Source organism: Lutibacter litoralis (genome assembly GCF_014646675.1).
GTDB classification, from domain to species: Bacteria; Bacteroidota; Bacteroidia; order Flavobacteriales; family Flavobacteriaceae; genus Lutibacter; species Lutibacter litoralis.
This window is the reverse complement of record NZ_BMNS01000003.1, coordinates 1-230,686: the sequence shown is the minus strand read 5'-3', so window position 1 is coordinate 230,686 and position 230,686 is coordinate 1. Positions and strand designations below refer to the sequence as shown.

201 protein-coding genes, 5 tRNA genes and 1 pseudogene (1 of these 207 cut by a window edge) are annotated in these 230,686 nt (G+C 30.4%); 95 read left to right on the top strand and 112 right to left on the bottom strand.

Going from position 1 to position 230,686, the window contains the following annotated elements; genetic code table 11:
- Positions 1–1,726: the 5' portion of an NAD-dependent DNA ligase LigA gene (ligA, locus tag IEW75_RS05920; protein WP_134247811.1), read on the bottom strand. The gene continues 278 nt to the left of window position 1, outside the view; the window shows 1,726 of its 2,004 coding nt (coding positions 1–1,726); its start codon is at positions 1,724–1,726; its stop codon lies beyond the left edge, outside the window.
- Between the two features lie 220 nt (positions 1,727–1,946).
- Here ligA and sqr point away from each other — a divergent pair, with 220 nt between their 5' ends.
- Genes sqr through IEW75_RS05905 form a run of 3 tightly spaced genes read left to right on the top strand, consistent with a single transcriptional unit; the run spans position 1,947 to position 4,071 of the window.
- The gene (gene sqr, locus IEW75_RS05915) at positions 1,947–3,197 is read left to right on the top strand and encodes a type III sulfide quinone reductase, selenoprotein subtype (protein WP_134247810.1); all 1,251 of its coding nucleotides are present in this window, start codon (positions 1,947–1,949) and stop codon (positions 3,195–3,197) included.
- A 31-nt stretch (positions 3,198–3,228) separates the two neighbouring features.
- Complete coding sequence (locus IEW75_RS05910; protein WP_134247809.1) at positions 3,229–3,540, top strand: TusE/DsrC/DsvC family sulfur relay protein; 312 nt, start codon at positions 3,229–3,231, stop codon at positions 3,538–3,540.
- A gap of 30 nt (positions 3,541–3,570) precedes the next feature.
- The gene (locus IEW75_RS05905) at positions 3,571–4,071 is read left to right on the top strand and encodes a DsrE/DsrF/DrsH-like family protein (protein ID WP_134247808.1); all 501 of its coding nucleotides are present in this window, start codon (positions 3,571–3,573) and stop codon (positions 4,069–4,071) included.
- Positions 4,072–4,141: 70 nt separating this feature from the next.
- Here the strand turns inward: IEW75_RS05905 and IEW75_RS05900 are convergent, their stop codons facing one another.
- On the bottom strand, positions 4,142–5,551 hold the full coding sequence (locus IEW75_RS05900) for a trypsin-like peptidase domain-containing protein (RefSeq protein ID WP_134247807.1): 1,410 nt from the start codon (positions 5,549–5,551) through the stop codon (positions 4,142–4,144).
- A gap of 164 nt (positions 5,552–5,715) precedes the next feature.
- On the opposite strand from IEW75_RS05900, the gene dapF reads away from it, so the two are divergent.
- The 4 genes from dapF (at position 5,716) to IEW75_RS05880 (ending at position 8,865) form a co-directional block, all read left to right on the top strand.
- Positions 5,716–6,495, top strand: a complete 780-nt coding sequence (dapF, locus tag IEW75_RS05895) for a diaminopimelate epimerase (RefSeq protein ID WP_134247806.1) — start codon at positions 5,716–5,718, stop codon at positions 6,493–6,495.
- Positions 6,495–7,016 carry a GNAT family N-acetyltransferase gene (locus IEW75_RS05890; protein ID WP_134247805.1) on the top strand — a complete coding sequence of 174 codons (522 nt, stop codon included), beginning with the start codon at positions 6,495–6,497 and terminating at the stop codon, positions 7,014–7,016. The genes dapF and IEW75_RS05890 overlap by 1 nt, the downstream gene beginning before the upstream one ends.
- A 1-nt stretch (position 7,017) precedes the next feature.
- On the top strand, positions 7,018–8,052 hold the full coding sequence (gene mltG, locus IEW75_RS05885) for an endolytic transglycosylase MltG (RefSeq protein WP_134247804.1): 1,035 nt from the start codon (positions 7,018–7,020) through the stop codon (positions 8,050–8,052).
- Positions 8,053–8,244: 192 nt separating this feature from the next.
- Positions 8,245–8,865: a lysozyme family protein gene (locus tag IEW75_RS05880; protein ID WP_134247803.1), complete on the top strand. Its 621-nt coding sequence runs from the start codon at positions 8,245–8,247 to the stop codon at positions 8,863–8,865.
- 57 nt (positions 8,866–8,922) lie between these two features.
- Here the strand turns inward: IEW75_RS05880 and IEW75_RS05875 are convergent, their stop codons facing one another.
- The 13 genes from IEW75_RS05875 to IEW75_RS05815 form a co-directional block, all read right to left on the bottom strand.
- Positions 8,923–9,876, bottom strand: a complete 954-nt coding sequence (locus tag IEW75_RS05875; RefSeq protein ID WP_134247802.1) for a glycosyltransferase family 2 protein — start codon at positions 9,874–9,876, stop codon at positions 8,923–8,925.
- A gap of 107 nt (positions 9,877–9,983) precedes the next feature.
- A complete protein-coding gene (locus IEW75_RS05870) occupies positions 9,984–11,711 on the bottom strand; it encodes an acyl-CoA dehydrogenase family protein (protein ID WP_134247801.1) in 1,728 nt (575 codons plus the stop codon).
- A 50-nt stretch (positions 11,712–11,761) separates the two neighbouring features.
- Positions 11,762–12,781: an electron transfer flavoprotein subunit alpha/FixB family protein gene (locus IEW75_RS05865; RefSeq protein WP_134247800.1), complete on the bottom strand. Its 1,020-nt coding sequence runs from the start codon at positions 12,779–12,781 to the stop codon at positions 11,762–11,764.
- 24 nt (positions 12,782–12,805) lie between these two features.
- A complete protein-coding gene (locus IEW75_RS05860; protein ID WP_134247799.1) occupies positions 12,806–13,681 on the bottom strand; it encodes an electron transfer flavoprotein subunit beta/FixA family protein in 876 nt (291 codons plus the stop codon).
- A gap of 182 nt (positions 13,682–13,863) precedes the next feature.
- Positions 13,864–14,709 carry an enoyl-ACP reductase FabI gene (locus IEW75_RS05855; protein WP_134247798.1) on the bottom strand — a complete coding sequence of 282 codons (846 nt, stop codon included), beginning with the start codon at positions 14,707–14,709 and terminating at the stop codon, positions 13,864–13,866.
- A gap of 53 nt (positions 14,710–14,762) precedes the next feature.
- A complete protein-coding gene (recN, locus tag IEW75_RS05850; RefSeq protein ID WP_134247797.1) occupies positions 14,763–16,415 on the bottom strand; it encodes a DNA repair protein RecN in 1,653 nt (550 codons plus the stop codon).
- Between the two features lie 24 nt (positions 16,416–16,439).
- Positions 16,440–17,327, bottom strand: a complete 888-nt coding sequence (gene porD / locus IEW75_RS05845) for a type IX secretion system protein PorD (protein ID WP_134247796.1) — start codon at positions 17,325–17,327, stop codon at positions 16,440–16,442.
- On the bottom strand, positions 17,320–18,534 hold the full coding sequence (gene coaBC, locus IEW75_RS05840) for a bifunctional phosphopantothenoylcysteine decarboxylase/phosphopantothenate--cysteine ligase CoaBC (protein WP_134247795.1): 1,215 nt from the start codon (positions 18,532–18,534) through the stop codon (positions 17,320–17,322). The genes porD and coaBC overlap by 8 nt, the downstream gene beginning before the upstream one ends.
- 1 nt (position 18,535) lies before the next feature.
- Complete coding sequence (locus IEW75_RS05835; protein ID WP_134247794.1) at positions 18,536–18,865, bottom strand: DNA-directed RNA polymerase subunit omega; 330 nt, start codon at positions 18,863–18,865, stop codon at positions 18,536–18,538.
- Positions 18,855–19,682: an outer membrane protein assembly factor BamD gene (locus tag IEW75_RS05830; RefSeq protein ID WP_134247793.1), complete on the bottom strand. Its 828-nt coding sequence runs from the start codon at positions 19,680–19,682 to the stop codon at positions 18,855–18,857. Before IEW75_RS05830 ends, IEW75_RS05835 begins: the two co-directional genes overlap by 11 nt.
- 119 nt (positions 19,683–19,801) lie before the next feature.
- On the bottom strand, positions 19,802–20,320 hold the full coding sequence (locus IEW75_RS05825; RefSeq protein ID WP_134247792.1) for a ferritin: 519 nt from the start codon (positions 20,318–20,320) through the stop codon (positions 19,802–19,804).
- Positions 20,321–20,373: 53 nt separating this feature from the next.
- Positions 20,374–21,249, bottom strand: a complete 876-nt coding sequence (gene dapA / locus IEW75_RS05820) for a 4-hydroxy-tetrahydrodipicolinate synthase (RefSeq protein ID WP_134247791.1) — start codon at positions 21,247–21,249, stop codon at positions 20,374–20,376.
- A complete protein-coding gene (locus IEW75_RS05815; RefSeq protein ID WP_134247790.1) occupies positions 21,250–21,771 on the bottom strand; it encodes a DUF6913 domain-containing protein in 522 nt (173 codons plus the stop codon).
- Between the two features lie 52 nt (positions 21,772–21,823).
- Here IEW75_RS05815 and IEW75_RS05810 point away from each other — a divergent pair, with 52 nt between their 5' ends.
- Genes IEW75_RS05810 through IEW75_RS05800 form a run of 3 tightly spaced genes read left to right on the top strand, consistent with a single transcriptional unit; the run spans position 21,824 to position 24,565 of the window.
- Positions 21,824–22,576 carry a 5'-nucleotidase C-terminal domain-containing protein gene (locus tag IEW75_RS05810; RefSeq protein WP_134247789.1) on the top strand — a complete coding sequence of 251 codons (753 nt, stop codon included), beginning with the start codon at positions 21,824–21,826 and terminating at the stop codon, positions 22,574–22,576.
- Between the two features lie 13 nt (positions 22,577–22,589).
- A complete protein-coding gene (locus IEW75_RS05805; protein WP_134247788.1) occupies positions 22,590–23,504 on the top strand; it encodes a bifunctional metallophosphatase/5'-nucleotidase in 915 nt (304 codons plus the stop codon).
- A gap of 20 nt (positions 23,505–23,524) precedes the next feature.
- Positions 23,525–24,565 (top strand): GMP reductase, encoded by a 1,041-nt coding sequence (locus tag IEW75_RS05800; RefSeq protein WP_134247787.1) that lies wholly within the window; start codon positions 23,525–23,527, stop codon positions 24,563–24,565.
- A gap of 110 nt (positions 24,566–24,675) precedes the next feature.
- On the opposite strand, the gene dnaK is transcribed toward IEW75_RS05800, so the two are convergent.
- Complete coding sequence (dnaK, locus tag IEW75_RS05795) at positions 24,676–26,592, bottom strand: molecular chaperone DnaK (protein ID WP_134247786.1); 1,917 nt, start codon at positions 26,590–26,592, stop codon at positions 24,676–24,678.
- 219 nt (positions 26,593–26,811) lie between these two features.
- Between dnaK and IEW75_RS05790 the strand changes: the two genes are divergently transcribed.
- Both IEW75_RS05790 and IEW75_RS05785 read left to right on the top strand, forming a co-directional pair.
- Positions 26,812–28,236: an L-serine ammonia-lyase gene (locus IEW75_RS05790; RefSeq protein WP_134247785.1), complete on the top strand. Its 1,425-nt coding sequence runs from the start codon at positions 26,812–26,814 to the stop codon at positions 28,234–28,236.
- Positions 28,237–28,315: 79 nt separating this feature from the next.
- Positions 28,316–28,651, top strand: a complete 336-nt coding sequence (locus IEW75_RS05785; protein WP_134247784.1) for a DUF2853 family protein — start codon at positions 28,316–28,318, stop codon at positions 28,649–28,651.
- A gap of 68 nt (positions 28,652–28,719) precedes the next feature.
- Here the strand turns inward: IEW75_RS05785 and IEW75_RS05780 are convergent, their stop codons facing one another.
- From IEW75_RS05780 to IEW75_RS05755, 6 genes are all read right to left on the bottom strand, one after another.
- Positions 28,720–29,019: a hypothetical protein gene (locus IEW75_RS05780; RefSeq protein ID WP_134247783.1), complete on the bottom strand. Its 300-nt coding sequence runs from the start codon at positions 29,017–29,019 to the stop codon at positions 28,720–28,722.
- Positions 29,020–29,022: 3 nt separating this feature from the next.
- Positions 29,023–30,000, bottom strand: a complete 978-nt coding sequence (locus tag IEW75_RS05775; RefSeq protein ID WP_134247782.1) for a deoxyhypusine synthase family protein — start codon at positions 29,998–30,000, stop codon at positions 29,023–29,025.
- Positions 29,990–30,928 carry an agmatinase gene (speB, locus tag IEW75_RS05770; RefSeq protein WP_134247781.1) on the bottom strand — a complete coding sequence of 313 codons (939 nt, stop codon included), beginning with the start codon at positions 30,926–30,928 and terminating at the stop codon, positions 29,990–29,992. The genes IEW75_RS05775 and speB overlap by 11 nt, the downstream gene beginning before the upstream one ends.
- Complete coding sequence (locus tag IEW75_RS05765) at positions 30,921–32,318, bottom strand: type III PLP-dependent enzyme domain-containing protein (protein WP_134247780.1); 1,398 nt, start codon at positions 32,316–32,318, stop codon at positions 30,921–30,923. The genes speB and IEW75_RS05765 overlap by 8 nt, the downstream gene beginning before the upstream one ends.
- Positions 32,319–32,635: 317 nt before the next feature.
- Entirely contained in the window at positions 32,636–33,394 is a 759-nt protein-coding gene (gene yaaA, locus IEW75_RS05760; RefSeq protein WP_134247779.1) for a peroxide stress protein YaaA, read from the bottom strand.
- A gap of 234 nt (positions 33,395–33,628) precedes the next feature.
- Positions 33,629–34,390, bottom strand: a complete 762-nt coding sequence (locus tag IEW75_RS05755) for a hypothetical protein (RefSeq protein ID WP_134247778.1) — start codon at positions 34,388–34,390, stop codon at positions 33,629–33,631.
- A 460-nt stretch (positions 34,391–34,850) separates the two neighbouring features.
- Between IEW75_RS05755 and IEW75_RS05750 the strand changes: the two genes are divergently transcribed.
- The 3 genes from IEW75_RS05750 (at position 34,851) to IEW75_RS05740 (ending at position 37,018) form a co-directional block, all read left to right on the top strand.
- Entirely contained in the window at positions 34,851–35,309 is a 459-nt protein-coding gene (locus tag IEW75_RS05750; protein ID WP_134247777.1) for a hypothetical protein, read from the top strand.
- 36 nt (positions 35,310–35,345) lie between these two features.
- On the top strand, positions 35,346–35,744 hold the full coding sequence (locus IEW75_RS05745; RefSeq protein ID WP_204744167.1) for a hotdog domain-containing protein: 399 nt from the start codon (positions 35,346–35,348) through the stop codon (positions 35,742–35,744).
- Positions 35,745–35,845: 101 nt separating this feature from the next.
- Positions 35,846–37,018, top strand: coding sequence for an alpha/beta hydrolase-fold protein (locus IEW75_RS05740; protein ID WP_134247776.1), 1,173 nt, complete (start codon positions 35,846–35,848; stop codon positions 37,016–37,018).
- Positions 37,019–37,359: 341 nt separating this feature from the next.
- Here the strand turns inward: IEW75_RS05740 and IEW75_RS05735 are convergent, their stop codons facing one another.
- The gene (locus IEW75_RS05735; RefSeq protein ID WP_134247775.1) at positions 37,360–37,836 is read right to left on the bottom strand and encodes an Hsp20/alpha crystallin family protein; all 477 of its coding nucleotides are present in this window, start codon (positions 37,834–37,836) and stop codon (positions 37,360–37,362) included.
- Between the two features lie 402 nt (positions 37,837–38,238).
- On the opposite strand from IEW75_RS05735, the gene IEW75_RS05730 reads away from it, so the two are divergent.
- Both IEW75_RS05730 and IEW75_RS05725 read left to right on the top strand, forming a co-directional pair.
- On the top strand, positions 38,239–38,823 hold the full coding sequence (locus IEW75_RS05730) for a Crp/Fnr family transcriptional regulator (protein ID WP_134247774.1): 585 nt from the start codon (positions 38,239–38,241) through the stop codon (positions 38,821–38,823).
- 102 nt (positions 38,824–38,925) lie between these two features.
- Positions 38,926–39,504 carry a YceI family protein gene (locus IEW75_RS05725; protein WP_134247773.1) on the top strand — a complete coding sequence of 193 codons (579 nt, stop codon included), beginning with the start codon at positions 38,926–38,928 and terminating at the stop codon, positions 39,502–39,504.
- 85 nt (positions 39,505–39,589) lie between these two features.
- Here the strand turns inward: IEW75_RS05725 and IEW75_RS05720 are convergent, their stop codons facing one another.
- From IEW75_RS05720 to IEW75_RS05710, 3 genes are read right to left on the bottom strand one after another with little or no spacing between them, the layout of a single operon-like run.
- Positions 39,590–39,994, bottom strand: a complete 405-nt coding sequence (locus IEW75_RS05720; protein WP_134247772.1) for a DUF2721 domain-containing protein — start codon at positions 39,992–39,994, stop codon at positions 39,590–39,592.
- Positions 39,995–40,004: 10 nt separating this feature from the next.
- Positions 40,005–41,036: an RluA family pseudouridine synthase gene (locus tag IEW75_RS05715; protein WP_134247771.1), complete on the bottom strand. Its 1,032-nt coding sequence runs from the start codon at positions 41,034–41,036 to the stop codon at positions 40,005–40,007.
- Entirely contained in the window at positions 41,036–41,614 is a 579-nt protein-coding gene (locus IEW75_RS05710) for a PASTA domain-containing protein (protein ID WP_134247770.1), read from the bottom strand. Before IEW75_RS05710 ends, IEW75_RS05715 begins: the two co-directional genes overlap by 1 nt.
- A gap of 195 nt (positions 41,615–41,809) precedes the next feature.
- On the opposite strand from IEW75_RS05710, the gene IEW75_RS05705 reads away from it, so the two are divergent.
- The 5 genes from IEW75_RS05705 to IEW75_RS05685 all read left to right on the top strand — a co-directional run bounded on the left by IEW75_RS05705 (position 41,810) and on the right by IEW75_RS05685 (position 46,762).
- A complete protein-coding gene (locus IEW75_RS05705) occupies positions 41,810–42,787 on the top strand; it encodes a D-alanine--D-alanine ligase (RefSeq protein WP_134247769.1) in 978 nt (325 codons plus the stop codon).
- A gap of 2 nt (positions 42,788–42,789) precedes the next feature.
- Positions 42,790–43,245 carry a pantetheine-phosphate adenylyltransferase gene (gene coaD / locus IEW75_RS05700; protein ID WP_134247768.1) on the top strand — a complete coding sequence of 152 codons (456 nt, stop codon included), beginning with the start codon at positions 42,790–42,792 and terminating at the stop codon, positions 43,243–43,245.
- Positions 43,246–43,252: 7 nt separating this feature from the next.
- Positions 43,253–44,986: a M14 family metallopeptidase gene (locus IEW75_RS05695; protein WP_134247767.1), complete on the top strand. Its 1,734-nt coding sequence runs from the start codon at positions 43,253–43,255 to the stop codon at positions 44,984–44,986.
- 8 nt (positions 44,987–44,994) lie between these two features.
- Positions 44,995–45,813, top strand: a complete 819-nt coding sequence (locus tag IEW75_RS05690) for a DUF1853 family protein (RefSeq protein ID WP_229714405.1) — start codon at positions 44,995–44,997, stop codon at positions 45,811–45,813.
- A 160-nt stretch (positions 45,814–45,973) separates the two neighbouring features.
- Entirely contained in the window at positions 45,974–46,762 is a 789-nt protein-coding gene (locus tag IEW75_RS05685; protein WP_134247766.1) for an alpha/beta fold hydrolase, read from the top strand.
- Positions 46,763–46,943: 181 nt separating this feature from the next.
- On the opposite strand, the gene IEW75_RS05680 is transcribed toward IEW75_RS05685, so the two are convergent.
- Both IEW75_RS05680 and lpxD read right to left on the bottom strand, forming a co-directional pair.
- Positions 46,944–47,423 (bottom strand): hypothetical protein, encoded by a 480-nt coding sequence (locus IEW75_RS05680; protein WP_134247765.1) that lies wholly within the window; start codon positions 47,421–47,423, stop codon positions 46,944–46,946.
- 56 nt (positions 47,424–47,479) lie between these two features.
- Positions 47,480–48,466, bottom strand: coding sequence for a UDP-3-O-(3-hydroxymyristoyl)glucosamine N-acyltransferase (lpxD, locus tag IEW75_RS05675; RefSeq protein ID WP_134247764.1), 987 nt, complete (start codon positions 48,464–48,466; stop codon positions 47,480–47,482).
- A 213-nt stretch (positions 48,467–48,679) separates the two neighbouring features.
- On the opposite strand from lpxD, the gene IEW75_RS05670 reads away from it, so the two are divergent.
- From IEW75_RS05670 to IEW75_RS05640, 7 genes are all read left to right on the top strand, one after another.
- Complete coding sequence (locus IEW75_RS05670) at positions 48,680–50,995, top strand: type IA DNA topoisomerase (protein WP_134247763.1); 2,316 nt, start codon at positions 48,680–48,682, stop codon at positions 50,993–50,995.
- Entirely contained in the window at positions 50,982–51,557 is a 576-nt protein-coding gene (locus tag IEW75_RS05665; protein WP_134247762.1) for a pseudouridine synthase, read from the top strand. Before IEW75_RS05670 ends, IEW75_RS05665 begins: the two co-directional genes overlap by 14 nt.
- A 109-nt stretch (positions 51,558–51,666) precedes the next feature.
- Positions 51,667–52,125 carry a (2Fe-2S)-binding protein gene (locus tag IEW75_RS05660; RefSeq protein ID WP_134247761.1) on the top strand — a complete coding sequence of 153 codons (459 nt, stop codon included), beginning with the start codon at positions 51,667–51,669 and terminating at the stop codon, positions 52,123–52,125.
- An 89-nt stretch (positions 52,126–52,214) separates the two neighbouring features.
- Positions 52,215–54,407: a xanthine dehydrogenase family protein molybdopterin-binding subunit gene (locus IEW75_RS05655; protein WP_134247760.1), complete on the top strand. Its 2,193-nt coding sequence runs from the start codon at positions 52,215–52,217 to the stop codon at positions 54,405–54,407.
- A 106-nt stretch (positions 54,408–54,513) separates the two neighbouring features.
- Positions 54,514–55,275, top strand: a complete 762-nt coding sequence (gene xdhC / locus IEW75_RS05650) for a xanthine dehydrogenase accessory protein XdhC (protein ID WP_134247759.1) — start codon at positions 54,514–54,516, stop codon at positions 55,273–55,275.
- The gene (locus tag IEW75_RS05645; RefSeq protein WP_134247758.1) at positions 55,265–55,897 is read left to right on the top strand and encodes a nucleotidyltransferase family protein; all 633 of its coding nucleotides are present in this window, start codon (positions 55,265–55,267) and stop codon (positions 55,895–55,897) included. The genes xdhC and IEW75_RS05645 overlap by 11 nt, the downstream gene beginning before the upstream one ends.
- Before the next feature lie 337 nt (positions 55,898–56,234).
- Positions 56,235–57,431, top strand: a complete 1,197-nt coding sequence (locus IEW75_RS05640; protein ID WP_134247757.1) for a thrombospondin type 3 repeat-containing protein — start codon at positions 56,235–56,237, stop codon at positions 57,429–57,431.
- Between the two features lie 857 nt (positions 57,432–58,288).
- Here the strand turns inward: IEW75_RS05640 and IEW75_RS05635 are convergent.
- A complete protein-coding gene (locus IEW75_RS05635; RefSeq protein WP_134247756.1) occupies positions 58,289–59,911 on the bottom strand; it encodes a SulP family inorganic anion transporter in 1,623 nt (540 codons plus the stop codon).
- Positions 59,912–59,992: 81 nt separating this feature from the next.
- A complete protein-coding gene (locus IEW75_RS05630; RefSeq protein ID WP_229714404.1) occupies positions 59,993–60,574 on the bottom strand; it encodes an NUDIX hydrolase in 582 nt (193 codons plus the stop codon).
- Between the two features lie 7 nt (positions 60,575–60,581).
- On the opposite strand from IEW75_RS05630, the gene pyrE reads away from it, so the two are divergent.
- Together pyrE and IEW75_RS05620 are read left to right on the top strand one after the other, a co-directional pair.
- Entirely contained in the window at positions 60,582–61,223 is a 642-nt protein-coding gene (gene pyrE / locus IEW75_RS05625) for an orotate phosphoribosyltransferase (protein ID WP_134247754.1), read from the top strand.
- A 9-nt stretch (positions 61,224–61,232) separates the two neighbouring features.
- Complete coding sequence (locus IEW75_RS05620) at positions 61,233–61,622, top strand: SRPBCC family protein (protein ID WP_134247753.1); 390 nt, start codon at positions 61,233–61,235, stop codon at positions 61,620–61,622.
- Between the two features lie 19 nt (positions 61,623–61,641).
- Here the strand turns inward: IEW75_RS05620 and IEW75_RS05615 are convergent, their stop codons facing one another.
- Positions 61,642–62,379: a biotin--[acetyl-CoA-carboxylase] ligase gene (locus IEW75_RS05615; protein WP_134247752.1), complete on the bottom strand. Its 738-nt coding sequence runs from the start codon at positions 62,377–62,379 to the stop codon at positions 61,642–61,644.
- A gap of 85 nt (positions 62,380–62,464) precedes the next feature.
- Here IEW75_RS05615 and rsfS point away from each other — a divergent pair, with 85 nt between their 5' ends.
- From rsfS to IEW75_RS05580, 7 genes are read left to right on the top strand one after another with little or no spacing between them, the layout of a single operon-like run.
- On the top strand, positions 62,465–62,836 hold the full coding sequence (rsfS, locus tag IEW75_RS05610; RefSeq protein WP_134247751.1) for a ribosome silencing factor: 372 nt from the start codon (positions 62,465–62,467) through the stop codon (positions 62,834–62,836).
- Between the two features lie 32 nt (positions 62,837–62,868).
- Positions 62,869–64,860 (top strand): ATP-dependent zinc metalloprotease FtsH, encoded by a 1,992-nt coding sequence (ftsH, locus tag IEW75_RS05605; RefSeq protein ID WP_134247750.1) that lies wholly within the window; start codon positions 62,869–62,871, stop codon positions 64,858–64,860.
- Positions 64,861–64,903: 43 nt separating this feature from the next.
- Positions 64,904–65,491, top strand: a complete 588-nt coding sequence (locus IEW75_RS05600) for an LUD domain-containing protein (protein ID WP_134247749.1) — start codon at positions 64,904–64,906, stop codon at positions 65,489–65,491.
- A gap of 3 nt (positions 65,492–65,494) precedes the next feature.
- A complete protein-coding gene (locus IEW75_RS05595) occupies positions 65,495–66,310 on the top strand; it encodes a phosphatidate cytidylyltransferase (RefSeq protein ID WP_134247748.1) in 816 nt (271 codons plus the stop codon).
- 2 nt (positions 66,311–66,312) lie between these two features.
- A complete protein-coding gene (locus IEW75_RS05590; protein ID WP_134247747.1) occupies positions 66,313–66,963 on the top strand; it encodes a phosphatidylserine decarboxylase family protein in 651 nt (216 codons plus the stop codon).
- 16 nt (positions 66,964–66,979) lie between these two features.
- Complete coding sequence (locus tag IEW75_RS05585; RefSeq protein WP_134247746.1) at positions 66,980–67,240, top strand: acyl-CoA-binding protein; 261 nt, start codon at positions 66,980–66,982, stop codon at positions 67,238–67,240.
- Positions 67,240–67,857 (top strand): YceI family protein, encoded by a 618-nt coding sequence (locus tag IEW75_RS05580; RefSeq protein WP_134247745.1) that lies wholly within the window; start codon positions 67,240–67,242, stop codon positions 67,855–67,857. The genes IEW75_RS05585 and IEW75_RS05580 overlap by 1 nt, the downstream gene beginning before the upstream one ends.
- Before the next feature lie 129 nt (positions 67,858–67,986).
- Here the strand turns inward: IEW75_RS05580 and IEW75_RS05575 are convergent, their stop codons facing one another.
- Together IEW75_RS05575 and IEW75_RS05570 are read right to left on the bottom strand one after the other, a co-directional pair.
- On the bottom strand, positions 67,987–69,258 hold the full coding sequence (locus IEW75_RS05575; RefSeq protein WP_134247744.1) for a DUF2130 domain-containing protein: 1,272 nt from the start codon (positions 69,256–69,258) through the stop codon (positions 67,987–67,989).
- Positions 69,259–69,285: 27 nt separating this feature from the next.
- On the bottom strand, positions 69,286–69,867 hold the full coding sequence (locus IEW75_RS05570) for a DUF502 domain-containing protein (RefSeq protein ID WP_134247743.1): 582 nt from the start codon (positions 69,865–69,867) through the stop codon (positions 69,286–69,288).
- A gap of 407 nt (positions 69,868–70,274) precedes the next feature.
- On the opposite strand from IEW75_RS05570, the gene IEW75_RS05565 reads away from it, so the two are divergent.
- On the top strand, positions 70,275–70,712 hold the full coding sequence (locus IEW75_RS05565; RefSeq protein ID WP_134247742.1) for an Hsp20/alpha crystallin family protein: 438 nt from the start codon (positions 70,275–70,277) through the stop codon (positions 70,710–70,712).
- 281 nt (positions 70,713–70,993) lie between these two features.
- Here the strand turns inward: IEW75_RS05565 and IEW75_RS05560 are convergent, their stop codons facing one another.
- A complete protein-coding gene (locus IEW75_RS05560) occupies positions 70,994–71,647 on the bottom strand; it encodes a BON domain-containing protein (protein ID WP_134247741.1) in 654 nt (217 codons plus the stop codon).
- A gap of 183 nt (positions 71,648–71,830) precedes the next feature.
- Between IEW75_RS05560 and IEW75_RS05555 the strand changes: the two genes are divergently transcribed.
- Entirely contained in the window at positions 71,831–72,931 is a 1,101-nt protein-coding gene (locus IEW75_RS05555) for an alkene reductase (RefSeq protein WP_134247740.1), read from the top strand.
- 104 nt (positions 72,932–73,035) lie between these two features.
- Here IEW75_RS05555 and IEW75_RS05550 read toward each other — a convergent pair whose 3' ends face one another.
- The 12 genes from IEW75_RS05550 to IEW75_RS05495 all read right to left on the bottom strand — a co-directional run bounded on the left by IEW75_RS05550 (position 73,036) and on the right by IEW75_RS05495 (position 83,460).
- Positions 73,036–73,824 carry a patatin-like phospholipase family protein gene (locus IEW75_RS05550; protein ID WP_134247739.1) on the bottom strand — a complete coding sequence of 263 codons (789 nt, stop codon included), beginning with the start codon at positions 73,822–73,824 and terminating at the stop codon, positions 73,036–73,038.
- A gap of 92 nt (positions 73,825–73,916) precedes the next feature.
- Positions 73,917–74,762, bottom strand: a complete 846-nt coding sequence (locus IEW75_RS05545) for an OmpA/MotB family protein (RefSeq protein WP_134247738.1) — start codon at positions 74,760–74,762, stop codon at positions 73,917–73,919.
- Between the two features lie 126 nt (positions 74,763–74,888).
- On the bottom strand, positions 74,889–76,181 hold the full coding sequence (locus tag IEW75_RS05540) for an MgtC/SapB family protein (protein ID WP_134247737.1): 1,293 nt from the start codon (positions 76,179–76,181) through the stop codon (positions 74,889–74,891).
- A gap of 58 nt (positions 76,182–76,239) precedes the next feature.
- Complete coding sequence (locus tag IEW75_RS05535) at positions 76,240–76,626, bottom strand: hypothetical protein (RefSeq protein ID WP_134247736.1); 387 nt, start codon at positions 76,624–76,626, stop codon at positions 76,240–76,242.
- A gap of 211 nt (positions 76,627–76,837) precedes the next feature.
- Positions 76,838–78,793 (bottom strand): ATP-dependent zinc metalloprotease FtsH, encoded by a 1,956-nt coding sequence (ftsH, locus tag IEW75_RS05530; RefSeq protein WP_134247735.1) that lies wholly within the window; start codon positions 78,791–78,793, stop codon positions 76,838–76,840.
- Complete coding sequence (locus IEW75_RS05525; RefSeq protein WP_134247734.1) at positions 78,793–79,143, bottom strand: carboxymuconolactone decarboxylase family protein; 351 nt, start codon at positions 79,141–79,143, stop codon at positions 78,793–78,795. Before IEW75_RS05525 ends, ftsH (IEW75_RS05530) begins: the two co-directional genes overlap by 1 nt.
- Before the next feature lie 11 nt (positions 79,144–79,154).
- Positions 79,155–79,520 carry an arsenate reductase family protein gene (locus tag IEW75_RS05520; protein WP_134247733.1) on the bottom strand — a complete coding sequence of 122 codons (366 nt, stop codon included), beginning with the start codon at positions 79,518–79,520 and terminating at the stop codon, positions 79,155–79,157.
- Between the two features lie 6 nt (positions 79,521–79,526).
- Positions 79,527–79,739, bottom strand: a complete 213-nt coding sequence (locus tag IEW75_RS05515; protein ID WP_134247732.1) for a hypothetical protein — start codon at positions 79,737–79,739, stop codon at positions 79,527–79,529.
- A gap of 16 nt (positions 79,740–79,755) precedes the next feature.
- Entirely contained in the window at positions 79,756–80,973 is a 1,218-nt protein-coding gene (locus tag IEW75_RS05510) for an ABC transporter permease (RefSeq protein WP_134247731.1), read from the bottom strand.
- Positions 80,974–80,982: 9 nt separating this feature from the next.
- Positions 80,983–81,726 (bottom strand): ABC transporter ATP-binding protein, encoded by a 744-nt coding sequence (locus IEW75_RS05505; RefSeq protein ID WP_134247730.1) that lies wholly within the window; start codon positions 81,724–81,726, stop codon positions 80,983–80,985.
- Between the two features lie 4 nt (positions 81,727–81,730).
- Positions 81,731–82,948, bottom strand: coding sequence for an efflux RND transporter periplasmic adaptor subunit (locus IEW75_RS05500; protein ID WP_158283779.1), 1,218 nt, complete (start codon positions 82,946–82,948; stop codon positions 81,731–81,733).
- Between the two features lie 44 nt (positions 82,949–82,992).
- Positions 82,993–83,460 carry a hypothetical protein gene (locus IEW75_RS05495; protein ID WP_134247728.1) on the bottom strand — a complete coding sequence of 156 codons (468 nt, stop codon included), beginning with the start codon at positions 83,458–83,460 and terminating at the stop codon, positions 82,993–82,995.
- A gap of 144 nt (positions 83,461–83,604) precedes the next feature.
- Here IEW75_RS05495 and IEW75_RS05490 point away from each other — a divergent pair, with 144 nt between their 5' ends.
- Entirely contained in the window at positions 83,605–84,453 is an 849-nt protein-coding gene (locus IEW75_RS05490) for a universal stress protein (protein WP_134247727.1), read from the top strand.
- A gap of 47 nt (positions 84,454–84,500) precedes the next feature.
- Here IEW75_RS05490 and IEW75_RS05485 read toward each other — a convergent pair whose 3' ends face one another.
- Complete coding sequence (locus IEW75_RS05485) at positions 84,501–85,133, bottom strand: hypothetical protein (protein ID WP_134247726.1); 633 nt, start codon at positions 85,131–85,133, stop codon at positions 84,501–84,503.
- A 143-nt stretch (positions 85,134–85,276) separates the two neighbouring features.
- Here IEW75_RS05485 and IEW75_RS05480 point away from each other — a divergent pair, with 143 nt between their 5' ends.
- The 11 genes from IEW75_RS05480 (at position 85,277) to IEW75_RS05430 (ending at position 94,313) form a co-directional block, all read left to right on the top strand.
- On the top strand, positions 85,277–85,480 hold the full coding sequence (locus tag IEW75_RS05480) for a dodecin family protein (protein WP_134247725.1): 204 nt from the start codon (positions 85,277–85,279) through the stop codon (positions 85,478–85,480).
- Between the two features lie 171 nt (positions 85,481–85,651).
- The gene (locus tag IEW75_RS05475) at positions 85,652–86,554 is read left to right on the top strand and encodes a DnaJ C-terminal domain-containing protein (RefSeq protein WP_134247724.1); all 903 of its coding nucleotides are present in this window, start codon (positions 85,652–85,654) and stop codon (positions 86,552–86,554) included.
- A complete protein-coding gene (locus IEW75_RS05470; RefSeq protein WP_134247723.1) occupies positions 86,547–86,843 on the top strand; it encodes a chaperone modulator CbpM in 297 nt (98 codons plus the stop codon). Before IEW75_RS05475 ends, IEW75_RS05470 begins: the two co-directional genes overlap by 8 nt.
- A gap of 186 nt (positions 86,844–87,029) precedes the next feature.
- A complete protein-coding gene (locus IEW75_RS05465) occupies positions 87,030–87,245 on the top strand; it encodes a PLD nuclease N-terminal domain-containing protein (RefSeq protein ID WP_134247722.1) in 216 nt (71 codons plus the stop codon).
- 27 nt (positions 87,246–87,272) lie between these two features.
- A complete protein-coding gene (locus IEW75_RS05460; protein ID WP_134247721.1) occupies positions 87,273–87,461 on the top strand; it encodes a hypothetical protein in 189 nt (62 codons plus the stop codon).
- Between the two features lie 34 nt (positions 87,462–87,495).
- Entirely contained in the window at positions 87,496–88,332 is an 837-nt protein-coding gene (rluF, locus tag IEW75_RS05455) for a 23S rRNA pseudouridine(2604) synthase RluF (RefSeq protein WP_134247720.1), read from the top strand.
- A 184-nt stretch (positions 88,333–88,516) separates the two neighbouring features.
- Positions 88,517–89,647 carry a tRNA guanosine(34) transglycosylase Tgt gene (gene tgt, locus IEW75_RS05450; protein WP_134247719.1) on the top strand — a complete coding sequence of 377 codons (1,131 nt, stop codon included), beginning with the start codon at positions 88,517–88,519 and terminating at the stop codon, positions 89,645–89,647.
- 40 nt (positions 89,648–89,687) lie between these two features.
- Positions 89,688–90,776, top strand: a complete 1,089-nt coding sequence (locus tag IEW75_RS05445) for an LptF/LptG family permease (protein ID WP_134247718.1) — start codon at positions 89,688–89,690, stop codon at positions 90,774–90,776.
- Positions 90,763–91,641 (top strand): DMT family transporter, encoded by an 879-nt coding sequence (locus IEW75_RS05440; protein ID WP_134247717.1) that lies wholly within the window; start codon positions 90,763–90,765, stop codon positions 91,639–91,641. Before IEW75_RS05445 ends, IEW75_RS05440 begins: the two co-directional genes overlap by 14 nt.
- 56 nt (positions 91,642–91,697) lie before the next feature.
- Complete coding sequence (locus IEW75_RS05435) at positions 91,698–92,651, top strand: acetyl-CoA carboxylase carboxyltransferase subunit alpha (protein WP_134247716.1); 954 nt, start codon at positions 91,698–91,700, stop codon at positions 92,649–92,651.
- Between the two features lie 120 nt (positions 92,652–92,771).
- Complete coding sequence (locus tag IEW75_RS05430) at positions 92,772–94,313, top strand: NAD(P)H-hydrate dehydratase (protein WP_134247715.1); 1,542 nt, start codon at positions 92,772–92,774, stop codon at positions 94,311–94,313.
- 87 nt (positions 94,314–94,400) lie between these two features.
- Here the strand turns inward: IEW75_RS05430 and IEW75_RS05425 are convergent, their stop codons facing one another.
- Both IEW75_RS05425 and IEW75_RS05420 read right to left on the bottom strand, forming a co-directional pair.
- The gene (locus tag IEW75_RS05425) at positions 94,401–95,771 is read right to left on the bottom strand and encodes a TlpA family protein disulfide reductase (RefSeq protein ID WP_134247714.1); all 1,371 of its coding nucleotides are present in this window, start codon (positions 95,769–95,771) and stop codon (positions 94,401–94,403) included.
- Positions 95,772–96,299: 528 nt separating this feature from the next.
- The gene (locus tag IEW75_RS05420) at positions 96,300–96,620 is read right to left on the bottom strand and encodes an Mpo1-like protein (RefSeq protein ID WP_134247713.1); all 321 of its coding nucleotides are present in this window, start codon (positions 96,618–96,620) and stop codon (positions 96,300–96,302) included.
- A 231-nt stretch (positions 96,621–96,851) separates the two neighbouring features.
- On the opposite strand from IEW75_RS05420, the gene IEW75_RS05415 reads away from it, so the two are divergent.
- Positions 96,852–97,172, top strand: coding sequence for a YciI family protein (locus IEW75_RS05415; protein ID WP_229714403.1), 321 nt, complete (start codon positions 96,852–96,854; stop codon positions 97,170–97,172).
- A gap of 15 nt (positions 97,173–97,187) precedes the next feature.
- On the opposite strand, the gene IEW75_RS05410 is transcribed toward IEW75_RS05415, so the two are convergent.
- The gene (locus IEW75_RS05410) at positions 97,188–98,987 is read right to left on the bottom strand and encodes a TonB-dependent receptor plug domain-containing protein (protein ID WP_134247711.1); all 1,800 of its coding nucleotides are present in this window, start codon (positions 98,985–98,987) and stop codon (positions 97,188–97,190) included.
- 67 nt (positions 98,988–99,054) lie between these two features.
- Here IEW75_RS05410 and IEW75_RS05405 point away from each other — a divergent pair, with 67 nt between their 5' ends.
- On the top strand, positions 99,055–100,554 hold the full coding sequence (locus IEW75_RS05405; protein WP_134247710.1) for an aminotransferase-like domain-containing protein: 1,500 nt from the start codon (positions 99,055–99,057) through the stop codon (positions 100,552–100,554).
- A 35-nt stretch (positions 100,555–100,589) separates the two neighbouring features.
- Here the strand turns inward: IEW75_RS05405 and IEW75_RS05400 are convergent, their stop codons facing one another.
- From IEW75_RS05400 to IEW75_RS05290, 23 genes are all read right to left on the bottom strand, one after another.
- Positions 100,590–100,904: a DUF3467 domain-containing protein gene (locus tag IEW75_RS05400; protein ID WP_134247709.1), complete on the bottom strand. Its 315-nt coding sequence runs from the start codon at positions 100,902–100,904 to the stop codon at positions 100,590–100,592.
- A gap of 2 nt (positions 100,905–100,906) precedes the next feature.
- Positions 100,907–105,181: a DNA-directed RNA polymerase subunit beta' gene (rpoC, locus tag IEW75_RS05395; protein WP_134247708.1), complete on the bottom strand. Its 4,275-nt coding sequence runs from the start codon at positions 105,179–105,181 to the stop codon at positions 100,907–100,909.
- Positions 105,182–105,272: 91 nt separating this feature from the next.
- A complete protein-coding gene (gene rpoB / locus IEW75_RS05390; protein WP_134247707.1) occupies positions 105,273–109,088 on the bottom strand; it encodes a DNA-directed RNA polymerase subunit beta in 3,816 nt (1,271 codons plus the stop codon).
- Between the two features lie 119 nt (positions 109,089–109,207).
- Entirely contained in the window at positions 109,208–109,582 is a 375-nt protein-coding gene (gene rplL, locus IEW75_RS05385) for a 50S ribosomal protein L7/L12 (RefSeq protein ID WP_134247706.1), read from the bottom strand.
- A 41-nt stretch (positions 109,583–109,623) separates the two neighbouring features.
- Positions 109,624–110,142, bottom strand: a complete 519-nt coding sequence (rplJ, locus tag IEW75_RS05380; protein ID WP_134247705.1) for a 50S ribosomal protein L10 — start codon at positions 110,140–110,142, stop codon at positions 109,624–109,626.
- Between the two features lie 12 nt (positions 110,143–110,154).
- Entirely contained in the window at positions 110,155–110,850 is a 696-nt protein-coding gene (gene rplA / locus IEW75_RS05375; RefSeq protein ID WP_134247704.1) for a 50S ribosomal protein L1, read from the bottom strand.
- 15 nt (positions 110,851–110,865) lie between these two features.
- Positions 110,866–111,309, bottom strand: coding sequence for a 50S ribosomal protein L11 (rplK, locus tag IEW75_RS05370; RefSeq protein WP_134247703.1), 444 nt, complete (start codon positions 111,307–111,309; stop codon positions 110,866–110,868).
- Between the two features lie 68 nt (positions 111,310–111,377).
- The gene (gene nusG / locus IEW75_RS05365; RefSeq protein WP_134247702.1) at positions 111,378–111,929 is read right to left on the bottom strand and encodes a transcription termination/antitermination protein NusG; all 552 of its coding nucleotides are present in this window, start codon (positions 111,927–111,929) and stop codon (positions 111,378–111,380) included.
- A 7-nt stretch (positions 111,930–111,936) separates the two neighbouring features.
- The gene (gene secE / locus IEW75_RS05360) at positions 111,937–112,125 is read right to left on the bottom strand and encodes a preprotein translocase subunit SecE (protein WP_134247701.1); all 189 of its coding nucleotides are present in this window, start codon (positions 112,123–112,125) and stop codon (positions 111,937–111,939) included.
- A 14-nt stretch (positions 112,126–112,139) separates the two neighbouring features.
- Positions 112,140–112,212: transfer RNA gene (locus IEW75_RS05355), tRNA-Trp, on the bottom strand.
- A gap of 51 nt (positions 112,213–112,263) precedes the next feature.
- On the bottom strand, positions 112,264–113,451 hold the full coding sequence (tuf, locus tag IEW75_RS05350) for an elongation factor Tu (RefSeq protein ID WP_134247700.1): 1,188 nt from the start codon (positions 113,449–113,451) through the stop codon (positions 112,264–112,266).
- Positions 113,452–113,507: 56 nt separating this feature from the next.
- Positions 113,508–113,579, bottom strand: a tRNA-Thr gene (locus tag IEW75_RS05345).
- A 12-nt stretch (positions 113,580–113,591) separates the two neighbouring features.
- Positions 113,592–113,664: transfer RNA gene (locus IEW75_RS05340), tRNA-Gly, on the bottom strand.
- Between the two features lie 55 nt (positions 113,665–113,719).
- Positions 113,720–113,800, bottom strand: a tRNA-Tyr gene (locus IEW75_RS05335).
- Positions 113,801–113,916: 116 nt separating this feature from the next.
- A tRNA-Thr gene (locus tag IEW75_RS05330) sits at positions 113,917–113,990 on the bottom strand.
- 96 nt (positions 113,991–114,086) lie between these two features.
- A complete protein-coding gene (gene hpf / locus IEW75_RS05325) occupies positions 114,087–114,386 on the bottom strand; it encodes a ribosome hibernation-promoting factor, HPF/YfiA family (protein WP_134247699.1) in 300 nt (99 codons plus the stop codon).
- A 4-nt stretch (positions 114,387–114,390) separates the two neighbouring features.
- On the bottom strand, positions 114,391–115,278 hold the full coding sequence (locus IEW75_RS05320; protein WP_134247698.1) for a tyrosine-type recombinase/integrase: 888 nt from the start codon (positions 115,276–115,278) through the stop codon (positions 114,391–114,393).
- Between the two features lie 75 nt (positions 115,279–115,353).
- On the bottom strand, positions 115,354–115,551 hold the full coding sequence (gene rpsU / locus IEW75_RS05315) for a 30S ribosomal protein S21 (protein WP_115877529.1): 198 nt from the start codon (positions 115,549–115,551) through the stop codon (positions 115,354–115,356).
- A 137-nt stretch (positions 115,552–115,688) separates the two neighbouring features.
- On the bottom strand, positions 115,689–116,855 hold the full coding sequence (locus tag IEW75_RS05310) for an acyl-CoA dehydrogenase family protein (protein WP_134247697.1): 1,167 nt from the start codon (positions 116,853–116,855) through the stop codon (positions 115,689–115,691).
- A gap of 28 nt (positions 116,856–116,883) precedes the next feature.
- Positions 116,884–117,756 (bottom strand): ComEA family DNA-binding protein, encoded by an 873-nt coding sequence (locus IEW75_RS05305; RefSeq protein ID WP_134247696.1) that lies wholly within the window; start codon positions 117,754–117,756, stop codon positions 116,884–116,886.
- 13 nt (positions 117,757–117,769) lie between these two features.
- The gene (locus tag IEW75_RS05300; protein ID WP_134247695.1) at positions 117,770–119,842 is read right to left on the bottom strand and encodes an amino acid carrier protein; all 2,073 of its coding nucleotides are present in this window, start codon (positions 119,840–119,842) and stop codon (positions 117,770–117,772) included.
- A gap of 120 nt (positions 119,843–119,962) precedes the next feature.
- Entirely contained in the window at positions 119,963–120,958 is a 996-nt protein-coding gene (locus IEW75_RS05295; RefSeq protein ID WP_134247694.1) for a potassium channel family protein, read from the bottom strand.
- 6 nt (positions 120,959–120,964) lie between these two features.
- The gene (locus IEW75_RS05290) at positions 120,965–121,192 is read right to left on the bottom strand and encodes a PspC domain-containing protein (RefSeq protein WP_134247693.1); all 228 of its coding nucleotides are present in this window, start codon (positions 121,190–121,192) and stop codon (positions 120,965–120,967) included.
- Positions 121,193–121,296: 104 nt separating this feature from the next.
- On the opposite strand from IEW75_RS05290, the gene uvrA reads away from it, so the two are divergent.
- From uvrA to IEW75_RS05245, 9 genes are all read left to right on the top strand, one after another.
- On the top strand, positions 121,297–124,122 hold the full coding sequence (gene uvrA / locus IEW75_RS05285) for an excinuclease ABC subunit UvrA (RefSeq protein ID WP_134247692.1): 2,826 nt from the start codon (positions 121,297–121,299) through the stop codon (positions 124,120–124,122).
- Between the two features lie 57 nt (positions 124,123–124,179).
- Positions 124,180–124,890, top strand: coding sequence for an LOG family protein (locus tag IEW75_RS05280; RefSeq protein ID WP_134247691.1), 711 nt, complete (start codon positions 124,180–124,182; stop codon positions 124,888–124,890).
- A gap of 94 nt (positions 124,891–124,984) precedes the next feature.
- A complete protein-coding gene (locus IEW75_RS05275; RefSeq protein ID WP_134247690.1) occupies positions 124,985–127,720 on the top strand; it encodes a gluzincin family metallopeptidase in 2,736 nt (911 codons plus the stop codon).
- A gap of 158 nt (positions 127,721–127,878) precedes the next feature.
- Positions 127,879–130,329 (top strand): alpha-ketoacid dehydrogenase subunit alpha/beta, encoded by a 2,451-nt coding sequence (locus IEW75_RS05270; RefSeq protein ID WP_134247689.1) that lies wholly within the window; start codon positions 127,879–127,881, stop codon positions 130,327–130,329.
- A 189-nt stretch (positions 130,330–130,518) separates the two neighbouring features.
- Positions 130,519–130,749: a 4Fe-4S dicluster domain-containing protein gene (locus IEW75_RS05265; RefSeq protein ID WP_134247688.1), complete on the top strand. Its 231-nt coding sequence runs from the start codon at positions 130,519–130,521 to the stop codon at positions 130,747–130,749.
- 17 nt (positions 130,750–130,766) lie between these two features.
- Positions 130,767–131,849: a 3-methyl-2-oxobutanoate dehydrogenase subunit VorB gene (locus IEW75_RS05260; protein ID WP_134247687.1), complete on the top strand. Its 1,083-nt coding sequence runs from the start codon at positions 130,767–130,769 to the stop codon at positions 131,847–131,849.
- Positions 131,846–132,619 carry a thiamine pyrophosphate-dependent enzyme gene (locus IEW75_RS05255; protein ID WP_134247686.1) on the top strand — a complete coding sequence of 258 codons (774 nt, stop codon included), beginning with the start codon at positions 131,846–131,848 and terminating at the stop codon, positions 132,617–132,619. The genes IEW75_RS05260 and IEW75_RS05255 overlap by 4 nt, the downstream gene beginning before the upstream one ends.
- A gap of 6 nt (positions 132,620–132,625) precedes the next feature.
- On the top strand, positions 132,626–133,189 hold the full coding sequence (locus tag IEW75_RS05250) for a 2-oxoacid:ferredoxin oxidoreductase subunit gamma family protein (RefSeq protein ID WP_134247685.1): 564 nt from the start codon (positions 132,626–132,628) through the stop codon (positions 133,187–133,189).
- Positions 133,190–133,265: 76 nt separating this feature from the next.
- Positions 133,266–134,156 carry a TIGR01777 family oxidoreductase gene (locus IEW75_RS05245; protein ID WP_134247684.1) on the top strand — a complete coding sequence of 297 codons (891 nt, stop codon included), beginning with the start codon at positions 133,266–133,268 and terminating at the stop codon, positions 134,154–134,156.
- Positions 134,157–134,177: 21 nt separating this feature from the next.
- On the opposite strand, the gene IEW75_RS05240 is transcribed toward IEW75_RS05245, so the two are convergent.
- From IEW75_RS05240 to tpiA, 6 genes and pseudogenes are all read right to left on the bottom strand, one after another.
- Positions 134,178–135,467, bottom strand: coding sequence for an NAD(P)/FAD-dependent oxidoreductase (locus IEW75_RS05240; protein WP_134247683.1), 1,290 nt, complete (start codon positions 135,465–135,467; stop codon positions 134,178–134,180).
- 13 nt (positions 135,468–135,480) lie between these two features.
- Complete coding sequence (locus tag IEW75_RS05235) at positions 135,481–136,044, bottom strand: hypothetical protein (protein ID WP_188703983.1); 564 nt, start codon at positions 136,042–136,044, stop codon at positions 135,481–135,483.
- A 33-nt stretch (positions 136,045–136,077) separates the two neighbouring features.
- Positions 136,078–137,029 (bottom strand): annotated as a pseudogene (locus IEW75_RS05230) (NAD(P)H-dependent flavin oxidoreductase).
- A 265-nt stretch (positions 137,030–137,294) separates the two neighbouring features.
- On the bottom strand, positions 137,295–137,570 hold the full coding sequence (locus IEW75_RS05225; protein WP_134247681.1) for an ATP-dependent Clp protease adaptor ClpS: 276 nt from the start codon (positions 137,568–137,570) through the stop codon (positions 137,295–137,297).
- A 17-nt stretch (positions 137,571–137,587) separates the two neighbouring features.
- Entirely contained in the window at positions 137,588–138,421 is an 834-nt protein-coding gene (gene prmA, locus IEW75_RS05220; protein ID WP_134247680.1) for a 50S ribosomal protein L11 methyltransferase, read from the bottom strand.
- Between the two features lie 100 nt (positions 138,422–138,521).
- Positions 138,522–139,280, bottom strand: a complete 759-nt coding sequence (tpiA, locus tag IEW75_RS05215) for a triose-phosphate isomerase (RefSeq protein ID WP_134247679.1) — start codon at positions 139,278–139,280, stop codon at positions 138,522–138,524.
- A gap of 357 nt (positions 139,281–139,637) precedes the next feature.
- Between tpiA and pyrF the strand changes: the two genes are divergently transcribed.
- The 3 genes from pyrF to IEW75_RS05200 all read left to right on the top strand — a co-directional run bounded on the left by pyrF (position 139,638) and on the right by IEW75_RS05200 (position 142,959).
- On the top strand, positions 139,638–140,459 hold the full coding sequence (gene pyrF, locus IEW75_RS05210) for an orotidine-5'-phosphate decarboxylase (protein ID WP_134247678.1): 822 nt from the start codon (positions 139,638–139,640) through the stop codon (positions 140,457–140,459).
- Between the two features lie 180 nt (positions 140,460–140,639).
- The gene (locus tag IEW75_RS05205) at positions 140,640–142,130 is read left to right on the top strand and encodes a CotH kinase family protein (protein WP_134247677.1); all 1,491 of its coding nucleotides are present in this window, start codon (positions 140,640–140,642) and stop codon (positions 142,128–142,130) included.
- A gap of 22 nt (positions 142,131–142,152) precedes the next feature.
- On the top strand, positions 142,153–142,959 hold the full coding sequence (locus IEW75_RS05200; RefSeq protein WP_134247676.1) for an ABC transporter substrate-binding protein: 807 nt from the start codon (positions 142,153–142,155) through the stop codon (positions 142,957–142,959).
- Between the two features lie 68 nt (positions 142,960–143,027).
- On the opposite strand, the gene IEW75_RS05195 is transcribed toward IEW75_RS05200, so the two are convergent.
- From IEW75_RS05195 to IEW75_RS05185, 3 genes are all read right to left on the bottom strand, one after another.
- A complete protein-coding gene (locus IEW75_RS05195; protein ID WP_134247675.1) occupies positions 143,028–143,732 on the bottom strand; it encodes a DUF4197 domain-containing protein in 705 nt (234 codons plus the stop codon).
- A gap of 5 nt (positions 143,733–143,737) precedes the next feature.
- Positions 143,738–143,908: a C1orf53 family protein gene (locus tag IEW75_RS05190; protein WP_158283778.1), complete on the bottom strand. Its 171-nt coding sequence runs from the start codon at positions 143,906–143,908 to the stop codon at positions 143,738–143,740.
- 68 nt (positions 143,909–143,976) lie between these two features.
- Positions 143,977–144,507 carry a DUF4136 domain-containing protein gene (locus IEW75_RS05185; RefSeq protein ID WP_134247674.1) on the bottom strand — a complete coding sequence of 177 codons (531 nt, stop codon included), beginning with the start codon at positions 144,505–144,507 and terminating at the stop codon, positions 143,977–143,979.
- A 235-nt stretch (positions 144,508–144,742) separates the two neighbouring features.
- Between IEW75_RS05185 and IEW75_RS05180 the strand changes: the two genes are divergently transcribed.
- Together IEW75_RS05180 and IEW75_RS05175 are read left to right on the top strand one after the other, a co-directional pair.
- Positions 144,743–148,177, top strand: a complete 3,435-nt coding sequence (locus tag IEW75_RS05180) for a methylmalonyl-CoA mutase family protein (RefSeq protein WP_134247673.1) — start codon at positions 144,743–144,745, stop codon at positions 148,175–148,177.
- A gap of 46 nt (positions 148,178–148,223) precedes the next feature.
- Entirely contained in the window at positions 148,224–148,841 is a 618-nt protein-coding gene (locus tag IEW75_RS05175; RefSeq protein ID WP_134247672.1) for a TonB-dependent receptor plug domain-containing protein, read from the top strand.
- 374 nt (positions 148,842–149,215) lie between these two features.
- Here IEW75_RS05175 and IEW75_RS05170 read toward each other — a convergent pair whose 3' ends face one another.
- On the bottom strand, positions 149,216–149,611 hold the full coding sequence (locus IEW75_RS05170) for a hypothetical protein (protein WP_134247671.1): 396 nt from the start codon (positions 149,609–149,611) through the stop codon (positions 149,216–149,218).
- A 122-nt stretch (positions 149,612–149,733) separates the two neighbouring features.
- Here IEW75_RS05170 and IEW75_RS05165 point away from each other — a divergent pair, with 122 nt between their 5' ends.
- A complete protein-coding gene (locus IEW75_RS05165) occupies positions 149,734–150,177 on the top strand; it encodes an Lrp/AsnC family transcriptional regulator (protein WP_134247670.1) in 444 nt (147 codons plus the stop codon).
- A 69-nt stretch (positions 150,178–150,246) separates the two neighbouring features.
- On the opposite strand, the gene recQ is transcribed toward IEW75_RS05165, so the two are convergent.
- Positions 150,247–152,361 carry a DNA helicase RecQ gene (gene recQ / locus IEW75_RS05160; RefSeq protein ID WP_134247669.1) on the bottom strand — a complete coding sequence of 705 codons (2,115 nt, stop codon included), beginning with the start codon at positions 152,359–152,361 and terminating at the stop codon, positions 150,247–150,249.
- Between the two features lie 254 nt (positions 152,362–152,615).
- On the opposite strand from recQ, the gene IEW75_RS05155 reads away from it, so the two are divergent.
- The 7 genes from IEW75_RS05155 to IEW75_RS05125 all read left to right on the top strand — a co-directional run bounded on the left by IEW75_RS05155 (position 152,616) and on the right by IEW75_RS05125 (position 162,807).
- On the top strand, positions 152,616–152,885 hold the full coding sequence (locus tag IEW75_RS05155) for an Asp-tRNA(Asn)/Glu-tRNA(Gln) amidotransferase subunit GatC (RefSeq protein WP_188703980.1): 270 nt from the start codon (positions 152,616–152,618) through the stop codon (positions 152,883–152,885).
- Positions 152,886–152,950: 65 nt separating this feature from the next.
- Complete coding sequence (locus IEW75_RS05150) at positions 152,951–154,348, top strand: amidase family protein (protein WP_134247668.1); 1,398 nt, start codon at positions 152,951–152,953, stop codon at positions 154,346–154,348.
- Positions 154,348–157,677 carry a bifunctional amidotransferase subunit GatB/aspartate--tRNA ligase AspS gene (gene gatB/aspS, locus IEW75_RS05145; protein ID WP_134247667.1) on the top strand — a complete coding sequence of 1,110 codons (3,330 nt, stop codon included), beginning with the start codon at positions 154,348–154,350 and terminating at the stop codon, positions 157,675–157,677. The genes IEW75_RS05150 and gatB/aspS overlap by 1 nt, the downstream gene beginning before the upstream one ends.
- A 334-nt stretch (positions 157,678–158,011) precedes the next feature.
- On the top strand, positions 158,012–159,154 hold the full coding sequence (locus IEW75_RS05140) for a N(5)-(carboxyethyl)ornithine synthase (protein WP_134247666.1): 1,143 nt from the start codon (positions 158,012–158,014) through the stop codon (positions 159,152–159,154).
- Positions 159,155–159,260: 106 nt separating this feature from the next.
- Positions 159,261–159,644 carry a DUF423 domain-containing protein gene (locus IEW75_RS05135; protein WP_134247665.1) on the top strand — a complete coding sequence of 128 codons (384 nt, stop codon included), beginning with the start codon at positions 159,261–159,263 and terminating at the stop codon, positions 159,642–159,644.
- Positions 159,645–159,736: 92 nt separating this feature from the next.
- The gene (locus IEW75_RS05130) at positions 159,737–161,662 is read left to right on the top strand and encodes a CocE/NonD family hydrolase (protein WP_134247664.1); all 1,926 of its coding nucleotides are present in this window, start codon (positions 159,737–159,739) and stop codon (positions 161,660–161,662) included.
- Between the two features lie 11 nt (positions 161,663–161,673).
- Complete coding sequence (locus IEW75_RS05125; protein ID WP_134247663.1) at positions 161,674–162,807, top strand: PQQ-dependent sugar dehydrogenase; 1,134 nt, start codon at positions 161,674–161,676, stop codon at positions 162,805–162,807.
- 322 nt (positions 162,808–163,129) lie between these two features.
- Here IEW75_RS05125 and IEW75_RS05120 read toward each other — a convergent pair whose 3' ends face one another.
- Positions 163,130–164,380 carry an alginate export family protein gene (locus IEW75_RS05120; protein ID WP_134247662.1) on the bottom strand — a complete coding sequence of 417 codons (1,251 nt, stop codon included), beginning with the start codon at positions 164,378–164,380 and terminating at the stop codon, positions 163,130–163,132.
- A 279-nt stretch (positions 164,381–164,659) separates the two neighbouring features.
- Here IEW75_RS05120 and IEW75_RS05115 point away from each other — a divergent pair, with 279 nt between their 5' ends.
- Entirely contained in the window at positions 164,660–167,011 is a 2,352-nt protein-coding gene (locus tag IEW75_RS05115; RefSeq protein WP_158283777.1) for a glycoside hydrolase family 95 protein, read from the top strand.
- 107 nt (positions 167,012–167,118) lie between these two features.
- Here the strand turns inward: IEW75_RS05115 and IEW75_RS05110 are convergent, their stop codons facing one another.
- The 10 genes from IEW75_RS05110 to tnaA form a co-directional block, all read right to left on the bottom strand.
- Positions 167,119–167,364, bottom strand: coding sequence for a cytochrome C oxidase subunit IV family protein (locus IEW75_RS05110; RefSeq protein WP_134247660.1), 246 nt, complete (start codon positions 167,362–167,364; stop codon positions 167,119–167,121).
- A 1-nt stretch (position 167,365) separates the two neighbouring features.
- Positions 167,366–167,947: a cytochrome c oxidase subunit 3 gene (locus IEW75_RS05105; RefSeq protein WP_134247659.1), complete on the bottom strand. Its 582-nt coding sequence runs from the start codon at positions 167,945–167,947 to the stop codon at positions 167,366–167,368.
- Positions 167,948–167,960: 13 nt separating this feature from the next.
- Positions 167,961–168,935, bottom strand: coding sequence for a DUF438 domain-containing protein (locus IEW75_RS05100; RefSeq protein WP_134247658.1), 975 nt, complete (start codon positions 168,933–168,935; stop codon positions 167,961–167,963).
- Positions 168,935–169,645, bottom strand: coding sequence for a DUF542 domain-containing protein (locus IEW75_RS05095; protein WP_158283776.1), 711 nt, complete (start codon positions 169,643–169,645; stop codon positions 168,935–168,937). The genes IEW75_RS05100 and IEW75_RS05095 overlap by 1 nt, the downstream gene beginning before the upstream one ends.
- A gap of 136 nt (positions 169,646–169,781) precedes the next feature.
- On the bottom strand, positions 169,782–171,551 hold the full coding sequence (locus tag IEW75_RS05090; protein WP_134247656.1) for a nitric oxide reductase activation protein NorD: 1,770 nt from the start codon (positions 171,549–171,551) through the stop codon (positions 169,782–169,784).
- A 53-nt stretch (positions 171,552–171,604) separates the two neighbouring features.
- Positions 171,605–172,384: a CbbQ/NirQ/NorQ/GpvN family protein gene (locus tag IEW75_RS05085; RefSeq protein WP_134247655.1), complete on the bottom strand. Its 780-nt coding sequence runs from the start codon at positions 172,382–172,384 to the stop codon at positions 171,605–171,607.
- A 242-nt stretch (positions 172,385–172,626) separates the two neighbouring features.
- The gene (locus IEW75_RS05080) at positions 172,627–173,964 is read right to left on the bottom strand and encodes a cbb3-type cytochrome c oxidase subunit I (protein WP_134247654.1); all 1,338 of its coding nucleotides are present in this window, start codon (positions 173,962–173,964) and stop codon (positions 172,627–172,629) included.
- A 24-nt stretch (positions 173,965–173,988) separates the two neighbouring features.
- Positions 173,989–174,468, bottom strand: coding sequence for a c-type cytochrome (locus tag IEW75_RS05075; RefSeq protein ID WP_134247653.1), 480 nt, complete (start codon positions 174,466–174,468; stop codon positions 173,989–173,991).
- A gap of 122 nt (positions 174,469–174,590) precedes the next feature.
- Entirely contained in the window at positions 174,591–175,061 is a 471-nt protein-coding gene (locus tag IEW75_RS05070; protein WP_229714402.1) for an RrF2 family transcriptional regulator, read from the bottom strand.
- A gap of 59 nt (positions 175,062–175,120) precedes the next feature.
- On the bottom strand, positions 175,121–176,497 hold the full coding sequence (gene tnaA / locus IEW75_RS05065) for a tryptophanase TnaA (RefSeq protein WP_134247652.1): 1,377 nt from the start codon (positions 176,495–176,497) through the stop codon (positions 175,121–175,123).
- Positions 176,498–176,945: 448 nt separating this feature from the next.
- Here tnaA and IEW75_RS05060 point away from each other — a divergent pair, with 448 nt between their 5' ends.
- Both IEW75_RS05060 and IEW75_RS05055 read left to right on the top strand, forming a co-directional pair.
- Positions 176,946–180,065: a cytochrome c biogenesis protein gene (locus IEW75_RS05060; RefSeq protein WP_134247651.1), complete on the top strand. Its 3,120-nt coding sequence runs from the start codon at positions 176,946–176,948 to the stop codon at positions 180,063–180,065.
- Positions 180,066–180,118: 53 nt separating this feature from the next.
- The gene (locus IEW75_RS05055; protein ID WP_134247650.1) at positions 180,119–180,634 is read left to right on the top strand and encodes a DUF2892 domain-containing protein; all 516 of its coding nucleotides are present in this window, start codon (positions 180,119–180,121) and stop codon (positions 180,632–180,634) included.
- Positions 180,635–180,727: 93 nt separating this feature from the next.
- Here IEW75_RS05055 and IEW75_RS05050 read toward each other — a convergent pair whose 3' ends face one another.
- Together IEW75_RS05050 and guaA are read right to left on the bottom strand one after the other, a co-directional pair.
- On the bottom strand, positions 180,728–182,452 hold the full coding sequence (locus IEW75_RS05050) for a LysM peptidoglycan-binding domain-containing protein (protein WP_134247649.1): 1,725 nt from the start codon (positions 182,450–182,452) through the stop codon (positions 180,728–180,730).
- Between the two features lie 43 nt (positions 182,453–182,495).
- Positions 182,496–184,028: a glutamine-hydrolyzing GMP synthase gene (guaA, locus tag IEW75_RS05045; protein WP_134247648.1), complete on the bottom strand. Its 1,533-nt coding sequence runs from the start codon at positions 184,026–184,028 to the stop codon at positions 182,496–182,498.
- A gap of 377 nt (positions 184,029–184,405) precedes the next feature.
- Between guaA and gyrB the strand changes: the two genes are divergently transcribed.
- Together gyrB and mdh are read left to right on the top strand one after the other, a co-directional pair.
- Entirely contained in the window at positions 184,406–186,346 is a 1,941-nt protein-coding gene (gene gyrB, locus IEW75_RS05040) for a DNA topoisomerase (ATP-hydrolyzing) subunit B (protein WP_134247647.1), read from the top strand.
- Positions 186,347–186,532: 186 nt separating this feature from the next.
- A complete protein-coding gene (gene mdh / locus IEW75_RS05035) occupies positions 186,533–187,456 on the top strand; it encodes a malate dehydrogenase (protein WP_134247646.1) in 924 nt (307 codons plus the stop codon).
- 78 nt (positions 187,457–187,534) lie between these two features.
- Here the strand turns inward: mdh and IEW75_RS05030 are convergent, their stop codons facing one another.
- Complete coding sequence (locus tag IEW75_RS05030; RefSeq protein ID WP_134247645.1) at positions 187,535–187,873, bottom strand: VOC family protein; 339 nt, start codon at positions 187,871–187,873, stop codon at positions 187,535–187,537.
- Positions 187,874–187,884: 11 nt separating this feature from the next.
- Positions 187,885–189,561, bottom strand: coding sequence for a formate--tetrahydrofolate ligase (locus tag IEW75_RS05025; RefSeq protein ID WP_134247644.1), 1,677 nt, complete (start codon positions 189,559–189,561; stop codon positions 187,885–187,887).
- 169 nt (positions 189,562–189,730) lie between these two features.
- Here IEW75_RS05025 and secDF point away from each other — a divergent pair, with 169 nt between their 5' ends.
- The 3 genes from secDF (at position 189,731) to obgE (ending at position 195,002) form a co-directional block, all read left to right on the top strand.
- On the top strand, positions 189,731–192,715 hold the full coding sequence (gene secDF, locus IEW75_RS05020; RefSeq protein WP_134247643.1) for a protein translocase subunit SecDF: 2,985 nt from the start codon (positions 189,731–189,733) through the stop codon (positions 192,713–192,715).
- A gap of 136 nt (positions 192,716–192,851) precedes the next feature.
- Complete coding sequence (locus IEW75_RS05015; RefSeq protein ID WP_134247642.1) at positions 192,852–193,967, top strand: adenylate kinase; 1,116 nt, start codon at positions 192,852–192,854, stop codon at positions 193,965–193,967.
- Between the two features lie 42 nt (positions 193,968–194,009).
- Positions 194,010–195,002 (top strand): GTPase ObgE, encoded by a 993-nt coding sequence (obgE, locus tag IEW75_RS05010; protein WP_134247641.1) that lies wholly within the window; start codon positions 194,010–194,012, stop codon positions 195,000–195,002.
- Positions 195,003–195,142: 140 nt separating this feature from the next.
- Here obgE and IEW75_RS05005 read toward each other — a convergent pair whose 3' ends face one another.
- The 4 genes from IEW75_RS05005 to IEW75_RS04990 are packed head-to-tail and all read right to left on the bottom strand — an operon-like array spanning position 195,143 to position 199,109.
- Positions 195,143–195,613, bottom strand: a complete 471-nt coding sequence (locus IEW75_RS05005) for a hypothetical protein (RefSeq protein WP_134247640.1) — start codon at positions 195,611–195,613, stop codon at positions 195,143–195,145.
- 42 nt (positions 195,614–195,655) lie between these two features.
- A complete protein-coding gene (locus IEW75_RS05000) occupies positions 195,656–196,912 on the bottom strand; it encodes a tetratricopeptide repeat protein (RefSeq protein WP_134247639.1) in 1,257 nt (418 codons plus the stop codon).
- Between the two features lie 11 nt (positions 196,913–196,923).
- Positions 196,924–198,741 (bottom strand): carboxypeptidase-like regulatory domain-containing protein, encoded by a 1,818-nt coding sequence (locus tag IEW75_RS04995; RefSeq protein ID WP_134247638.1) that lies wholly within the window; start codon positions 198,739–198,741, stop codon positions 196,924–196,926.
- Positions 198,738–199,109, bottom strand: a complete 372-nt coding sequence (locus IEW75_RS04990; RefSeq protein ID WP_134247637.1) for a BlaI/MecI/CopY family transcriptional regulator — start codon at positions 199,107–199,109, stop codon at positions 198,738–198,740. Before IEW75_RS04990 ends, IEW75_RS04995 begins: the two co-directional genes overlap by 4 nt.
- Before the next feature lie 131 nt (positions 199,110–199,240).
- Between IEW75_RS04990 and IEW75_RS04985 the strand changes: the two genes are divergently transcribed.
- Positions 199,241–199,741 carry a DUF456 domain-containing protein gene (locus IEW75_RS04985; RefSeq protein WP_134247636.1) on the top strand — a complete coding sequence of 167 codons (501 nt, stop codon included), beginning with the start codon at positions 199,241–199,243 and terminating at the stop codon, positions 199,739–199,741.
- 8 nt (positions 199,742–199,749) lie between these two features.
- Here the strand turns inward: IEW75_RS04985 and IEW75_RS04980 are convergent, their stop codons facing one another.
- From IEW75_RS04980 to IEW75_RS04970, 3 genes are all read right to left on the bottom strand, one after another.
- Positions 199,750–200,961: a BaiN/RdsA family NAD(P)/FAD-dependent oxidoreductase gene (locus IEW75_RS04980; RefSeq protein WP_134247635.1), complete on the bottom strand. Its 1,212-nt coding sequence runs from the start codon at positions 200,959–200,961 to the stop codon at positions 199,750–199,752.
- Positions 200,962–201,005: 44 nt separating this feature from the next.
- On the bottom strand, positions 201,006–201,935 hold the full coding sequence (locus IEW75_RS04975) for a GYDIA family GHMP kinase (protein WP_134247634.1): 930 nt from the start codon (positions 201,933–201,935) through the stop codon (positions 201,006–201,008).
- Between the two features lie 291 nt (positions 201,936–202,226).
- Positions 202,227–203,507, bottom strand: a complete 1,281-nt coding sequence (locus tag IEW75_RS04970) for a hydroxymethylglutaryl-CoA reductase, degradative (RefSeq protein ID WP_134247633.1) — start codon at positions 203,505–203,507, stop codon at positions 202,227–202,229.
- Positions 203,508–203,745: 238 nt separating this feature from the next.
- On the opposite strand from IEW75_RS04970, the gene IEW75_RS04965 reads away from it, so the two are divergent.
- From IEW75_RS04965 to IEW75_RS04945, 5 genes are all read left to right on the top strand, one after another.
- Positions 203,746–205,917 carry a S9 family peptidase gene (locus tag IEW75_RS04965; protein ID WP_134247632.1) on the top strand — a complete coding sequence of 724 codons (2,172 nt, stop codon included), beginning with the start codon at positions 203,746–203,748 and terminating at the stop codon, positions 205,915–205,917.
- 51 nt (positions 205,918–205,968) lie between these two features.
- Positions 205,969–207,459, top strand: coding sequence for a peptide MFS transporter (locus IEW75_RS04960; protein WP_229714401.1), 1,491 nt, complete (start codon positions 205,969–205,971; stop codon positions 207,457–207,459).
- Between the two features lie 94 nt (positions 207,460–207,553).
- Complete coding sequence (locus IEW75_RS04955; RefSeq protein ID WP_134247631.1) at positions 207,554–209,035, top strand: MFS transporter; 1,482 nt, start codon at positions 207,554–207,556, stop codon at positions 209,033–209,035.
- A gap of 18 nt (positions 209,036–209,053) precedes the next feature.
- Positions 209,054–211,084 carry a peptide MFS transporter gene (locus IEW75_RS04950; RefSeq protein ID WP_134247630.1) on the top strand — a complete coding sequence of 677 codons (2,031 nt, stop codon included), beginning with the start codon at positions 209,054–209,056 and terminating at the stop codon, positions 211,082–211,084.
- 73 nt (positions 211,085–211,157) lie between these two features.
- On the top strand, positions 211,158–211,697 hold the full coding sequence (locus tag IEW75_RS04945; protein ID WP_134247629.1) for a thioredoxin family protein: 540 nt from the start codon (positions 211,158–211,160) through the stop codon (positions 211,695–211,697).
- 4 nt (positions 211,698–211,701) lie between these two features.
- Here IEW75_RS04945 and IEW75_RS04940 read toward each other — a convergent pair whose 3' ends face one another.
- Positions 211,702–213,744, bottom strand: coding sequence for a ComEC/Rec2 family competence protein (locus IEW75_RS04940; protein WP_134247628.1), 2,043 nt, complete (start codon positions 213,742–213,744; stop codon positions 211,702–211,704).
- A 135-nt stretch (positions 213,745–213,879) separates the two neighbouring features.
- On the opposite strand from IEW75_RS04940, the gene IEW75_RS04935 reads away from it, so the two are divergent.
- Positions 213,880–214,767, top strand: a complete 888-nt coding sequence (locus IEW75_RS04935) for a hypothetical protein (protein WP_134247627.1) — start codon at positions 213,880–213,882, stop codon at positions 214,765–214,767.
- 75 nt (positions 214,768–214,842) lie between these two features.
- Here IEW75_RS04935 and lpxB read toward each other — a convergent pair whose 3' ends face one another.
- Genes lpxB through surE form a run of 3 tightly spaced genes read right to left on the bottom strand, consistent with a single transcriptional unit; the run spans position 214,843 to position 217,013 of the window.
- Complete coding sequence (gene lpxB / locus IEW75_RS04930) at positions 214,843–215,949, bottom strand: lipid-A-disaccharide synthase (protein WP_134247626.1); 1,107 nt, start codon at positions 215,947–215,949, stop codon at positions 214,843–214,845.
- A 2-nt stretch (positions 215,950–215,951) separates the two neighbouring features.
- Positions 215,952–216,239, bottom strand: a complete 288-nt coding sequence (locus IEW75_RS04925) for a hypothetical protein (RefSeq protein WP_134247625.1) — start codon at positions 216,237–216,239, stop codon at positions 215,952–215,954.
- A 9-nt stretch (positions 216,240–216,248) separates the two neighbouring features.
- Positions 216,249–217,013 carry a 5'/3'-nucleotidase SurE gene (gene surE, locus IEW75_RS04920; protein ID WP_134247624.1) on the bottom strand — a complete coding sequence of 255 codons (765 nt, stop codon included), beginning with the start codon at positions 217,011–217,013 and terminating at the stop codon, positions 216,249–216,251.
- Between the two features lie 330 nt (positions 217,014–217,343).
- On the opposite strand from surE, the gene IEW75_RS04915 reads away from it, so the two are divergent.
- The 4 genes from IEW75_RS04915 (at position 217,344) to IEW75_RS04900 (ending at position 226,234) form a co-directional block, all read left to right on the top strand.
- Positions 217,344–219,452: a carboxy terminal-processing peptidase gene (locus tag IEW75_RS04915; protein ID WP_134247623.1), complete on the top strand. Its 2,109-nt coding sequence runs from the start codon at positions 217,344–217,346 to the stop codon at positions 219,450–219,452.
- Positions 219,453–220,114: 662 nt separating this feature from the next.
- A complete protein-coding gene (locus IEW75_RS04910) occupies positions 220,115–222,229 on the top strand; it encodes a hypothetical protein (RefSeq protein WP_134247622.1) in 2,115 nt (704 codons plus the stop codon).
- An 11-nt stretch (positions 222,230–222,240) separates the two neighbouring features.
- Entirely contained in the window at positions 222,241–225,687 is a 3,447-nt protein-coding gene (locus tag IEW75_RS04905) for a Ser-Thr-rich GPI-anchored membrane family protein (protein ID WP_134247621.1), read from the top strand.
- A 97-nt stretch (positions 225,688–225,784) separates the two neighbouring features.
- Positions 225,785–226,234, top strand: a complete 450-nt coding sequence (locus IEW75_RS04900; protein WP_134247620.1) for an acyl-CoA thioesterase — start codon at positions 225,785–225,787, stop codon at positions 226,232–226,234.
- Between the two features lie 279 nt (positions 226,235–226,513).
- On the opposite strand, the gene IEW75_RS04895 is transcribed toward IEW75_RS04900, so the two are convergent.
- Together IEW75_RS04895 and hypD are read right to left on the bottom strand one after the other, a co-directional pair.
- Positions 226,514–227,422 (bottom strand): glycyl-radical enzyme activating protein, encoded by a 909-nt coding sequence (locus tag IEW75_RS04895; RefSeq protein ID WP_134247619.1) that lies wholly within the window; start codon positions 227,420–227,422, stop codon positions 226,514–226,516.
- A 332-nt stretch (positions 227,423–227,754) separates the two neighbouring features.
- A complete protein-coding gene (hypD, locus tag IEW75_RS04890; RefSeq protein WP_204744166.1) occupies positions 227,755–230,208 on the bottom strand; it encodes a trans-4-hydroxy-L-proline dehydratase in 2,454 nt (817 codons plus the stop codon).
- Between the last annotated feature and the right edge of the window lie 478 nt (positions 230,209–230,686).

The window sequence follows — 230,686 nt, the reverse complement described above, 5'->3', positions numbered from 1 at the left end:
ACGACTTTAAATGCGACACCAATTGAATATTAACTAAATTTGAAGAAAAATCAATAACACTTTGCGCAATTCTATCACCAATTTCATCAACAGTAATTAGTTCTTCAAAAGAAGCTTTCATTAAATTATCTATAGATTTAAAATGTTTTGCCAGTTTTTTTGCCACGGTTTCACCAACAAATCTAATCCCTAAAGCAAATAACACTTTTTCAAAAGGAATTTGTTTAGAATTTTCAATACCAGCAATAATATTTTGAGCAGATTTTTCTGCCATTCGCTCTAATGGAATTATCTGTTGCTCTGTTAATTCATACAAATCGGCATAATTATTAATTAAACCTTCTTTAAAAAGTAATTCAATAGTTTCAGCTCCTAAGCCATCAATATTCATTGCTTTTCGACTAATAAAATGCTGAATTCGTCCAGTAATTTGAGTTGGACAACCGTACTCATTTGGGCAATAATGCTTGGCATCACCCTCATTTCTAATCAATTCCGTATTACAATCTGGACAATGGGTGATATAGTTAGTAGGTTCGGAATTTAAAGGTCTTTTACTTACATCTACTCCAACAATTTTTGGAATTATTTCTCCTCCTTTTTCAACATAAACCGTATCTCCTACTCTAATATCTAATTTTTCAATTTGATCGGCATTATGTAACGAAGCTCTTTTTACTATAGTTCCAGCAAGTTGCACTGGTTCTAAATTAGCTACAGGAGTAATGGCTCCAGTTCTTCCAACTTGATAAGTAATTTCACGCAAAATAGTACTTTCTTGTTCGGCTTTAAACTTATATGCAATTGCCCAACGTGGCGATTTTGCAGTATAACCCAACTCATCTTGCTGCGCCAATGAATTTACTTTAACAACAATTCCATCTGTTTCATATGGTAAATTAAAACGCTCTGTATTCCATTTTTCAATAAAGCTAAAAACTTGGTTTATAGATTTGCATACTTCTATAGCTTTTGGAATTTTAAAACCCAATTCTCTGGCAAATTCTAAAGTTTCAAAGTGTGTGTTTTTAATTGGTTTGTCCGAAACAATATGATACAATAAACAATCCAAAGGTCGTTTTGCAACTTCAGCACTGTCTTGCAGTTTCAAACTTCCACTTGCTGTATTTCTAGGGTTTCTGTATGGTTCTTCTCCAATATCAACCCGTTCTTCGTTCATTTTATTAAACCCTTCTAAAGGTAAAATTATTTCTCCTCTAATTTCAAAAGTTTCATCAAGCTTTTTATTTAAAACTAAAGGAATAGATTTAATTGTTCTAATATTTTCGGTTACTTCGTCACCTTCAAAACCATCACCACGCGTTACAGCACTTTTTAATGTTCCATTTTCATACAATAAATTAATAGATGCGCCGTCGTATTTTAACTCACAGGTATATTCAACTTCATCGGTACCCAATATCTTTTTTACTCTTTTTTCCCAATCTTCTAAATCTTCCTTAGAATAAGAATTCGCTAAAGAATACATTCTGTTTTTATGAACAACAGTATTAAAATTTTTAGTAATTGCACCACCAACTCGTTGTGTTGGAGAGTTAGCATCAAAAAATTGTGGATTTTCAGTTTCTAACTTCTCAAGTTCTTTTAATTTAATATCAAATTCATAGTCAGAAATAACAGGCGCATCTAACACATAGTAATTATAATTATGCATTCGTAATTCTTCTCTAAGCGCATTAATTTTTTGTTCAATCGTATTTGACATATTTTCTAAATTCTTGGCTAAAAGTAATCATATTTTTTAAAATTTAAATATTGAAATTTCATTAAATAACGCGACCTAATTAATATTAATGTGTAACTAAAGTAACATTGTGGTCTGACTTTTATCATAAAAATGTTTAAGCAACTAAAGTAACTTTACTAAATAATTAAAAGACTATTTTAAAGTGTTTTAAATTAAAAATAAAACTAAACTATTAAAGATGAAAAACTTACTTATTCTAGGCGCTGGAACTTCTGGTACAATGATGGCAAACCATTTACTACCTAAACTATATAAAGATCAATGGAAAATAACTATTGTTGACCAATACAAAACACATTATTACCAACCTGGTTTTTTATTTTTACCTTTTGATATTTATACTGAGAAACAAGTAAAGAAAGTTGGTAAAAAATTTATTCCAAGTGAGGTAAACTATATTCAAAAAAAAATTGAACAAATTTTCCCTGAAGAAAACAAAGTTCAGTTAGAAGATGAAACGCTACATTATGATGTGCTTATAATTGCTACTGGTTCAAAAATTGCACCTGAAGAAACTCCTGGTTTAATTGGGCCTTTATGGAAAAAAGATATTTTTGATTTTTACACATATGAAGGTGCTTTAGATTTAAGAAATAAACTTAGAAATTGGGAAGGTGGTAAATTAGTAGTTCATATTACCGAAATGCCAATTAAATGTCCCGTTGCTCCTTTAGAATTTGCATTTCTAGCAGATGACTATTTCCGTAAAAAAGGTATGAGAGATAAAGTTGAAATTTCTTATGTTACACCACTTTCGGGAGCATTTACAAAACCAACTTGTACTACTGCCTTAAATTATCTTTTAAAAGAAAAAGGAATTAAAATTGAGACTGATTTTGCCATAGAAAGTGTTGACAACGACACAAAAGAACTTGTAGATTATGAAAATCGAAAAATTCCTTTTGATTTATTAGTAACAATCCCAACAAATATGGGTGATGAAGTAATTGAAAGATCGGGTTTAGGAGATGATTTAAATTTTATACCTACAGACCATAACACGTTACAGTCTCTAGCTCACGAAAATATATTTGTAATTGGAGATGCTACAAATGTTCCGGCATCTAAAGCTGGTTCAGTAGCACATTTTCAAGCAGAAACATTAACAGATAATATTCTTTTATATATTGATGGCTATCCGTTAAAAAAAGAATTTGATGGACATGCAAATTGCTTTATTGAAACAGGAAATAACAAAGCATTACTCATTGATTTTAATTATGTAACAGAGCCTGTACACGGTAAATTTCCATTTGCAAAAATTGGACCACTTAAACTGCTTAAAGAGAGTGTTTTAAATCATTGGGGAAAATTAGCTTTCAGATGGATTTATTGGAATATGCTTTTAAAAGGAATTTCAATTCCATTTGTATCAAGAAACATGAGTTTTAAAGGGAAGGTTTTTGATATTAAACCAGAAACAAAATAAACTATTAAATTAACAATAAAAACTAATAATTATGCCAGTAAAAACAATAGCAGGAAAAGAGGTAAACGTTTCAGAAGACGGATACTTAGAAGATATGAATCAATGGAATGAAGAGATAGCAAAAGAAATTGCCAGTGAAATTGGTATTGAATTAACTCCAAAACACTTTGAAGTTATCAACTTTTTGCGCGAAAAAACAGCTGCTAAGGAAGCTCTAACAATTAGAGGTGTTGGAAAATCAGGTGTTGTAGATATTAAAGGATTATACAAATTATTTCCAAAAGGACCTTTAAAATTCTCATCGAAAATTGCAGGAATTCCTAAACCAACTAGTTGTATTTAAACAAATTTCATTTATAAAAAAATAAAAATTATGAGTACAGAAAAAAAACCTTTAGAAAAAGTTTGCTTAATATGTGCCAAAGGAAGTTTAGAAGATGTGTATGCTAGTTTAGTTATGGCAAATGGAGCCGTAATGGAAGGTATAGAGACAAAAGTGTTTTTTACTTTTTTTGGTTTAGATGGAATTACTAAAAAGGCAATGAACCATTTACATACCGCAACAACTGGTAACCCTGCAATGCGTATGCCAGGCGGATTACCTTTTCCAACAATGTTAGGTGGACTTCCAGGTGTAGAATCAGCAGTTTCAAGTATGATGCGTAAACAAATGGAAGCTTTAGATATGCCTCCAGTTGATGAGTTCTTAGAAATGATTACTGCCGGTGGAGGTGAAATTTATGCTTGTAAATTAGCTGTAGATATGTTTAAATTAAAAAAAGAAGACTTATCTGACGAAGTCTCTGATATTATTACAATTGGTGAATTTTATGAAATGTGTGATGGTGACAGAACACAAATAATTTTTACTTAAAAAAACACCAAAATAAAAAGCTGGCTAAAAAGTTACTTTTTAGCCAGCTTTAAAAAAATCAACCAAACAATTATTTAAATATATAACGTTCTGTTTCTCCTTCTAAATTTAACATCTCAATTCTTAAAACTTCTCCTTTTGTTTTAGCCGAAATAATAGAATTCACAGTATCAACAGAATACATTTTTTCACCATTAATTGCAGTAATAATATAGCCGGTTTTCACACCATAATAAAGCAATTCTTTATTGGTAATATTGGTAACTTTAACACCATTATTAATATTTAATTTTTTTAATTCTTTGACGTCTAAATTTTTCAGTTCTAAGCCTAAAGAGCTTACTTCGCTAATTTCATTTTTACTTAAAACTACACTTGTTTTAAATTCTTCACCATTTCTAACATAGGTTACATTTACAACATCATTAGGTCTTTTTGTATTTAAAAACCCTGTTAAATCTGCATAGGATGTAATTCTAACACCATCTAAGTTAACAATAATATCATCTTTTTGTAAACCAGATTTTGCGGCTCCAGAATTTTCAACTACACTTGAAATATAGAACCCTTCAGAAATATCCAAATCTAAATTTTCTGCAACTTTGCCATTTAACTCACCTCCATGTACACCTAGAATTGCTTTTTGCACATTTCCAAACTCCATTAAATCTTCAATAACTTTCTTTGCAATATTAGAAGGAACTGCAAATGAATACCCAATAAATGAACCAGTTCTAGAAGAAATTGCCGTATTTATTCCAATAAGTTCTCCTCTTGTATTTACCAATGCTCCTCCACTATTTCCAGGATTAACAGCTGCATCAGTTTGAATAAAAGAATCCGTTACTGGACCATTTCCATGTAAATCTCTTCCTTTAGCACTAATAATTCCAGCGGTTACAGTTGAAGTTAAATTGTAAGGGTTTCCAACAGCTAATACCCATTCACCAACTTTAACAGCATCTGAATTGGCAAACGTTATATAGGGTAACTCATTTTCATCAATTTTAAGCAGTGCAATATCATTTGTAGCATCGGTTCCTACCAACGCTGCTTTATATACTTTTTTATTATTTAAAGTAACTTCTATATCGGTTGCTCCTTTAACTACATGATTGTTAGTGATTATATAGCCGTCAGAAGAAAAAACAACTCCACTTCCTGTACCAACTTGAGAATATTGCTTAGTACTACTTCCTTGCCCATAAAAAAACTCTGCAAACGGATCTCTAACTGTTTTATATGAGGTGTTTTTTACGTGAACTACAGCATTCAAAGTTTTTTCAGCCGCAACCGTAAAATCCGTATTCTCAATTGAATTACCGAGTACATTTGTATAATTAGTAGCAACCGTAACCGGACTTTCATCCACCGTTTTTTCAATTACTATTTGTGGCTTTTCTAAAAATAATTTATAAGCACCTAAAGTTAAGGCGCCTCCTAAAGCCGAAAACAAAACAATACTTATTATTTTTTTCATTTTTATAAAATTTAATTTATTAACACCCAAATTTAAAACTTTATTGCATCTTAAAAATAGCTTTAACGCTTCGTTAACGCTCATTTAACCAATTTTAACATTTTACAATTCAGCTTTCATTTTTAGGTACAAAAAACTACTTTGAATTTACTACATTTGCAACAATGAAATTACATTTTTATAAATACCAAGGTGCTGGAAACGATTTTATAATGGTTGATAATAGAAACCTTAGTTTTCCAAAAATTAACACACATTTAATTAACAAACTGTGCGATAGACGTTTTGGTATAGGCGCAGATGGGCTTATTTTACTAGAGCCTTCAAAAAATGAAGATTTTACCATGGTATATTTTAATGCAGATGGAAACGAAGGAAGTATGTGTGGAAATGGTGGCAGATGCATAGTGGCTTTTGCAAAACAGTTAGGAATTATTACAGATAGAACTACTTTTAATGCCGTTGACGGATTGCATTATGCAACTATAGCAAATGAAATTGTAAGTCTTAAAATGATTGATGTTAGTGAAATTAAGGTTACCGATAGTTACGTTTTTTTAAATACTGGTTCTCCACATCATGTGCTATTTTCTAAAAATATTGCTAAAATAAATGTTAAAGAATCGGGAGCCAAAATAAGATATGGAGCGCCATACTTTGAAGTAGGAACAAATGTGAATTTTGTTGAAAAAATAACAGCTAATTCATTTAAAGTTAGAACCTACGAGCGTGGTGTTGAAGATGAAACTTTAGCTTGTGGAACTGGAGTTACTGCAGTAGCAATTGCTGCCCATATAACAAATAAAACTAACGAAAATTCAATAAAAGTTGAAGTCTTAGGTGGTGATTTAGAAGTCTCTTTTGAGAAAGTTAAGAACAAATACACAAACATTTTTTTAAAAGGACCTTCACAATTTGTTTTTGAAGGTAAAATAGCTATATAATGGCAACTTTATTAGGTGAAAATATAAACTTGCGCGCACTAGAACCTACAGATCTAGATTTTTTGTTTGCAACAGAAAACAACGAGCAATTTTGGGATATTAGCAGTACACAACTTCCTTTTTCTAAATACATATTGCAGCAATATATTGAGAATGCTCATCAAGATATTTATGAAGCTAAACAATATAGGTTTGTTATTTGCAATGCCGAGAATATTCCTGTTGGAATGATTGACCTATTCGATTTTAACCCGCAACATAAACGTGTTGGAATTGGGTTATTAATACTTCCTGAACACCAAAATAAAGGCTACGCCTCTGAAGCCTTGGAAATGGTGATAGATTACGCATTCAGTTATTTAGATGTACATCAAATTTATGCAAATATCACTTCAAATAATTTAAAAAGTATTGCGTTATTTGAAAAAAACAACTTTAAACAAGTAGGTATTAAAAAGGATTGGCTATTCTCAAATTCAACCTTTAAAGATGAAATATTATACCAATTAATTATTAGTTAAAATGAATCTAAAAAAAGGTATTCTGCTAATTATTAGCTTATTATTTATTATAGGAGGCTTTCTAACCTACAACTACCATTCAAAAATATACAAAGCCAATACCATTAAAGAAGGTGACCTATTTATACCAACGTCAAGCGAATTTAGTGATGTTGAAAACTTAGTTCGTCCATTTTTAAAAAGAGTAAAACCTTTTATTTGGGTAGCCCACAAAAAAAATTATCCAAATACTATAAAACCAGGGAAATATAAAATTACCAAAGGAATGAGTAATAATGATTTGGTGAATTTATTAAGAAGTGGAAAACAAACACCGGTGAAACTGTCTTTTAACAACCAAGATACTTTTGAAAAATTGGCTGGTAGAATCTCACAACAGATTGAAGCTGACTCTATATCTTTACTCAATAGTTTTAACGACGCCTCTTTTATTGAAGAAAATGGGTTTTCTAAAAATACAGCATTAGGAATGTATATTCCAAATACCTATGAATTTTACTGGAATACATCTGCCGATTCTTTTAGAAAAAAGATGCTTAACGAATATGATAGCTTTTGGAACAATACTAGATTAAAAAAAGCTAAAACGTTAAATTTAAGTAAAAACGAGGTTATAACTTTAGCTTCAATTGTACAAAAAGAAACGGCATCTGTTGGTGAAAGGCCTGTGGTAGCTGGATTGTATTTAAACAGATTAAGAGATAAATGGCCTTTACAAGCCGATCCAACCATAATATTTGCCTTAAAAAGAAATTTAGGTGAAGACACTATTATTAAAAGAGTTTTAAAGAAAGACTTAGATATCAATTCACCATACAATACGTACAAAAACAGAGGGTTACCTCCAGGACCAATAGCAATGCCTGACATTTCTTCTATAGATGCTGTATTAAACGCAACAAAACACAACTATTATTATATGTGCGCCAGTGTAACCAATATTGGAACCCATGAATTTGCGAAAACGTTGTCGCAACACAACAAAAACGCATTTAAGTATCAAGTTTGGCTAAACAAACAAGGAGTTAATAGATAGCTAACAGGCCATTTTCACTAGCCTCATTATATTTATTTCAATAAAAACTACATATTTATTTATTAAATTTAAAAATAATTAATTATTTATTTAAATTTGTTAAAAAAATATTTTTACACGATTTATTTGTATATTTAAAAATTAACCATACATTTGCACCCCGAAATTTAAAAGGATTAAAACCTTTAAATTATGAGAAAAGTAATAGTATTTTTAAGTTTACTTGTTATTATTGTTATAGCGTCAGCTTTTACAGAAGAAAAAAATAACTTGAATAAATTTACAGACTTTCAATCAGAAATTAGCTCTGTCGCAACCCAACAAGAAACTCTTTCATCTTTAGAAGTAAACATTCCTTTTATTGGAAAATCTTTTAATGGGTTTAGGGAAGCGGTTGCTTTTAAAGAATCTCAAGGAAGGTATCATGTAGTTAACACCTTAGGTTATTTAGGTAAGTACCAATTTGGTAGATCAACTTTAAAAAGATTTAAAATCTACAATACTCACAACTTCTTAAACACTCCAGAATTACAAGAAGATGCATTTGTTGCGCTTTGCTCTTTAAACAAATGGATTTTAAGAAAGGATATTGTTAGAAGTGTTGGAAAAAAAATTAATGGTATTGTAATTACCGAATCTGGAATTTTAGCAGCAGCACATTTATCTGGAGCTGGTAATGTAAAAAAGTACTTAAGGAGCCACGGCCAAAATACTTTTAAAGATGCTTACGGATCTTCTATTCAGCATTATATGAAACTTTTTTCTGGTTATGACACTTCATTTATTGAAGCAAACAGAAAACCAGCTGTTTAGTTAACTCTTATCATTTTTAGAAATCTAACTCTTTTTTTAAGTTAAAATAAGCAGGATTTATTCCGTTTTAGATAATCCTTTTAGAAATCCAAAACCGTAGCCTAAAAATTGAATTAAAGTGGTTAATACACTAAAAATAGCTACTTTAATATTTTTATTTTTCAGCAAAGAATCTAGAAATACAATTATAAAATAAACTGCAAAAGCTAGTGCAGCTATTTTTATATTAATTAGTAATAGAAGTATTGAAAAAATAAATGTTAAAATAAATAAGGTTGGAAACCAATAGGTAATCTTTGCCGTTTCAGGATATTTTCTATTTAAAAAAGGCCTGCCCTTACCAAATGCAAAAGTTTGTTTAAAAAACTGCCTAAATGTTGTCCTTCTTTTGTGATATACAAATGCATTTTCTATAAATTGAGTTTCAAAATTATGCTCCCACAATCTAAAGGTTAAATCAATATCCTCTCCTATTTTCATTCTGTTAAAACCTTGAGTTTTATCAAATGCTTTTTTAGAAATTCCTAAATTAAAACTTCTTGGCTGAAATTTATTTACTGCCTTTTTGCTTCCTCTAATTCCTCCTGTTGTAAAAAAAGAAGTCATACTATAATTTATAGCTTTTTGAATAGTTGTAAAAGAATCATGTGCAGCATCAGCACCACCAAAAGCATCGGTGTAATTTTTAGATAAAGCCTTTTCAACTTCAACTAAATATTTTGAAGGAATAATGCAATCTGAATCAAAAATAATAAAATAATTTCCTGAAGCTTGCTGCATTCCATAATTTCGGCTTGTTCCTGCCCCGCTATTTTCTTTAAAAAAATACTTTAAATTTAAATCTTTTGAATAGTTCTTTACAATTTCCTCAGCTTTTATGGTTGAGCCATCTTCAATAACAATAACTTCAAATCTTTTTTGATAGCTTTGTGTTGTTAAACTTTGTAACAATTCATCAATTTCTTGAGGACGGTTATAAACAGGAACGATAATTGAAAATTGTAACTCCACTAATTATTTCTTTAAGAAATCCAAAATTACAGTTTTTATAAGAACTATAAAGAAAAAACCTACTTTGATATTTTCAAAGTAGGTTTTTTAGTAGTTAAAATTTAGGATTAATGTTTTAAAGCTTCTAAATCTACGTTTTTGTACATTTCTAAATTCTCAACACTAAATCCATTCATATAATCGAATCTTTCTTTGTTTTCAGACCTCACTAAATTCACATATAACCTTGCAGTTTTTATAAACTTGTCATCTTTCTGACTATTTAGCACCAACAAGTAACCCATAATTATATTACCAGCCATTTCAACAAGTCTAGTTGAATGAAAATCAACCAACTCGTTATTTTTTTGCTCTATAATACTTTGAGAAATTGATTGGTATTCTTCTGCCATTTTATGAAGTTTCGTTCTAATTTCACAATTTTTATCTAAAACTTCAGTATCGTAAGCTTTAATTTGCTCAAAGAAGACTCCAGTTGTAACACCTTTTATCGCTGCAACAGCTTGCAACTGAGATGTTCCTTCATAAATTGAAGTAATACGTGCATCTCTATAAATACGTTCTATTGGGAAATCTTTCATAAACCCTGTACCACCATGAATTTGTAAAGAATCGTAAGCTATTTTATTACACGCTTCACTTGCAGTTAATTTAATTAGCGGTGTAAATACGTTAGAAAGTTTCCCGTAATGTTTCATTTCCATACGTTCTTCTTTAGTTAACGTTCTATCTTTCATCACTTCTTCATAAGCTTTAAAAATATCTACAAAACGAGTAGTTTCATATAATAATGAGCGAAGTGCATCTATACGAATTTTCATATTGGTTAACATTTCATATACCGCAGGGAAATTCACAATAACTTTACCAAATTGCGCTCTTTCCTCAGCATATTTCAACGCTTCTCTATAGGCGGCATCCGCAATACCAACTGATTGAGCACCAACACCTAAACGTGCAGAATTCATTAAAGACATTACATACTTAATCAATCCAAAACGCTCCTTCCCAACCAATTCAGCAGGAGCATCTTTAAATACTAATTCACAAGTTGGTGAACCTTTAATTCCTAATTTTTTTTCTAAATGGCGCACTTCAACAGCATGGTCGTTTCTATCATAAATAAACATTGATAAACCACGAGCATCATTTGTTCCTTCTTCTGAACGTGCCAACACTAATGAAATATCTGCATCACCGTTGGTAATAAAGCGTTTTACACCGTTTAAAATCCAAGTATTTTTTTCTTTATTAAAGACTGCTTTTAATTTTACAGCTTGCAAATCTGAACCAGCATCTGGCTCAGTTAAAACCATTGCGGCAGTAGCCCCATCTTTATTAAAACGAGGTAAAAACTTATCTTTTTGTTCCTCAGAACCAAATTCATAAATAGTTTCAGCACAATCTTGTAAGCCCCAAATATTTGCAAAACCTGCATCTGCACGAGCTACCATTTCCGCAGCCATAACATAAGGTAATAAAGGGAAATTTAAACCTCCATACCTTCTAGGTAAGGACATTCCAATTAAACCAGCTTCGTACAAAGCTTTATAATCTTCAGTAGTTCCTTTTGCATAAATTACTTCATTATTTTCGATATGTGGTCCTTCTAAATCAACACCTTCTGCATTTGGCGAAATTGTATTGGCACAAATATCACCTACTATTTCAAGTACTTTTTCGTATGAATCAATTGCGTCTTCATGATTTAAAGGTGCATAATCAAACTTTTCAGATTGTTCAAAATTATCTTCTTTTAACTTTACAACCTTTTTTAATATTGGATCTTTTAAATGAAATTTAAAATCCGGAGTATCTTTGAAAAAATTATCCATTTTTTTCTATTTTATAATTAGAGTTTTATAAACTCTTCATTTTTTTTAAACTATTTTGCGTTCTCCTTATAATATTTAATCATTTTAGGAAGAACAACTCCTAAATCTCCAGTAATTACATAATCTGCAATTGCATTAATTGGTGCATCTGGATCATTATTTATAGAGATTATCATAGAAGCATCTTGCATACCTGCTGTATGTTGTATTGCTCCTGAAATACCAGCTGCTATATATAATTTTGGTCTTACCGTAGTTCCTGTTTGTCCAATTTGTCGATTATGATCAATAAATCCAGCATCTACAGCAGCTCTTGAACCTCCAACTTCACCTCCCAAAATGTTTGCCAGATTTCTAAGCAAATCGAAATTTTCTTTTGAACCAACACCGTATCCACCAGCAACAATTATTGGAGCATCTTTTAAATTTACGCCCGACTCTTCAATATGACGTTCAATAACTTCAACAACAAAATCTTGGTCATTTAAAACATCATTTACATCTATCTTAATTATTTCTGATTTGTGATTTGCATCGAAAATTTCTTTTTTCATTACACCTTCTCTAACGGTTGCCATTTGAGGGTGCATGTCCCAATTTATAATGTTAGCCATAATACTTCCTCCAAATGCTGGACGAATTGCATACAACAAATCGGTATATTCTTTTTTTTCTTTTTTCACAAAATGATCACCAATATCTAATATGGTTGTATCGGCTGTTAATCCACAGTTTAATTTTGAAGCCAAACGCGGTGCTAAGTCTCTACCTACAGAGGTTGCTCCAAACAATACAATTTGAGGATCTTGTTCTTTTAATACTTTATAAGCTAAAGCTGCATGCGGCAAAGTTCTGTAAGGCTCTAACTTTGAATCATCAGAAATAAATAATTTATCAACTCCATAAGGTGAAATTTGACTTTCAATTCCATCTAAGTCATTTCCAAAAACCATTGCGTCTAGTGGACAACCTAATTTTTGAGCTAATCTTTTTCCTGCTGATAATAACTCCTGACTTATTTCTGCTACTTCTTTATTTTCTACTTCGCAATAAACAAATACACTTTTCATTTTACTAATTTTAAGTTATATCAACTACCCAATGGTGTGATGTTTAATTAATTCTTTAATCATTCCTTCTATATCACTATCTGAATCAGTTAATACCTTTGATTCATTTGCAGTTAATACAATGCTGGAAACACTTTTAACTTTAGTAGGAGAACCAGCTAATCCAATTTTTGTTTCATCTGCTTCAATATCTTCAACACTCCACTCTGGAATCACCAAATAAGGTCTTTTTTTATGCAATTCTTCTAGAACAGGATCTCCTTTTCTCATCTCTGTATTTGTTCTTGCATATTTGTATTTCATCACATTTTTTGCGTGTCTTGATCTACATTCTTGAGAAGAACCATGCACAGTCATTAAACAAGGATATGGGGCTGAAACAATCTCAACACCATTTTCTAACCTTCTTCTTGCAATAATTTTATCTTCATTAATTTCTAAAACCTCTTCAACATAGGTAACTTGAGGAATGTTTAATTTATCGGCACATTGCGGACCAACTTGCGCTGTATCACCATCAATTGCTTGTCTTCCTCCAACTATTAAATCATAATCGGCTATTTTTTTTATTGCTTGAACAATAGTATAACTAGTTGCCAACGTATCGGCTCCTCCAAAACGTCTATCAGAAATCATAATTCCATCATCAACACCACGATAATATCCTTCTCGGATAATATCAGCGGCTTTTTGTGGTCCCATTGTCAATATAGTAACGTGTGTTCCTGGTATTCGATCTTTTATATTTAATGCTAATTCTAAGGCGTGTAAATCGTCTGGGTTAAAGACTGTTGAAAGTTTTCCTCTATTTACAGTACCATCTGGTTTCATGGCATCGGGACCCACATGACGTGTGTCCGGCACTTGCTTTGCAAGCACTACAATTTTAAGTGGTCTCATAGAATAATATTACTTGTATTTTTTGATTCTCTAAAATTAAAGCAATTATTTCATGAAAATGATGACAATACTCATACTTCCAAAATTTAAATTTTTTAGGCAAAAAAAAAAGCGATGATTTAAAAATCATCGCTTTTTTTATATGTAAATAAGTCTTAAACTTACTTTTTATCCTTAATTGTCTATTTTTCAGGCACTACCTCTTCTTCTTGCTGAAAATCTTCCATAAAATTTTCCATAATAGCCGTACTTACACCCATATTTGAGAAACCACCATCGTGAAATAAATTTTGTAGTGTCACTTTTTTTGTTAAATCAGAAAACATTGAAATTGTATAATCAGCACATTCTAAAGCAGTTGCATTACCAAGCGGTGACATTTTTTCTGCATAGGCAATAAAACCATCAAATCCTTTTACACCGCTACCTGCCGTAGTTGGCGTTGGAGATTGAGAAATGGTATTAACCCTTACTTTTTTATCGCGCCCAAAGAAATAACCAAAACTACGAGCTACAGATTCTAAATATGCTTTGTTATCTGCCATATCATTATAATCTGGAAAAACACGTTGTGCTGCCATATAAGATAAAGCAACAATACTTCCCCATTCGTTCATTGCATCTTTTTTATACAACATACTCATAACTCTATGAAATGATAATGCAGACACATCAAAACCTGTTTTTGTGAAGTTATAATCTTGATTTGTGTAATGATTTCCTCTACGTACATTAACAGACATTCCAATTGAGTGTAATACAAAATCAATTTTTCCACCTAAAATTTCCATAGACTTATCAATTAAATTTTCTAAATCCATCATAGAAGTCGCATCAGCTGGTACTACTTGTGAACCTGTTTTTTCAGCTAATTCTGAAATAGTTCCTAAACGCAATGCTACTGGTGCATTTGTTAAAACAAATGTTGCTCCTTCTTCATGTGCTCTTTCAGCAACTTTCCAAGCAATTGATTTTGAATCTAGTGCTCCGAAAATAATTCCTCTTTTTCCTTTTAATAAATTATGCATAGTCTTAATATTGTTTTCGATTTAGTTTAATTGGCTGCAAATATAGTGAATTCTTAATTTAACAGCTGTTTTGCGTGTTCAATAGCAGTTTCAGAAATATTTTTGCCACTTAACATTTCTGCAATTTCTTTAATACGCTCCTTTTTATTTAATCTTGTTAATTGTGTAATTATATTATTATCAATATCTTCTTTATAAACTTTATAATGGTGTTGTCCTTTTGCAGCAATTTGAGGTAAGTGCGTAATTGTAATTACTTGCATATTATCGCTCATTTGTTGCATGATATCAGCCATTTTTTGAGAAACATCGCCAGAAACGCCAGTATCAATTTCATCAAAAATAATAGTTGGTAATTTCGAATATTCCGAAAGAATTGCTTTTACTGCTAACATTATTCGAGATAATTCACCCCCTGAAGCTATTTTTTTAAGTTCCCCAAAATTAACCCCTTTATTTGCTGAAATTAACAAGTGTAATTCATCCTTACCGTTTGATAAATAATTTTTAGTATGATTAATTTTAAATTGAAATCTTGTATTTTCCATTCCTAAATTAGAAAGAATTAATTCTAACTTTTTAATTAAAACAGGAATTGCCTTTTTACGTTCGTTAAAAATTGAAACTGCAAGTTTATCAATTTTTTCTGCAACCGATTTTATTTCAGTTTCTTTAGCTTTTATTGCTGATGAAGAGTTTTGAACAGCATCAACTTTAAGAGATAGATTTTCTTTAATAACCAACAATTCTGTAATTGAGTTTACAGTATGTTTCTTTTGCAAGTTGTAGATTAATTGTAATCTATCATTTAGTTTTTCTAATTCTGAAGGATCAAACTCAACATTTTCATTTAAGTTTTCAATTTCTGTGATAACATCGTCCATTTCAATTTTCAAGCTTGAAACCCTGTCATACAATTCTTTATATTCTGAAGCAAACGATTTTATTTTGTTTAAATTTGCTGTAAATGAAACCAGTAATGCTTGTATTCCAATTTCTTCATTTAAAGCCAATGCCTGAGCTTCAGTTAAATTTAATTTAATTTCTTCTATATTATTTTCTTTATCTAACTGCTGTTCTAAAGCTTCTTGCTCTTCTGCTTTTAAATTCGCCTTTTCTAACTCTGTGTATAAATGCAAATTGTATTCATACTGCTCTTTTGCAGCCTCCTGTTCTTGTTTAAGCTTTTTTAACTCTTTCGTTAATTTGTTAAAAACCACCAACCCTCGTTTGTAAGATTCAATTTTTCCTGTATTTGCAGAGAGCGCATCAATTATATAGAACTGAAAATTAACATCGGATAATTGTACTGTTTGATGCTGAGAATGCACATCTATCAATTTTTCACTAAGTAATTGTAATGTTTGAATTGTAGTTGGCGTATCATTTATAAAAGCACGTGATTTTCCACTCGGTAAAATTTCACGTCTTATTATAGTTTCTTCCTCAAAATCTAAGTCTTTTTCTTCAAAAAACGTATTTAATTTATAATCTGAAATTGAAAACCGGGCTTCTATAATACATTTTTTAGAAGCATCTTTTAATGTTGAAGAATCAGCTCTTTTTCCTAAAACCAACCCTAAAGCACCAAGCAATATAGATTTACCAGCACCTGTTTCACCTGTAATTATAGATAAATTATCTTGAAAACTTACAGATAAATTTTCTATTAAAGCGTAATTTTTTATGGAAAGATTTATGAGCATTCTTTTTGTTTGAAAATTAAGAAATTACTTTATCGCTTCCCACTTAGAAGCATTTAGAGGAGAAATCCTTAATAAGTCGTCTTTTAATCTACTAGTATCGAATCTAGGTCCATCAGAAAAAATATCTACAATTTCATCTGCTTTAGAGTCCATAAAAACACGTAATAGAAATGCATTAGGACGCGAATCGTATATAGTTTTTAAAGTTTTTACAACTTCAAAAATAGCTTGTTTTGCTGCTTTCTTATCTTTACTCATCATATCTAAACCGTTATAATGATAATCGAACATAGCTTTTCTAAACATATCATATGTTGGTGACAACATATTATCTACCAATGTAAATCTTGTTTTAGAACCATCATTTTGATTCCAGCCAGCATAACCACTTTGTTGTGCCTGCACAACAACATCTTGTGCTTTTGTAAAATAGGAAGTTCCTCCATTTAATGAAAATGTATCTGCATCCATCCCTAAAATTGTATACACATAAAATGAAATTACAGAAACTATATTAGATTCAAAAGAGTTTTCGTTAAATTGTAAAGGTTCAAATTCTGTATATTGAAATGAAAAATTATCGTCTTTAAAATTTAAAACTGGCGTTAAATAGGTAGAATTATAAACTGGACGCGATGATTGTATTTGAATATGACCTCTAAAATCTGTTCCTGTTTGTTCTAAAATAGTAAGCGTTAAATTACAATTTATTAGTTCTTGTGGTTTATAATTAAAATTTGTCCACCTTTTTTGATTTACAAATTCATTTAATGACGTTTGTAACGTAGTAAAAATTTGTTTGTTAGAACCTGGTATTTTATCGGCATTAACAGTAATTGTACAATTTAATTCTTGTGCATTTAACTGAATTACGGTAAATAAGGCTATTACTATTTGAACTATTTTATGCATACATCTTATTCAAAATTACATTAAATATATCTTCAGCAACTGCCGCCTTAGATTTTAGACCAAATTCGGAAATATTTTCCGATTTATCAATTATTGTAACTTTATTTGTAGGTTTTTTAAATCCAGCACCTTTATCGTTCAAAGAATTTAGCACAATTAAATCTAAATTTTTAGATTTACATTTCTTTTTTGCATTTTCTAATTCGTTATTGGTTTCTAGTGCAAATCCTACTAGAAACTGCTGTTCTTTTATACTACCTAACGACGCTAAAATATCGTGTGTTTTTACCAGTTCAATTGACATTGAATCCGATGATTTTTTTATTTTTTTATCGGCAACATTTTTTGGTTTGTAATCTGCCACCGCTGCAGAGAGAACTGCAATATCTGTTGAACTGTAAACTTTATGAACTTCATTATACATTTCTTCAGCACTTACAACATCTATTCTTTCAATTAAACTATTAGAAATAGTTTGATTAGACGGACCTGTTATTAAATAAACCTTTGCTCCTAAATTAGCAGCAACTTTTGCCATTTCAAAGCCCATTTTACCAGAAGAATGGTTTCCTATAAAACGCACAGGATCAATAGCTTCATACGTTGGACCAGCAGTAATAAGTACTTTTTTATTAAATAGTGGCATCCCTTTTATAATATCATTTTCTATAAAAGAAATAATATTTTCAGGTTCCTCCATACGTCCTTCTCCTTCTAAACCGCTTGCTAAAAATCCAGTTGATGGTGGAATAAACACATTTCCAAAACTTTGTAATTTTTCAATACTATTTTTGGTTGAAGGATGTTTGTACATATCCAAATCCATTGCAGGTGCAAAATACACCTTACATTTTGCGGACAAATAAACTGCTAACAACAAATTATCGCAAACACCATTTGCCATTTTAGATAAGGTATTCGCAGTTGCAGGAGCAACCACCATATAATCCGCCCATAAACCTAAATCTACATGACTGTTCCATTCCTCTGTTTCCTGTTCTCCTTTTTCATAAAAAGAGGAATACACAGGATTTTGAGATAAAGTAGCTAAAGTTAATGGAGTAACAAAGTCTTTTGAAGCAGGTGTCATTACAACTTTTACGCGCGCACCTGCCTTAATAAAAAGTCGTACTAAATGTGCCGTTTTATAAGCAGCAATACCTGCGGTAACTCCTAAAAGTATATTTTTACCGCTTAAAATTGACATACTATTCTTTTGTATCTACGTCTGGGTTTCTATGATAAATTTTACCTTCTAACCATTCTTCAACGGCAATTGCAGTTGGTTTTGGCAGTTTTTCGTAAAATTTAGAAACTTCAATTTGTTCTTTATTTTCAAAAACCTCGTCTAAACTATCAGTATAAGTAGCAAATTCTTCTAATTTTTCAATTAGTTCACTTTTTAAATCACCACTAATTTGTTCAGCTCTTTTAGCTATAATTGTAATAGCTTCGTAGATATTGTTAGTTGGAGCCTCAATACTGTCTTTATCATAAGTAACAGTAGTATTAGCTGCTTTTGTGTTTTTATAATCCATTTGTTTCAGTTTTTAATGCAATTAAAGAGTTTAACTCGTTATTTAGATTTTGTAGTAATTCTTCAGTTTCTGATAAATATGCTGATTTCGAAAAACTTCTTTTAAATCTTTCGTGAATTTTTATGGCATTATTTAGTCTAACTTCTTTTTTAAAAATATAGCTATTAACTGCTAAATTATAAGCCGATTTAAATTTAAGATACATCGCTTCCTCTTTATATGAAGTTCCCAAAAAATCTCCCAATAAGTTATCGAATGCAGCAATTGCAGCAATATAATCTTCGGTATGATAATATTGCTTGGCTATCTCAAAAGATTTCTTTTCTAACTTTTTAGTAAGCTCTTTAATATTTTCGTTTGCCTCTGCTACTTTATCAGATTCTGGATATTTATATAAAAAATTCTGCAAAGCGGTAATGGCTTCTTTAGTATCTTTTTGATCTAAACTAAATACCGGTGAAGCTAAAAAATAACTATGTGCAGAAAGATACGCCGACTCCTCCAATTTAGAACTCTTAGGGTAATTTTTAACAAATTTATCAAAATAATATGCTGCTAGTGTATATTGTTTTGTATTGTAATGTGATTGTGCAACCATAAATTGAATACGTTCCATTTGAGGTTTCCCCCTATAAATAGGCGTAATTTTTTCAAATAATTGTATGGCTTTATTATACTTTTGACTTTCATATAATTTTGAAGCCAGTGCGTATTGCTCTTCAGCCTTACCTTTATTTAATACTTTTTGATATTCACTACAAGATGAAACACCAACAGTAACTAATAAAATGAGAATATAAATTTTATTTTTAAGCATTTGGCAAAAATAGTTATTTATTATGGATTATTAAAATGATTTTGTATTAATAGTAAACCACAAAAATAACTTGCTTTTACAATAAATATTGCGCAACAATCTTAATTGTTTGTTAATTGTTAAACAGTTGGCGGAGCTACTGAACTAACAACTGATAATTGCTTAATGTCATTATCAAACAAATACAAACCACCTTTATCGTCTCCAATTAAGTTAATTTTATCTAAAATAGTTCTCGCTTGTGCTTCCTCTTCAATTTGCTCAGCTACATACCATTGTAAAAAGTTGTGCGTAGCGTAATCTTTTTCTTCTAAAGAAATATGAACCAAATCATTTATACTTTGCGATACAAAAACTTCGTGTTTAAATAATGTTTCAAACATTTCTTTTATTGAACCGTATTCTAGTGCTGGTTTAGCCAATTCAGAAACCTCTGCATGTCCACCTCGTTCGTTCACATACTTAAACATTTTAAGCATATGCACACGTTCTTCATCAGATTGTGCATACATAAATTCAGAAATACCTTCTAATCCTTGACCTTCAGACCAAGAAGCCATTGCTAAATATACTTGTGATGATTCTGCTTCAATTTTAATCTGCTTATTTAAAGCAGCTTGCATATTTTCTGATAACATATTTAAATATTTTTTATTACTAATTTACTTTTTTCAAATTGACTGTAAAATTACTAATAATTATCTATAAAGTTACTTAATTTTTGTTCTAATTTTTCAGTTGCTTTTACCAATGGCAAACGCACGTTAGAACTACAGATTGCTTGCTTTTGCAATAGTGCTTTTATTCCAGAAGGATTACATTCTTCAAAAATATAGTCTATGCTGTCCATTATTTTAAGCTGCAATTTATTGGCCTCAATCACTTTTTTTTGCAATCCCAATTGGATCATTTCAGAAAAATCTTTTGGCAAACCTTGTCCTATTACAGAAATAACACCTGCCCCTCCAGCCAATACCATTGGTAAAGCAATCATATCATCTCCAGAAATTACCATAAAATCTGCTGGTTTATGCTGAATAATACGCATTGCCTGCACTATGTCTCCAGCCGCTTCTTTTACGGCAACAATATTTTCAAAATCGTTTGCCAATCTTAAAATTGTTGAAGTTTCCATATTTTTACCAGTTCTTCCCGGAACATTGTACAGAATAATTGGTTTAGAACTTACTTCAGAAATTACTTTAAAATGTTGATAAATACCTTCTTGTGTTGGTTTATTATAATATGGAGAAACTGAAAGTATTGCAGTATATGCAGTTAAATCTGTAGTTTTAATTTCTGCCGCAACAGCCATTGTATTATTACCACCAATTCCAAGAACTAAAGGAAGTCTTCCATTATTTTCTTTAATAATAGTGGCTTTTACTTGTTCTTTTTCTTCCGCAGTAAGGGTTGCTGGTTCTCCAGTTGTTCCTAAAACAACTAAATAATTTACACCATTATCTATTTGATAGTTTACCAAACGAGCCAACCCTTCAAAATCTACTGATTTATCTTCATTAAAGGGCGTTACTAACGCAACTCCAGTTCCTAACAATTCTTTCATTTATATTTTGTTTAAGATCTCTAAATATTTTTTTAATTCTTTATTAAACAACTCTATTTCAGACGTTTTACAGTTTATTAACAAATCGTAAAAACGATTATCTAAACTTGCAAAACCAACTTTAAAAGCTGCTTTACTGTGCAATATTAATATCTTATTGTATAAATAATCAATTTTGCTGTAGTTTATTAACAGATCGTATTTTTTTGTTAAAATATTTTTGAAATATTCATTATTAATTTTACCATACCACCCAAAATCTTTCGACGAAAAAAGATGCTTATCATCATTTTCCTTTGATTTTTTCTGAAGAAAAACCAAGATTTCAATATTACTTTCCTGAATACCTAAATTATTCTTAAGGTTAGCTAAAGTTACTTCTTTTAAAGAAATATCATCTAATACAATAAGTACATTATTTATTTTTTTAGAGTTACTTTCAGCTGCATTAGCTAATAATTCTTTAACCTTTTTGTTAAAAAATAATTGATTACTTTTCCGTTTAATTCCTGTAAAAATCATTTATATTTACCGTTGAGACACAAAATTAATTAAAATCATTAGTATTTCAACAATGAAAAATTTTATTATTTCACTATTTACAGTGCTACTTATAATTAGTTGTAAAAATGAACCACAAGAGGTGGTTAAAATTGAAGGAAAATTAATACCAATTAATCAAGAAATTGAGTCCGTAAAAGAAATTGAAAATTTTATTGAACCCTACAAACAAAAAGTAGTGGCAGAAATGAATACTATACTTACTTATGCGGAAATAGATTTAGTTAGAACCGATGGCGGATTAGAAAGTACTTTAGGTAATTTAATGGCCGATTTATGTTTTAAAAGAGCAAATCCTGTTTTTAATTCAAGAACTAATAAAAATATAGATTTCGCCATGTTTAATTATGGCGGTATTAGAGCAGGTATTTCAAAAGGAGCAGTTAAAATGGAAAATGCTTTTAATTTAATGCCTTTTGAAAACAGTTTGGTTGTTGTTGAATTAACCGCTGAAAAAATTAAAGAGCTTGTTACTTATTTAATTAAAAATAAGAGAGCACATCCTCTTTCTAAGCACATTAATTTAGTTATTAATAAAACTGGATATTCACTAAAAATTAATGGGAAATCTTTAGAGGATGATGCAACCTATTTTGTGTTAACATCGGATTATCTTCAAAATGGAGGTGATAGTATGAACTTTTTTAAAGACCCCATCTCTATTACTAATATAGATTATAAATTTAGAAATGCCATTATAGATTATTTTAAAGAAACCGACACCCTTAAAACTAATTTAGACGGAAGATTTAGAATAGAAAATTAATAATTAGCTACAAATGAAAAGAAGAAATTTTATACAGCAATCAACAGCCGCAACAGCTTTTTTAACATTAGGTGGTTTGTCTTTGCAATCGTTTGCAAAAAACACAACAAAACATATCACTATTTTACATACGAATGATACTCACAGCCATATAGAACCTTTTCCAAGTGACCACTATAAAACTCCAAACCGAGGAGGTGTTGCTAGGCGTGCAACTTTAATAGAAAACATTAGAAAAGAAAATCCCAATACCTTATTATTAGATGCTGGTGACATTTTCCAAGGAACGCCATTTTTTAACTTTTATGGAGGAGAATTAGAATTTAAACTAATGAGTATGCTTAAATATGATGCTGCTACAATTGGTAATCATGATTTTGATAATGGAATTGATGGACTATTTGCACAATTACCAAACGCCAAATTTGATTTTTTATCTGCTAATTACGATTTTAAAAATACGAGCTTAGAAAATGCTATTAATCCGTATAAAGTATTTATAAAAGATGGTATAAAAATTGGTGTTTTTGGTTTAGGTATTGAATTAGAAGGACTTGTTGATCCTAGAATGTACAAAGAAACTACGTATTTAGATCCTGTTGAAATAGCACAAGATATGAGTCGGATTTTAAAAAAAGAAAAACAGTGTGATTTGGTAATTTGTCTTTCACATTTGGGTTATAATTATAAAAGTAATCCTGAAAAAATAAGTGATTTAGTATTGGCTTCAAAAACAAAAGATATTGACTTAATTATTGGTGGACATACACATACTTTTTTACCTAAACCTACAATTACAAAAAATAGTATTGGAGAAAATGTGTTGGTAAATCAAGTAGGATGTTATGGATTAAATGTTGGAAGAATAGATTTTTATTTTGATAATGATGCCTCTAAAATTAGTAAAGGAAAAAGTATAATTGTTTAAAAAATTATTTAAAAGGTAGTATGAGAATTGAAACAGGATTAAAATTAGGATTTAAAGATGTAATGATTCGTCCAAAAAGGTCAACATTAAGCTCAAGATCACAGGTAACTTTAGATAGAAATTTTACTTTTTTACATAGTAAATATAAATGGAATGGCATTCCAATAATGGCAGCAAATATGGACACTGTTGGTACTTTTGAAATGGCAAAAGAATTAGCTAAACATAAAATATTTACTGCTATTCACAAACATTATTCTTTACAAGAATGGAAAGAATTTATGGAATCTATTTCTGATGAAATGACTGATTATTTTTCAGTAAGCACAGGAACCGGATCTGCTGATTCTGAAAAACTTGCTATTATTATGAAGGAACATCCTCAAATAAAATTTATTTGTATTGATGTTGCAAATGGTTATTCTGAACATTTTGTGAATTTTGTAAAAAAAGCACGTAAACTATATCCAACTAAAGTTATTATGGCTGGAAATGTGGTTACTGGTGAAATGGTTGAAGAATTATTATTAGCCGGAGCAGATATTATTAAAGTTGGTATTGGACCTGGTTCCGTTTGCACAACACGCGTAAAAACAGGTGTTGGATATCCACAACTTTCTGCAATTATTGAATGTGCAGATGCTGCACATGGTTTGGGCGGACAAATAGTTTCGGATGGTGGATGTAAAATACCAGGAGATATTGCCAAAGCTTTTGGTGGTGGTGCAGATTTTGTAATGTTAGGCGGAATGTTAGCCGGACACACGGAAAGTGGCGGAAAAACTATAGAGATTAACGGTGAAAAATACAAACAATTCTACGGTATGAGTTCCGAAACCGCTATGAATAAACACGTTGGTGGAGTTGCAGATTACAGAGCTTCTGAAGGAAAAACCGTTGAAGTTCGGTATAGAGGTGCTGTTGAAAATACTGTGCAAGATTTTTTAGGAAGTCTTCGCTCAACCTGCACTTATGTTGGAGCTAGTAAATTAAAAGAACTAACAAAAAGAACAACTTTTATTAGAGTGCAAGAACAACATAATGAGGTTTTTTCAAAGTAATACTTTAATTACGCCTTAAATAAAATACGTATTAAGCTAAATTTTAATCAAAAAAAACTGTCTAAAAGGTTAAACTTTTAGACAGTTTTTAAATTTATTTAAAAGTAAGATTATTTATCTTCTTTTACTTCTTCAAAGTCCACATCTTCTACGTTATCACCTTCGTTCTTTGGTTGTCCGTTATCAGATGGCTCTCCAGTTGGAGCACCTTCAGCTTGACCTTCTTGCTGTGCTTTGTACATTTCTTCACTCGCTACTTTCCATGCTTCGTTTATCTTTTCCATTGCAGTATCAATTTGTGCAATATCTTTAGATTCGTGTGCTTTTTTAAGTTCTGCTAAAGCTGCTTCAATTGGATCCTTTTTATCCGCTGATAATTTATCTCCAAATTCTTTTAATTGCTTTTCTGTTTGAAAAATCATGGAGTCTGCTCCATTAATTTTTTCTGCAACTTCTTTCGCATTTTTATCCGCATCTGCATTTGCTTCAGCATCTGCTTTCATTTTTTTGATTTCATCTTCTGTTAAACCAGATGAAGCTTCAATTCTAATATCTTGCGTTTTATTGGTTGCTTTATCTGTAGCAGTTACATGGATAATTCCGTTAGCATCAATATCAAAAGTTACTTCAATTTGTGGAGTACCTCTCTGTGCTGGTGGAATTCCATCTAAATGGAAACGACCAATTGTTTTATTATCTGCTGCCATTGCGCGTTCACCTTGCAATACGTGAATTTCTACAGATGGCTGATTGTCTGCTGCAGTTGAGAATACTTGCGACTTTTTAGTTGGAATTGTAGTGTTCGCTTCAATTAACTTAGTCATTACATTACCCATAGTTTCAATACCTAAAGATAAAGGTGTAACATCTAATAACAATACATCTTTTACATCTCCAGTTAAAACTCCACCTTGAATAGCTGCTCCAATTGCAACAACCTCATCTGGATTTACACCTTTTGATGGTGCTTTTCCAAAGAATTTTTCAACAGCTTCAACAACCGCAGGAATACGCGTTGAACCACCTACTAAAATAATCTGGTCAATATCTCCAGTTGTTAAACCAGCACCTTTCAATGCTGTTTTACAAGGTTCTATTGTTCTTTTAATTAAATCGTCTATTAATTGTTCAAATTTCGCTTTTGTTAAACTACGCACCAAGTGTTTTGGTCCTGAAGCAGTAGCAGTAACATAAGGTAAATTAATTTCTGTTGAAGCTGAAGATGATAATTCTATCTTCGCTTTTTCAGCAGCTTCTTTTAAACGTTGTAAAGCCATTGGATCTTTACGTAAATCCATATTTTCTTCTGCTTTAAACTCTTCCGCTAACCAATCAATAATTTTTTGATCTACATCATCTCCACCTAAGTGTGTATCTCCATCGGTTGAAAGTACTTCAAAAACACCATCTCCTAATTCTAAGATAGAAACATCATGTGTTCCACCTCCAAAGTCAAAAACTACAATTTTTTGGTCAGTTCCTTTTTTGTCCATACCATAAGCCAATGCCGCAGCAGTTGGTTCGTTTATAATACGACTTACTTTTAAACCTGCAATTTCACCTGCTTCTTTTGTAGCCTGACGTTGAGCATCGTTAAAGTATGCTGGTACTGTTACAACAGCTTCATTAACTTCCGTTCCCAAATAATCTTCTGCAGTTTTCTTCATTTTTTGAAGAATCATTGCTGAAATTTCTTGTGGAGTATATAACCTTCCATCAATATCAACACGTGGTGTATCATTATCTCCTTTTACCACTTTATAAGGTACACGTTCTGCTTCCATTTTAGATTCAGAATATTTATTACCCATAAAACGTTTAATAGAATAAATGGTTTTTAAAGGGTTTGTAACTGCTTGTCTTTTAGCTGGATCTCCAACTTTACGTTCTCCACCTTCAATAAATGCTACAATAGAAGGTGTAGTTCTTTTTCCTTCTGCATTAGGAATTACAACTGGCTCATTACCTTCCATTACTGAAACACAAGAGTTGGTAGTTCCTAAATCAATTCCTATAATCTTACTCATAATTATATATTTTATATTGTTTTTAATTTTTTAAACTTACAATTACAATTAGACAATGATTATGCCATTACAAATTTTATGTCAATATGTCATAATTCAATTATATTTTAAGTTTTTATTGTCATTTACGAATGCCTAAACCTATTTAAATATTAAATTAAAAATGATACAAATATTATTCAATACTATATATTTGCGGCTTTAATTTAAAACTATATAATGGAGTGTATTTCTATTTTTGATATGCTAAAAATTGGTGTTGGGCCTTCTAGTTCTCATACATTGGGTCCTTGGAGAGCTGCGGAAAGATGGATTAATCATTTAAAAAAAGAAAATCTTTTTTCAGAGATTACTTCTGTAAAAGTAGATTTGTATGGATCTTTATCTTTAACAGGAAAAGGACATGCTACAGACTTGGCTATAATTTTAGGTTTAGCAGGTGCTGATCCAGAATATATTCCTACAGAAGAAATAACACCCTTAATTTCTAAAATTAAAGCTGCAAAGCAATTGAAATTTGGAAATAATTTTAGGATTAATTTCAATCCTATAAATGATATTATTTTTAATAAAGAGTTTTTACCATTTCATTCAAATGCTATAAAATTTACAGGATTTAACAACACTACTGAAATTTCAGCAGACACCTACTATTCTATTGGTGGTGGCTTTGTGGTTAGAGAAGAATTAATTCATGCCAAAGAAAATATTGCTATTTTTAAAACATTTCCTTTTTCTATTCAAAAAGCAACAGAACTAGAATTCTATTGTAAACAAGAACAATTAAAAATTTCTGAAATTGTTTTAGAAAATGAACGCTCATTAAGATCAGATGAAGAAATTGATTTTGAAATTCAACGAATTTGGGATACAATGCTTGAATCCATGTATAATGGTTGCCATACAGAAGGCATGTTACCAGGTGGATTAAAAGTTAGAAGGCGCGCTTTTGATATGCATCAAAAATTAAAAGGAGATCGAATTTACAACAATCCAAATGAATGGTTAAGAGCTATTAGGAATACTGAAGTTAAATTTCGTGAAATATTAAAATGGGTAAGTTGTTTTGCATTAAGTGTGAATGAAGTAAATGCCTCCCTCGGAAGGGTTGTAACCGCACCAACCAATGGAAGTGCTGGAGTAATACCTGCAGTTTTAATGTATTATTTAGTAATTGAAAATCACGAGGCAACATTTGAGCATATAAAACAATTTTTATTAGTTGCTAGTGAAATAGGTAGTCTCTTTAAAAAAGGAGCTACAATTTCTGCTGCTATGGGAGGCTGCCAAGCTGAAATTGGTGTTTCGGCAGCAATGGCTGCTGGCGCTTTAACCGAACTACTTGGAGGTTCTCCAGAAAAAGTTTTAATGGCAAGTGAAATTGCTATGGAACATCATTTAGGATTAACCTGTGATCCTATTGGTGGATTAGTGCAAGTGCCATGTATTGAACGCAATGCAATGGGCGCAATAAAAGCAATTAACGCTGCTGAATTGGCTTTAGAGTCTGACAATTTACATGCTAAAGTTCCCCTTGATAAAGTAATTTCTAGCATGTGGGAAACAGCTAAAGATATGAACTCCAAATACAAAGAAACTTCAGAAGGTGGGTTGGCAGTTGGTGTAAATCTTTCAGATTGTTAATATAATTATAGCTATACAACTAATATTTTTTTATATTTGATAAAAGATATATTAACATTCATAAAAAAATTCGTTACTCATGAGTAAATTAGATGAAAAAATAGCACTTTATCAAGGTGAAATGGAAAAGTTAGGAATCAGCTTTGATGCTGATTTATTAGCTAAGGTTACTAAAGGTTTAGGGCCTTCTATTTATAAACAAGATGCTGAAACCGTTTCTGGATCTGATGCAAAAGAATTAGGAACCGTAAAAAATAATTTTTTAATTAAAAAATTAGGTCTTTCTGATGGGCCAAAATTAGATGCGGCTATGCAAAAAGCTGTTGAAACTATGGGTAAATCTAATAGAAATAAATACAGAGCTATTTTCTATTATTTATTAGTTAAAGAATTTGGTAAAGAATCTATTTACTAGAATTTTAAAATTTTATAAAAAAGGCTGTCTAAAACATTTAGACAGCCTTTTTTATTTAATAATTAAGTCTAATAATCATCATCCTCAGGGCTATCGTCTGGAATATCTTCTAAATCACCCGTATCATGAACGTCATCAAAATTATCTTCATCAGCGTCATATTCTTCCATCGTTTCTTCTAATTTCAAGCTGATTTTCACTAAATAGATAGTCTCTTCTGTACGAACTTCAACTGCTCTTACAGTTTCGCCTTTAGCGTTTTTAAACGTTATTATATCTCTATACCCATAACCCGTAGGGAATTTTTCAACCAACATATTTAAAATATCTTCGGTTAATTTACTATAATCTACAATTACTCGTTTCATAAATTACATATCTAATAAGTAAGCGAAAATTAATGGTGCTACAATGGTTGCATCCGACTCTATAATATATTTTGGTGTATTAATATCTAATTTACCCCAAGTAATTTTTTCATTTGGAACAGCCCCAGAATAAGATCCATAACTAGTGGTTGAATCTGAAATTTGACAGAAATAACTCCAAAACGGGGTATCCGTTCTTTCCATATCTTGATACAACATTGGTACTACACAAATTGGAAAATCTCCAGCAATACCTCCTCCAATTTGGAAAAATCCAATACCATCTTTTGAATTTGCAGTATACCAATCTGCTAAAAACGTCATATACTCAATACCAGATTTCATAGTACTTGCTTTTAACTCGCCTTTTAATACATAAGAAGCAAAAATATTTCCCATTGTGCTATCTTCCCAGCCAGGAACAACCATTGGCAAATTAGCTTCTGCTGCAGCAATCATCCAGCTATTTTTTGGATCAATCTCATGGTATTGGTCCAATACTCCAGAAAGTACTAATTTGTACATAAATTCATGTGGGAAAAAACGTTCTCCTGCAGCCTCAGCATCTTTCCAAATTTTAAAAATATGTTCTTGCAAACGTCTAAAAGCTTCTTCTTCTGGAATACAAGTATCGGTAACTCTGTTTAAACCTTTTTCCAGCAAATCCCATTCATCTTGAGGTGTTAGGTCTCTGTAATTTGGCACTCTCTTATAATGAGAATGTGCTACCAAATTCATAATGTCTTCTTCTAAATTAGCCCCTGTACAAGAAATTATTTGTACTTTATCTTGTCTAATAACTTCTGCAAATATTTTGCCTAATTCTGCAGTACTCATGGCTCCTGCCAATGACACCAACATTTTAGAACCTTTTGCTAATTGATTTTCGTATTCTTTGGCTGCATCCACAACCGAAGCTGCGTTAAAATGCAAATAATATTTTTCTATAAATTGTGAAATTGCTCCTTTATTAGTAGTCATTTTCTTCGTCGTTAAATTTAGTTTGTTTGTTTGTTGGTTCTTTAAAACCTTTTATATCATCATAAGTATCTTCATCAGAATTGTTAAATTTATAGCTTAACATTTTATAATATAATTTTGCTGCTAAAAAGTCTGATGATTTTTCTTGAGGATTTGGACACAATTCTACAATATCGAATCCAACTACATTTTTTTCTTTAAATATTTTATTTAAAAACTCTAGCGTTTCATACCAAAATAATCCTCCTGGTTCTGGTGTACCGGTTGATGGCATTATTGAAGGATCAAAAGCATCTAAATCAATTGTTAGAAAAACATTCTCTGTCATTAAATCAATTGCATTTTCCATCCAATAATCGTCTTGAGCAAGGTCGTGCGCAAAAAATACTTTATCTAAATCCATAACTGTTTTTTCAATAGCATCCATACTACGAATACCTACTTGAATTAAATTCGTATTTTGACTGGCTTCATACACTGCACAAGCGTGGTTACATTTAGATCCTTCATACTCTTTTCTCAAATCTGCATGGGCATCGATTTGTACAACAGTTAAATTATCAAAACACTCATTAAATGCTCTAATTGAACCAATTGAAATTGAATGCTCACCTCCAATTAAGGTTACAAATTTATTCTTTTTAATGTATGATTTTGTAATCTCATGAACTGCAGCTACCATACTTTCTGGTGAAGCATTTTCAGTAATGGCATTCGCTAAATAAATACCGTTTTTATACACTTCTGTATCGGTTTCTATATCGTACAATTCCATGTTTTCTGAAGCGTTTAAAAAAGCTTCAGGACCTTTATCTGCACCTTTTTGCCAAGTACTTGTTCCATCATAAGGAACTGGAATTAAAACTACTTTTGAAGTTTCAATTTTACTATTTTGTTCAGGAATTCCTGCGTAAGTTCTTTTATTCATAACCTAATATTTTTAAAAAATCGCTTGGTTTTTGTTGTTCTTTAAAAACTTTGTATTCTAATTTACCTTCGTTGTTTTTTGATATAATAATATGTTTTGGTTGAGGAATTAAGCAATGCTGCAAACCTCCATAACCTCCAATTGATTCTTGATAAGCGCCTGTATTAAAAAAACCTAAATATAATGGTTTTTCGTCTTTATAAACAGGTAAATAAATAGCATTCATATGCTGTTCAGAATTGTAATAATCATCACTATCGCAAGTTAAACCACCTAACAAAACCCGCTCGTAAGTATCGTTCCATCTATTTAAAGGTAACATTACAAAGCGTTTATTTATTGCCCAACTATCTGGTAAAGTTGTTATAAAAGAGGAATTTATCATATTCCAATTCTCTCTATCGTTTTGCTTTTTTTGGTATAACACTTTGTATAAAGCACCTCCACTTTCTCCAACTGTATAACTTCCAAACTCGGTAAAAATATGTGGTGTTTCTACTTCAGCATCATCACATGCAATTTTAATTTGAGAAATAATTTCATCAATCATATATTCATAATCATAATCAAATCCCAATGAGTTTTTAATTGGAAACCCCCCTCCAATATTTAAACTATCTAATGTTGGACAAATACGTTTTAAATTTATATAAACCTTTAAACACTTACTTAATTCGTTCCAATAATAGGCATTGTCTTTAATTCCTGTATTTATAAAAAAGTGTAACATTTTTAGATTCACTTTTTTATTTTCTTTGATATCGCGTCGGTAAAAATCAACTATATTTTTATAGCCAATTCCTAAACGAGAAGTATAAAACTCGAATTTTGGTTCTTCTTCCGAAGCAATTCTAATTCCAATATTAATTTTCTTACGAATTCCATCGGTTAATAAATCAATTTCCTCATAATTATCAATAATTGGAATACAATTTCTGTGTCCGCTATTTATTAAACCTTGTATTTTTTTAACGTATTCATCTCTTTTAAATCCGTTACTTAAAATATAGGTTTTATCGGTAATTTTACCAGCTCTTTTTAAGTTTTCAATTATATCAATATCAACCGCCGAGGATGTTTCTATATGAATATTATTACTTAAAGCTTCATCTAAAACATGTTTAAAATGTGAACTCTTTGTACAATAGCAATAGTGGTATCTCCCTTTGTATTTATGCTTACGCATAGCTGTTTTAAACCATGTTTTTGCTTTAATAATGTTTTCGCTAATTTTTGGTAAATACGTAAACTTTAAAGGTGTACCAAATTCTTCAGCAAGTTTCATGGTATCGATATCATGAAAATGCAAATTTTTCTTAGTATCTATTTTAAATTCCTCTTGAGGAAAATCAAAAGTTTGATTTATTAAATCAATATATTTAGTATTCATTAATTATATTTAAGTATTAAAAATTTAATAGGAGCCTAATATAAGGCATATTTAAAATTAATAGAAATATTTATACTCTTAATACTGAATATGTATTTTGATTATCTATACCCAAAAGTTGAGTACAAATTTTAAAAATGAAGTTGGTAGAAGTTGTCTTTTTCCTTAATTTTTCGTTGTGCTTCCAAAACACATAATAACCTAAAAACTTCTTAATAAAAAAGTTACGACCGAAAAAACAAATATTTTTCATTGTCACTAAAAAATAACGGGACAAACTTATATAAAAAAACAATACAATTTTAAAAAAAATTAAATTATCGTGTAAAAACTAATTCTTTTTCATTTGAAAGGTTCGAATCAAACGCATAACCTTCTGAATTAAAACCTTTTAAACCCTCAATAGTTTCTGTATTATTGTCTAAAATATAACGCACCATTAGCCCTCTAGCCTTTTTTGCAAAAAAGCTAATTACCTTTAATTTTTCACCTTTATAATCTTTAAAAACTGGAGTAATTACCGGAACCTTTAATAGTTTAGTATTTATTACTTTAAAGTATTCGTTACTGGCTAAATTTACAAATACTTCATCGTTTTCCATTTCAGCATTTAAGGCTTCAGTTACTTTTTCACCCCAAAACTTGTACAAATTTTCTTTGCGACCAACTTTTAGTTTTGTACCCATTTCTAAGCGATATGGTTGCATTAAATCTAAAGGCTTTAAAATACCATATTGTCCAGATAAAATTCGAAGTTTATTTTGAAGTTGTTCTAATTTTTCAAGTGGTAACGTGTAAGCGTCTAAACCTGTGTAAACGTCGCCATTAAAAGCATAAACAGCCTGACGTGCATTTTCTAATGAAAACGGTAATTCCCAATCTTGATTTCGTTGCCAATTTAATTCACCCAATTTTGGCGAAATATGCATTAACTCCGAAAGTTTTTTAGGAGATTTCTTTTTTAAAACTGTGCTTAACTTCTCAGCTTCATTTAAAAAAATACCTTGTGTAAATTCCGTTGTTGGAACTGCTGTTTCAAAATCTAACGATTTTGCTGGTGATATTACTAGTTTCATAAATAATTATTTATTGTATAAAATTAGTACATTTTTTTAATACTAACCATGGTAAAAGATGGATTTTAATAATACCTAAATAAAAATAATTTATATAGAAATAGGCCGGTGTTTAGTTTGTTTAATAATTTAAAGTAGTTTTAAAATAAATTAGAAAAGCCAATCAATTTCTTGAATGGCTTTTGCTTTATTGTCATCGTAAATTCATCCTTTTAAAAAGAATGTATTCCGTGTTTAATTCATCATTCCAGTAGACATTTCTGGTACTAATATCAACATATCTTTTTGTTCTCCCCAATATTCTATAGAGGCGTCAAAATTCTTCCAATCTTCATCCCAAGAACCCCATCCAAAAAGTTCGTCATAATCTTCTTTAGTTGTAGTTTCCATTTCTGGCTCATCTGCTCGTTTATAAGTATTAAAACCTGTTGCTAAAATAAACTGATTTCTATTTCCGCCACTAACTACTCTAAATAATGTTCTTGTAGTTTTCCATTCTCTTTTTTCTGCAACTTTTGATATTCTATACATAGCTCTTCTAAAATGTAAAATTTTATCTGCCTTAATATTGAAAATTGTGCGACTCACATACTTTGAAGGTGAAGTGTTTTCTGGATTAGGATCATAAGAACCATTTTTTAATGCTTCGTATCTCACTTGCCCTCTATCTTTTGCAATAAACTTAGCAACATTTTGATTCCAATAATCACCTTCAGCTGATCTGTCCAAATCATAATCTGCCGGAGATTTATTTGCCTCAACACGAAGATATGATCCACTATCAGGGCCTGTTATAATTTTATACGTCATTATAGCGGTCTCTGGTGTTTTGTTAAACATGGCTGTTTTTTTTGCAGCAGCCTTTTCAAAGTCCTTTTGCATACCATCTTTTGCGGTATATTCCCAAGTATTCCAATAACTTGCATTATTATTTCTTTGAGCATAAATAGATGAACTTAACACAAGTATCATCGAAAATAATAATAATTTTTTCATTTTAGTTAGTTTTAAATTGATAAAATATATTTGGCCTTACGCCTTATCTGAAAATCAGATATTTTAATTCTTAAAAATAAAGTGAGGGGGAGGTAAATTCTTTTAAAAATATAATTTAAGAAGGACATTTATCCTAATGCGATTTCTAATATACATAAAATATTTTACTTTATTATTGCCCATAAACTTATAGGCCCCTTTTTAATTGGTTAAAATCTATCTAAAATAATGCCGAATAAATTCTTAAAACTCTCCTTCTCTGGCTTGCAGCATGCCTTCTAAACTTCTTAAGGCATTCACCTATTTTGCGAAATTGCACTCAAAAAAAGATTTTTAAAAAACTGATGATTAAATTATTTAATTTGTTTCTTAGTTTAAAAAAAGTGAAATTCGCTTGTTAATAAATATAGTTGATTAAAACCGGTTTTATTTAATCGTTGTAGCTTATATAAAAAGAAAAATGGAAATAAAAGAACTGATAAAAAGATCAGATTTTGACCAAAATAAAAAGCTTGTTCACGCTTTCAATCAATTAAACAAACTTCTAATTGAATTGAAAAAAAAGGACGTTCCTGATAAAATTATTATTGTTATTAATAATGGAATAAACAAAATAAACACTGAACCGAGGGCACCTAAAGAATTAATAAAACAACTAAAAAAAACGCACTCTAGTTTTCTTAAATTAATTGAGAAGGAAGTTAAACTTGTAACTAAAAACCACTATCGAAATACTTGGATGGCACTTGGAATGGTTGCATTTGGACTTCCTCTTGGGGTTGTTTTTGGATCGAATACTGGAAATATGGGGTTACTTGGAATAGGATTACCTATAGGAATGGTTATTGGAATGGGTGTAGGTTCTAAAATGGATAAAAAAGCATTTGAAGAAGGCAGACAACTTGACCTAGAAACATAGAACTAGTTTTACAATACATAAAATTAAATAACGAACATGAATACTAGAATGCAAAACACACACTTACTAGCGTCTGAAAAATTAATAGGCTCTGTGGTATCCATTGGAAACGATTGTGCTACTGTTAAATTAACTATTTTAGAAGAAATGACTGTTGACACTTACAATCTTTCTCACGGCAGTTTTGTTTTTGGGCTCGCTGATTATGCAGCTATGGTTGCTATAAACGAACCAACTGTAGTTTTGGGAAAAGCTACTACTAAGTTTTTAAAACCAGTTGTTTTAAATGATAAAGTAACCGCAGTTGCAACAATTACTGAAACTTCAGGAAAAAAGATTAGTGTATTAGTAGAAGTAACAAATCAAAAAGATGAGTTAGTATTTGAAGGTGAATTTATATGTTTTGTTTTAGATAAACACATATTAGATACATAATTTTATTTGCTTCTTAATCTAAGAAAGTTGAAATTAGCCTAGCAATCGGTACTAATTAAAAAATTTTACTGACAGTTGGCAATCAAAAAGAAAACAATAGAATGAGTAAAAATATTATTGCAATACTACTTTTGCTAATAGGGATTAATCAGGTAAAATCACAAATTGTTGGACAAATTGTAATCGGCACAAAACATTCAATTAAATCTAATGTTTTGAATGAAAATAGAGAATATTGGATTAGTCTTCCTGATTCATACAACAAAAAGGAATCATCCTATAAAAAGTACCCGGTGCTTATTGTACTTGATGGAAATGTGCATTTTAAATCTATAGCAGGGATAGTAAACTACATGAGTTCTGATGTATACAGAAGCTGTAAAATTCCAGAGATGATTGTAGTTGGCATACAAAATGTTGATAGAAGAAGAGACTACACACCAGACAAAATTATTACAGTTAGAGAGAATAATACAGGAGGTGGAGATAGTTTTCTAGGCTTTTTGCAAGATGAACTTTTACATGAATTGGATCAAAAGTTTAGAACATCTCCCTATCGCATACTTTTTGGACATTCTTTAGGAGGTTTGTTGGCCACTCATGCTTATATGAAAGAAAAGACCTTTTTCAATTCATTTATTGCAGTTGACCCAAGTTTTGGAACATGGGATTCAGAGACCATGGACAAAAAATTAGATTCTCTGACTGAACAATCATTTGAAAGATTCATTTATATAGCTACTGCCAATTGGGGAAAAAGAAACATCAAAAATCGTGATCGCCACGTAAGACTATTTGAGGCATTGAATAGTAGATGTAAGGGTGAATTACCTGCAAAATTAGAATACTTCGATAATGAAAACCATAGCTCAGTACCAATCATTGCTTTTCATAATGGAATCTCTGCAATTTTTGAAGGCTATGGAATTTCCTATCGTGATGTCAAAAGCAAAGAGCAACTAACTAAGCATTATAAGACACTTTCTGATCGGCTCTCATGGGATATTCGACCTCCCGAATTTCTTGTAAACCAATTAGGTTATAGAATGCTACAAAGTGGAAATGATAAAGACAAACTCAAAGCGTTAGAATTCTTTATCTTGAATGTAGAAAATTACTCTAAATCATCTAATTCTTATGATAGCTTAGGTGAAGCCTATGAAACATTAGGTGAAACTCAAAAAGCAATCGAAAACTATAAAAAATCTCTTAAACTAAATACAAGTAATGAACATGCCAGAATGAAAATAAAAGAATTAAATAATAGCGAATAAATACGATTGGTAAAATTTCCTATGCGTAATAAAGGGAAAAATGCTAATATGAAAACAACTACACTGAATAAAACAATTGCATTAAGCTATCTCTATCTAAAGAAGAAAATTTATCTAACCTTCCCTTAGAAGACCAAGAGTAAATACTGTCATATTTAATTAAATTCTTTTTTAACTTTCCAAGCTTCTTCTGGTTGTTTAACTACATTTTCTTCACTTTGTTTTATATCAGATTTTTTCGTTTCATTGTTTTATCATATTAAATATTTAAAAAAATATTAAAAACTTATTTTTGAAAATAAGGCAGAAAAACCTGCCTTATTCTCAAGTTAAAAAATTAGTTATAAAATTTTAATGCTTCTGGCAGGTTTTTGCTTTGCCTCTTCTTTTTTAGGTAAAGTAATATTTAAAATGCCATCCTCATAGCTTGCTTTAATTTTTTCCTCATCTACACTTTCAGGTAAAGTAAAGGTTCTTTTAAACGAGGAATAACCAAACTCTCTACGTGTATAATTTTCATCTTCGTGTTTATTTTCTTTCTTCGTTTCAGTAGAAATTGACAATAATTTATTATCTAGGTTTAGATGAAAATCTGATTTCTTTAAACCTGGAACAGCCATTTCTACTATAAAAGCATCTGCAGTTTCTTTAATATTTACTTTTGGTAATGTAATGCCTGTATTAAAATTTGATGCAAATACAGAAGGTAGGTCTCTGTTGAAAATATCATCTAACAAATTAGACAGATTTGAGAAGTTTGCATTTGAATTTGTGTTTGCTAAACTTCCGCTTTTAGGAACATTAACTAAATTGCTCATAATTACATGATTTTAAATTAAACATTATTTCAAATTTGAAATCTTTTTTGATTTCGATACTATATTTACAAATAAAATACCAAAATAAACATATCGTATTTTTACTATATATTTTATTTAAATCACGAGTTTTTTATTCATTTTTTCAGAATTATTGTCATTTTTTCATTTAAATAAATGTCATATTGACATTCGCATATTTGAATTAAATTCTTATATTTTAAGTAGAATAAATGGTGTAAAGAAATAAGAAATGCGAAGCTAGATACTCATAAAAACCCTATAAATTGCTATATAATTTAGTTTGTTTCTTAACTTAAGAAAGTTGAAATTCGCCTAACAACCAAGTTCATTTAATTATATTAATTTTATGTAACTGTTAGGCAGAGAACAAATAGATCAATGAATAAAAAACCTTTATTAGATTACATACATAACTATATCAACTTAACTGTTGAAGAGGAAACTATATTATTTTCTAAATTAATTTATAGAAATTATCTAAAAGATCAATACATAGTGCAACAAGGAGATGTTTGTAAAAGTATCAATTTTATTGTATCTGGAAGTACAAAAACATTTTATGTAGATACTGAAGGTCAAGAACATATTGTAGTGTTCTCCATTGAAGATTGGTGGACATCGGATTTAGGAAGTTTTATGACTCAAAAACCTGCCGACTTTAATGTACAGTGTTTAGAGAATACGCAACTCTTTCAATTTACCTTCAATAATCTTGAAGAATTATATATAGAGATTCCTAAACTCGAACGACTTTTTAGAAAAATTGTAGAACGTGCTTTTGTAGCTTCACAAAAAAGAATTGTTAGAAATTTTAGTCTTACAGCTAAAGAACGTTACCAAATTTTCAGAAATACATATCCAAAAATTGAACAGCGTGTTCCACAATATATGATTGCTTCTTATTTAGGTATTACCAAAGAGTTTTTAAGTAAAATTAAGAGCCAACTTATTCAAAATCAATAAAAGTTAATCTAGATTAACTTCATTTCATAATCTACTTCATTTTCTATAGTTTAACTATTTTGGATATTTGCACCATAATATTTTAAACTAAAAATAATAACAATGAAAAATTCAATTAAAAACATTGCTGCAGTTGTAATAGTAGCTCTTATAGCATTTTCTTTTAAAACAATAAATGAAGTTAAAAAAGAAATAAAAGTAGAAAACAGTAAAATAGTATGGAAAGGTTATAAAGTTACTGGGTCTCATGAAGGTCTTATTTCCATAAAATCTGGAAACTTAGAATTTAACGAAGATAAATTGACTGGCGGAGCATTTGTTATAGACATGTCTACTATTATTTCTACAGATTTAGAAGGTGAATATAAAGGAAAACTAGAAGGTCATTTAAAATCAGATGATTTCTTTGGAGTTGAAAAATTTCCAACAGCAACTTTAATTTTTACCAAAGTAAAAGCTACTAGTAAAAACTCATACGAGGTAAAGGGAGATTTAACTATTAAAGGAAAAACTGAAACTGTTCTATTTAATCTTTCAGTTTATGGAAATAAAGCAAATGCTTCTTTAAAAATAGATAGAACTAAGTTTGATGTTAGATATGGTTCTACAAGTTTCTTTGATGATTTAAAAGACAAGGCAATTTATGATGAATTTGATTTAGTTGCCGATCTGGAATTTTAATAAATATTTAAAATTAAAAATAGTAAAAAAAGCGCAAATCAATTGGTTTGCGCTTTTTTTATGTTTAGAATGTAAGACCGTTTAGCTATTTATTTAAATGTTTTTCAATATCACTAATATGAACATTAAGTGCTTGAGCCGAAATTTGAATTTCTTTTATTAAAAGAATTAAAGATATGATTAACAATATCAATGCAGTTCCAAATACCCAAACTGCAATCATTTGCTGATGTATATAAATAAGAAACATTGTTAATACGCATAATAGCAGACTTGATATTCCAAAAATCTGCATCCAACGTGTAAGATTTATTCTTAACTTAAGATTTTTAATTTGATGAATTAAAGATTTGTCTTTGTTTTCTTGGTAAACAGCATGTAAATTTCTTATTACAGCAGCATAAGCTAAAAACCTATTGGTATAAGCAAGCATTATTAATGATATTGCCGAAAATAAAAGCGCTGGTGTTGTTAGCGTAAGTGCTTCCATAAATATTTTTTTAATGTTCTTCCTTCTGGTTCATAGTATAGGTTCTCCATTTCTCTAAACACTCTAAAATATCTTGTGGAATTTCAGAATTAAAACGTAAAAATTCTTTGGTTGTTGGGTGTTCAAAACCTAAAGTTTTAGCGTGTAAAGCTTGGCGCGGCAATACCTTAAAACAATTTTCTACAAACTGTTTGTATTTAGTAAATGTTGTTCCCTTTAAAATGGCATCTCCTCCATAACGTTCGTCGTTAAAAAGTGTATGACCAATATGCTTAAAGTGTGCTCTAATTTGATGCGTTCTACCCGTTTCTAACTTACACTGAACCAATGTAACATAGCTAAAACGTTCAATTACTTTAAAATGCGTTACTGCATGTTTTCCAAAATCACCTTCAGGAAAAACACTCATTTGTAATCTGTTTTTTAAACTTCTTCCAATATTTCCTTCAATAGTTCCTTCATCTTCTTCAACATTTCCCCAAACTAAGGCATAATATAAACGCTCGGTAGTTCTGTCGTAAAATTGTTTTGATAAATGTGCCATTGCAAATTCAGTTTTTGCAACAACTAACAAACCACTGGTGTCTTTATCTATTCTATGCACCAATCCTGGACGTTCGTTTGAGTTGGTTGGTAAATTTTCTATATGATAAATTAATGCGTTCACCAACGTTCCGCTATAATTTCCATGACCTGGATGTACCACCATTCCTGCAGGCTTATTTACAACCATAACTTGGTCATCTTCAAATAAAACATCTAACGCAATATCTTCAGCAACCAATAGGTTTTCATGAGGCGGATGCGACAATACAACTCGTACAACATCGTTTGGTTTTACTTTGTAATTAGATTTTACGGCAACATCATTTACCAAAACATTTCCTGCTTTTGCAGCTTGTTGAATTTTATTTCGTGTTGCATTTTCGATAAAATTCATTAAGAATTTATCTACACGTAAAGGTTCTTGCCCCACGTGAGCAACATATCTAAAATGCTCGTAAAATTCTTCGTTGTCTGTGTTAATTTCTTCTACACTCATTACTTTCCTTCTGTATATCTTCCTGTTCCTTCCCCATCACCTAACTTTAACGTAATGATAGAGTTTTTCGGAATTTTATCACCTGCTTTTAAATCTTTACCATTAAATTTTAATCCTCTTACAACATCTTTTGCAATGTCTGAAACATAAATAGGATTGGCACTAATTTTAAAACCAATTGAACTAAGTTGCGACGTAACTTGCCTTTTTGATTTCCCAAAAACATTTGGAACTTCAATATTTCTATATCCAGTAGGATTTAATGTAAGGTATATTTTTCTATTTTCTTTTACAAATTCACCTGGCCCTGGGTCTTGATCTATGACAGATTTTTTAGGATATTCTGGATTGTAACTTGCTGAATCTATTACAAAAAGTTTTAAATCTAACTCTTTCAACGTTTTTTCAACTTCACTTAAACTCATTTTTTCCAAATTCGGAACTTCAATTTTCTGATCGTGATTTGTAGAAATATTTAACCATTTCATAACCACAAAAACAAACACTACCAAACCAACAAAAGCGATAATAACTTGTTTTAAAAATATTTTGGACTTTATAAATTGAATTAGACTCATTTTTTATATTTTAATTTTGCAAAGATACTTTTTTTGAATTGTTTATCTGTTTAATTTTTTTTAAGTAATACTACTTCCCTCAAAAAAGCCTAAAATGTTCTCAGTTTGACTCTTAAAACCTAAATTCCTTTTAAATTTAAAATAAAACTTTCAAATATTATTATGTAAGTTTGTATTTATTGAATATAACTAAAAATGAAGAAAAATATTGCCATTATTATGGGTGGTTACTCCTCTGAGGTTGAAATTTCCCTAAAAAGTGGGGCAGTTGTTTACCAACATCTTTCCAAAGAAAAATACAATACTTATAAAGTTCATATTTTAAAAAATAAATGGGTATTGGTTGATGATAATAACCAAGAGTATCCCATAAATAAACACGATTTCTCAGCAGAAATTAAAGACGAAAAAATTACATTCGATTGTGTTTTTAATGCAATTCACGGAAATCCAGGCGAAAACGGAACCATTCTGGCTTATTTAGAACTGCTCGAAATTAAACACACCTCTGCTCCTTTTTATCAAATGGCATTAACTTTTAACAAACGAGATTGTTTAAGCGTAGTAAAACCGTATGGTATAAAAACAGCAACTTCGTATTATCTAGATAAAGGTGATGAAATTAAGGTTGATGCAATTGTAAAAAAAGTTGGTTTACCTTGTTTTGTAAAACCTAATAATGCTGGTTCTAGTTTTGGAATTTCAAAGGTTAAAACCAAAGAAGAAATGATTCCCGCTATTGAAAAAGCATACAAAGAAGATGCTCAAATTTTAATTGAAGCATTTTTAGATGGTTCTGAAATTACCATTGGCGTTTTAAATTATAACAATGAAATTAAAGTGTTACCAATGACGGAAATTGTAACCAAAAACGACTTTTTTGATTATGAAGCCAAGTATTTAGGAAAATCTGAAGAAATCACACCAGCACGTATTTCAGATGAAATTCATAAAAAATTAGAAAAAACGGCTATAAAAGTATATAGATCACTAAATATGAGCGGTTTTACACGTTCCGAGTTTATTATAGTAAACGGCGAACCGCATTTTTTAGAAATGAATACCGTTCCCGGTTTAACTGCGGAAAGTATAATACCTCAGCAAGCAGCCGAAGCTAAAATCAGCTTACAACAACTTTTTGATAATGCCATAGAAATGGCTTTAAAAAACTAATTATGCGAAAAGCAATTTTTCCAGGATCATTTGATCCAATTACATTAGGTCATGTAGATATTATTAACAGAGCTTTGCCTTTATTTGATAAAATTGTGATTGCAATTGGAGTAAACGCCGATAAAAGCTATATGTTTTCTTTAGAAGAGCGTATACAATTTATAAAAGAAAACTACAAAAACGAACCTAAAATAACGGTAGAAACCTATTCTGGCTTAACAACAGATTTTTGTCAGAAAATAAATGTCGATTTTATTTTAAGAGGTTTACGGAATCCAGCAGATTTTGAATTTGAAAAAGCCATTGCACAAACCAATAGAAAACTTTCTAATATAGAAACTGTATTCTTATTAACTTCCTCAGACACTGCTTTTATAAGTTCAAGTATTGTTAGAGATGTTTTCAGACATGGTGGTGACATTACAGGTTTTGTTCCAAAAAGTGTTTACAAAAAGTAGATTTTTCATGAAGAAAATAATTCTATTACTTTTAGTTGTTACTATTTCTTGTAATAAAAGCACTGTTGATTTTACTACTAAGTTTGAAAAATCTGAAGGTCTAGAAACCACAACTTATGCTGAAACTATTGTTTATTTTAAACAATTAGCCGCTGAATTTCCAGAAATCTCAATACAAGAAATTGGTGTAACAGATAGTGGATACCCGCTTCATTTAGTTATTTTTAATAGCGACACTTCATTTGATTTTAATAAAATTAAAGAGACCTCAAAAAATGCAATTCTAATAAATAACGCCATTCATCCTGGTGAATCTGATGGTGTAGATGCTTCAATGTTATTATTAAGAGATATTGTTCAAGATAAAAATAAAATAAAGGAATTAGAAACTATTATTTTGGCTTTTATTCCTATTTATAATATTGGTGGAGCATTAAATAGAAATAGTTATTCCAGAGCAAATCAAAACGGACCAATAGAATACGGGTTTAGAGGAAATTCAAGAAACTTTGATTTAAATAGAGATTTTATAAAAGCGGACACAAAAAATGCACGTGCATTTGCTGAAATTTTTCATTTGGTAAATCCCGATGTTTTTATTGACAATCACGTAAGTAACGGAGCAGATTATCAATATGCAATTACACATTTATTTACACAACATAACAAACTAGGAAACGATTTAGGTGCTTTTATTGAAAACAATATGAGACCAGAGATTGAAGCCGATTTACTTAAAAAAGACATTATTATTACACCTTATGTTAATGTTTGGGGATCAACACCAGAAGCTGGTTTTAGTCAGTATTTTGACTCTCCAAGATATTCTACCGGATATACAACTCTTTTCAATTCTTTAGGGTTTATGGTAGAAACACATATGTTAAAATCCTATAAACAACGCGTAGAACAGACTTACAGTTTATTGGAAAGCGCCATAGATTTCACAATAAAAAATGGTTCAAAAATTAAAGAATTACGTAAGACTGCAGTTGCCAATATTTTAGAAAAGAAATCGTATCCCATAACGTATCAAGTTGATAAAGATACTTTTACCGAATTACAATTTAAAGGTTACGAAGGCAGTTTAATTGACAGTAAAGTAACCAACGGAAAAAGATTGTTTTACGATAAAACAAAACCATTTACTAAAACTGTTAAATATTACAATCAGTTTAAAGTTGCTAAAGAAGTTATAATTCCAAAAGCCTATATTTTAAATCAAGGTTGGTGGAAAGTTATGAATAGATTAATTGAAAATAATATTGAATACACAGTTTTTAAAAAAGATACCATAATTACTGTTGAAGAGCAACACATTAAAAACTATAAAACAAGAACTTCTGCGTACGAAGGTCATTATTTGCATTATAATACTACCGTTTCAACTTCAACAAAAGAAATTACTTTTAACAAAGGCGATATTTATATTCCGTTAAATCAATTTGGCGTTAGGTATATTATAGAAACTTTAGAGGCTTCAGCAACAGATTCATTTTTTAACTGGAATTATTTTGATAGTGTTTTACAACAAAAAGAAGGATATTCTGCCTACGTTTTTGAAGATATTGCAGAACAATTTTTAATTGAAAATCCAACAATAAAAAAAGAACTTGAAAATAAAATAAATTCAGATCCAGATTTTGCAAAAAACCCAAGAGCTCAACTTGATTTTGTGTATAAAAAGTCTCCTTATTACGAAACGGCTCATTTAAAACTACCAACTTACAAAGTGTTTTAAATGGATTTATGATGGATTTAAAAACAAAAGATATACAATTACAATACGAAGGTTTTTTAAATACTCCACAACTTTGGGAAAACAATGAAGTTTTTGAATTACAACAATTTGAACTTCCAAAATTAAAAACTCCAATATTTGAAGGTGTTCTACAAAAAAATCAACGTTTAGGAAAACGAGTTGAGAGTTTTTTAAGTCATCTATTAAAACAAGATGTTACAGTTAAAATTTTAGTAGAGAATAAGCAAATTCAAAATAAAAAAATTACGGTTGGCGAGTTAGATTTTTTAATAGAAACATATAAAAATCCAATTCATTTAGAAGTTATTTACAAGTTTTACTTGTATGATGCTTCTGTTGGAGAAACGGAATTAGAACATTGGATTGGACCAAACAGAAGAGATAGTTTAGTCTCAAAATTAAACAAATTACAAGACAAACAATTACCGCTACTTTACAATTCGTTTACAAAACCATTATTAACTAAATTGAACTTAAAACCTAAGACAGTTCAACAACAAGTTCTTTTTAAAGCGCAATTATTTATTCCATATCAAGCAAAGAATATTGAACTTAAACCACTGAACAAGAACTGTGAGAAAGGATTTTACATTCATTTTAATGAGTTGCAACAATTTAATAAGTGTAAGTTTCACATTCCTTCAAAAATAAATTGGTTACAAGAAATTCAAATACAAACCAAATGGCAGACTTTTGAACAGTTTGCTCAAACAATTGAAGTATTTTTAAATCAGAAATCAGCACCACTTTGCTGGTTGAAACATCCAAACGGAGAAACCGAAAAGTTTTTTGTTGTTTGGTGGTAAATTATATTTTTAAGATTTCATCTTTATTTTCAGTTATTAAACTGAATAAATCTAAAACTAAGAACCTCTAATTTTATCCATTTTTAAAGAAAAAAAGAAAAACAGATTTATAAAATAGTTTTCAGTATTTTTGCAAACGCTACTATGCTAAATATAATACATGTTAAATTTTACTACTTACAAACATAAAACATCTGAAGATTGGGTAACTTTTGTCCACGGAGCTGGAGGAAGCTCTTCTATCTGGTTTAAACAAATTAGAAGTTTTAGTCAAGTATTTAATGTATTGGTGCTAGATTTAAGAGGACACGGAAATAGCAAACATGTTTTAAAAGATGCTTTTAGAGAAAAATACACATTTGATGGTATAACCCATGATATAGTTGAAGTAATAGACCACTTAAAAATTAAAACATCGCATTTTGCAGGAATTTCTTTAGGTACTATATTAATTAGAAATTTGGCAGAGAAGCATCCAGAACGTGTAAAAAGTATGATTATGGGAGGTGCTATTATGGAACTCAACTTAAAGTCTCAATTTTTAATGCGCGTTGGTGTACTTTTTAAATCGGTAGTTCCTTATTTAATATTATATAAATTATTTGCATTTATTATTATGCCGAGAAAAAATCATAAAAAGTCTCGTTTAATTTTCGTGAATGAAGCTAAAAAATTATACCAAAAAGAATTTGTAAGATGGTTTAAATTAACCTCTGAAATTAATCCATTATTACATTTTTTTAGAACAAAGGATATTAAAATTCCTACATTTTATATTATGGGAGAAGAAGATCATTTGTTTTTACCCTCCATAAAAAAAGTAGTAGAAACACATTTAAAATCGACACTTTTTATAATAGAAAACTGCGGTCATGTAGTGAATATTGAGCAAGCTCAAATATTTAACCAAAAATCAATACAGTTCATTAAAAATCAACAACTTACTTAGCTTGGAAGTTGAAAGATTTAGTACGTAAAATAACGTTTTCTTTTATCGCCATGTCATACCTGCGAAGGCAGATATCCATTCTCTGTTACTTTGTACTCATGTTAGATTTGTTTTTTTTGAAGCTTGGTGTAGATTCCTGTTTTCACAGGAATGACATTTGTACAAACCAAATCAACAAAAACTACTTAGGCCATTTTATAGTGTCGTCATTTATAAATAATGGAGACCATTGTATTTCATCTAAAATACCATCTGTTAGCCAAAAATTAATGGATTTTTCATCAATTTCAATAACTTTATGATCTTCATTATCGTTATCAGAACAATCTTCAACAAACACTTCACCTAGATCAATTTCATCTAACTGATCAACTAATTTTTTTTCACTTAAACCAATTAGGGAAGCATCCTCTAATTCATAAAAATCAGAGCTTATAGAAAACATCATTAATTTCCAATTTTCAGCTTCATCAAAACTAATTGATAAAAACAACTCATCATATTCCCAAGATTCTGTTGCATCGTTTGCAGCATCTGAATGTGAATATTTGTCGATAAATGCAGGTTCTCCAAGTAATTCTTTAACTTGCTCTCTAGACATTCCAAATTTTAGAAATCCCAGTCCAACACCAGGCTTAATTTCTTTTAATTCTTTTAACATTATAAAGTTTAATTAATAATTTTTAAGCAAATATAATTTATTATCCGTTACTAAATTTATCCTTTTCCAAGCTTTTTTAATGCCACCCATTGTCTAAACATATCTCTTGCCTCAGTTGCAGGATAACCTACTACTGTTTTACCAGCCGGAACATCACTCATTACACCAGAACCCCCACCAACAACAGCTCCATCACCGATTGTAATATGGTCTTTAATTGAAGATGCTCCGCCAATGACAACACCATCTCCTAAAGTAACAGAGCCCGCTAAACCACTACTTCCTGCCATAATACAAGAACGACCTAAAATACAATTATGAGCAATTTGAACTAAATTATCAATTTTACAACCATCGCCAAGTATTGTTGAGCTAAATTTTGCACGATCAACCGAAGAATTTGCTCCAATCTCTACATTGTTTCCAATTTTTACATTACCTATATGAGGTATTTTAACCAATCCTTTACTCTCTGGTCGATACCCAAATCCATCTGCACCAATACTTACATTTGAATGAAAAATACAATCAGTTCCTACCTCAGTTCGCTCACGAATAACAGTTCCAGACCAAACTACGGTTCTATCTCCAATTATAGTAGCATCAAAAATTGCAACATTCGGATATAAAATTACGCCATCTCCAATTTCAACATCTTTTCCAACATAACAATTTGCTCCAATTTTGCAGCCTGCTCCAATTTTTGCAGTTTCGTGTATTACAGCTGTTGGGTGTAAATCAACATCAAATTGCGGAAGAGTCGGCTTAAAAAGATCTAATACCTTAGCCATTGCTAAATCAGCATTTTTAACTTTTATAATTGCACGGTTTTTTAGAGGTTCAATAGTTAAATTATCGCTAACAATTGCGGCACAAGCATTTGAATTTTCCCACAAATGAACATACTTTTTATTTCCAATAAAAGTTATTTCATTTGTTCTTGCTTTTTCTAAGTGTTCTGGACCAGTAATATTTTGAGTAGTATTGCCAATTAATTCACCGTTTAAAAGTGTATTAATTTCATTAATAGTATATGATTTCATTGGTTTTATGGTATTTAGACTAAAAATTCTAAAAGCTATAAATATATTATTTTTAATTTTAATAGTTACTTACTTCCCTTCTAAATAAAAAACTAAATTATAGTTACAAAAAATTCACTTTTTTATACTTCTAAATTTATCTTGCATTTTAAAAATGTTGGTTCCTATTTCTATTAAAATTTAGTACTTTGCAACTTTAAAACCAACTATTAAATGAAAGTTTGTATAGCCGAAAAACCAAGTGTTGCTCGAGAAATTGCTACAGTTCTAGGAGCAACTACAAAACGCGATGGTTATTATGAAGGAAACGGCTATGCCGTTACCTATACTTTTGGTCATTTATGTACGCTTTTTGAACCAAATGACTACAAACCACATTGGAAAAGTTGGGATTTAAATAACTTACCAATGCTTCCCGAAAAATTTGAAACTAAAGTTGTTGCAAATGAGGGCATACAAAAGCAATTTAATATTGTAAAAAGTTTATTCGACAGAGCCGATGTAATTATAAATTGTGGGGATGCCGGGCAAGAAGGAGAATTAATTCAACGTTGGGTTATTAATCAAACAAATTATAAAGGAGAAGTGCAACGTTTATGGATTTCCTCTTTAACTACTGAAGCAATAAAAGAAGGTTTTCAAAATTTAAAGCCTTCAAAAAATTACGATAATTTATATTATGCAGGTTTTTCTAGAGCCATTGGAGATTGGTTATTAGGAATGAATGCTACAAGATTATACACTGTTAAACACGGTGGATACAAACAAATGTTATCAGTGGGCCGTGTTCAAACGCCTACATTGGCAATGCTTGTAAATAGGTTTAAAGAAATTGAAAATTTTAAACCACAACCGTATTGGGAATTACAAACTCTTTATAGAGAAACACAATTTAATTGTGAAGAAGGAAGGTTTTTAAAAAAAGAAGATGGTGAAGTTCTAGCTAATAAAGTAAAAGAAAGTGACTTTGAAATTGTTTCAATTACAAAAAAGAAAGGAAAAGAATATGCTCCAAAATTATTCGATTTAACTGGTTTACAAGTATATTGTAATAATAAATTTGGTTTTTCAGCTGATGAAACCTTAAAAATTGTTCAGAAGTTATATGAGCAAAAAGTAGTTACATACCCTAGAGTTGATACAACATTTTTACCAAATGATGTGTACCCGAAAGTTCCAGCAATTTTAAAAAATTTAACCAATTACCGCACCTTAACTGAACCTTTATTAACTAAAAAAATAAAGAAATCATCCAGAGTTTTTGATGACAAAAAAGTAACGGATCACCACGCAATTATACCAACTGGTGAACAAATAAACTTGCAATACAACCAACAACAAGTATATGATATAATTGTTAAACGTTTTATTGCTGTTTTTTACGACGAATGTGCTGTTTCTAACACCACTGTTACCGGAAAAGCAGATACTGTTTCTTTTAAAACTACAGGAAAAGAAATTTTAAAAAAAGGGTGGAGAATTGTGTTTGAATCTCCTGATACAACTAAAAAAGAAACTGGAATTTTACCAACATTTGTTAAAGGAGAGAAAGGGCCTCACCAACCTTCGTTTTTAGAAAAAGAAACAAAACCTCCAAAACATTTTTCTGAAGCAACACTTTTACGCTCTATGGAAACCGCTGGAAAACAAGTAGATGATGATGATTTAAGAGAATTAATGAAAGAAAACGGAATTGGTAGACCATCTACACGAGCAAATATTATTGAGACACTTTTTAAACGTAAATATATTGTACGTAATAAAAAACAATTGTTGCCAACCATTACTGGAATTAAATTAATTGACACCATTCAAAACGAATTATTAAAATCAGCTGAACTCACAGGTAGATGGGAGAAAAAATTGAAAGAAATAGAACAAGGAACATTTAACGCTGGTACTTTTATAAAAAACATGAAACAAATGGTTGATAATTTGGTGTATGAAGTTCGATCTGAAAAAGTAAGAGCTAATATTTCCGCTATATCAACTTCAAAAAAAACTACTTCTACTACAACTAGTAAAACACTAAAAAGCACCAAAGGAATTATTGCTGAAAAATGTCCGAAATGTAATGTTGGAACTATTTTAAAAGGCTCTACTGCTTATGGTTGTAGTAACTACAAAAATGGTTGTAACTTAAAACTTCCTTTTACTTTTTTAGATAAAAAAATATCAGAAAATCAGTATATCAGACTGTTAAAAAAAGGATGTACCGTAAATTTAAAAGGATTTAAAACTGAAAAAGGTACTGTTGAAGGATTGGTACGTTTTGATGAAAACTTTAATTTAAAATTGGAGGAGAAGAATACTTCAACTCCATTAAGTACCCGAGTTAAAGTGCCTGAAAAAATTAGTTGCCCAAAATGTAAAAAAGGTACTATTTTAAAAGGAAAATCCGCTTATGGCTGTAGCGAATTCAAGAATGGTTGCGAATTTATTTTTAGTTTTGATGAAATCAGAAAAAAAGCTGCTGGACAAACACTTTCCAAAGAACTGGTTTACAATATTTTAAATGAAAAACATTAATCATCAACATTTTGCAATTTTCAAACCTGACGGTTATTTGAGTCAGTTTGTAAATAATGAACAGCGAAAAAATAAAAAAAAATTATTAGGTGAATTTTACGACTTCCCAGAAAATATAATGGCAATTGGAAGATTAGATGAAAAATCTGAAGGCTTATTATTACTAACAACAGATGGAAAAGCAAGTGAACTTATAAGGAGTAAACAGATTGAAAAAGAATATTATGTTCAGGTTGATGGCATCATTTCTAACGAAGCAATTGAAAGGTTAAAAACAGGTGTTGAGATTACTATTGAAACTGGAAATTACACAACAATTCCGTGTAAAGTTTTTTGCTTAAAAGAAACTCCAACCCTTCCAAAAAGAAATAAAAAAATTAGAGACGATCGTCACGGTCCAACAAGTTGGATTTCAATTATTTTAACTGAGGGAAAATTTAGACAAATACGTAAAATGACTGCTGCTGTTGGATTTCCAACCTTACGCTTGGTAAGATTAAGAATTGGTAAGTTTGAACTTCAAAATATGATTCCTGGTGAGGTTAGAAGTATAAACATCTAATTATTTTCTCTTATTATTCGATTAAAATACTGTTATACAAGTACTATTTAAAATGTTTACAAAATTTTTCCTATCTTGTTATTTTAAATAAACTACTAATTTAAAACAAATGATTACACTTCAAATAAATGGAGAAAAACATGCAATAGATGTTGCTCCAGAAATGCCATTACTTTGGGCAATTAGAGATATTATTGGACTTACAGGAACAAAATATGGCTGCGGAATAGGTGTTTGCGGCTCTTGTAAAATACTCTTAGACGATTCTCCCGTACAATCTTGTATGATTCCTGTTACTGCTGCTGAAGGGAAAAATATTACAACTATAGAAGGTCAATCTAAAAATTTACAATTACTACAAAACTCTTGGGAGGAATTAAATGTACCTCAATGTGGTTTTTGCCAGCCAGGACAATTAATAGCTGCTACAGCTTTACTTGATAAAAATGAAAATCCGACCGATGAAGATATTGATGAAGCAATGATTGGAAATATTTGCAGATGCGGAACCTACCAGCGCATAAGAAAAGCAATTCATAGAACTGTTAAACTAAAAAATCAAAGCTAATTATGAAACGAGCGTGCTAAAAGTTTGTCAAAATATAAAATGACAAATTAGCGAACAGCATGTGACCATTAAAAAAAATAAAATACCACATGAAATCTATAAAAAATATAAGTCGTAGAAGTTTTGTTAAAAGTATTGGTTTAGCATCTGGAGGATTGATTTTAGCCTGTAATACATCAGTATTTTCAGATAAAGAAAAAGCTCCTGAAAATTTAATCAATTTTAATCCAAATTTATTTGTCCAAATAAATTCTGATGGTAGTGTAATTTTAATTGCGTCACGTTCAGAAATGGGAAATGGCGTTAGAACGTCCTTACCTTCAGTTATTGCTGATGAAATGGAAGCTGATTGGTCAAAAATTACAGTTCAACAAGCGGTAGGAGATAAAAAATATGGTGATCAAAATACCGACGGATCTAGAAGTATTCGCTATTTATATGAACCTATGCGAAAAATGGGCGCCATTGCAAAGGCCATGTTAATTGCGGCGGCTGCTCAAAAATGGGAAGTACCAGCAGCTGAATGTTCGGTGGAAAATCATTTTATAATTCATACAAGTGGTAAAAAAATTGGTTTTGGAGATTTGGTTGAAATTGCTAAAACATTGGAAATTCCTTCCGATACAAATTTAACCTATAAAGACCCTAAAGATTTTAAATATATTGGAAAACATCTAAAAGGAGTTGATGTTGCAGCATACGCAAACGGAAGTGCTATTTTTGGTTTAGATAAACGTTTATCAAACATGAAATTTGTGGCAATTGCTCGTTGTCCTGTCGCCTTTGGAACAGTAAAATCTTTTGATAAAACAAGAGCCTTAAAAGTTGCAGGGGTATTAGATGTTATTGAAATTCCAAGAATTGAAAAACCTTTTGGGGCGCTTGGTGGTGTTGCTGTTATTGCAACTAATACTTGGGCTGCTTTTAAAGGAAAAGAGGCTTTAAAAGTTGATTGGGATTTTGGAGATAATAAAGTGTATGATTCTGAAAAATATATGAGTCAAATAACTGAAAATGTTCACAAACTAGGTAAAGTTGGAAAAGATATAGGAAACATTAACAATGCTTTTAAGAAAGCTGCAAAAACCATAGAAAGCACTTTTCAGTTACCACATTTAGCACATGCTCCAATGGAGGTCCCAAATGCAGTTGCTTGGGTAAAAGATGACACTTGCGAAGTTTGGGCACCAACCCAAGATCCGCAATCTGCAAGAAAAGAAGTAACCGATTATTTAGAAACTTCTGAAGATAAAGTAACCATTAATGTCACTTTTTTAGGTGGTGGTTTTGGAAGAAAATCAAAACCAGATTATGTAGTTGAAGCCGTAATTGTTTCCAAAGCAATAAATGCTCCTGTTCAAGTTGTTTGGACACGTGAAGATGATATTAAACACGGTTACTTTCATACCATTAGTGCACAATATTTGAAAGCTTCCTTCGATAAAAATGGAAAAGTAACAGGTTGGTTGCATCGTTTTGCACTGCCTTCAATAGTTTCAACATTTCAACCTGGAGTAGATTTTGCTGCTGGTTTTGAAATTTCAAGTGCTGCCAATGTTCCTTTTGATATTGAAAATTTAAAAGTAGAAGTTGGACAAGCACCAGCACATGTAAGAATTGGTTGGTTGCGTTCTGTAATAAATATTCCTCACGGATTTTCAATTAATGTTTTTGCAGATGAATTGGCACACGCCACAAATAAAGATCCTTTAGAATTTCGTTTAAATTTAATTGGAAATGATAGAATTGAAGACACAAACGATCCAATAAAATATGATACTGCACGACTTAAAAATGTATTAAAAATTGCTGCAAAAAATGCTGATTGGGGAAAACAGCTACCAGAAGGTCACGCCTATGGCTTGGCAGTTCATTATAGTTTTTATTCCTATGTTGCATCAGTTGTTGAAGTTTCTATGAAAAATAACAAGGTAAAAGTTCATAACGTTTATTCTGTAATTGACTGTGGAACTGTGGTTAATAAAAATACTGTTACTGCACAAATGGAAGGTGCTGCAATATTTGGAATGCAATTAGCTTATTATGGAAAAATTACAGCAAAAAATGGTGCAATCGAACAAAATAATTATAATGATTATAAAATGATTCGGATAAATGAAATACCACAAGTTCATGTAGAAATTGTTGAAAGTACTGAAAAACCAACTGGTGTTGGTGAACCAGGCGTACCTGTTATTGCACCTGCAATTATAAATGCAATTTTTAAACTAACTGGAAAACGTTATTATAATTTACCTTTGAGTGATTATGACTTGGTTTAAAGTAAATTGGTTATCTGGTAGTAAAATCTGAAATTGAAGGTTCCGAATTCATAAAAAAATGATTAATTTTAATCCGTTAAAAATCCAAACTGTTAAACCTTTTTAAATGAATAATTGGATTGAATTACTTTCAGAATTTAAACGCACAAAACAACCTATTGCGCTGGTTACCGTTACGAAAGTTTTAGGTTCTGCTCCCTGTAAAGTTGCTTCAAAAATGATTGTTACAAAACAGAAAGAAATTTTTGGAACTATTGGAGGTGGAAAATTAGAATTTCAAGTTATTGATGAAGCTGTAATTGCCATAACTGAAAATACTATAAAAGAATTTTCTTACACACTTGGACCAGAATTTGAGCAATGCTGTGGAGGAAAAGTAGAATTAATAATTGAACCTATGAATAAAACTCCTGAATTGTACTTATTTGGAGCAGGCCATATTGGCATGGAATTATGCAATGTTTTAAAAGATACTCCTTTTAATATAACTTTATTAGATGTGCGTAAAAATTGGAAAGAAAACTTGACAATTGATAAAAATATTACTTTTTCAAATATTGATTTTGATTTGTATAAACAATCTATTAATTGGGGGCCTAATTGTTATGTGGTTATTATGACACACGATCATAAATTAGATTTTGAAATAACTGCGTTGGCCTTACATTCTAAAACTAAGTATATTGGCTTAATTGGCAGTAAAACCAAAAAGAATAAATTTAACAATATGCTTAGAAATGAATTGAATTTTGGAGCTGGTATTTCACCTGTACATTGTCCGGTTGGTTTAGATTTAGGAGGCAATTCACCCAAAGAAATCGCCATAAGTGTTGCTGCCGAGTTGTTGAAAGTACATTATGGAAAATAAACCTGTTTTTGTATTACTTGCCGGTGGAAAATCTGAACGAATGGGTATTGCAAAAGGCTTATTGAAATACCAACAAACGTATTGGATTTTAGAACAACTACATAGAATTTCAAAAGCCAATATTAAAGAAATTTATATTGGACTAGGTTTTAATTTTGAACAATATTTTAATGCCATTCCTTGGTTAGAAAATGCACAACGTAATTTTATAGAATATGAGGGGTTGAAAGTAAAAGTAATCATTAATAAAAATCCCGAATATGGGCCTTTTTCAACGCTTCAAACAATTTTAAAAGTGGTTCCAAAAACTTCTGAAATATTAGTAAATAATATTGATATTCCAATTTTAAATTCAGAAGAGCTTTCTGAAATTATTTCATTAAAGAATGAAATTGTATTCCCTAAGTATCAAGGAAAAAATGGACATCCTATAAAAATGAAGAACTGCTTCTGGAAAAGCCTTTTAAATTTAGATATTTCAGACGACAATGCACGTTTAGATTTTCAGCTTAAAAAAGTAAACCCCGCAAAAATTTCAACAATTGAAGTTTTTGACAGGGCTATAATTATGAATTTAAACACTAAAAAAGAGTGGGCTACTTTTTTACAAGAATCTATTTAGAAAGCTCTAGATTTTAATCAAAAAAAATCTTAAATCGTAAAAATACTAATTTCTTTTCTTTGATATTTAGATTAATTTTGTAAAGAAAAACCCTACTTCAATGACACCAATTTTTTAATTAAAAAAATTCAATAATTTCAATATTGAAATTATTATAAATAAATATCTTAATTAAAAATGATTATTGATAATTTATATATTTTTTAAAATGTTTATTGATAATTTATATATTTTTTTAAAATTATTACAATTCATTAAAAATAACGTCTATATTTGTTCTTTACTTTTTTCATAAAGAGTATTTTAAGTTATTTAAAAAAACAAAATAGAACTATCTATGAAAACTTATTTTAACGCCTTTTTTCTACTTTTATTAACAATTTCATGTGCTCCCGAAGAAGCAATTGTAAATAATTATAATCTTTCTACAAAGGTTGAACCTGCAAACTCTGGAACTATAGCTTCCATTAGTCAACCTAATAGTAATGTTGTTCAATTATATGCTGTACCTGCTGAATTTTACCTATTCAAAGGGTGGAAATCAGAAAATGCAACAGATCCGTTAATAACAGAAAATAATATTTTCGTTGTCTTAGACGCTAATAAAGTTGTTACGGCACTATTTGAATTAAAAGATACAGATGAAGATGGTGTAACTGATGATATTGATTTATGTCCTGATACTCCATCTTACGAAGCTGCAGATGCAAATGGATGTTCCATTTCTCAAAGAGATAGCGATAACGATGGTGTTATGGATGACATTGACAATTGTATTCAAACTGAAAATCCAGATCAATTGGATTTTGATTCAGATGGTATTGGAGACGTTTGTGATAATGATATAGATAATGATGGTATACTAAATGAACTTGATTTATGCGCTGAGACTCCGATAGATGAATTAGTTAATGGAGACGGCTGTTCTCCTTCTGAAATAGGTGTTCAAGGTGTGAATTTTATGAATTCATATCTTTCTGGGGGTTCAGCTGATGTCATTGAAATTGCTGTGAAGGGTGAAAGCGCTTCTATTTATGAGGAGTTATCATCAGATCCTGCTTGTAATGATGCATGGTATCCCCGAGGTTCACTGTGTGATCAAGAACCATATGTAAATGACCCTGATTTTAGTTACCGTCAAAACGGAAATTCTGGAGCAACTTGGGGAATAGATGATTTTGATTTTAATGCCTATGGAATTCTTGTGATTGACTTAGGTAGCGAACAGTTTATAAATACTATGAGTGTTTTTCAGATGTTTTCAGATGGTAAAGCAACACATATTGAAGCTTATGCATACCCTAATGCTACGGCAGCACCATCAAGTTCAGATAGCAATTGGTCTCAACTTTTTCCTTACACTGAAGTGGGTGAAGGAACTGAAATTGATTCAAACACTGTTTCTGACCCCTTAAAAATTCAATTTACAACAGTATATACTCGTTACATTATGCTTTATGTAAAAAACGATGGATCATTAGGTGATGAAGATTATATTGAATTGAGGCAAGTAAAAGCATTTTATACTGACTAATTATTATTGTTATTATAATTAACAAAAAATCCACTTCAATAAACGGAAGTGGGTTTTTTATTTTGCACAATAATTTCTTTTAAGCTTTGATAATTCTTTTTAACTAGTCATGTGATTACTAAAACTTATAAAGTCCTTTATTATTTATATTTCTAAACAGTTTGTGTTACTTTTTTGAATCAATTTAAAATACCTACATTTATTTAATTGGTAAATTCTAATAACAATCAATATAGTCCAAAATTAAAACTAATTACTAGGGGTTGCACTCATTCTAAAACTATTAGTACACTTATAAAGAACTATTTAAATATCTCAGGAGTTTCTGCCAAATGATTACGAGGATTATCAACTGCAAGATGAGAGCCTTCTGTTTCTTATGTAAATATTTTTATCCCTTTTTTTCTATTCTCATAGTTAAAGTTATAAAATCTTGTTTTCAATAATTATTTCTGTGCCCTTTTATACTTAGCATTGCATTCGTTTATATTAAAAACCATAATTTTATTTCTATTGATTTGGAGTTTTATATTTAGCGATTTCTGTTAACTAATGTGGGTACTAATTACTATTTTTAAAGAAAATCTAGCTAAAAAATCCTACAAAATTTCTACAATTGAAGTTTTAGCCAGGGCAATTATTATGAATTTAAACACTAAAAAGGATTCGGCTACTTTTTAGAAAATTCTACAATTTGATAGATACCTGCCTATGGATGCAGGGTAACGTGATTGTTTTAAAAAATACTATAACTTCCTATATCTAAGACAAAAAAGAGACTTTATTGTCAATCCTGTGAAAACAGGAATCCACTTATATATTGAAAATAGATACCTGCCTACGCAGATATGACAGTTTTATTTTTCAAATAAACCTTTAGTAAATTCTTCAGGGTTTGCCGCTAAATGATAACGTGGATCGTCTATAGCTTCTAAAATAACTTCATAAAACTTTGGACTAGATTTATACAATAACACCTTACATTCTTCACTTAAATGTTTTAAATGAATTGTTTTACCAGCATTTTCATATTTTTCAACCAAATTAAAAATCGCTTCTACAGCTGAATGATCTGCAACACGAGATTCAACAAAATCAATTTCAACTGAATCAGGATCGTTTTTTACATCAAATTTTTCCATAAATGTTGAAATAGACCCAAAGAATAAAGGTCCCCAAATTTCATAAATTTTGGTACCGTCTTCTTTCATTCTTTTTCTGGCTCTAATTCTGGTAGCATTTTCCCAAGAAAATACCAATGCACTAAATATTACCCCTGCAATTACAGCAATAGCTAAATCAAAAATAACAGTTAATGCAGAAACTAGAATTAATACAAATAAATCGGCTCGTGGAATTTTATTAATAATTCTAAAACTACTCCATGCAAATGTTCCAATAACTACCATAAACATAACTCCTACAAGTGCAGCAATTGGAACTTGCTCTATATATGATGAACCAAATAATATAAATAATAGCAACATTACTGCTGCTACAACTCCAGACAATCTACCTCTACCTCCACCTTTTATATTTATAATAGACTGTCCAATCATAGCGCAACCTCCCATTCCACCGAATAAACCTGTTACAATATTTGCGCTTCCTTGCGCAACACATTCTTTATTTCCATTTCCTCGCGTTTCAGTTAAATCGTCAATTAAGTTCAACGTCATTAATGACTCTATTAATCCAATTGCAGCTAATATTAATGCATACGGAAATATAAACACAATAGAATCCCAGGTAAATGGAATTTTTGCAAATGTTTCTAATTTTAAAGTTGGAAAACCTCCTTTTAAACCAGCTCCACCACCATCACGTATAAAAGATCCAACAGTTGCAACATCAAATTTTATAAAAATAGCAATTCCAGTTACTACCAAAATAGCGATTAAAGCCTCTGGTAATTTTTTAGCTTTTTTAATTTTTGGCAAACCCCACATTATAAGCATTGTTAAAGCTACCAAACCAATCATTAAAAATAATTGACTGCCTTGCAACCAAACTTTTTCTCCTGCCACTGTTCTTTTAAACATTCCTAATTGTGAAAGAAATATTACAATAGCCAATCCGTTTACAAAGCCCATCATTACTGGATGTGGAATTAAACGAACAAATTTACCAAGTTTTAAAACACCTGCTAAAACTTGAATTACTCCCATTAAAATTACGGTTGCAAATAAATAATAGAGTCCTAAATTTTCGCCTGGATCTCCTAAAGCATTTCCTTCAGAAACCAGACTTACCATTACTACTGCTAATGCACCAGTTGCTCCAGAAATCATACCTGGTCTTCCTCCAAAAATTGAAGTAATTAAACCTACTATAAAAGCAGCATACAAACCTACTAATGGATCAACACCTGCAACAAACGCAAACGCAACAGCTTCTGGCACCAAAGCTAAAGCAACTGTTATTCCTGATAAAACATCGTTTCGAACGTTTGAAACTCTTTTTGTAATAAATTCATTCATAAGTAGTTAATTTTAAAAAGCGGCAAATATAAGGCTTTTTCTAAGGACTAAACAATTATAATTAACGAGTTACGAAAACGTTTAAAATAATAGTTTAATGTTTTCGTAAGTATTTGCTAAAGCTTCTTTAGTTTCGACTTTATTCTTAAAAACAGCTTCTTTAATAGCTTCTTCTGCTTGAGGAATTAAAATACCAGAGAAATCTGTTTTCATTAAAAACCAATAAGTAATTTTTAAAATAGTTTTTTCTTTTCTTTCAAAAATATGATAGGTCGTTTGCAACGATTTTTTAATGGTCAGATTTGTAACCCCGCATTCTTCTTCAGTTTCTCTAACAGCACAATCTTCAACAGATTCTCCTTTTTCTAGTTTACCTTTTGGTAAATCCCATTTATCAAATCTATAAATAAAAAGTACTTCATTTTTAAAATTCAACACCTTTCCTCCTGCTGCTTTTTGTATTTTAAAATGAGATCGAAACTGTTTCCAAGCTTCTTCTAAATCACTACAAATAATACAAATTCCACTTAATTTATTTTGAAATAAATCAGCTACAATTCCCTTAATATTAAAGGATTTGAAAGTTTCCTTTTTATATATTGTTGAAATATTATTGTTTTCTGTCAAAATAATTGGACAGTCATTCACAAAAACTTTATACATTTGCATTATGATTATCAACAAAGATACTGCAAAAAAAACTGCTGAGCTTTTATTACAAATAAAAGCCATAAAGCTACAACCAAACGATCCGTTTTCTTGGGCATCTGGTTGGAAATCTCCTATTTATTGCGATAATAGAACAACGCTATCTTTCCCTAAAATAAGAAATTATTTAAGAGAAAATTTAGCCACTATTATTGAAAAAGAATATGGAAAACCCGATGTTATTGCTGGTGTTGCAACTGGTGCAATTGCTATTGGAGTTTTGGTTGCCCAACATTTAAATGTGCCTTTTGTGTATGTTAGACCAGAGCCGAAAAGCCACGGAAGAAAAAATCAGGTTGAAGGACTTTTAGAAAAAAACAAAAATGTTGTTGTTGTTGAAGACTTAATAAGTACCGGAAAAAGTAGTTTAAACGCTGTTAAAGCTTTAAAGGAAACAGGTGCTAATGTTAAAGGAATGGTCGCGATATTTAATTACGGCTTTAGAATTGCAGACGAAAATTTTAAAGAAGCTGATGTTAAATTAATTACATTGAGCGATTACGATCACTTACTAGAGCAGTCTTTAGATAGCAGTTACATTTCAACAAAAGAATTACAAACACTTCAACTTTGGAGAGAAAATCCAAGTGAATGGAATCAATAAAAAACTAATATGAATTTAGAAACTAAAAAATCAGTTATAAATAAATCTCAAAAAGATTTTTTTGAATATTTAACAGATCTCAATAATTTTGAACATTTAATGCCCGAAAACAACACCAAGTTTGAAGTTGATGGTGAATCGTTTATTTTCGGTTTAAAGGGGATGCCTGAAATTAGACTGGTTGTTAAAGAAAAACAAGAATTTAATAAAATTATTTTAGGAGCTGCAAGTAGCAAATTGGATTTTTCTCTTACAGTTAATATTGATGTAGTAGCAGAAAACTCTTGTGAAACACAATTATTATTTGAAGGTGATTTTAATCCAATGATGGCGATGATGGTAAAAAAACCACTTCAAAAATTTATTGATACCTTAACTGAAAATGCTTCAAAATTATAAGGGATAACAAAAACAATATTTAACGACTCGCAAATTTGATTTCTTTTAAATTAAATTTGCGAGTTTTTTCGTTTTCAAGCTCAATTACAAGTCTTCCGTTTTCGTCAACAGTACAAATTTTACCTAAAAAGATTAATCCGTTAGCATCTTCAAACATTGATGGCGTATTAATTTTATACAATTGCGCCAAGTATATCTTTTTTAAAGACTGGAAGTCTTCTTTTTCTAAATAATCGACATATTTTTGAATAGAATCAACAACTTTAAATAACAATTCATCTAAATTAAAATTTGTACCAGTAAGTTTTTTTAAAGAAGTTACATTTCCAATATCTGTTGGAAATTCTAATTGATTCACGTTTAAACCAATACCAATAATTGAATGATGAATATTTGTACCCTTTAAAACATTTTCAATTAAAATACCTGCTAATTTATCTTTTTCTGCCAATATGTCGTTTGGCCATTTAATATTTAATGACATACCTAGATAGGGTCGCAAAGCTGAAATTAAACCTAAAGAAACTGCCATACTTAGGTAAAACTGATCTTGAATTCTAAACCTATTAAAATTCAACAACAAGCTAAACGTCAGGCTCTTACCCTGTTCTGCCTCCCAAGTTGTTCCTAATTGTCCTCTCCCCAAAGTTTGCTGATTAGCTACCACAGCCGTAAAGTTTTCTAAAGTGCTTTTTTGAGCGAGCTCCTTTAAGTAAGAATTGGTAGAATCAATGGCATTAAGTTTGATTATATTCATTTGAAGGTTATAATTATAACAAAGTTATTTATTTGACAATTTATGATAAAAAAATAATAACTTTGCAACCAAATAAAAAAAATTAATGACAAAAAAAAATGTAAGCGCAGATGAATTAATTGCGGTGATTATTAAGGCAATAGACGAAGTTAAAGGTATTGATATTCAAATTTTAGATTTAAGAGATATAGAAAATACTGTTTGCGACTATTTTATTATAGCTACTGGTACTTCTAATACCCATGTAAATGCCATTTCTGGTATTATTCAAAAGCAAGTTGGTAAATTGTGTAAAGAAAAACCTTGGCACGTTGAAGGTGAAGGAAGTGCCGAATGGATTTTAATAGATTATATTAATGTAGTAGTGCATATTTTTCAAAAAAATGCTCGAGAATATTACGATATTGAAAGCCTGTGGGGTGATGCTAAAATTACATTAATACCTACATCTAATTAAGAAATAATTTCAACTTATTGAAAAACAACTAAATGAGTCAAGAGAAAAAAAATACTTCAAAAAATAAGAATATAAAACCTCCTAAATTTAATTTTTACTGGATTTACGGAGCTATTTTTGTACTTTTTATAGGTTATCAGATCTTTAATAGCGATAGTTTATCGACTAAAAATTTGAGTCAGAATGAATTTGAAAACATTCTTTCAGAAAATGATATTGAACGCATTTCAATTATAAATAACGCAGTTGCCAACATTTTTATAAAGAATGAGGCGCTAGAAAAAGAACAACATAAAAAAAATAAAGGTTCACTTTATACTGCAAATTCACCAATTTACTACTACAAATTTGGTGATTTAAAGAATTTTCAAGAAAAATTAGAAGCTTCAAAAGAAGAATATCAGCTTGATTTTGATATTAAATTTGAAGAAAAAACAAATCTGTTAGATCAATTATTTATTTATTTACCATTTATATTTTTAATTGGTTTATGGATTTACTTTATGCGTCGTATGTCTGGCGGTGGCTCAGGAGGTGGCGGCGGTCAAATATTTAGTATTGGAAAATCTAAAGCTAAATTATTCGATCAAGATCAAAAAGTAAAAACTTCTTTTAAAGATGTAGCTGGTTTATTAGGTGCAAAAGAAGAAGTACAAGAAATTGTAGATTTCTTAAAAAGTCCAGATAAATATACTTCCCTTGGTGGAAAAATTCCAAAAGGAGCTTTATTGGTAGGACCTCCAGGAACAGGTAAAACCTTGTTAGCAAAAGCTGTTGCAGGTGAGGCTGGAGTTCCTTTCTTCTCACTTTCTGGTTCAGATTTTGTTGAAATGTTTGTAGGTGTTGGAGCATCTCGAGTACGAGATTTATTTAAACAAGCACAACAAAAAGCACCTTCAATTATTTTTATTGATGAGATTGATGCTGTTGGTAGAGCACGTGGAAAAAGCAATATGACAGGTGGAAATGATGAAAGAGAAAACACCTTAAACCAACTATTAACTGAAATGGATGGTTTTGGAACCGATACTAATGTAATCGTTATTGCAGCAACCAACCGTGCCGATGTATTGGATAAAGCACTTTTAAGAGCAGGTAGATTTGACCGACAAATTTATGTTGATTTACCTGATTTAAAAGAGCGTGAAGCAATTTTTAAAGTTCATCTTAAACCTATAAAAATTCATAAAGATGTTGATGTAGAATTTTTATCTCAACAAACACCTGGTTTTTCTGGAGCAGATATCGCAAACTTGTGTAACGAGGCTGCTCTAATTGCTGCTAGACAAGATAAAAAAGCTGTTCATCATCAAGATTTTTTAGATGCCGTAGATAGAATTGTTGGAGGTTTAGAAAAGAAAAATAAATTAATTTCTCCAAAAGAAAAGAAGACAATTGCTTTTCACGAAGCTGGACACGCCACCGCTAGTTGGATGTTAGAACATGCCGCACCTCTTGTAAAAGTTACTATTGTGCCTAGAGGACAATCTTTAGGAGCTGCTTGGTATTTACCAGAAGAGCGTCAAATTGTGCAAGCAGAACAAATGTTAGATGAAATGTGTGCTACCTTAGCAGGTAGAGCAGCAGAAAAATTAATGTTCGATAAAATTTCTACTGGTGCACTAAACGACCTGGAAAAAGTAACAAGACAAGCTAAAGCAATGGTTACTGTTTATGGGCTAAACGACAAAATTGGAAATATAACTTATTATGATTCTAGCGGTCAGTCTGATTATAATTTTACAAAACCATATAGTGAAGAAACAGCTCAAACTATAGATAAAGAAATTTCTCTAATTATTGAAGAACAATACCAAAGAGCCATAAAAATACTAACCGAAAATAAAGAAAAGTTGGTAACTTTAGCTGAGCTTTTATTGGAAAAAGAAGTAATCTTTAAAAAGGATTTAGAAGTGATTTTTGGTAGCAGACCATTTGATAAAGATGAAGTAATTGAGAAAATTGAAGAAATACATTCTTCTGAAGCACCAAATATTGAAAATTCATCGGAAACAACGGAGTAGTTTCATAAGTTTTTCATAATTTTGAATTTATTCAAAGTAGCTAATGAATTTATTCAAAAAATTATTTAATACTCCAAAAGAAAAGGTAACTGAAGAACCATTTTCAGAATTACAAAACTTACCACTTGATCAAATTTTTGTTAAAAATTTTATTAAGAATAGTGGTAAGTTTTTGTATTGCACCACATTACAAGAGGTAATTGCAAATTTAAATAATATAATTCAAGAAAACTCTTGGAAAACTATTAGCTGTAACGATAATGATTTATTAAAACTTATAAAATCATTAAGTCTTAAAACTACTGATAAACTAACGCAACAATTTCCGATATTTTTAAGTTGTGAGCACTTAATTGCTGAAAATGGAAGTATTTTATTTTCTTCAAATCAACTAAAAGAGCATAAAATCTCCGAATTATCAGAGAATTTTATAGTTTATGCTACAACCAGCCAGTTAGTAGCATCTAAAGGTGAAAGTTTAACAGGCATAAAAACACGTTACCAAGGCAATATACCAAGTAACATTAGTGCTATTAAAAATTACAATCTAAACTGTAAAGATGATGATTTTATGAATTATGGTAATACAAATTCAAAAAACCTATATTTACTGCTTTTTGAAGATTTATAATTTATGGGAAAACTTTTAACAAGAGCACTATCAGGACTAGTTTTTGTAAGTGTTTTAATATTTTCAATACTCTACAGTAAAATTACATTTATTTGTCTTTTTTTTGCTTTAATGATGTTGTGTTTGTATGAATTTAAAAAAATGATAGCTTTAAAAAGTGTGTTTCCATACTTAATTGGCTGTTTGTTTTTCGTTTTTGGAAACATTTTAAATGTTGAAGACATTCCTTCAAGGATAATTTTCGAATATGTTGGAGTCGCTTTATTTTTAACTATTTTTATAACTTTTGCATCGATATTATTTGCTAAAAAAGAAGAAGTAATTAGTCATTTAGGAAAAATATTTTTATCTGTAATCTATATAGTCGTTCCGTTTACATTAATTGTTCAAATTCCATTTTTAAACGCTTCTTTTAACTATGTAAACTCCTCCATTTTAGGTGTCTTTATTTTAATTTGGGTAAACGATAGTTTTGCATATTTAGTTGGTAAAAATTTAGGAAAACATAAACTTTTGGAACGAATTTCACCAAACAAAACTATTGAAGGGTTTATTGGAGGAATGTTATTTACTTTTATAGCCAGTTTTATATTAACACATCAATTTACAAGCTTAACACAAACCCAATGGATTGTTATTGCAGGAATAGTTAGTATATTTGGAGTGTTAGGAGATTTAATAGAATCTATGTTTAAGAGACAAGCTGGGGTTAAAGATAGTAGTAACTTTATTCCAGGTCACGGAGGTTTTTTAGACAGGTTCGATAGTGTAATTTTTGCAGCTCCATTCATTTTTATCTATTTACAATTAGCACATTAGTTATGTTTCACAAAGAGGGTTATAAAATAATTTTAATTTCAACTATAATTATTGGAGTTGGAATAATACTTATTGAAAATTTTGTAAGTATAAACTGGTTAAATAAACTTTTAGCTGTATCATTATTACTTTTTTATATAATTATTTTGCAGTTTTTTAGAAACCCAAAACGAAATACTACTTTAAATGATTCTGCAATTATAGCTCCTGTTGATGGAAAAGTAGTTGTTATTGAAGAAGTTTTTGAAAAAGAATATTTTAATGATCAAAGAATACAGGTATCAATATTTATGTCACCATTAAATGTACACGTAACAAGATACCCTGTAAGTGGACTTGTAAAATTTAGCAAATACCATCCGGGTAAGTTTTTAGTTGCTTGGCATCCAAAATCTTCTGAAGAAAACGAAAGAACTACAGTTGTAATTGAAAATAAAACTTATGGAGACGTTTTGTATAGACAAATTGCAGGCGCTTTAGCGAAACGCATTGTAAATTATGCAAAACCTAATATGCAAGTAATTCAAGGTGAAGATGCGGGGTTTATTAAATTTGGATCTCGAGTTGATTTATTTTTACCTTTAAACACTAAAATTAAAGTAAATTTAAACGATAAAGTTAAAGGAGGAATACAAACTATTGCCGAAATATAGGATTGAAATAAGTAGTATGGAAAAAATTTTAAATAAGGAATTTGAAGCTGCATACCTTAAGGCATCAACTACAGACATTAAATTACCACCTGATATAATGCTTCAATTCTATGCATATTATAAACAAGCAACAAAAGGCAATAATTATGAAAACCCATCAGGTGATATTGAACTAAGAAATGCTTTTAAATTAAATGCTTGGTTTCAATTAAGTCATCTCTCAGAAAAAGAAGCTAAAAAAGAATATATTAAACTTGTAAATAAATACTTATTATAATGAAAAAAAATATTTTTAAAATCTTAATTCTTGTAACATTAACAGCAGTTGTTTCATGTAAAAACACTCAAAAAAAAGAAGTAAAAAACACCGAAGAAAAAGGGTATACTGTAGAACCTAAAACTACAACTGTAAATTGGATTGCTTATAAAACCAATGACAAAATACCTGTAAAAGGTCAATTTACGCAACTTAATATTGAAAACTCCTCTAAATCAAAAACGGCGTTAGAGGCACTCAACAATTTAAAATTTAGCATCCCTGTAAGTAGCTTATTTACAAATGACACAATTAGAGATTCTAAACTAAAAAAATTCTTTTTTGGTGCTTTAAAAAACACATCTTTAATTTCTGGAACCATACATATAAATAATGAAACATCTGGAACTGTTGATATTGTAATGAATGGTATTACACAAGCTTTACCAATTACATTTATAATGAGTGAACAAATGGTTTCTATTGAAGCTATAATGGATTTAGATAATTGGCAAGCGCAGACTGCAATTGAATCGTTAAATGAAGTTTGTAAAGAGTTACATACTGGTACTGATGGAGTTTCTAAAACTTGGAGCGAAGTAAAAATCGAAGTTGCTACTTATTTAAAATATGAATAAAAAAAGTAGTTCGATATTTTTGCAAACATAAAAATATATAACTTCTACAAATTAAAAACCTCAATTAATTGACTTTAGGTCAAAGATTGAGGTTTTATTCTTTAAAAAAAATAGGAATTAAAAAATTACTTACCCCAAAAAAGGTTGCTCATCATCCTCACTTCCAGGTAGTTCTAGTGCCTTTACAGATTGTATAGCATTACCAGCAATTCCTTTTATAGAACCATACATATCTATTGTATTTGTAACCACTTTTTCTATTTGTTTGTCGCGCTGTTTCCAAATGCGTTGCATAGAACGTTTTTCACTTTCTAGGTCAGATTTCATTTGGGTAAAACCTTCAACAATAGCTTCTATTTGCATTCTAAAAGTGTTACTGGTTAGAAAATCGTACAACATATCCATTTTATCGCCTTTATTTTCTTGGGTGCTTATGGCGTTATTAATTTTAATAATAGATTCTCGTAAAACAGTACAAAGACCTTTAAATTCCTCATAGTTACAAATCCAAATCCCCTCTCTTAGACCAAATCTATCCATATCAGATGGCATAACTTCTGTAACCAATACTCCAATATTTGCCCCTTTATCTCTAATATCTGCTTTAAATTTTTCTATCCAACTTGGTTGAAAATCTTTAGTTCGCTTACTTTCATAATAAATAGAACCACAATTTTGCTCGGTTCGTGTATGTACAATTTGAATACAATCTCCTCCTCTAGCTCCTTTCTTTATTTCCTCTATTGTGTCTAATGGAAATTTAGCCGCTAACCATTCTTCTATTGCTAATTCCTGCACTTCTCCTTGCATTTGCATAGAACCTTGGTCTTGCTTACGTTTCATTTCTTCGGTAAGTTTTTTTTGAGCTTCTAATTGCATTTGCAATTCTTTAAAACGCAATTCGTTTTTATCTGCTTCAGATTTTTTAATTTTCTCTCTTTCCGTTAATAAAGTTTCGCTCAGTTTTTTTTGAGCTTCAACTTCTGCAATCTCTTTTAACTCTGCTTTTTCACGTTTTAACTTTTCTATTTCGGCCTTGGTACGATTTAACTCCTTTATTTGCTCAGATTTTTCGTTCAATTCTTTTTGTAAAGCATTAAATTGTTCGGATTGTTCTTCTCTTAATTTTGATTTTAACCTTAATTCAATAACCTTTTTTTCCTCTTTTATTTGCGCCTCTAAACGACTTTTAAATAATTCATTTTCTTGCTTTTTCTTTTCCTCAAAAGCTTCTTTAGCTTTATTTAAGATTTCTAAATTTTTTTGATATTTTTGCTTTTCGGCCGCAATTCTCGATTGGTATTTTTGCTTAATTTCCTCTTCTAATTGGTGTGATAAGATATCTTGTACATCTATTGAGGTGCCACAATTTGGACATTTTATTTGAGTTTCCTTTTTCATTTGTATTTTGTATCTATTATCTTAAAATTATTTTTCTTCTTTATCCCACCCCGTTAAACCTGCTGAGACAATAAATTTCATAACCTGACTTGAGTTTACTTCTAAAGGTTTTATATTTTTTCTAGGAACTATAAATAACTCACCTGAAAAATTATACGAATGTGGAAAATACACAGCAACTTTATCTAATTCATTTAAAATTTCTAGATTTTCTTCGGTAATAAAACCTAATTTTTCTAAATCTGAAATGGTATTAACTTTTACTAATACAGGTTTACTGAATTTTTTTTCTTTGCCAACAAATGCCGAAAATAAATCGTTTAAAGCAGTGTAAACAAATTTTAACAATGGAATACTATCAATTATCTTTTTAAAAACAATTTTTAAGGGTTGTGCAATAATGGTTCTCCCTATAAAACCAACAACTATTAAAAATATCAGTAAAGATAAAACACCTAAGCCCGGGATTTTTACATCAAAAAAGTTAGCTATTAATTTTTGTGATAAACCATCCATAAACATAAAAACAGCATAAATAATATAAGCTGTTATTCCCAGAGGTGCGATATACAATATACCTTGAAGTAAATAATTAATTAATTTTTTCATAAATTATAAAATCTTAGACGCTATTAAATATTATATTTTTTAATAAGGACAAATGTATTTTTAAAAAATAAAGATACAAACTATTTTAGGTTGTCTAAAACCAAGTACCTTAATTTGTTTTTTAACATAAATAAAGATCAAACACCTTTATAAACCAGTTGCAAATAGAATATACTAATTTACAAAAAAACAACGTGTAAACCACTTATATTTTTAAAGGGCAATTCTTTTTATAAACAGTGATAAATTGATAATTATCAGTAATATAAATATTATTCTACAATTTCTTTTTTTAATTCTTACTAATATCAATGAAAAAAGACCTTCAATTGATTCACATCATTTTATACACTAGTTGATACCACTAAATTTGGGTAATTGAAAGTTTAACTTTAAAAAATAATACTATGTCACTAATTAATTTAAAAAAGAGAAATCCATGGAATAACCTAATCACTTCAGATTTTTTTGATACTGATGATTTTTTTAATGACCGTTTTTGGTTAAAAAGAGCTGGTGAACCAGCTTTAAATGTTAAAGAAAAACAAGATGAATTTGAAATTGAATTAGCAGCTCCTGGCTTTGACAAAAAAGATTTCAAAGTTTCTATTGATAATGGATGTCTAAATATTTCAGCTGAAAAAACCGAAAAAAAGGAAGAGAAGGACGAAAATTACACTAGAAGAGAGTTTAACTATAATTCTTTTGAAAGATCTTTAGAGTTACCGGATTCTATTGTAGATGAAAAAATAAAAGCAACTTACAAAAATGGTATTCTAAAATTTAACTTGGTAAAAAAAGAAGAAGCTAAAAAACACACACCAAAAATGATTGAGATTTCTTAATTCAACAAAAAATTAAAAATTGTTGGAAAAGATTGCACCATTTTAAATAGTATTAAAAACACTATTTGGAGTGGTGTTTATCTGTTGAGAAGTAACAGACTACTTAATTCTAAAAAGTTTTATTAAATTGATGCGTTATTATTATTTGACATAGAAACAATTAAGATAATTTAATAAAGAAAATATGTATATCTTTAATTTTGCTTCTGAAATTTCATACTACTCTAAAAAATATCTGAGTTTTAACACCCAGATATTTTTTTATTAATTTAAAATTACAACTAATGAATTATTTCTAACTCATTTTCTACATCATAAACTCCTGGAGCAAAGTATGCGGTTCTTCTTGCCTCTTCTTTTTCTGCATAAGAATGTACTTTACCTTTTAGCTTTACTTTATGTCCATCTACTTCAACTTTAATATTTTGTGCATCTAAATCTGCCAATCGTTCAAAAGCTTTGGAAATTTTATTTTTAATTTCAGAAGGTTCAATGGCTTGTTTTAAAGTAATATTGTTAACCACCTTTTTTACACCCAATAAATTTTCAACAGCTTTTTTAGCTGCATCTTTTTGATAAAACCATTGCAATTCTCCAGATAAATACACCCAACCATCTCGCACTTCAATTTCAACTTTGTCATCTGGAACAGAAGCATTCCAACTTAAGGCATTTACAACAGCTTTTGCAATTTCTTTATCTGTTTTTTTATAAGCATCGCCGTACTTAACTTCAATATCATCAGCAACTGCTTTAACACCAACTACATTTTTTACAGCTTTTTCAGCAGCCACTTTTTTAGCATAGGTATCTACAATACCAGTAAGTGTTACCACACCTTTTTCAACAATAACACCTATTTGTGTTTCGTCTACATTAGGTTGCCACATTAATTCATCAAGAACATCGTCTTTAATTTCACTATCAGTTTTCATAATAAAACATTTTTTAAATTAAACAATAAATTATTTTATATAAAACTATGTACTATTACTGCATCTTAAAATGATAATCCTCAAGATTTTGAAATAATTAAACGATAAAAATCATTAAGCTAAAATGATTTTTATCTAAACACATTTTTATTTAACTTTACAATAGTTAAAAGTTTAAAGAAGATGTCTAAAATTCAACCACTACTTACTAGTTATAAAATGGGAAATTTACTCCTAAAAAACAGACTGGTAATTGCACCTATGACTCGTTCCAGGGCTAATAATAAAGAAAATGCTCCAACCAAATTACATGTAAAATATTACAAACAGCGCGCAAGTGCAGGGCTTATAATTTCTGAAGGTTCTCAAATTTCTAAGCGTGCTGTAGGTTATGTAAATACACCTGGGATTTATTCTGAAGCTCAAATTAAAGGATGGAAGGCTGTTACAGATGCCGTGCATACAGAAGGTGGTAAAATATTTATTCAATTATGGCATGTTGGTAGAGTTTCGCATCCAGATTTTCATAACGGTGAATTACCTTTAGCACCAAGTGCTTTAAATCCAAACTCTAAAAGTTTCACTCCAAATGGTTTTAAAGATACTGTTACTCCCAAGGAAATGACTTTAGAAGACATTAAAAGTACTATTGAAGATTTTAAACAAGCGGCAATTAATACAAAAAAAGCTGGGTTTGATGGGTTAGAAATTCATTCTTCAAACGGATATTTATTTCATCAATTTTTTAATAATAGTTCAAACAAAAGAACTGATAATTATGGTGGAAGTATTGAAAATCGTGCTCGTTTTTTCTTTGAAGTTTTAGATGAAATTAGTGAAGTTTTTCCTCAAAACCGCATTGGTGTTCGTTTTAATCCGTCGATGCATAATTCACATGGAATTGATGTTGACCAAGAAACAATTCCATTATTTGAATATGTATTAAAAACACTAAATACTTATAATTTAGCCTATGTACATTTATCTGAACCTTTTACAGATGTTTCCGAAGTAAAATATGCCGTTAAAAATATTGCAAAACATTTTAGACCTTTATACAACGGAACTCTTATTATAAATAGTAAATTTGATCAAGAAAAAGGAAATAAAATTATTGAAGATAATTTAGCAGATTTAGTAGCTTATGGCAAATTATTTATTTCTAATCCTGATTTAGCGGAACGATTTGAAAAAAATGCTCCGTTAGCAGATTGGGATGCTGCTACTTTTTATTCAGATACAGGCGAAAAAGGATTAACCGATTATCCTAAATATGCGAACTAAAAAATAGCAACATAAACTATTTAAAATACTCAAGATTTTTACCTATAATTATTTAAAAAATCCTTTTGTTAATTATCCATATTTTTAAGAACTTACTATTCATTCTACTGAAGTTCAAAATTCGATTTTAGAAATCGAATTCCTTGTTCGCTTTCTAAAACTTTAATTGTTGATTCATATCCTAATTTAAATATTTCTTCAAAATTAGTCATATAAAAAGTACTATAATTATTTAAATCTTTTGGTGAAATAATTAAATTACAAGCTTTGAACTTTTTAATTGAATCATGAGCGCTTTTAATTTTTAAAGCACGTTCTATAACATTATAAGAGTGTTTTAAAGTATTACCATTAATAGTATTGTAAGAGTTTACATAAACCCCAATTATTTTATTACAATATGATGAGATTAAGTCTACTGGAAAATTGTTTAAAACACCACCATCTATATAATATTCTTCATTAATTTTAACGGGTGTAAACACTCCAGGAAATGCTGCCGATGCTAAAATTGGTTTTATTAATTCTCCTTTACTAAAGACCTTTAATTGTCCGCTTAATAAATTTGTTGCAGTAACAAAAAGTTTTTTATTTAGATTATCAAAATTATCTGTTGGAAAATAAGATTTAAAATCATTATAAAATTTTTCAGTATCTATAAAACCTGGTTTATTAATTGCATATTTACTTAAAGAAAATATTTGGACATTATTAAAGAACTGCATCATTTTATTACAACTGTATCCACTTGCATATAGAGCACCCACAATTGCACCTGCACTTGTACCAGCAATATAATTGGGTTTAATACTATTTTCTTCTAAGGCCTGTATTGCTCCAATGTGCGCTATTCCTCTAACTCCACCTCCGGAAAGTACTAAACCTATGTTCATTTTTAATTCTATTATACCTAATTAAATTATAAAATTTATGTTAACATAACTTCAATTTTAAATTGAAGAAGCGGTAAAACGTACCAATCTTTTTAAGTTTTTGAAGTTTCTAATAAATTAAAGAACTGATCTAGTTTTGGTAAAATAATTATTTCAGTTCTTCTGTTTTTTGCACGACCTTCTTTTGTTTCATTAGTATCTTTTGGAATGTATTTTGAGCGACCCCCGGCGGTCATTCTTTCAGGTTGAACACTAAATTCTTTTTGCATTAAACGCACAATTGAAGTAGCTCTTTTTACACTTAAATCCCAATTATCTAAAATACAATCAGTATAAATTGGCACATTGTCTGTATGTCCTTCAACCAAAATATCCAATGTTTTATGGTCGTTCATAATTTTTGCTATTTTACCAATTACTTCTTTTGCTTTTGGACTTAAATTATAACTTCCAGATTTAAATAACATTTTATCTGAAATAGACACATACACCGCACCTTTTTTAACTTCAATATTAATATCTTCATCTTCAAAATTATCTAAAGATCTTTTTAAATTCATTACTAACACTAAGTTTAAAGAATCCTTTCTTTGTATAGAAGTTGTTAAATCCATAATATATTTATTTTGTTGATTTAATGCTTCCAAAGATTTTTTAATACTTTCTGCTCCAGATTTACTAACAATAGATAAATCTGAAAGGCGTTCTAACAAATTAGTATTGGTACTTTTAAAATAGTCTAATTGGTTTTCTAATTTTGCTACTTTACTTTGTTCGTTTAATAAATTAGCGTCTAAAATTAGTTGTTCATTTTCACAGGTTGCTAAATCATTTTCAAATCGTTCTTTTTGATTCTGCAAATCGGTGTATTTTTTTTGGCTTACACAAGAAGTTAATGCTATCAAAAAGAATATGATTATAATTTTTAAAATTTTCATTTTACTTTTTTTTAAATTAATGTTTATTAATACAAAGTGAACACTTTTATTAGTGTAAAAAAATGATTGTAATCATTTAGTAAACTGATTTATATTACTTTAAAATATATAAGACTCTTAGCTATCCTAATTCAAAATAATGAAACCCATAATTCCTGCAATAAAAATAAAGCTATAACCTATTAGTACGTATTTTTTTAAGGCTTTACTACCAGTCCAAATGGCAATTCCAATTTTAACTAAAGTATTTGCAAGTGTTGCCAATAAAATAGCATTTTGAGCAGTTAAAAAATTAATTGTTGAACCACCTAATTTTGATACAGAAATTGCAATGGCATCAATATCTGATAGGGCACTTATGGCACTTGAAATATAAATCCCTTTTGCTCCATAAGCAGTACTTGCATAACTTACTAATAGTAATATTCCAATGTAAAAAATTCCAAAAAAAGCAGCATTTTTAATATTTAAAGGATCTCCTAATTGCATTTTTTCTTTAAAATGAGGTTTTGTAGGTTGTTTTTTATAGAAAAAAAAAGTAACTCCTAAAGCTGTACAAAAAACAATTGATAAAGGAATTAGAAGACCGTTTAACATTTCATAATTAAATATATATACCCATAAAAATATTCTAATAACCATAATGGTTGCTGCAGCAAAAATCCCAACAGCGTAATTTTGAGAAAGCGTTGGGGTTTCACTACTTTTTTTTGAAAACGTAAAGGTTACAACAGTACTAGACACCAAGCCGCCTAAAATACTGGTTAATAATATTCCTTTATCAGTTCCCAAAAACTTCATTAAAACATAACCAATAAAACCAAAACCAGATGTTAAAACAATAACCCAACCTACTTCTCTTGGGTTAATTACATTATAGGGACCAAAATAGTTGTTAGGTAAAAACGGTAAAATTAATAAAGCTATAATTACAAAACGCACAAAAGCATATAACTCCTTTTGCGTTATTTGTCCAATAATTGTTCTTAATTTTACTTTAAGTGATAATAAAACAACAATTACAACAGTAAGTGCTAAACTTGCATTTATAGCGCCTATTAATGTTAAAGCACCTAATAAAAAAGTTAGAATTGTTGCAAATTCGGTAGTTCCTCCAATGCTACCTTGGTGAGCGCTTACCCAGAAAGAAATTGCTACAATACAAACAACACTTAAAAAACCAGCAATAAAAAACCAGTACGTAAATGTAAGACTTAAAAAGGCAGCTAAAAAACCTAATAACGCTACTAACGTAAAAGTACGTACACCTGCAAAAACCTCTTCCTTTTCAGAGAATTGAGAAAATTCACGCTCTAAACCTAATACAAAACCAATTCCAACTGTAACCAAAATTCTTATAAGAAACTCTAGTTGTGTTAATTGAAAATCCTGTAATTGAACTAAAAAACTATCTTCCATTAAATTTAATTAGTAATTAATACTGGTTAAAAAATGTAGTAGCCTGAATATTTAAAACCTACATATATTTGGTTAAAAATTTAAAAAATTCCTTTTTTAAGTCTCTATAAATATGACGTTGTACTTCCATTCTGTTTCTAAACTCAATGTGTTTTTTAACCAGAGTGGTATCTAACAAGTCTTTTCCATTTTTACTGGCCGCAGCTATACTTATTTCATGAATATGTATATCATCTTGAAGTGTATTTATAACGTCATCTTGTAGTATAAATTGATTTTGATAATGCTCCAATTGAACAAGCATTTCTTTTTTTGTCCATCTTTTAACAAGTTCTTCTAATCTATTTTGAAATGATTTTAACTCATCTTCCCAAAAGAAAAGTTCGCGTCTCCATTGATTGTGCTCAAAATGTAAATCTGAATTAAAAATAAGTTCGTTTTTCATAATACTGGCTTTTAAGTTATAAATTTTAGAATTTAACTTTATGAAATACAAAATTTCACAAAGTATTTAACAATTAAACTAAGTATTAAGGCTATAAAAAATGTTATTCTTTTATTGCATTTTATGTTTAATTATTGTTAAAGTTCTTTATTTATAAAAACAATTAAAATGATGCGTATCAGTTTTAAAAAAGATTTGAATTCTTTTAAAATTAATCTTTTAAATTAGCTGGAATTCCTTTAGTTCGTTTTCCTAATATAGTTTCAAGATCTTCCAAATAAACCACTTCCTTTTTCAATAATAATTTTGCTAAAGTTTCCAATTCATGCTTATGTTTTACTAATAAATTTTTAGTTTTATTGTAAGCAGTTCCTATCAAGTCTTTTACTTCTCTATCTATTAACATTGCCATATTTTCACTATAAGGTTTTCCCAAAAAGCGTTCATTTTCACCGGTTGAATCATAAAAACTCATAGGACCAATCTCATCGTCCAAACCATAAAAAGCAACCATATTATAGGCTTGTTTTGTTACTTTCTCTAAATCGTCTAAAGCCCCAGATGAAACTTCATTAAAAATTATTTCTTCTGCTGCTCTCCCTCCTAACGATGCGCATAATTGATCTAAAAATTGAGCTTTTGTTATAATTTGATGCTCTTCTGGCAAATACCAAGTAGCACCTAGCGATTTTCCTCTTGGTATAATAGATACTTTTACTAAAGAGTCAACATGTTCCAAATACCAACTCGCCAAAGCATGACCAGCTTCATGATATGCTATTATTTTCTTTTCTTTCGGGGAAATAATTTTACTTTTACGCTCTAAGCCTCCTATAACACGGTCTCTGGCTTCCATAAAATCACTCTGTTTTATAAGTTGTTTTTTATGACGCGCAGCAATGAGTGCTGCCTCATTGCAAATATTGGCAATATCTGCTCCCGAAAAGCCTGGACTTAATGCTGCTAAAGAATTTATATCAATATCTTTTGCAAGTTTTAACTGACGAATATGTACTTTAAAAATTTCCTCACGCTCTGTTTTATTAGGTAATTCTAAATAAATATGCCGATCAAATCTTCCTGGGCGTAAAAGTGCTTTATCTAAAACATCTGGTCTATTGGTAGCAGCAATAACGATTACACCAGTATTTGGCCCAAATCCATCAAGCTCCGTAAGTAGCTGGTTTAAAGTACTTTCACGCTCATCATTTGCCTGAAAAGCATTCACTTTCCCTCGAGATCTGCCAACAGCATCAATTTCATCAATAAAAATTATACTTGGTGCTTTACTTTTTGCTTGCTTAAATAAATCGCGCACTCTAGAAGCTCCAACACCAACAAACATTTCAACAAATTCAGAACCCGACATTGAGAAAAAAGGCACTTTTGCTTCCCCCGCCACAGCTTTAGCTATAAGTGTTTTTCCTGTTCCTGGCGGCCCTACAAGCATAACACCCTTAGGTATTTTTGCTCCTAATTTGGTATAGATTTCTGGGTTTTTAAGAAAGTCAACCACTTCCATAACTTCAACTTTAGCTTCTTTTAAACCCGCTACATCTTTAAAAGTTACAGCGCTTTTACCTTCTGTTTCAAGAATCCTAGCATTGGTTTTACTAAAATTAAAAAGCGAACTACCAGCACCACTAGCACCCCCAATTCTTCGAAAAATAAATAACCAAAAGATAATAATTATGGCAAAAGGTAAAATCCAAAATAGTGTATCTATCAAATTTGTTCTGTTTTGATAAAAAACATCAATTTTGTCTTCTAAAGAAAACCCCTCTTGTGCCTTTTCTAATTTAGTTTCAAAACTTTCTACCGATCCAATGGTAATGGTATAATGCGGTCCTATTTTAGAGGTAAACAACTCATTAGCTAATACTTGGTACTTGGGGTCTTGTAATTTTTCTTGTTTGATATAAATTTCGGCAACTTCTTTATTCACAACCACAATTTTAGCAACATCATGCTGACTTAACATCGTGTTTTCAAACTTTAACCAACTTATTTCATTTGTTCTAACTAATGGACTTATTAAAATTAATAAAACCATTGATACCAGAAAAAAAACATAAATCCAATAAGGTTTAATACCAATAAGAGATTTTTTCGGATTTTCATTTTCCGATAAATTTTTATTTTCACTATTTTTAAAATTGCTACTCATTATTGTTCTAAAACCATAAATTGGTTTAATGCTTCTAACGCTTCACAGCCATATAATAATGAAGATTCACCTCCCATAAAAATTGCTACTTCAATGGTTTCTAAAATTTCCGAAGTTTTCACCCCAGCAATAAGTGCATCATTTACATGAAGTGCAATACAACTCGTACTTCCAATTGAAATAGCTATTCCTAAAGCAATAAGTTCTTTTGTTTTTAAAGTTAATGTACCATCTTTTAAACTTATTTGTTTAAGGTTTTGAAACTTGCTAACGGCTGTTGGAATAGACCCTTCTAATTCATCTAATCCGCGTTTCAAATCGCTATAATATTTACAGTAATCCCTAATCATTTTTTCTAATTTTAAATTTTTATAATATCCGTAGGTATTTCAACTAAAATTGTTTTATCACCTCTTAAAGCAATGGGTTGTTTCATAATTTCTGGGTTGTTCCTAATCATTTTTATCCAATCTTCTGAAGATAAATTATGATGTTCAAATTTTGAAGCATAAGTTGGATGTTCTTGATTTACCAAATCTTTAATTTCTATTTTTAACCTATCTGCTAATTCTGCAATTTGGGTTCCAGTTAATGGCGTTTTTAAAATATCAATTTCTTGAATGGGTAAACCTTCCGATTTTGCATATCCCAATGCTTGCTTTGCTCTTATAGATTCTGAGTTGTAAAACAAGGTTATTTGTCGTTCTGATGTAGCTATTCCTCCCATGATATTTTATTTTAAACTATGAGTTTCTTTATGATGTGCCAATAATAGTTTTAAACTTTCCAAATAATCTTGCATCACTTTTTTATTGATTTCAAGGTTGTTTTCTGAAGGAATTGCAAGTGGATTCTCCTCTAAAAACTGATACAATTCTGGATAGTTTTTTTTAATTTCAAAAGTTAATTCTGTTATTTCTTTTAGTACTTTTTGTAGATTTCTCATAAGATTTAATTTTTTTCTATTCATATCTTAATGCATCTATTGGATTTAATTTAGCTGCTTTTTTGGCTGGAAAATACCCAAAAGCAATTCCAACAAAAGCTGCAAACCCAAAACCAATTAATATTGAATAAAGCATTGTTGGAATGTAAAAATTTGTAACCTTATAAATTATCTGATTTCCAATAACCCCAAGTAAAACGCCTAGTGTTCCTCCAGCCAAACTCAATGTAACCGCTTCTATTAAAAACTGAGTTAAAATATCACTTTCTCTAGCTCCAATTGCCAAACGTGTTCCAATTTCACGTGTTCGTTCCGTTACGGATACCAGCATTATATTCATAATTCCAATACCTCCAACCAACAACGAAATACTTGCAATTGCACCTAAAAGAATGGTTAAAATACCTGTAATATTTCCAGTAATTTCTTGCAATTCAATTTGAGTAGTAATTTCAAAATCATTTTCATCTCCTTCTAAAATCCGATGAGATTCTCTAAGTAATTCTGTAGCTTCAATTTTGGCGTCAACAATATGATCTTCACTAATTGCACTTGCCATTATAATATCATAACCTCTTCTATGACCGTGCAATCGATTTTGAATTGTTGTATAAGGAGCTAAAATAATATCGTCTTGATCTTGTCCCATTGCTCCTTTTCCTTCCTCTTTTAAGAATCCAACCACTGTAAATGGAATTTTATCTAGTCTAATTTGCCTACCAATTGGATCTAAATCTAAAAACAATTCATCTTTAATAGTTTTACCTATTACACATACTTTTCCGGCATTTTTCACATCCTCTTCTTTAAAGTATTCACCAGTTAACAAATCTCTACTTAAAATATCAAAATATTGATCGGACACACCATAAATTGCAACAGATTTATACCCTTTTGGGCCAATAGCTTGAGCCACTGATACAACTAAGGGAGATAGTTTTGAAATCCAAACTGAGTTCTTTTGTAACATCTCAAAATCTTTTTTATTTATTGGTCTTCCCATTCTAACATTTGCTCCTGCCCTATGTTCATGCTTGGTATAAATCATTAATAAATTAGTTCCCAAACCAGCTATTTCATCCTGTACCTGTTTGGTTGCTCCTTCACCAGCTGAAATTGTCATAATAACCGCGGCAACACCTATAATTATTCCAAGCATAGTTAATAAACTGCGTGTTTTATTTTTAAAAATCGCTTGAAAGGCTACTTTAAATGTTTTAAATAATTGTTTCATTTTAAAAGGTTAAGCCGTTAACTCCAAATCTTTTAATGCACTTTCCTTAGTGCTTCTATTTTTAATTATCTCATCAGTTAAAATCCGTCCATCTCTAAGATAAATCATCCGTTTAGCAAACTGAGCAATTTCAGGCTCATGAGTAATCATTACAATGGTTTTTCCTTTATTATTTAATTCAACAAACAAATCGGCTACATCAATACTTGCTTTACTGTCTAAATTTCCAGTAGCTTCATCAGAGAGAATTAGAGCTGGATCATTTACTAAGGCGCGTGCAATTGCTACACGTTGTTGCTCTCCTCCTGAAAGTTGGTTTGTCTTATGATTTAATCTATCTCCCAAGCCAACCTGTTCCAATGCTTTTTTTGCCAGTTCTTTAGAATTAGAAAATCTTCCTGTTCTATTATAAACCAAAGGCAATTCAACATTTTCTATGGCAGTTGTTCTTGACAATAAATTATAACTTTGAAAAATAAATCCTATTTTTTGATTTCTTATATCTGCTAACTGATTTTTATTTAGCTCATTAACGTGTACTCCATCCAAATAATAATCACCAGAAGTTGGTTTATCTAAACATCCTAGAATGTTTAAAAATGTTGATTTGCCCGATCCCGATGCTCCCATAATTGCAACAAATTCGCCCTCACCTATTATTAAATCTACATCTGTTATGGCGTGCACTTCTATTTTTCCATTTTTAAAAACGCGACAAACTTTTTTGGTTTCTATTACTTTTTTTTGTGGCATTTTTCTATTTTTTAGATTTAATACCATTAATTACCTTTATTTCTTCTGATATTGGCACATTATCTAGAAATCTTTTTAATTCTGATTGTAAGCCTGTTTTTATTCCTATTTCTATAAATTTAAAATCTAGTTTTCCTTCTGAATTAGTATAAAAAAGAATATTAATATTGGATGGTAATCCTTTTTTAAAATTATTTGGAGTATAAGATTCTTCATTGTTAATAGCATTTTTAAACTTTTGATACAATGAATCTGAAAGTATACTTTTTGATTTCTCTTCTAATTTTGATTTAATTTCTTTTAAAATTACCTCATTAGGTCTAAACCTTAATGCTGAATTATTAATTAGTAGCACATTTTTTGCTGATTTGGTAATAAACTCCAAATTAGCCGTCATCCCAGGGAGTAACAATCCTTCTTTGTTATCAACATCAACTACCACCTGATAATTAACTACATTATTTATCTCAATTGGTTGCAACCGTATTTGACTAACTATACCGTAAAATTCTTTCTCAGAGTATGTTTGAACTGTGAAATGAACTTTCATACTATCACGAATAAAACCAATATCACTTTCATCTACATCCGCTAGGATTTGCATTTTTGACAAATCTTCAGCAATTATAAACATTTTTGGAGTTGCAAAAGAAGCTGCAACTGTTTGGCCCTCTTCCACACTTCGTTCTGTTATTGTACCACTTATTGGTGCAGTTATTTTAGCATAACCAATACTTACTTGTATGTTTTTAACAGCTGCCTCTGCTGCTTTATTTGCCCCAATTGCCTGATCATAAATAAACTTAGAATTGGCTAAATCTTTTTCTGAAATAACATTTTTATTAAACAATCCTAAATTTCGTTCATATTCTTTTTTTGAATAAGCTAGCTGGGTTTGACTTACAGCTAAATTTGCTTGCGCACTTATTAAATTGGTATTCAATAATTTCAAGTCCATTTCTGCTAACAACTGCCCTGCCTGCACTTTATCATTATAATCAACATATATTTTTTTTATAGTTCCAGATATTTGTGTTCCAACCTCAACAGTATTAATAGCTTCTAAAGTACCAGTACTTGATACAATAGCTTCAATAGTTCCTCTCTCTAATCTTGTGTATGTAAATTCAAGGTTTTTTGAAGCTATTACTGGCTTTATTTTAACATAAAATATTACAGCAATAACTAAAATTCCGAAAAAAATCCATCCCTTCTTTTTCATTTCCATACTTGTTAAGAATAATCTAAAACATCGTTATTTAATAGTTAGTGAGCTTTCGTTAAGATTCTTATTAGTTCATCACTTTCTATTAAATGTTCAGTAACTTTAAAAACCTCTTTTCTATTTGCTCTAAAGGTTTTTAAAAATATTGTTATGTCATTTTCCAGTTGTTGATGTTCTGTTCTAAAATTATGAGAATCATATTTAAAAGGATCCTCCATTAACCCTTCAATATGTGTTAAGTGTTTATTTATTCCTTGCAATAAAAGATCACATTCTTTAGTTGTTTTTACAATTCTTTTTCTAATGTTACGAACACTTTCTAGATCATCTTCTTTCGAAATCCAAATAATATATTTATCAATTAAATCATCTAGAAACCTTAAATCATCTATGTAAAATAATAAATCTGATTTCCAATGTTTGGTAAGTATGTGCAAATCTTGCCATGAGGAATCAAAAATATAATTGCCATTTGGTCTACTTCTTAATTCGTTTAAATCATTTTTCATGATAATAGCTTTAGTACCATTAAAATTATCAAACTAAAAATTTGAATAAAATGATTGACATCATCAATAAACCTTCAAAAGTTGAGAGATATCATTTAATATTTAGAGGTCGTATTTTAAATTTATATATCAAATAAAGTTTTTATGAAAACAATATTATGTGCAGTAGATTATTCAACAAATGCACTAGCTGCTTTAAAGTATGCTGATGCATTGAATTCTAAAATTAATTCTAAACTATGTGTGCTACACGTATATGATAATACTACGTTAGGATCAACAGTTAATGAGCCCTATTTATTACCAAAAAAAGAATTGCAAAAGGAAAAGCTTTTTAAATTAAAAAACTTTTGTATTGAACATTTAGGAAATGTGACTGACACAAAAAATATAGAAATTGAAGTTGTTGAAAATGTTTCGGTAGTTGAAGAAATTAATGCGAAAGCAAAAAAATTAAAAGCTTCATTGATACTAACAGGAATGAAAGGAAAAGGTAAAATTAAGAGTTTTTTTATGGGTAATACCACAAGTGAGCTTATTTCTAACGCACCTTGCCCAGTTCTTGCAATTCCAGAAAAATATACGCTTAAACAACTTAATACCATTGTGTATGCTACCGATTTTGAACAAGAAGATATTTATGCTGTTGCCAAACTTTCTGAAATTGCTTCCGTTTTTAATGCTACAATTAAAGTAATACATATTTCACCTCTAAGTGAAAAAGATGGTGCAACTCAAATGGAATGGTTTAAAGAAATGTTATTGCAACGTGTTAACTACACTAAAATAGATTTTAACATTTATAGTTCTAACGATATTATCCATTTTTTAAGATTATACTTAAATGAAGTTAGAGCTGATATGATTGGCATGTTAGAACGAAATAATTTTAAAACTTTTTTTAACAAATTTTTTCATAACGATTTAGTTAAAGAAATGGAAGCTTTAGCCTTATTACCTTTAATTAGTTTTAATGAGAAGAATTTAAAATAAAAAAAGAGAAAACAACATTAAAACACCCTCTATCCCTTAAAAAAAACTTACCTTTTTCTAATCAGTTGTTCGGTTTCAAGTTGGTTAATAATTCTATCAACATAATCTTTCACAGTAACAGATATTGTTTGAGGATCTACAACTTTAAATGATCCAACCCAAATAAGTGACTTATTTTCAGCACCATTTAGATTGTAAATTGATGTCTCTATGTGATAAACATTGTAAGTTTCGTAGTATCTTGGAGTATAATAAATATCTTGATACCAATAATAATACCTTCCAAATCTTGACCATCCAAAACCTACCCTTGGATAATTCTCATAATAACTTTTTTGTTTTTCAACACCTTTTACAACTGTAATTACAACAGCATCAAAACCATCATTAGATATTTTTTGAATCATCTCATTAATTTCTTCCTCACTTTTTTTTGAACTTGTAAAACCTTCACTTAAAACAGTAGTACTTTCAACTGCATTTATATTTCTTAAAATTAAAGCATCTTTAAAGTCTTCTTCAAAAATTTTACGAGCTGTCAGATTATCGGTAATACCAACAACTAAAGCTTTTTTTGGATTAAAAGAAGTAGTTTCAGGGTTTTTCCAGCTATCGACAAATTGTGTAGATGAACAACCTGTTAAAACAATAAGTACAATAATGATTACTAATTTTTTCATAATATAAATTTTTAGACTCTTAAAGTTAAAGTTACTAGGTAATTTGTGGAATGATTATTATCAATAACTGGTTTGAGGAATATCATTTTCTAGTGTATCTATTTACTTTAAATTCACGTATTATTAATCTAAAACAAATTAAAATGTCTGTATTAAAAGTTATAGAAATATTAGGAAATTCGACTGTAAGTTTTGAAGATGCCGTTCAAAATGTAATTGATGAAGCGGCTAAATCTGTTAAAAATATTAAATCAGTTTATATTGTAGATATGCAGGTTACTGTAAACAATAATAAAATTAAAGAATACCGAGTAAATACGAAAGTTACATTTGGTATTATTGATTAATTAGTTTTCCTATAAATAGAGTAAAGTTTGGTTAGAGGTGTTTTTAAAAATGATATTGAGAGAGATTATGTTAATATTTAAAAACACCTCTTTTTTTAATTTCATTTAGTTTTGGTTTATAGTTTAGAAAAAAACTAAATATATTTTATTACACCACTAAAAATTCAGTTCATGAAGTTTGTAGATTATTATAAAATACTTGGAATTGATAAAACTGCTAACGACAAAGACATTAAAAAAGCTTATAGAAAATTAGCTCGTAAATACCATCCAGACTTAAATCCTGATAACAAAGAAGCTGAAAAAAAATTCAAAGAAATTAATGAAGCTAATGAAGTATTAAGCAACCCTGAAAACCGTAAGAAATACGATACATACGGCAAAGATTGGAAACATAGTGATGCTTTTGAAAAAGCCAAACAGCAACAACAATCTCAACAACGATCTCGAAGTTATTCAGCTACAGGAGGAAGCTATTCTGAACAAGATTTTTCTGATTTTTTTGAATCTATGTTTGGAGGTTCAAGATCCTATTCTAAACAACGTAGCAGACAATTTAAAGGACAAGACTTTAATGCCGAGCTGCATCTAAATTTAAAAGATGTCTACCAGTCTCATAAACAAGTTTTAACCGTTAATGGCACTAAAATTAGACTTACAATCCCTGCAGGAATTGCAGATGGGCAAATTATTAAAATAAAAGGAAAAGGAGGCAAAGGGGTAAACGGAGGTCCAAATGGTGATTTATATATTAAATTTAATATAAAAAACACTACCAAATTTAAAAGAGATGGTAATAACTTATATACTTCGGTAGCTTTAGATTTATATACTGCCCTTTTAGGTGGAGAAATTACTGTTGATACTTTTAAAGGCAAAGTAAAACTAAAAATTGCTCCAGAAACTACTCAAGGAACAAAAGTAAAATTAAAAGGAAAAGGGTTTCCTGTTTATAAAAAAGAAGGTGTTTTTGGCGATTTAATTATTACTTATACTATTAAAATGCCAACAAAATTAAGTAAAAATGAAATAGAGCTGTTTAAAGAATTACAAAAAATAAGATCTAATGGATAAGCCAGATTTAATATTAATAGAAACAATTTGTTTTCACTATAAAATTGAAATTTCATTTATAAAAGATCTTGAAAATATAGGACTTATAAAATTAGTAACCTTTGAAAACAATAAATTTATTCATCAAGATAAAATTAGTGATCTTGAAAAAATGATTAGACTTCATCACGAATTAAATGTAAATATTGAAGGAATTGACGTTGTTTTTAACCTATTGCAACAACAATTAAAGCTGAAAGAAGAAGTTAATGCACTAAAAAACAAGTTACAGTTTTATAAAAACAACTAATTAAATACTTCTTCTTTTATGTAATAAAAATCAAATACTAATAACTACATAAGAACTTAAATCTTCATCAAATTTCTTTGCTGTATTCAATTAAAAATTCTATTTTTAACACTGTATCATTTTTGTTAAAATAAGTCTTTAACTTTTTTACATAAACTTATTAATAATTTTTAAAAACTGAGAAAGATGTTATATTTAGGAATGGTAGGACCTTGGCAAATAATTATACTAATTTCTTTATTACTTGGAATTATACCAACACTTATTGCTTTAGTAGATATTTTAAGAAATAAATTTGAAGATAATAATAAAATTGTTTGGGTATTAGTAGTATTATTTTTTAACTTAATTGGTGCAATTCTATATTTTATAATTGGAAGAAAGCAACGGATAAAGGAATAAGGGCCACTAGTTAAAACAAAATATTAATTGAAATACATAAATTTAAAAGATCAAAAAGAAATAAATCCCTTTCTTTATTCACTATTTATTTCCGTAATAGTTGGTCAAATAGCAGCGTTGGTTTATTGGTATGCTTTTAACGAAAATTATTTTTTCGCATTATTCTTCGCATCGATAATAGGATTATTCGTTGGTTATGGAGGTAAAAAAGAATGATAATTAGTAACTTCGCACATTGAAAATTAGTTCGATGGAAAACGCAAACCAAAACTCAATAAATTTAAATAAATACATTAGCAGTACCGGAATTTGTTCCCGAAGAGAAGCTGAAAAACTAATAATTGATGGAAAGGTTACCATAAACGGAAAACCAACTCAATTAGGAAATCGTGTATTTGATGGAGATATTGTTAAAATTAATGGTCAACTCTTAAAATCGAAACCAAAAACGCTTTATATTGCTTATAACAAACCAGTTGGTGTTGTTTGTACTACCGATTCTAAAGAACGATGTAATATTGTTCGAGCTATAAATCATTCAGAAAGGCTCTTTCCCATTGGTCGTTTAGACAAACCCTCTCAGGGCTTAATTTTTTTAACAAATGATGGGGATATCGTTAATAAAATTCTTAGAGCAGGAAACAATCATCAAAAGGAATATATCGTTTCCGTAAACCAGCCAATTACATCAGATTTTATTCAAAAAATGGGTAGTGGAATTCCTATTTTAGGAACAATTACAAAAAAATGTTTAGTTGAACAAATTTCTAAAAACACTTTCAAAATTATTTTAACGCAAGGTCTTAACAGACAAATTAGACGCATGTGCGAATATCTAAATTATGAAGTGACAAAATTAGTGCGTACCAGAATTATGAATGTTAGTTTAGACAATTTAGCTGAAGGAAATTGGCGCGAATTAACTGATGAAGAAATGCAACAAATTAACAAAATGGTTGCAACCTCTTCTAAAACAGAAGAAGCTTCAAAAACACCTTCAAAAAAGAAAATTTATAATTCAAAAAAAAACAAATTTACCCCTAAAAACAACACCCGTTTTAAACCAAAAAGTAAAAGAAGAAGGTAATTTTTAGTTGAACACTTTAAAAGTTGAAGGGCTTAATAGCTTTTGGTAGCAGCAGTTAAATAATTTTAGAATTAAACTGTTTACCACTTTTTAAACTTTTTTACTTTTAACATTTCAACCCGTTTTCAACTTTTAAACTTATCAACCTTTAAACATTTAAACTTAATAACTATATTTGCCGACTATGCAATTTGAACTAAAAAGTAAAGATGCTCAAAGCAAAGCTAGAGCAGGTATTGTAACAACCGATCACGGTACTATTGAAACTCCAATTTTTATGCCTGTTGGTACTGTTGGAACCGTAAAAGGTGTGCACCAAACCGAATTAAAAAACGAGATAAATCCTGATATAATTTTAGGAAATACCTACCATTTATATTTACGTCCGCAAACAAAAATTTTAGAACAAGCCGGAGGTTTACATAAATTTATGAACTGGGATCGTAATATTTTAACTGACAGTGGTGGATATCAAGTATATTCGTTATCTGCAAGACGAAAAATTAAAGAAGAAGGCGTAAAATTTAAAAGTCATATAGACGGTTCATACCATACCTTTACACCTGAAAATGTAATGGAAATTCAACGTAGTATTGGTGCAGATATTATAATGGCCTTTGACGAATGTACACCGTACCCTTGCGATTATAATTATGCAAAACGTTCTATGCATATGACACATAGGTGGTTAAAACGTTGTATTACACACTTAGATAAAACACCTTTTAAATACGATTATAGTCAAACTTTTTTCCCAATTGTACAAGGAAGTACTTATAAAGATTTAAGAAAACAATCTGCTGAATTTATTGCTTCCGTTGGAGCAGAAGGAAATGCAATTGGTGGACTTTCCGTAGGAGAACCTGCTGAAGAAATGTATGAAATGACAGAAGTTGTAACTGCTATTTTACCAGAAGACAAACCACGTTATTTAATGGGAGTTGGAACGCCTATAAATATTTTAGAAAATATTGCGTTAGGTATAGATATGTTTGACTGTGTAATGCCAACTAGAAATGCTAGAAACGGAATGCTTTTCACAGCACACGGCACAATAAACATAAAAAACAAAAAATGGGAAGATGATTTTTCTGTAATTGATGAAATGGGAATTACCTATGTAGATACACTATACTCAAAAGCTTATTTACGTCATTTATTTGTTGCGAAAGAGTTATTAGGAAAACAAATTGCTTCTATTCATAATTTAGGGTTTTATTTATGGTTGGTTCGTGAAGCAAGAAAGCATATATTAGCAGGAGATTTTACAGAATGGAAAAATCAAATGGTAAAACAAATGGACAAAAGATTGTAATAGGTAATTGCTAAGCATAAAAAATTACAAATAGCTGAAATTGAGAATTATAGACAAATACATATTAAAAAAATTTCTATCATCTTTTGCGTTGGTTTTAGTTTTATTATTACCAATTGCTATAGCTATTGATGTTTCCGAAAAAGTAGATAAATTTTTACGCCATGCAGATCTATCTGCTTCTGAAATTATAAGAGATTATTATGTGCATTTTATTGTAATATTTGGAAATACATTTATGCCTTTGGCATTGTTTATTGCCGTTATTTTTTTTACTTCTAAAATAGCCTCAAATACCGAGATTATTGCAATTCATTCCGCAAAAATTTCTTTTACACGTTTTTTAAAACCTTATTTTATCGGTGCTACCTTAGTTACAGTACTTGCCTTGGGAATGAATCATTTTGTGGTGCCAAATAGTAACAAAATTTTTAATGAGTTCAGTAAAAAATACCTTCAAAAGAAAAAATACAATCAAAACCATATAACAAACATCAATCTACAACTTGGATCTAATGATTATATTTATTTAAAAAGTTACAATTTAACTACAAAACAAGGTCAGAAATTTTCTTTTGAGAAATTTGAAGGTACTAAATTACAATATAAATTAATGGCTGAAAATGTTAGGTGGATTGAAAAAGACACTGTTTTTAGATTGAATACCTATAAAAAAAGATTTATTTTAAAAGATAAAGACTCTATAGAGTACGGTATAAAGTTAGATACCTTGTTAGATTTCAGGCCAAAAGATTTAATAAATGTAGACGACTTGGCCAAAGAAATGACCTCTATTAAATTAAATGAATTTATTGAGCTATCAAGGCAAAGAGGTGTTGGTAATTTAAATACTTATTTAGTAGAATTTCATAAAAGAACCAGTTTACCAATTTCAACCTACATACTAACTTTTATTGCCGTTTGTTTAGCTGCAAAAAAACGTAGAGGTGGTATGGGTATAAATCTGGCAATAGGAATAACCTTAATGTTTGTGTACGTTTTTTTCTTAAAAATTGTAGAAGTATTAGGAGCTGGGGCTGAAACAAATGCTTTTATTATGGTTTGGCTCCCTAACATATTTTTTGGAGCACTCGCAGTGTACTTATATCTTAGAAATGCTAAAAACTAACTTAAAAAACTATTTACACCTCCACTTCATTGTGTTTATTTGGGGGTTTACAGCAATTTTAGGAGCGCTAATTACAATAGATGCAATACCCTTAGTTTGGTACAGAATGTTGTTAGCTGTAATTGTACTTTATATTTATTTTTTAATTAAAAAAAAGAATCTAAAAGTACCTCCCAAAACACTTGTGAAATTTTTTATAGGTGGGGTGCTTATTGCCCTTCATTGGATTGCTTTTTTTACAGCTATTAAAGTTTCTAATGTTTCTGTAGCTTTAGTGTCTATGAGTACAGGAGCTCTATTTACCTCATTTATTGAACCTGTTTTTTTTAAAAGACGTATTAATTTTATAGAATTTATCTTTGGAATTATTGTAATTTCAGGTTTATATATTATTTTTAATGTTGAAAATGATTATACACTTGGAATTATATATGCACTTATTGCTTCTTTCTTATCTGCATTATTTACAGTTATTAACGGGCTATTTGTAAAACAAAACGATGCAAGTACAATTTCATTCTATCAATTACTTTTTGGGGTTCTTTTTATTACAGTTTATATTTTATTCTCAACTGGATTTACACCCGAAAACTTTACTTTAACAACCAACGATATCATCTATTTAATAATATTAAGTACCATTTGTACGGCATATGCATTTATAGTATCTGTTGATATAATGAAGTACTTAACTCCCTATACTGTTATGCTTACCATAAATTTAGAACCTGTTTATGGAATTATTTTAGCTGTTTTAATTTTTGGTGAGGCAGAAAAAATGACTCCCCAGTTTTATTTAGGCGCAGCAATAATTTTTGTAACAGTAATTGTAAATGGGCTAATAAAAAATAAAAAAAGCACCTAAGTGCATACTTAAAATATAGAAGTTATTATATTTGTACAACATCAAATTTAAAAAACATGGAATATTTAGAATTTGAATTACCAATAAAAGAATTAGAAGAACAACTTACTAAGTGTGAATTAATTGGTAAAGAAAGTGATGTCGATGTAACTGATAGTTGCAAAAACATTGAAAAAAAATTAATAAAAACTAAAAACGACATATATAAAAATCTAACCGCTTGGCAAAGAGTTCAGTTGTCTAGACACCCAAACAGACCTTATACTTTAGACCATATAAACTTTCTTACCAACGGTACTTTTATGGAGTTACATGGAGATAGAACTGTAAAAGATGATAAAGCAATGATTGGTGGATTGGGTAAAATTGGAGACCAATCTTTTATGTTTATAGGCCAACAAAAAGGTTATAATACCAAAACACGCCAATATAGAAACTTTGGAATGTCTAATCCTGAAGGATACAGAAAAGCATTGAGGCTTATGAAAATGGCTGAAAAATTTGGCATTCCTGTTGTAACACTTTTAGATACTCCTGGCGCATATCCTGGTTTAGAAGCTGAAGAGCGCGGACAAGGTGAAGCTATTGCTCGAAACATTTTAGAAATGACTCGCTTAAAAACACCTATTATAACAATTATAATTGGTGAAGGTGCCTCTGGTGGTGCAGTAGGAATTGGTGTAGGAGATCGAGTTTATATGATGGAAAATACATGGTACTCAGTAATTTCTCCTGAATCTTGCTCTTCAATCTTATGGAGGAGTTGGGAACATAAAGAGAAAGCAGCTGAAGCGCTAAAACTTACCGCAAGTGATATGAAAAAACAAAAATTAATTGACGGTATTATTAAAGAACCTCTTGGAGGTGCACATTACGACAGGGAAAATGCATTTAAAGAAGTAGAAAAAACAATAATTAGAGCATACAAAGAACTAAAAGATTTAACACATAAAGATCTTGTAAAAAAACGTATGGATAAGTACGCCGAAATGGGTGAATTTAAAGGTTAGTGTAATTTTAATTAATGTAACTCTAAAATTCATCTTACTAAAAATAAAGTGAAGTATATAAAATTTGTCATTCTAAAGAAACCTTAGAGTGACAAATTTTTTTTTCATTAAATTTATGGTATGTTTATACTTAACTCACATCAAATTGCCGCTGCAGATCAGGCTACTATAAATAGTAACAATATTTCTTCAATTGATTTAATGGAACATGCAGCTAAACAGTGTTTTAATTGGTTACATAATCAATTGCAAAATCAAAACATTAAAATTCATGTATTTTGTGGTATTGGAAATAATGGTGGAGATGGCTTAGTAATTGCGCGTTATTTATACGAAAATGGATATAATATAACCTGTTACATTGTAAATTTTAGTGAAAAAAGAACCAAAGAATTTTTGGTGAATTACAATCGTTTAAAAGAAATTGGAAAATGGCCAACTATTATAAATAGTGAAAATGATTTTCCAGAAGTTGCTTTTGAAGATATTGTAATTGATACTATTTTTGGAAACGGTCTTACACGAAGCCCCGAAGGTTTTACTAAAGAATTAATTAACTATTTAAATAGCATAAAAGCTTTTACATTAGCTATAGACTTGCCATCTGGACTTTTTACCGATACTTCTGTAATTGATAAAGAAACTGTTTTAAAAGCAAGCCACGTGCTTACATTTCAAACACCTAAATTGGCATTTTTACTTCCCGAAAATAGTGATTTTTTTGAAACTTGGGAAGTATTAGATATTGGTTTGGATTCCAATTTTATCAAAAGTTTAAATCCAACCCTAAATTATACAATTAAAAGTGAAATACTTCAATTATACAAACCTCGAAAAAAATGGTCGCATAAAGGAACTTTTGGACATGCACTTATTATTGGCGGTAGCTTTGGAAAAATTGGGGCTGTTACGTTAGCAACAAAAGCAGCGTTAAAAATTGGTAGTGGATTGGTAAGTGCATACCTTCCAAAGTGTGGCTATCCAGTTTTACAAATTGCTGTTCCAGAAGCTATGGTTGAAGTTGATAATGACACTTCATTAGAGTATTTTAATTTTAAAACAAATGCAACAGTTATTGGAATTGGTCCTGGAATGGGAACAGTTGAAAAAACTGCTAACGGTTTTGAAAGATTTATTAAAGAAAATAAACTACCTCTTGTAATTGATGCTGATGCAATTAATTTATTATCTCAAAATAAATCACTCTTAAATTTTTTACCAAAAAATACTGTTTTAACTCCGCATCCTAAAGAATTAGAACGCTTAATTGGGACTTGGAAAAACGACTTTGAAAGATTAGAAAAAACTACAGATTTTTCTAAAAAACATGACCTTATAATGGTTATTAAAGGTGCTCATACTGTAATTATAGATAGTACTTCAAAATACTTTAATTCAACGGGTAATCCTGCCTTAGCAACCGCTGGTTCTGGAGATGTTTTAACAGGAATAATTACAGGTTTAATTGCTCAAGGATATGAGCCAATTAATGCCGCAATTTTTGGTGTGTATTTACACGGTAAAACAGCAGATATTGCAATTTCTGAAACTAGCTACGAGACCTTTACAGCTTCGTCAATATTAAAATATTTACCAAATGCTTTATTAGATTTATTTAATAAAGATGATAATCTGATTGAAAACAACAAAAGCGACATATAAAAAACTCGTTTTAACCAAAGATAAAAAAAGAGGCTGCCTAATATATAAGACAGCCTCTAAAGAGTTTATTAATTTAATTCCTAATGATTAAATTTTATATTCATCAAACAATTCTATTAATTTTTCACTTGAAGGTCTTGGCGCGTTTGAACTTATAATATTTCCATTTGGATCAATTAAAATAAAACGAGGAATTCCTTTAATTAAATAACCTGTTACAAAATCTGATTTCCAGTTTTTATCAGAAAATAATTGAATTCCTTTTAAGTCTTCTTCTTCAATCATAGTTCTCCATTTCTCATAATCTTTTTCAACATCTACAGATATACTTACAAATTCGATATTTTTATTGTGATATTTTGCTTCAACTTCTTTTAAAAATGGTATTTCAGCTTTACAAGGTCCACACCAAGTTGCCCAAACATCAACATATACAAATTTTCCTTTTAAGTCATCTAAAGAAGTAGTTCCTCCATTAAAATTCTCATAATTTTCAAATTTTGGTGAAGGCTGACCTTTAGAAACTGTTTTTAATTTATTATAACTTTCAGTAATCTCTTTTTTATGTTCCTCATTTGTTGAAGCTGACATAAATAACGTATAAAAATCTTCTAATTGATCTGTATAAGTTATATTATTTTTAGAATTTACATAAAGTAATTTATTTTTAATAGTTTCATTTGTAATACCTGCTGCAGTTTTCAGAAAAGCAATATCATTTGGTATTGAATCTTGTTCTGCCAATTTTCTTGCCTCTTTATGATAATGTGCATTAACTAAATTTTCATAATTTGAAGAAAATAAAAAATCTTCTTCATTGTTATATTCTATCGTTTCAAGTTCTTTTAAAAAATCGTCAGAAACTTTAAAATCTTTCTTTTTAGAATAATGTGAATGATACAATTGATATTTGTCAACAAACCCTAAATAAGTATAATATATGTTACGCTTTTCCTTCTCTTTAAATTCTTCTGAAACTCCTGCTGTAGCAGCTAATAAATCTTCCGAAGCAGTTTTAATTTCATTAATTTTGGCTTTATAAGCATCTTCTTCTAATAAATAAATATCTATTCCTTCTCCTGCTAATTCTTTAGATTTCGCTCTTTTACTGATTAAATAGTTACTTATTTCAGATCCCGCCCCAGTAAGTTCTAATGTATTTTCAAAATCATTTGCATCAAAATTAATGTTAACCGTATTTCCTGAATCTAAATATAATGAAGCTTTATTTTTACCATCTGAAAGTATATAATAACCTGTTGTAACCGTTAAAGTATCTATAAATGTACCATCATCGGAAACTTCAATAGTTTTTATAGGTCTTTCTGCACTATTAATGGTTAATTGCTTTGCTACTGGATTTGCAATTTTACCAGATAAAATTGCATAATCTATTTTTGGTTCTTCGTTACAAGAAATAATTGCTAAAGCAGCAATAAAAAATACTATTTTCTTCATAATTTAAGTTTAATTATTTTTTAATTACTCAAATATAAAACTTATTATTCAATATAATATCTATCTTTTTATTTTAACAAAAAAGCCTACAAAATATTAACTTTTGTTGTATCGCTATCAGTTAAATTTTAAGCATAAAAAAAACGATAGGTTTGCCTACCGTTTCTTAAACAATTTACAATGGTTTTGTGTTTACTCTTATATTCCAAATCTTCTTTTACTATTCCAAGTTATACTTTTAGCATTCTTAAAATCGACTGCTGTCATTCTCTTTTTACTTTCTTGATTTTTTAATTTTTTGATAATTTTCATATCGATTATTTTAGTAGTTATTATGGTGCAAATATACAACAACTAAAAAATGCCTACAAGCAAAACATTACATATTTATCATTTTTTTAACTATTCAAGATCTTTTAATTATGTTTTGTTTAACGAAAACGTTTTATATTTAATTTTTCTATAATGTTATAGAGTTTTTTTATTAAATACGAAATATCTAAAATGTTAAATAATTCTATTTACTTCTCAATCTTTAGATGAATTTAAAGAAATTTTACCTATTAAAATTTCAAAATACATTTTAAAATCGGAACGTAAACTCCAAAGTGGATATTGAAATGTGGCTGGTTTATTTTTTTCAAAAAAATAGTGACCAATCCACGCAAAACCATAACCTGCAATTGGAACAAAGACCCAAAGTATTGGAATATTGTGATAAATAGCTGTAATACCTAATGCCAAAACAAAAGTTGTTCCAACAACATGTAACAATCTACAAGTTTTATTACTATGTTGTTTTAAATAAAAAGGGTAAAAAGCATTAAAAGATTTAATTCTTTCTTTCATGTTTATAATTTTAATATCTCAATTTACAAATATTTATCTATTTTAGTTCTTCAACTTTAACTTTAGCATTATGAAAAGCTTTGTATATTTTCTCTTTTTAACAATTTTCTTTTATTCATGTAACAATTAAATAAATAATAATTCCACAAAATTCCTTCTGAATCTAATAAATTTGATCCTGTACTGGCAAAAAAATTAAATGCAGATAATTACGGCATGAAAACTTACGTTATGGCTTTTTTAAAAAGAGGTCCTAATAGATCTCAAGATTCAATTACTGCCGCCAATTTACAACGTTCACATTTAGACAATATTACAAAGTTAGCACAAATGGGCAAGCTAGTTGTAGCAGGCCCTTTTTTAGATACCGGAGATTTAAGAGGTATTTATATTTTTGATGTTGCTACCATAGAACAAGCTAAAAAGTTAACCGAAACAGATCTAGCAATTCAACAAGGCACATTAGTTATGGAATTAAAATTATGGTACGGCTCAGCAGCTTTACTTAAAACAAATGAAATTCATAAAAAAATTGCAAAAGTTGAAATTTAAAAATTAGTAAAATACTTAATAAAATTTATAGTTTAGTCCAAACATTAAATTGCCTTTTGGCATTGGTACTAAATTGGTTTCTGTATATGTTGTATTGAAAATATTATTTGCACTTAAAGACAAGCCAAAACGATTAGGCAATTCAGCTAAAATTTTTGCATCTACAATTGCATACGTTTCTCCTCTAGATCTTTCCACAAATCTGTATGATATATTTTGACTAAATAGTTTCGAAAATTTAAAATCTAATGCTGATGTTAGTTGATGTTTAATACTATTTAATGCATACCTTGTGTATTCATCCTTATTTTCGTCTTCAATAAAACTGTAGCCTAAATTAAATTTTTGGTCAAAATTCCCAATACTAAACTTATAGGCTAATTCAATTTCAAAGCCCTGTGTGCTCACTTTGCTAAAGTTTCTTGCTTTCCACTTCTCTTCAGCATTATTAGGATCATCTTTAGCCCAATCAATTAAATCATTAGCATCTCTGTTAAAAAATGCCAAATTAAAATCGAACCTACCCGTAATGTATTTAAAGCCTATTTCTTCAGATAATGCAGATTCTGGTTTTAAATCTGGGTTTCCAATTTCATTTCTTCCAACATAATAAAGATCTGTAAATGTTGGTACTCTATAAGTATAACCTATATTACCATACAATTTAAAACGCTCAGAAAATCTATATCCAAGATCTAATCCAGGAAATGCTTTTGTATTAAAATCTGAAAACGAGCTAATAGCAATTCCAGGAGTAATATCAAAATTATCAATTTCAAAACGATGTTCTAAAAATCCGGTAAAAGCAGTTCTATTATGATCATTTAAATTATTACTCACCAAAAAGTTTCTTGAAACATTAATACCAACACCTGTTTTTCCTAATGAAGAATTGAGAACAATATTAGTTTCTGCTCCTATTCTATTTGTAATATGTAAATTTCGGTATGCTGGCGGGTTGTGTCTTAAATACAAATACATATCTTGATTTCTTTTCCAATAAACTCTAGGTTTAATGGTGAAATTTCCTGATAAATATTTAGCATCTAACGCAATTAAACTAGTTTGTGTCTCTTCGTACTGGTCTATTGCAGCAGGACTTGCATAAAATCCGTTTGCACCAAAATCTCTAGCTGTATATGAAGAAGTCAAATTATACTTTCCTAAATATGCTTTTATAAATACTGACTTATTTTTAAAATCAGTATTATATCTATAACCGTCAGACTCTTGATAATTAAAAGAGGCCAAAACTCCTCCATTTTCAAATTTCTCAATAAAAGAAAGACCTCCTTTTAAATTATTATAAGATCCGTACCCTAAATTAACCTTTAAAGAATTAGCTCTAATCTTTTTTGTTACGATATTTATGGCACCTGTAAACGCATTCTGACCATAGATACGTGCGGCAGGACCTTTAATAACCTCAATTCGCTCAATATTATCGAGAGACAGAATTGCATTCATTGAATGATGTCCAGTTTGAGAATCATCCATCTTAACACCATCTATTAAAACCAATGTCTGATCAAAATTTCCTCCTCTAACATATAAATCAGATTGCATCCCTTCTATTCCTCTTCTTCTAATATCTATTCCCACAATATTTTGCAGTAAATCTGAAACATTAGAAGCAGGAGATTTCAAAATTTGATCTGAAGTAATTATATTCATTGTTCTAGATGTTTTTGAAAAAGGAATCGAAATTCTATTTGAAGAAATAGAGACCTCTTTTAACCTAATTGTATCTTGTTGTGCATATAGTGTAACACCCGTAAATAATAAAATGTATAATATTCTAATTGAAATTTTCATAAATATTGATTTAAAAACGCTGCAAAATTAGTAACTTTCCGGACGACTTATATAGTCCAGTTTTAAAATGATAGATAGTCCGGTTAATACTCTTTTTAAACAGCTAATTAATTTAGACAAGTCTAAATCACAACCTCTATATTTACAGGCCTCGGAACAAATTATAAATGCAATACAACGTAGTTATTTAAACAAAGGTACAATGTTACCAGGAACCCGTGTATTGAGTCAATTATTAAAAGTTCATAGAAATACTGCTGTCGCTATCTATGAAGAGTTAGCCTCACAAGGTTGGGTTGAAATTATACCAAATAAAGGTACATTTGTTTTAGAACCAGAGCAAAACAAAGCAAAAATTAAAGCAACTTCTCAAAAAATAAATGAAGCATATACATATGCTAAATCAACGGGGTTTCCTTTTCAAAAGTCATTTCATTTAGCTTCAACTGTTCAGTTTACAAATGCAAGGTATTCTATTAATGATGGTAAACCAGATTTACGCTTGCATCCTGTACATCAATTCACGAGGTGGTATAGTGCTGCCATGAAACGAAAAACGTTAATAAATAAATGGAACAGATCAACCGATTTTTTCAACTCTTTATTTCAGACTCAACTATGTAATTACTTAAATGCAACTAGAGGTTTTCATATTAGTCCAAATAACCTAATAAATACACGTAGTACGGAAATGAGTTTATACCTGGTATCTCAACTCTTAATAAAACAAAACGATGTTGTATTGGTAGGGCATTTAAGTAATTATGCATCTAATATGATTTTTCAACAAACAGGTGCTAATATAAAGACAATTCCAGTAGATAATAAAGGAATAGATGTTAAATATATAAAAAAACACTTTACAAAAGGTAGTATTCGGTGTGTTTACATATGCTCCCATAGAGATTATCCAACAGTGGTGACATTAAGTGCGGAACGTCGCTTAGAGCTATTACAACTTGCGAAAGCATATGGTTTTGCCATTATTGAAGATGATTATGATTACGATTTTCAGTATGAAGGATCGGCAATGTTACCTATGGCTAGTTCAGATGCAAACGGCATGGTTATATATTTAGGAAAACTAGGCCAATCATTATTTCCAAGTTTTCAAACAGGGTTTGTTATAGCCCCAGAAAATCTGATCTCAGAAGCTAAGAATTATTTAGAATTAATAGATAAGCAAGGCGATTTAATACAAGAACAAATGCTATCAGAATTAATTAATGAGGGTGAAATTTACCGGCTTACGAAAAAGAATATTGTAATCTATAAAAAAAGACGAGATGTTTTGTGCAGTCTTTTAAATAACTATTTTTTAGATACGGGACAATGGGAAATTCCTTCAGGAGGATTAGCTATCTGGTTACAGTTTAATCCTAAAATATCACTACTTAAACTAGCTAAAGAAGCCGAAAAAAACGATCTATTGCTACCAAAAACAATTCTTTATCAGAACAAAAATACATGTGCTATTCGTTTTGGTTTTGGACATTTAAATGAAATAGAAATAGAAGCTGTTATTAAAAAATTAAAAAAATCTTATGATAAAATAACTCTAAAATAAAAAATCCCGAACAAATGTTCGGGATTTTTAAGTTTTTATGCTTCTCCTGTTGGACCAAAATTCATTGGTATTGGAGGTTGCTCATAGTCTTTAATTTCTCCATGACTTTGCTCAAACCTATGCACATTATCAGCTAAAGCTTTTACCAATCGCTTGGCGTGCTGAGGAGTTAATATAATTCTAGATTTTACTTTTGCTTTAGGTTGCCCAGGCATTACACTAACAAAATCAACAATAAATTCTGAAACAGAATGATTAATTATTGCTAAATTAGCATAGGTTCCTTCCGCTATTTTATCGTCTAATTCAATATTAATTTGTCCTTCTTTTTTAGGTTTTTGGTCACTCATAATTAAAAACTTGAATCCATCTCTTCTTTAGAACCTACAATAATATTATCATACATTCTCATACCTGTACCTGCAGGAATACGTTTACCTACAATTACATTTTCTTTCAATCCTTCTAAATCATCAACTTTACCGCTTACAGCAGCTTCGTTTAATACTTTTGTAGTTTCCTGGAAGGAAGCTGCAGAAATAAATGATTTAGTTTGTAAAGAAGCTCTTGTAATACCTTGTAATATTTGTTCAGCAGTAGCAGGGTTTGCATCTCTTGCTTCTACCAACACTTTATCTTCTCTACGTAATACAGAATTTTCATCTCTTAGCTGACGTGCAGAAACAATTTGACCCTCTTTTAAATTAGCAGAATCTCCAGCATTTTCAATAACTTTCATACCATAGATCTCATCATTTTGTTCTATAAAGTCATTTTTATGAATTAATTGATTCTCTAAGAATAACGTATCTCCAGAGTCAATAATTCTAACCTTACGCATCATTTGACGCACAACAACTTCAAAATGTTTGTCATTAATTTTCACACCTTGTAGACGGTAAACCTCTTGAATTTCATTTACTAAATACTCCTGAACTTTAGCAGGACCTTCGATATTTAAAATATCATTTGGTGTAACGGCACCTTCAGAAAGTGGCATACCAGCTTTAATAAAGTCGTTTTCTTGAACTAAGATTTGATTAGAAAGTTTAATTAAATACTTTTTAACTTCACCTAATTTAGACTCAACTATAATTTCACGGTTACCACGTTTTATTTTTCCAAAAGAAACGACACCATCAATTTCTGAAACTACAGCTGGGTTTGAAGGGTTACGTGCTTCAAATAATTCTGTTACACGAGGTAAACCTCCAGTAATATCCCCAGATCTTCCAGATTTACGAGGTATTTTTACAATAAACATTCCAGATGGAATTTTATCCCCATCTTCAACAATTAAATGTGCCCCAACTGGTAGGTTGTACGATCTAATTACATTGTCATTATCATCTTTCAACAATAATGTTGGAATCGTCTTTTTATTTTTAGATTCAATAATTACTTTTTCTTGGAAACCTGTTTGCTCATCAATTTCTACAAGATAATTAATACCTCTTTCAATATTCTCGAAATGAATAGTACCAGCAAATTCTGAAACAATAACACCGTTAAATGGATCCCATTTACAAACAACATCATTTTTCTTAACCTTTTGTCCATCTTCTATATAAACAGTTGAACCATAAGGAATATTATTAGAACTTAATGTTAAACCAGATTTTTCATCAATAATTTTTACTTCTGAAGTTCTAGAAATTACAATATCAATTGGTTCTCCATCAGCATCTTTTCCTGCAACTGTCCTTAAATCCTCAACTTGAGCTTTACCTGCAAATCTTGAAATTAATTTGTTGTTTTCAGAAATATTTCCTGCAACACCTCCAACGTGGAAAGTTCTTAATGTTAACTGCGTACCTGGCTCTCCAATAGATTGCGCGGCTACAACACCAACAGCTTCTCCAATTTGAACCATTTTATTTGTTGATAAACTATTTCCGTAACATTTTGCACAAATACCTTTTTTAGCTTCACAAGTTAAAGCTGAACGTACTTCTACACTATCAACAGCTGAATTTTCAATAGCTTTTGCAATTTCAGGGGTTATTTGATCCCCAGAATGTGCTAAAATTTCTTCAGTAATTGGATCAACAACATCGTGTAGTGATACACGTCCAGAGATTCTTTCACTTAAAGTTTCAACAATTTCATCATTCTTTTTAAGTGGTTGAACATTTAATCCTCTTAACGTTCCACAATCATGTTCATTAACAATAACATCTTGAGAAACATCAACTAAACGACGTGTTAAATAACCTGCATCGGCAGTTTTTAATGCCGTATCCGCTAATCCTTTACGTGCACCGTGTGTTGAGATAAAATATTCAAGAATTGATAACCCTTCCTTAAAGTTAGAAAGAATTGGATTCTCAATAATTTCTCCACCTCCTGCTGTAGATTTTTTAGGTTTCGCCATTAATCCACGCATACCTGTTAACTGACGAATTTGCTCTTTAGAACCCCTTGCACCAGAATCTAACATCATAAATACAGAGTTAAACCCTTGTTGGTCTTCACGTAAACGTTTCATTGAAAGTTCTGTTAAACGGTTGTTTGTAGAACCCCAAATATCAATTACCTGGTTGTAACGCTCTTTGTTTGTTAACATACCCATATTATAGTTTGCCATAATATTGTCAACTTGAGCATTAGCAGCATCAATCATTGTATGCTTTTCTGGAGGAATAATAATATCTCCTAAACTAAATGATAAACCACCACGGAATGCAAAATTATATCCCATTCCTTTCATATCATCTAAGAATTTTCCAGTAGTTGGAACATCGGTAACTTTTAATATATTACCAATAATATCTCTTAATGATTTTTTATTCAATACTTCATTTACATAACCTGCAGCTTCTGGAACAACCTCGTTAAATAAAACTCTACCTACTGTAGTTTCTATAATTTGGTTAACCAATGCTCCTTCTTCATTAAAATCTTTAGTTCTAACTTTAATACTTGCATTTAGATCTACTGCTTTTTCATTAAAAGCAATTGTAACTTCTTGCGGAGAATAAAAAGTTAAACCCTCTCCTTTAACTTTATATTCTGGAGTAGATTTTCTTTCTTTTGTCATATAATATAAACCAAGTACCATATCCTGAGAAGGAACGGTAACTGGCGCACCATTTGCCGGATTTAATATATTATGTGAAGCTAACATTAATAACTGACACTCTAAAATAGCCTCAGGTCCTAATGGTAAGTGAACCGCCATTTGATCCCCATCAAAATCGGCGTTGAATGCCGTACAAACTAACGGGTGTAATTGGATTGCTTTTCCTTCAATTAATTTTGGTTGGAAAGCTTGAATACCCAATCTGTGTAACGTAGGAGCACGGTTTAACATTACAGGATGTCCTTTTAAAACATTCTCTAAAATATCCCAAACAACTGGTTCTCTTTTATCTATAATTTTCTTTGCAGATTTTACTGTTTTTACAATTCCTCTTTCAATTAATTTTCTAATTACAAAAGGTTTGTATAATTCAGCTGCCATATCTTTTGGCAATCCACATTCGTATAATTTTAACTCTGGTCCAACAACAATTACAGAACGTGCAGAATAATCAACACGCTTACCAAGTAAGTTTTGACGGAAACGTCCTTGCTTACCTTTTAATGAATCGGATAATGATTTTAATGGACGGTTAGATTCTGTTTTTACAGCAGATGATTTACGTGTGTTATCAAATAATGAATCTACAGATTCTTGTAACATACGTTTTTCATTACGTAAAATTACTTCTGGTGCTTTTATTTCAACCAAACGTTTTAAACGATTGTTTCTAATAATTACCCTTCTGTATAAATCATTTAAATCTGATGTTGCAAAACGACCTCCATCTAATGGAACTAATGGACGTAATTCTGGTGGAGTTACCGGAATTACTTTCATTATCATCCATTCTGGACGATTTTCTCTATTTTTATTAGCATCTCTAAAAGATTCAACAACGTTTAATCTTTTTAAAGCTTCAGTTTTACGTTGTTTAGATGTTTCTGTATTTGCTTTATGACGTAACTCGTAAGAAAGTTCGTCTAAGTCAATACGATTAAATAAATCGATTAAACAAGCAGCACCCATTTTAGCAATAAACTTATCTGGGTCGTTATCATCTAAATATTGATTTTCTACTGGGAATGATTCTAGAATATCTAAATATTCTTCTTCTGTTAAGAAGTCCATTTTTTGTAATGGTTCTCCTTCAGCATTTTTTGCTCCTGCTGGTTGAATTACTACATAACGTTCGTAGTAAATAATCATATCTAACTTTTTAGATGGTAAACCTAAAAGGTATCCCATTTTATTAGGTAATGATTTAAAATACCAAATATGAGCAACAGGAACTACTAAATTAATATGTCCTACTCTATCTCTACGTACTTTTTTCTCAGTAACTTCTACACCACAACGGTCACAAACAATTCCTTTATAACGAATTCTCTTGTATTTACCACAGGCACATTCATAATCTTTTATAGGTCCAAAAATTCGTTCACAAAACAATCCATCTCTTTCAGGTTTGTGTGTACGGTAATTTATAGTTTCTGGTTTTAATACTTCTCCGTTTGATTTCTCTAGAATTGCTTCTGGAGATGATAAACCAATTGAAATTTTATTAAACTTTTTTACAGTGTATTTATCAGTTTTTCTTGCCATTTCTTTATAGTATTCAGTAATTGGTTGGCAGTATTCAGTTTCAATATTCAGGTGTAAATTACTCTCTGAATATTGAAACTGTTTACTAAAATTATTCTTCTAATCTAACGTCTAATCCAAGACCTCTAAGTTCGTGCATTAATACGTTAAATGATTCTGGCAATCCAGGTTCTGGCATAGCATCACCTTTTACAATAGCCTCATACGTTTTTGCTCTACCCATAACATCATCAGATTTTACAGTCAAGATTTCACGCAATGTACTAGAAGCTCCATAAGCCTCAAGCGCCCAAACCTCCATTTCACCAAAACGTTGACCTCCAAATTGTGCTTTACCACCTAATGGCTGTTGTGTAATTAATGAGTATGGTCCAATAGAACGTGCGTGCATTTTATCATCAATCATATGACCTAATTTAATCATATAAATAACTCCAACCGTTGCTGGTTGATCAAAACGCTCTCCTGTTCCACCATCATATAAATAAGTATGACCATATTTTGGCACACCTGCATCTTCAGTAATTTTATTGATTTGGTCTATACTTGCTCCATCAAAAATTGGTGTAGCATATTTAGTATCTAATTTTTGACCTGCCCAACCAAGAACAGTTTCATAAATTTGTCCAATATTCATACGAGAAGGTACACCTAGCGGATTTAAAACAATATCTACTGGAGTCCCGTCTTCTAAGAAAGGCATGTCTTCTGCTCTTACAATACGAGCAACAATACCTTTGTTACCGTGACGACCTGCCATTTTATCACCAACTTTTAACTTACGTTTTTTAGCAATATAAATTTTAGCAAGTTTTAAAATACCTGCAGGTAATTCATCACCAACAGAAACTGTAAATTTTTCACGTCTTAATGATCCTTGTAAATCGTTTACTTTGATCTTGTAATTATGAATTAATTCAATTACAAGAGAATTAATATGATCATCCGTTGTCCAAACTCCTTTAGTTAAATAATTAAAATCAGGAACAGCATTTAACATTTTCAGTGTAAACTTTTTCCCTTTTTGAAGTATTTCTTCCCCTAAATCGTTTAATACACCTTGAGAAGTTTTACCACTAATTAACGTAAATAATTTTTCTATTAGAACCGATCTTAAATCTTCTAACTTAGCAGTATATTTACTTTCTAAATTAGCTATACTAACTTTATCTTGAGCTCGTTTAGATTTATCTTTTACAGCACGCTCAAATAATTTTTTATCAATAACAACACCTCTTAATGATGGCGAAGCTTTTAATGAGGCATCTTTTACATCACCAGCTTTATCACCAAAAATAGCTCTTAATAATTTTTCTTCAGGTGTTGGATCTGATTCACCTTTTGGAGTAATTTTACCTATTAAAATATCTCCAGGTTTTACTTCAGCACCAATACGAATCATTCCATTTTCATCTAAATCTTTTGTAGCTTCTTCTGAAACGTTTGGAATATCATTTGTTAATTCTTCAGCACCAAGTTTTGTATCTCTTACATCCATAGAGTATTCATCAATATGAATAGATGTAAAAATATCTTCTTTTACTACTTTTTCAGAAATTACAATTGCATCCTCAAAGTTATACCCTTTCCAAGGCATAAAGGCTACTTTCATATTTCTACCAAGAGCTAATTCTCCTTTTTGTGTAGCATAACCTTCACAAAGCACTTGCCCTTCTTCAACTCTATCTCCTTTTTGAACAATTGGTTTTAAGTTTATTGAAGTACCTTGATTTGTTTTTCTAAATTTAATTAAGTTGTAAGATTTACTATCTCCATCAAAACTTACCATACGATCCTCATCAGTCTTATCATACTTAATACTAATGGTATCGGCATCTACATACTCAACAACTCCAGCACCCTCTGCGTTCATTAAAATACGCGAATCTTTTGCAACTCTAAATTCTAAACCAGTCCCAACAATTGGAGATTCAGGTTTTAACAAAGGTACTGCCTGACGCATCATATTCGATCCCATCAATGCTCTGTTTGCATCATCATGTTCCAAGAATGGAATTAAAGATGCAGAAATTGATGCAATTTGATTTGGAGCTACATCCATAAAGTTTACCTTTTCAGGCTCAACTACAGGATAATCCGCTTCTTCACGAACAATAATTTTTTCGGCTGTAAATTTACCTGTTTCATCTAAAGGAAGATTTGACTGAGCAAATTTCATTCCCTCTTCTTCTTCTGCACTTAAATATCTTGGTTCATCTGTAATATTTACATTACCATCTATTACTTCTCTATATGGAGTCTCAATAAAACCTAAATTATTCACTTTAGCAAAAACTGCCAATGATGAAATTAAACCAATGTTTGGTCCCTCAGGAGTTTCAATTGGACATAACCGTCCGTAATGTGTATAGTGAACATCTCGAACCTCAAACCCAGCTCTCTCTCTAGATAAACCACCAGGTCCTAATGCTGATAATCTTCTTTTGTGTGTAATCTCTGCTAATGGATTTGTTTGATCCATAAATTGAGACAACTGATTTGTTCCAAAGAATGAATTAATTACCGAAGACAATGTTTTAGCATTAATTAGATCTATAGGTGTAAATACCTCATTATCACGCACATTCATACGTTCACGAATGGTACGAGCCATACGAGATAAACCAACACCAAACTGACTAGCTAATTGCTCGCCAACGGTTCTAACACGACGGTTAGATAAATGGTCAATATCATCAACTTCTGCCTTAGAATTAACTAATTTTATTAAATTTTTGATAATTGTAATAATATCTAATTTTGTTAAAACTTTTTGATCGATATCTTCATTCAGCCCTAACTTTTTATTCATTCTATAACGTCCAACTTCACCTAAATTGTAACGTTGTTCTGAGAAGAATAATTTATCTATAATACCTTTCGCAGTTTCAAAATCTGGCGGTTCGGCATTTCGTAATTGTCTATATATATGTTCAACAGCTTCTTTTTCAGAGTTTGTTGGATCTTTTTGTAATGTATTGTGAATAATAGCATAATCAGCCATTTCATTATCTTCTTTATGAAGTAAAATGGTTCTTGCTCCAGACTCAATAATTTCTTCTATTTGTTCCTTTTCTAAAATTGTATCTCTATCTAAAACAATTTCATTTCTTTCAATAGAAACAACTTCTCCAGTATCTTCATCCACAAAGTCTTCAAACCATGTTTTTAATACACGAGCTGCTAATTTTCTGCCTAAAACTTTCTTAAGTCCGCTTTTAGAAACTTTAATTTCTTCAGCAAGATCAAAAATTTCAAGAATATCTTTATCTCTCTCATAACCAATTGCTCTAAACAATGTAGTTACTGGTAATTTTTTCTTTCTATCAATATAAGCATACATTACTTGATTGATATCTGTTGCAAACTCTATCCAAGAACCTTTAAAAGGAATTACTCTTGCAGAATATAATTTTGTTCCGTTTGCGTGGAATGACTGTCCAAAGAATACCCCTGGAGAACGGTGTAGCTGTGAAACAACAACTCTTTCCGCTCCATTAATAACAAAAGTACCACTATTTGTCATATAAGGAATTGTACCTAAATATACATCTTGAACAATAGTTTCGAAATCTTCATGTTCAGGATCAGTACAGTACAACTTTAAACGTGCTTTTAATGGCACACAATAAGTAAGACCTCTTTCGATACATTCTTGAATTGAATATCGAGGAGGATCTACAAAGTAATCTATAAACTCTAACACAAATTGGTTTCGAGTATCTGTAATTGGGAAGTTGTCAAGGAAGGTTTTATATAACCCTTCGGTACTTCGTTCGTCAGCCTTAGTTTTTAATTGGAAAAAATCTTGAAATGATTTTACCTGAATATCTAAAAAATCTGGATATTCAGTTACCAATTTAGCTGATGCAAAGTTTATTCTTTCGGTGAAATTTTTTGATGCCAATGGACAAAAACTTTAAGTTAAAAAACTATTAAAATATAAGAACGAATATATACGCAAAATGGTTTAGGTCTTAGGATGACCCCAGACCTAAACCTTAAATTGTTTTAGCTGTTGAAAGCTTATTTAAGCTCAACCTCTGCTCCAGCTTCTTCTAGTGATGCTTTTAAAGCTTCCGCTTCATCTTTAGAGATACCTTCTTTTACTGGTGCTGGTGCGCTATCTACTACACCTTTAGCTTCTTTCAATCCTAAACCAGTTAATTCTTTAACTAATTTAACAACTGCTAATTTAGAACCACCTGCTGCTTTTAAAATTACATCAAATTCAGTTTGAGCTTCTTCTGCTGCTTCTCCACCTGCTGCTGGACCTGCTACTGCAACTGCTGCTGCAGCTGGCTCAATACCATATTCGTCTTTTAAAATATTAGCTAACTCGTTTACTTCTTTTACTGTTAAGTTAACAAGTTGTTCTGCGAAATCTTTTAAATCTGCCATTTCTCTTTGTTTAATTTTTATTATTTAGTTTATTAGTGCGCTTATTCTTTTTCTGATAATGTTTTTAAAATACCAGATAATTTGTTACCACCTGACTGTAATGCTGAAATAACATTTTTAGCTGGTGATTGTAAAATCGTAATGATATCTCCAATAACTTCCTCTTTAGACTTAATATTAACTAAAGTATCTAATTGCTCATCCCCTACATAAACAGCTTCTTCAACATAAGCTCCTTTTAATAAAGGTTTATCAGATTTTTTACGAAATTCTTTTATTAATTTTGCTGGTGCATTACCAGTATCAGATAATAAAATTGAAGTATTTCCTTTTAATACTGTAGGTAATTCTCCAAAATCTTTATCAGACTTATCCATTGCTTTTGCTAACAATGTATTTTTAACAACTGCAAGTTTAATATTTGCCTTAAAACACGCTCTACGTAAATTTGAGGTATCTGTTGCATTTAAACCTGAAATATCTGCTAAATAGATGATATTTTGTTCTGTTAACTTTGTTGTTAAAGCTTCTATTACTTGTGATTTTTCTTCTCTCGTCATAATTTCTAAGTTTTAACTATTAACAGATTTAGTATCAATACTAATTCCAGGACTCATTGTACTAGACATATATATGCTTTTCACATAAGTTCCCTTTGCAGCGGTTGGTTTTAACTTTATTAAAGTTTGTATTAATTCACCTGCATTTTCTGCAATCTTCTCTACAGAGAACGAAGCTTTACCTACTGCAGCGTGAACAATACCTGTTTTATCAACTTTAAAGTCAATTTTACCAGCTTTTACTTCTGTTACAGCCTTTGCAACATCCATTGTTACAGTACCTGTTTTTGGATTAGGCATTAAACCTCTAGGTCCTAAAATACGACCTAATGGACCTAATTTACCCATAACGCTAGGCATTGTAATAATAACATCAACGTCTGTCCAACCTTCTTTAATTTTCTGAAGATATTCATCTAACCCAACATAATCTGCACCTGCTGCTGTAGCATCCGCTTCTTTGTCTGGAGTTACTAATGCTAATACTTTTACATCTTTACCAGTTCCGTGAGGTAATGTTACTACCCCTCTAACCATTTGATTTGCTTTACGAGGATCTACTCCTAATCTAACAGCTAAATCAATAGATGCATCAAAATTTACATTAGTAATTTCTTTTACTAAAGCAGAAGCATCATTTAAACTATAAGTTTGATTTCTATCAACTTTAGCTTCAGCCTCTTTTTGCTTTTTAGTTAATTTTGCCATTTTTAAATAACTGTTTTATTGTTTTATAGGAGCTTCTCCCTTTACTCTAATCCCCATCGAACGTGCTGTTCCCGCCATCATTAACATAGCAGATTCAACAGTAAATGCATTTAAATCTACCATTTTATCTTCAGCAATCGCTTTCAATTGATCCCAAGTAACTGTAGCCACTTTAATTCTATTTGGTTCAGCTGAACCTTTTTTTACTTTAGCTGCTTCTAAAATTTGCACTGCTGCTGGTGGAGTCTTTATAACAAAATCAAAAGATTTATCCTTGTATACTGTAATAGCTACTGGTAAAACTTTTCCTTGTTTGTCTTGAGTTCTAGCATTAAACTGCTTACAGAACTCCATAATATTAACTCCGGCAGCACCTAAAGCAGGTCCAACTGGTGGTGATGGGTTTGCCGCACCTCCACGAACTTGTAATTTTACTACTTTACTAACTTCTTTTGCCATTTTTAAATCTTAAATTAGATATTACATTAATTGGAAGCAAATGCAACATCAAAAATTATATGTAACTATTATGAAATTTTATCTACTTGCATATAACTAAGTTCTAATGGTGTTTTTCTACCGAAAATTTTAACCATTACTTCTAGTTTACGCTTTTCTTCATTTATCTTTTCTATTGTACCATCAAATCCATTAAATGGTCCGTCGATAACCTTTACCGTTTCACCTACTACATAAGGTATTGCAACATTATCATTTTGCACAGATAGTTCATCTACTTTACCGAGCATACGGTTTATCTCCGATTTTCGCATTGGTACAGGATCTCCTCCTTTAACTTCACCTAAAAAACCTATTACTCCCGTTATAGATTTAATAATATGAGGCAATTCTCCACTTAAGTTTGCTTCAATCATAACATAACCTGGAAAATAAACACGTTCTTTATTTATTTTTTTGCCGTTACGTACTTGAATTACTTTTTCTGTAGGCACTAGAACTCTATCAACATAATCCGTCATTCCAAGGCGAGCAATTTCATTTTCGATATAAGATTTTACCTTATTCTCTTGACCACCAATAGCTCTTACAACATACCATTTTTTTACAGAATCAGTCATACCTTAATTAAAATAATTTAAAATACTCAGTTAAACCACTTTGAAAGAATTTATCTACCGCAAACACTGCTAATGCAAATATTATAGTAAATATAGCAACAACCACTGTTGACTTTTGGGCTTCTTCCCAAGAAATCCAAGATACTTTATTGCGTAACTCTTCAAATGAGTCTTTGATATAATTAACTAAATTCATTTTTCTAATTTTTGCACGGGCGGAGAGACTCGAACTCCCGACACCTGGTTTTGGAGACCAGTGCTCTACCAACTGAGCTACGCCCGTAAAGAAAGGTGCTTCTGTTACAGAAGCACCTTATTTATTCTTTGGGTTTGATTAATCTAACATTTCTGTTACCTGACCAGCTCCAACTGTTCTACCTCCTTCACGGATTGCAAAACGTAAACCTACGTTTAATGCAATTGGTTGGTGTAAGTTAACAGTAATTGTTAAGTTATCTCCTGGCATTACCATTTCAACTCCATCAGGTAACATAATTGTTCCAGTTACGTCAGTTGTACGTACGTAAAACTGTGGACGGTAGTTATTATGGAATGGAGTGTGACGACCACCTTCTTCTTTTTTAAGGATATAAACCTCAGCTTTAAAATTAGCATGTGGAGTAACTGATTTAGGTTTACAAATTACCATACCTCTACGGATATCTTCTTTTGCAATACCTCTTAATAAGATACCTACATTATCACCTGCTTCACCTCTATCTAATATTTTACGGAACATTTCAACTCCAGTAATAGTAGAAGTTAATTTTTCAGCACCCATACCAATAATATCTACTGCATCACCTGTGTTTGCAACACCTGTTTCAATACGACCAGTTGCTACAGTACCACGACCTGTAATTGAGAATACATCTTCAATAGGCATTAAGAAATCTTTTTCAACATCACGCTTAGGCAACTCAATCCAAGTATCAACAGCATCCATTAATTCCATTATCTTATCCATCCACTTAGGCTCTTTATTTAATCCTCCTAAGGCAGAACCTTGAATAACAGGAGTGTTATCACCGTCATAATCGTAGAAAGATAATAGATCTCTAATTTCCATTTCTACTAATTCTAATAATTCTTCATCATCAACCATATCCACTTTATTCATGAATACAACTAATCTAGGAATACCTACCTGACGACCTAATAAGATATGCTCTCTAGTTTGAGGCATTGGTCCGTCAGTTGCAGCAACAACAATAATTGCTCCATCCATTTGTGCAGCACCAGTTACCATATTCTTTACATAATCCGCGTGACCTGGACAGTCAACGTGAGCGTAATGACGATTAGCAGTTTGGTATTCTACGTGAGCAGTATTAATTGTAATACCTCTCTCTTTTTCCTCAGGTGCGTTATCGATTTGATCGAAATCTTTTACTTCAGAAAGTCCTTTCTCTGCTAATACAACAGTAATAGCAGCTGTTAAGGTTGTTTTACCGTGATCAACGTGTCCAATTGTACCAATGTTTAAATGTGGTTTTGAACGATCGAAAGTTTCTTTAGCCATAATTATTAATTTTTAAATCTTAGTTATATATAGTGTTAAATTCAATTCTATTATTGAGCCAATGACGGGAATTGAACCCGTGACCTCTTCCTTACCAAGGAAACGCTCTACCCCTGAGCTACACCGGCCAAAAAAAATAGAGCGAGAGACCGGGCTCGAACCGGCGACAGTCAGCTTGGAAGGCTGAAGCTCTACCAACTGAGCTACTCTCGCAATAATTTTTATCAAATCATCATTGGGTAATGTATTCTTTATTCCAATATTAACGTGGTGAGAGGAGGATTCGAACCTCCGAAGCTTGCGCAGCAGATTTACAGTCTGCCCTCGTTGGCCACTTGAGTATCTCACCGTTATTTTCAAAGATCCCTGTCAAAAAAACTTGACAGTGCTGAGCATAAACTTTTCTGTTTTCACCATTAAATGCTACATCAAAAAAAACAAACTCTGAACTTTTCTTTTATTTTGAGCCGATGGAGGGACTCGAACCCACGACCTGCTGATTACAAATCAGCTGCTCTAGCCAGCTGAGCTACATCGGCCTTTTACTCCATAAAAGAAGCCCGCTATTTCTAACGGACTGCAAATGTATTAAAGTTTTAATTTTAAACAAAACTTTTTAAACTATTTTTTATAAATTATTTAGCTCTTATTTTTTCTTTCGTTTGAGTTAGCTTTCTTTTTAAAGAATCTACTGCTAACATCACACCTTCCTCAAAAGTTTTACATTGTTTTTTTACCATAAGATCATTCCCTGGTATATTTAATTTCACATCTACATTTTTATTTTCCTTTTCACTAGTTTGATGCACCTTTAAAAAAACTTCAGAATCAACTATTTTATCATAATATTTTTCCAAACCATTTACTTTCTTTTCAACAAATTCAATAAGACCTTTATCCGCATTGAAATTAACAGACTGTACATTTACTTTCATAAAATTATTTTTTTTGGCTCCTTGGGTGAGCTTGGTTATACACTTTCTTTAATTTACCCAAACTACTGTGAGTATAAACTTGTGTTGACGCTAAACTTGAATGCCCAAGCAATTCTTTAACAGCGTTTAAATCTGCGCCCTCATTTAACAAATGAGTAGCAAAAGAGTGCCTAATAACATGTGGACTCTTTTTAACTTTTGATGACACAGTACTAAAATAATTATTTATAATTCGATACACAAGTGTATCATATATTATTTTACCTTTTTTTGTAATAAATAAATAAGGTTGTTCAGTTTTAATTTCATTTCTAAAATTAAGATAATTTTTTAATGAAACTTGCACCGTTTTTATTAACGGAATATAACGTTCCTTATTTCTTTTTCCAACCACTTTAACAGTTTCAATATTAAAATCTATATCGGCAACTTTAATATGTATTAATTCACTTCTTCTTATACCGGTAGAATAAAACAACTCTACAATTAATTTATTTCTTACAGATTCAAAATCTTCTATATTATCCTTTAAACTAAGTACATCTTTAATCTCCTTTTCAGAAAAAGGAACTTGAATCTGTTTTGATGTTTTTAAAGCCTGATGCTTTGCTAATGGATTAATTGTGATTTGTTTTGTTTTTTGAAGAAATTTAAAAAATGATTTTAACGATGATATTTTTCTATTTATTGTTCTATTATTTATATCTGAATTCACCAAACTAACAATCCAACTTCTTATTTGAGAGTAATTAATTTCTAAAATAATAACATCTCCATAATTAGCATTGTAAAAGGCAAAAAAATCATTTATATCTTTTTTATACGCAGTTATAGTATGTATACTATACTTTCTTTCAATTAGTAGATAATTTAAAAAGGATTTTATAGGCATAAAAAAAACCGTTAGAAAACAAACATACAAATTGTATATTGTTTTTACTAACGGTTTTAATTTTTTGGCTAATAATTAACCTTGCTCTTCGGTTGTTCTTAATCTCTGAACATATTGAGCTTTTATGTTTTGCGCACGTTTTACAACTGATGGCTTATTGAATTGTTTACGATTACGTAAATTTTTCATTGTTTTTGTACGATCAAATTTTCTTTTATAACGTTTTAACGCTCTATCGATATTTTCTCCGTCTTTAACTGGTATGATTAACATGTATTAGCACCTCCTTCCAAGTTGTTCTCTTTAAAATTTAAGAGTGCAAATGTATAAATTATTATTGAAAAATTAAAAATTAAATAATTAAAATAATATTTTTATATTTTTTCACCTCAGAAAACAGCTAAATATGCTTAAGTTACTGGCTTGTACTCTTTCTTATCAATAATCATTTTTGCGATAATTTCTCTCAAAATTTCAGAAGTGCCACCTCCAATTGGCCCTAGTCTGCTATCTCTTAAAAGTCTTGCCATTGGGTATTCTTCCATATAACCATAACCTCCTAACAACTGAAGGCATTGATAAATAACCTCATCAGCCATTTTTGTAGATACTAACTTAGACATACTCGCCTCCTTTACAACATATTGACCTTTATCTAATCTGTAAATTATAGAATAATTAAATTCTTTACACATTTCAACTTCACTTGCCATATCTGCTACCTTGTGCCTTAAAGCTTGAAATTGATCTATCGTTTTTCCAAAAGCTTTTCTTTCTGACATATATTGGATCGCATAGTCTAAAGCAAATTCGGCTCTAGCATGTGCGTTCACCCCCATAATAACTCTTTCGGAAGCAAAATGCTGCATTATATAAGAAAACCCTTTATTCTCTTCTCCTAATAAATTTTCTTCTGGAATTATAACATTGTCAAATGCAATTTCAGCAGTATCTGATGCCTTCCATCCTAACTTCTCTAAATTTGTTGCTGAAATTCCTTTAGTTTCTCTATCGACAACAAAAATGCTCATTCCTTTATTACCAAGTTCTAGGCTTGTTTTTGCTGCTACCACTAAATAATCGGAAAAAACACCATTTGTTATAAATGTTTTAGATCCATTTATAATATAATTAGTTCCTTTTTTTGTTGCGGTAGTTCGCATTCCTGCCACATCAGACCCTCCAAATGGCTCTGAAATACAAAGACAACCAACCTTTTCTCCATTTACACTTGGTACTAAATATTTTTCCTTTATAAATTTACTTCCCTCAGCATTTAAATGAGTCATAGCTAAATAAGTATGCGCCCACATAGCAGCGGCAAATCCACCTGAATTTACTTTCTGCATTTCTTCTAAAAAAATAACAGTATAAAAAAGATCTAAATTTAAACCTCCAAACTCTTCTGGATAATTTAAACCAAAATAACCCATATCCCCAAATTTCTTCCAAATTTGTTTATCCACAAAACCTTGTTTTTCCCATTTATTAACATTGGGAACTACTTCTTTTAGCAGAAAATCTCGAAAACTTTGTCGAAACGACTCGTGTTCTTCAGTAAAATACATGTTATTCATTTAACGGTTAACTGTTTTAATTATAAATTTATTCAGCCACCAAATATAAGCTTATTCTATTAAATTTTTCTATTGGAAAACCATCAATTTTTTTTAATTCTTCTAACGATTGAATTTCTGCAACTTCATCTCTATAACTAAAAATTTTCTTAGTAAGCTCGTAATCAATATAGACAATGGCTAATACCTCTTTAAATGAAGCTGTATTTATATTTAATTTTTTAATAGTTGGTTTTGAGAGTACTTTATAGTATTTTAAAGCCTTATCTGCAGTTTCTTTATCTAAATAATACACTTCATAAAGCTGGTTTTCGTAGGAAAAACCCTGTAATTTATTTCTATAACTAAGTATTCTTTCAGCCGTTTTTTCTCCAATTCCTTTAATTTTTATTAAATCGCTACTTGTAACCAAGTTTAAATCTTTAACCTCTATAGCTTCTTTTTTATTTTTTTTAAACCTAGTGTTAGATTTAGTATTTTTATTAGTCACCCAATCTGGAAATTTAAAATAAGGGCTTATTTTATTTAATAAACTATCACTAATTTTAGTAACACCTTTAAACTCTTTTATTGAATTTATAAATTTACCTGTTTCTCTAAAGGATATTAGCCTATCAATTTCATCAACATTCAATCCTAATTGATATCCTTTAAAATCGTTTATATAATTAGGATTAAATGGAAAAATCTTAGGTTTTCTTTCTTCAAGAGCTTTTTTTAATAAAGAGTCTTGTTCCTTTTTAAAAACTTCAATTTCATTTTGAGAAAAACGAGATGGTTCTTCTGGAGCAAAATCTACAAAAAAGAAAGTAATTTGTAGCATTACAATAATCAATAATAAAAAGAAAATCCCATTTCTTTGGCGTTTGTTATACCAGAAATGGGATTTAAATTGATTCATATGTATAGTAATATTATTTTTTTGCTACTCTTTGAGCTTTAAAAAGTTCTCCTGCATTTAGTTTACGCCAATATTCATTTAAATCTGTACGTACTTCACTAGACATAAAGTACAATCCTATAATGTTTGGAAATGCCATTGCAAGAATCATCATATCCGAAAAATCTAAAACAGCTCCCAAACTAACTGATGCTCCAACAACTATAAATATTAAAAAGAATATTTTATAAATCATTTCAGCTTTTTTACTTTTTCCAAATAAGTAAGACCAAGCTCGCATTCCATAATAAGACCAAGAAATCATTGTAGAAAAAGCAAACAAAAAGATTGCTACAGTTAACACATAAGGAAACCAAGAAATTACAGTACCAAAAGCATCAGAAGTTAATTGTGCACCTGCCATTCCTATAACTTCATGTTTTCCTGTAAAAATTAACACCAATGCTGTTAAAGTACAAATAACTACAGTATCAATAAAAGGTTCCATTAAAGAAACAAACCCTTCAGAAGGCGGATGGTTAGTTTTTGCCACACTATGTGCAATTGCTGCAGAACCAACACCAGCTTCATTAGAAAATGCTGCTCTTTGGAAACCTACAATTAATACACCTATAACACCACCCTTTAAAGCAGTTGGATTAAAGGCTCCATCAAATATTGCTGTAAATGCAGGGCCAATATTTTCAATATTTATAAAAATTACCGCTAAACAAGCTGCAACATAAATAGTAGCCATAAAAGGAACTACTTTTTCTGTAACCTTTGCAATACTTTTAATACCACCAACAATTACAGCTGCAACAAGTATAGAAATAATTATACCAAACCAAAAGCCATGCCCTACTAATTCTGGTACTTGTCCAGAAACAGCTTCAAACGCCTGATTAGATTGAAACATATTACCGCCACCAAAAGAGGCACCAACACATAACACGGCAAATATACCTGCCAAAACCTTACCTAAACCTTTCTTATTTTGCTTTTCCAATCCATTACGTAAATAATTCATTGGTCCACCAAACACTCTTCCGTCCGCAGCTATGTCTCTATATTTTACCCCTAAAGTACATTCTACAAATTTGGAAGACATCCCTAACAATCCTGCGAGAATAATCCAAAAAGATGCACCAGCACCACCTAAAGAAACAGCAACCGCTACTCCTGCAATATTTCCTAAACCAACCGTCCCAGAAACGGCAGTTGCAAGCGCTTGAAAATGCGTAACTTGCCCCGGAGCATTTGGATCGTCGTATTTTCCTCTAGCCAGATCAATTGCATGTTTAAAACCTCTTATATTTATAAAACCCATTCTAATTGTAAAGAATAGAGCACCAATAGACAACCATATTACAATAAACGGAATGTTTTTTTTCTGAATATCTCCATTTGGATACAGTAAAGCAATTTTTTCATCATAAATTACAGAAGCGTAATTATGTGCACCTTCTTCAATTATATCTTCTTTATTTGAAGAATCGTAAATTGTTCCCCCTTCTTTTGCTAGGTGTTTTAAAGTTCCAGACACAAAAGATCTTCCAATAATTTCATTCTCTCCTCTCGAAATAATTGCAATGGTATCACCTTCTTTTACTTTTGTACCATCTTCAACCACCCATTTTTTAATTGTAAATGCCCCCTTTATTCCAGGTTTCCAACCAGGAATAGGAATAATCTTTTTTTCTACGTAAACATTTGGATCATAAATTCCAATTGCAGTAAAAGGATCCCAAAATAACACCATAGCAATAGAATTTACAACTGGTGTAAAAGTTCCATTAAACCGTTCTGAAATATTTTTTATGGGAACCACATATTCTTTTGTAATCGAATTTCCTGAAGCATCCGATACAACAACACTATAAGGAATACCTTCTACTAAGCCAAAAGCTTTATTGGAAGTTAAAGGAGTACTTTGATTGCTCCATTTGTAGGTATATGGAGGCGTACCGCCAAAAACATCAACTTCAATAATTCCGTCGTTAATTAATTTGGATGGATTTACAATATTTTCCTTAACTGTAATGTCTTGGGAAAAAGCAACTGAAGAAAATAGCAATAGAATTATTAAAAAAAATTTCGAACTCATTGTTTTATTAGTTTGGTTAAAATATTTTGTTAAAAGGTCCCCAAGATGCTAAAAAATTTAGCTTGCTACAAATTTTTAATGCAAAACTTATTTATTTTTATTAAATTATTCATAATAATTTTATAAAGTTTCTCGTAATTTTTTAATTTGAGTTGGATTTCCTAATACAATTAAATTTGTATTTGATGTTAACTTTGTTGACGATTCTGGATTTACAATATATTCGTTTTCAGATGTTTTAAATCCAATAACATTACAACCTGTTTTTTTTCGTAAATCTAAATCTAAAATTGTTTTATTTAAAAGCTCTGAAGGTAAATCATTCACAGAAATTTCTTCCAAATTTGCATTGGTATCTCCTGCAATTGTAAGCCTATCAACAAATTCAACCAAATCTGGTGTAACAACTAAAGATGCCATATGAGCACCACCCAATTTATCTGGCATAATAACATTTGTAGCTCCTGCAAACTTTAACTTTCCGTAAGAAGATTCGTTGGAAGCTCTGCTGATAATGGTAAAGTCTTTATTGAATTGACGTGCAGACAAAACAACAAATAAATTATCTGCATCTGAAGGTAATGCTGTAATTAAGCTTTTAGCTCTTTCTAAACCTAATTTTGCTAAATCGTCATCATTAGTTGCATCGCCTTCAATAAATAAAATATTGTCTTTTTCTAATTCAGCAATTTCATTTACTCTTTTTTCAATAACAACACAAGGCTGATTAAATTGAATTAATTTAGCAACTGCTTGTTTTCCATTACGTCCGTATCCACAAACAACGGTATGATTCTTTAAATTCTGAATTTTTTGTTGCACTTTTTTTTGTTTTAATTGTTCTAATATTTTTCCACTCGCTAAATATTCAGTTAAGGCTGTTACCGTATAACCATAAACCATTATACTTATTAAAATTAAAAATATTGTAAATAGCTTTTCGTTATAAGTAAGTGGATGAATTTCGCCAAATCCAACAGTAGTCATTGTAATAATTGTCATATACAATGAATCAATAAAATTATCATCAGAAAGAGTCATATAACCTCCAACTCCTATGCTAATTACCACAAGTAATAACCCAATTGAAATAACTAATTTTGATTTACTTTTCATAGTATTTTATAAATCGAATACCGAACTTCTTTTAGTATAGATTAAATCTTTTAAGCGTAGTAAAAAAGCCAATGTTAAATAAATACCAAAAGAAAACCCTAAAGTTACAAATGAAATATAAATAAAAAATAAACGCACATTAGATACGTTCATACCTAATCTATCTGCAAATCTAGATGATACAGCAAAACCATGTTTTTCAAAAAAATGTCTTAAAGAATTAATCCAGTTCAATGCTTATAAATTTTAACGCAATATACTAATTTTCAAAATAAGATGTACTACTACATTAAAATTGTAATTTCATTTTTTTAACTTTGTAACTTTTCAAAAATCTAATGGCAAAACAAGAAGAATATATTGAAGTATTAGGTGCGCGCGTTCATAATTTAAAAAATATTGATGTTCGTATTCCTAGAGAAAAGTTAGTTGTTATAACTGGCTTAAGTGGTAGCGGAAAATCGTCGTTAGCTTTTGACACTATATATGCTGAAGGTCAGCGCAGGTATATTGAAACTTTTTCGGCATATGCCCGACAATTTTTAGGTGGATTAGAACGACCAGATGTTGATAAAATTGATGGACTTTCTCCTGTAATTTCTATTGAACAAAAAACCACCAATAAAAGTCCGAGATCAACTGTTGGCACCATTACAGAAATTTACGATTTTTTGCGATTATTATTTGCCAGAGCGGCCGATGCTTATAGCTACAACACCAATAAAAAAATGGTAAGTTATAGCGATGCGAAAATAAAAGAATTAATTTTAACTGATTTCAACGAAAAAAAAATAGCAATATTAGCTCCTGTAGTAAAATCTAGAAAAGGACATTATAGAGAGTTATTTGAGCAAATTGCCAAACAAGGATTTGTAAAAGTACGTGTAGATGGAGAGATAAAAGACCTTGAAAAGGGAATGCGACTCGATAGGTACAAAACGCATGATATTGAAATTGTAATAGACCGCTTATTAATTAATAAGGCTTCCGAAAAAAGACTGGAAGAAACTATTACTACCGCCTTATATTCTGGAGAAAATGTATTGATGGTTTTAGAACATAATACCGACGTGCCACGTTATTTTAGTAGAGAATTAATGTGTCCAGAAACTGGAATTTCGTACCCAAACCCAGAACCAAACTCCTTTTCATTTAATTCGCCAAAAGGAGCTTGTTCAACTTGTAATGGCCTTGGAAGAGTTAATAAAGTTAATATTCAAAAAATAATTCCGAATACTGCTATTTCCATTAAAAGTGGTGGAATCGCTCCAATTGGAGAACAAAAAAATAGTTGGATTTTTAAACAATTACAACTTATTGCAGAACGTTATAATTTTCAATTAACCGATGCAATATCCAAAATTCCAAAAGAAGCATTAGATATTATTTTAAACGGTGGAAATGAAAAGTTTGAAATTGCCTCAAAAACTATGGGGATTACTCGAAATTATGAAATTGATTTTGAAGGTATTGTAAACTTTATTGAAAATCAGTACAAATCGAGTGATTCAACTTCTATAAAACGTTGGGCTAAAGATTTTATGGATGAAATTGATTGTGAATCTTGTAATGGCAATCGTCTTAAAAAAGAAGCTTTATATTTTAAAATAAATAATAAAAATATTTCGGAATTAGCTCAGTTAGATATTTCAGAATTAGCTGATTGGTTTTCAAGTATTGAGGAAAAATTATCAAAAAAACAACTAAAAATTGCTTCAGAAATATTAAAAGAAATTAGAACTCGAATTCAATTTTTATTAGATGTTGGTTTAGATTATTTAGCATTAGACAGAAGCTCAAAATCCCTCTCAGGTGGTGAAGCTCAACGCATTAGACTAGCAACACAAATTGGCTCTCAATTGGTTGGAGTGCTTTATATTTTAGACGAGCCAAGTATTGGCTTACACCAAAGAGATAACGAAAAATTAATTAAATCACTTATAAATTTAAGAGATGTTGGTAATTCTGTAATTGTGGTTGAACATGATAAGGATATGATTGAACATGCCGATTTTGTATTAGATATTGGTCCTGGCGCAGGTGTTCACGGAGGTGAAATTGTAAGTAAAGGTACTTTTGAAGAATTAAAAACACACAATACTTTAACAGCGGATTATTTAAATGGAACTAAAGAAATTGAAGTTCCAAAAAAAAGAAGAAAAGGAAACGGAAAAAAAATTACATTATCTGGAGCTACAGGAAATAACTTAAAAAATGTTACTGTAGAATTTCCTTTAGGTAAACTAATCTGTGTAACGGGAGTTTCTGGAAGCGGTAAATCCACTCTAATAAACGAAACGTTATATCCTATTTTAAACAAACACATATATAGAGGTGTAAAAAAACCAATGCCTTACAAATCAATAAAAGGTTTAGAACATGTAGATAAAGTAATTGATATTGACCAATCTCCTATTGGAAGGACTCCACGTTCTAATCCTGCAACATACACAGGTGTTTTTAGTGAAATTAGAAGTTTGTATGCAAAAACCAGTGAAGCTTCAATTAGAGGATATAAACCTGGAAGATTCTCCTTTAATGTAAAAGGCGGACGCTGCGAAACCTGCCAAGGTGGAGGTGTTCGTGTAATTGAAATGAACTTTTTACCAGATGTTCATGTAGAGTGTGAAACCTGCCAAGGAAAACGTTTCAATAGAGAAACTTTAGAAATTAGGTACAAAGGAAAATCTATTTCCGATGTATTAAATATGACTATTGAAGATGCTGTTTTGTTTTTTGAAAATATTCCAAAAATTTATAGAAAATTAAAAACTATAAATAATGTTGGGCTGGGTTACATTACACTGGGACAACAATCTACAACACTTTCTGGTGGTGAAGCGCAGCGTATAAAATTAGCCGCAGAACTATCTAAAAGAGATACAGGAAATACATTTTATATTTTAGATGAACCAACTACCGGACTTCATTTTGAAGATATTCGTGTACTTATGGAAGTTATAAATAAACTTACCAATAAAGGAAATACAGTACTTATAATTGAACATAATATGGATGTAATAAAATTAGCAGATTACGTTATTGATATAGGTATGGAAGGCGGAAAAAATGGAGGTGACTTAATTTGCAGTGGCACACCAGAAGAAATAAGTTTGAATAAAAAAAGCTATACTGCCAAATTCTTAAAAAAAGAATTACATTAGTCAGCAAACATTTTTAACCTTATATTTAGCAACTTAAAAAAATATATTAAAACACATATGATTCCAAATGAAGATAGAAAAATAAGAGAAAAGTTTGAACAAAGAACTTGGAATGAAATTAAAACCAACGATTCTTGGGCTATATTTAAAATTATGGCAGAATTTGTTGAAGGGTACGAACGTTTAAGTAAAATAGGACCTTGCGTAAGCATTTTTGGATCTGCACGTACAAAAGAAGACCATAAATACTATAAATTGGCAGAAAGTATAGCTTATAACTTAACCAAAAACGGTTATGGAGTTATTACTGGAGGCGGCCCTGGAATTATGGAAGCTGGTAACAGAGGTGCAGCCCGAGGTAAGGGCACATCCGTTGGATTAAATATTGAATTGCCATTTGAGCAACATGACAATCCATATATAGATGCCGATAAAAGTTTAGATTTCGATTACTTTTTTGTTCGCAAAGTGATGTTTGTAAAATATTCTCAAGGTTTTGTAGTAATGCCAGGAGGCTTTGGAACAATGGATGAATTATTTGAAGCTATCACTTTAATTCAAACCAAAAAAATAGGTAAATTCCCTATAGTTTTAGTAGGAACAAAATTTTGGTCTGGTTTATTTGAATGGATTAAAAATACCTTACTTGAAGAAGGAAATATAAGTCCAAAAGATCTTAATTTAATTTCAATAGTAGATACTGAAGACGAAGTTTTAGAAGTAATAGATACCTTCTATAAAAAATACAGTTTAAGCCCTAATTTCTAAACTTTAATACCACTTGAAAAAGTACATATATTTTCTTTTTATAATTGCTTTTGTTTGTTTCAGTAACGTGTCTGCACAAACAAACAAAATTATCATGTATGCTACTTTATTTCCAGATAGTAATGAAATTAAAATTCAACAAGAAACAATATTTTATAACAAATCTGACAGTATTCTAAATGAAATTTACTTTCATAATTGGCCTAATTCTTATAAAGATAAACAAACACCTTTAGCCAAACGTTTTATAGAAAACTATTCTAAAACATTTCATTTTACAAACGACAAACATAGAGGTAACACAATAATAAACGGAATCTCTGTAAATTTTGATGTTGCAACTTTTGAAATTACAGAGGAAAATCCAGATTTCTTAAAAGTAAATTTAATCGAACCTTTAAAACCAAAAGATTCTGTTAAAATTTCCGCTACTTATTTAGTAAAAATACCAAATGATAAATTTACTAAATATGGAGTCCGTGAATTTGAATACAACTTAAGATATTGGTACTTAGCTCCTGCAATTTTTGAAACAAAATGGCAACTTTATAACAACTTAGATATAGACGATTTATATATAGACTATACCGATTATAATATTAGTTTTAAAGTACCAAAGGAGTTTGAAATAAACACCGATTTAAAGGCGTCATATTTTATTAAAGACTCCATAAAAAACTATGGATTATCTGGTAAAAACAGATTGGATATCGCGTTAAATATTAGTAAAGCCAATAATTTTCAAGAGTATACTTTTGATGATATAACAATTAGTTCAGATTTACTTTCAGAAAGTTTAGATGATGGAATTAAAACCAGTATTCTAAAAAGAGAATTCTATTTTATTCAAAATTTTCTTGGTAAATATCCACACAACAAAATACTTTTAAATAAAATAGAATATGATAAAAATCCTGTTTATGGTTTTAACCAATTACCCTCCTTTTTAGCAGCTTATAATAATGCTTTCGAGTGGGATATTAAATTATTTAAAGTTCTTTCTAAAAAATATATAGATCAGGTATTTTTATTTAATAATAGAGAAGATTATTGGCTAGCCGATGGTTTGCATGCCTATTTAATGATTAAATATGTCGAAAGATATTATCCAGAAATTAAAGCTATTGGTAATATTTCTAAACTTTGGGGTGTTAGAAATTTTAGTATTGCAAAAATAGATTTTAACGAAAAGTATCATTTTGTTTATCAATTTGCAGCTCGTAAAAATTTGGATCAGGCACTTACAACACAAGCAGATTCTTTATCAAATTTTAATAGAAAAATTGCAAATAAATATAAAGCAGGTCTTGGACTAAAATATTTAGAAAGTTATATTGAAGATTATTCTATACCTACATCAATATTCCAATTTTCATATGCAAATTCTCAAAAAATGATTAAAAGTGAAGCGTTTTTAAACTACTTAAAATCAAAAACTACAAGAGATTTATCTTGGTTTGAAAACGACTATCTTACAACAAATAAAAAAATTGATTATACAATTAAGAATATTACTCAAAAAAATGATTCGCTTAAAATCAGTATAGAAAATAAGAGAAACTTTACGGCTCCAATTCAATTATACGGAATTCAAGATAAAGAAATTAAATTTAAAAAATGGCTAAACGGAATAGATTCTTTAACAACCATAACAATTCCAAAAGACGGTTTCGATAAACTTTCTTTAAACTACGAATCCCAATTACCCGAATATAATTTAAGAAACAATTGGAAAGATATAGACAATAAAATATTTAACAGACCTCTTCAGTTAAAATTTTTTAAAGATATAGAAGACACATATTACAATCAATTATTTTATACTCCTATTTATAAATTTAATTATTACGACGGGTTGGTTTTAGGAATGGCATTTTCTAACAAAACCTTGTTGAACAAAAACATCAATTATAAAATAACACCTTCTTATAGTACAAAAAGTAATACTGTATCTGGATCTGCCTCATTTCAATATGAATATTTACCTGAAAATAAAAAAATAAACAAACTCTCTTTAGGAGTTTCTGGAAGTAATTACCATTATGCACCAAACTTAACATACACAACATTAAGACCCTATGCTTTTGTAGAATTTAGACGAAAAAGCTTAAGAGATGTTAGAAGCAAAGCTTTAGGCGCCTCATTTACATTTATAGATAAAGAAAGATCGCCAACCCAAACTGAACATATTGAAACTAACAAATACAGTGTTTTTAATTTAGGATATGGGTATTCAAGTCCGGGAATAATAGATGATGTTAGGTTTTCAACAGGATTAGAAGTTTCTAGTAAATTTAGTAAACTTTCGGTAACAGCACAGTTTAGAAAACTTACAGATTCAAATAGACAATTTGATTTTAGATTTTTTGCCGGTGCATTTATAACCAATAAAACCGAAACCAATTATTTTAGTTTTGCATTAGACAGACCAACAGATTACTTATTTCAATATGATTATTTAGGAAGATCTGAAACTTCTGGTATTTTTAGCCAGCAAATTATTATTAATGAAGGTGGATTTAAATCTAAACTCCCTGTTTCATTTGCAAACCAATGGTTATCAACACTTAACACAAGTGTAGGGATTTGGAGATGGGTTGAAGTGTACAACGATGTTGGTTTTGTTAAAAACAAAAATGAAAAGGTTTATTTTGCCCATGAAAATGGAATACGACTCAACTTTATTCAAGATATTTTAGAAGTATATTTCCCATTATATTCAAATTTAGGTTGGGAAGTTTCAGCACCACAATACAGTTCAAAAATCCGATTTGTTTTAGTAATAAAACCTAAACGGATTTATAATTTTGTAAAAAGAGGTTTTTATTAAAATTAACTATATTTTTAATTGTTTTCAACATCGGTTAGAGTATTACTAAAAACAAACATCATTTTATTAATTTTATTAAAAATAATTCAAAGCATTTGAGTCATTTTTAGATATCACATAAATTTTGTACCTTTGCAAAACTAAAAAAATCTTAAAATATGCAGCTAAAATCTTCTTCAACAAGTCAAAAGCAACTTTCTTTTCAGCAATTTAAAAAAGAAGTATTACAAGATTATAAAATTGCTGTAATAAGTAGAGAGTGCAGTTTGCTTGGAAGAAGAGAGGTCCTTACAGGTAAAGCTAAATTTGGAATTTTTGGTGATGGAAAAGAAATTCCTCAATTAGCAATGGCAAAAGCCTTTAAAAAAGGAGACTTTAGATCTGGTTATTACCGCGATCAAACTTTTATGATGGCAATTGGAGAACTTACACCTCAACAATTTTTTGCAGGTTTATACGCGCATCCAGATTTAAAAGCTGATCCCATGTCTGGTGGACGCCAAATGGGTGGTCACTTTCTTACACATAGTTTAGATGAAAACGGTGAATTCAAGAACTTAACAGAGCAATACAATTCAACTAGTGATATTTCTCCAACTGCTGGTCAAATGCCAAGAATGTTAGGTATTGCCTACGCTTCAAAACTATTTAGAAATATTGACGAAGTAAAAAATCCGAAATTTTCTAATAATGGAAACGAAATTTCTTGGGGAACAATTGGAAATGCAAGTACTTCTGAAGGACTATTTTTTGAAACCATAAATGCTGCAGGAGTTTTACAAGTACCAATGATAATTAGTGTTTGGGATGATGATTATGGAATTTCGGTACCTGCTAAATTTCAAACAACAAAAGAAAGTATTTCTGAAATTTTGAAAGGATTTCAGAGAGAAGAAAAAGCAGACGGGTACGAAATTTTTGTTGTAAAAGGCTGGGATTATCCCAAACTTATAGATACTTACAGTAAAGCTTCAAAAATTGCACGTGAAGAACATGTTCCCGTATTAATTCATGTAAAAGATCTAACACAACCACAAGGACACTCTACTTCTGGTTCTCATGAGCGTTATAAAACTAAAGAACGGTTGGTTTGGGAAAAGCAACATGATTGTATTGCCAAAATGCGTGATTGGATTTTTGAATTTGAATTAAAAGATGAAAACAATAATACTTTAAAATTTGTTGAATCTGAATCTGAGTTAATTCAAATTGAAAAAGATGCTAAAAAATTAGTTTCACAAGCAAAAAGAGAAGCTTGGAACGCCTTTTTAGCTCCAGTAAAAAATCAAAAAATTAGATTGTTAAATATTTTAGACAATTTAGCTAATAAGAGTAATCATAAAGTATTTATAAATAAATTAAAAACGGAATTAACAGCGGTTTTAGAGCCGTCGAGAAAAGATCTTTTAGCAACTGCTAGAAAAGTAGCTGTATATATTAGAAACGAAAATTCGGTTGAAAAAACACAACTTCAAAATTGGATTACAAGCTATTTAAATAGTGAACAACATAGGTTTAGCTCGCATCTATACAGTCAAACTAATAAAAAAGCTACTAACGTTAAAGAAGTGCTACCAACATACAACCAGCAGGCCGATTTAGTTGATGGTAGAATTATTATTAAAGATAATTTTGATACAATTTTTGCTAACAACGATAACGTTTTTATTTTTGGAGAAGATGCTGGAAACATTGGAGACGTAAATCAAGGTTTGGTTGGGCTTCAAGAAAAGTATGGTAAACTTAGAGTTTCAGATACAGGAATTAGAGAAGCAACAATAGTTGGTCAAGGAATTGGAATGGCTTTAAGAGGGTTGCGCCCAATTGCAGAAATTCAATATTTAGATTATCTATTATATGCTTTACAAATTTTAAGTGATGATTTGGCTTCCTTACATTACAGAACGGTTGGTACTCAAAAAGCACCATTAATTATAAGAACAAGAGGACATAGACTGGAAGGTATATGGCATTCAGGCTCTCCAATGGGAGCAATTGTCCATTTATTAAGAGGTATAAACATATTGGTTCCAAGAAATATGACAAAAGCAGCTGGTTTTTACAATACACTTTTAGAATGTGATGAACCTGCATTAATTGTTGAAAATTTAAACGGATACCGCTTAAAAGAAAAATTACCAAATAATTTTGGTGAATTTAGAACGCCAATTGGAGTAGTTGAAACTGTAAAAGAAGGTTCAGATATTACGGTAGTTTCTTATGGATCAACTTTAAAAATTGTTCAAGAAGTAGGTAAAGATTTAAATCAAGTAGATATAGATATCGAAATTATTGACGTACAAAGTCTACTTCCTTTTGATATTAATCAAGATATTGTAAAAAGTGTTCAAAAAACAAATAGACTAATTATTATTGATGAAGATGTTCCAGGCGGAGCTTCATCTTATATTTTAAATGAAGTTTTAGAAAAGCAAAATGCTTATCAATATTTAGACAGCAAGCCAGTAACTTTAACTGCTAAATCTCACAGACCAGCTTATGGTACAGATGGTGATTACTTTTCAAAACCAAACGCCGAAGATATTTTTGAAACTCTTTACAAAATTATGCAAGAAGTAAACCCTTCAAAATTTAAAAACTTATATTAAGAAACAAAAGTTACATAGTTACAAAATTCTAATAAAAGCGCCTACTAGGGCGCTTTTATCATTAAAACAAACATAAATAATATGACAATTATCATTGAATTGATATTTATCATACTTTTTACAATAAAATAGCAATAACTTTGAGAATAATAAAATAACAAGTTAATAATCATCTAATATATTATTAAAATGGCAAAAGTTAAAGGAGCAATTGTAGTTGACACCGAAGCGTGTAAAGGTTGCGAAGTTTGCATACCTGTATGTCCTGAAGACGTAATTGGGATGACATCAACCGTAAATAGAAAAGGATATCACTATGCATATATGAATAATCCAGAAGCTTGTACAGGTTGTACAAACTGTGCTATTGTTTGTCCTGATAGAGCTATTTCGGTATATAGAGTAAAGGTTTCAGCATAATAAAATAAATAAGAAACATGTCAGAATTAAAATTAATGAAAGGAAACGAAGCATTAGCTGAAGCTGCTATTAGAGCTGGCGTTGATGCTTATTTTGGATATCCTATTACACCACAATCGGAAGTAATTGAATATTTAATGACCGAACGTCCTGAAGAAAGAACAGGAATGGTTGTATTACAAGCCGAAAGCGAAGTTGCAGCAATAAATATGGTTTATGGCGCTGCAAGTACTGGTAAAAAAGTAATGACTTCCTCTTCTAGCCCTGGAATTTCACTTAAATTAGAAGGAATTTCATATTTAGCCGGAGCTGAATTACCGTCTGTAATTGTAAATGTTGTTAGAGGTGGTCCTGGTTTAGGTACAATTCAACCTTCTCAAGCAGATTATTTTCAATCTGTTAAAGGTGGTGGCCATGGAGATTATAAATTATATGTTTTGGCACCTTCATCTGTTCAAGAAATGGCTGATTTTGTAGAAGATGCTTTTGATATAGCTTTTAAATACCGTGCACCTGTTTTAATTCTTTCAGATGGATTGATTGGCCAAATGATGGAAAAAGTAAATCTTAAAGAACAACAAGTTCGATTAACGGATGAAGAAGTAATTAAATTAAATGGTGATTGGGCAACTACCGGTAAAACAAAAAACCGTGAACGTAATATAATTACATCTTTAGATTTACAATCCGAAAAAATGGAAGCAAGAGTTCGTAGATTAATGAAAAAATACGAACAAATGGAGCAAGAAGATATGCGTTACGAAGAATTTCAGACTGAAGATGCCGAATATTTATTTGTAGCCTATGGATCAAGTGCTAGAATCGCTCAGAAAGCGGTACAATTAGCAAGAGCAAAAGGAATAAAAGCAGGTTTATTAAGACCTATAACATTATTCCCATACCCTAAAAAAGTTTTATTTGATTTAGCAGATCAAGTAAAAGGAATTTTAAGTGTTGAATTAAATGCTGGTCAAATGGTAGAAGATGTTCGTCTTTCTGTAGAACACAAAGTACCAGTAGAGCATTTTGGAAGAACTGGAGGTATTATTCACACCCCAGAAGAAGTATTAGAAGCTTTAGAACAAAAATTTATAAAATGAACGTATTAGACATAATAAAACCCGAAAATCAAGTATTTTGTAAATCAAAATTAATGACAGACACTACTTTGTCCTATTGCCCAGGCTGTGGACATGGTACTGCACATAACTTAGCAATGGAAGTAATTGATGAAATGGGAATTTCTGAAGATACTATTGGAGTTGCACCAGTTGGCTGTTCCGTTTTGGCTTACGATTTTATGAATATTGATATAACTCAGGCAGCACACGGACGAGCTCCTGCAGTAGCTACAGCAATTGCTAGAACTTGGCCAGAAAAGTACGTTTTTACATATCAAGGTGATGGTGACTTGGCAGCTATTGGAACGGCAGAAACTATTCACGCTTGCAATAGAGGTGAAAATATTGTAATTATTTTTGTGAATAATGGTATTTATGGAATGACAGGTGGTCAAATGGCACCAACTACTTTAGAAGGGATGCGCTCATCTACTTCACCATATGGTAGAGAAATAGAATCAATGGGGTCTCCTCTAAAAATGACTGAGTTAGTTGCTAATTTACCTGGAGTACATTATGTTACACGTCAAGCTGTGCATACACATAAACACGCAAGGAAAGCTAAAAAAGCTATTAAAAAAGCGTTTGAAAACACACGATTAAAAAAGGGATTGTCTTTTGTAGAAATTGTTTCTAATTGTAATTCTGGTTGGAAAATGACTCCTCTTGAATCTAATATTTGGATGGAAGAAAACATGTTTCCGTACTTCCCTTTAGGTGATATAAAAGTAAACGGAATTTTAAAATAATTAATTATGACAGAAGAAATTATTATTGCAGGCTTTGGTGGACAAGGTGTACTATCAATGGGTAAAATTCTAGCATATTCTGGCATTATGCAAGATCAGGAAGTTAGTTGGATGCCTTCATACGGACCAGAAATGCGAGGTGGTACTGCAAATGTAACCGTTATTTTAAGCGATGATAGAATTAGTTCTCCATATTTAAAAGTTTTTGATACTGCCATTATTTTGAACCAACAAAGTATGGATAAATTTGAAGAAAGTGTAAAACCAGGTGGTATTTTATTATATGAACCAAATGGTATTTCGCACCACCCAAAAAGAACCGATATAAATATTTATCAGATTGAAGCAAATAAACTTTCAACTGAAATGGGAAACAAAAAAATATTTAACATGGTGGTAATGGGTGCTTTTCTGAAAATAAAACCAATTGTTGAATTAGAAAATGTTATTGAAGGCTTAAAAAAATCGTTACCAGAACGATACCACGATTTAATACCATTAAACAAAGAAGCTATTACAAAAGGAATGGAAAGTGTAACTCCTTATATGGCAGAACAAGTAGCTAATTAAAACAATAAATTAAAGTTAAACATTTTTAAAATCGGTTATTTTGTAATATCTTTTGTTGCAAAATAATCGATTTTTTATGGCATCAATTTTAGTAACTGGAGGAACCGGCTTAATTGGTAGTAATCTTTGTGACTTACTTAAATCTAAAGGACACAATGTTTCAATTTTAAGCAGAAGTAAAATAAAAAAAACAACTGTTTTTCATTGGGATATTGAAAAAAGACATATTGATAATAAAGCTATTATAAATACAGATTATATTATTCATTTGGCTGGTGCGGGTATTGCAGATAAACGATGGACTAAATCTAGAAAAAAAGAATTAATAGCTAGCAGGGTTAATTCGACGAACTTATTATTTGAAAAAGTTAAAGAATTAAACCCTGATTTAAAAGGTTTTATATCATCTTCAGGTGTAGGCTACTATGGTGCAATAACTTCAGAAAAAATATTTCAAGAAAATGATACTCCTAACAACGATTTTTTAAGTAAAATTTGTATTCTTTGGGAAAAAGAAGTTAATAAATTTAATTCTCTAAATATTAGAACTGTTATTTTAAGAACTGGTGTGGTATTTTCAAAAGAAGGAGGCGCTTTAGAGAAAATTATAAAACCTATAAAACTTGGTGTAGGTGCTGCTTTAGGAAGTGGAAAACAATATATACCTTGGATTGCTATGGAAGATTTATGCAATATGTATGTCTCTGCAATAGAAAATGCGGAACTTAACGGTGTTTACAATGCAGTTGCGCCAGAACATATTACTAACCAAGGATTGACAAAATCAATTGCAAAAACATTAAAAAAATCGTTGTGGCTTCCTAATGTTCCATCATTTGTTCTAAAAATTGCTTTAGGCGAACTCGCTGTTATTCTTTTACAAGGAAGTAGAGTTTCTTCTGAAAAAATAAAAAAAACTGGATTTAATTTTATTTTTCCTACTATAGAAAAATACTTTTCAAAATAAAAATTAACAATATATATACTATCAAAAAGATTCTTTATTTCTTTTTTTAAATGGCCTTATTATTAAGCGGGTTTCTCTGTCAAAACGAATGTAGTTGTACACCCAATTAAAAAAGACAACAGTTTTATTTCTAAATCCTATTAATGAAAATAAATGAACAAACATCCATACAAACCAGGCAAAAACACCTTGGAATCTTATTTTCTTTAAATCCACTACCGCTTTATTTCTTCCTATTGTAGCCATTGCACCTTTATCAACATATTTAAAAGGTTTTTGCTCTTTATTATTTAATTCCGCAATTAAGTTTTTTGCTACATGAATACCTTGCTGAATGGCAGGCTGTGCCATCATTGGATGTCCTTTAGGAAAACCAGAAATATCCATACAGGCTACATCGCCAATTGCAAAAATATTTTTATGGTTTTTTACTTTATTAAAAGTATCAACTTTAATTCTTTCAGTGCGTTCAACGACACATTCATTATTTAAACCATTAATAGTAGCTCCTTTAACTCCAGCTGCCCAAATCACTGTAGCTGCCTCAAAAGATAAATCAGCATTTGTAGAAATAGTATAACCATCGTAATCTGTTACGTGTGCATTTTTATAAATATTAACTCCTAAATTTATAAGAAAATCTTCTGCCTTTTCGGAAGCTTTTTCGCTCATTGCTTTTAACAATCTATTACTACCTTGGATAATATTTATTTGCATTTGACGAATATCTAGGTCTGGATAATCTTTTGGTAAAATTCCCTTTTTCATTTCAGCCAAAGCACCTGCTAATTCAACTCCCGTAGGTCCACCACCTACTATAATAAAATTCATTAAAGCATTTCTCTTTTCAAAGCTTTTAGTTAATAAGGCGTCTTCAAAATTTTCAATAATTAAACTTCTTAAATTTAAAGATTGTGGAACATTTTTCATAGCCATACTATATTTTTCAATATTTGTATTGCCAAAATAATTTGTTTTAGAGCCTGTTGCAATAATTAAATAATTATATTTTAATTCTCCAATTGTAGTATGAATTTTTCTTTTTTCAGAATCCATCTTTAACACTTCGGTTAATCTAAAATAAAAATTTGGAAGATTTTTAATAACTTTTCTAAGTGGATATGCAATAGAATCTGGCTCTAACCCTCCTGTTGCAACTTGATACAACAAAGGTTGAAATGTATGATAATTGTGTTTGTCTATTAAAACAACTTGTATTTCTTGATTTTTTAACCCTTTTGCAGCAGCAAGCCCAGCAAAACCACCTCCAATAATTACAACTCGAGGGAAACTCGTTTTGGGAATATTCATATTTTTATTAAAATTAGTTTCCAGCTTCAAATTTATTTTTTTTATTTTTTAAATCTTGTTTAAGCACATGTAAATCCTTTTGTGTACTAACAAGATTTAAAATTAATTCTTTTCTTAAAACATCAATATTTTCGTTAAAATAATATGCCCACTTGTATTCTTTAAATATAGTTTTAATTTGCTTTAATTTTTTAAGAGCTAAGTCTAACGTCATTAAAAAATTAGTTGTGGTGTCATTTTCTCTTTTACAACAAACTTCAACTTCCTTATTAAGGAAATCAACTTCTAAATAAAAGTTTTTTTCGGAAGTGTTTAATGGAAAAAAATCTATCCAATTAGCATAACCAATATAATAATTTTGATTTTTATAGTCTTTTACACTACTAATCTTCCATCTGCAATTTGCCACTCTTCCCCAATGATTTGAATAACGATATACTCCCTCATTTGTATAAAAATACAAACTCCCAGATTTACTTTTAAAATGAGTTGATTTTTGTTTAAAAAAATCATTCTGAATTAATTTAAATTCACAATAAGTATGTTTAAAAAAATTTAAATTATTATATTTTCTCAAGTTTGTTTTCGTTTAAAATCTAGAACAAAAATATCAATTAACTAACTTAGCCACAATATCTTTTACTGGTAAAATTTCTTTAGTATATTCTATACTTGGCCCCGCAACCCAAACTGTTTTATATGTTGCCTTTGTAGCTGCATTGGTAACTGCATTTGTACCGATCATATAACGCACCATTTTTACCCATTTTTTTAATTTTTTATTCTTATTTAAAAATGATTCTATCCAAGATTGTTTTGTTCCAATTTTTTGGACATAAGGTGTGTTAATTACTGTACATGGAGTTCCAGAAATACGCTCAGTCATTGTAATATCTTTTTCGCCATAATCTACACAAGCTTGCTTATACTCATCTGTTATCGCAGCCTCTATGGAAGCAATAAATGGACTCCCAGCAGAAACACCTATTGCCCCATAACTTAACATCCTATCAAGATCTTGTCTACATCCTACTCCACCAGCAGAAATTACTGGAATATTACAATTTTCAACTAGTTCTTTTATTAAAATTTCTGGAGAACTGTTTCCCCTATGTCCACCTGCTAAATTGTTAACAGCAATTAGGGCATTTGCATTTAAGCTTTCTACTTTTTTGGCAAATTTTAAATTTGTAACATCGCAAAAAACCTTGATGTTTGTTTTATGTGCTTGTCTTATAGTATCTTCTGGACTACCCAATGAAGTGATAATAAAATCTACTCCTTCTTGACAAATAACTTCTAACTGATCTTTGTATTTTTATGTTAGATTTATTTACAATTAAATTAAAACCAAACGACCCTCCTGCTACTTTTGCTTCTTTTAATTCTATTATTGCAGTCCGCAACTCTTCTAAGGTTCTGTAATTTAATGCTGGAATACATCCTGCAATTCCAGCTTTCATAGCTTCAATTACCATTTTTGTATTAGACACCAAGAACATTGGAGCTTGAATTATTGGATAGGTTATATTTAAAAGTTCTGTAAGTTTTACTGATTTCATCTTTCGGATTTATTCAAATATATGAATATTTTATTATGCACGCATAATAAAACACATACTTAATTAGTACCTTTTATATATACTTTTTTCCTCTGTCTAAATATAGTTAACTAAAATTTAACTTTTGAAACAACCTAATATTGTAAGATTTAAACCTATTACCGTCTAAAGAATAAAGAGTTATATCTTTTTTGGTTTTTAATTAATAATGTTCTTTTGGTTAAGTAACTCTTTTGAAAAGTCGGTATTAAAATACCGGCTTTTTTTATACTATTTCAGCTGAAAGTCCTTTGCTAAGTAATTTTGTACAACGAGATTTTAACTCGTTATATTCACCCGTTTTTACGGTACATTTCCCTTTATAATGCACTAAAATAGTACATTGTTCAGCCTGCTCTAAAGTATGTTCACAAACTTCAATTAAAGAATCAATCACAAAATCAAATGTATTAACATCATCATTAAACAACACAATTTCATATTGATTTGTTTCTTGTTCTAAAGTATCAACCTGGTCTTGTTTTTTTGTTTTTGTACTCATTTGCTAAATATAATAAATTATTTTTTATACTTTATAGCTACCCAATTATTTCGTTCTATAATTGTCTCAATTTTAAAGTCATATTTAGATACTGCTGCATCAATAATTGGAATATCTTCTTGGTAAAAACCACTAAATAAAATTACGCCTTCGTTGTTTAAACAATCCATATAAGATTGCATATCATTCAATAAAATATTTCTATTAATGTTTGCAATAATAACATCGTATTTTTTATTGATTAATAAGGAAGCATCACCTTCAAAAACGGATATATGTTCGCAATTATTACGCTCTACATTTTCTAATGAATTTAAATAACACCAATTATCAATATCAATTGCATCAACAGGTTTTGCACCTTTCATTTCTGCAAAAATTGCTAAAATTCCCGTTCCGCAGCCCATATCTAACACTTTCTTACCTGTTAAATCTATGTTTAACAAATGTTGCACCATCATATGTGTGGTTTCATGGTGTCCTGTCCCAAAACTCATTTTTGGTTCTATTACAATATCATATTTTAAATTTAGATTTTCATGAAACGGAGCTCTAATACTTACTAAGTCATCAACCTGAATTGGGCTAAAATTTTTCTCCCACTCACTATTCCAATTAGTTTGTTCTATAACTTCTTCTTTAATTTCGAATTCAAACTCATCTGAATTTAATATTTGAATATCCTTTAAAATATCTGCATTCCAATCCCCTTCTTGAATATAGGCCGTTACCCCATTCTCAATTTCAACAAAACTTTCAAAACCGGCAAAACCTAATTGTGCAATTAAAATTTCAGTTGCAGGTTCTTTTGGTTCCACTGTAAATGTATATCCAATATATTTTAAATCCATAATATTTTTATTTCAGAATGCAAAAATACGGTTTCCTTTTATAATTTAAGGAAACCGTATTTATAATTTATAAGTTATTTAACTAAATTTTAAATGGTATTTAAAATGATTTTACCAAAGCGATAAAGTTATCAGCATTTAACGCGGCACCACCAATTAAACCACCATCTACATCTTTTTTAGAAAAAATTTCTTTAGCATTTCCAGGATTCACACTTCCTCCGTATAAAACAGAAACGTTTTCAGCAACTTCTACATTGTACTTATCTGCAACAATTTTTCTAATAAAAGCATGCATTTCTTGAGCTTGTTCTGGAGAAGCAGTTTCACCTGTACCAATTGCCCAAACTGGTTCGTAGGCTAAAACTATGTTTTTCCAAGCTTCTGCTGGTAAATGAAACAATCCGTTTTTAATTTGACTTTCAACTACTTTAAAATGGTTGCCTGATTTTCTATCTTCCAGCACTTCGCCAAAACAGAAAATTACTTCCAATCCGTTTGCTAAAGCAGCATTAACTTTTTCAACTAAAATAGCGTCGGTTTCTCCAAAGTATTCACGTCTTTCAGAATGACCTAAAATAACTGTTTTTAGACCTAAAGAAGTTAACATTTCAGCAGAAATCTCTCCTGTAAAAGCACCGCTTTTAGCTTGGTGCATATTTTGTGCAGCAACTTCAACAGATGAACCTTTTGTAGCTTTAACAACCTCACTAATATTAACAAAAGTTGGTGTAACTATTACGCGTGTATTATCTAAATTTAAACCTTTAACTTCACTTACAATTTCACTTGCTAATTGTGTTGATTCTTGAACGTTTTTGTTCATTTTCCAGTTTCCTGCAACTATTTGTTTTCTCATTGTTTTATGTTTTCTAAATTTTATTCTTTTTAACCTTACAAATTTACAATTTTAAGATGAAAAAATGTATGAAATTAGGGACAGTTTCCGCAATCGTTTTCGATTGATTATCAACACACAAACTTGTTTTATTTAATTTTTATCAGCCTATTACCATCTTTTCATTAATCTATCATCATACCAATAAAATAGTGCTATTATGTATTAAATAATTAAAATTATAAACAGCATAATACAAAAAAGTTAACAGTTTATAAAATTATTTTTTTTTATAATTAACAAAAGTATTTTATTTAAGAAGAGCTATAGCTTAAAGTATTAAAATTACTACTTTTGCCTAATTCTTTATTTTATATTATGAACAGACAAGAACTTATTGCTCAAATTCAACAAAAAAAATCGTTTTTATGCATAGGATTAGACATTGATTTAGCAAAAATCCCGACACATTTATTAGCAGAAGAAGATCCTATTTTCGAATTCAATAAACAGATAATTGATGCTACCCACCATTTAGCAGTTTCATACAAACCAAATACCGCTTTTTATGAAGCTTATGGTATAAAAGGTTGGCAAGCTTTGGAAAAAACCATTGACTATATCAATACAAATTACCCTGAATTATTTACAATTGCTGACGCCAAACGTGGTGATATTGGCAACACATCAACTATGTATGCAAAAGCATTTCTTGAAGATTTAAATTTTGATTCTGTAACTGTTGCTCCGTATATGGGAAGTGATTCTGTAGAACCATTTTTAGCTTTTGAGAACAAGAACACTATTCTTTTAGCATTAACATCTAACAAAGGTGGTGTAGATTTTCAAGGACTTAAAACTGAAAATGAGGAATTGTATAAAAAGGTATTAAAAACTGCATTGACTTGGAAAAATTCAGAAAACTTAATGTTTGTTGTTGGAGCTACAAAAGCAGAATATTTTGAAGACATTCGAAAAATTGTTCCAAATCACTTTTTATTAGTCCCAGGAGTTGGGGCACAAGGTGGTAATTTACATGATGTTTGTAAATATGGTTTAACTAAAGATTGTGGTTTACTTATAAATTCTTCAAGAGGAATTATTTATGCTGGAACTAATGAGAATTTTGCACAAGAAGCACAAAAAGAAGCATTAAAATTACAACAAGAAATGGCGACTATTTTAGATAGTAGTTGGTAGATCTTTGAATTTAAGAAAGGCTGTATAAATTTTCACGCAATTTTGGTTAAAAAACATTAGAAATAAAAACTTCAATTCAAGATTTTAAAACCATAATAATCCTAAACATTTCAAAACAACTGTATTAATAACGTTTATTAAATCTTTTATTGGTAAATTCGTAAACTTAAATTCAAAACAATGCACAAATTATTTAAGCAGTCAAATTTAATTTATTTTTACCTAATAATTAGTTTTATAAGTGTTGTAGGATGCACTAAAAACGAAACTTCCTCTCTTCCAGAAATAGAAGATACAAATCTGGTTTTTGAAAGTTTAGTTTTTGAAAAGAAAAACAACCCTAATTTAAGTGAAGATATCGTTTTTGATATTACAGACGGTATTATAAATGGAAAGCTAAAAAAATATTTTTTCAATGCTATTCCTACATTTTCTACAAATGCAACTATTGTAGAAATAAATGGTTTAGAGCAAATTAGCGAAAAAAACAGTGTAGATTTTAGAAAACTAATCACTTACAATCTAAAATCAGCATCAGGAACCGTTAAAGCATATACCGTTAATATTTCTTGGGACGATGCCTTAGCTCATATTTATTTTAACACTGAAGGAGGTGCACCAATTATATCTAAAGATGATTATTTATATGGTGTTTTAACAATTGATGGACAATCTAGATATGAAGATTTAGTGATTGATTCCAGAATAAAAGGTAGGGGAAATTCGACTTGGGTTTTGCCAAAGAAACCATATAAATTAAAATTGAGTGAAGATGCATCTATTTTAGGTTTAGCGCCTGAAAAAGATTGGGTATTATTAGCAGATTATCTAGACGGTACACATTTGCTAAACGCTGTGGCTTTTAAAGTTGGGCAAATGTTAGAAATGCCATTTACCAATACAATAATACCTGTAGAAGTAACCATAAATAATGAATATCAAGGCTTATATAATTTAACAGAACAAGTAGAAGTAAAATCGAATAGAGTAAATGTAGGTAAAGATGGTTTGCTATTAGAACTAGATGCTAATTATGATGAAGAATGGCAGTTTAAATCAGCCACTTATAATTTACCCGTATTAATAAAAGATCCAGAATTAGATAATACATCTGAATTAGCTGCTATTAAAAGTGATTTTGAAACCTTAGAAGAACTTATTGCTGCTGATAATTTTCCAAATAATAATTACCGAGATTATATAGATGACATTTCTATTGCCAAGTATTTAATTGTATATATGCTTACTCTCAATGAAGAAATTAATCATCCAAAAAGCACATATATTCATAAAACCGCTACAGGAAAATATACAATGGGTCCATTATGGGACTTTGATTGGGGTTATGGGTATGAAGGTACAGGCTGGCATTTTAATAATTATAATAAAGATTTATTTTGGTCCAATCCAAGCAAAGGAACTAAGTTTTTTACAAGACTAATGTCCGACCCTATAATTGAAGCATTAATAAAAGAATATTGGGAAGATTTTAAAGCCAATCACTATTCAGATTTAATGGATTATATTAATGAGTATGATTTTATTACTCAAGGAGCAAAAGCTAGAAATTCATCTTTATGGCCTCATAATAATGAAAAAGATGTTGATAAACTAAAACAATGGATTGAGAATAGAATATCGTATATGAATACCTTTATAAATAACCTTTAAAAGTATTTTTAAACCAAATATCATGAAAACAATTAAAGATCAAATAGGAAGAGAAATTACCTTAAAAACAACACCAAAAAGAATTATTTCTTTAGTTCCTTCCCAAACTGAATTGTTATATGATTTAGCTTTGGAGAATGAGTTGATTGGTATAACAAAATTTTGCGTACATCCTTACCATTTAAAAGCTACAAAAAAAATTATTGGAGGTACTAAAAAAGTAGATTTTGATAAAATTAAAGCTTTAAATCCTGATTTTATTTTATGTAATAAGGAAGAAAATTCTTATGAAATGCTACCCGAGTTAGAAAAAATTGCACCAACATATTTTTCAGACGTAAATACCTTTCAACAAGCTATAGATTTAATTTTACATTTAGGAAGTATTCTTAACCGAAGAACTGAGGCGGATAATTTAGTGCATAAAATTGAATTTAAAATGAATGATTTTAAACAATTTATAAAAAGCAAGCCAATTAGAAAAGTAGCTTATTTTATTTGGGCAAAACCTTGGATGGTTGTTGGCAATGATACTTTTATTAACAAAATGATGCAATTAAATAAGTTTGAAAACATTTACGAAAATATGAGTCGTTACCCTAAAGTTGAAATTAATAGAATAAGACATGAAGGAGATCCAGACGTTGTTATTTTATCATCTGAACCCTTTCCATTTAAAGATGAACACGCCATGGAAATTGCCTCTTTTACAAACCGCTCAATTACGGTTTTTGGCGATGGAGAAATGTTTAGTTGGTATGGATCTCGAATGCTCTTAGCATTTGATTATTTTAAAGAATTACACAAAAAGTTAGAGAGTCACTTTTAAACATATTATAACTAAAAAAGCCTTTCAATTAAATTTGAAAGGCTTTTTTAAAAGAAATAAGTTTTAAATTATTTGTCTTGTAAAGCAAAAACTTTTTTTAGCAAATCAGAAGTTCTGCTACTTACTTTTTCTCTTATTTCTTTTTCTTCAACTTCAACCATTGCAAAAACCCCCTTTAATGCTTCAACAGTAACGTAGTCTGTTAAATCTGGATTTACATTATTTGTTAACGGTAAGTTATTGTATTTTGTAATAAGATTTGTCCAAATTTTATCTGCACCAACTTTTTGGAAAGAATTAGTAATAATAGGATTGAATTTTTGGTACAAGGCTTCAGAAGTTGCCGTTTGCAAATACTGTGTTGCCGCATTTTTTTCACCTAACAAAATGTTTTTTGCATCTGTAAAGGTCATTTCTTTAATTGCATCCACAAAAACTGGTATTGCTTCTCCTACTGCATCTTCAGCTGCCCTATTTAATACTTTTAAACCTTCATCTGCCAATTTAGACAAACCAATTGCACGCAACGTTTTATCAACTTTTTGCAACTCTTCTGGAAGTAAAATTCGCGTTAATTCATTTTTATAAAAACCATCATCAACAGCTAACTTTGTCACTTGATTAGTAATTCCCCTATTTAAAGCTTCTTTTAAACCACCAGCAATTTGATCGTTTGTAATACCTCCATTTGGCAATTGATTAATAACTTGCTGTAATTCTGTACAACTAGAAAATTGAAAAATTACTACAATTAATAGTATTTTTTTTAGCATTGTTTTTATTTTTTAAATGAATCAGTTTTTTTATCGTATCCAAACGGGCAATGTTTACAACCATTTTTACAACAATAACCTCTTTTTAGATGATACTTTTCAGTAAAAACACGAAAACCTTGTTCGTTAATATAGTAATCTCCTTCTTCTAAAGGAGTGGTTTTATTAAATTCCATTGCGCAAAAATAACATAAAAAAAACGTTCTGAAATTTCAGAACGTTTTTAATTCGTATTTGACTATATTTATTCAATAACAGGTGGGTATTTAGACATTATTTCAGCAACAAATTCTTTAATTCTTTCTTCTTTTTTAGCAACATTCCCAGAAGTTGTTAAACCACCACTTCCAATTCCTTGCCAAGCTAATTCTTTCTTTTCAGCATCTATTAAATCTATAAATAACGTTCCTTCGGTATATTTAGAAATGTGCATTCCAAAATTTGGTCCATAATACCAAGGGTGCCAACCAAAATGCATTGAACTATTATTATACACATCTACTTTCTGACGAGATTTTGTAAAAATATTTACCAAGACATCTGGATTTTCGGATTTTGTAAAGCCTTTAGCCAATAATTCTTTTTCAACAGCTTTTAAAATTCTACGTTTATCTAAATCCGATAATTCTACTTTATCAATTCCTTTTTTGTAAAAAGCAAACGTTTTGTACTGAGAAAAATCAGTTGATGTATCATAATCTGAAGTAACTCGAACTGAACTACAAGATGCAACTAAAAAAAGTAAGACTAATGGAAGTAATTTTATGGCTTTCATGTTATTGAGTTTTATTTTATTAACTAATTCTATACTTTTAAGTTATCAAGAATCATACCATAATATTAATATTTTAAAAGCACATACTTATAAATAGATCTAGGTTTCTTTTTAATATTTTTTCATAAAAAAACAAGCAAAAACAACTGGCTATAAAGTTAGATATTTGTTAAATATCATATAAGCTTTTAAAAAAATCATAAATTGCACTCAATAAATTAGTCAATTTTACAAAATGAAAAAAATAGCACCATATAAACCGGTAAACAAATTAAGAATTGTTACAGCAGCATCTCTTTTTGATGGACATGATGCTGCCATAAACATTATGCGCAGAATCATTCAATCAACTGGCGTAGAAGTTATTCATTTAGGTCATGATAGAAGTGTTGAAGAAGTTGTAAATTGTGCTATTCAAGAAGGTGCAAATGCTATTGCAATTACATCTTATCAAGGTGGACATACAGAATATTTCAAATACATGTTCGATCTTTTAAAAGAAAAGAATGCTTCACATATTAAACTATTCGGTGGCGGTGGTGGTGTAATTCTGCCTTCAGAAATTGAAGAATTAATGCATTATGGAATTACAAGAATATATTCTCCTGATGATGGAAGAAGCATGGGTTTGCAAGGAATGATTAATGATATGGTTGAGAAAAGTGATTTTGCAACTGGTGAAATTGTTGATTTTAAAGTTGCTGACCTTCAACATAAAAATAATAGACAATTAGCAATTTCCATTTCAGCTGCTGAAAATTTTTCAGAAAAGCATGTTGAATTTCTTAATAAATTAAGAAAAAATGCGAACAAATCTAAAACTCCAGTTTTAGGAATTACTGGAACAGGCGGTTCTGGAAAATCCTCAACCGTAGATGAAATTGTGAGACGCTTTTTGATTGATTTTCCTGAAAAAACTATTGCAATTGTATCTGTGGATCCTTCAAAACGTAAAACTGGAGGTGCTCTTTTAGGTGATAGAATTAGAATGAATGCTATTAATAACAACCGTGTTTATATGCGCTCTTTAGCTACACGACAGGCTAATTTAGCATTGTCTAAACATGTAAACGATGCAGTTGATATTTTAAAAGTCGCTGGTTTTGATTTGGTTATTTTAGAAACTTCGGGTATTGGACAAAGTGATACTGAAATTACCGACCATTCTGATCTTTCTATGTATGTTATGACTCCAGAATATGGAGCGGCAACGCAATTAGAAAAAATTGATATGCTAGATTTTGCTGATGTAATTGCACTAAATAAATTCGATAAACGTGGTGCCTTAGATGCACTTAGAGATGTTAAAAAGCAATACCAACGCAATCATAATTTATGGGAAGAAGCCACAGATGAAATGCCTGTTTTTGGAACTGTCGCATCACAATTTAACGATCCTGGAACCAACAAATTATACAGTTTTTTAATTAAAAAATTGAACGAAAAAACAACTGAAAATTTTGAAAGTAGCATTCAACTTTTAGAAGACTTTAGCGAAAAACAATTTATAATTCCTCCAAACAGAACTCGTTATTTATCTGAAATTACCGAAAATAATAGAGCCTACAGTAAAGATAGTTTGCAACAAAAAGAAGTTGCTGAAAGATTATATGGTATTTATAAAACTATTGAATCAGTAACTACTGTTAAACCTAAACTAACACAAATCGGATTGAATGAGGATGATGTTCTCAAACAAGTTCTAAATAACAATAATAAAGAGTTCATTTCACTTCTTTTTAAAGAATTTTCAAAAATTAAAATGGATTTAAATCCACATAATTGGAACATTATTTTAAACTGGGAAAGCAAAAAGCAATCCTATAAAAATGATGTGTATTCTTATAAAGTTCGTGATAAAGAAATTAATATAAAAACACATAGCGAATCACTTTCCCATATACAAATTCCAAAAATAGCTTTACCAAAATATGAAGCTTGGGGAGCAATTTTACATTGGACATTAGAAGAAAACGTGCCTGGAGAATTTCCTTATACAGCTGGCCTATTTCCGTTCAAAAGAACTGGTGAAGATCCTACCCGAATGTTTGCAGGTGAAGGAAGTCCAGAACGCACAAACAGGCGGTTTCATTATGTAAGTTTAGGCATGCCAGCAAAACGTTTATCCACCGCTTTTGATTCTGTTACTCTATATGGAAACGATCCCGATGTTCGTCCAGATATTTATGGGAAAATTGGAAATGCTGGAGTTTCTATTTGTTGTTTAGATGACGCAAAAAAGTTATATTCTGGGTTCGAGTTAACAAATCCTATGACTTCCGTTTCTATGACAATTAATGGTCCAGCACCAATGATGTTAGGCTTTTTTATGAATGCCGCAATAGATCAGGAATGTGAAAAATATATTTTAGAAAATAATTTAAAAAATGAAATTGAGACTAAAATAACTTTAATTTACAAGAAAAAAGGAATTGACAGACCTAAATACCAAGGCGATTTACCCGAAGGAAATAATGGTTTAGGTTTATTATTATTAGGTGTTACAGGTGATGAGGTTTTACCAAAAGAAGTATATCAAAAAATTAAAACTGCAACAATTTCTAAAGTTAGAGGAACTGTACAGGCAGATATTTTAAAAGAAGACCAAGCACAAAATACCTGTATTTTTTCTACCGAATTTGCCTTGCGTTTAATGGGTGATGTACAAGAATATTTTATAGAAAATAATGTTCGTAATTTTTATTCGGTTTCAATTTCTGGCTATCATATTGCAGAAGCCGGAGCAAATCCAATTTCGCAACTCGCTTTTACATTAGCAAACGGTTTTACTTATGTTGAATATTACCTTTCCAGAGGAATGGACATTAACAAATTTGGTCCAAATTTATCGTTTTTCTTTTCAAACGGAGTTGATCCAGAATATGCCGTAATTGGAAGAGTAGCTCGTAAAATTTGGGCGAAAGCTTTAAAAAATAAATACGGAGCAAATGCACGTGCACAAATGTTAAAGTATCATATTCAGACTTCAGGGAGAAGCTTACATGCTCAAGAAATTGATTTTAATGATATTAGAACAACACTACAAGCGTTATACGCCATTTACGATAATTGTAATAGTTTACATACCAATGCTTATGACGAAGCAATTACAACTCCAACCGAAGAAAGTGTGCGCAGAGCAATGGCAATTCAATTAATTATTAATAAAGAATTAGGATTAACAAAAAATGAAAATCCAATTCAAGGTGCTTTTATAATTGAAGAATTAACCGACTTAGTGGAAGAAGCTATTTATGCTGAATTTGATAGAATTACAGACAGAGGTGGCGTTTTAGGAGCTATGGAAACCATGTATCAGCGCAGTAAAATACAAGAAGAAAGTTTGTATTATGAGACTTTAAAACACAATGGAGAATTTCCAATTATTGGTGTAAATACATTTTTAAGTAGTAAAGGTTCCCCAACAGTTTTACCTCAAGAAGTAATTAGAGCAACTGAAAAAGAGAAACAATATCAAGTAAGTATTGTTAAAAATTTAAACAAAGGAAATGTCCATAAAACATCCGAACAACTTCAATTATTAAAACAGAAATCTATAAATAACAAAAATATCTTTGAACAGTTAATGGAAGCTTGTAAAGTATGTTCCATCGGTCAAATTACAGAAGCTTTATTTCAAGTTGGCGGACAATATAGAAGAAACATGTAGGTGTTTATTAATTTAATTATTAACTTAGTATTAACAAATTTTAATTATGAAAAAAAATATTATAATCCTTTTCGTAGCGTTGTTTTTCAGCTCTAATATTAATTCTCAAGAAAAGAAACTTACCATTATTGTTAAAGATATCGACAACAAAGCTGTTGCTGGGGCTATCATTCTTTTTGACAATGTGAAACAAAGAATTTGGACAAATTCGAGTGGAATGTTTAAAACGAAAATAAAAACGGAACCAAGAGAAGTAAGTGCATTCCATCCTAATATTGGTATTAAAACCATAAAATACGATGGTCAAAACAAATTAACTATTGTTATTAAAGGTGGGGATGATTTAGATTTGATTGTGAATTCCGTAAAGCAAAAAATGGTTAATGCAATACAGTACAACACAATTTATGATTATTTAAGAGGTAAAGTCTCAGGACTAAATGTGTCTTCAGACGGTGTTATTAGAATAAGAGGCTATAATTCTGTAAATGGAAATATGTCGCCACTATTAATTTTAAATGGCGTTGAAGTTTCGAAAGAATCATTTAGTGCCATAAGACCTGATGATATTAAAACAATAACCGTTTTAAAAGGTCCAGAAACAAGCAGATACGGATTTAGAGGAGCTAATGGTGTTATAATTGTTAAAACAATATTCATTTAATTTAAAATTGAAATATAACTGCATCTACTAAAAGATTTAAATAAAATATCATTTTGAATAATTCTAAACTAGAAATTCCATTATATATTATTTCAAATCTCAATACTTAGTTATTGACTTCACTTAATTAGATTCTAATTTAAAAATCAAAATCAGACTAATATAGATTGTTTGCACGGAGGGAGTATTAAGAAGTCTTACAAAAAATAAAGAACCTTTATTTTTATCGGATATTAAAGGGAGTAAACAAGTTGAAATCTCAAAATTTTAGACCTTCATTTACCAAGCATTTATGAATTGCAATAATTATATTAATAATGAAAAAAGTGCAATCCAAGAAAACTTAAAAAAAAAGATTGAAATCTGTATTTAAATTACACTAAAGATTTTACATAACGTCTGTGAATTTTTTTAAGAATAATAAGTTCTTTACGAAGCATTCTTACAAAATCTGAACCTTGAATTTTAGTACTTTCTAGTTTTAAACAATCTTGATACAATCTATCTATAAAATAACGCAAAGACTGCGCATATTTTAACTTAATACCTGGATTACTTTGAGTTTCAGTTTCAACAACTTTTGGCACAAGTCTAAAAGCATTCATTACTAAATTATCTGCATAATTATCTGCCCTTCTGCCAGATCTGTACATAGAGATCATATCCTTATCATCGGTAATATAGTTAGCTATTCGTCTAGATAAATTAAATACATCCAACGATTTTCTATAAATAACTAATTTATTTAAACCTTCTTCACTCAAGTTCATTACTATTTCTATTTGATATTTACACAAATTTACTACCAATTTATGCTTTCTCTATTTAATAATTAAAGTTAAGACCTATATTTAATTTAAATTTTAATATTTTTGCAGTAAATTCTTTAATTATGAAATTAGATGAAATAAATTGGAAAATATTAAAATGCTTACAACAAAATGCGCGTCAGTCTAATACCGAAATTGCCAAAAAAGTTGGAGTTACTTCTCCTGCTGTTGCAGAAAGAATTAGAAAAATGGAAGACGGAGGCGTAATTGAAGGATATTTTGCAAAACTTTCTCATACAGAAACCAATCATCAATTAAAGGCTATAATTACCTTAAGAGCATTTATGGGACGACTAAAACCATTTCTAGAAACTGTAAAAACATTTGATGAAGTGGTTAACTGTTATAGAATTACTGGAAACGAAAATATTATTATGGAAGTAGTTCTAAAAAATCAACAGCATTTAGAACAACTAATAGATAGATTAATAACTTATGGTGAAACTAGAACTCATATTGTGCTCTCCAATATTGTCAACAACAATCCTATTTTGAAGAAGATTTAGGTTGAAAAATTCAAATGGATAAAGTACCAAAGTTAGAATCTCGAAATCTTTAAACATTTAAACCTAAATCTACCCATCAGTGTCTATAATTGTTAATGCTAAACGAATTTTAAAATACTCAATTTCAGCATTAAAATACTCGTAATACGGTTTTAAAGCAAATGGACTTTCTAATTTTTCTTTAGCTTTTCTAACTTTTTCAACTTCTTCTTTAGTCACAAAATCGTAAATCTCAATAGCCTTTCCTTCAGTATATAATAAAGCTAAATGTGAAAAAATAGTAGTTGATTTTAAATTACGTTTTGCTGCAATAGTATCAATTGTTAAACCTTCTTTATATAAATCGTACGTAATTTTATAAGTATCTTTCTTTTTTCTAGTTTTAATTTTTTCGTTTGAAAATGCTACAATTTCAGCAATAAAATCCTCACCATAAACTTCTAATTTTCGCTGTCCTACTCCACTTATATCTAAAAAATCAACTTCGCTCATTGGACGAGCGCGTTCCATTTCTTTTAAAGTAGCATCGTTAAAAACCAAGTATGCAGGAATTTTTTCAGCCAAGGCAATTTCTTGACGCAGTTTTCTCAATCTTTCAAACAATGTATCTTTTGGCGCTTTTTTGGCTTTGGTCGATTTTTCAACACTTGTTTGTTCAACATAATCGACTGGTTTGGTTAAATTAACAGTTTTACTATCGAACAATACTTTTTTAGAAAAATCAGTTAATTGCAAGGCATTGTTTTTATGAAAAGCAATTTCGCAATATCCTTGATTTATTAATTGAATTAAATATTGTTGCCAATCTCTCCAAGAAATCTCTTTACCAACACCATGCGATTTTAATTTGTCATAGCCTTTTTCTAAAACTGTGGCGTTATTAGCTCCACGCAACACATCAATAACAGTTCCAATAGCTTCATTTTCTTTTAAACGAGTGATTACAGAAAGTGCTTTTTGCGCAATAATTGTTCCATTAAAAATTTTAGGCGGATTTTTACAAACATCACAATTTCCACAATCATCGGCTAACAATTCACCAAAATAACTCAATAATATTTTTCTTCGGCAGGTTGTTGCTTCAGAAAACTGTTTCATTCTATCTAATTTGGCAGCTTGTACTTCTTCATTGGTGGCTCCACTAATAAACTTTCTAAGCTGAATTACATCTGAATAACTATGAAATAATAATGCATTTGCTTTTAATTCATCGCGTCCACTACGTCCAATTTCCTGATAATAGCCTTCAATATTTTTAGGCATATTATAATGTATTACCCATCGCACGTTCGATTTATCAATTCCCATTCCAAAAGCGATAGTGGCACAAACAACTTGAGTTTTATCGTAAATAAAATCTTCTTGTGTTTTTGTACGTTCTTCAAAACTTAACCCTGCATGGTAGGCAGCAGCATTAATTCCATTTAATTTTAACTTGTCTGCAATTTGTTGGGTAGATTTTCTGCTTAAACAATAAATTATACCTGATTCTTTAGGAGCTTTTCGAATGAATTTAATGATTTGAGAAATTCTATCGTTTGCTGGTCTAACCTCTAATTCAATATTTTTTCTGTCGAACGAAGTGATAAATTGTGTTGCTTTAGGTATATTTAATTGCTCAATAATATCCGCCCTAGTTGCCTTATCTGCAGTTGCTGTTAGTGCAATTATTGGAGTATTAGGCAAGATTTGTTTAAAAAAACCTAAGTGCTGATATGAAGGACGAAAATCGTGTCCCCAAGAAGAAATACAATGCGCCTCATCAATGGCAATGCAACTGATAAATTCTTCATTTAAAATATTTTCTAAATAAGATAAGCTCTCTGGCGCCACATATAACAATTTTAATTTCTTGCTATAAATCTTCTCAAAAATTTCAGTTTGTTCTTCTGTTTCCTGACTACTATTATAAAAATCTGCTTCAATTCCGTTTGCTTTTAAACCATCTACCTGATCTTTCATTAAAGCAATAAGCGGAGAAATTACCAAGGTTAAACCATCAAAAAGCAACGCAGGTAATTGAAAACAAATTGATTTCCCGCCGCCTGTTGGCATAATTACCAAATTATCGTTTTTTGCAAGAACAGATGATACAATTTGTTCCTGTTGCTCTCGAAACGTGTCGTAACCAAAGTACTTCTTTAACGTTGGAATTAATTTTTCTTGGGAATCTTTCAAATTCATTTAACAGATTTTCAACAAAAATACACTTAATTAACAAATTAGAAGAAATTGAAATTACCAATACAATTTTAGGGTTTATTTCAATATATACTAAAGATTATAAGTTTCATTTATAAAATGTTAAAAAATTGACAGCATAGTTTAGGTTACAAGGCTTGAACAACAACTACTTGTAAAAAAAAATATGCTTCACTCGTAAAACTTTCGTAATTTGGTCGGCTTAAAGTTTAACTTACAACATAAATTAAAAAAAGATGAGTAAAATAATGACAGTCGATATATTGTCGAGTATTAAAGGAGCGCAGCCATCTGAGGCTGTTAACAAATTATTTGATGTAATTAAAAATGCACAACCAACAAATAATAATTCTTTAAATAATGTCAATTATAATTGCGTATCGGTTAATAATTTAAGAGAAGATGTTGTTATTGAAAGTTCTGCTATTGAGAAACAACTAATTATTGAAAACTTCCCGAAAAAAAAGAACGGTTATTTGGTAGTTGCTAAGGTTATCGAAGATTAGATTAAGTACGAATTACGAGTTTGAAATTACCAATTTCAACTCCCTAACAATTCAACAAAAATTACATGGATTCTCAAATAAAACACATACACCAACAATTGGTGGATCAACAAATAACTTGTACTGCTTTAGTGCAAGAGAAATTAAATTTACTTCAAGAAAACACGCACAATACCGTAAATTCTTTATTAGATAAAACAGCTTTAGCATTAGCTGTAAAAGTAGATACTAAAATAAAAAACGGCGAAAAAATAGGATTATTAGAAGGTATTCCTTTTGGAGTAAAAGATGTTTACATGCTGCAAGGAACTAACACAACTGCTAGTTCTAACTTATTAAAAAATTACAAATCTCCGTTTACTGCAACCGCAATTCAAAAATTATTAGATGCTGGTGCAATTCCAATAGTTAAAGAAAACTGCGACAGTTTTGGACACGGTTCTTCTAGTGAAAACACCATTTTTGGAGCTGTTAAAAACGCACTTAACCCAGCCTTGGTTGCTGGTGGTTCTAGTGGTGGATCTGCAGTAAATGTTGCCAAAAATTTTACCATATTTTCAATTGGTGGAGATACTGGAGGTTCTATCCGTCAGCCAGCAGGTTACAATAAAATATATGGTTTAAAACCAACATATGGACGCATTTCTAGATACGGTTTAATGGCGTACGCATCCTCTACCGATTGTGTGGGTCCTTTAGCAAAATCTATTGAAGATATTCGTATTATTTTAAATGTGATGAGTGGAAAAGATGCTAAAGATCAAACCTCGATTACTTCAAAAGAAATTGACGAAAAAGCAATTTCAAATAATACTGTAAAAACCATAGGTTACTTTAAAAATTTTATTGAAAGTGATGCTATTGATGCAGATGTAAAAGCTGATTTTTTAACAAGTATTGAAAAAATAAAAGCTACTGGAATAAAAGTAAAAGCATTAGATTTTTTTAAATCTGATATTTTAGTTTCAACATATTATACATTGGCAATGGCCGAAACAGCTTCCAATTTATCGCGTTTAGATGGAACTAATTATGGAAACCGGATTGAAGCTGAAAATTTAATTGAAACATACGCAGTAACACGTTCTGAAAATTTTTCCGAAGAAACTAAACGTAGGATTGTTGGTGGGAACCAAGTTTTATCGCAAGGTTTTTCTGATGAAATTTATTTAAAAGGATTGGCTTTACGAGATCAAATTTCAACAAATTTTGATAAAGATTTTAAAGAAGTTGATATCATTTTATCGCCTGTTACACCAAGTGCACCTCCTAAAATTGGAGAAAGCCTAAAAGACCCACACGCAATGTATTTGTCTGACGCTTACACTGTTGGATTTAGTTTAGCGCAATTACCTACCTTAACTATACCGCAAGGAACAGTAACTGGATTGCAAATCACTGCAGCAAAAAATAATGAAGAAATTATCTTGAAGTTTGCTAACTTCTTAAAAGAAACTATATAATGGAATTAGAACAATTAAATGCTGCTATTAAAAAGCACGATTTAGAATTGGTAATTGGACTGGAAACACACGTTCGATTAAATACCAAAACCAAGTTGTTTTGTTCTTGTCCAAATCAAGAAATTGAAACACCAAACACAAATATATGTTCCGTTTGTACGGGACAAATGGGAGTTTTACCAGCTATAAATAAAGAAGCAATCACAAAAGCTATCTATTTTGGAAAAGCTGTAGATTCATCATTTGATAATGAAGTAATCTCTTGGGATAGAAAACATTACGAATACCCTGACAATCCGAAGAATATTCAAATTACGCAATTTCACAATCCAATAATACCTGACGGACACGTTTCTTGTTATAGAAACGACGGCTCTCAATTTACGGTGAATTTAACACAGGTTCATATTGAAGAAGATGCTGCAAAATTAATGCACGAGAAAAAGATTTCTCTGGTAGATTTTAATAAAGCTGGAGTTCCTCTTATTGAAATTGTTACAGAACCTTGCATTCGTAATATTGAAGACGCTTCAACCTACGCACAATACATTCAACGGATTGTTCAAAACTTAGGAATTTCTGAAGCAAACCTTGAAAAAGGTGAATTTAAATCGGATGTTTCTGTGTCTTTACGCAAACGAAGAAGCTACGATTTAAATCCACGAACTGAAATAAAAAACTTGAATTCGTTTAAGTTTATGGTGGATGCTTTGAAGGAAGAAATTGAAAAACAATTTAACTATTACGTTGAGCATAAAGAATTTAGACCAGATCAAACTACTGTTTTATGGGATGCTGATTTAAAGCAAACCAAAACCATGCGTAAAAAAGAGTTTGAAGCAGATTATCGCTTTATTTCTGAACCAGATTTACCTTTTGTAAGCATTAAGAATGAAATTAAAGCAATTTCTGTAGATTCGAGTGCATTGCCTTTTGCCGTTGAAACTGTGTTAATTAAAGGTGGTGTTTTGCCGCAAGATGCTAAGTTTTTTACTGCAGATGCTATTCGATCTAAAGTGTTTATGGATATAAATAAGGTGTTAAAAGATCCTTCGTTTGTTGCAAAAACATTGGTAAATAATATTAAGCCAGAAGATTATTGCGCAATTAATAATATAAATAGTCTTGTCGAAATTTTTCAATTATTTAAGGCAGAAAAGATCACTGCCGTGTTGGCCCAAAACGGAATTACTTCCTACTTAAAAGATAGAACTTTTGATTACAACAAGTATTTTGAAGACAATATAATTTCAGAAGATAAAATTTCAGAAGCTATCCAAAAAGTAATTTCAGAAAATGATGCTATTGCAAACGATATTAAAGCTGGAAATCACGGAAAAGCAGGTATTTTAGTTGGGAAAGTAATTAATATTATTGGAAAAGGAGCTTCTGGAAAAGTAATTAGAGAAGGGATTTTAGAAACTCTTTCAGCTAAAAGTCAAAAGTCGAAAGTCGAAAGTGACCAACAAAAAGCAAGTAACGAACAGCAAAAGGCAAAAGTTGAAGACGAAACACTTCCGGAAATTCCTATCATTATAAAAGATGTTTATAGAACACACAAGGCTTCAGAAATATCAGAAAAAAACATTTCTGAAAAAGTTATGCTAGCAGGTTGGGTTTCTAGTGTTCGAGATCACGGAGAACTAATGTTTATTGATTTACGAGATTCTAGTCAAGAAATTTTTCAAGTACGTCTAAGTAGAGAGTCATTTCCTAACCTAGATGAGTTGGTGAAATTAAAACCAGAGACTGTAATAACGGTAACTGGAAAAATTGTACAGCGTAATGAAGACGATTATAACGCAAGTTTAAGAACCGGAAAAATTGAGTTAGAAACTTCCGATTTGGAGATTTTAAACCTTTCTAAAACATTGCCTTTTGAAATAAAAAGAGCTACAAAGACAAGTGAAACTATTCGCTTTCAATACAAGTTTTTAGATCATAGAAACGATTCTGTAAGAAGAGCAATTGTAAACCGTCATAAAGTAATAAAATTACTGCGTGATATTTTAGATGAAGAAGAATTCTTAGAAATTGAAACACCAATTTTAACCGCTGGAACCGATGAAGGAGCACGCGAGTTTATTGTTCCAACACGTAAACAACCAGGTTCTTTTTACACGTTACCACAAGCACCTCAACAGTTTAAACAAATGCTAATGGTTAGTGGTTACGAGAAATATTTTCAAATTGCACGTTGTTTTAGAGATGAAGATTCCAGAGGAGATCGTCAACCAGAATTTACGCAATTAGATATTGAGATGGCGTACGCAAGTATGCAGCAAATTATAGATTTAAACACCAAAATGTTTAATGAAGTAGTGAAGAAAATATATGGTAAAAAGTGGATTTTACATCCGTTTGAAGTGCTTACCTACAAAGAATCAATGGATAATTATGGTTGTGATAGACCAGATTTACGCTATGCCTTAAAAATGCAAGATATTACAAGAATTGTAAAAGATACAACGTTCCAAGTGTTTAGTAAACCTATTGAACAAGGAGGGATTGTAAAATGTATTAAAGTTTCTGCTAAAGAACAAGGAAACAGCCGTATGTCTAAAGGTCAAATTGAAAACTTGACTGCCATTGCACAACAAAATGGTTTAGGCGGTTTGGCATACATTATTGTAAATGAACACGATTTACAATCGCCGATTATTAAATTTTTAGGTGCAGAAATTGCTGCTGGAATTATTAATGAAACCAACGCAGAAGTTGGTGATATTGTATTTTTCTCTGCCGCAGATTATGAAACTGCAAACAAAGCATTAGATGCTGTACGTCAAGAAATGGGTAAAATTTTAGGATTGATAAACCCTAAAGAATTACGTCCGGCTTGGGTAATAGATTTTCCAATGTTTGAAAAAACAGATGAAGGTAGATGGACATTTACGCACAACCCGTTCTCGATGCCTGCTATTTACGATTTAGAGAAGCATATGAATGGTAAAGAAGATGAAATAGGAACTATAATTGCGCAACAATACGACCTTATTTTAAACGGTTACGAAATTGGTGGAGGATCTGTGCGTGCCCATAAAGCTGAAATTTTAGAAGCAACTTATAGAAATATGGGCTATTCTAAAAACGAAATGATAAAAAGTGTTGGCGCTATGTACAAAGCGTTTCAATATGGAGCGCCACCACACGGAGGAATTGCTTGGGGAGTAGACCGCTTAATGATGATTTTAGAGAAAAAGACTTCTATTAGAGAAGTGATGGCGTTCCCAAAAACAGGAACTAGTGACGATTTACTATTTGGAGCGCCTTCTCAATTATCTGACAAAAAAGTTGAAGAACAGAATGTTCGAATATTAAAAAAATAATGCAACTTAAATAGTTAAAAAGAGGTTATTAGAAAACGTATTTTCAATAACCTCTTTTTTATTTATTAATAGTTTGTTATAAGGTTTCCTTAATTAAAACCTTATTATACAATTATTTATCGTAACTTCACGGTCGGATTATTTATCCGTTAATCTTAATAACACTTCTAGTTCCATTAAATGAACTAATAAGGTTTTTTAAAGATCCTTTCTGATTTTAACGCACTAGTTTTCAACTTAATGACTGATTATTAGTAAGTATTCTGTTCTATGAATTTTATAATGATGTTTTGCTTATTTCATTAATAAGTGTTGACTTCAATAAAAATAACGAATGGCTTTATTAAAAATGGGAGTTATAGGAACTTCAAAAAAAGTGGATGAAAGACGTGTTCCAATTCATCCAGACCATATAAAACGAATTCCAGAAAACATTAGAAAACAACTTATTTTTGAAAAAGGATATGGAAAACCTTTTAATATTTCAGATGAAGAAATTTCAAATCAAACGGGGGGAATTGCTACAAGAAAAGAATTATTATCTGAAATAGGTTCGGTTATTATTGCAAAACCTATTTTATCTGATTTACAAGAGTTAAAAGCAAACGGGATACTTTGGGGATATCCACATTGTGCGCAACAAATGCCAATTTCACAAACAGCTATAGAAAAAAAATTAACATTAATTGCTTTTGAAGATATGTTTGTTTGGAATCCGAATGGACAAATGGGTAGACATACATTCTATAAAAATAATGAAATGGCTGGCTATTGTGCCGTTATACATGCCTTGAAATTAAAAGGAATAGATGGACATTATGGAAATCAAAGAAAAGTAATTATTTTTAGTTTTGGAGCGGTAAGTAGAGGTGCAATTTATGCATTAAAAGCACATGGTTTTAGAGATATTACTATTTGTATTCAAAGACCCGACCACGAAGTAAGAGAAGAAGTTCTTAATGTAAATTATGTTCGTGTTAGAAAGGGAGCAATTAATGAACCTCGACTTGTTTTAGTGGAACATGATGGTTCAGAAAGACCTTTTTCAGAATTGATTAGTGAATCTGAAATAATAGTAAATGGTACCTATCAAGATACAGATAATCCTTTCGATTTTGTTATTGAAGAAGAAAAAGACAGTTTAAAACCAGGTACTTTAATTATAGATGTAAGTTGCGATGAAGGAATGGGTTTTTATTTTGCAAAGCCTACTACTTTTAAAAACCCAATGATATCCATTAATAAAATTGACTATTATGCCGTTGATCACACGCCTAGTTATTATTGGGAAAGTGCTTCAAGGTCTATTTCTGCAGCTCTAATTGTTCATATACCATCCGTAATAAACGGCAGAGAAAGTTGGATGCAGAGTAAAACCATACAAAATGCCATAAATATTGATAAAGGCGTTATTGTGAAAGATACCATACTTCGATTTCAAAATCGCGAAAAAGCGTATCCGCATTTGGTGATTTAAACTGAAAATTGAAAAATAATTAAAAAATTTAAGTAACTACTTTTGGTTTATTGAATATTGATTGTTAATTGTTGTTGAAAATCTGTAATTTTATACAAAAATAATAATGACACAATTCACCTTACTTTTTGCCAGTATTCTCGGAGCTTTAGCAGTTATTTTTGGAGCTTTTGGTGCACATGCATTAAAAAAATTATTATCTAAAGATCAACTCAGAAGTTTTGAAACTGGTGTAAAATACCAAATGTATCATGCTATCGTTTTATTATTAATCGGTTTTAATTTTAATTTAGAGACTGCCTCAGAAAAATATATGATGTATAGTTTTATGGCTGGTATTGTATTATTTTCTTTTAGCATTTATGGTTTGGTAATCTCATCAGCTAAAAATAAAAAATTACGTTTTTTAGGTCCAATTACACCGCTTGGTGGATTGTTGTTGGTTTGTGGATGGTGCTTACTATTTTATAGTATTTTAGGTACAACATAATTACTTTTTTACATATTTTTTGTTTTAACAAAATACTAACAAATTGAATATTTATTTTTAGTAGTTTTACCATTAAACCAATCAATCTTTAAATGAAAAACTACGCTTTTAAAGTTTTTGTACTAATATTAGTAATTAATACCTTGTTTTCTTGTAAAAAAACCCCTTCAAAAACACAGCAAAAATTCAAATATGTTGAAGAAAATTACAACAAACTAGAAACCGCAATTACTATGCGAGATGGTGTTAAATTGTTCACATCCATTTACACACCAAAAGACAATAGTAAAACCTATCCAATTTTATTGCAACGCACGCCTTACAGCACTAGACCTTATGGAGCAAATAAATTTAAAACCCGTATTGCACCAAACGAACATTTAATGAAGGAAGGCAATATTGTGGTGTATCAAGATGTTCGTGGGCGTTGGATGAGTGAAGGAACTTATGACAATATGCGAGCTTACATTCCAAACAAACTAGACAGCACTTTTGTTGATGAAAGCTCCGATACTTTTGATACTATTGATTGGTTGGTGAAAAATGTTGAAAACAACAATGGCAACGTAGGAACTTGGGGAATTAGTTATCCTGGTTTTTATAGTACTTATTCAACTATAGATGCGCATCCTGCGTTAAAAGCGGCTTCGCCTCAAGCAAGTATTGCAGATTTTTATTTTGATGATTTTCACCATAACGGTGCTTTTACATTGAGTTATTTTAGAGCCGTTCCATTGTTTGGAACTCCGAAAGACACACCCACAGATTCCTCTTGGTATAAAATTCCAGATCTTAATACAAAAGACCAGTATCAGTTTTTTTTAGATGCTGGACCTCTTAGTAATTTAGATCACTTTTTTGAATATGAAAAATTAGATAATCCTGCGTTAAAAAATAGCGATAATGCAAGTGATTTCTTTTGGAATGAATTAAAAGAACACCCAAATTACGACGAAGTTTGGCAAAGCAAAGACATACTTCAACATTTAAAAAACATAAAATCGCATGTTGCAACTATGGTTGTTGGTGGTACATTTGATGCTGAAGATTTATACGGTGCTTTAGAAACTTACAAAACTATTGAAAAGTACAATAAAGACAATTATAACACCCTGGTTTTTGGCCCTTGGAGTCACGGACAATGGGTAACTACTAAAACTAAAAACAGTGTTGGAAATTATTATTTTGGTGATTCAATCTCCATTAAATATCAAGAACGTATTGAAACTAAATTTTTTAACCATTTTTTAAAAGGCACAGGCGATAAAAATACTGGTTTGCCCGAAGCTTATATCTACGATACTGGTAAAAAAGAATGGAATAGTTATGCCGTTTGGCCTCCAAAAAATGCTGAAAAACAAACTTTTTATTTAGCTGATAATCAGAAGTTAGCTTCTGAAAAAGAAAAAGAAACTGGTATTCAGTTTATTAGTAATATTAAAAAACCTGTTCCGTATTCCGAAGATATTAAAACGGTTTTTACGCCTAGAAAATATATGACAGATGACCAACGTTTTGCCGCCAGAAGAAGTGATGTTTTGGTGTTTGAAACTCCTGTTTTAAAAGATGATATTACGTTAAGCGGCGATATGTTAGCAAAATTACAAGTCGCAACTACTGGAACCGATGCCGATTGGATTGTAAAAATTGTAGATGTGCATCCTGCTGATACGAACGAAAATAATAAAGATATGCAAAACCACCTAAAAATGAGCAATTACCATTTAATGGTGCGTAGTGAAGTTATGCGTGGAAAATTTAGAAATAGCTTTACGTTTCCAGAGCCTTTTATTCCAAATAAAAAGACTGCAGTAAACATTAAATTACAAGATGTACATCATACATTTAAGAAAGGACATAAATTACAAATTCAAGTGCAAAGTACGTGGTTTCCGTTAATTGATTTGAATCCGCAAACTTATGTTGACAATATTTTTAAAGCAACAGTTGAAGATTTTAAAACTCAAACACATACTGTTTTTACCTCTTCAGAAATTGAATTTACCGTATTAAAATAACATTTTAAATTATGAAGTATTCAACCTTATTTCTCAGTTTATTGACAATTTTACTATTTTCTTGCAAAGAAAAACCTTCAGAAAAAATAGCGCTACAAACTTTAAATAGCAACCAATTTAATTTTAAGATTGATACCATTGTTAGCGGAATGGAAATTCCGTGGAGTATGGCATTTTTACCGGACAATTCAATATTAATTACCGAACTAAAGGGAGATTTAATTCATTTCCAAAATGGCGTAAAGACGAGTATTAAAAATGTTCCTAAGGTTTATTTTAGAGGGCAAGGCGGATTATTAGATATTGAATTAGACCCTAATTACAGTGAAAATGGTTGGTTGTATTTGTCATATTCGTCAAACATAGAAAATGATAATAATGGTGGAAATACCACCATTATGAGAGCTAAATTAAAAGATTTTACTTTAGTTGAAACCAAAATTTTATACAAAGCAACTCCAAACACCAAACGTGGTGTTCATTTTGGTTCACGTATTGAATTTGATAGAGATGGTTATTTGTATTTTTCAATTGGAGATCGATCAAACAGAGATGCTTTACCTCAAGATATTACTAAGGATGCAGGTAAAATTTACCGTATTAATTCTGATGGAAGTATTCCAACAGACAATCCTTTTTACAACACAAAAAATGCTAAAAAAGCAATTTATTCTTACGGACATAGAAATCCACAAGGAATGGCAATACACCCAGAAACTGGAGAAATTTGGACGCACGAACATGGTCCACAAGGAGGTGATGAAATTAATATTGTAAAAGCTGGAAAAAACTACGGTTGGCCAAAAGCTTCCTTCGGTATAAATTATAACAATACAACGTTTACAGATAAAACTTCTATTGAAGGAATGGAAGATCCTATTCATTATTGGACACCATCTATTGCACCTAGCGGAATGACTTTTATTACAAGTGACAACTATCCGAATTGGAAAGGAAATGTGTTAGTAGGTTCTTTAAAATTTCAATATGTAACACGATGTGTAATAGAAAATAACAGCGTTATTAAAGAAGAAAAATTATTGAAAAATATTGGACGCGTACGTTGTGTACGTCAAGCTCCAGACGGTTTTATTTATGTTACTGTTCAAAATTTAGGAATTGTACGTTTAACTCCTTCAAATTAATAATAATTCCTTTATATTAGATAATTAAAATAACTGTATAAACGAACAAATTCCTAACTTCCATGTGTTTCTGTCATTCCTGCGAATGCAGGAATCTATACTGTTCTGTTAAAATAACAAAACACAATTTTTGGGTAAAAGCGGCAACTTTATTTAGTTTGTTTTTAAATTTTTTAGTTTCTAGTATCTCAATATTCTGGTTATGGATTTCTGCATTCGCAGGAATGACAAACTTACTAAAAATAGAAAAGCCATACTTTGGATGTAACATCTAAGTACTGGCTCTAAACTAAAACTACTAATTAAAGTTTTTAACTTCTTTTTATTTTGAAGAAAATAATTTTGGTTTGAATGTAAACATTATCCAAGCCCAAGAGTTATTCTCGTCTTTATCGCCTCCTTTAAGTATTTCCATAGAATCTGTTGCAAACATTTTAGAATAACCTACATTAAACATAATGTTATCAGCAACTTTGTACCCTAAATTTAAGTCAATTTCAGTACCCAATTTATTGTCTTCTTTTGTTGTTCCGCTGTAAATATTAGCTGCAGAAGAGAAAAAATGAGGAACTAACGTAGCAGAAAACTTATCTTTTTTATAAGATAAAACTGCATTAATATCAACTAAACCAACAGAACCTACATGGTTTCCAACGTAAAAATAATCCATCCAACCATTAAATTTGTGGTTTGTACCATATAATGGAACAAATGATTTAACATCTGAAGAAGTGTCGTTTGTGTCTTTACCAGATAAAATTTCAATTCCAGCACCAATGTTAAATTCTGAAGAAACTTTATATTTTAAATTACCTGCAACATAATTTGCAGAAACATCATTTCCTCTTAAACTTCCACCTTGTAAATAAGCAGAAGCATCGGCACTAAACTTACCTTCGGCATATGTTAATCTAGTTCCCAAAGTTTGAGAATAGTCTACAGTTTGATCAGCACCATCTACATATTCAACACCATTATTTAATGCCAAAAGACTAATCCCTAATTTACTTGCTTTTGTATTAAACCAAGCATATTGAAACGTTTTATAACCTGCAACATTGCTATATAAATTATCTACACCTGCCTGACTATCAGAATTTAATGCAAAACCTAAGTCTAATTTACTTTTTTCAGATAATTTAAATTTAGCTAACATAGCATCGTGGCTTCTTCCTTGTTGCGCCCAACCTACATTCCCAAAAATTCTACTATCATCATAAACTATTTCCTGACGACCTAATTTTAATGAAAAATTATCAGATAATAATGCTTCTGCCCACGCTTCGTGTAACATAGTATTGTTGTCATTTGCTCCTAAAGTACTAACGTCTCCCCAAACTCTAACGTTTTGTAAAGAAACACCTAGTTTAATTTTATCTTGCTGAAAATCAAAGTTTAAACGTGTGCGTTGTGATACAAAATTTGCACCATTGGCATTTGTATTTAATAAGGTTCCAAAACCGTGTTTATTTTCGAAACGCGGACGTAATTCAGCTGACAAATCAAACTGTTGCGCTGTTAAAGTTGCTACTGTTAAAGTAACTAATAGAGTTAAAAATAAATTTTTTTTCATTGTAATCTGTTTAAATTATTTGATCAGTGTAATATTTAAAGACCTTTTAGTCTTATATAATGCGAAAATACATGCATAAATAATTATAAAGACTGACTTTTATCAACTTTTAACTATTTTTTATTCCCCTAAATAGACATGATAATTCAATTTTAGCACTTTAAAACTTGTAAGAACCCAAACCTGAAAAAATTTAAATATAAAATTAAGTTTCGTAAAAAGTTTGCTTAAAATGCATATTTTTACACGTAAATGAACATACAAAACCCCAATAATATTATGAAGTCTCTTTTTAAAGCAACCTTATTCTGTTTGTCTATTTGTTTAAACTACCAGTCAATCGGTCAAGAAAAAGAAAATTTAGAATTATGGTATAACACTCCTGCAACCGACTGGATGAAAGAAGCTTTACCTATTGGAAACGGATATATTGGCGCAATGATTTTTGGAAATTCACAAGAAGAACACATACAGTTTTCTGAAGGAACTTTATGGTCTGGAGGACCAAGTTCTAATACCGATTATAATTTTGGAATTCAAAAAGATGCTAATAAAAATCTTCCAAAAGTTAGAGAGCTTTTAAAAAATGGTAAAAATACTGCCGCTGATGCTCTAACTAAAAAATCGTTTGTTGGAAATATAAATACAGGCAAAAAATACAATGCCGAATTTGGTGATTATGGCTCACAACAAACTATGGGAGATATTTATGTAAAAGTAGCTCATAAAAAAGGTGACATTACAAATTACAAACGCAGTTTAGATATTAGCAATTCTATAGCAAAGGTTTACTTTGAAGTTGATGGTACAAAATATGAGCGTACATTTTTTGGAAATTACCCTAAAAACACCATGGTTTATCAATTTAAAAGTTCAGAAACAAGCAGTTATGAAATTCGTTTAAGAAGTCCACATGCTTTAATAAAAGAAGATTTTGAGAATAACACCTATAGTTTTGAAGGAAAGGTTGCAGACAACGCAATGGGGTTTGAGACTAAATTATATTTTAAATTTTTAGAAGGCACTATACGATATAAAAATGGGATTATTTATATAGAAAACACTAAAGAATTTACTATTTTACATACTGCAGCAACAGCATATTCTTTAGAATTCCCAACCTATAATGGCACAGATTATAAAACTATAAATTATGAAAATTTAACTGCTGCATCATTAATTTCATACAATGATTTAAAAGCTGAACATATAAAAGATTATACAAACTTATTTAACAGGGTTCAACTAAATATTAAAGGAGATTCTTTTACAGAACTACCTACAGATAAAAGATTAGAAAATTATTTTGCTACTAAAACCGATACAGGTTTAGAAATTTTGTACTTTCAATATGCACGTTATTTAATGATTTCTGGAAGTCGCCCAAAAAGTATGTCTATGCATTTACAAGGAAAATGGAATAACTCAATAAATGCTCCTTGGGCAGCTGATTATCATAGTAATATAAATTTACAAATGATATATTGGCCAGCAGAGTTAACAAATTTATCGGAATGTCATGTTCCTTTTTTAAATTATATTGAGAGCCTTGTTGAACCAGGAAAATTAGCTTCAAAAGAGTTTTTTAACACTAGAGGTTGGATGGTAAATACTATGTGCAATGCTTTTGGATATACTTCACCTGGTTGGGGAATTCCTTGGGGATTTTTCCCTGGTGGGGCTGGTTGGTTTTCGCAACATTTATGGGATCATTACGATTTTACTCAAGACACACAGTTTCTAGAATTAAAAGCGTACCCAGTTATGAAAGAAGCTGCATTATTTTGGATAGATTACTTAACAAAAGATACACAAGGAAAATTAGTTTCTGCTCCATCCTATTCACCAGAACATGGTAGTATTTCAAGCGGAGCATCTATGGATCATCAAATTGCTTGGGACTTATTAAACAATTGTATAAAAGCTGCTGAAGTTTTAAATATTACAGATAATTTTACTAAAGAAGCAATTGCAGTAAGAGATGCTATTTTACAACCACAAATTGGTAGTTGGGGACAATTACAAGAATGGAAAGAAGATATAGATGATCCAGATAATAAACACCGTCATATTTCACACTTATTTGCGTTACATCCGGGGAATCAAATATCAACAACTAAAACTCCAGAGTTAGCTGAAGCTGCTAAAGTTACATTAAACGCCAGAGGCGATGGTGGAACCGGATGGTCTTTAGGCTGGAAAGTGAATTTTTGGGCAAGATTAAAGGATGGAAATCGCGCTCACAGTTTACTTCAAAATTTATTGAATCCTGTTTTTTCAAAAGAAGCTAGGATGCTAAATGGTGGTGGAACCTACCAAAATTTATTGTGTGCACATCCTCCATTTCAATTAGATGGAAATATGGGTGGTACAGCTGGTATTGTTGAAATGTTATTACAATCTCATACTGAAACAATAGAATTATTACCTGCATTACCAGACGCTTGGCAAGAAGGCAAGGTTAAAGGTTTAAAAGCTAGAGGTGGTTTTGAAATTAATATTGCTTGGAAACAAGGAAAACTTTCAAAAGCTACAATTAAAGGAACACCCTATAAAAAAGGAACCTTTACAATTAAAAATAGTAAAATCAAAAAATTTAAATTGAATAGTAAAGGTTATTTTGTATTGTAAAACAACGTTTAATTTGTGCAATAATATAAATAAAAGACTGCTATACAGCTAGAATCAAGTTTTTAATCTTGAATTAAACTAATTAAAAAATAATATAAAAATTATAACTAACGCATTAAAACTAAAATAGTAGTTAAAAATACTACAAAAATAGTTATTGAAATTTTCCAAAAAATATGTGCTTTTTTTAATTCCATAAAGTAAAATGAAACTCCAAAAAACTTAAAAACAGACAACCCTAAAATAAGTATTGCTACCCGTGTTTTACTTAAGGTTGAATTTGAAACTAATGTGGTAGTTATGGTAAGCATAATTAGTACCACCCAAACTTTTAAAAATAAATATTTCTTCATCTTAGAATAGTAAATAAATTATTGGAAAAAGGAGTAGCCAAATTAAATCGCACATATGCCAAAAAGCGGCACTTGCCTCAAAATCTTCTATAGAAGTTCTTACTATCGGTTTTTTTATGCCAAAATAAACACTCAACAAAATTACAATTCCTACAATAACATGAATTACATGAAATAAGGTTAACATCCAGTAAAATGAGAAAAACGTACTGTAGTTGATGGTATATCCGTTTTCAATCTTAAAATAGTATTCAACAGATTTTAATACTAAAAATAAGAATCCTCCTAATAGTGTCCACCTTAAAAATAGTGCAGTTTTTTTAATATTATTTTCCCTAAAACTATCAACAGATTTAGCCATAAAAAACCCACTCGTTAATAAAAAAACGGTGTTAACAGCTCCAAAAGTTGTATTTAATAACAGCCTAGAATTATGAAAAATTTCAGGCTCATCTTTACTATAAAAAATCATAGCAATTAGTGCCATTCCAAAAGTGAACAATTCTAAAAAGATGATAATCCAAATTAAAATTCCTCCAGGTGGATAGTATACGTTTTTAACATTTATAAGTTCTTTTTGCATAATAATCCCTACCCTAATCCCAGTCTAGTAATCGTTTTTGACCTTCCAATTTTTGAATATCTGTAATGTCTTGCGACATTTCAATTACACCTTTGTATTGCTTGTTATTATCTCTAATTGCAAAATATCTAATATGGATAATTCTTCCTCTAAAATTAAACCAAAACTCAGCAACATCTTTTGTACCTGCTTTAAATTCCGCTACAATACGGATTACCATATCTACACTTTTTGGCGGATGGCAAAACTTAACTTCTCGTCCGATAATACCTTTACTTCTTGGAAAAACACGATCATCGCCTCTATTATAAAAAATAACTTTATCGTTTTCATCTACATAGGTAATATCAACTGGTAAAAAACGCAATAATAAATTTACTTGTTCTGGCGTCATATAACCTTCATCGTAATGAAACGTATTCTCTAATGAAAAAGACAATTCTCGTTTCTTAAAATCTTGACTAGGATGTACATAAACCTCTTCAGCTATTGGGTATTGAGCTGGTTTTTCAGTCAACATCCAACCAATTTCTTCATCGCCTACATAAAATTCTTTCCAATCATCTTCAGTTAATAAATTCATTGCATTTGGAAACAAACGCAAATCTTCAATTGACATTAAGCGTTTAATACCTTCAATTAGATAAGGAATGTTATCTATAATTTTCTTTGTGTTTTTTTCTGAATTATAGGTATTTAGTAAACGAATTTGATCGCGTAAATTATCATGAAAAGACCACATTCCTTGACTTGGGCCTTCCCAACCGTGCTTTTCTAAATATGGAAATAATTGGTTTTCTTTACGTGCAAATCGTTTTTCTATAGTTATTAATTGATTATAAATATTAAAATATTTTTGAAAATCTTCAACAGGATCAGCTTCATGTAATTCTAATAAAATATCTTGTATTAAGGTAGCTTCTTGATAATATACTTTAACAGGATGACCTTCTGGTAGTTTTTCAACAGTTGGTAAGAATGAATTCATTATTCAATAATATTAAGTGTTTTTGGTATTAATACATTTTTTTCAAAATGCATATATTTATGTACTTCGTGCTGCAATTGTTGTAAATTTTTATACAAGTAATCATAAGAACTACATGCATCATCAGGAGTTGTATAGTTTGAAGATAATTTTGAAATTTCTTTAAAGGAATCTCCTATTAAACCTTGCGCAATTTCATTTCTTTCAATACTTTTCTGAAGGCTCTGTAGTGTCTCTATTGAAATTTCTTCTGTTTTTTCACTTGCTTTAACAATTTCAATAATTATTGGGTACAAACTCATTATTGAATTTCTAAAGGTTTCATTAATTACTACTTCAGCTCCTTTAACTAGTTCATTAATTTCAATAACTTCCTTATGCTCAAGACCATGTACATTTGCAACTTTGGATGTATAGGGTAATACTTCAAAAAACAGGTCGCTAATTGTAGCATGAAATCCACCTTTTACCTCATTAATGAGTGTAGGAATATCTATATCTTCTATTGATGTTCCTCCTGTAATTTTATTATTTATAGCTTCAATTTCATTTTTTAAAGTCTCAAATTCAATTCCTCTTTCTTTACAAGCTTTCTCCAAGGTATCTCCACCTCCGCAGCAAAAATCTATTTTATATTTACTAAAAACGTGATCCGATCCTAAGTTTTTTGATACTACTTCAGCAACTGTATTTTCTTTTGTTATATTCATAATCATTAATTTAAAGTGCAAATATACTAAATAAAAGACAATCTTATCCTTTTTTATGAAAATTTATAAAAAACTGCAATACAGTGTTTTATAAATAAAAAAGTAATGAAATAGTTGACTTAAAACACAATAAATATTAAGACTTATGTTTAATCTTTTCGTATAGATGAACTAGAGATTTTAATAATTCAACTGGTGTAGTTAATATTTGATAATGATTTTGTCCGAACATTTGCGGTAAATAATATTTTGCTTGTGCTTCAATTGCTAAGGCATATGAGTTTATATTTCGTTCATTTAACTCTCTCAAAGCCTGTTTTACATCGTTTACTCCGTATTTACCTTCGTATTTATCGTAATCGTTTGGCTTTCCGTCTGATATTAAAACCACCCATTTGTTTTTGGTATCACGCTTATCTAACATAGCTCCAGAATGACGTAAAGCTGATCCGATTCTTGTATAACCACTAGGTTCCACAGCTCCAACTTTAAATTTTGCTTTTTGCCAATCTTCATCAAAATCTTTTATTGTTATGTATGAAGAGTGATTTCTGGTTTTTGAATAAAAACAATCGATAGAAAAATCGATATTAAAATCTTCTAAAATTTCACCAAACAAAATTGAAACTTGTTTTTCTACATCAATTACTCTATTTCCAGCCGCGTAACCATCGCTAGACAGACTAGCATCTAACAATAATAAAATGGATAAATCCTTTTCTTTTTTTCTTTTTGATATGTATATTTTTTCAGAAGGCGTATGTCCAGAATGAACATCAACAAACAAATCTGTAATTGCATCAATATCAAACTCTTCTCCTTGAGGTTGTCTGCGTTGTTGTTGAAATTTATTATTAACTGTTGTTAACATTTTTCTTAAACCAGCCAAAGTCGTTCTGTTGTCGTTCAGTGTTTTTTTATAATAATTAACATCGTTTTTTAACAACGTTTTAGGGTACACTTTACAAAAATCTGGTTTATAAGCTCGTGTTTTATAATCCCACTCATCGTATTTTATATGATATCCTTTACTGTCAATTTCAGCACTTTCAGAAACTGTTGTATTTTCAATAAAATCTGCCTGATACACAGAATGTACAGTATCATCTACACGAACCGTATATTTCATGTTAATATCTTCCAGCGCATTTGAATGGTCTTCTAACTCATCTTCTCCATCAAAATCTCTAAAATTTCCTCCAAATTCTTCCGCGGTTTCTACTTTCTCAAATTGATGTTGTAAAACGGCATCTTCTTGTTGTTTTATATCAACCTGAACCGAAATTATTTCTTCCACAGCATTGGATTTTAGAATGGTTTTCGGTTTTTCTTCATCTACTTTTTTTACTTTTTCAGTAAAATTTTGCAATGTATCTTCATAATTTTCTTCAGGATTATTTCGCATCCATTTTCCGTAAATTAATGAAAAATCTCTGAGGTTGTTATTTTTGTGTTTTTCAGAAAAAAATTGAATGAATTTGTTATGGTATTTCTCCGATATAGGAAATTGTTCAAATAAAGAATCTAATACTAATTTTGAAGTTTCTTCTGCTTTTTGTTGAGACTCTAATAACTCATGTTCTTTATTATCGTTCCAATTTAAATCTAAATTCTTTTGAACAGATAGGTATAAAACTCTAAATGTATAAAACGATATATTTTCTTCTATGGAAGAAAATTCAACAAAACGAGTAGGCAGAAAAAAGTTATCATTTTTGTAACCACCTTCTCTTTCAGCCTCATAAATCTCGATAGATTCCCCAGTAATTGCACGGGCTAAAATTAACAAACGAGGTTTAATATCAATTAAATTTACCGCATTTGAAATTGCTTGCTCCTTCTCTTTTTTCTTCCTTTTAAAGTAGTAGGCTAACTTGGTAAATATGTATTCATCTGGTTCAAACATTTTTTCGCTTTTGGCTTTTGGCTAAAGGCTATTGGCTAATAGCTAACGGCTTACTAAATCATTAAATTACATAAATCTTTCAAGGCTTCAACCACATCTAAATCATCGGTTAAAGGCTCTACAATGGCAACTTGAACAGACAAGCGTTTTGGTAATCCGCTATGAATTAATTTTGCTGCATCAACCAACAAACGTGTAGAAACTGTCTCTGTTAAACCAAGTTCTGTTAGGTTTCTAATTTTAGTGGCAATATTTACTAATTTTTTAGCGATCCCTGCATCAACACCTGTTTCGTTAATTAAAATTTCAGCTTCAATTTTAGCTTCAGGATATGCAAAAGCTGTTGCTATAAAACGCTGACGTGTTGAAGGTTTTAACTCTTTAAAACCCTTTTGGTAGCCTGGATTAAAAGAAGCTACTAACATAAAATCTTCATGTGCTTTTATGGTTTCACCTAATTTGTCTATAAACAATTCACGTCTATGATCTGTTAAGGAATGAATTGCAACAATTACATCGGGTCTTGCCTCTGCAATTTCATCTAAATAAATTATTGCTCCTTGTTTAATAGCTGTTGTAAGTGGTCCATCTGACCAAATAGTTTCTGCTCCTTTTATAATATACCTTCCAACTAAATCGGTTGAAGAAGTTTCTTCATGGCAAGAAATGGTAATTAATTTTTTGCCTAATTTATATGCCATGTATTCTATAAACCGACTTTTTCCTGTTCCAGTAGGACCTTTTAATAAAAAGGGAATTTTATTTTTATAGGCATGTTCAAAAACCTCAACTTCTTTTCCTATAGTTTGATAATATGGTGCTTGCTTATTCATTTGTATTTATTGAAATTATTAAAATAGAAAACCAGAGTTTTGGATTAATATGTTAGTTAGTATAAAAAAACAACAACCTATCTTCAACTCTGGCAATCAATCTAAAAAACTACTATTAAGATTTTAATATCTTACTTTTTTAAGCATTAAAATGTTGTATTACAAATCAGATTTAAAACATTTAAATACAACTAAAAATATAGTTTTGGGTTGATTTTTTATAAACTTATTCTTTTAATAAATTACTCTTTAATTTCTATAGCTTCATCGGTTGGTCTTCCATGTTTATAGAAATCTACTATATACATAATAATCCCCGTTGCAAAAAGTGATGCGCAAATTATTAACACCACAAAATGAATGCTGATTTCTTTTTGTACAGCCATAAAATCCATTCCGAATTTACGTTCTAAATATACTTGAGCTACCCCAGCAACACCAAAAGCAACAGTCATACCAATCATACCAATATTAGAGAACCAATACGCCATTCTACCAGTTGCACTGTCGTATAATTTTCTTCCAGTCATATTTGGTAAACTGTAACTAATAATTGCAAGAACAATCATTGCGTAGGCTCCCCAGAAAGCTAAATGTCCGTGCATTGCCGTTACTAAAGTTCCGTGAGTGTATAAATTTGTTTGCGGTAATGTATGTGCAAATCCTAACAGACCTGCTCCAACAAAAGAAACAATTGCAGCACCTAAAGTCCAATATAAAGCTAATTTATTTGGATGCTTTTTCTCTCCTTTTCTGTACATATTAACTGCGAATAATGCCATTGCCAAAAATGCTAGTGGTTCTAATGCTGAGAAAATTCCTCCAACTAATAACCAAATTTTATTTACACCTATATAATAATAATGGTGACCTGTACCTAAAACACCTGATAAGAAAGTTAAACCAACAATTACATACAGCCATTTTTCAATAACTTCTCTATCAACACCTGTTAGTTTAATTAATAAGAACGATAAAATACCCCCCATAATTAATTCCCAAACACCTTCTACCCATAAATGAACCACCCACCAACGGAAAAATGAATCTGTTACTTGGCTATCAAAAGGTAGCATTCCTGGTAAATACAATAATGCAGCAAATAATAGCCCCATTGAAAGCACTAATGCTGTTGTGGTTTGTTTTTTTCCTTTAAATAAGGTCACTAAAATTAAGCCTAAAAATAAGAGCACATTTACAACCACTAAATAATCAAGTGGACGTGGAATTTCAAGAAATTTACGTCCTTCCCAAATATTAAAGTGAAATCCAACAATTGCTACTACCCCAACAACTGCAAGGCTAATTAATTGAACATACGCTAATTTTACATTAACCAATTCGCGTTGCGCTTCTTCAGGAATTATATAATAAGCGGCACCCATAAAACCAGAGAGTAACCAAACGACTAATAAATTTGTGTGTACAGATCTTGCGGTATTAAAAGGAATAAACTCGTGTAAATTATCAAACCCAATTCGGGCAAAACCCATAATAAAACCATAGATAATTTGTAAAACTAATAATAGCATTGAAAGAGCAAAAAACCAATATGCTACTTTTTGTGATTTATATTTCATTTTAAATTGTTTTAAAGTTATTGATTAGTTGTTCATTCTTTCTTTAGCAATTGGTGATATTTTTCTATCAACACCTACTACTTTTCCAAAACCATTTAAGTCAATTTCTCCAATCCATTTAAAGAAAGCAACCACATCATTTGCCTCAGCTTCTGTCATACCATAAGCTACCATTTTTCTCCCGTTTGGTTGCCAAGGTCCTTTAGACATTAAAATACTTTTAATAACTTCTTCACCGTTATCATTATATTTTGCATTTAGTCTATCTACAACTTTTGTTAATTCTGGCGCATAATATCCACCTTCACCTAGTATAGTATGGCACCCCATACAGTTGTTAGTTTCCCAAATTTCTTTACCTCTTACAACTTCTGCTGTAATATTGTCGTGGTTTGTTTGATCAACGTCTTTCGATAAGGAAAACACCGTAAGTCCTATAAAAATTAGAAATGTTACTAATGTTCCTCCTAAAAAGAAAGCTCTTGCTTGTTTTTTAGATAACATGTTTTTAATTGTTTAATTGATTATTTTTTCACTTATAAATATATTAAGATCTTTTTATCTTTTATTATAAAGCAAAAGTATTATAATTTTTTTATATAATTATGATAAATATCATTTTTAAATTATTCCATTGAAGTATTTAACTCAGGAGAAATATCTTTAATACTTAGTTTTCTACCTTTTGATACAATTTCTTCGGAAAACTCCATGATTGTTTTATCACGAAATTTTCCAAGGATACTGTTTTTAAATGGTTCCACAATAAAATGTACTGGGCAAGGGTTGCTTCCATCACACTCCGATAAACCTAAGAAACATTCATTTAGTCTTTGCAATCCATCTATATTTTCAATAATATCTAATACGGTTTTTTGTTGATTCTTTTTTGTTAGGTAAAAACCACCATGCGGACCTTTGGTTGAAGATATAATCTTCCCTTTAACCAATTGTTGAAATAATTTTGCCAAAAATGGACTTGGTACATCAATAGTTTCAGCAATTACACGAACACTTAATTTTTTATTGTCCTTTACATGTTCTGCCAAAAATAATGTTGACAGAATTGCATATTTACTTGCTCGTGATAACATCATATTATTTTATTTTTATCAATTTTGATCGGGTAAAATTAATAAAAAAAGACAAACATGTATTATATTTTACTGAATTTAGCTGTAAAGTGTCTCATAATAGGGGCTTCATCCACAATTACGTAACCAGATTTTGCTTCATCTCTAGAGTCGTAAATATTTTTTAATGTAGCTGCAACATACGCTATATGATTATTAGTGTATGTTCTTCTTGGTATTGCCAAACGAACTAATTCTAATTCTGGATACCTATTTTTTCGTGTAAAAGGATCTCTATCTGCTAACACAGTGCCTATTTCAACACCTCGAATTCCACCAACAATATACAATTCAATAGCTAATGCTTGCGCTCTGTATTCATCTCTAGGAATTGATGGTACAAATTTATTGGCATCTAAAAAGATAGCATGGCCTCCAAATGGTTGTTGAACTGGCACTCCATATTCAACTAATTTTTTTCCTAAAAACGCAACTTGTTCAATTCTACTTTCTAGATAATTAAACTCTGTAGACTCATCTAAACCAACTGCTAAAGCTCCCATATCTCGTCCATTCATTCCTCCATAGGTTATAAAACCTTCAAACATAATATTAAATACAGTAGCTTGTTTATAAACTGCTTTGTTATTTAGTGCAATAAAACCACCCATATTCACCAAGCCATCTTTTTTTGCACTCATTGTCATTCCATCTCCATAAGAAAAAACTTCTTTTACAATTTCTTTGATGGTCTTATCTGCATACCCTTCTTCTCTTTTTTTTATGAAATAGGCATTTTCTGAAAAACGAGCTGCATCAAAATAAAGAGGAATACCGTATTGTTTGCATAATTTTGAAACTGCCTTAGTATTTTCAACAGAAACTGGCTGGCCGCCTGCGCTATTACAAGTTATTGTTAAAATTACAAATGGTATTTTATCCTTTGGGTATTTTTTAAAAACTGTTTCAAGTTTATGTACATCAATATTTCCTTTAAACGGATGCATATTTGAAGTGTCGAAAGCTTCGTCAATAGTGCAGTCAACAGCAGTAGCTTTTCTAAATTCAATATGTCCTTTTGTCGTATCAAAATGAGAATTTCCAGGAACGATATCTCCTTCTTTCACCATTGCAGAAAACAATACATTTTCAGCTGCCCTTCCCTGGTGAGTAGGTAAAAAATAATTAAACCCTGTTATTTTTTTTACCGTCTTTTTTAATTTTTTAAATGATGACGACCCTGCATAACTCTCATCTCCAATCATCATTTCTGCCCATTGTTTATCACTCATTGCTCCAGTTCCTGAGTCTGTTAGCAAATCAATAAAAACTTTTTCTGAAGCTAAATTAAATAAGTTATAATTTGCTTGCTTTATCCATTTTAAGCGTTCCTCTTTAGTAGAACGTTTTATTGTTTCTACCATTTTTATTTTATACGGTTCTGAGTATGGTAATTCCATAATAATAGTTTTTTAATTTAAAATAAGTTGAAAATGTGGTGTGTAAAATAACCAAAAAGTATAGAAGTTCCTATTTAATATAACATTCTGGACGTTTAATATTTAAATAGATATTAAGATGCGTTGTATAAAAAATAAATAGTTTCATGTATTTATAATATTATCTTTTAATGATAACGAGTGGTTGGCTATTAGCAACTTCTTTAATTTGCTCGTTTCATTATAAATCTAATTACCAACAAAATTACAAAATTATTAAGGGAAATAACATATAAAAAGTATCACATTTTAATGACAAAGGTCAGTTATTGTCACAAAAGTTACAATTATATTTGTTGAAGTGTTAAAATTGAAAGATAATTGTTTTAAATAAGCGATTTTGAATGGCTAATGTGACAATTATCATTATTTTTGCCCTGCATTTATTTTTAATGATAAAACAACTGTAATGAACAAACTACTTTCCCTTATTTATTCAACACGTTTAATGGCTATTTTGTTTTTAATTTTTGCCTTGGCAATGGGAGTTGCTACATTTATTGAAAACGATTACGGTACAGAAACAGCTAAAGCTTTAGTTTATAATGCTTGGTGGTTTGAAGGAATTATGATATTTTTTGCAATCAATTTTTTTGGTAATGTATTTAAATACAAGTTATTACGAAAAGAAAAATTAGTTGTACTTGCTTTTCACCTTGCTTTCTTCCTAATTATTATTGGTGCTGGTGTTACTCGATATATCAGTTTTGAAGGAATAATGCCGATAAAAGAAGGTCAAGTAACCAATAAATTTTTAACTGAAAAAAACTATATCAGTATTGTTGTTAATGATGGAAACGAACAAAAAACACCTGTTCATCATTCTATTTTATTGTCTGCCTTAGGGTCAAACAATTATAGTTATAATACCGATTTTAAAGGTAAAGATGTTGAAGTAAAACTTACCAACTACATACCAAACGCACAACAAGTTTTTGAAGAAAGTGAAACTGGAGATGAATATATGCTTTTTGTAGAATCTGGCGCTGGTGGAAGACACAATCACTATATTAAAAGAGGAACTTCAGAACTTGTCCATGGTGTCTTAGTTGGATACGATGCCCAAAATAACAACACCATTGATTTTAAAAATATTGATGGAAACATTAAAATTAAATCAGCTGTAGAAGGTAGCTTTTTTAGAATGGCTGATAGTTTTGAAGGTACAATTGTAAAGGATTCTCTGCAAGACTTTTCTTTATTAGCAGTACATTCTATTGCAGGAATGCAATTTGTTGTACCAAACGCATCATTAAAAGGATATTATAAAACCATTTCTGGCGATAAAGATGTGCATACATTAGGTGAATTAACTTTTGATGTTAGTGCAGGAGATGAAACCAAACAAGTAAAATTAGTTGGTGGTAAATTTGCAATTCAACCTCCTACACAAATATCAGTCGGTGGTTTAAATTTTAGAATGAGTTATGGTGCTATGCAAAAACAACTTCCGTTTAGTATTAAATTAAACGATTTTCAATTAGACAAATATCCAGGGTCTAACAGCCCAATGTCTTTTGCCAGTGAAGTTACTGTTATTGATCCAAGTGAAACATTTGATTTTAGAATTTTTATGAATAATATTTTAAATTATAAAGGCTATAAGTTCTTTCAATCTAGTTATAATATTACAGATGAATACGAAGAAACTCACCTATCTGTAAATCACGATTTTTGGGGTTCAACAATAACATACATTGGATATTTCTTATTGTATGCAGGATTAATGTTAATCATGTTTGTAAAAAATACACGATTTGATTTCTTAAAAAAGAGTTTAGATAAAATTAGAACTAAGAAAGCCATTTTATCATCTATTGCTATAATATTATTTTCTACAATTTCTTTTGCTCAAGAACACAACCATGGGTTAACAAACAAGCAAATAGATTCTGCTTTAGTTGAAAATAAAATTGACTTAGCACATTCAGAAAAATTTAGTAAAGTTGTTATACAAGATGCTGGCGGTAGAATGAAACCGGTACATACGTATGCTTCTGAATTATTGCGTAAAGTAAGTAAACAAGATACTTACAAAGATATGAATGCTACTCAAGTTTTCTTATCTATTCAACAGAATCCAAGATTATGGTTTCAAGTTCCTATAATCTATATTGAAAAAGATAATACTAAATTAAGAGACATTGTTGGTATTGCTCACGATCAAAAATATGCAACACTTGCTAACTTTTTTGACAGTAAAGGAATGTATAAAATTTCTGAAACGCAGCAAGAAGCTCAAAAAAGCAATATTAAAAGTAAATTTGAAAAAGACGTAATTAATGTTGATAGAAGAGTAAATCTGCTATATTCGGCAATTACTGGCGATGTATTAAGAATTTTCCCTATTCCAAACGACCAAAATAATACTTGGGTATCTAACAACAACATACAATCTGCGCATTTTAAAGGTCAAGACTCTGTGTTTGTACGTCAAATATTACCTATTTACCTTCAAACTTTATCAGATTCTAATGTGTCTAAAGACTATTCAAAAACTGATGAAATTTTAGAAGGAATTATCAATTTTCAGAAAAAATATGGAGGTGAAGTTTATCCTGCAGATCATAAAATAGATTTAGAAATTGCTTACAACAAGTATGATATATTCAAAACAATATATAGCTATTATATGTACATTGGAACATTAATGTTCTTTTTTGTAATCTTTCAAATTTTCAAAAATAATAAAGCAATTAACTTTTTAATTAAAGCTAGTATTGCAATTATTATTGGGCTATTTTTATTGCATACTGGTGGTTTAATTGCTCGTTGGATTGTGAGTGGAAACGCTCCTTGGAGTAATGCCTACGAATCTATGATTTATGTTGGATGGGCTACCATGTTATTTGGTTTATTATTTGGTAGAAAATCTTCAATGACCATTGCTGCTACAGCATTCTTGACTGCTTTTATTTTAATGGTGGCACATTGGAACTGGATGGATCCAGAAATTGCTAATTTACAACCTGTATTAAACTCGTATTGGTTAATGATACATGTATCAATTATTGTAGCCAGTTATGGACCATTTGCTTTAGGAATGATATTAGGGTTAATTGCATTAATCCTTATGATTATTACCAACTCTAAAAATAAAAAGAAGGTTGGTTTAATGATTAAAGAAATTACAATTATTAACGAAATGGCCTTAACTATTGGATTAATTTTATTAGTAATTGGTAACTTCTTAGGAGGTCAATGGGCGAATGAAAGCTGGGGACGTTACTGGGGTTGGGATCCAAAAGAAACTTGGGCTTTAATTAGTATTATGATTTACGCTTTTGTATTACACCTGCGTTTAGTCCCTGGATTAAGAGGAAGATTTGTATTTAATTTATTCTCTGTTGCAGCTTTTGCATCTATTTTAATGACCTATTTTGGAGTAAATTTCTACTTATCAGGATTGCATTCGTATGCTAGTGGAGATAAAGCAATTACACCAACATTTGTTTATTATTCTATTGCAATTGTTTCCGTTTTAGCCATTTTTGCTTTTGTGCAATATAAAAAATATTATAAAAAATAATTAAAATCGAAGCAAAACTGTAACTTTGCATTCCATTTAAAAATAAAAATATAATGTTTAATAAGTATATAAAATTAGTAATTGCTGGAGCAATTGTAGTATGGTCAGTATTTCAGTTTGTTGATGGAAATATAATGAATGGTATTTCATTAATTTTATTAGCAGGTATATTTGTATTGTTTTATTTTAAAAATGAATTTATTTTATTAGCCTTTTTACAGTTAAGAAAACAAAATTTTGCTGGTGCAAGTAAATGGCTTGCCTATATTAAAAACCCAAGTAGTGCTTTAATAAAAAAACAAGAGGGTTATTACAACTTTTTACAAGGCATTATGATTTCGCAAACAAATTTAACACAAGCTGAAAAATACTTTAAAAAAGCAATTAGCCTAGGTTTAAATATGAAACATGATATTGCAATGGCAAAACTACAATTAGGTGGTATTGCAATGTCTAAAAGAAGAAAAAGAGAAGCTACTATGCTTATAAATGAAGCTAAAAAATTAGATACTCAAGGAGTTCTTTCGGATCAAATTAAAATGATGAAAGACCAACTTAAAAAGATTTAAAAAGCCTCTTAAAAATAAAAAAAAGGCTGTTTAGAAAGTGTTAAAACAAATTAATTCCACTTTTCAAACAGCCTTTTTTAGTGCTTTATAATTTTACTCAACAATTACAGGAGCTAATTCTTTGTTGTATTGAACAATATAAACTCCGTTATTTTCAAAACTTCCAAATAGTTTTTTATTATAATTAAAAATTGCTGAAATTCTAGAGGATTTACCTGCTCGTAAAGCATCCTCGATACCGTCTTCACTAGCCAATCTCAACAATATATCGTACGTTACATCAAAACCTCTAACTGCATATTTAGATGGCAATGTAAAATTTTTAGAACGAAATTTAGCATAAAAGTTTTTTACTCTTAAATCTTGCATATTTACAAAGTCTGTTGTTGGATATGTAAAGTTTAACTGCCCTAAAAAGCTATTATCAATTTTATCAAAATTCTTTCCTTTACCTGTCGTAAATAATGTAATATTAAACTCTTCCATAAACACTTTTAAATTGTTTACAGCGGCTGCAGTTGTTACAATTTCATCACTTATTAAAAATACCCAGTTAGCGGAATTTTTTATTAGCTTTCCTGCAAATTTTTCATTATCAATATACCCTTTATCCGATTTTAAGACTGTTATGTTTTGTATCGAATCAAAAGATTTTAAATGATTTACAATTCTCCATAATTTACTTTGAGATTGCTCTTCACTATCGTTAATTACAAGAATATTTTCTCCTTTATAATTCTCTTTCATATAGTTAAGCAAGTGTTCTTCTAATAATGTATCGCTAACATCATCAGATTTTATTAAATTACTTGCAGACAAACTATTTTGACTTTTTGAATATATAGGCGCTATAACGGGAACATTCACATGTTTTGAAAGCCAATATGCTTTTTTATAAAATAAAGGACCAATAATAACGTCTGTTTCAGAAAAATCACTATTATTTACAATAGTTTGTAATTTATAATTAGAATCTTGAGTATCAAAATATTGCACATTAACAGTCATTCCTTTGCTACGCAAAGAATCGATTGCCATACTTGCTCCCATATGAAAATCTGTAGCAATATTTAAAATTGAATTCCATTTAGTCAATTCCTTTTCAGGAATTGAATCTGAATATTTCTGCAATTCATAAGGAAGCATTATTGCAACATTAATTGATTTTTTGAAGTTTAGAGCTTCAACAAATAATCCTTCTTCATTTTCAGCTTCCGTCTCTACTTCCCCCTCTTCATTAGCATTAGGAATAGCAATTGGCTTAATTTTTAAAATCATTCCTAATTTTAAACCATCAATTAAAGTAGGATTTAACGCATATAAACTTTCCGCTGAAACTTCATATTTTTTTGTTAAATTATAAACAGTATCATCCTTTATTACTGTATGCAAAATAAATTTTTCTGAATCATTTTCTTCAGTCTTAGATACAGGAATCTTAAGGTGCATTCCTATTTTTAATCCATTTTCTAATACAGGATTTGCTTCTTTTAATTCTTCAATTGTAATATTATGTTTATTTGAAATTCCAAAAAGTGTTTCTTTTGGTCTTACAATATAAATTTCAGTTTCTTTAACTTTAGAAATTTGTTTACCATAATTTTTATTTGGAACAATAATTACTGTATTCTCTTTTGGTTTTCTACCAATATCTGGATTTAATCTTAACAAATCTCTTGTGGAGACATCGTAATCTTTTGCAATAGTCTTCATTGTTTCCCCTTTTTTAACAGTATAGGAAACATATTTTTTTTGTTGTGCAACCATTGTAAATGCACAAAACGCTAAAATTGATATTAAAAACTTGATTTTTTTCATTAATTTATTTTTTTCAAAATAGAATAAAATTAAGTGTGCAAATTTATTCCCACTCTATAGTTGCTGGTGGTTTAGAACTAATATCGTACACTACTCTATTAACGCCTTTTACACTATTTATTATTTTATTTGATGTTTTTTGTAGAAATTCATACGGCAAATTAACCCAATCTGCAGTCATTCCATCTGTAGATTCTACCGCTCTTAATACTACAGCTTTTTCGTAGGTTCTTTCATCTCCCATAACTCCTACAGAATTTACTGGCAATAACATTGCTCCTGCCTGCCAAACTTTATCGTACAACCCTGCATCTTTTAGACCTTGTACAAAAATAGCATCTACTTCTTGTAGAATTCTTACTTTTTCAGGAGTAATATCTCCTAAAATTCTGATTCCTAATCCTGGGCCTGGAAACGGATGTCTTCCTAATAATTCAGCATCAATTCCCATTGATTTACCAACTCTTCTGACTTCATCTTTAAATAATGTATTTAAGGGTTCAACTATTTTTAATTTCATAAAATCGGGTAATCCACCCACATTGTGATGCGATTTAATAGTTGCTGAAGGTCCTCCAGTTGCAGAAACTGATTCTATAACATCTGGATAAATAGTTCCTTGAGCTAACCAACTTACATCTTTTATTTCGTGTGCTTCATCATCAAAAGTTTCAATAAAAACACGACCAATAATTTTACGTTTTCCTTCAGGGTCACTTTCTCCAGCCAGTTCTTTCAAAAAACGTGCCGAAGCATCTACACCTTTTACATTTAAACCCATGTGCTTGTACTGATCTAATACGTTTTCAAATTCATTTTTACGTAATAAACCATTATTTACAAAAATACAGTACAAGTTTTTACCAATAGCTTTTGATATTAATGTTGCTGCAACTGTAGAATCTACACCTCCTGAAAGACCTAAAACTACTTTATCGTTGCCTAATTTTTCTTTAAGCTCAGCTACGGTCGTTTCAACAAAAGAATCAGGTGTCCAAGTTTGAGCAACTCCTGCAATATTCACTAAGAAATTCTTTAAAATAGTTAAACCGTCTGAAGAATGATACACTTCTGGATGAAACTGAATTCCGTAAGTATTTTCATCCTTAATTTTAAAAGCTGCATTTTTCACATCGTGTGTGCTAGCAATTAACTCATAACTTTCTGGTAAATCTAAAATAGTATCGCTATGACTCATCCAAACCTGACTTCCTTCAGAAACACCTTCAAAAAACAATTCTTCACCTTTAATAAATGATAGGTTTGCCCTTCCATACTCTCTCGTATTTGAAGCTCCTACTTCTCCTCCAAAATTATGAGCTAAATATTGTGCACCAAAACAAATACCTAATAAAGGTAATTTTCCCTTTATTTGAGATAAATTTGGATGTGGTGCATTTTCAGCTCTAACAGAAAAAGGACTTCCAGAAAGAATTACAGCACTGTAATCTTCTACATTAAAACTTTTACTGTTATATGGAAAAATTTCACAAAAAATGTTTAATTCTCTAACTCTACGGGCAATCAACTGCGTGTATTGCGAACCGAAATCTAAAATAAGTACCTTATGTTGCATCCGCAAAAATAATATTATTATAAATAGATATGATAATATTATTTCATTTTTTCTCAACAAAAAATTGATTTTATTTTAAAAAGGTTTACTTAAAATCTACTTTTTAAAATATAAAACTTAATGAAAACACTAAAACCATTGTTAATTATCACTCAAAATAAAACGATTTAAGGCATTTTTGAATTTTAAATTCAGATTTTAGTAAAAAAACTAATTACATCCGATTTAAAGCTATTTAAAGCTATTTAAGCAACTTTTAACAATCTTTAATTGTTAATAACTTAAGTATCAAACCCCTTAAAAGAAGTAAAAAAACATTGTTTGAATGCTTATATTTGTTTGTTAAATTTTTTATTAAAAAACATATCTTATAAATTATGAGTGACGAAATAAAAAAAAATCAATATTCTGCGGATAGTATTCAAGCATTAGAAGGAATGGAACATGTGCGTATGCGTCCGTCTATGTACATTGGAGATGTTGGAATTAGAGGATTACACCATTTAGTGTATGAAGTAGTTGACAATTCTATTGATGAAGCAATGGCTGGACATTGTGACACTATAAATGTTATAATAAATAAGGACGGTTCTTTATCTGTAAAAGATAATGGACGTGGTATTCCTGTAGGGATGCATAAAAAAGAAGGAGTTTCTGCTTTAGAAGTTGTAATGACTAAAATTGGAGCTGGTGGTAAATTCGACAAAGATTCTTATAAAGTTTCTGGTGGTTTACACGGTGTTGGTGTTTCAGTAGTAAATGCATTGTCTCAACATTTAAAAGCTACGGTTTATTTAGATGGTAAAATTTGGGAGCAAGAATATTCTAAAGGTAAAGCATTATATCCTGCAAAACCAATTGGAGATACGGATGATAAAGGAACTATGGTTACTTTTTTACCTGACACTTCAATTTTTACACAAACAATTGAATTTAATTACGATACACTAGCAACACGCTTACGTGAACTTTCTTTTTTAAACAAAGGTGTTACCTTAACTTTAACAGACGAAAGAACCACAGATGATGAAGGTAATATTCCTACTGAAACTTTTCATAGTGATGAAGGATTACCAGAATTTATCAAATATTTAGATGCCACACGTGAGCAATTAATTACGAATGTAATTTCAATGGAAGGTGAGAAAAACGGGGTTCCCGTTGAAGTAGCAATGACTTATAATACTTCTTATGCTGAAAACTTGCATTCATATGTAAATAACATTAATACCCACGAAGGTGGAACACATTTATCTGGTTTTAGACGTGGACTAACGGCTACATTAAAAAAGTATGCTGATGAGTCTGGGATGCTTAAAAATCTTAAATTTGAAATTGCTGGAGATGATTTTCGTGAAGGATTAACAGCTATAGTTTCAGTTAAAGTTGCAGAACCTCAATTTGAAGGACAAACAAAAACAAAATTAGGTAACCGTGAAGTTACTGCTGCAGTTAGTCAAGCTGTTTCAGAAATGCTGACTGATTATTTAGAGGAAAATCCAAATGATGCTAAAATTATTGTTCAAAAAGTAATATTAGCTGCAACTGCACGCCACGCAGCACGTAAAGCACGTGAAATGGTGCAACGTAAAACTGTAATGTCTATTGGTGGTTTACCTGGTAAATTAAGTGACTGTTCTGAAACTGATCCAGAATTATGTGAAATATTTCTTGTTGAGGGAGATTCGGCGGGTGGAACAGCAAAACAAGGTAGAGACAGAGCTTTTCAAGCAATTTTACCATTACGTGGTAAAATTTTAAATGTTGAAAAAGCAATGCAACATAAAGTTTTTGAAAATGAAGAAATAAAAAACATGTACACTGCCTTAGGAGTTTCAATAGGTACAGAAGAAGATCCAAGAGCTTTAAACCTAGAAAAACTGCGTTATAACAAAATAGTTATTATGTGTGATGCCGATGTAGATGGTAGTCACATTGCTACATTAATTCTTACTTTCTTCTTTAGATACATGAAAGAGTTAATTGAAAACGGACATATTTTTATAGCCACTCCACCTCTATATTTGGTTAAAAAAGGACAAAAAAGAGAATATGCTTGGAATGATGACCAACGTGATTTAATTGCACATAATATGGGAGGAAGTGTTAACATTCAGCGATACAAAGGTCTTGGGGAGATGAATGCTACACAACTTTGGGATACCACAATGAATCCTGAATTTAGAACCTTACGTCAAGTTACAATAGAAAACTTAACAGAAGCAGACAGAGTATTTTCTATGCTAATGGGCGATGAAGTTCCTCCACGTAGAGCTTTTATAGAGAAAAATGCAAAATATGCAAATATTGACGCATAAGACATTTTATTTCAAAATATGCAAAAGGCTGCTAAAATAGCAGCCTTTTTTTATGATTATCGCAAAAATTCATAATAAAAATCAACAATATCGATTTCGTAAATTAACTTAAAACTCATTAATCTTTAAATTTAAAATTAGTATTTTTGATACGTTTTAAATGAATATTAACACAATAATAAAAATATGAAAGTAACAGTAGTAGGAGCTGGTGCTGTAGGTGCAAGTTGCGCTGAGTACATAGCTATTAAAGATTTTGCATCTGAAGTAACATTAATCGACATTAAAGAAGGTTTTGCCGAAGGTAAAGCAATGGATTTAATGCAATGTGCTTCATTAAATGGTTTTGACACAAAAATTACAGGTGTAACAAACAATTATGCTGCAACAGCAGGAAGTGATGTTGCCGTTATTACAAGTGGAATTCCAAGAAAACCAGGAATGACTCGTGAAGAATTAATTGGAATTAATGCAGGTATTGTAAAATCAGTATCAGAAAATTTAATTAAACATTCGCCTAACGTTATTATTATTGTTGTAAGTAACCCAATGGATACTATGGCATATTTAGCACACAAAGCTACAGGATTACCAAAAAACAGAATTATTGGTATGGGTGGAGCTTTAGATAGTGCTCGTTTTAAATTCCGTTTAGCAGAAGCTTTAGGTTGCCCAGCGTCTGATGTTGACGGAATGGTAATTGGTGGACATAGTGACACTGGAATGGTTCCATTAATTGGAAAGGCTGTTAGAAACAGCGTTAAAGTTTCTGAGTTTTTATCAGAAGAAAGAATGCAAGAAGTTGTTGAAGCTACCAAAGTTGGTGGAGCTACTTTAACAAAATTATTAGGAACAAGTGCTTGGTATGCGCCAGGTGCAGCAGTTTCTGCAATGGTGCAAGCTATTGCTTTAGACTCTAAAAAAATGTTCCCTTGTTCTGCTCTATTAGAAGGTGAATACGGTTTAAATGATATTTCAATTGGTGTACCATGTATTATTGGTAAAAACGGAATTGAAAAAATTGTAGAAATTGAATTATCAGAAGCTGAACTTGCTAAAATTCAAGAAAGTGCAGTTGGTGTAAAAGCTACAAATGCTTTATTAGACTAAACACAGTTTAAACTTATTATTTAAATACTCCTCAAATATTAATTTGAGGAGTATTTTTTTACAAAAAATCCAACATATTTATTTATCTGACCAAACCGCTAACTCATTGCCAGATGGATCTAAAAAATGAAACCTTTCTCCTCCAGGAAAAGAAAAGATATCCTTTGAAATTTTACCGCCAGATACTATTATTTTCTTCTTAATTAACTCGAGGTTGCTGTGGTATAAAACCACCAATGCTCCATTTACAATTTCATTTTCAGTAAGCTCAAAACCTCCTTTCAACCCACTTTCAGAAAACGCGGTATAAATTGATCCGTAATCATTAAATACCCAATTGAAACAATTAGAATAAAACTTTTTTATTATCTCAATATTATTCGTTTTAAACTCTATATAGTTAATTTTATTTTCCATATTATTTTTATTTATGACAATCCAGAAATAACACCATTATTATCAATCGTCATATTTTCTGATGCTGGCGTTCCAGGCAATCCCGGCATACGCATCATAGATCCCAATATTGGAATAATAAATTTTGCACCAGCTGCTATTTCAATTTCACGTACAGTAACTGTAAAATTTTCTGGTCTCCCTACTAGGAATTCATTATCAGAAAAAGATTTTTGTGTTTTTGCCATGCAAATTGCAAAATCGCTAAAACCTAATCTTTCAATTCTTTTTAAATTTAGTTTTGCTTTTTTATCAAAATCAACAATAGCAGCTCCATAAATCTCTTTAGCAATTTTTTCAATTTTTTCTTTAACTGGAGAATTCCAATCATACAAGGGTTTAAAACTTGACTTATTAGACTCCACTACTTTAACAACAGCCTTTGCCAATTTTATAGTTCCCTTTCCTCCTTTTGCCCATCCTTCAGAAACAACCGCTTGAACACCTAGCTCTTCACACTTTTCTATAATAAACTCAATTTCTTCATAAGAATCATTTGAAAATGCATTTATAGCTACTACAGGCTCTATATTGAATTTTCTAATATTCTCTATATGTTTTTCTAAATTGCAGAAACCTTGTTTTACAAAATCTAAACTTGGAGTATTGTATTGATCTTTTTTAGCACCACCGTGATGACGCAAAGCTCTAATTGTAGCAACCAAAACAACCGCTTTAGGACTTAAACCAGCAGATTGGCATTTAATATTTAAAAACTTTTCAGCACCTAAATCAGCTCCGAAACCTGCTTCTGTAATTACATAATTAGACAATGAAAGCCCCATTTTTGTAGCAATAATTGAATTGGTTCCTTGGGCAATATTTGCAAAAGGACCACCATGGATAATTGCAGGATTTCCTTCTAAAGTTTGTACTAAATTTGGTCTTATTGCGTGTTTTAATAAAATAGCCATTGCGTTTTCAGCTTTTAAATCACGTGCAAAAATGGGCTGTTTATCATATGTGAAACCAATAAATATATCTCCTAAACGTTTTTTTAAATCTTCAAAATCATTAGCCATACAAAGTATCGCCATAACTTCAGAAGCAGGTGTAATATCAAAACCATCTTCTCTTGGAACGCCGTTTGCAGTTCCTCCTAAACCAATAACAATATTACGTAAGGATCTATCATTCATATCCATTACTCGTTTCCAAAGAATTGTTCTTGGATCTAAATTTAATTTACAGCAGCTGCTTTGTAAATTGTTATCAATTAATGCTGATAGTAAATTATTAGCCTTTTCAACTGCATTAAAATCTCCTGTAAAATGTAAATTAATATCTTCCATTGGAATTACTTGAGAATATCCTCCTCCGGCTGCCCCGCCTTTTATTCCAAAAACTGGTCCTAAAGATGGTTCTCGTAAAACAACAGTAGCTTGGTTACCAATTTTATTTAATCCTTCAGTTAAACCAATTGAAACCGTAGTTTTTCCTTCTCCAGCAGGTGTTGGCGTAATCGCTGTTACTAAAATTAAATTATTATTTTTAATTTTTTCTTCATCTATAAGCGACAACGGTAATTTAGCCTTGTATTTGCCAAACATCTCAATACCATCCTCTTCAATTCCAAGTTTAGTCGCAATTTCTTTAATATGTTTAATTTTATTTTGTTGGGCAATTTCAATATCTGTTAAGTGCTTCATCTCTTATGTTTTTTCGAAACAAATATATAAAATTCAGAATTCAGAATAGTAATATTTTAAGAACTGCTAATTTATGGGTATAAAAAGCTAAAAAAGTATTGTTAGTCTCTATTTGAAATTATATATTTGCACGTTTATAACAAATGAATTTTTATCAAATTAATGTAAAATGCAAAATAAAGGACTTATAAAGTTATTCGCTATTCTATTTGGATTAGTAAGTTTATACCAATTATCATTTACTTACTTTACAAATGGTGTTGAGGATAAAGCAAAAATGTATGCAGAATCAAAATCTGAAGACGGAAAAGAAATTGCAAGATTAGAAGGAGTTTTTTTAGACTCGGTTGCAAACAAACCTGTAATTGATTTAGGTTTTGCCCAATTTAGTTATAATGACATTAAAGACAAAGAGTTAAATTTAGGATTAGACCTTAAAGGGGGGATTAATGCTATTTTACAAGTTTCTGTAAAAGATATTTTGATTGGTTTATCTAATGAATCTAAAAATCCAGTTTTTAATGAAGCACTAGCGAAAGCAACAATAGCACAAAAAAGTAGTGACAAACGTTTTTTAGATTTATTTTTTAATGAATTTGAAAAAGCAAGTGCTGGAAGTGTTAACTTAAGTGATCCTAGTATTTTTGGTAATAAATCATTACGAGAAAAAATTAATTTTAAACTTTCAGACGAAGAAGTAATGCCAATTATTGAAGCTGAAGTAACTGGCTCTGTAAACACTGCTTTTGAAGTATTAAGAAGTCGTATCGATAAATTTGGAGTTACACAACCAAACATTCAACGTATTGGAAACTCTGGTCGTATTTTAATTGAATTACCAGGCGCAAAAGATATTGACCGTGTAAAAAAATTATTACAAAGTACTGCAGAATTACAATTCTGGGAAGTATATTCTAACCAAGAAACTGCAAATTTCTTTTTTCAAGCAAATTCTGTAGTTGAAAACTTATTAAAAGTAGATACTGAAATAGATACTACTACTGCAAAAGATGATCTAGAAGATTTGTTAGGTGAAGTCTCTGATTCTTTAGCTGCAAAACCAGTCAACAATTTATTTTCTGTATTATCTCCTAGTATTCCACAAAGTGAAAACCAAGTATCTTCTGTAATTGGAACTGCAAAGGTTTTAGATACTGCTAAAGTAAATTCTTATTTAGCAATGAGAGAAGTAAGAGCATTACTTCCAAATGAAATGAAATACGCTAAATTTTTATGGGATGCAAAACCTTTTTCAAGTGCAACAGCAACTGGAGAAAGTGTTGATTTAATATACTTATACGGAATAAAATCTAATCGTGAAGATGTTGCCCCTATAGAAGGTGATGTAATTGATGATGCTAGTCAGGAATACGGACAAACAGGAAAACCTGAAGTAAGTATGACTATGAATGCTGGTGGCTCTAGACTTTGGGGTAAAATGACAACTGAAAATGTTGGGCAATTTGTTGCCGTAGTATTAGATGACTATGTATATACAGCACCATCTGTAAACACACCAATTACAACAGGTAGAACTTCTATTTCTGGTGGAAGTATGACTGTTGAAGAAGCACAAGATATTGCAAACGTATTAAAAGCAGGTAAATTACCAGCTGCTGCACATATTATTCAATCTGAAGTTGTTGGCCCATCATTAGGTCAAAAAGCAATTGACAGTAGTATGAGCTCATTTGGATTAGCTTTATTACTTGTATTACTTTGGATGATTTTTTATTACGGAAAAGCAGGTGCTTTTGCCGATGTTGCCTTGGCCGTAAATATTTTGTTCATCTTCGGAATTTTAACTGCATTTGGAGCTGTTCTAACATTACCAGGTATTGCAGGTATTATTTTAACAATAGGTATGTCTGTTGATGCAAACGTAATTATTTTTGAAAGAATTAAAGAAGAATTAAATAAAGGAAAAGGTTTAAAAGCCTCTATTAGTCACGGTTTTAGTTTTAAAGGAGCGTTATCTGCAATTATTGATGCCAACATTACAACAATGTTAACAGGTGTTATTTTATATGTATTTGGAACAGGACCTGTAAAAGGATTTGCTTATACATTAATGGTAGGTATTGTAACCTCTTTATTTACAGCAATTTTCATTACACGTTTACTAATAGACTGGTATGCTGCTAAAGGAAAATCATTCACTTTCAATACAAGTATCACTAAAAATTGGTTTAAAAGAATTGATATTGAATTCTTAAGAAAAAGAAAAATAGCTTACGTAATTTCAGGAATAGTAATTATTGGTGGTCTTACATCATTACTTACAAACGGATTAAATTACGGTGTAGATTTTATTGGTGGAAGATCTTATGTTGTAAAATTTGACAAACCTACAAATGCAACTGATGTTGCTGAAACTTTAAAAGATGCTTTTGGCAGTGCTCCTGAAGTTAAAACTTACGGGGAAGTCAGTCAGTTAAAAATTACTACTAAATATAAAATAGATATTGAAGGTAGCGAAATTGATGATGAAGTACAAGGCTTATTATTTACAGGATTAAAAAGTTATTTACCTGAAGGTTTAACCTTAGAAAAATTTAAACCAGGTTACGAAGGAATTGGAAAAGTTGGAATTATGAGCTCTATGAAAGTAGAACCAACTATTGCAGATGATATTAAAACTGCAGCAGGTTGGGCTATTTTAGGTTCATTACTAATTACATTTTTATATATTTTATTTAGATTTAGAAAATGGCAATATAGTTTAGGTGCTGTAGCAGCTGTTTTTCATGATGTATTAATTGTATTAGCAATTTTCTCTGTCTTCCATAACTTATTACCATTTGATATGGAAATTGGGCAATCATTTATTGCCGCCATACTTACAGTTGTTGGTTATTCATTAAACGATACCGTAGTAATTTTTGATAGAATTCGTGAATTTGCAGGTATACATACTTCTTGGAAATTCTCTGAAGTAGTTGATAAAGCATTAAGCAGTACATTAGGAAGAACAATTAATACTTCATTAACAACATTGGTTGTTTTATTGGCAATCTTCTTATTTGGTGGTGACTCTATTAAAGGATTTATGTTTGCATTAATTGTTGGTGTAATGGTAGGTACCTACTCTTCTTTATTCATAGCATCACCTATAATGTATGATACAGTTAAAAAAATGGATTCAAAAAAATAATAGAATTTAACTAATTAAATTAGACAAAAACCGTTTTGAATTTTCAAAACGGTTTTTGTATTTCAAATTAGCAAATAAATCTTTAAATAAACCAATTATTCTATATTGATTATTAAATTTGTAACAAAGCATAAAAATGAGCATTATTAAATTACACGATAAGTATTTTAAATCTTATATTTCCGAAGAACAAATACAAGAGGCGATAAATTCTATTGTACAACAAGTCTATAACGATTGTAAAGATGAAACTCCAATATTTTTAGGAATATTGAACGGATGTTTTATGTTTGTCGCAGATTTTGTAAGACAATACAATGGAGATTGCGAAGTATCCTTTGTAAAATTAGCTTCTTACCAAGGCACAAACTCTACTGGAAAAATTAAACAGTTAGTTGGTGTTAATGAAGATTTAGAAGGCAGAACCGTTGTAATTTTAGAAGATATTATTGATACTGGTAATACACTTCAAGAAATATATGCCATTTTTAAAGACAAAAAATTAAAACAACTTAAAATTGCTACTTTATTTTTTAAACCAGATGTGTTTAAAAAAGCATTACATATAGATTATATTGGTATTTCAATTCCAGATAAATTTATTGTAGGTTACGGATTAGATTATGACGGAATAGGTAGAAATTTTGCAGATATTTATCAACTAACATCTAAACCTACTATGACAAACATTGTTTTATTTGGACCTCCTGGAGCAGGAAAAGGTACACAAGCAACTTTCTTAAAAGAAAAATACGGACTTGTTCATATTTCTACAGGTGATGTCTTTAGAGACAACATTAAAAATGAAACTGAACTTGGGATTTTGGCCAGAACCTTTATGGATGGTGGTGACTTAGTACCAGATGATGTTACAATAAAAATGTTGAAAACTGAAATTGAAAAAAATCCCGATGCTAATGGATTTATTTTTGATGGATTTCCACGCACAGAATCCCAAGCAAAAGCTTTAGACCAGTATTTGTTAGAAAAAGGTGAAGCCATTAGTGGTATGGTAGCTTTAGAAGTTGCAGAAGACTTATTGGTGCAACGTATTTTAAATCGTGGAAAAACAAGTGGAAGGCCTGATGACCAAAATGAGGCAAAAATTAGAAATAGATTTAATGAATATAAAACAAAAACTGCTGTTTTAAAAGAATATTACCAAAACCAAAACAAGTATTTTGGTGTAAATGGTGTAGGGGATATTAATGAAATTACAAAACGTTTAAGCGACGTTTTTGATAAGATATAAAGAGAGATTCCTGCATCCGCAGGAATGACAAAAAAGAAAAAAATGACTGAAGGAAATTTTGTAGACTATTTAAAAATATATGCTAGCTCTGGAAAAGGTGGTGGTGGCTCTACGCACTTACATAGAGAAAAATATATAACCAAAGGTGGTCCAGATGGTGGAGATGGCGGACGTGGTGGTCATATTATTGTAAGAGCAAATCCAAATTTATGGACACTCTTTCACTTAAAATTTAACAAACATTTTAGAGCCGAACACGGTGGACACGGAGCAAAATCTAGAAGTACTGGAAAAGACGGTCAAGATGTTTATATTGAAGTTCCTTTAGGAACAATTATTAGAGATTCCGAAACTCAAGAAGTACTTTTTGAAATTACTAAAGATAATACTGAACAAATTTTACTAGAAGGTGGAATGGGTGGACTTGGAAACTGGAATTTTAGATCTTCTACAAATCAAACTCCAAGATATGCTCAGCCTGGTATAGATGGAAAAGAGAACTGGTTTCAATTAGAATTAAAATTATTAGCTGATGTTGGTTTAGTTGGTTTTCCAAATGCCGGAAAGTCTACTTTATTATCTGTTTTAACAGCGGCTAAACCAAAAATTGCCGATTATGCTTTTACAACCTTAAAACCTAATTTAGGAATTGTACAATACCGCGATTTTCAGACGTTCGTAATTGCTGATATTCCTGGAATTATTGAAGGTGCTGCAGAAGGAAAAGGTTTAGGACATCGTTTTTTACGTCATATCGAACGAAATTCCATCTTATTATTCTTAATTCCAGCAGATTCTGATGATATTAAAAAAGAATACAAAATTCTTTTAAATGAGTTAAAACAACACAATCCAGAATTGTTAGATAAAAATAGATTACTTGCTATTTCAAAATCTGATATGCTTGATGATGAATTAAAAGAAGAAATTAAAAAAGAACTACCAGAAGGAATTAAGACGCTATTTATCTCGTCTATTGCCCATCAAGGGTTATCCGAATTAAAAGATAATTTATGGCAACTGCTGAATGAGTAGGTTGCTTCGTTATCTATTATCAAATTGATATTACGTCACATCACCCTGAATTTAATTCAGGGTCTCACTATTTTATTCACATTTATAGTATTATTTGATTCTGAAATGGAAGATTTCTGATCAGAATAAGTCAAAAATCACTAATTCTTCAAAATTATTGGTAAGCTAAACTCAGTTTTTACAGGTATTCCACGTTTAATTCCAGGTCTTAATTTTGGTAATTTTTTAATTCCATCAGTTATTAAACTATCTAATTTAGGTATTTCCTTTTGAATAAATTTAGAAGATTCTATAGTAACAAGCGAAACTTCTCCGCTTTTAGCCACTTCTAATTTCACTAAGATGGTATCGTTTACACTATTTTTTGTAATAAATTTATGCGTTACCAAAGAAGCATAAATATGTTCGGATAGTTTAATTTGAGAACATATTTTTTGTTTTTCTTCAGAAGGAATACTATCACAGGTAGGAAATAATGGAAAACTATCTATAAAATTAAAATCTACAATAGTATCAACTACTTGTATTTCCTCTTTCTTATAATTTTTTTCAAAATAAGAACACGATAAAAGCAAAAAAGCACTAAAAATTGTTATAAAAAACTGTTTCAAAATTATTATTTAATTCACAATGTGAAAATACAACTTTTTGATTTAGTCTACAATAACACCTTCAATAAAGAGTTGTTTTCTTAGTTGTTTAATCCTTTCACTTGCGTATTTACTTAATTTTGGACTTTTGCTTTCAAATCTTTCCATAAATCGTTCATAATACCTAAGTGCCATTTTTTTATCTTCATAATAAGAATCTGCTGCAAAAGCTAATTCAAAAAGGGCATCTACATTATTAACATTATTTTTAACAGCTTCATCAAAATAATTGACAGCAGACTTATAATCAAACTCATTTTTTGCCATAATTCCCAATAACATATATTGTTTATCGTGGTCTGGTTTACTATACATAATAGATTGCATAGCTAGAAGTCTGGCCAATTTAAAATTTTCTCTATGGTATTCAAGTGTTGCAAGTCTATATAGTATTTTTGGATTTTTTCTATCCATTTTTAAAGCCTTTTTAAAATAGATTTCTGCTGAGTCATTTTTCTCTAAGTTAAAATAACTCATCCCAAACATTTCGTAGGTATTTATAGATCTAAATTTTAATGCTTCTAACTTTTTTAGGGTTACGAGTGCCTCTTCAAATTCTTTTTCAAAATACTGATCATTTGTTTTTAATTGCAAGAAATTAATATTAGTAGAGTCTATTTTTAATCCTTTTTCAATAAATATTCTGGAAGTATCTCGAACATTTATGGTTTTGAAAAATTTTGCGACTTCATAAATACTGTTTAAATGCAATGTGTCTATTGCAAAAGCATCAATATAACTTTGCCCCATTTGCAACTTCTTTCTTTGTAAAGCCAAGGCCTTACCAAGTTGATATGGATAATTTGGATTTAAAGTATCTTGAACCTTTAAATACCTAAATAGTTGTTCTGCACTCTTTGGTTTCAATTCTCTTAAATACAACTTCCCTAAATTGTTAGCTACCAATAAATTGGACGAATCTTTTTTAAAAACGTCTTCATATAAATCAATCGCTTTATTTTTATAGCCAATTGTTGCATACACATTCGCTAATTTAAGTTTAAGCTCACTTTTTTCTTCAATTGCTAAGGCTTCGGAATAAGAAGTTATTGCCTTATTATAATTGCCAATAGTTTGGTAAATATCTGCTGTTTTTTCGAGTAGAAGTGGATTCTTGTCTTTAGTCTCTTCCAGTAAAATTAGTGCTTTCTGATAATTTCCTTTTATCAACAAACTATCTACAACTGTAAAAACCGAAGACTGCGCTTCGGTTTTTAAAACTGCCACTAAAAACAGTAATGGAATAAAAATCTTTTTCAAATTTCGTATTTTTATGTATTATTTTTTTTGAGAACAATATTAATAGTTCTCTCCTTGCCAATTTTCACTTCTTGAGTTTGATAGTCTATAAAAGAAATTATGAGAATCTGCTCCTCCATTGCCCTAATCGCAAAATTTCCATCATAATCTGTTACAACTCCATTTTCAGTTCCTTTTATAACAATATTTGTACCAGGCAAACCTTTCCCATTTTCATTTGTAATTTTCCCTTTAACAACTTCAAATACAGTATCTGTTTTATTTCCATTTATAAAATCTTCTTTCGCTTTTTTTGATTGTTCGTTAGTAGCTTGTTCACCACCAACTTTAAAAGCTATTGGTAAACTATATTTTACACCAACTGCATTTCCGTTATATTTTCCAGGCATCATTTTTGGCAAACTTTGTACAACTCTTATGGCTTCATCTTCCAAAGATTTATGTGGTGCTCTTGCCATAGCATCTGATATATTTCCTTCTTTGTCAATTTTAAAAATTACAAATATTCGTTTAACACCATCTGTTAATCCTAAATCACTTGCCAGGCTTGCATTAAAATTTCTATTCACATGTTTTGTGATATTTTCTTGTAAACACAATCTTAATTCTTCTTTTGTGCCTTCACAACCAGGAAAAACTGGAACCTCTTCAACTACTGCAAAAGGAACATCATCTCCTTCAACATATTCATATTTTGATTTAGACCCAAGTCTTGCAGATTTTGGTCGAAACCAATTCACTCTTACATTATTTTCATCTAACAAAACTACATGGTCAAATAATAATTCATCATTAGAATTAAATTTTTCAGTTATCTCTTTTTCTTTTACTGTGTATTCACTAACATCCAAATAACGCCCAATAATTAAACTATTTCCAACATAAGTTTTACCAATTTCAAAATCGAAATATTTACCATTTCTAAAATCTTGTACATTGTTTAATGCTGACTCCATTTCAAATAACTCCTCATTTACTTCATCAATACAAGATGTATAAAATAACATCCCCGCTAATAAAGGAATTAGCAATAAATACTTTAACTGTTTAATTTTTTGTGATTTTTCTTTTGCGATCATAACGATTCTTTTTTTAATTAATGACTGTTTAAAAAATTGATTTATGAATGAAATATTTTCTACATTAAAAGTTTCAGCCAATAATGTATTGAAATACAATTTTTTATCGGATTCTTTTACAACTTCAGCATCTGAAATATACTCGTGTAAAAGTGTGATGCGTTTTTGGTATACATAAATTAAAGGATTAAACCACATGAGTATTTTTAATACTTCAAAAAACAATAAATCTAATGTATGTAGCTGTTTACAATGGATTGTTTCGTGTTTAATAATCTCTAATTTTTTATTATCTAGTAAATTTTGATGAATAAAAATGTAATTGAAGAATGAAAAGGCAGCTTTTTGTTCAGGCAATAACACCAACTTAAAATTCCCTTGATTTATTTTTTTGTTGTGGATTATTAAATTAATAATTTTAAATAATCGCACTAAAAATAGCGTTGAAAATAACATTATTCCAATATAAAATAGAAATGGCAACACGTTAAAAGTACTTTCCGTGGCGGTGCTTTCAATAATCACTGCTTCTGGATTTAAAAATACAGTTGGCAATTGCACCATATATTCCTGCGGAATACTTTGCTGGATACTTTTAAACTTTAATAATGGGATGATAAACGCTAAAATTGGTGTTGCTAATAAATAAACTCTATTCCACTTAAAAAATGTTTCTTTTTGCAAAAAGAAATCGTAAACGGCTAAAAATAACGCTTGAAAAAGCAATACTTGAATTATATAATTTATCATTTTTCTGTCTTTTTGTCATTAATTTGTTTTAAAATTGATTCCAATTCATTCATATCAACATCATTCTTTTTTACAAAAAATGACACCATACTTTTAAAAGAACCTTCAAAATAACCGTCAACTATTTTATGTAAACTTTTATTACTGTAATCAGCTTTTTTAATTAAAGGAAAATAAACATACCCTCTTCCTTGCGCTTTATGCCCCACAAATTCTTTTGTTTCTAATATTCTAATTATCGTAGAGACAGTATTGTAAGCTGGTTTTGGACCTGGTAATTGCGCTATAATTTCTTTTACCGAGGCCGCTTCTAAATCCCACAAAACTTGCATCAATTGCTCTTCTGCTTTGGTCAATTGTTTCTCCATTTTTTAACTAAGTTTTTAGTTTAACAATACAAATATAACTAAACATTTAGTTTAAACTAATTTTTTAGTTGAAAATGTTGCACGATTATTGATTTAAACATTTTGTTTAAATTTGATTTATAAATAAAAGTATGGATATAGCCTTATTAATTTTTGGAATTTTGCTAATGATATTAGGAGTTCTTGGTTCTTTTTTACCAGTATTACCAGGACCAATAACAAGTTGGTTTGGTTTATTGGTTTTGCATTTAAGCGAAGCCGTCCCAATGAATTGGACTTTTTTAGGAATTACTTTTGCAATTGCATTTATTATTTGGCTAATAGATTATTTTATTCCTGCAATGGGAACGAAACGCTTTGGTGGATCGCGTTATGGAGTAATTGGAACTATGGTAGGTCTGGTTTTAGGAATTCTTTTCTTCCCTCCTTTAGGACTTATAATTGGTCCTTTTTTAGGTGCTTTTGTTGGTGAATTAATAAAAGACAATAAGGATTCTAAAAGAGCTTTAAGAGCTGCCTATGGATCCTTTATAGGATTTTTGACCTCTACATTCTTAAAGTTTATTGCTGCAGTTATCTATACCGGTTTATTTTTCTCGATATTTTGGGATTATAAAAGTGTGTTTTTTTAATTAAAACTTTAATTGCTTTCAATAGAATTTGCAACTATCCAAGCACTTGTCCAAGCATTTTGAAAATTAAATCCGCCAGTTACCGCATCAATATTTAATACTTCACCCGCAAAAAACAAATTTTTATGGATTTTACTTTCAAATCGTTTAAAGTTTATTTCTTTTAAATCTATACCTCCAGCCGTTACAAATTCATCTTTAAACGTACTTTTTCCGTTTACTTTAAATACAGACTTTGTCAACTGATTTGCTAAATTTTCTAATTGTTTATTGTTTAATTGTGCCCATTGAGAATCGATTGAAATCTCTGAAGCAATCACAAATTTTTCCCATAAACGTTTTGGGACTTCTTCAAAAACGGAGCGTAAAATTACCTGTTTTTTAGACTGTTTTTTCTTTACCGATTTTAAATAATCTAATACAACGTCTTGTTTTTTAGACAACCAATTTACTTCAATTTCAAAATTATAATCCTTTTTATGTAATTCCAACGCGCCCCAAGCAGAGAGTTTTAAAATTCCTGGTCCACTTAAACCCCAATGGGTTATTAACAACGGCCCTTGCTCTGCAAGTTTAGAGTTCAATACTTTTACAGATGCTTTTGGAACCGAAATCCCTGGAATATCTTGTAACCTTTCATCCTTAATATTAAAAGTAAATAAAGAAGGAACTGGCTGTATAATTGAGTGTCCCAAATCTTGCATCATATTCCAAACTTTGGTATTACTTCCACTTGCTACCAACACATAATCTGCAATAAAATCTTCTGAAGTTGTTTTAACAATAAACTGTTCGTTATTTTTCTCTATGGAATCAACTCTAGTACTTGTTTTTAATGCTACACCAGCGTTTTTAGCACTCTCTAAAAAACAATCTATAATTGTTTGTGATGAATTACTTTCTGGAAAAATTCTGTTATCGTCTTCAATTTTTAATGGAATTCCTCTAGTTGAAAACCATTCCATAGTGTCACCAGTCATAAATTGGTGAAAAGGTCCTCTTAATTCTTTTTTACCTCTCGGATAAAACTCCACCAATTCACTTGGCGTAAAACAAGCATGTGTTACATTGCAACGTCCACCTCCGCTAACTTTTACTTTTTGCAACACTTTTGCGCTTCCTTCTAAAATTTGCACTTCTAAAGTTGGATTGCCTTCTGCTGCGTTAATTGCAGCAAAAAAACCTGCTGCTCCACCTCCTATTATAATAAGTTTTTTCATATAATTTATTTACTCTTTTACTTTTCTCCCTCTCAGCCGGTGAATTAAATAATTAAATCTTGATACGGAATTACAGTTTCAAATCCTTTTTGTTTAAAATAGCTTGGAGTATCATTATTTCCTGTGGCTAAAATAAAATCGCCTCCCCAAGCACCTAAACTTTTTGTTTGTCCAAAGTAATCTGAAAATAGTTCTTTTTGAACTGGTTGTAACTGTATTATTGTTGAAACTAATTGCTCGTGTTCAATTAGTAATTTTTCAAAATCCGTCAAATTTTCACAAGCCAAAAACAACTCAGACAACTTCGAAATCTCCTGAATTTCAGAAGTCAATGTTCCTTTTAAGGTTTTGTATCTTTTAATTCCTGATCTGCTATTCTGTTTTTTATTTAAAAACACAAAATATAATTGTTCCTTAAAATTCGGATTGAAGTTTACGTTTTCAACTGATGGATTTATACCATTTCTCGTATATAAAATTGATGTATTATTTTGTGCGCAAGCAATATCGTAACCACTTCCTCCAAATGTGTTTTCTAATAATTGGTAAGGATTTACTTTTGCCCAATTTGCAATATTATTAATCAAGGTTGAAGAAGTTCCCAGTCCCCAATTTTTTGGAAACGTAAGGTTAGTTTTAACTAAAATTCCTTTTTCTGAATTTAAAAAAGCAGGATTTAGTTTTTGTGTTTCAACTAAAATAGTTCTTAAATTTTCAGCTAATGTATCATTTCCTCCATCCTCCGTTGCTTCAAAATCAGCCGAAACCAGTCGTAATTTGGGTAGGTCTAAGATTACCTCTAACCAACATTCTCCAGTATTGGTAAAACTTTGCCAAATCAATTGAGTTTCTTTTATTGGTTCAACGGTTAAATCTTGTCCGCAAGTGGTTGGAACAGCTAAAGATTTTGCGCCATCAAGCACAAAATATTCACCTGTTAATAGTAATTTTCCGTTACTGTAGAATTGTTTCATCAGTTTTTTTATTTGTCATTCCTGCGAAGGCAGGAATCCATATTAATGTTTCAAAATATCATCATACCACTCGTTTGAGAGGTCTAACCAATTCTTATTCTATCAATTTAATGTTCGATTCACGCTTCCGTTTTATTAAATTCTTTTTATTAAATTCGTTTTATAGATTCCCGCCTTTGCAGGAATGACAGCAGTAATTGGCTTCGACTCCGCTCAGCCGCCGATGATAATACTTAACATATATTTTTTGAAATTGCTTTTGACACCACTAACAATAACTTTCAACCTCCATCATCCATTTTCCCCAATTAACTTATTATACGCCTCAACCACGGCATTGTGCGTAATGGTTTTATGTTCAAAATAATCAATTAAATATTGTTTTTCTTCCGCACTAGCACCTAATTGTTTAATAATATTTGTTAAGTGCATTTTCATATGTCCTTTTTGAATTCCAGTAGTTGTTAGGGCACGCAAAGCTGCAAAATTTTGTGCTAAACCAGCAACTGCAATAATCTCCATCAATTCTTTTGCTGAAGGATTATCAAGCATTTTTAAAGACAATTTAGACAATGGATGTAACTTAGTTAAACCTCCAACAGTTCCTAAAGCCAGTGGAATTTCAATCCAAAATTTAAATATTCCATTTTCTATAGTAGCATTTGTTAAACTTTTATAACGTCCGCTTTTCGCAGCGTAGGCATGCGCACCGGCTTCAATTGCTCTAAAATCGTTTCCCGTAGCGATAACCACAGCATCAATACCATTCATAATTCCTTTGTTGTGGGTAACAGCGCGATGCGTTTCGGCATTAGCAATTTGAACTGCCTGCACAAATTTTTGAGCAAACAATTCTGAATTTTCTGCATACAATTTATCAACTTTACAACTCACTTCAGCATGTACCAAACATTCTGGAACGTAGTTAGATAAAATACTCATTACAATTTGAACATCCTCTTTTTCAAACTCATTTGCAATGGCTTCTAAACACGAGTTTATAAAATTAGCGCCCATACTATCAACTGTTTCAAAAGTAACATGTAATTGATAGTAATTGGCTAAATCTACTGTTTTATCTCGTAATTCTATGTCTACAATTCCACCTCCACGTTTTTGCATGTTTTGAGTAATAGCTTTGGTAGCTAGTAATAGAGCTGCTTTCTTTTTTGTAAAATAATTTTTAATTTCATTATTGGTCCCTTCAAACATAAAATGAACCTGTCCAATTTTTTTAGTTGAAATTACGCTTGCTTTAAATCCACCACGCGTACTCCAAAATTTTGCTACTAAAGAAGCCGCAGCAACCACAGAACTTTCTTCAATTGCCATTGGAATGGTATAATCTTTTCCATTTATTACAAAATTAGGTGCAATTCCAAAAGGCAAATAAAAATTAGAAATGGTGTTTTCAATAAAATCATCGTGCAAATCTTGAAGAACTGGATTAGAATTCCAATACTGCATTAAAATTTGCTTCACTTTAACATCATTATTAAAAAAGTTTGAAACTAACCAATCAATTTTTTCGAGCTTCGTGAGTTTTGAGAACCCGCTAACGGTTTTAGACATTTAATATGATTTTTATTATTTGCACAAAGATAATTTTTTAAAGATTAAAATTAACAGTTTTACCAAATGCAAATTTTTATGACTTAATTCACCTTCATTTTGCGAAATTTTTCTTAAACTTGACACTTATTTTAAGAAATGATAATTTCATGAAACGAGCGTGCTAAAAAATTTATCATCAAAAAATAAAATTACTGATGAACTGCATGTGACCTTTAAAAAACAATAATATAGATACATGAAAAAACTACTTATTCTCTTTATTGCAATAACTTCCTTAGCCACAGCTCAAAAACAAGATATTACTTTAGATGAAATTTGGAATGGTACATTTAGAACCGAAAGAATGAACTCTTTAAACTCTATGAATGGCAACTTTTATTCATTGTTAAATTTTGATAGAGCCACTAGAAGTTCTTCGGTTGATAAATACAGTTATGCTACTTTAGAAAAAGTTGAAACCATAGTTAATAGTAAGAATTTAACCAATTTATCTTATTTTGAAAACTATGAATTTAATAACGATGAAACAAAATTATTGTTAGGTGTTGCTACTGAACCTATTTATAGACGCTCTAGTTTAGGTATTTTTTATGTTTATGATATAGCTTCAAAAAAATTACAATTAGTTGATAAAGACAAAATTCAAGAACCTACTTTTTCTCCAGATAGCAAAAAAGTAGCATACGCAAAAAACAATAATATTTTTATTAAAAATTTAGAGACTAATGAAGTTGTCCAAATAACTTCTAATGGTAAAAAGAATTTTATTATAAATGGAATTTGCGATTGGGTGTACGAAGAAGAATTTTCTTTTGTACGTGCTTTTGATTGGAGTGCAGACAGTAAAAATATTGCCTTTTTGCGGTTTGACGAAACAGAAGTTCCTGAGTTTTCTATGCAACTTACTGGAAAGGAACTATATCCAACACAACAAGTATTTAAATATCCAAAAGCAGGAGAAAAAAATGCGGTTGTAACTTTGCATTTATATAACGTAGCATCTAAAAATACTTCAAAAATAAATTTAGGAGATTACGAATATATTCCAAGAATTAAATGGACAAAAGATGCTAATCTATTAAGTGTTATAACTTTAAATCGTCATCAAAATAACTTAAACTTATATTTTGTAAATGCTTCAAATAATACTGCAAAAATTGTTTTAAATGAAACTGACGAAGCTTACATAGATGTTCACGATAATTTAACGTTTTTAAAAGATAATAGCTTTATTTGGACAAGTGAAAAAGATGGTTTTAATCATATCTATCATTATTCTGAAGAAGGAAACCTTAAAAATAAAATTACCAACGGAAACTGGGAGGTAACTAATTTTTATGGAATTAATGAAAAATCTAAAACTGTTTATTACCAATCTGTTGAAGATGGTTCTATCAACAGAACAATTTATTCCATAAAATTAAATGGAAAAAACAAACAACGTTTAACAAACACTTCTGGAACAAATAGTGCTTCATTTAGTAAAAACTTGAATTATTTTATAAATACATTTTCCGATGTAAATACACCAACTGTTTACACGCTGCATAATTCAAAGGGAACACAATTAAAAGAGGTTTTAAACAATACTAAGCTTTTAGAAAAATTAGAGCAATACAATTTATCTCAAAAAGAATTTTTCACCATAAAAACAGAAAATGGTGAATTTAATGCTTGGATGTTAAAACCTTCAAGTTTTGATACCAATAAAAAATATCCATTATTTATGACGCAATATTCCGGGCCAGGCTCGCAATCTGTAAGTAATACCTGGAATGGCGCTAACGATTATTGGTTTCAACATTTAGCGCAACAAGGATATATTATTGTTTGTGTAGATGGAAGAGGAACTGGCTTTAAAGGTGCTGATTTTAAAAAATCTACCTATTTAAATTTAGTAAAACACGAAACTATAGACCAGATTGATGCAGCTAAAGAATTAGCTAAAAGATCGTATATCGATGCTAACGAAATTGGAATTTGGGGATGGAGTTTTGGCGGACATATGAGTACAAATTGCCTGTTAAAAGGAAATGATGTTTTTAAAATGGCAATTGCAGTTGCTCCTGTTACAAGCTGGCGTTTTTACGATACCATTTATACAGAACGCTTTATGCGTACCCCTCAAGAAAATCCTGCTGGTTATGATGACAATTCACCAATAAATTATGCGAATAAATTAAAAGGTAAATTTTTATTGGTACACGGAAGTGGAGATGATAATGTGCACGTGCAAAATACTATGCGCCTTACCAACGCTTTAATTGAAGCAAATAAGCCTTTCGACCATGCTATTTATCCAGACAGAACACACGGAATTTACAGAGGAAAAAACACAAGGTTACATTTGTACAATAAAATGACTACTTTTATCCGAGAAAATTTAGGAAGTGGAAATAAATACTAAAAATTTTAAAACAATAAATATCTTTTTTAAACATAAATCTAATCTATAATTATGACTAACAAAACTTCAATGCAAGGACATCCAAGTGGATTAATGACGCTATTCTTTTCAGAAATGTGGGAAAGAGTATGTTATTATGGTATGCGAGTGCTATTAACACTTTATTTAGTAAAATCTCTTATGAAAGGTGATGCAGATGCCGCCGTAATTTATGGGGCATATACAGGTTTGGTTTATGCGGCTCCTATAATAGGTGGTAAATTAGCAGACAAATTTCTTGGATACAGAAATGCAGTTATGTTAGGAGCAATTCTAATGGCTATTGGGGAGTTTCTGATTTTAGGTGGATCTGAACAGTTTTTAATGATTGGTATGGGTGCCTTAATAGTTGGTAATGGTTATTTTAAAGCAAACATCTCTACAATTGTAGGCAAGTTATACAAAGATGACGATCCTAGAAGAGATTCTGGTTTTACCATATTTTATATAGGAATTAATATTGGTGCACTAATAGCAACCACCGTTATTGCATATGTAGGTGAAACCTATGGGTTTAAATATGGATTTGGATTGGCTGGATTTGGTATGTTACTAGGTTTACTAATATTTTGGACTGGAAGAAAAAACTATGCTGCAGCCGAAGGACTTGGTTTTACCGAAGAAGGTAATCAAAAAGTTTTCGGTGCATTAAAAAAAGCACATTTAGTTGGTATTTTATCACTAGTTCTTATACCAGTTGCTTACTTCTTAATTATGCAAAATAGCTGGTTAGATTATATCTTACTTGGGTTATTTATTTTAATCTCATTTGTATTAATTAAAGCAGGTGTAGATGCTGATGCAAAAGAAACAGTAAAAGTATGGAAAGACAGAATGATTGCGCTACTTATTTTTATGGTAATAAATATTGCATTTTGGGCGTGTTTTGAACAAGCAGGAACTTCTTTAACACTATTTGCTGATAGAAATGTTGACAGAAGTATTTTGGGTTGGGAAATGCCAGCGTCAATGACGCAGTTCTTTAACCCTTTCTTTATTATTGTATTTGGTTCTATTTTCTCTGTAATGTGGGTTAAACTAGCAAACATTGGTAAAAACCCTAGTATTCCAATGAAATTTGCTTTTGGTATTTTACAATTAGCTTTAGGTTTTTTAATTACTAACATTGGTTTGCAATTTGTAAACGAGGCTTATCAAGTACCATTACTAACTTTAGTTATTTTATACCTTTTACATACTACCGGAGAATTATTTTTATCCCCAATAGGATTGTCAATGGTTACTAAATTATCTCCAAAAAAGATCTCGGGAACAGCAATGGGAGCTTGGTTTTTAAGTTTTGCCATCGCAAACTATGTTGGTGGAAAAATAGCTACTTTAACTGGAGGACATAGTGATACCGGAGAAGTTCTAACTGCTGCACAAGGTTTAGATAAATATATAACTGTATTTTCAACATTAGGTTTTGTTTTAGTTGGTATATCAGTTTTAATAATGCTATTTAACAAACCACTGAAAAAATTAATGCACGGTGTAATATAATCTTTCCGAATTTAATGTTACAAAATAATTAAAATATTATGAAGGCTCAGGTAAAAATTTACCTGAGCTTTTCCATTTTAAAAATTAAAAAATAATGAGTACAGAAAAAAAATCGTTTTTTGGAGTTATGAAGTCTTACAATAAGAACTTCTGGGTTGCAAGTATCATGGAGCTTTTTGAACGTTGGGCTTGGTATGGTCTTTTTGCAGTATTAGCACTTTACCTTACCGGATCAACAGATGATGGAGGTTTAGGTTTTACACACACCGAGAAAGGTCAAATAATGGGTATTGTTACTGCAATCTTGTATTTACTTCCTATGATTACGGGGGTAATAGCAGATAAAATTGGCTATAAATTATCATTAATAATTGCTTACGTATTACTTATTTCAGGATATTACTTTATGGGTGAAGTATCTAGCTACACTTCTGTATTCTTAGTATTTCTTTGGGTTGCCGTTGGAGCGGCAATGTTTAAACCTGTGGCCTCGGCTATTATTACAAAAAACACCGACAAGTCTAATTCAACTTTAGGATTTGGTATTTTTTATATGATGGTAAATATTGGTGGTTTTATAGGACCGGCATTTTCGTCAACGTTAAGAACCCAATATGGTTGGAAAATAGTTTTTCTTCAAGCAGCAATTGTAATTGCCATAAACTTATTAATATTAATATTCTTTTATAAAGAAGGAGAAAGAGTTAAAAAAGTTGAATCTATTAGCGAAGCTATTTCAAGTTCGCTGAAAAATATTTGGGAAGCTGTTAAAGATAGCCGTTTATCTGTATTACTTGTAATTATGGTTGGTTTTTGGACTATGTTCAATCAATTGTTTTATACATTGCCAACTTTTATTGAAGATTGGGTAAATACAAAAGCCTTACACGATTCTATTGCACAAGTATCACCTTGGATAGCAAGTGCTATGAGTGGTGGTGGTGATTCAGTAAATCCTGAAATGCTTATTAATTTAGATGCTGGTTCTATTATTTTATTTCAATTAATTGTTTCTTATTTTGTTTTAAAAATTAGACACGTAAGCGCTATGATTACTGGATTTATTATAGCTTCTATTGGTATTGGTATTACTTTCTATACTGGGAACGGACTTTATACTATTTTGGGTATTATGATTTTTGCAATTGGTGAAATGATGACAAATCCAACATTTTCTTCATTTATAGCTTTAATTTCTCCAAAAGGAAAAGAAGCACTCTACATGGGAACTTATTTTTTACCAATATTTTTAGGTAACTTTTTAACAACATTTGTTTCTGGTAATTTATATCAAGCTTGGTCAGATAAATTAAGTTTATTACAAACTGAAATGTCAAATAGAGGTTTGCAAATGCCAGAAGTCTCAAAAGAGTTTACAAAAAATGATTATTTTGCTTTAGCCTCTGAAAAATTGGAAATGACTCAAACCCAAATGACACAACTTATTTGGGATACTTACAATCCAAATAAAATTTGGTATGTTATTGTGGGAATTGGGATAGTTACAATTTTGGCTTTGAGTATTTACGACAGAGTTGTTATTAAGCCAAAAGAAGCAGCACAAAAAGTAGCTTAATTAAAATTATTTATTCTTATGAATTCATCACAAAACGAATTTTTTAAATCCCAAGTTTTAGGGCATCCAACAGGATTATTTGTACTATTTTTTACTGAAATGTGGGAGCGTTTTTCATTTTATGGAATGCGTGCCTTATTGGTATTATTTTTAGTAAGTGCACTTGGAATTGGTGGCTGGGATTGGCCTCGTGAAAATGCATTAGCATTGTACGGAACCTATTTAGCGTTACTTTATTTAACACCTATTATTGGCGGTACGTTAGCCGATAAATACTTAGGGAACAGACTCGCAATTATTATCGGTGCAGTTATTATGACCTTGGGTCATGCGAGTATGGCAATAGAATCAAATCCGTTTTTTCTTTATTTAGGATTAGGTTTATTAGTTATTGGAACTGGTTTTTTTAAACCAAATATGACTTCTTTTATCTCTATTCTTTACAAAGATTTTCCAGAAAAAAAGGATGGTGCATATACTATATTTTATATGGGTGTAAATGCAGGTGCTTTTTTAGGAATTATGTTGTGCGGTTATTTAGGTGAAATTTTAGGTTGGAGTTGGGGATTTGGACTTGCTGGTATTTTTATGCTTTTGGGATTATTACAATTTTTATTTGCGCAAAATATATTTGGTGAAGTTGGTAAAAAACCAAATACTGCAAATAAAAAAATTGAAGCGGATGATCATACAGAAATTGAAGACAAATTAAATCCGTTTACCTTAATAGATAAAATTTTAATTGCAGTTATTGCTACTGCTGGTTTAACATGGGTAATTAATGATCCGCTTTCAAAAATTGGAGAAGTTAACTTTTTAGAGTTTGGAGGTACCGATTATTCGGGTCATACTATTTTAGTAACCCTTATTTTATTTGTCTTTTTATTAGGCTCTAGAATTATTAGATACAGCCGCATTACCAGAGATAAAATGATTGCCGTTGTAATATTTGCATTCTTTATTATTTTCTTCTGGGCTTCTTTTGAACAAGCTGGTGGTTCTATGAGCATTTTTGCAAAAGATTATACAAGTAGAATTTTATCGGGTAATTCCGCATTAATCTTTAATATTATTGATATTATTATAACGGTGGTTCCTATTGGAATTATTACTTATGTGTTGTTTTTATTATTTAGACAGACCTATAAAAAATATTTAATTTCAAATTTAATTTTAGCCTTTAGTTTTATTTTAATTTGGGGAGTTGTTATTTGGAAAATCTACAATAATTTCAATACCTACTCTTATGAAATTTCCTACAAAACATATCAAGTAACAGCGACTAATGATGTTGGAGAAGAAGTTACAAAAGATTTTGCAATTACTGCTGAAACTAAAATTCCAGAAAATGCAATGATTATTGATAATACCACTGTAATAAGATCTGCAAACGATTTTGTTAAAAATGATAAAATTTCAATTATTGACCTCGATAAGAAGGGCGTTAATTATAAATTTTTAACTGCGGAACAAGCCGATTTAATTACTACAAATATTGCAGCAACAATTGTAAAGAAAAAAGAAAATGAAATTCAAATTCCTGCAACTTGGTTTTTAATTTTAAACTCGTTATTTATAATTGCATTTGCACCTTTATTTTCTAAATGGTGGGAAAGTAAATACAATCCAAAACCCGCAAATAAATATGCTATAGGTTTATTTTTCTTAGCTATAGGTTTTGCATTCTTAGCCTATGGAGCAGCAGGAATTCCTCAAGGAGCTAAAACAGCTTCTGTCAGTATCATTTGGCTTATAATGGCTTACTTATTTCATACATTGGGAGAATTATGTGTGTCGCCAGTTGGACTTTCTTATGTAAGTAAGTTAGTACCTCCAAGAATGATTGCTTTTATGTTTGGAGTGTGGTATCTAGCTTTGGCAATTGGAAATAAAACCTCTGGGAAATTAGGCTCTATGATTGACGATATTACAACTAGATATGATATTTCAACATTCTTCTTAATTTTTACTATTGTTCCAATTGTTATTGGTTTAATTGCAATTGCATTGAATCCAGTTTTAAAGAAATTAATGCATGGTGTTAAATAAATTTATAAAAAATTTGTAATTTTGCCAGCGTTTTTACGTCATAAGTAAAATCGCAAACTAAATAACAATTTGAATGAAGAAACTACTCATTTTAACAATAGCATTATGTAGCATAACAGTATCAGCTCAAAAAATAAATTGGATGAGCTTAGAAGATGCAGTTGTTGCACAAAAAGAAACGCCTAAAAAAATATTTATAGATGCGTATACTGTTTGGTGTGGACCTTGTAAAATGTTAGATAGAAACACCTTTAGCAATAAAGATGTGGCAACTTATGTAAACGAAAATTATTATGCAGTTAAGTTTAATGCTGAAGGAAACGAAACTATAAACTTTAACAATCAAACATTTTCAAACCCAAATTTCGATCCAAATAAATCTGGAAGAAATAGTTCACATCAATTAGCTGGTTATTTTGGTGTAAGAGCATATCCAACCATTATATTTTTAGATGAAGAAACCAATTTAATAGCTCCATTGCCTGGTTATAAAACACCTCAACAATTTGAGCTGTATTTAAAATTGTTTAAAACAGATGACTATAAAAAAATTACGGCACAAGGTGATTGGGAAAAATATCAGAATAATTTCACTTATGAATTTAAAGAGTAAACATTTATTCTTTTAGTATAAAAGCTCCTTTTTGCATCGTATTGTAAAAAGGAGTTTTATTTTTTATACAGGTATCCTCCCACTGTTCAATATAACTTCTGTAGTTTGAAGCATCAGCGACTATCATTTTAGGTTGCTGTATTTTTAACAAACGTTCTAAATTTATTTTTGGAGAATTATGCAATACAATAATAGAAGGCTTAATACTCTTAAAATTATACATTCCTAAACTATCAATTACTAAAATAGTTTCATTATTAAAACGATACAAATTTTTAAACTCCTTAAATTTTTCTTTATGAGTTAGCCCAGTGCCCAAAACATACGCTTTTAAACTATATAAATTCTGAGTTGAATCTTTTGAACTATAAATTCTTAAATCCGTTCCAAATCTATTTGCTAAAACAGAAGTTCTATTTTCATTAAAAATAGTAAATTCATTGGTTGTTTGTAGTTTCTTCTTTTCAAAAATAAGCACAGTTTGTACACTTATAAAAGCAAGTAAAACAAAAATTAATCGACTAAAAGTTCTCTTTTCTATCCATTTAAAGCTAAAAAAAATAAAACCATAAAGTGCACACATTAAAACTAATGAAAGTGTAATATCTTTAATAATAAAAAAATGTTGATTTGCAATCCACTCCACAAAAGCATTCATTAACCTAATAATATTTATAAATATATCGGCTAAAAATTGTGGTAATAGTTCAAAAACTGACAATGCTATTACTAGGATTCCAGCAATTAGAATAAATCCTAAAAAAGGAATAATTACTAAATTTGAAACAAAAAACAAGCCTGGAAATTGATGAAAATAAAAAATACTTAAAGGTAAAACACCCAATTGTGCTGCTAAAGAAACCGAAAACAACTGCCACATTTTAAAAATAAAACTATTTTTAGGAGTCCATAAACTCACTATTTTTGGTTGTACCCAAACAATTGCAAAAACAGCTAAGTAACTTAGTTGAAATCCAACTTCAAATAAATAATAAGGGTTAAAAAGCAATAAAAAGAACATTGAAATAACCAACGTATTGTAAATATTTGAAGGTTTATTTAAATACATTCCAATTGCAATTGCTGTAAACATAGAAACTGCTCTAACAACTGATGCCGATAAACCTGCTATTATTGCATACATCCACAACAAACAAATAATAACAATACTCGCAATTAATTTTCCGTGTTTAAAATAATGTAAAGGCTTGCATAAAAATGTTAGAATTAACAGTATAATTCCAATATGCAATCCTGAAACGGCTAATATATGAATGGCACCTGCATCGGAATAACTTTCAATTAAATCTTTAGAAATAGTTTGTCTTTGACCCAATAATAAGGCATTTACAACGGCTAATTCGTTATCCTTAAATCCATTATTTATTAATGCAGTTGTAACTTCCTTTCTAAATTTAGCAGCCAGACCTCTAATAGAATATGCTGTAGCTGGCTTTTTTAGAAATTGGTGGTTATTTACATACATCTGATGATAAATCTGTTGATGCTCTATATATTTCTTGTAATTAAACGTAAATGGATTTAAAGATTTGTTTATTTCATAGAATGAAGTATTCACAACTAAAACATCACCTACATTTAAATCAGTGATAGTACTGTCTTTTTCAATATTAACAAGTATTTTCCCAAGTGATTTAGAATACTGTAATTGAATAACTTCAGCTTCATATTTAAAATAATTAATAGAAGGTTTTAGTTCCTTTTTGATTGAAATTGTTGCAACATTATTAGTTGAGACTTTAAAAACTTCTGCATTAGAATAATGCTCTTCTTGATGCAACTGATTTTTAAAGGTAATTGCAGCAATTCCGACAAAAAATACAATTACAAATACAAGACCCGTAAAGAGTAAATTTGATTTAAGTTGGCGGTTTGTATAAACATATAAAATAAAAAGTAGTACTAAAAATAAAGGGATAATTTTAACCAATAAATTAATTTGAAAATTATTAGTGTTTCCAATTAAAATACCAAGTATTAAAAAGAATGTTAATTGAACAGGTATAAACTTTAAAAACTTTAACATAGCCTGATAAAGTTACGAAAAATAATTTAGTTGCTGTTTCTGATTAAGTTAAGTAACAAAAGTCACAAAATGACTTATATCACTCTCAGGGTTGCTTCCATACAGTAATTTTGACACTTATAAAAGTATCATATTATGAAAAAAATAATTTTCACAAGTGTCGTAGTTCTTTTAAATATATTTATATCAAAAGGTCAGGAAATAGCACCTTATATAAAAGTTACCGAAACTACCGAAGGAATTGATCAAGTTTCTAAAAACGTTATTACTTCATTAAAAAGCAACAACTTTAACATCTTAGGAACCTACACTCCTTCAAACAAAAAAACGTTAAAAGTAATTGCTTTTACAAGAACTGATTTAAAAAATACGGTTATTAAAATTACAGATAGAGGTGCTTTAGCTGCAACTTTTAAAATTGGGTTGATAGAAGAAAATGGGAAAACAACTGTTTCCTATACAAATCCAGATTATATTTTAAGAGCATATTTAGGCGCTAATTACAATACATTTTCCGGTATCTTTAAAACATTTAGTACCGATCTAAAATCAAGTTTAGCTACTGTTGGAAGTGATTTTACTCCTTTTGGAGGAACTGTTGCAGCACATAAATTAGGCAAATATCATTATAAAATTATGATGCCTTACTTTTCAGATCCAGTTACTTTAAATGAATTTTCATCTTTTGAAGAAGGTTTAAAAACCATTACTGCTAATTTAACTGCAAAAAAAGGTAAAACAGCTGAAGTATACAGGCTTGTTTATACTTCTGAAAAAGTAGCGGTTTTTGGAGTTGGATTGCAAAGTACAGAAGATGGTGAAGCTCATTTTTTACCAAAAATAGGAGAAGCACATGTTGCTGCTTTACCTTATGAAATTATATTACAAGGAAAAAATGCAACTATGTTGCATGGAAAATATAGAATTGCGTTACATTGGCCAGAATTAACTATGGGAACTTTTATGAAAATTATGAGTACTCCTGGTGATATTGAAGACACATTAGAAGAACTATGTAAATAGGTTAAAATTATTATTGTTCACAATTATTCTTAATAAAGTTGAGGTTTATGAAAACTATAATTTTTTCAGACAGCCTCAATCTCTTTTTAATATTAGTTTAACTACTTTTTGTGAAGCTCCTTTTCCTCCTAATTTCTTCTCTAAATCAAAATAATTTAGAAACATTTTAGTACGCACATCATCATTCAAAATTTTATGAAGTTCTTTTTCTAATGTAATTTCATTAAAATCGTTTTGAATTAATTCTTTTACAACCTCTTTATTCATTATTAAATTAACCAACGAAATATATTTTAAATCTATCAACCTTTTCCCGATTTGATATGAAAGCCAACTTGTTTTATAACATACAATTTCTGGCACTTTAAATAATGCTGTTTCAAGTGTTGCTGTTCCTGAAGTTACAATTGCTGCATAGGAAAGGGATAATAAATCGTAGGTTTTATTGCTTACAAATTTTACATTTTCTTTATTAATAAATTGTTGGTAAAATTGGAAATCTTGACTTGGTGCCCCGGCAATTACAAATTGATACTCTGTAAATTTATCAGCCATTTTTAACATTACCGCAAGTAATTTTTTTATTTCCTGTTTTCTACTTCCAGGCAACAAGGCTATAATGGGCTTTTCTCCTAATTCATGTTCTTTTCTAAAAACTGCTTCCCTTGCCTGTTTTCTATTTGCAATAGCATCTAACAAAGGGTGCCCTACAAAAGTTACTTTATAATCATATTTTTCATAAAAATCTTCTACAAAAGGAAGAATCACATACATTTCGTCAATATCTCTTTTGATTTCTTTAACTCTTCCAGGCCTACTTGCCCATACCTGAGGAGAAATATAATATATGGTATGAAAACTTGCTGCTTTTGCCCATTTTGCTATGCGCAAATTAAACCCTGAATTGTCAATAAAAATTATTTTATCCGGATTGAATTTTAAAATATCATCTTTACAAAATTTAATAAATCCTAAAACGGTTGAAAGGTTGGTTATAACTTCAGCAAAACCCATAAAAGCTCTTTCTTTGTAGTGCTTAACAAGAGTTCCTCCAACTGCTGCCATTAAATCTCCTCCCCAAAATCTAATTTCAGCTTGTTTATCTTCTAATAACAACGCTTTCATTAAATTAGAACCGTGTAAATCTCCTGAGGCTTCACCTGAAATTATATAATACTTCATTGTTAGTTACTTTGAAAGAAAGTTAATAATAACACTAAAAAGGCAATAAAAAAAGTTTCAAACAATACACCTCGCGCCCTGTAAATCTGTTTTTTCTTAAGAAAAATAAAAAACACAAAAAAATTAGCTATCGCTCCTAATGACAATACTTTACCTTCTAGATTCCCTTCTTGTATCAACTCTAAACTTCTGTAAAAATCGTATGTAGAAAAGAATTCAATAAAAATAACAGCGCCAACAGTAGTGGCAATTAAACCTATAATAAAACCTATTAGAAGTTCTTTTATCATTTTTATAAATTATAAATTCCAGCTATTTAATTTTTGTATAAAATGATGGGCAGTTAAATCGAATTGAACCGGTACAACAGAGATATAATTATTTGCCAATGCCCATTCATCGGTATCTTCACCTTTATCCATATTTACAAATTTACCTGTTAACCAATAATAAACTCGCCCTTGTGGGTTTACACGTTTATCAAATTCTTCTACCCAATTAGCCCGCGCTTGCCTGCAGATTTTAATACCTTTAAATGTTTCACTTTTCGGGAAATTAACGTTTAAAACAACCCCATCTGGCAACCCATTTTCCAATACATTTAAAACAACTTGTTTTATAAAAGGCTTTAAAACTTCAAAATTAGCATTCCAAGAATAGTCTAACAGAGAAAAACCAATTGCAGGGATTCCCTCAACTCCCGCTTCTACGGCAGCACTCATAGTACCTGAATAAATTACATTTATAGATGAGTTTGAGCCATGATTGATACCCGAAACACATAAATCTGGTTTTCTCTCTAAAATTTCACTCACAGCCAATTTTACACAATCTGCCGGTGTTCCCGATGATTTATACTCAGTTTGTGGTCCATCATCAACGGTAATTTGATTGCAGTACAAAGTTTCATTTATAGTAACTGCATGTCCCATACCACTTTGCGGACTGTCAGGCGCAACAACAACTACATCTCCAATTTGGTTCATTACAGCAATTAAAGTACGTATTCCTGGAGCTGTTATACCATCATCATTGGTTACTAAAATTAAAGGTCTTTTATTCATATTTTAAATTTAAAGAACAAAGCTACTATATTTTATCTGGTTTCAATAAATTTAACTTTAACATTTTATAAAGATAATTTACTATTTTTTTAGGTATAATTGCCTTTAACATTAAAATAGAATTTTACAAAATAGTGCTAAAGCAGCTATGAAAAAGAAGACTCTTAAAGTCACAATTTAAATTTTGTTTAATCTTTTTTGAAAATTAATAGTGTTTCAACAAAACTTATTGATTGAATTTATAAAAAAAAGTTAAATTGGTCACAAGTCTAAGATAATGGCACTATTTTAGTAGTTAGAATTCACATAAAATTGATTATATTAAAAAAAATGATAAGAAAATTTAAATTTTTATTGCCAGTAGTTTTTATAATGGGTTTTTCAACAAGTTTTAAAAGTGTTGAAAATACAGATCCAAAAGATAAAGTTTTAATAACTATACTGAATTATGTTTTAACACAATGGCATTACCATCCGCAAGATATAAACGATTCTTTTTCGAACAATTTATTTAATAGTTTTATTGAAGACTTAGATCCTACTAAAAGATATTTTTTACAATCTGATATTGATGAATTTTCAAAATTTAAAAATGATCTTGATGATCAGATTAAAAAAGAAGATGTAAGCTTTTTTAATTTAGTATTTGAACGTTTTTCGCAGCGTACAGAAGAATCCAAATTATATTATAAAGAAATTTTAAAAAACAGTTTCAATTTTACTACTATAGATACTTTAAATGTAGATTATGAAACAAAAGCATATGCTGCTTCCAAAAACGAACTACTAATTAACTGGGAAAAACAGTTAAAATTCAGCACATTATCTAAACTTTACGATAAGCTTAACGATGAAGAAGATAAACTAAAAAAGGACGCATCTTATAAGATAAAAACAATAGAAGCACTCGAAATTGAAGCCAGAAAATCTACACTAGAAAATATGGATGAGTATTTTATGCGTTTAGATGAGTTAACTGAAACAGACTGGTTTTCTACATATATTAATTGTATTTCCAAAGAGTTTGACCCACATACTAACTATTACGATCCTGAAGCAAAAAAAGGCTTTGATCAAGATATTTCTGGAAAATTAGAAGGTATTGGTGCTAGACTTCAAAAGAAAAATGATTATACAAAAGTAAGTGAGTTAGTTTCTGGCGGACCTGCATGGAAACAAGGTGAACTAGAAGCAGAAGACATTATTTTAAAAGTTGGTCAAGGCGATGAAGAACCTATTAGTATTGTTGGAATGCGTTTAACAGATGCGATACAGTATATTAAAGGAAAAAAAGGAACTGAAGTAAAATTAACAGTTAAAAAAGTAGATGGCTCAACAAAAGTAATCTCCATTATTAGAGATATTGTGGAATTAGAAGAAACCTTTGTAAAATCTAGTGTTGTAAAAAAAGATAACCGCACATTTGGAGTCATTCATTTACCTAAATTTTATATAGATTTCGACGAAAAAAATTACCGGAATTCAACAACAGATATGGTTCAGGAAATTGAACGACTTAAAAAAGAAAATGTTGAAGGTTTAGTGTTGGATTTAAGAAATAATGGAGGTGGTTCTCTGCAAACTGCTATTGAAATTTCTGGACTTTTTATTAACAAAGGACCTATAGTACAAGTAAAATCTAGGGATAAAATGGCTGAAGTTTTAAAAGATGTTGATCCAACAATTCAATGGGATGGACCTTTAGTTGTTTTGGTTAATGAATTTTCTGCTTCTGCTTCAGAAATATTTGCGGCTGCAATGCAAGATTATAAAAGAGCCGTTATTATTGGTGGTAAACAAACCTATGGGAAAGGTACCGTACAACGTGTTTTAGACTTAAACAGATACCATAATTTAAAAGAAGATATTGGTGCTTTAAAAATGACGATTCAAAAGTTTTACAGAATTAATGGAGGCTCAACACAATTAGAAGGTGTGCATTCAGATATTATGTTACCAGACAGGTTTACATATATGGAAATTGGCGAAAGAGATTTAACAAATCCATTAAAATACGACAAAGTACCAGAAGCTAATTATAGCTTATGGAATAAATATGAAAATTACAATATTGCAATTAACAATAGTAAAAAAAGAGTTGCCAGCAACAATAATTTTAAACTGATAGATGAAAATGCTAAATGGTTAAAAAATTCTCAAGATGATACGCTTATTTATTTAAGTTTAGATGCCTTTAAAAAAGACATTGAAAATAATAAAAATGAATCTTCTAAATTTAAATCCATTAGAGATTTTACAACCAATTTAACCTTTAATTCACCTTTGTATGAGCTTCCTATAATTGAAGCGGATAAAGATTTAGCAGATAAACGCAGCGCTTGGCATAAAAACTTAAAAAAGGATATTTATGTAGATGAAGCTTTAAATGTTTTAAGTGAGCTAAAATTAAAACCACAACATCATTTAGTTAAAAATTAATTTTTAAAAGTTGTAACTTTACTGTTGATTAAAGTTATAACTCTTGAAAACAACAAATTCATTAACAGCATTAGCACTCCAGAGGTATAAAAAAATACTACTGGAGTGCTTTTCTTTTAGTTTAAAGTAATCTGTCACTATGTGATAACTCTAAACCTAATTTAGCTAATTACTTTTAAAAAACAACAAGTAAACATCAACATACCAACTTTTTAACTATAGTATTTTCGCTACAACATTATCCCTTGACACCTTTAAAAAAATAATATTAAATGAAAGTAAAACACATCTTTTTGGAATCTTTTATGCAAAACATTTCAAAAGTTCATCAAAACTAAAAGGCACTACTTAGTTTCAAATAAATATACATAAGAGATTAATTAAAATGTCTATTGTAATTATTTCTTATGGCAAAAGCTGAACAACTTAATTAAGTAACAAATGTTGCATATTAAATTGTTTTTTGTATTTTGTAGTTAAATCTAAAAAGTCGAATGCATTATTAACCCCTTTAAAACACCTAAAATTAACGACTTAACACATTCTAAAAAAATTAAATAACATTTTTTAACTTCTTGGGGTAACAATTCATTGATCTTTTTGATGTACAAATAAGAACATTATTTACTAATGGAACTATTAACAAAAAATCAAATTAAATTATGAAAAAATTAAGTATCCTCATTTTTTTTGTGTTTACAACTATTGGGTATTCACAAAAAAAAGTAACCGAGCCAGACCAAAACAAAATGAGCTTAGTTGAAGTAATGGTAGCTGCAGGTATTTCATCAGCTACTAGTACATTTAGTGACAATTCTTATGCCGCTGATGGCAGCTTCTTTGAAGTATCTTCAACTTATTATTTTTCAAAAATTGGACTAGGAATTTCACTTGGAAGCTTTTCAAACCCAACTGAAGGAAATTTATTAAAATTTGCTAATGAAGCATCATATCCTATTGAATTGAATTCAGAAAAATGGAAAACTTCTTACTATGGTATTGGTCCAAGTTATAGAACAAACTTTGGTGATATTGAAGCCACCATTTTTGGTCGTGCTGGTATAATGTCTGTAAAACCAATTTTATTAGAAGGTAATTTTAATGTAGAAAACGCAGATGCTGCAACCACAATCCCAGTATACAACTTTAGTACAAATGAAACATCGAACGTAGGTTTTTATAATGCTGGTATAAGATTGGGTTATAAATTAAATCCAAATTTTGGTTTATACATTACAGCAAATTATATGTCTGCTTTTTCAGATGCTATTATTGCACAAGATGGTAGAAAAGAATTTATCGACCTTAACCAAGATGGTGAAATAACCGCAGATGAGATTCAAAAGTTGGGAGGAGAAGTACAATTTCAATACACAGAAAAAAATATACAACCACAAGTATTTAACTACGGATTTGGATTAAGTTATAGTTTTGGTAAAAAAACTACCACATCTATAGAGCCGCCATCTAGAGGTCATACAAATCCATATTTTGTTTCTAATGAATTAGAAGGAGAAATGGTAGAACTTAAAAATAGTGGCTCTGTTGTTTTTACTAATGCTTCACAAAAAGATAAAAAAAGACAACAAAAAATAATTGGTGTGTTGCCAAAAAACAACAGTATTTTTAAAAATGCTGATGAAATCAAAAATTTCAATTGGCAAGTTATTGGTGCTAAAATTGCGAATCCTCAATTTATTATTGAAGTCACTAAAATTGGAAGCAATCAACAACCACAGCGTACTTTTATTGAAAAAACAACTAGTACTTCTTTAGGTGCTACTCGTATTTTTAAAGAAAGTAACTTAAGTGATGGGCAATATAGATGGAAAGTTACTGAAACTACTATAGGAAATTCATCGGATATCATGTTCTTTACATTTAGCAATTGCGAAATAGATTTTGCCATTTCTAATGAAGAAATTGAGTGTTTAGGTTACGAAGGTGAAAACAGAAAATTCAAAATTTGTTTTGACTCCACCTATTCAAGTACATCAGGAGATCTAACGTTTGCAAATCCAGGTTCAGGCTTATCGGTTTTTAATCAAACCTACGCAGCTTTAACCTATACAATGGTGAGTCCAAATCCAACACTTTTAACTCAAATTGGCGCAAGTATTTCAACAGTAAGTTATTGCTTTGAAGTAACTGTTCCTGCAAGTGTAACGTCCATTGGTTTTGGTTTGCAAGGAGACGATCTAGATCCAAGTCCTGTTTTATGTCAACCCGGTGTAAGTGCTAATTTTGATGAATTACCAGATTGTATTTGTGATGACTGCGAAGAAATGGAGCTCTCTTTCGATAATTTTAACATTTCATTAAACGGAGCAAGTGGCAATCAATTTAATTTTGATGGTGACATTAATGTAAATGTCCCTATTTACGGAATTGAATTTCAAATTCAATCTTTTAGCTATACTGCAAATCCTTCAGCTTGTACAGAAGGTGTTAGCAATGTTGAGGAATCTGGTATGTTCTTAATGCCAGGAACTACCATTAACGGTTCAAGCTCTTTTCAATTAGTAAATGAAACTGCCTCTGGAAGCCCAAGTTCTAACGATAATGCCACAAAAAACATAAAGTATACAAGTAATTCGGCATTAACAGGTGCAATTCCAGTAAACTTAACTATTGGTCTACCTGGGCCTATTTCTGGTCTCGACCCAAGTTGTTGTGAAATTGAATACACAGTTTGTATAAAAGTTAAAGTATTTTATGAAGAAAGTAATTGTAAATCATGTGATTTCACACATTGCTTCAACTTTAATAACCAATAAAAATTACTAACATGAAGAAAATAATATATAATATTAAAACATATATGTTGCTAGTATTTTTATTCGCAACAACCATAGGATACTCGCAAATTGCAGTCAATACTTCTCCTAATACAAGTACCTGTAATTTAAGTGGAGAAAATGTTACGGTTTCTGTACCAACGGAAGCCTTAACAGGAGACAACATAGCTTTAAATATTACGCTTTCAGGAAGTTATGACGCAAGCTGTGTAAAAACAGTAAGTATTACAAATTCATCTAATCTAGTATTTCAAAGTTCAGGAGCCATTCCATTTACTAATATGGGTGGTGGCACTTATCAAAATGCAGCAACACCTGCTTTAAATGGAAACGATGGACATAACTTTAATGTGTTCTATAAATTCCCAGGTTATACAACTTGTAATGGTGCTGTAGGTACTTTTGATGTTACCGTAACATTAGATTGTGAAGGGGTAATAACTACTTGTACAACTTCTGTAAATGTAATTGCACGGGCTGATAATTATTGGTCAATAACTAAAGAATTTGTTACTGGAGATTTAACATGTGGAATTTCAAAATGGAGAATAAAAGTAAACCATAACAATCCAAATGGGGCTGGTTTAGGAACTTATAAATTAAATGGTATAATTACTGAAACACCTTCTGTACCAATTGTTAGTGGTGCTTCATTTCCTGTAAATTACTCTTGGTCTTTTAATTCAACGGCTAATTTGCATGTGTACTTACAAAATTGTGGAAATGCAGGAACTACCATCACAAATACCGCTAATTACAATTTCACTTTAGGTGATGGAACTTGTGATGCTATGTCTGGATCTGTAACAGCAACTTCAGACCCGTTGCAAAGTCCAAATGCCGATATTTCATTTACGAAATCTATTCCTAGCACGTATTACACAAATTATTCGCCAGGATGTCAATCTTATTACAGATTAAATATTTGTAACAATGGAAATGTTCCTTGGACTGATTTAACCATTACAGATAATTTAAATATTCCAGGAATTACAATTACAAATATGAGTTTAGGAGGATGGACTGTTTCACCTACTGTACCACCTTATCCTGCAACTACATATACATTTACAAGACCAGGTTTTATCTTAAATCCTGGCGAATGTACCAGTATATTTATTTATTACGAAATTGATGCTGGAGCAACTATAGGTGCTACAATAAGTAATACCGCAAATTTAAGTTATGTTGCTGCAGGTACCGGAGGAAGTCCTGGTGGACCTCCTGTTGATCCTTGTCCTAGTATAAGTTGTCCTACAATTGATGACAGTATTCAAAATACCACAGCAAGTGTAGATTTTGTTGTTGAAAATCCAAAGTCTATTCCTAAAATAAAGAAATGTATTTTAGACCCACCTAACCCATTAGTACCTCCTATTTATCAAATTGGTGATATTATTAAATTTAGAGTTATGGTGAGTAATTCTGGTTCAGGAAACTTAACCGATATTATTAATGACGCCTTAGGAATGCCTAATCAGAATTTACAAATAAACCCTGGCTCAATAACTTATGATTATTATCCAGATCAATACAAAGGGTTAATTAATAGTTGTAATCTTAATTTTTCAACTGCTCCAATAGCACCGCCATTTAGTGTTGTTGCAGACACTTCAGATTTACAAAATCCTGAATGGAATGTTACAAATATGCCAGGAATTTGCGATTACAACAGAGCCAATTTCTTAGTAATTGAATTTGAAGCAGAAATATTACCTCAGCTTTCTGGTACTAAAACCAATAAAGCAACCATTCCTTATGGGGCTGGAACTGTTAGCAGTAGTGTTAACTACACTATTGATGAAGTTGGAATATTAGGAATTTTTAAAGAAGCTGATGCAGAAATAGTAGAAAACGGACAATCATTTAATTATACATTAACAGTTTCAAATAATGGAAGTGTACCTTTAGATAACATTGTTATAACCGATATGTTGCCTGATTGTGTTACTGTGCAAGGACAAATAGCTATTGAAGATGCTATGGCAACTTCTATTCCATTTACAACTTCGGGAGGTTTGGTAATTAATATAAACCCAACGACTGAAATATTCCCTGGTAACGATTTTATAATTACAATTCCTGTGGTAAAATCGGGTGGTGGAAACTGCTGTAATGAAAGTGTTTCGGTGACTGCAGAAATGGCTACTTCGGGTGTTGAGTTAAGTGCAAATTACGGTAGTCCTGAAGCTCCGGCAGCCTGTGTTACAGGAACAGAATGTTGTGATATTGAAGATTTTGATGCAACACTGCAAGAAAACAATGGTTCATTTAATGTAACCATTAATGGAGGAAGCGTTCCGTTACAAGAAGTAGAAATTTCAATGGTAGATTATCATATTGAATATTCAAATGGCGATTGTAAACCAGACGATTTAGGTATTTTTGGAACCTTAACTACTTCAACTGCAAACCTTAATAATTTAGTTTTAAATGGTAGTGACAATGGATCTAGTAGTTTATCTTGGTTGCTTGGAGATCCTTCTATTATTAATTCGTCCGTAAATCTAGATATTCTATATCCAGAAGTATTAAACTTAGATTGTTGTGATGTAGAGTTTTACTTCTGTTTAAAAGTAAAAGTTAAAGATGTAAACTGTAATGTATGTGAAAAAATCATTTGTTTTTCAAGTGATCAGCAAACCGAGCCAGATCCTTGTGAAATTGATATTAAACCAATTGACCAAGATCAAAAATTATGTCCTGGTGAAACTGTAACGGTTAATTGGTCAGGAACAACACCAACAGGTTTGGTAAACGTTTCTTTATTTGATGTTACAAATAGTGTAGTATATCAAGTTTTAGCAAGCAATATTCCAAATACAGGGTCTTATACTTTTACAATTCCTGCATCTATCCCTTGTGATCCACCTAGAACGTGGTCTATTATTGTTGAAGATGCTGAAAAAAAATGTTCAGACAGAAGTGCCCCATTCATTATTGAATGTTGTGATCAACAACAGGATGATTGTGATTGTGGTGATTGGAGTGGTGATGCTGTAGGTATTAAAGCCTATCTAAAACAGATTCCACAAGATCCAAAATTGAAAATTAATTTCCAAAGCAATTGGGAATCTAAAGTTGGTTGTAAAAAATCAATTAAATTAAAACCAACATACAATTATGTATTTACAGCTCCAAATTATATATGTAACCCAGAAGATTGTGACGTAAATTACACTTGGGAAGTTGTAGATCCGAATGGAACTATTGTTAATGGAACTGGTAGTACTTTTAATTATAATTTCACACAGTATGGAAATTATCAATTTAAAATTACACCAATTTGTGGAAATAAAAGATGTAAACCTTGTGAGTTTAGAGTGTATATACCTTCCATCCATGGTGAGCCTAATTATGATACCCTTAAAAATAAAGAAAATCCGCTTTTTAAGGCTCATATAAAAGAAGGAGAAAATCCGTTATTTAATCAATAACGAAGTCTTCTACAGTTTATAATTTCAAAAAGAGTCGAACAATTGCTCGGCTCTTTTTATGTTTTACCTTAAATTTGCAACTTCAAAAAAATAACAAATGAATTTCGAAGTACAATTTAAAACAAAATGGTCGGATTTTGACCCAAACCGACATATGCGTCACACAGCCTATAACGATTATGCTGCTGAAGTTAGAGTACGTTACTTTCAAGAACACGGCTTATCAATTAATGAATTTGCCAAATTAAATATTGGACCAATTTTATTTAAAGAAGAAACTTCGTTTTTAAAAGAAATTCATATTGGTGAAAATATTACCGTAAAAATGGAATTAGAGGGTGTTTCTAAAGGAATTGAACGCTGGCGTTTTAGTCACCAAATCTTTAATAAAGATGGTGTGTTATCTGCAGAAATTAAAGTTTATGGCGCTTGGATAGATTTAGTGAAACGGAAATTAACTGTTCCACCAACAAATTTTGTTAAGATTTTTGAAGACTTACCTAAAACTTCTAATTTTAAAGAAATTCCTTTAAATAGTAAAAAATAGAAGAAACATAAGAGTTAATTAAAACGATGTGGCAATCTGTTGATTAACACATATATTTTTTGATTTAGTTTCAAAGAAACAGATTACTTCTTTCTATTACATTCTGTTCGTAATAACAGTTCAATCAAAGCTGTCATTCCTGCGAAGGCAGGAATCTCATGAATAATAATTACGATGTTGATTTAGTTTCAAAGAAACAGATTGCTTCACTGCGTTCGCAATGACGGTTGCATTTCACTTCGTCATTGCCAAGGTTTTTTACGACGCAGCAATCTCATTTTACCCTCCAATAGTAGCCGTAATTCCATAATTGCCAAAAATGTCAATTATAGCGTTTATTTCCCTATTGTTAGGAGCTTCAAATACATGATTGTTAGTTGGAGTTCCTAATTTTATATGCTTATTTTCTGCAATATTATGGTAGGGCAATAAATTAATTACCTTTCTATTACCTTCTAAAGAATTTATAAAATTTGCTGTTTCAATAATATTTTCATCTGAAGTATTTACATTCTTAATTAATGGAATTCTAAAAATGATTTCACAATTTGTTTTTGCCAACTCAACAATATTTGAAAGTATTTTTTCATTAGAAACACCTGTATACTCTTTATGTTTTTTAGAATCCATCACTTTTAAATCAATTAAAAATAGCTCGGTGTGTTGGGCCACTTCCAAAATGGTTTCAACACTTGCAAAAGCCGTGGTATCCACTACTCTATGATACAATCTCTTTCCGCATTCTTTCAAGGCTTCTAATAAATAAGCTGCATGCATTAAAGGTTCACCTCCAGAAAAAGTAACACCTCCACCCGACTTGTCAAAAAAGATGGCTTCATTGTCAATTTTTTGCATTAAATCTGATACTAGAATAGTTGATCCGAGCATTTCAAATGCTTTTGTAGGACACACCTCTGCACATATTCCACATAAGTTGCACACATTATAGTCGGTTATAATACCTTCCGAAGTCATTTTTAGAGCATCATTTGGACAATTTTCAATACAACTTAATGCACCAATACACTTCTTAGCATTGTACATTTTCTGCACCTTTGGCGACATACTTTCTGGATTATGACACCATTGACAAGATACATTACAACCTTTAAAAAATACAGTTAACCGAATTCCAGGGCCATCGTTTATAGCGTATCTTTTTATATCAAAAATTAAACCTGTGCTCATTTGTTCATTTATTTACTGTTATCATGCATTAACCCTTACGCCTCTTTGAATGCTGCGACCCTAGGAGCAATGTATCTAGAAGTACTTCTTTATTCAAAATTTCTTGTTTTCGATACACCAAATCATAGATTTAGCACTCAAACTGACGAAATTTATGTTCCGCCCATTTCATTTCTAAAAATTACTCGAACTGACGTTACACAGTACTTAAAACCGTCTCTTCGAGTGCTTCGACCAAAGGAGAAGCGTATCGAGAAGAACTTTACTTTCTAAAACAAAAGTTCTCGATACAATTTTTTATCAAAAATTACTCGAACTGACGTTCTCCTCATTTAAAACGATTCATTTTCTGTTCTATCAATAACTTCTTGCTGTAAATCGGCGTTCATATCGTTAAAATAATCGCTGTAACCTGCCATACGCACTAATAAATCTTTATAATCTTCTGGGTTTTCCTGCGCTGCATATAAGGTTGCCGTATCTACAATATTAAACTGAATATGGTGTCCGCCTAACGCAAAATAACTACGAACTAAATGCCCTAATTTTTTTAAATCTTCATCACGCTTTAACAAACTTGGTAAAAAACGTTGGTTTAACAAGGTTCCTCCAGATTTTGTTTGATCTAACTTTGTCAATGATTTTATCACTGCTGAAGGTCCATTGGTATCTGCACCGTGGGAAGGAGAAGTTCCATCTGAAATAGATTTATGCGCTAAACGTCCATTTGGTGTTGCACCCATTATTTTCCCAAAATACACATGGCAGGTTGTGGACAACATATTTAAATGAAAAGTTTCTCCTTTTGTATTTGGTTTGCCATCAATGGCATCAAATAAATCGTTGTAGACTTGCAGTGCTATTGCATCTGCATAATCGTCATCATTTCCGTAAAACGGCGTTTTATTCAATATGGTTTGACGTAAAATTGCTGAACCTTCAAAATTCTTTGAAACTGCATTTAATAATGTATCCATTGCAACAGTTTTATCTTCGAAAACATGTTTTTTCAACGTCGCTAAACTATCCGTAACTGTTCCTAAACCTGTACATTGAATGTAATTTGTGTTGTAACGAGGCCCACCGTTGTAATAATCTTTTCCTTTTGTAATACAATCTTCAATAACCACCGATAAAAAGGTAGCTGGACTGTATTTTGCAAACATGCGGTCTATATAATTACTAACCAAGATCTTTTGATTTACAATATAATTAAGTTGGGTTTTAAAAGCTGCATACAATGCTTCATAACTTTTAAAATCTCTTGGATCTCCAGTTTTAATGCTAACTTGTTTTCCTGTTAACGGATTTACACCATTATTTAAGGTGATTTCAATTATTTTTGGAACGTTTAAATACCCTGTTAAAATATAGGCTTCTTTACCAAAAGCACCTACTTCAATACAACCGCTACAACCTCCTTCACGAGCATCTTCCAACGATTTTCCTTGACGTAACATTTCAGGAATATACACATCTGGATTAAAAATAGACGGATATCCATGACCCTGACGAATTACTTTACACGCCGCTGTTAAAAACCGATCGGGTGTTCTTGAGCTTATATGCACCGAATTTCCTGGTTGTAATACGTGCAATTCCTCTACAATTTCTAACATAATGTATGAAACTTCGCTTACACCATCTGAGCCATCTCGTTTTACACCTCCAATATTTATATTGGTAAAATCGTTATACGTACCACTTTCTTTGGCAGTAATTCCCACTTTTGGAGGCGCAGGGTGGTTATTTACTTTAATCCAAAAACAACTTAATAATTCTTTGGCTTCGTCTCTTGTTAAGGTTCCTGCTGCTAATTCATTTTCATAAAATGGTGTTAAATGCTGATCGAAATGACCGGGATTCATAGCATCCCAACCGTTTAATTCTGTAATCGTTCCTAAATGTACAAACCAATACATTTGTATGGCCTCGTGAAAGTTACGTGGCGCATTTGCTGGCACCCATCTGCATACCTCTGCTATTTTTAAAAGCTCTTTTTTGCGCTTTTCATCCGTTTCAGTGTTGGCTTGTGCTTCTGCCATAGTTGCATGACGTTCCGCAAAAATAATAGCAGCATCACACGATATTTTCATGCCTTCTAATTGCTCTTTTCTATCGGTTGCTTCAGGGTCGTTTAAAAAATCTAATTGGTCTAACTGATCTTGAATATCTCTTTTGAAATTCAACATTCCTTTTTCGTAAATTTTACCATCTAAAGCTGTATGTCCCGGTGCACGTTGCTCCATAAACTCAGTAAATAAACCTGCTTCATATAAATCGCTCCATGCACTTGGAACGTGGCTAAAAATACGCTCACGCATTGTTTTTCCTTCCCAGTAAGGAATCACTTCTTTTTCATAGGTATCAATGTCCTCTTGCGATATTGTATAACGTTGCATTTCACGTGAATTTAACACCTGAAAATCTTCAACACTATGGCAGGTAAGTTCTGGAAAAGTTGGAACGGCTTTCGGACTAGGCCCTCGTTCGCCAATAATTAATTCGCCTTCGCCTACATAAATGGTTTTTTGTTTACATAGTTCTAAAAAATTCATTCCTCGCAACACCGGAATGGCATGTTTTCCAAAATGCTCTTTGTAAAATTTTGTTTGAATTAAAGCACGTTCTATGGAAAGTGAAGGTTCTGTTTCGAAACTTAATTTCCGAAGTTTTTGAATCCGTTCATTCATTCCAGGACCAATGCTATTGGTTATTGGTTGGTAAAAATTGCCTTGTGCCGATGCTGGGCGTTCTGGATTAAAAGATGTGTGTACAGTTTTCATAAGACTTATAAGTAAAAAACAGCAATGTTCTTCTGTGGATAAATTAAGGCATTATACAATGTTGAAATTTCCCTTATTGTAGCGTCAGATCGAGTGATTTTTGATAAAAAATTGTATCGAGAGCTATTGGTTTTCAATAAAACAACTATTCTCGATACTAATTTTAAGCCTAAACAGGCTGAAAATTCACTCGAATTGACGAAATTTAACATAATGCACAATGGGTATAGATTGATAAAATATTACAATGCGATACTTAGGAAACTGTTTTAAAAAACATCAAACATTCGAACAATTTTCGATATGTTTTTAGAAGATTTGAAATGTTCTTTTTGATTAACATACAATAAAAGATTGTTTCGTCTCAAATATACAAAAAAACATGAAGTTTGGATATTTTTATTTATCTAATGAAGCGGCATTGCTATAAAGGTTATGTAATAGGATGAAGCAATCTGCCACCGTCATTGCGAGGAGC

Bases quoted from the DNA above. Each gene is read 5' to 3' on its own strand.
- IEW75_RS04975 (WP_134247634.1), bottom strand. From the start codon at position 201,935: ATGAAACAATTCTACAGTAACGGAAAATTACTATTAACAGGTGAATAT.
- IEW75_RS05780 (WP_134247783.1), bottom strand. From the start codon at position 29,019: ATGAAACGAGTAATTGTAGATTATAGTAAATTAACCGAAGATATTTTA.
- lpxD (WP_134247764.1), bottom strand. From the start codon at position 48,466: ATGAAATCATATACTATTAATGAAATTAATACACTTTTAAACGGTGAA.
- IEW75_RS05600 (WP_134247749.1), top strand. From the start codon at position 64,904: ATGAATTTATTCAAAAAATTATTTAATACTCCAAAAGAAAAGGTAACT.
- IEW75_RS04945 (WP_134247629.1), top strand. From the start codon at position 211,158: ATGAAGAAACTACTCATTTTAACAATAGCATTATGTAGCATAACAGTA.
- IEW75_RS05535 (WP_134247736.1), bottom strand. From the start codon at position 76,626: ATGAAAAACGAACTTATTTTTAATTCAGATTTACATTTTGAGCACAAT.
- tgt (WP_134247719.1), top strand. From the start codon at position 88,517: ATGCAATTTGAACTAAAAAGTAAAGATGCTCAAAGCAAAGCTAGAGCA.
- IEW75_RS05730 (WP_134247774.1), top strand. From the start codon at position 38,239: ATGAATAAAAAACCTTTATTAGATTACATACATAACTATATCAACTTA.
- IEW75_RS05880 (WP_134247803.1), top strand. From the start codon at position 8,245: ATGAGAAAAGTAATAGTATTTTTAAGTTTACTTGTTATTATTGTTATA.
- speB (WP_134247781.1), bottom strand. From the start codon at position 30,928: ATGAATAAAAGAACTTACGCAGGAATTCCTGAACAAAATAGTAAAATT.
- yaaA (WP_134247779.1), bottom strand. From the start codon at position 33,394: ATGAAACTAGTAATATCACCAGCAAAATCGTTAGATTTTGAAACAGCA.
- IEW75_RS05660 (WP_134247761.1), top strand. From the start codon at position 51,667: ATGATTACACTTCAAATAAATGGAGAAAAACATGCAATAGATGTTGCT.
- secDF (WP_134247643.1), top strand. From the start codon at position 189,731: ATGCAAAATAAAGGACTTATAAAGTTATTCGCTATTCTATTTGGATTA.
- IEW75_RS04990 (WP_134247637.1), bottom strand. From the start codon at position 199,109: ATGGAGAAACAATTGACCAAAGCAGAAGAGCAATTGATGCAAGTTTTG.
- ftsH (WP_134247750.1), top strand. From the start codon at position 62,869: ATGAGTCAAGAGAAAAAAAATACTTCAAAAAATAAGAATATAAAACCT.
- hypD (WP_204744166.1), bottom strand. From the start codon at position 230,208: ATGAAAACTGTACACACATCTTTTAATCCAGAACGCCCAGCATCGGCA.
- IEW75_RS04940 (WP_134247628.1), bottom strand. From the start codon at position 213,744: ATGTTAAAGTTTTTAAAGTTTATACCTGTTCAATTAACATTCTTTTTA.
- IEW75_RS05415 (WP_229714403.1), top strand. From the start codon at position 96,852: ATGGCTTTTTTAAAAAGAGGTCCTAATAGATCTCAAGATTCAATTACT.
- IEW75_RS05615 (WP_134247752.1), bottom strand. From the start codon at position 62,379: ATGAATATAATCAAACTTAATGCCATTGATTCTACCAATTCTTACTTA.
- IEW75_RS05475 (WP_134247724.1), top strand. From the start codon at position 85,652: ATGAAGTTTGTAGATTATTATAAAATACTTGGAATTGATAAAACTGCT.
- dapF (WP_134247806.1), top strand. From the start codon at position 5,716: ATGAAATTACATTTTTATAAATACCAAGGTGCTGGAAACGATTTTATA.
- IEW75_RS05465 (WP_134247722.1), top strand. From the start codon at position 87,030: ATGTTATATTTAGGAATGGTAGGACCTTGGCAAATAATTATACTAATT.
- IEW75_RS05255 (WP_134247686.1), top strand. From the start codon at position 131,846: ATGAACGTATTAGACATAATAAAACCCGAAAATCAAGTATTTTGTAAA.
- IEW75_RS04965 (WP_134247632.1), top strand. From the start codon at position 203,746: ATGAAAAAACTACTTATTCTCTTTATTGCAATAACTTCCTTAGCCACA.
- IEW75_RS05090 (WP_134247656.1), bottom strand. From the start codon at position 171,551: ATGTTTGAACCAGATGAATACATATTTACCAAGTTAGCCTACTACTTT.
- IEW75_RS05520 (WP_134247733.1), bottom strand. From the start codon at position 79,520: ATGGGAGGAATAGCTACATCAGAACGACAAATAACCTTGTTTTACAAC.
- tpiA (WP_134247679.1), bottom strand. From the start codon at position 139,280: ATGAGAAAACAAATAGTTGCAGGAAACTGGAAAATGAACAAAAACGTT.
- IEW75_RS04995 (WP_134247638.1), bottom strand. From the start codon at position 198,741: ATGATAAATTATATAATTCAAGTATTGCTTTTTCAAGCGTTATTTTTA.
- IEW75_RS05755 (WP_134247778.1), bottom strand. From the start codon at position 34,390: ATGAAAAAATTATTATTATTTTCGATGATACTTGTGTTAAGTTCATCT.
- IEW75_RS05785 (WP_134247784.1), top strand. From the start codon at position 28,316: ATGAGTAAATTAGATGAAAAAATAGCACTTTATCAAGGTGAAATGGAA.
- uvrA (WP_134247692.1), top strand. From the start codon at position 121,297: ATGGCAAAACAAGAAGAATATATTGAAGTATTAGGTGCGCGCGTTCAT.
- IEW75_RS05295 (WP_134247694.1), bottom strand. From the start codon at position 120,958: ATGAAAAGTAAATCAAAATTAGTTATTTCAATTGGGTTATTACTTGTG.
- IEW75_RS05525 (WP_134247734.1), bottom strand. From the start codon at position 79,143: ATGATTAGGGATTACTGTAAATATTATAGCGATTTGAAACGCGGATTA.
- IEW75_RS05320 (WP_134247698.1), bottom strand. From the start codon at position 115,278: ATGCCTATAAAATCCTTTTTAAATTATCTACTAATTGAAAGAAAGTAT.
- IEW75_RS05130 (WP_134247664.1), top strand. From the start codon at position 159,737: ATGAAAAACTACGCTTTTAAAGTTTTTGTACTAATATTAGTAATTAAT.
- IEW75_RS05070 (WP_229714402.1), bottom strand. From the start codon at position 175,061: ATGATGTTATCACGAGCAAGTAAATATGCAATTCTGTCAACATTATTT.
- IEW75_RS05410 (WP_134247711.1), bottom strand. From the start codon at position 98,987: ATGAAAATTTCAATTAGAATATTATACATTTTATTATTTACGGGTGTT.
- IEW75_RS05750 (WP_134247777.1), top strand. From the start codon at position 34,851: ATGGAAATAAAAGAACTGATAAAAAGATCAGATTTTGACCAAAATAAA.
- IEW75_RS05690 (WP_229714405.1), top strand. From the start codon at position 44,995: ATGATGGATTTAAAAACAAAAGATATACAATTACAATACGAAGGTTTT.
- IEW75_RS05680 (WP_134247765.1), bottom strand. From the start codon at position 47,423: ATGTTAAAAGAATTAAAAGAAATTAAGCCTGGTGTTGGACTGGGATTT.
- IEW75_RS05830 (WP_134247793.1), bottom strand. From the start codon at position 19,682: ATGCTTAAAAATAAAATTTATATTCTCATTTTATTAGTTACTGTTGGT.
- IEW75_RS05025 (WP_134247644.1), bottom strand. From the start codon at position 189,561: ATGAAGCACTTAACAGATATTGAAATTGCCCAACAAAATAAAATTAAA.
- IEW75_RS04925 (WP_134247625.1), bottom strand. From the start codon at position 216,239: ATGATAAAAGAACTTCTAATAGGTTTTATTATAGGTTTAATTGCCACT.
- IEW75_RS05200 (WP_134247676.1), top strand. From the start codon at position 142,153: ATGAAAACAATTAAAGATCAAATAGGAAGAGAAATTACCTTAAAAACA.
- IEW75_RS05175 (WP_134247672.1), top strand. From the start codon at position 148,224: ATGAAAAAAAATATTATAATCCTTTTCGTAGCGTTGTTTTTCAGCTCT.
- IEW75_RS04985 (WP_134247636.1), top strand. From the start codon at position 199,241: ATGGATATAGCCTTATTAATTTTTGGAATTTTGCTAATGATATTAGGA.
- IEW75_RS05630 (WP_229714404.1), bottom strand. From the start codon at position 60,574: ATGTATAAAGTTTTTGTGAATGACTGTCCAATTATTTTGACAGAAAAC.
- ftsH (WP_134247735.1), bottom strand. From the start codon at position 78,793: ATGAGTAGCAATTTTAAAAATAGTGAAAATAAAAATTTATCGGAAAAT.
- IEW75_RS05470 (WP_134247723.1), top strand. From the start codon at position 86,547: ATGGATAAGCCAGATTTAATATTAATAGAAACAATTTGTTTTCACTAT.
- IEW75_RS05280 (WP_134247691.1), top strand. From the start codon at position 124,180: ATGATTCCAAATGAAGATAGAAAAATAAGAGAAAAGTTTGAACAAAGA.
- IEW75_RS05495 (WP_134247728.1), bottom strand. From the start codon at position 83,460: ATGAAAAATGATTTAAACGAATTAAGAAGTAGACCAAATGGCAATTAT.
- IEW75_RS05855 (WP_134247798.1), bottom strand. From the start codon at position 14,709: ATGCATAATTTATTAAAAGGAAAAAGAGGAATTATTTTCGGAGCACTA.
- IEW75_RS05740 (WP_134247776.1), top strand. From the start codon at position 35,846: ATGAGTAAAAATATTATTGCAATACTACTTTTGCTAATAGGGATTAAT.
- IEW75_RS05300 (WP_134247695.1), bottom strand. From the start codon at position 119,842: ATGAGTTCGAAATTTTTTTTAATAATTCTATTGCTATTTTCTTCAGTT.
- IEW75_RS05560 (WP_134247741.1), bottom strand. From the start codon at position 71,647: ATGAAAACTGATAGTGAAATTAAAGACGATGTTCTTGATGAATTAATG.
- rsfS (WP_134247751.1), top strand. From the start codon at position 62,465: ATGACAAAAAAAAATGTAAGCGCAGATGAATTAATTGCGGTGATTATT.
- IEW75_RS05310 (WP_134247697.1), bottom strand. From the start codon at position 116,855: ATGAATAACATGTATTTTACTGAAGAACACGAGTCGTTTCGACAAAGT.
- tnaA (WP_134247652.1), bottom strand. From the start codon at position 176,497: ATGGAATTACCATACTCAGAACCGTATAAAATAAAAATGGTAGAAACA.
- IEW75_RS04895 (WP_134247619.1), bottom strand. From the start codon at position 227,422: ATGAGCACAGGTTTAATTTTTGATATAAAAAGATACGCTATAAACGAT.
- IEW75_RS05655 (WP_134247760.1), top strand. From the start codon at position 52,215: ATGAAATCTATAAAAAATATAAGTCGTAGAAGTTTTGTTAAAAGTATT.
- IEW75_RS05120 (WP_134247662.1), bottom strand. From the start codon at position 164,380: ATGAAAAAAAATTTATTTTTAACTCTATTAGTTACTTTAACAGTAGCA.
- IEW75_RS05275 (WP_134247690.1), top strand. From the start codon at position 124,985: ATGTATGCTACTTTATTTCCAGATAGTAATGAAATTAAAATTCAACAA.
- IEW75_RS05185 (WP_134247674.1), bottom strand. From the start codon at position 144,507: ATGAAAGCCATAAAATTACTTCCATTAGTCTTACTTTTTTTAGTTGCA.
- IEW75_RS05110 (WP_134247660.1), bottom strand. From the start codon at position 167,364: ATGAAGAAATATTTATTTTTAAAAGTTTGGGTGGTACTAATTATGCTT.
- IEW75_RS05910 (WP_134247809.1), top strand. From the start codon at position 3,229: ATGCCAGTAAAAACAATAGCAGGAAAAGAGGTAAACGTTTCAGAAGAC.
- IEW75_RS05720 (WP_134247772.1), bottom strand. From the start codon at position 39,994: ATGGAAGCACTTACGCTAACAACACCAGCGCTTTTATTTTCGGCAATA.
- IEW75_RS05805 (WP_134247788.1), top strand. From the start codon at position 22,590: ATGAAAAGAAGAAATTTTATACAGCAATCAACAGCCGCAACAGCTTTT.
- IEW75_RS05305 (WP_134247696.1), bottom strand. From the start codon at position 117,756: ATGAATCAATTTAAATCCCATTTCTGGTATAACAAACGCCAAAGAAAT.
- IEW75_RS05105 (WP_134247659.1), bottom strand. From the start codon at position 167,947: ATGCAAAAAGAACTTATAAATGTTAAAAACGTATACTATCCACCTGGA.
- IEW75_RS05590 (WP_134247747.1), top strand. From the start codon at position 66,313: ATGTTTCACAAAGAGGGTTATAAAATAATTTTAATTTCAACTATAATT.
- IEW75_RS04900 (WP_134247620.1), top strand. From the start codon at position 225,785: ATGAATTTCGAAGTACAATTTAAAACAAAATGGTCGGATTTTGACCCA.
- IEW75_RS05095 (WP_158283776.1), bottom strand. From the start codon at position 169,645: ATGAATATAACAAAAGAAAATACAGTTGCTGAAGTAGTATCAAAAAAC.
- IEW75_RS05540 (WP_134247737.1), bottom strand. From the start codon at position 76,181: ATGGAAGATAGTTTTTTAGTTCAATTACAGGATTTTCAATTAACACAA.
- IEW75_RS05400 (WP_134247709.1), bottom strand. From the start codon at position 100,904: ATGAGTGACCAAAAACCTAAAAAAGAAGGACAAATTAATATTGAATTA.
- IEW75_RS05490 (WP_134247727.1), top strand. From the start codon at position 83,605: ATGAAAACAATATTATGTGCAGTAGATTATTCAACAAATGCACTAGCT.
- IEW75_RS05180 (WP_134247673.1), top strand. From the start codon at position 144,743: ATGAAAAAAATAGCACCATATAAACCGGTAAACAAATTAAGAATTGTT.
- surE (WP_134247624.1), bottom strand. From the start codon at position 217,013: ATGAATAAAAGACCTTTAATTTTAGTAACCAATGATGATGGTATAACA.
- IEW75_RS05900 (WP_134247807.1), bottom strand. From the start codon at position 5,551: ATGAAAAAAATAATAAGTATTGTTTTGTTTTCGGCTTTAGGAGGCGCC.
- IEW75_RS05570 (WP_134247743.1), bottom strand. From the start codon at position 69,867: ATGAAAAAATTAATTAATTATTTACTTCAAGGTATATTGTATATCGCA.
- IEW75_RS05815 (WP_134247790.1), bottom strand. From the start codon at position 21,771: ATGATTTTTACAGGAATTAAACGGAAAAGTAATCAATTATTTTTTAAC.
- IEW75_RS05485 (WP_134247726.1), bottom strand. From the start codon at position 85,133: ATGAAAAAATTAGTAATCATTATTGTACTTATTGTTTTAACAGGTTGT.
- IEW75_RS04950 (WP_134247630.1), top strand. From the start codon at position 209,054: ATGAATTCATCACAAAACGAATTTTTTAAATCCCAAGTTTTAGGGCAT.
- IEW75_RS05865 (WP_134247800.1), bottom strand. From the start codon at position 12,781: ATGAAAAGTGTATTTGTTTATTGCGAAGTAGAAAATAAAGAAGTAGCA.
- IEW75_RS05405 (WP_134247710.1), top strand. From the start codon at position 99,055: ATGATAGATAGTCCGGTTAATACTCTTTTTAAACAGCTAATTAATTTA.
- IEW75_RS05710 (WP_134247770.1), bottom strand. From the start codon at position 41,614: ATGAGTCTAATTCAATTTATAAAGTCCAAAATATTTTTAAAACAAGTT.
- mltG (WP_134247804.1), top strand. From the start codon at position 7,018: ATGAATCTAAAAAAAGGTATTCTGCTAATTATTAGCTTATTATTTATT.
- IEW75_RS05050 (WP_134247649.1), bottom strand. From the start codon at position 182,452: ATGAAAAAAATCAAGTTTTTAATATCAATTTTAGCGTTTTGTGCATTT.
- IEW75_RS05860 (WP_134247799.1), bottom strand. From the start codon at position 13,681: ATGAGACCACTTAAAATTGTAGTGCTTGCAAAGCAAGTGCCGGACACA.
- IEW75_RS05075 (WP_134247653.1), bottom strand. From the start codon at position 174,468: ATGTTATCTAAAAAACAAGCAAGAGCTTTCTTTTTAGGAGGAACATTA.
- IEW75_RS05190 (WP_158283778.1), bottom strand. From the start codon at position 143,908: ATGGAATTTAATAAAACCACTCCTTTAGAAGAAGGAGATTACTATATT.
- IEW75_RS05125 (WP_134247663.1), top strand. From the start codon at position 161,674: ATGAAGTATTCAACCTTATTTCTCAGTTTATTGACAATTTTACTATTT.
- IEW75_RS05765 (WP_134247780.1), bottom strand. From the start codon at position 32,318: ATGAATACTAAATATATTGATTTAATAAATCAAACTTTTGATTTTCCT.
- obgE (WP_134247641.1), top strand. From the start codon at position 194,010: ATGACTGAAGGAAATTTTGTAGACTATTTAAAAATATATGCTAGCTCT.
- hpf (WP_134247699.1), bottom strand. From the start codon at position 114,386: ATGAAAGTAAATGTACAGTCTGTTAATTTCAATGCGGATAAAGGTCTT.
- IEW75_RS05500 (WP_158283779.1), bottom strand. From the start codon at position 82,948: ATGAAAAAGAAGGGATGGATTTTTTTCGGAATTTTAGTTATTGCTGTA.
- rpoC (WP_134247708.1), bottom strand. From the start codon at position 105,181: ATGGCAAGAAAAACTGATAAATACACTGTAAAAAAGTTTAATAAAATT.
- rplA (WP_134247704.1), bottom strand. From the start codon at position 110,850: ATGGCAAAATTAACTAAAAAGCAAAAAGAGGCTGAAGCTAAAGTTGAT.
- IEW75_RS05585 (WP_134247746.1), top strand. From the start codon at position 66,980: ATGGAAAAAATTTTAAATAAGGAATTTGAAGCTGCATACCTTAAGGCA.
- rplJ (WP_134247705.1), bottom strand. From the start codon at position 110,142: ATGACGAGAGAAGAAAAATCACAAGTAATAGAAGCTTTAACAACAAAG.
- IEW75_RS05270 (WP_134247689.1), top strand. From the start codon at position 127,879: ATGCAGCTAAAATCTTCTTCAACAAGTCAAAAGCAACTTTCTTTTCAG.
- dnaK (WP_134247786.1), bottom strand. From the start codon at position 26,592: ATGAGTAAGATTATAGGAATTGATTTAGGAACTACCAACTCTTGTGTT.
- IEW75_RS05155 (WP_188703980.1), top strand. From the start codon at position 152,616: ATGAGTAAAATAATGACAGTCGATATATTGTCGAGTATTAAAGGAGCG.
- IEW75_RS05085 (WP_134247655.1), bottom strand. From the start codon at position 172,384: ATGAATAAGCAAGCACCATATTATCAAACTATAGGAAAAGAAGTTGAG.
- IEW75_RS05100 (WP_134247658.1), bottom strand. From the start codon at position 168,935: ATGAATTCATTCTTACCAACTGTTGAAAAACTACCAGAAGGTCATCCT.
- IEW75_RS05635 (WP_134247756.1), bottom strand. From the start codon at position 59,911: ATGAATGAATTTATTACAAAAAGAGTTTCAAACGTTCGAAACGATGTT.
- gatB/aspS (WP_134247667.1), top strand. From the start codon at position 154,348: ATGGAATTAGAACAATTAAATGCTGCTATTAAAAAGCACGATTTAGAA.
- rplK (WP_134247703.1), bottom strand. From the start codon at position 111,309: ATGGCAAAAGAAGTTAGTAAAGTAGTAAAATTACAAGTTCGTGGAGGT.
- IEW75_RS05115 (WP_158283777.1), top strand. From the start codon at position 164,660: ATGAAGTCTCTTTTTAAAGCAACCTTATTCTGTTTGTCTATTTGTTTA.
- IEW75_RS05265 (WP_134247688.1), top strand. From the start codon at position 130,519: ATGGCAAAAGTTAAAGGAGCAATTGTAGTTGACACCGAAGCGTGTAAA.
- IEW75_RS05800 (WP_134247787.1), top strand. From the start codon at position 23,525: ATGAGAATTGAAACAGGATTAAAATTAGGATTTAAAGATGTAATGATT.
- IEW75_RS05775 (WP_134247782.1), bottom strand. From the start codon at position 30,000: ATGACTACTAATAAAGGAGCAATTTCACAATTTATAGAAAAATATTAT.
- dapA (WP_134247791.1), bottom strand. From the start codon at position 21,249: ATGAAAGAATTGTTAGGAACTGGAGTTGCGTTAGTAACGCCCTTTAAT.
- IEW75_RS05015 (WP_134247642.1), top strand. From the start codon at position 192,852: ATGAGCATTATTAAATTACACGATAAGTATTTTAAATCTTATATTTCC.
- IEW75_RS05195 (WP_134247675.1), bottom strand. From the start codon at position 143,732: ATGCTAAAAAAAATACTATTAATTGTAGTAATTTTTCAATTTTCTAGT.
- IEW75_RS04960 (WP_229714401.1), top strand. From the start codon at position 205,969: ATGACTAACAAAACTTCAATGCAAGGACATCCAAGTGGATTAATGACG.
- IEW75_RS05505 (WP_134247730.1), bottom strand. From the start codon at position 81,726: ATGCCACAAAAAAAAGTAATAGAAACCAAAAAAGTTTGTCGCGTTTTT.
- IEW75_RS05715 (WP_134247771.1), bottom strand. From the start codon at position 41,036: ATGAGTGTAGAAGAAATTAACACAGACAACGAAGAATTTTACGAGCAT.
- nusG (WP_134247702.1), bottom strand. From the start codon at position 111,929: ATGACTGATTCTGTAAAAAAATGGTATGTTGTAAGAGCTATTGGTGGT.
- prmA (WP_134247680.1), bottom strand. From the start codon at position 138,421: ATGGATTTAAAATATATTGGATATACATTTACAGTGGAACCAAAAGAA.
- tuf (WP_134247700.1), bottom strand. From the start codon at position 113,451: ATGGCTAAAGAAACTTTCGATCGTTCAAAACCACATTTAAACATTGGT.
- IEW75_RS05595 (WP_134247748.1), top strand. From the start codon at position 65,495: ATGGGAAAACTTTTAACAAGAGCACTATCAGGACTAGTTTTTGTAAGT.
- coaD (WP_134247768.1), top strand. From the start codon at position 42,790: ATGCGAAAAGCAATTTTTCCAGGATCATTTGATCCAATTACATTAGGT.
- IEW75_RS04910 (WP_134247622.1), top strand. From the start codon at position 220,115: ATGAAAAAATTAAGTATCCTCATTTTTTTTGTGTTTACAACTATTGGG.
- IEW75_RS05550 (WP_134247739.1), bottom strand. From the start codon at position 73,824: ATGAACATAGGTTTAGTACTTTCCGGAGGTGGAGTTAGAGGAATAGCG.
- IEW75_RS05555 (WP_134247740.1), top strand. From the start codon at position 71,831: ATGTCTAAAATTCAACCACTACTTACTAGTTATAAAATGGGAAATTTA.
- lpxB (WP_134247626.1), bottom strand. From the start codon at position 215,949: ATGAAGTATTATATAATTTCAGGTGAAGCCTCAGGAGATTTACACGGT.
- IEW75_RS05245 (WP_134247684.1), top strand. From the start codon at position 133,266: ATGGCATCAATTTTAGTAACTGGAGGAACCGGCTTAATTGGTAGTAAT.
- pyrE (WP_134247754.1), top strand. From the start codon at position 60,582: ATGATTATCAACAAAGATACTGCAAAAAAAACTGCTGAGCTTTTATTA.
- IEW75_RS05480 (WP_134247725.1), top strand. From the start codon at position 85,277: ATGTCTGTATTAAAAGTTATAGAAATATTAGGAAATTCGACTGTAAGT.
- IEW75_RS04955 (WP_134247631.1), top strand. From the start codon at position 207,554: ATGAGTACAGAAAAAAAATCGTTTTTTGGAGTTATGAAGTCTTACAAT.
- IEW75_RS05695 (WP_134247767.1), top strand. From the start codon at position 43,253: ATGAAGAAAATAATTCTATTACTTTTAGTTGTTACTATTTCTTGTAAT.
- IEW75_RS05420 (WP_134247713.1), bottom strand. From the start codon at position 96,620: ATGAAAGAAAGAATTAAATCTTTTAATGCTTTTTACCCTTTTTATTTA.
- IEW75_RS05905 (WP_134247808.1), top strand. From the start codon at position 3,571: ATGAGTACAGAAAAAAAACCTTTAGAAAAAGTTTGCTTAATATGTGCC.
- IEW75_RS05165 (WP_134247670.1), top strand. From the start codon at position 149,734: ATGAAATTAGATGAAATAAATTGGAAAATATTAAAATGCTTACAACAA.
- IEW75_RS05870 (WP_134247801.1), bottom strand. From the start codon at position 11,711: ATGGATAATTTTTTCAAAGATACTCCGGATTTTAAATTTCATTTAAAA.
- IEW75_RS05665 (WP_134247762.1), top strand. From the start codon at position 50,982: ATGAAAAACATTAATCATCAACATTTTGCAATTTTCAAACCTGACGGT.
- IEW75_RS05575 (WP_134247744.1), bottom strand. From the start codon at position 69,258: ATGAAAAAGGAAACTCAAATAAAATGTCCAAATTGTGGCACCTCAATA.
- IEW75_RS04970 (WP_134247633.1), bottom strand. From the start codon at position 203,507: ATGTCTAAAACCGTTAGCGGGTTCTCAAAACTCACGAAGCTCGAAAAA.
- pyrF (WP_134247678.1), top strand. From the start codon at position 139,638: ATGAACAGACAAGAACTTATTGCTCAAATTCAACAAAAAAAATCGTTT.
- IEW75_RS05790 (WP_134247785.1), top strand. From the start codon at position 26,812: ATGGAGTGTATTTCTATTTTTGATATGCTAAAAATTGGTGTTGGGCCT.
- IEW75_RS05640 (WP_134247757.1), top strand. From the start codon at position 56,235: ATGAAAACTTATTTTAACGCCTTTTTTCTACTTTTATTAACAATTTCA.
- IEW75_RS04980 (WP_134247635.1), bottom strand. From the start codon at position 200,961: ATGAAAAAACTTATTATAATAGGAGGTGGAGCAGCAGGTTTTTTTGCT.
- IEW75_RS05890 (WP_134247805.1), top strand. From the start codon at position 6,495: ATGGCAACTTTATTAGGTGAAAATATAAACTTGCGCGCACTAGAACCT.
- IEW75_RS05225 (WP_134247681.1), bottom strand. From the start codon at position 137,570: ATGAGTACAAAAACAAAAAAACAAGACCAGGTTGATACTTTAGAACAA.
- IEW75_RS05835 (WP_134247794.1), bottom strand. From the start codon at position 18,865: ATGGATTATAAAAACACAAAAGCAGCTAATACTACTGTTACTTATGAT.
- gyrB (WP_134247647.1), top strand. From the start codon at position 184,406: ATGAGTGACGAAATAAAAAAAAATCAATATTCTGCGGATAGTATTCAA.
- IEW75_RS05735 (WP_134247775.1), bottom strand. From the start codon at position 37,836: ATGAGCAATTTAGTTAATGTTCCTAAAAGCGGAAGTTTAGCAAACACA.
- rplL (WP_134247706.1), bottom strand. From the start codon at position 109,582: ATGGCAGATTTAAAAGATTTCGCAGAACAACTTGTTAACTTAACAGTA.
- mdh (WP_134247646.1), top strand. From the start codon at position 186,533: ATGAAAGTAACAGTAGTAGGAGCTGGTGCTGTAGGTGCAAGTTGCGCT.
- recQ (WP_134247669.1), bottom strand. From the start codon at position 152,361: ATGAATTTGAAAGATTCCCAAGAAAAATTAATTCCAACGTTAAAGAAG.
- rpsU (WP_115877529.1), bottom strand. From the start codon at position 115,551: ATGTTAATCATACCAGTTAAAGACGGAGAAAATATCGATAGAGCGTTA.
- IEW75_RS05430 (WP_134247715.1), top strand. From the start codon at position 92,772: ATGTTTATACTTAACTCACATCAAATTGCCGCTGCAGATCAGGCTACT.
- IEW75_RS05810 (WP_134247789.1), top strand. From the start codon at position 21,824: ATGAAAAATTTTATTATTTCACTATTTACAGTGCTACTTATAATTAGT.
- IEW75_RS04935 (WP_134247627.1), top strand. From the start codon at position 213,880: ATGAAAAAAATAATTTTCACAAGTGTCGTAGTTCTTTTAAATATATTT.
- porD (WP_134247796.1), bottom strand. From the start codon at position 17,327: ATGCATAAAATAGTTCAAATAGTAATAGCCTTATTTACCGTAATTCAG.
- IEW75_RS05260 (WP_134247687.1), top strand. From the start codon at position 130,767: ATGTCAGAATTAAAATTAATGAAAGGAAACGAAGCATTAGCTGAAGCT.
- IEW75_RS05440 (WP_134247717.1), top strand. From the start codon at position 90,763: ATGCTAAAAACTAACTTAAAAAACTATTTACACCTCCACTTCATTGTG.
- IEW75_RS05205 (WP_134247677.1), top strand. From the start codon at position 140,640: ATGCACAAATTATTTAAGCAGTCAAATTTAATTTATTTTTACCTAATA.
- sqr (WP_134247810.1), top strand. From the start codon at position 1,947: ATGAAAAACTTACTTATTCTAGGCGCTGGAACTTCTGGTACAATGATG.
- IEW75_RS05030 (WP_134247645.1), bottom strand. From the start codon at position 187,873: ATGGAAAATAAAATTAACTATATAGAGTTTAAAACGAATAATATTGAG.
- IEW75_RS05250 (WP_134247685.1), top strand. From the start codon at position 132,626: ATGACAGAAGAAATTATTATTGCAGGCTTTGGTGGACAAGGTGTACTA.
- secE (WP_134247701.1), bottom strand. From the start codon at position 112,125: ATGAATTTAGTTAATTATATCAAAGACTCATTTGAAGAGTTACGCAAT.
- recN (WP_134247797.1), bottom strand. From the start codon at position 16,415: ATGCTCATAAATCTTTCCATAAAAAATTACGCTTTAATAGAAAATTTA.
- IEW75_RS05080 (WP_134247654.1), bottom strand. From the start codon at position 173,964: ATGAAATATAAATCACAAAAAGTAGCATATTGGTTTTTTGCTCTTTCA.
- IEW75_RS05645 (WP_134247758.1), top strand. From the start codon at position 55,265: ATGGAAAATAAACCTGTTTTTGTATTACTTGCCGGTGGAAAATCTGAA.
- IEW75_RS05150 (WP_134247668.1), top strand. From the start codon at position 152,951: ATGGATTCTCAAATAAAACACATACACCAACAATTGGTGGATCAACAA.
- coaBC (WP_134247795.1), bottom strand. From the start codon at position 18,534: ATGTCAATTTTAAGCGGTAAAAATATACTTTTAGGAGTTACCGCAGGT.
- IEW75_RS05515 (WP_134247732.1), bottom strand. From the start codon at position 79,739: ATGAGAAATCTACAAAAAGTACTAAAAGAAATAACAGAATTAACTTTT.
- IEW75_RS05580 (WP_134247745.1), top strand. From the start codon at position 67,240: ATGAAAAAAAATATTTTTAAAATCTTAATTCTTGTAACATTAACAGCA.
- IEW75_RS05705 (WP_134247769.1), top strand. From the start codon at position 41,810: ATGAAGAAAAATATTGCCATTATTATGGGTGGTTACTCCTCTGAGGTT.
- IEW75_RS05425 (WP_134247714.1), bottom strand. From the start codon at position 95,771: ATGAAGAAAATAGTATTTTTTATTGCTGCTTTAGCAATTATTTCTTGT.
- IEW75_RS05745 (WP_204744167.1), top strand. From the start codon at position 35,346: ATGAATACTAGAATGCAAAACACACACTTACTAGCGTCTGAAAAATTA.
- IEW75_RS05140 (WP_134247666.1), top strand. From the start codon at position 158,012: ATGGCTTTATTAAAAATGGGAGTTATAGGAACTTCAAAAAAAGTGGAT.
- xdhC (WP_134247759.1), top strand. From the start codon at position 54,514: ATGAATAATTGGATTGAATTACTTTCAGAATTTAAACGCACAAAACAA.
- IEW75_RS05620 (WP_134247753.1), top strand. From the start codon at position 61,233: ATGAATTTAGAAACTAAAAAATCAGTTATAAATAAATCTCAAAAAGAT.
- guaA (WP_134247648.1), bottom strand. From the start codon at position 184,028: ATGCAACATAAGGTACTTATTTTAGATTTCGGTTCGCAATACACGCAG.
- IEW75_RS05055 (WP_134247650.1), top strand. From the start codon at position 180,119: ATGTTTAATAAGTATATAAAATTAGTAATTGCTGGAGCAATTGTAGTA.
- IEW75_RS05685 (WP_134247766.1), top strand. From the start codon at position 45,974: ATGTTAAATTTTACTACTTACAAACATAAAACATCTGAAGATTGGGTA.
- IEW75_RS05170 (WP_134247671.1), bottom strand. From the start codon at position 149,611: ATGAACTTGAGTGAAGAAGGTTTAAATAAATTAGTTATTTATAGAAAA.
- IEW75_RS05565 (WP_134247742.1), top strand. From the start codon at position 70,275: ATGTCACTAATTAATTTAAAAAAGAGAAATCCATGGAATAACCTAATC.
- IEW75_RS05060 (WP_134247651.1), top strand. From the start codon at position 176,946: ATGAACAAACTACTTTCCCTTATTTATTCAACACGTTTAATGGCTATT.
- IEW75_RS05135 (WP_134247665.1), top strand. From the start codon at position 159,261: ATGACACAATTCACCTTACTTTTTGCCAGTATTCTCGGAGCTTTAGCA.
- IEW75_RS05545 (WP_134247738.1), bottom strand. From the start codon at position 74,762: ATGAAAATTTTAAAAATTATAATCATATTCTTTTTGATAGCATTAACT.
- IEW75_RS05725 (WP_134247773.1), top strand. From the start codon at position 38,926: ATGAAAAATTCAATTAAAAACATTGCTGCAGTTGTAATAGTAGCTCTT.
- IEW75_RS05670 (WP_134247763.1), top strand. From the start codon at position 48,680: ATGAAAGTTTGTATAGCCGAAAAACCAAGTGTTGCTCGAGAAATTGCT.
- IEW75_RS05435 (WP_134247716.1), top strand. From the start codon at position 91,698: ATGGAATATTTAGAATTTGAATTACCAATAAAAGAATTAGAAGAACAA.
- IEW75_RS05510 (WP_134247731.1), bottom strand. From the start codon at position 80,973: ATGAAACAATTATTTAAAACATTTAAAGTAGCCTTTCAAGCGATTTTT.
- IEW75_RS04905 (WP_134247621.1), top strand. From the start codon at position 222,241: ATGAAGAAAATAATATATAATATTAAAACATATATGTTGCTAGTATTT.
- rluF (WP_134247720.1), top strand. From the start codon at position 87,496: ATGGAAAACGCAAACCAAAACTCAATAAATTTAAATAAATACATTAGC.
- IEW75_RS05240 (WP_134247683.1), bottom strand. From the start codon at position 135,467: ATGAATATTCCCAAAACGAGTTTCCCTCGAGTTGTAATTATTGGAGGT.
- IEW75_RS05825 (WP_134247792.1), bottom strand. From the start codon at position 20,320: ATGTTATCAGAAAATATGCAAGCTGCTTTAAATAAGCAGATTAAAATT.
- IEW75_RS04915 (WP_134247623.1), top strand. From the start codon at position 217,344: ATGATAAGAAAATTTAAATTTTTATTGCCAGTAGTTTTTATAATGGGT.